The 230,686-nt window shown below is 46.1% G+C and carries 231 protein-coding genes, 1 tRNA gene, 1 other RNA gene and 1 pseudogene (2 of these 234 running past the window's edge); 68 read left to right on the top strand and 166 right to left on the bottom strand.

What is annotated here, in order from left to right:
- The 3 genes in view from ICN13_RS10220 to ICN13_RS03560 are tightly spaced (at most 48 nt apart) and all read right to left on the bottom strand, a layout consistent with a single transcriptional unit that may run on beyond the window.
- Window positions 1-1,800, bottom strand: partial view of an alpha/beta fold hydrolase gene (locus ICN13_RS10220; protein WP_216138996.1) — the 5' portion only. The gene continues 69 nt to the left of window position 1, outside the view; the window shows 1,800 of its 1,869 coding nt (coding positions 1-1,800); the start codon lies at window positions 1,798-1,800; its stop codon lies beyond the left edge, outside the window.
- 35 nt (window positions 1,801-1,835) lie between these two features.
- Window positions 1,836-2,486 carry a CoA transferase subunit B gene (locus ICN13_RS03565; protein WP_215294093.1) on the bottom strand — a complete coding sequence of 217 codons (651 nt, stop codon included), beginning with the start codon at window positions 2,484-2,486 and terminating at the stop codon, window positions 1,836-1,838.
- 48 nt (window positions 2,487-2,534) lie between these two features.
- Window positions 2,535-3,236 carry a CoA transferase subunit A gene (locus ICN13_RS03560; protein WP_216138995.1) on the bottom strand — a complete coding sequence of 234 codons (702 nt, stop codon included), beginning with the start codon at window positions 3,234-3,236 and terminating at the stop codon, window positions 2,535-2,537.
- Window positions 3,237-3,404: 168 nt separating this feature from the next.
- Between ICN13_RS03560 and ICN13_RS03555 the strand changes: the two genes are divergently transcribed.
- From ICN13_RS03555 to ICN13_RS03540, 4 genes are read left to right on the top strand one after another with little or no spacing between them, the layout of a single operon-like run.
- On the top strand, window positions 3,405-5,075 hold the full coding sequence (locus ICN13_RS03555; RefSeq protein ID WP_216138994.1) for an electron transfer flavoprotein-ubiquinone oxidoreductase: 1,671 nt from the start codon (window positions 3,405-3,407) through the stop codon (window positions 5,073-5,075).
- A gap of 2 nt (window positions 5,076-5,077) precedes the next feature.
- Window positions 5,078-5,467, top strand: a complete 390-nt coding sequence (gene gloA, locus ICN13_RS03550) for a lactoylglutathione lyase (protein WP_216138993.1) — start codon at window positions 5,078-5,080, stop codon at window positions 5,465-5,467.
- Window positions 5,467-6,639 (top strand): GNAT family N-acetyltransferase, encoded by a 1,173-nt coding sequence (locus ICN13_RS03545; protein ID WP_216138992.1) that lies wholly within the window; start codon window positions 5,467-5,469, stop codon window positions 6,637-6,639. The genes gloA and ICN13_RS03545 overlap by 1 nt, the downstream gene beginning before the upstream one ends.
- Window positions 6,636-6,899: a DUF1289 domain-containing protein gene (locus tag ICN13_RS03540; protein WP_216138991.1), complete on the top strand. Its 264-nt coding sequence runs from the start codon at window positions 6,636-6,638 to the stop codon at window positions 6,897-6,899. The genes ICN13_RS03545 and ICN13_RS03540 overlap by 4 nt, the downstream gene beginning before the upstream one ends.
- Before the next feature lie 48 nt (window positions 6,900-6,947).
- Here ICN13_RS03540 and ICN13_RS03535 read toward each other — a convergent pair whose 3' ends face one another.
- Together ICN13_RS03535 and ICN13_RS03530 are read right to left on the bottom strand one after the other, a co-directional pair.
- Complete coding sequence (locus ICN13_RS03535) at window positions 6,948-8,555, bottom strand: ABC-F family ATPase (protein WP_087909869.1); 1,608 nt, start codon at window positions 8,553-8,555, stop codon at window positions 6,948-6,950.
- A gap of 98 nt (window positions 8,556-8,653) precedes the next feature.
- Entirely contained in the window at window positions 8,654-9,364 is a 711-nt protein-coding gene (locus ICN13_RS03530; RefSeq protein WP_216138990.1) for a queuosine precursor transporter, read from the bottom strand.
- 91 nt (window positions 9,365-9,455) lie between these two features.
- Between ICN13_RS03530 and ICN13_RS03525 the strand changes: the two genes are divergently transcribed.
- Window positions 9,456-10,634, top strand: coding sequence for an acyl-CoA dehydrogenase (locus ICN13_RS03525; protein WP_216138989.1), 1,179 nt, complete (start codon window positions 9,456-9,458; stop codon window positions 10,632-10,634).
- 4 nt (window positions 10,635-10,638) lie between these two features.
- Here ICN13_RS03525 and mnmH read toward each other — a convergent pair whose 3' ends face one another.
- The 17 genes from mnmH to ICN13_RS03440 form a co-directional block, all read right to left on the bottom strand.
- Window positions 10,639-11,709: a tRNA 2-selenouridine(34) synthase MnmH gene (gene mnmH, locus ICN13_RS03520; RefSeq protein ID WP_216139282.1), complete on the bottom strand. Its 1,071-nt coding sequence runs from the start codon at window positions 11,707-11,709 to the stop codon at window positions 10,639-10,641.
- A gap of 8 nt (window positions 11,710-11,717) precedes the next feature.
- Window positions 11,718-12,137 (bottom strand): thioesterase family protein, encoded by a 420-nt coding sequence (locus ICN13_RS03515; protein ID WP_216138988.1) that lies wholly within the window; start codon window positions 12,135-12,137, stop codon window positions 11,718-11,720.
- A 17-nt stretch (window positions 12,138-12,154) separates the two neighbouring features.
- On the bottom strand, window positions 12,155-12,499 hold the full coding sequence (locus ICN13_RS03510; RefSeq protein WP_216138987.1) for a TIGR01244 family sulfur transferase: 345 nt from the start codon (window positions 12,497-12,499) through the stop codon (window positions 12,155-12,157).
- 54 nt (window positions 12,500-12,553) lie between these two features.
- On the bottom strand, window positions 12,554-13,000 hold the full coding sequence (locus tag ICN13_RS03505; protein WP_255534016.1) for a YeeE/YedE family protein: 447 nt from the start codon (window positions 12,998-13,000) through the stop codon (window positions 12,554-12,556).
- A gap of 1 nt (window position 13,001) precedes the next feature.
- On the bottom strand, window positions 13,002-13,439 hold the full coding sequence (locus tag ICN13_RS03500; RefSeq protein ID WP_216138986.1) for a YeeE/YedE family protein: 438 nt from the start codon (window positions 13,437-13,439) through the stop codon (window positions 13,002-13,004).
- A 25-nt stretch (window positions 13,440-13,464) separates the two neighbouring features.
- Window positions 13,465-14,586, bottom strand: a complete 1,122-nt coding sequence (locus ICN13_RS03495) for a YeeE/YedE family protein (RefSeq protein WP_216138985.1) — start codon at window positions 14,584-14,586, stop codon at window positions 13,465-13,467.
- Between the two features lie 20 nt (window positions 14,587-14,606).
- Window positions 14,607-14,924: a hypothetical protein gene (locus ICN13_RS03490; protein WP_255534013.1), complete on the bottom strand. Its 318-nt coding sequence runs from the start codon at window positions 14,922-14,924 to the stop codon at window positions 14,607-14,609.
- Between the two features lie 58 nt (window positions 14,925-14,982).
- Window positions 14,983-15,960: an MBL fold metallo-hydrolase gene (locus ICN13_RS03485; protein ID WP_216138984.1), complete on the bottom strand. Its 978-nt coding sequence runs from the start codon at window positions 15,958-15,960 to the stop codon at window positions 14,983-14,985.
- 11 nt (window positions 15,961-15,971) lie between these two features.
- Window positions 15,972-16,409 carry a DsrE family protein gene (locus ICN13_RS03480; RefSeq protein ID WP_216138983.1) on the bottom strand — a complete coding sequence of 146 codons (438 nt, stop codon included), beginning with the start codon at window positions 16,407-16,409 and terminating at the stop codon, window positions 15,972-15,974.
- A 20-nt stretch (window positions 16,410-16,429) separates the two neighbouring features.
- Window positions 16,430-18,160, bottom strand: coding sequence for a thiosulfohydrolase SoxB (gene soxB, locus ICN13_RS03475; protein ID WP_216138982.1), 1,731 nt, complete (start codon window positions 18,158-18,160; stop codon window positions 16,430-16,432).
- Between the two features lie 59 nt (window positions 18,161-18,219).
- A complete protein-coding gene (gene soxX / locus ICN13_RS03470) occupies window positions 18,220-18,858 on the bottom strand; it encodes a sulfur oxidation c-type cytochrome SoxX (RefSeq protein ID WP_216138981.1) in 639 nt (212 codons plus the stop codon).
- Window positions 18,859-18,877: 19 nt separating this feature from the next.
- Window positions 18,878-19,693, bottom strand: coding sequence for a sulfur oxidation c-type cytochrome SoxA (gene soxA, locus ICN13_RS03465; RefSeq protein ID WP_216138980.1), 816 nt, complete (start codon window positions 19,691-19,693; stop codon window positions 18,878-18,880).
- Window positions 19,694-19,736: 43 nt separating this feature from the next.
- Window positions 19,737-20,045 (bottom strand): thiosulfate oxidation carrier complex protein SoxZ, encoded by a 309-nt coding sequence (gene soxZ / locus ICN13_RS03460; protein ID WP_087909856.1) that lies wholly within the window; start codon window positions 20,043-20,045, stop codon window positions 19,737-19,739.
- Window positions 20,046-20,099: 54 nt separating this feature from the next.
- Complete coding sequence (soxY, locus tag ICN13_RS03455) at window positions 20,100-20,552, bottom strand: thiosulfate oxidation carrier protein SoxY (RefSeq protein ID WP_216138979.1); 453 nt, start codon at window positions 20,550-20,552, stop codon at window positions 20,100-20,102.
- Between the two features lie 67 nt (window positions 20,553-20,619).
- Window positions 20,620-21,708 (bottom strand): c-type cytochrome, encoded by a 1,089-nt coding sequence (locus tag ICN13_RS03450; RefSeq protein WP_216138978.1) that lies wholly within the window; start codon window positions 21,706-21,708, stop codon window positions 20,620-20,622.
- A complete protein-coding gene (soxC, locus tag ICN13_RS03445; RefSeq protein ID WP_216138977.1) occupies window positions 21,692-23,092 on the bottom strand; it encodes a sulfite dehydrogenase in 1,401 nt (466 codons plus the stop codon). The genes ICN13_RS03450 and soxC overlap by 17 nt, the downstream gene beginning before the upstream one ends.
- Window positions 23,093-23,124: 32 nt before the next feature.
- A complete protein-coding gene (locus ICN13_RS03440; RefSeq protein WP_216138976.1) occupies window positions 23,125-23,460 on the bottom strand; it encodes a metalloregulator ArsR/SmtB family transcription factor in 336 nt (111 codons plus the stop codon).
- Between the two features lie 107 nt (window positions 23,461-23,567).
- Here ICN13_RS03440 and modB point away from each other — a divergent pair, with 107 nt between their 5' ends.
- A complete protein-coding gene (gene modB / locus ICN13_RS03435) occupies window positions 23,568-24,221 on the top strand; it encodes a molybdate ABC transporter permease subunit (RefSeq protein ID WP_216138975.1) in 654 nt (217 codons plus the stop codon).
- Window positions 24,221-25,327, top strand: a complete 1,107-nt coding sequence (locus ICN13_RS03430; protein WP_216138974.1) for an ABC transporter ATP-binding protein — start codon at window positions 24,221-24,223, stop codon at window positions 25,325-25,327. Before modB ends, ICN13_RS03430 begins: the two co-directional genes overlap by 1 nt.
- Here ICN13_RS03430 and ICN13_RS03425 read toward each other — a convergent pair.
- The 26 genes from ICN13_RS03425 to ICN13_RS03300 form a co-directional block, all read right to left on the bottom strand.
- On the bottom strand, window positions 25,317-25,934 hold the full coding sequence (locus ICN13_RS03425) for a bifunctional 2-polyprenyl-6-hydroxyphenol methylase/3-demethylubiquinol 3-O-methyltransferase UbiG (RefSeq protein WP_216138973.1): 618 nt from the start codon (window positions 25,932-25,934) through the stop codon (window positions 25,317-25,319). The two genes, ICN13_RS03430 and ICN13_RS03425, sit on opposite strands and share 11 nt — an antisense overlap.
- 22 nt (window positions 25,935-25,956) lie before the next feature.
- Window positions 25,957-27,165, bottom strand: coding sequence for an O-succinylhomoserine sulfhydrylase (locus ICN13_RS03420; RefSeq protein WP_216138972.1), 1,209 nt, complete (start codon window positions 27,163-27,165; stop codon window positions 25,957-25,959).
- A gap of 60 nt (window positions 27,166-27,225) precedes the next feature.
- The gene (gene purF, locus ICN13_RS03415; RefSeq protein WP_216138971.1) at window positions 27,226-28,764 is read right to left on the bottom strand and encodes an amidophosphoribosyltransferase; all 1,539 of its coding nucleotides are present in this window, start codon (window positions 28,762-28,764) and stop codon (window positions 27,226-27,228) included.
- A gap of 4 nt (window positions 28,765-28,768) precedes the next feature.
- Window positions 28,769-29,335 (bottom strand): CvpA family protein, encoded by a 567-nt coding sequence (locus tag ICN13_RS03410; RefSeq protein ID WP_216138970.1) that lies wholly within the window; start codon window positions 29,333-29,335, stop codon window positions 28,769-28,771.
- Entirely contained in the window at window positions 29,335-30,135 is an 801-nt protein-coding gene (locus ICN13_RS03405; protein ID WP_216138969.1) for an SPOR domain-containing protein, read from the bottom strand. Before ICN13_RS03405 ends, ICN13_RS03410 begins: the two co-directional genes overlap by 1 nt.
- Window positions 30,136-30,138: 3 nt before the next feature.
- A complete protein-coding gene (gene folC / locus ICN13_RS03400) occupies window positions 30,139-31,464 on the bottom strand; it encodes a bifunctional tetrahydrofolate synthase/dihydrofolate synthase (protein ID WP_216138968.1) in 1,326 nt (441 codons plus the stop codon).
- 4 nt (window positions 31,465-31,468) lie between these two features.
- A complete protein-coding gene (gene accD, locus ICN13_RS03395; RefSeq protein WP_215367552.1) occupies window positions 31,469-32,356 on the bottom strand; it encodes an acetyl-CoA carboxylase, carboxyltransferase subunit beta in 888 nt (295 codons plus the stop codon).
- Between the two features lie 5 nt (window positions 32,357-32,361).
- A complete protein-coding gene (gene trpA / locus ICN13_RS03390; protein ID WP_216138967.1) occupies window positions 32,362-33,159 on the bottom strand; it encodes a tryptophan synthase subunit alpha in 798 nt (265 codons plus the stop codon).
- Between the two features lie 8 nt (window positions 33,160-33,167).
- Window positions 33,168-34,361, bottom strand: coding sequence for a tryptophan synthase subunit beta (trpB, locus tag ICN13_RS03385; protein ID WP_216138966.1), 1,194 nt, complete (start codon window positions 34,359-34,361; stop codon window positions 33,168-33,170).
- 30 nt (window positions 34,362-34,391) lie between these two features.
- On the bottom strand, window positions 34,392-35,069 hold the full coding sequence (locus ICN13_RS03380; RefSeq protein WP_216138965.1) for a phosphoribosylanthranilate isomerase: 678 nt from the start codon (window positions 35,067-35,069) through the stop codon (window positions 34,392-34,394).
- Between the two features lie 35 nt (window positions 35,070-35,104).
- Window positions 35,105-36,031, bottom strand: coding sequence for a M23 family metallopeptidase (locus tag ICN13_RS03375; RefSeq protein WP_216138964.1), 927 nt, complete (start codon window positions 36,029-36,031; stop codon window positions 35,105-35,107).
- A gap of 9 nt (window positions 36,032-36,040) precedes the next feature.
- The gene (locus ICN13_RS03370) at window positions 36,041-36,478 is read right to left on the bottom strand and encodes a polymer-forming cytoskeletal protein (RefSeq protein ID WP_216138963.1); all 438 of its coding nucleotides are present in this window, start codon (window positions 36,476-36,478) and stop codon (window positions 36,041-36,043) included.
- A 106-nt stretch (window positions 36,479-36,584) separates the two neighbouring features.
- Window positions 36,585-37,400, bottom strand: a complete 816-nt coding sequence (gene truA / locus ICN13_RS03365) for a tRNA pseudouridine(38-40) synthase TruA (protein ID WP_216138962.1) — start codon at window positions 37,398-37,400, stop codon at window positions 36,585-36,587.
- A gap of 18 nt (window positions 37,401-37,418) precedes the next feature.
- Window positions 37,419-38,804 carry a FimV/HubP family polar landmark protein gene (locus tag ICN13_RS03360; RefSeq protein WP_216138961.1) on the bottom strand — a complete coding sequence of 462 codons (1,386 nt, stop codon included), beginning with the start codon at window positions 38,802-38,804 and terminating at the stop codon, window positions 37,419-37,421.
- Window positions 38,804-39,961, bottom strand: coding sequence for an aspartate-semialdehyde dehydrogenase (gene asd / locus ICN13_RS03355; RefSeq protein ID WP_216138960.1), 1,158 nt, complete (start codon window positions 39,959-39,961; stop codon window positions 38,804-38,806). The genes ICN13_RS03360 and asd overlap by 1 nt, the downstream gene beginning before the upstream one ends.
- Before the next feature lie 35 nt (window positions 39,962-39,996).
- Window positions 39,997-41,067 carry a 3-isopropylmalate dehydrogenase gene (gene leuB, locus ICN13_RS03350; protein WP_216138959.1) on the bottom strand — a complete coding sequence of 357 codons (1,071 nt, stop codon included), beginning with the start codon at window positions 41,065-41,067 and terminating at the stop codon, window positions 39,997-39,999.
- A gap of 21 nt (window positions 41,068-41,088) precedes the next feature.
- Window positions 41,089-41,736, bottom strand: a complete 648-nt coding sequence (gene leuD, locus ICN13_RS03345) for a 3-isopropylmalate dehydratase small subunit (RefSeq protein WP_216138958.1) — start codon at window positions 41,734-41,736, stop codon at window positions 41,089-41,091.
- A gap of 23 nt (window positions 41,737-41,759) precedes the next feature.
- On the bottom strand, window positions 41,760-41,966 hold the full coding sequence (locus tag ICN13_RS03340; protein ID WP_216138957.1) for a hypothetical protein: 207 nt from the start codon (window positions 41,964-41,966) through the stop codon (window positions 41,760-41,762).
- 10 nt (window positions 41,967-41,976) lie between these two features.
- Window positions 41,977-43,386: a 3-isopropylmalate dehydratase large subunit gene (gene leuC / locus ICN13_RS03335; protein ID WP_216138956.1), complete on the bottom strand. Its 1,410-nt coding sequence runs from the start codon at window positions 43,384-43,386 to the stop codon at window positions 41,977-41,979.
- Window positions 43,387-43,403: 17 nt separating this feature from the next.
- Window positions 43,404-44,717: a citrate synthase gene (gene gltA, locus ICN13_RS03330; protein ID WP_216138955.1), complete on the bottom strand. Its 1,314-nt coding sequence runs from the start codon at window positions 44,715-44,717 to the stop codon at window positions 43,404-43,406.
- Between the two features lie 82 nt (window positions 44,718-44,799).
- Window positions 44,800-45,069 carry a succinate dehydrogenase assembly factor 2 gene (locus ICN13_RS03325; RefSeq protein WP_216138954.1) on the bottom strand — a complete coding sequence of 90 codons (270 nt, stop codon included), beginning with the start codon at window positions 45,067-45,069 and terminating at the stop codon, window positions 44,800-44,802.
- On the bottom strand, window positions 45,066-45,770 hold the full coding sequence (locus tag ICN13_RS03320; RefSeq protein WP_215294049.1) for a succinate dehydrogenase iron-sulfur subunit: 705 nt from the start codon (window positions 45,768-45,770) through the stop codon (window positions 45,066-45,068). The genes ICN13_RS03325 and ICN13_RS03320 overlap by 4 nt, the downstream gene beginning before the upstream one ends.
- 16 nt (window positions 45,771-45,786) lie before the next feature.
- A complete protein-coding gene (gene sdhA, locus ICN13_RS03315) occupies window positions 45,787-47,565 on the bottom strand; it encodes a succinate dehydrogenase flavoprotein subunit (protein ID WP_216138953.1) in 1,779 nt (592 codons plus the stop codon).
- A gap of 4 nt (window positions 47,566-47,569) precedes the next feature.
- Entirely contained in the window at window positions 47,570-47,935 is a 366-nt protein-coding gene (gene sdhD, locus ICN13_RS03310; RefSeq protein WP_087909830.1) for a succinate dehydrogenase, hydrophobic membrane anchor protein, read from the bottom strand.
- Window positions 47,936-47,959: 24 nt separating this feature from the next.
- Window positions 47,960-48,379, bottom strand: coding sequence for a succinate dehydrogenase, cytochrome b556 subunit (gene sdhC, locus ICN13_RS03305; RefSeq protein WP_216138952.1), 420 nt, complete (start codon window positions 48,377-48,379; stop codon window positions 47,960-47,962).
- Window positions 48,380-48,511: 132 nt separating this feature from the next.
- Window positions 48,512-49,249 carry a GntR family transcriptional regulator gene (locus ICN13_RS03300; RefSeq protein ID WP_216138951.1) on the bottom strand — a complete coding sequence of 246 codons (738 nt, stop codon included), beginning with the start codon at window positions 49,247-49,249 and terminating at the stop codon, window positions 48,512-48,514.
- 150 nt (window positions 49,250-49,399) lie between these two features.
- Here ICN13_RS03300 and ICN13_RS03295 point away from each other — a divergent pair, with 150 nt between their 5' ends.
- Both ICN13_RS03295 and ICN13_RS03290 read left to right on the top strand, forming a co-directional pair.
- Window positions 49,400-50,389, top strand: coding sequence for a malate dehydrogenase (locus tag ICN13_RS03295; RefSeq protein ID WP_216138950.1), 990 nt, complete (start codon window positions 49,400-49,402; stop codon window positions 50,387-50,389).
- Window positions 50,390-50,402: 13 nt separating this feature from the next.
- Complete coding sequence (locus tag ICN13_RS03290; protein ID WP_216138949.1) at window positions 50,403-50,777, top strand: hypothetical protein; 375 nt, start codon at window positions 50,403-50,405, stop codon at window positions 50,775-50,777.
- 62 nt (window positions 50,778-50,839) lie between these two features.
- Here the strand turns inward: ICN13_RS03290 and ICN13_RS03285 are convergent, their stop codons facing one another.
- Both ICN13_RS03285 and yaaA read right to left on the bottom strand, forming a co-directional pair.
- Window positions 50,840-52,051 carry a DUF2863 family protein gene (locus ICN13_RS03285; protein WP_216138948.1) on the bottom strand — a complete coding sequence of 404 codons (1,212 nt, stop codon included), beginning with the start codon at window positions 52,049-52,051 and terminating at the stop codon, window positions 50,840-50,842.
- A complete protein-coding gene (gene yaaA / locus ICN13_RS03280) occupies window positions 52,051-52,827 on the bottom strand; it encodes a peroxide stress protein YaaA (RefSeq protein ID WP_216138947.1) in 777 nt (258 codons plus the stop codon). Before yaaA ends, ICN13_RS03285 begins: the two co-directional genes overlap by 1 nt.
- Window positions 52,828-52,886: 59 nt before the next feature.
- On the opposite strand from yaaA, the gene ICN13_RS03275 reads away from it, so the two are divergent.
- From ICN13_RS03275 to ICN13_RS03215, 13 genes are all read left to right on the top strand, one after another.
- Window positions 52,887-54,086: a pyridoxal phosphate-dependent aminotransferase gene (locus tag ICN13_RS03275; RefSeq protein ID WP_216138946.1), complete on the top strand. Its 1,200-nt coding sequence runs from the start codon at window positions 52,887-52,889 to the stop codon at window positions 54,084-54,086.
- Between the two features lie 8 nt (window positions 54,087-54,094).
- Window positions 54,095-54,826, top strand: coding sequence for a glutathione binding-like protein (locus ICN13_RS03270; protein ID WP_216138945.1), 732 nt, complete (start codon window positions 54,095-54,097; stop codon window positions 54,824-54,826).
- A 1-nt stretch (window position 54,827) separates the two neighbouring features.
- On the top strand, window positions 54,828-55,682 hold the full coding sequence (locus ICN13_RS03265; RefSeq protein ID WP_216138944.1) for a 3-hydroxybutyryl-CoA dehydrogenase: 855 nt from the start codon (window positions 54,828-54,830) through the stop codon (window positions 55,680-55,682).
- A 40-nt stretch (window positions 55,683-55,722) separates the two neighbouring features.
- Window positions 55,723-56,202, top strand: a complete 480-nt coding sequence (locus ICN13_RS03260) for a DUF3429 domain-containing protein (RefSeq protein WP_370622940.1) — start codon at window positions 55,723-55,725, stop codon at window positions 56,200-56,202.
- A 7-nt stretch (window positions 56,203-56,209) separates the two neighbouring features.
- Window positions 56,210-57,523 carry a replication-associated recombination protein A gene (locus ICN13_RS03255; RefSeq protein ID WP_216138943.1) on the top strand — a complete coding sequence of 438 codons (1,314 nt, stop codon included), beginning with the start codon at window positions 56,210-56,212 and terminating at the stop codon, window positions 57,521-57,523.
- Window positions 57,524-57,533: 10 nt separating this feature from the next.
- Window positions 57,534-58,160, top strand: a complete 627-nt coding sequence (locus tag ICN13_RS03250; RefSeq protein ID WP_216138942.1) for a 2-hydroxychromene-2-carboxylate isomerase — start codon at window positions 57,534-57,536, stop codon at window positions 58,158-58,160.
- 49 nt (window positions 58,161-58,209) lie between these two features.
- Entirely contained in the window at window positions 58,210-58,785 is a 576-nt protein-coding gene (locus tag ICN13_RS03245) for a peptidylprolyl isomerase (protein ID WP_216138941.1), read from the top strand.
- Between the two features lie 25 nt (window positions 58,786-58,810).
- The gene (locus tag ICN13_RS03240) at window positions 58,811-60,634 is read left to right on the top strand and encodes a bifunctional chorismate-binding protein/class IV aminotransferase (protein ID WP_216138940.1); all 1,824 of its coding nucleotides are present in this window, start codon (window positions 58,811-58,813) and stop codon (window positions 60,632-60,634) included.
- A 9-nt stretch (window positions 60,635-60,643) separates the two neighbouring features.
- Window positions 60,644-61,204: an NUDIX hydrolase gene (locus tag ICN13_RS03235; RefSeq protein ID WP_216138939.1), complete on the top strand. Its 561-nt coding sequence runs from the start codon at window positions 60,644-60,646 to the stop codon at window positions 61,202-61,204.
- 22 nt (window positions 61,205-61,226) lie between these two features.
- Window positions 61,227-61,964, top strand: a complete 738-nt coding sequence (gene aat, locus ICN13_RS03230) for a leucyl/phenylalanyl-tRNA--protein transferase (RefSeq protein ID WP_216138938.1) — start codon at window positions 61,227-61,229, stop codon at window positions 61,962-61,964.
- Window positions 61,961-62,716, top strand: a complete 756-nt coding sequence (locus tag ICN13_RS03225; protein ID WP_216138937.1) for an arginyltransferase — start codon at window positions 61,961-61,963, stop codon at window positions 62,714-62,716. The genes aat and ICN13_RS03225 overlap by 4 nt, the downstream gene beginning before the upstream one ends.
- Window positions 62,717-62,725: 9 nt before the next feature.
- On the top strand, window positions 62,726-63,760 hold the full coding sequence (locus tag ICN13_RS03220) for a quinone-dependent dihydroorotate dehydrogenase (protein ID WP_216138936.1): 1,035 nt from the start codon (window positions 62,726-62,728) through the stop codon (window positions 63,758-63,760).
- A gap of 95 nt (window positions 63,761-63,855) precedes the next feature.
- Window positions 63,856-64,680 (top strand): IclR family transcriptional regulator, encoded by an 825-nt coding sequence (locus ICN13_RS03215; RefSeq protein WP_216138935.1) that lies wholly within the window; start codon window positions 63,856-63,858, stop codon window positions 64,678-64,680.
- Between the two features lie 9 nt (window positions 64,681-64,689).
- On the opposite strand, the gene ICN13_RS03210 is transcribed toward ICN13_RS03215, so the two are convergent.
- Both ICN13_RS03210 and ICN13_RS03205 read right to left on the bottom strand, forming a co-directional pair.
- Window positions 64,690-65,703 (bottom strand): serine hydrolase, encoded by a 1,014-nt coding sequence (locus ICN13_RS03210; RefSeq protein ID WP_216138934.1) that lies wholly within the window; start codon window positions 65,701-65,703, stop codon window positions 64,690-64,692.
- Between the two features lie 98 nt (window positions 65,704-65,801).
- A complete protein-coding gene (locus tag ICN13_RS03205; protein ID WP_216138933.1) occupies window positions 65,802-66,689 on the bottom strand; it encodes a DMT family transporter in 888 nt (295 codons plus the stop codon).
- 195 nt (window positions 66,690-66,884) lie between these two features.
- Here ICN13_RS03205 and ICN13_RS03200 point away from each other — a divergent pair, with 195 nt between their 5' ends.
- A complete protein-coding gene (locus ICN13_RS03200; RefSeq protein WP_216138932.1) occupies window positions 66,885-67,439 on the top strand; it encodes a phasin family protein in 555 nt (184 codons plus the stop codon).
- Between the two features lie 61 nt (window positions 67,440-67,500).
- Here ICN13_RS03200 and ICN13_RS03195 read toward each other — a convergent pair whose 3' ends face one another.
- The 10 genes from ICN13_RS03195 to aceE all read right to left on the bottom strand — a co-directional run bounded on the left by ICN13_RS03195 (window position 67,501) and on the right by aceE (window position 80,499).
- The gene (locus ICN13_RS03195; protein ID WP_216138931.1) at window positions 67,501-68,487 is read right to left on the bottom strand and encodes a tripartite tricarboxylate transporter substrate binding protein; all 987 of its coding nucleotides are present in this window, start codon (window positions 68,485-68,487) and stop codon (window positions 67,501-67,503) included.
- 19 nt (window positions 68,488-68,506) lie between these two features.
- Window positions 68,507-69,187 carry an RraA family protein gene (locus ICN13_RS03190; protein WP_216138930.1) on the bottom strand — a complete coding sequence of 227 codons (681 nt, stop codon included), beginning with the start codon at window positions 69,185-69,187 and terminating at the stop codon, window positions 68,507-68,509.
- An 8-nt stretch (window positions 69,188-69,195) separates the two neighbouring features.
- A complete protein-coding gene (locus tag ICN13_RS03185; protein ID WP_216138929.1) occupies window positions 69,196-70,215 on the bottom strand; it encodes an amidohydrolase family protein in 1,020 nt (339 codons plus the stop codon).
- A gap of 36 nt (window positions 70,216-70,251) precedes the next feature.
- Window positions 70,252-71,214, bottom strand: coding sequence for a tripartite tricarboxylate transporter substrate binding protein (locus tag ICN13_RS03180; RefSeq protein ID WP_216138928.1), 963 nt, complete (start codon window positions 71,212-71,214; stop codon window positions 70,252-70,254).
- Between the two features lie 5 nt (window positions 71,215-71,219).
- A complete protein-coding gene (locus tag ICN13_RS03175) occupies window positions 71,220-72,170 on the bottom strand; it encodes a tripartite tricarboxylate transporter substrate binding protein (protein ID WP_216138927.1) in 951 nt (316 codons plus the stop codon).
- A complete protein-coding gene (locus ICN13_RS03170; RefSeq protein ID WP_216138926.1) occupies window positions 72,167-72,832 on the bottom strand; it encodes an RraA family protein in 666 nt (221 codons plus the stop codon). Before ICN13_RS03170 ends, ICN13_RS03175 begins: the two co-directional genes overlap by 4 nt.
- Window positions 72,833-72,852: 20 nt before the next feature.
- Complete coding sequence (locus ICN13_RS03165) at window positions 72,853-73,821, bottom strand: tripartite tricarboxylate transporter substrate binding protein (protein WP_216138925.1); 969 nt, start codon at window positions 73,819-73,821, stop codon at window positions 72,853-72,855.
- Window positions 73,822-74,381: 560 nt separating this feature from the next.
- Window positions 74,382-76,169 (bottom strand): dihydrolipoyl dehydrogenase, encoded by a 1,788-nt coding sequence (gene lpdA / locus ICN13_RS03160; protein ID WP_216138924.1) that lies wholly within the window; start codon window positions 76,167-76,169, stop codon window positions 74,382-74,384.
- Window positions 76,170-76,178: 9 nt separating this feature from the next.
- The gene (gene aceF, locus ICN13_RS03155; RefSeq protein WP_216138923.1) at window positions 76,179-77,789 is read right to left on the bottom strand and encodes a dihydrolipoyllysine-residue acetyltransferase; all 1,611 of its coding nucleotides are present in this window, start codon (window positions 77,787-77,789) and stop codon (window positions 76,179-76,181) included.
- Window positions 77,790-77,802: 13 nt separating this feature from the next.
- Window positions 77,803-80,499, bottom strand: a complete 2,697-nt coding sequence (gene aceE, locus ICN13_RS03150; protein ID WP_216138922.1) for a pyruvate dehydrogenase (acetyl-transferring), homodimeric type — start codon at window positions 80,497-80,499, stop codon at window positions 77,803-77,805.
- A gap of 205 nt (window positions 80,500-80,704) precedes the next feature.
- On the opposite strand from aceE, the gene ICN13_RS03145 reads away from it, so the two are divergent.
- Genes ICN13_RS03145 through ICN13_RS03130 form a run of 4 tightly spaced genes read left to right on the top strand, consistent with a single transcriptional unit; the run spans window position 80,705 to window position 86,920 of the window.
- Window positions 80,705-83,221 (top strand): PAS domain-containing sensor histidine kinase, encoded by a 2,517-nt coding sequence (locus tag ICN13_RS03145; RefSeq protein ID WP_216138921.1) that lies wholly within the window; start codon window positions 80,705-80,707, stop codon window positions 83,219-83,221.
- A 36-nt stretch (window positions 83,222-83,257) separates the two neighbouring features.
- Window positions 83,258-83,902: a response regulator transcription factor gene (locus ICN13_RS03140; protein ID WP_087909804.1), complete on the top strand. Its 645-nt coding sequence runs from the start codon at window positions 83,258-83,260 to the stop codon at window positions 83,900-83,902.
- 20 nt (window positions 83,903-83,922) lie between these two features.
- Complete coding sequence (gene folD / locus ICN13_RS03135; protein WP_216138920.1) at window positions 83,923-84,777, top strand: bifunctional methylenetetrahydrofolate dehydrogenase/methenyltetrahydrofolate cyclohydrolase FolD; 855 nt, start codon at window positions 83,923-83,925, stop codon at window positions 84,775-84,777.
- A gap of 19 nt (window positions 84,778-84,796) precedes the next feature.
- The gene (locus ICN13_RS03130) at window positions 84,797-86,920 is read left to right on the top strand and encodes a M3 family metallopeptidase (protein WP_216138919.1); all 2,124 of its coding nucleotides are present in this window, start codon (window positions 84,797-84,799) and stop codon (window positions 86,918-86,920) included.
- A gap of 3 nt (window positions 86,921-86,923) precedes the next feature.
- Here ICN13_RS03130 and ICN13_RS03125 read toward each other — a convergent pair whose 3' ends face one another.
- The 14 genes from ICN13_RS03125 to hrpA all read right to left on the bottom strand — a co-directional run bounded on the left by ICN13_RS03125 (window position 86,924) and on the right by hrpA (window position 105,027).
- Complete coding sequence (locus ICN13_RS03125; RefSeq protein WP_216139278.1) at window positions 86,924-88,042, bottom strand: formylglycine-generating enzyme family protein; 1,119 nt, start codon at window positions 88,040-88,042, stop codon at window positions 86,924-86,926.
- A 13-nt stretch (window positions 88,043-88,055) separates the two neighbouring features.
- On the bottom strand, window positions 88,056-88,886 hold the full coding sequence (locus ICN13_RS03120) for a transporter (protein WP_216138918.1): 831 nt from the start codon (window positions 88,884-88,886) through the stop codon (window positions 88,056-88,058).
- Between the two features lie 138 nt (window positions 88,887-89,024).
- Window positions 89,025-90,488: an arylsulfatase gene (locus ICN13_RS03115; RefSeq protein ID WP_216138917.1), complete on the bottom strand. Its 1,464-nt coding sequence runs from the start codon at window positions 90,486-90,488 to the stop codon at window positions 89,025-89,027.
- A gap of 194 nt (window positions 90,489-90,682) precedes the next feature.
- On the bottom strand, window positions 90,683-91,291 hold the full coding sequence (locus ICN13_RS03110) for a glutathione S-transferase (protein ID WP_216138916.1): 609 nt from the start codon (window positions 91,289-91,291) through the stop codon (window positions 90,683-90,685).
- A gap of 45 nt (window positions 91,292-91,336) precedes the next feature.
- Window positions 91,337-92,185: an exodeoxyribonuclease III gene (xth, locus tag ICN13_RS03105; protein ID WP_216138915.1), complete on the bottom strand. Its 849-nt coding sequence runs from the start codon at window positions 92,183-92,185 to the stop codon at window positions 91,337-91,339.
- Window positions 92,178-93,629, bottom strand: a complete 1,452-nt coding sequence (gene ntrC, locus ICN13_RS03100; RefSeq protein WP_216138914.1) for a nitrogen regulation protein NR(I) — start codon at window positions 93,627-93,629, stop codon at window positions 92,178-92,180. Before ntrC ends, xth begins: the two co-directional genes overlap by 8 nt.
- Window positions 93,626-94,747 (bottom strand): nitrogen regulation protein NR(II), encoded by a 1,122-nt coding sequence (gene glnL / locus ICN13_RS03095; protein WP_370622957.1) that lies wholly within the window; start codon window positions 94,745-94,747, stop codon window positions 93,626-93,628. The genes ntrC and glnL overlap by 4 nt, the downstream gene beginning before the upstream one ends.
- Before the next feature lie 26 nt (window positions 94,748-94,773).
- Window positions 94,774-96,189 carry a type I glutamate--ammonia ligase gene (gene glnA / locus ICN13_RS03090; protein ID WP_087909795.1) on the bottom strand — a complete coding sequence of 472 codons (1,416 nt, stop codon included), beginning with the start codon at window positions 96,187-96,189 and terminating at the stop codon, window positions 94,774-94,776.
- A 215-nt stretch (window positions 96,190-96,404) separates the two neighbouring features.
- Window positions 96,405-97,259, bottom strand: coding sequence for a molybdopterin-binding protein (locus ICN13_RS03085; protein ID WP_216138912.1), 855 nt, complete (start codon window positions 97,257-97,259; stop codon window positions 96,405-96,407).
- Window positions 97,252-98,121 carry an EI24 domain-containing protein gene (locus ICN13_RS03080; RefSeq protein WP_216138911.1) on the bottom strand — a complete coding sequence of 290 codons (870 nt, stop codon included), beginning with the start codon at window positions 98,119-98,121 and terminating at the stop codon, window positions 97,252-97,254. Before ICN13_RS03080 ends, ICN13_RS03085 begins: the two co-directional genes overlap by 8 nt.
- A gap of 44 nt (window positions 98,122-98,165) precedes the next feature.
- Window positions 98,166-99,137, bottom strand: coding sequence for a sterol desaturase family protein (locus ICN13_RS03075; RefSeq protein WP_216138910.1), 972 nt, complete (start codon window positions 99,135-99,137; stop codon window positions 98,166-98,168).
- A gap of 3 nt (window positions 99,138-99,140) precedes the next feature.
- Window positions 99,141-99,929 carry a polysaccharide deacetylase family protein gene (locus ICN13_RS03070; protein ID WP_216138909.1) on the bottom strand — a complete coding sequence of 263 codons (789 nt, stop codon included), beginning with the start codon at window positions 99,927-99,929 and terminating at the stop codon, window positions 99,141-99,143.
- A gap of 8 nt (window positions 99,930-99,937) precedes the next feature.
- On the bottom strand, window positions 99,938-100,969 hold the full coding sequence (locus ICN13_RS03065) for a YncE family protein (RefSeq protein WP_255534010.1): 1,032 nt from the start codon (window positions 100,967-100,969) through the stop codon (window positions 99,938-99,940).
- A 59-nt stretch (window positions 100,970-101,028) separates the two neighbouring features.
- Complete coding sequence (hrpA, locus tag ICN13_RS03060) at window positions 101,029-105,027, bottom strand: ATP-dependent RNA helicase HrpA (protein ID WP_216863985.1); 3,999 nt, start codon at window positions 105,025-105,027, stop codon at window positions 101,029-101,031.
- Between the two features lie 53 nt (window positions 105,028-105,080).
- Between hrpA and argA the strand changes: the two genes are divergently transcribed.
- Window positions 105,081-106,445 (top strand): amino-acid N-acetyltransferase, encoded by a 1,365-nt coding sequence (gene argA / locus ICN13_RS03055; RefSeq protein ID WP_216138908.1) that lies wholly within the window; start codon window positions 105,081-105,083, stop codon window positions 106,443-106,445.
- A gap of 14 nt (window positions 106,446-106,459) precedes the next feature.
- The gene (locus ICN13_RS03050; RefSeq protein ID WP_087909789.1) at window positions 106,460-106,732 is read left to right on the top strand and encodes an oxidative damage protection protein; all 273 of its coding nucleotides are present in this window, start codon (window positions 106,460-106,462) and stop codon (window positions 106,730-106,732) included.
- A gap of 270 nt (window positions 106,733-107,002) precedes the next feature.
- Here the strand turns inward: ICN13_RS03050 and rpiA are convergent, their stop codons facing one another.
- Entirely contained in the window at window positions 107,003-107,713 is a 711-nt protein-coding gene (rpiA, locus tag ICN13_RS03045; protein ID WP_216138907.1) for a ribose-5-phosphate isomerase RpiA, read from the bottom strand.
- 105 nt (window positions 107,714-107,818) lie between these two features.
- Here rpiA and tal point away from each other — a divergent pair, with 105 nt between their 5' ends.
- A complete protein-coding gene (tal, locus tag ICN13_RS03040; RefSeq protein WP_216138906.1) occupies window positions 107,819-108,784 on the top strand; it encodes a transaldolase in 966 nt (321 codons plus the stop codon).
- On the opposite strand, the gene rlmB is transcribed toward tal, so the two are convergent.
- Complete coding sequence (gene rlmB, locus ICN13_RS03035; protein ID WP_216138905.1) at window positions 108,777-109,541, bottom strand: 23S rRNA (guanosine(2251)-2'-O)-methyltransferase RlmB; 765 nt, start codon at window positions 109,539-109,541, stop codon at window positions 108,777-108,779. The two genes, tal and rlmB, sit on opposite strands and share 8 nt — an antisense overlap.
- Window positions 109,542-109,556: 15 nt before the next feature.
- The gene (gene rnr / locus ICN13_RS03030; RefSeq protein ID WP_216138904.1) at window positions 109,557-111,938 is read right to left on the bottom strand and encodes a ribonuclease R; all 2,382 of its coding nucleotides are present in this window, start codon (window positions 111,936-111,938) and stop codon (window positions 109,557-109,559) included.
- Between the two features lie 157 nt (window positions 111,939-112,095).
- On the opposite strand from rnr, the gene ICN13_RS03025 reads away from it, so the two are divergent.
- Window positions 112,096-112,182, top strand: a tRNA-Leu gene (locus ICN13_RS03025).
- 81 nt (window positions 112,183-112,263) lie between these two features.
- On the opposite strand, the gene ICN13_RS03020 is transcribed toward ICN13_RS03025, so the two are convergent.
- The 17 genes from ICN13_RS03020 to ndk form a co-directional block, all read right to left on the bottom strand.
- Window positions 112,264-112,761, bottom strand: coding sequence for a hypothetical protein (locus tag ICN13_RS03020; protein WP_216138903.1), 498 nt, complete (start codon window positions 112,759-112,761; stop codon window positions 112,264-112,266).
- Window positions 112,762-112,781: 20 nt separating this feature from the next.
- A complete protein-coding gene (locus ICN13_RS03015; RefSeq protein WP_216138902.1) occupies window positions 112,782-113,465 on the bottom strand; it encodes a dienelactone hydrolase family protein in 684 nt (227 codons plus the stop codon).
- A 558-nt stretch (window positions 113,466-114,023) separates the two neighbouring features.
- On the bottom strand, window positions 114,024-114,467 hold the full coding sequence (locus tag ICN13_RS03010) for a hypothetical protein (RefSeq protein ID WP_255534009.1): 444 nt from the start codon (window positions 114,465-114,467) through the stop codon (window positions 114,024-114,026).
- 117 nt (window positions 114,468-114,584) lie between these two features.
- Window positions 114,585-116,801: a malate synthase G gene (locus tag ICN13_RS03005; RefSeq protein ID WP_216138900.1), complete on the bottom strand. Its 2,217-nt coding sequence runs from the start codon at window positions 116,799-116,801 to the stop codon at window positions 114,585-114,587.
- Window positions 116,802-116,855: 54 nt separating this feature from the next.
- Window positions 116,856-118,196 (bottom strand): adenylosuccinate synthase, encoded by a 1,341-nt coding sequence (locus ICN13_RS03000; protein WP_216138899.1) that lies wholly within the window; start codon window positions 118,194-118,196, stop codon window positions 116,856-116,858.
- A 40-nt stretch (window positions 118,197-118,236) separates the two neighbouring features.
- Window positions 118,237-119,397, bottom strand: a complete 1,161-nt coding sequence (locus ICN13_RS02995; RefSeq protein WP_216138898.1) for an ATP phosphoribosyltransferase regulatory subunit — start codon at window positions 119,395-119,397, stop codon at window positions 118,237-118,239.
- Between the two features lie 20 nt (window positions 119,398-119,417).
- Window positions 119,418-120,287 (bottom strand): protease modulator HflC, encoded by an 870-nt coding sequence (hflC, locus tag ICN13_RS02990; protein ID WP_216138897.1) that lies wholly within the window; start codon window positions 120,285-120,287, stop codon window positions 119,418-119,420.
- The gene (hflK, locus tag ICN13_RS02985) at window positions 120,284-121,738 is read right to left on the bottom strand and encodes an FtsH protease activity modulator HflK (RefSeq protein ID WP_370622939.1); all 1,455 of its coding nucleotides are present in this window, start codon (window positions 121,736-121,738) and stop codon (window positions 120,284-120,286) included. Before hflK ends, hflC begins: the two co-directional genes overlap by 4 nt.
- Window positions 121,731-122,972 (bottom strand): GTPase HflX, encoded by a 1,242-nt coding sequence (gene hflX / locus ICN13_RS02980; RefSeq protein WP_255534048.1) that lies wholly within the window; start codon window positions 122,970-122,972, stop codon window positions 121,731-121,733. The genes hflK and hflX overlap by 8 nt, the downstream gene beginning before the upstream one ends.
- The gene (gene hfq / locus ICN13_RS02975; protein WP_087909775.1) at window positions 122,965-123,204 is read right to left on the bottom strand and encodes an RNA chaperone Hfq; all 240 of its coding nucleotides are present in this window, start codon (window positions 123,202-123,204) and stop codon (window positions 122,965-122,967) included. The genes hflX and hfq overlap by 8 nt, the downstream gene beginning before the upstream one ends.
- Before the next feature lie 121 nt (window positions 123,205-123,325).
- Window positions 123,326-124,690 carry a ribosome biogenesis GTPase Der gene (gene der / locus ICN13_RS02970; protein WP_216138894.1) on the bottom strand — a complete coding sequence of 455 codons (1,365 nt, stop codon included), beginning with the start codon at window positions 124,688-124,690 and terminating at the stop codon, window positions 123,326-123,328.
- On the bottom strand, window positions 124,687-125,853 hold the full coding sequence (gene bamB / locus ICN13_RS02965; RefSeq protein ID WP_216138893.1) for an outer membrane protein assembly factor BamB: 1,167 nt from the start codon (window positions 125,851-125,853) through the stop codon (window positions 124,687-124,689). The genes der and bamB overlap by 4 nt, the downstream gene beginning before the upstream one ends.
- Window positions 125,853-126,512, bottom strand: coding sequence for a tetratricopeptide repeat protein (locus tag ICN13_RS02960; RefSeq protein ID WP_216138892.1), 660 nt, complete (start codon window positions 126,510-126,512; stop codon window positions 125,853-125,855). Before ICN13_RS02960 ends, bamB begins: the two co-directional genes overlap by 1 nt.
- 60 nt (window positions 126,513-126,572) lie before the next feature.
- A complete protein-coding gene (hisS, locus tag ICN13_RS02955; protein ID WP_216138891.1) occupies window positions 126,573-127,892 on the bottom strand; it encodes a histidine--tRNA ligase in 1,320 nt (439 codons plus the stop codon).
- Between the two features lie 30 nt (window positions 127,893-127,922).
- Complete coding sequence (gene ispG, locus ICN13_RS02950; protein ID WP_216138890.1) at window positions 127,923-129,191, bottom strand: flavodoxin-dependent (E)-4-hydroxy-3-methylbut-2-enyl-diphosphate synthase; 1,269 nt, start codon at window positions 129,189-129,191, stop codon at window positions 127,923-127,925.
- A 13-nt stretch (window positions 129,192-129,204) separates the two neighbouring features.
- Window positions 129,205-130,392: a 23S rRNA (adenine(2503)-C(2))-methyltransferase RlmN gene (gene rlmN / locus ICN13_RS02945; RefSeq protein ID WP_216138889.1), complete on the bottom strand. Its 1,188-nt coding sequence runs from the start codon at window positions 130,390-130,392 to the stop codon at window positions 129,205-129,207.
- A 42-nt stretch (window positions 130,393-130,434) separates the two neighbouring features.
- Window positions 130,435-130,860 carry a nucleoside-diphosphate kinase gene (gene ndk, locus ICN13_RS02940; protein WP_216138888.1) on the bottom strand — a complete coding sequence of 142 codons (426 nt, stop codon included), beginning with the start codon at window positions 130,858-130,860 and terminating at the stop codon, window positions 130,435-130,437.
- A gap of 268 nt (window positions 130,861-131,128) precedes the next feature.
- On the opposite strand from ndk, the gene ICN13_RS02935 reads away from it, so the two are divergent.
- Window positions 131,129-131,830 (top strand): Bax inhibitor-1 family protein, encoded by a 702-nt coding sequence (locus tag ICN13_RS02935; RefSeq protein ID WP_216138887.1) that lies wholly within the window; start codon window positions 131,129-131,131, stop codon window positions 131,828-131,830.
- Window positions 131,831-132,158: 328 nt separating this feature from the next.
- Here the strand turns inward: ICN13_RS02935 and rlmD are convergent, their stop codons facing one another.
- The 13 genes and pseudogenes from rlmD to dnaX all read right to left on the bottom strand — a co-directional run bounded on the left by rlmD (window position 132,159) and on the right by dnaX (window position 147,307).
- A complete protein-coding gene (gene rlmD / locus ICN13_RS02930; RefSeq protein WP_216139275.1) occupies window positions 132,159-133,583 on the bottom strand; it encodes a 23S rRNA (uracil(1939)-C(5))-methyltransferase RlmD in 1,425 nt (474 codons plus the stop codon).
- Window positions 133,576-134,397 carry a 3'-5' exonuclease gene (locus ICN13_RS02925; protein WP_216138886.1) on the bottom strand — a complete coding sequence of 274 codons (822 nt, stop codon included), beginning with the start codon at window positions 134,395-134,397 and terminating at the stop codon, window positions 133,576-133,578. Before ICN13_RS02925 ends, rlmD begins: the two co-directional genes overlap by 8 nt.
- Before the next feature lie 17 nt (window positions 134,398-134,414).
- Window positions 134,415-135,176: a peptidoglycan DD-metalloendopeptidase family protein gene (locus tag ICN13_RS02920; protein WP_255534008.1), complete on the bottom strand. Its 762-nt coding sequence runs from the start codon at window positions 135,174-135,176 to the stop codon at window positions 134,415-134,417.
- 26 nt (window positions 135,177-135,202) lie between these two features.
- A pseudogene (locus ICN13_RS02915) lies at window positions 135,203-135,826 on the bottom strand (protein-L-isoaspartate(D-aspartate) O-methyltransferase); the annotation flags it as partial.
- A 29-nt stretch (window positions 135,827-135,855) separates the two neighbouring features.
- Window positions 135,856-136,644 carry a 5'/3'-nucleotidase SurE gene (gene surE, locus ICN13_RS02910; RefSeq protein ID WP_216138883.1) on the bottom strand — a complete coding sequence of 263 codons (789 nt, stop codon included), beginning with the start codon at window positions 136,642-136,644 and terminating at the stop codon, window positions 135,856-135,858.
- A 22-nt stretch (window positions 136,645-136,666) separates the two neighbouring features.
- Window positions 136,667-139,744, bottom strand: coding sequence for a CusA/CzcA family heavy metal efflux RND transporter (locus ICN13_RS02905; RefSeq protein ID WP_216138882.1), 3,078 nt, complete (start codon window positions 139,742-139,744; stop codon window positions 136,667-136,669).
- Window positions 139,745-141,016 (bottom strand): efflux RND transporter periplasmic adaptor subunit, encoded by a 1,272-nt coding sequence (locus tag ICN13_RS02900; protein WP_255534007.1) that lies wholly within the window; start codon window positions 141,014-141,016, stop codon window positions 139,745-139,747.
- Window positions 141,017-141,025: 9 nt separating this feature from the next.
- The gene (locus tag ICN13_RS02895; RefSeq protein ID WP_216138881.1) at window positions 141,026-142,483 is read right to left on the bottom strand and encodes a TolC family protein; all 1,458 of its coding nucleotides are present in this window, start codon (window positions 142,481-142,483) and stop codon (window positions 141,026-141,028) included.
- A gap of 252 nt (window positions 142,484-142,735) precedes the next feature.
- Window positions 142,736-144,151 carry a carbohydrate porin gene (locus ICN13_RS02890; RefSeq protein ID WP_216138880.1) on the bottom strand — a complete coding sequence of 472 codons (1,416 nt, stop codon included), beginning with the start codon at window positions 144,149-144,151 and terminating at the stop codon, window positions 142,736-142,738.
- A gap of 243 nt (window positions 144,152-144,394) precedes the next feature.
- Entirely contained in the window at window positions 144,395-144,613 is a 219-nt protein-coding gene (locus ICN13_RS02885; RefSeq protein WP_216138879.1) for a ParD-like family protein, read from the bottom strand.
- Between the two features lies 1 nt (window position 144,614).
- Window positions 144,615-145,229 carry a recombination mediator RecR gene (recR, locus tag ICN13_RS02880; protein WP_216138878.1) on the bottom strand — a complete coding sequence of 205 codons (615 nt, stop codon included), beginning with the start codon at window positions 145,227-145,229 and terminating at the stop codon, window positions 144,615-144,617.
- A 21-nt stretch (window positions 145,230-145,250) separates the two neighbouring features.
- Window positions 145,251-145,574, bottom strand: a complete 324-nt coding sequence (locus ICN13_RS02875; RefSeq protein WP_072582156.1) for a YbaB/EbfC family nucleoid-associated protein — start codon at window positions 145,572-145,574, stop codon at window positions 145,251-145,253.
- Between the two features lie 65 nt (window positions 145,575-145,639).
- Window positions 145,640-147,307: a DNA polymerase III subunit gamma/tau gene (dnaX, locus tag ICN13_RS02870; protein ID WP_216138877.1), complete on the bottom strand. Its 1,668-nt coding sequence runs from the start codon at window positions 147,305-147,307 to the stop codon at window positions 145,640-145,642.
- A gap of 32 nt (window positions 147,308-147,339) precedes the next feature.
- Here dnaX and ffs point away from each other — a divergent pair.
- An RNA gene (ffs, locus tag ICN13_RS02865) (signal recognition particle sRNA small type) lies at window positions 147,340-147,438 on the top strand.
- 82 nt (window positions 147,439-147,520) lie between these two features.
- Here ffs and ICN13_RS02860 read toward each other — a convergent pair.
- From ICN13_RS02860 to ICN13_RS02845, 5 genes are all read right to left on the bottom strand, one after another.
- Window positions 147,521-147,847 carry a YkgJ family cysteine cluster protein gene (locus ICN13_RS02860; RefSeq protein ID WP_216138876.1) on the bottom strand — a complete coding sequence of 109 codons (327 nt, stop codon included), beginning with the start codon at window positions 147,845-147,847 and terminating at the stop codon, window positions 147,521-147,523.
- Window positions 147,848-147,916: 69 nt separating this feature from the next.
- Window positions 147,917-148,456, bottom strand: a complete 540-nt coding sequence (locus tag ICN13_RS02855; protein ID WP_216138875.1) for a TIGR00645 family protein — start codon at window positions 148,454-148,456, stop codon at window positions 147,917-147,919.
- Between the two features lie 140 nt (window positions 148,457-148,596).
- A complete protein-coding gene (locus tag ICN13_RS10130) occupies window positions 148,597-148,728 on the bottom strand; it encodes a hypothetical protein (RefSeq protein WP_255534006.1) in 132 nt (43 codons plus the stop codon).
- A gap of 34 nt (window positions 148,729-148,762) precedes the next feature.
- A complete protein-coding gene (locus tag ICN13_RS02850) occupies window positions 148,763-150,073 on the bottom strand; it encodes a Y-family DNA polymerase (protein WP_216138874.1) in 1,311 nt (436 codons plus the stop codon).
- Window positions 150,073-150,573, bottom strand: a complete 501-nt coding sequence (locus tag ICN13_RS02845) for a LexA family transcriptional regulator (protein ID WP_216138873.1) — start codon at window positions 150,571-150,573, stop codon at window positions 150,073-150,075. Before ICN13_RS02845 ends, ICN13_RS02850 begins: the two co-directional genes overlap by 1 nt.
- A gap of 214 nt (window positions 150,574-150,787) precedes the next feature.
- On the opposite strand from ICN13_RS02845, the gene ICN13_RS02840 reads away from it, so the two are divergent.
- On the top strand, window positions 150,788-151,855 hold the full coding sequence (locus tag ICN13_RS02840; RefSeq protein ID WP_216138872.1) for a tartrate dehydrogenase: 1,068 nt from the start codon (window positions 150,788-150,790) through the stop codon (window positions 151,853-151,855).
- A complete protein-coding gene (locus tag ICN13_RS02835; protein ID WP_216138871.1) occupies window positions 151,852-152,814 on the top strand; it encodes a tripartite tricarboxylate transporter substrate binding protein in 963 nt (320 codons plus the stop codon). The genes ICN13_RS02840 and ICN13_RS02835 overlap by 4 nt, the downstream gene beginning before the upstream one ends.
- 87 nt (window positions 152,815-152,901) lie before the next feature.
- Here the strand turns inward: ICN13_RS02835 and ICN13_RS10215 are convergent, their stop codons facing one another.
- Entirely contained in the window at window positions 152,902-156,417 is a 3,516-nt protein-coding gene (locus ICN13_RS10215) for a UvrD-helicase domain-containing protein (RefSeq protein ID WP_370622938.1), read from the bottom strand.
- Window positions 156,414-159,419 (bottom strand): PD-(D/E)XK nuclease family protein, encoded by a 3,006-nt coding sequence (locus ICN13_RS02825; RefSeq protein WP_216138869.1) that lies wholly within the window; start codon window positions 159,417-159,419, stop codon window positions 156,414-156,416. The genes ICN13_RS10215 and ICN13_RS02825 overlap by 4 nt, the downstream gene beginning before the upstream one ends.
- 110 nt (window positions 159,420-159,529) lie before the next feature.
- On the opposite strand from ICN13_RS02825, the gene trxA reads away from it, so the two are divergent.
- From trxA to ICN13_RS02800, 5 genes are all read left to right on the top strand, one after another.
- Entirely contained in the window at window positions 159,530-159,856 is a 327-nt protein-coding gene (gene trxA, locus ICN13_RS02820) for a thioredoxin TrxA (protein WP_216138868.1), read from the top strand.
- A 261-nt stretch (window positions 159,857-160,117) separates the two neighbouring features.
- Window positions 160,118-161,380, top strand: coding sequence for a transcription termination factor Rho (gene rho, locus ICN13_RS02815; protein WP_068321061.1), 1,263 nt, complete (start codon window positions 160,118-160,120; stop codon window positions 161,378-161,380).
- Window positions 161,381-161,544: 164 nt separating this feature from the next.
- Entirely contained in the window at window positions 161,545-161,892 is a 348-nt protein-coding gene (locus ICN13_RS02810) for a type B 50S ribosomal protein L31 (protein ID WP_087909737.1), read from the top strand.
- 101 nt (window positions 161,893-161,993) lie between these two features.
- On the top strand, window positions 161,994-163,712 hold the full coding sequence (locus ICN13_RS02805; RefSeq protein ID WP_216138867.1) for a glycosyltransferase family 39 protein: 1,719 nt from the start codon (window positions 161,994-161,996) through the stop codon (window positions 163,710-163,712).
- A 3-nt stretch (window positions 163,713-163,715) separates the two neighbouring features.
- Window positions 163,716-165,107, top strand: a complete 1,392-nt coding sequence (locus ICN13_RS02800; protein ID WP_216138866.1) for an MATE family efflux transporter — start codon at window positions 163,716-163,718, stop codon at window positions 165,105-165,107.
- 19 nt (window positions 165,108-165,126) lie between these two features.
- On the opposite strand, the gene ICN13_RS02795 is transcribed toward ICN13_RS02800, so the two are convergent.
- The 10 genes from ICN13_RS02795 to ICN13_RS02750 all read right to left on the bottom strand — a co-directional run bounded on the left by ICN13_RS02795 (window position 165,127) and on the right by ICN13_RS02750 (window position 172,953).
- Window positions 165,127-166,164, bottom strand: a complete 1,038-nt coding sequence (locus tag ICN13_RS02795; protein WP_216138865.1) for a hypothetical protein — start codon at window positions 166,162-166,164, stop codon at window positions 165,127-165,129.
- Window positions 166,165-166,180: 16 nt separating this feature from the next.
- A complete protein-coding gene (gene lpoB / locus ICN13_RS02790) occupies window positions 166,181-166,771 on the bottom strand; it encodes a penicillin-binding protein activator LpoB (RefSeq protein ID WP_216139273.1) in 591 nt (196 codons plus the stop codon).
- 37 nt (window positions 166,772-166,808) lie between these two features.
- Window positions 166,809-167,165: a YcfL family protein gene (locus tag ICN13_RS02785; protein WP_216138864.1), complete on the bottom strand. Its 357-nt coding sequence runs from the start codon at window positions 167,163-167,165 to the stop codon at window positions 166,809-166,811.
- Window positions 167,166-167,177: 12 nt separating this feature from the next.
- Entirely contained in the window at window positions 167,178-168,965 is a 1,788-nt protein-coding gene (locus tag ICN13_RS02780; RefSeq protein WP_216863984.1) for a COG3014 family protein, read from the bottom strand.
- A 126-nt stretch (window positions 168,966-169,091) separates the two neighbouring features.
- Entirely contained in the window at window positions 169,092-170,084 is a 993-nt protein-coding gene (locus ICN13_RS02775) for a tripartite tricarboxylate transporter substrate binding protein (RefSeq protein WP_216138863.1), read from the bottom strand.
- 8 nt (window positions 170,085-170,092) lie between these two features.
- Entirely contained in the window at window positions 170,093-170,656 is a 564-nt protein-coding gene (locus tag ICN13_RS02770) for a disulfide bond formation protein B (RefSeq protein WP_216138862.1), read from the bottom strand.
- Complete coding sequence (locus ICN13_RS02765) at window positions 170,653-170,805, bottom strand: DUF5993 family protein (RefSeq protein ID WP_216138861.1); 153 nt, start codon at window positions 170,803-170,805, stop codon at window positions 170,653-170,655. The genes ICN13_RS02770 and ICN13_RS02765 overlap by 4 nt, the downstream gene beginning before the upstream one ends.
- A 78-nt stretch (window positions 170,806-170,883) precedes the next feature.
- Window positions 170,884-171,939 carry an alpha/beta fold hydrolase gene (locus tag ICN13_RS02760; protein ID WP_216138860.1) on the bottom strand — a complete coding sequence of 352 codons (1,056 nt, stop codon included), beginning with the start codon at window positions 171,937-171,939 and terminating at the stop codon, window positions 170,884-170,886.
- Between the two features lie 5 nt (window positions 171,940-171,944).
- Window positions 171,945-172,637 carry a fumarylacetoacetate hydrolase family protein gene (locus ICN13_RS02755; RefSeq protein ID WP_216138859.1) on the bottom strand — a complete coding sequence of 231 codons (693 nt, stop codon included), beginning with the start codon at window positions 172,635-172,637 and terminating at the stop codon, window positions 171,945-171,947.
- 34 nt (window positions 172,638-172,671) lie between these two features.
- Window positions 172,672-172,953: a SemiSWEET transporter gene (locus ICN13_RS02750; protein ID WP_216138858.1), complete on the bottom strand. Its 282-nt coding sequence runs from the start codon at window positions 172,951-172,953 to the stop codon at window positions 172,672-172,674.
- Between the two features lie 107 nt (window positions 172,954-173,060).
- On the opposite strand from ICN13_RS02750, the gene ICN13_RS02745 reads away from it, so the two are divergent.
- Window positions 173,061-174,059 (top strand): tripartite tricarboxylate transporter substrate binding protein, encoded by a 999-nt coding sequence (locus ICN13_RS02745; RefSeq protein WP_216138857.1) that lies wholly within the window; start codon window positions 173,061-173,063, stop codon window positions 174,057-174,059.
- Between the two features lie 5 nt (window positions 174,060-174,064).
- On the opposite strand, the gene ICN13_RS02740 is transcribed toward ICN13_RS02745, so the two are convergent.
- From ICN13_RS02740 to ICN13_RS02715, 6 genes are all read right to left on the bottom strand, one after another.
- Window positions 174,065-174,769 carry a haloacid dehalogenase type II gene (locus tag ICN13_RS02740; protein ID WP_216138856.1) on the bottom strand — a complete coding sequence of 235 codons (705 nt, stop codon included), beginning with the start codon at window positions 174,767-174,769 and terminating at the stop codon, window positions 174,065-174,067.
- Between the two features lie 4 nt (window positions 174,770-174,773).
- A complete protein-coding gene (locus ICN13_RS02735) occupies window positions 174,774-175,172 on the bottom strand; it encodes a cytochrome c5 family protein (RefSeq protein ID WP_216138855.1) in 399 nt (132 codons plus the stop codon).
- An 82-nt stretch (window positions 175,173-175,254) separates the two neighbouring features.
- Window positions 175,255-177,168, bottom strand: coding sequence for a ferrous iron transporter B (locus ICN13_RS02730; RefSeq protein ID WP_216138854.1), 1,914 nt, complete (start codon window positions 177,166-177,168; stop codon window positions 175,255-175,257).
- Window positions 177,161-177,406, bottom strand: a complete 246-nt coding sequence (locus ICN13_RS02725; protein ID WP_216138853.1) for a FeoA family protein — start codon at window positions 177,404-177,406, stop codon at window positions 177,161-177,163. The genes ICN13_RS02730 and ICN13_RS02725 overlap by 8 nt, the downstream gene beginning before the upstream one ends.
- A gap of 156 nt (window positions 177,407-177,562) precedes the next feature.
- A complete protein-coding gene (gene modA / locus ICN13_RS02720; protein WP_216138852.1) occupies window positions 177,563-178,318 on the bottom strand; it encodes a molybdate ABC transporter substrate-binding protein in 756 nt (251 codons plus the stop codon).
- Window positions 178,319-178,347: 29 nt separating this feature from the next.
- Complete coding sequence (locus ICN13_RS02715; protein WP_216138851.1) at window positions 178,348-179,370, bottom strand: substrate-binding domain-containing protein; 1,023 nt, start codon at window positions 179,368-179,370, stop codon at window positions 178,348-178,350.
- Between the two features lie 75 nt (window positions 179,371-179,445).
- On the opposite strand from ICN13_RS02715, the gene ICN13_RS02710 reads away from it, so the two are divergent.
- Window positions 179,446-180,270, top strand: a complete 825-nt coding sequence (locus ICN13_RS02710) for a substrate-binding domain-containing protein (RefSeq protein ID WP_216138850.1) — start codon at window positions 179,446-179,448, stop codon at window positions 180,268-180,270.
- Between the two features lie 69 nt (window positions 180,271-180,339).
- Here ICN13_RS02710 and ICN13_RS02705 read toward each other — a convergent pair whose 3' ends face one another.
- A complete protein-coding gene (locus ICN13_RS02705; RefSeq protein ID WP_255534005.1) occupies window positions 180,340-180,921 on the bottom strand; it encodes a hypothetical protein in 582 nt (193 codons plus the stop codon).
- Between the two features lie 144 nt (window positions 180,922-181,065).
- Here ICN13_RS02705 and ICN13_RS02700 point away from each other — a divergent pair, with 144 nt between their 5' ends.
- The 4 genes from ICN13_RS02700 (at window position 181,066) to selD (ending at window position 184,444) form a co-directional block, all read left to right on the top strand.
- Window positions 181,066-181,512 (top strand): GNAT family N-acetyltransferase, encoded by a 447-nt coding sequence (locus tag ICN13_RS02700; protein WP_216138849.1) that lies wholly within the window; start codon window positions 181,066-181,068, stop codon window positions 181,510-181,512.
- A 15-nt stretch (window positions 181,513-181,527) separates the two neighbouring features.
- Complete coding sequence (locus ICN13_RS02695; RefSeq protein WP_216138848.1) at window positions 181,528-181,956, top strand: YbgC/FadM family acyl-CoA thioesterase; 429 nt, start codon at window positions 181,528-181,530, stop codon at window positions 181,954-181,956.
- 111 nt (window positions 181,957-182,067) lie between these two features.
- On the top strand, window positions 182,068-183,357 hold the full coding sequence (locus ICN13_RS02690; protein ID WP_216138847.1) for a DEAD/DEAH box helicase: 1,290 nt from the start codon (window positions 182,068-182,070) through the stop codon (window positions 183,355-183,357).
- A 25-nt stretch (window positions 183,358-183,382) separates the two neighbouring features.
- The gene (gene selD, locus ICN13_RS02685) at window positions 183,383-184,444 is read left to right on the top strand and encodes a selenide, water dikinase SelD (RefSeq protein WP_216138846.1); all 1,062 of its coding nucleotides are present in this window, start codon (window positions 183,383-183,385) and stop codon (window positions 184,442-184,444) included.
- On the opposite strand, the gene ICN13_RS02680 is transcribed toward selD, so the two are convergent.
- Entirely contained in the window at window positions 184,441-184,719 is a 279-nt protein-coding gene (locus ICN13_RS02680) for a cupin (RefSeq protein WP_216138845.1), read from the bottom strand. The two genes, selD and ICN13_RS02680, sit on opposite strands and share 4 nt — an antisense overlap.
- An 81-nt stretch (window positions 184,720-184,800) precedes the next feature.
- Between ICN13_RS02680 and ICN13_RS02675 the strand changes: the two genes are divergently transcribed.
- Window positions 184,801-185,070 carry a DUF1330 domain-containing protein gene (locus ICN13_RS02675; protein ID WP_255534004.1) on the top strand — a complete coding sequence of 90 codons (270 nt, stop codon included), beginning with the start codon at window positions 184,801-184,803 and terminating at the stop codon, window positions 185,068-185,070.
- A 61-nt stretch (window positions 185,071-185,131) separates the two neighbouring features.
- On the opposite strand, the gene ICN13_RS02670 is transcribed toward ICN13_RS02675, so the two are convergent.
- Window positions 185,132-185,320: a hypothetical protein gene (locus ICN13_RS02670; RefSeq protein WP_087909716.1), complete on the bottom strand. Its 189-nt coding sequence runs from the start codon at window positions 185,318-185,320 to the stop codon at window positions 185,132-185,134.
- A gap of 160 nt (window positions 185,321-185,480) precedes the next feature.
- Between ICN13_RS02670 and ICN13_RS02665 the strand changes: the two genes are divergently transcribed.
- Both ICN13_RS02665 and ICN13_RS02660 read left to right on the top strand, forming a co-directional pair.
- A complete protein-coding gene (locus ICN13_RS02665; RefSeq protein ID WP_216138843.1) occupies window positions 185,481-186,455 on the top strand; it encodes a tripartite tricarboxylate transporter substrate binding protein in 975 nt (324 codons plus the stop codon).
- Window positions 186,456-186,467: 12 nt separating this feature from the next.
- Window positions 186,468-188,054, top strand: a complete 1,587-nt coding sequence (locus tag ICN13_RS02660) for a rhodanese homology domain-containing protein (RefSeq protein WP_216138842.1) — start codon at window positions 186,468-186,470, stop codon at window positions 188,052-188,054.
- A gap of 25 nt (window positions 188,055-188,079) precedes the next feature.
- Here the strand turns inward: ICN13_RS02660 and ICN13_RS02655 are convergent, their stop codons facing one another.
- Together ICN13_RS02655 and ICN13_RS02650 are read right to left on the bottom strand one after the other, a co-directional pair.
- Window positions 188,080-189,129, bottom strand: coding sequence for a fumarylacetoacetate hydrolase family protein (locus ICN13_RS02655; RefSeq protein ID WP_216138841.1), 1,050 nt, complete (start codon window positions 189,127-189,129; stop codon window positions 188,080-188,082).
- 207 nt (window positions 189,130-189,336) lie between these two features.
- Window positions 189,337-189,525, bottom strand: coding sequence for a hypothetical protein (locus ICN13_RS02650; protein WP_216138840.1), 189 nt, complete (start codon window positions 189,523-189,525; stop codon window positions 189,337-189,339).
- Here ICN13_RS02650 and ICN13_RS02645 point away from each other — a divergent pair.
- Complete coding sequence (locus tag ICN13_RS02645) at window positions 189,524-189,820, top strand: TIGR02450 family Trp-rich protein (RefSeq protein WP_255534003.1); 297 nt, start codon at window positions 189,524-189,526, stop codon at window positions 189,818-189,820. The genes ICN13_RS02650 and ICN13_RS02645 overlap by 2 nt on opposite strands.
- Window positions 189,821-189,879: 59 nt before the next feature.
- On the opposite strand, the gene ICN13_RS02640 is transcribed toward ICN13_RS02645, so the two are convergent.
- Window positions 189,880-190,407 carry a phasin family protein gene (locus tag ICN13_RS02640; RefSeq protein WP_216138839.1) on the bottom strand — a complete coding sequence of 176 codons (528 nt, stop codon included), beginning with the start codon at window positions 190,405-190,407 and terminating at the stop codon, window positions 189,880-189,882.
- 105 nt (window positions 190,408-190,512) lie between these two features.
- Here ICN13_RS02640 and ICN13_RS02635 point away from each other — a divergent pair, with 105 nt between their 5' ends.
- On the top strand, window positions 190,513-190,902 hold the full coding sequence (locus ICN13_RS02635; protein WP_216138838.1) for a group II truncated hemoglobin: 390 nt from the start codon (window positions 190,513-190,515) through the stop codon (window positions 190,900-190,902).
- On the opposite strand, the gene ICN13_RS02630 is transcribed toward ICN13_RS02635, so the two are convergent.
- A complete protein-coding gene (locus tag ICN13_RS02630) occupies window positions 190,899-191,873 on the bottom strand; it encodes a tripartite tricarboxylate transporter substrate binding protein (protein WP_216139269.1) in 975 nt (324 codons plus the stop codon). The two genes, ICN13_RS02635 and ICN13_RS02630, sit on opposite strands and share 4 nt — an antisense overlap.
- A 65-nt stretch (window positions 191,874-191,938) precedes the next feature.
- Between ICN13_RS02630 and ICN13_RS02625 the strand changes: the two genes are divergently transcribed.
- Entirely contained in the window at window positions 191,939-192,691 is a 753-nt protein-coding gene (locus ICN13_RS02625) for a TerC family protein (RefSeq protein WP_216138837.1), read from the top strand.
- Window positions 192,692-192,695: 4 nt separating this feature from the next.
- Here ICN13_RS02625 and ICN13_RS02620 read toward each other — a convergent pair whose 3' ends face one another.
- From ICN13_RS02620 to ICN13_RS02610, 3 genes are read right to left on the bottom strand one after another with little or no spacing between them, the layout of a single operon-like run.
- Window positions 192,696-193,913, bottom strand: coding sequence for an NAD(P)/FAD-dependent oxidoreductase (locus tag ICN13_RS02620; RefSeq protein WP_216138836.1), 1,218 nt, complete (start codon window positions 193,911-193,913; stop codon window positions 192,696-192,698).
- A 3-nt stretch (window positions 193,914-193,916) separates the two neighbouring features.
- A complete protein-coding gene (locus ICN13_RS02615; RefSeq protein ID WP_216138835.1) occupies window positions 193,917-194,429 on the bottom strand; it encodes a hypothetical protein in 513 nt (170 codons plus the stop codon).
- Window positions 194,430-194,481: 52 nt separating this feature from the next.
- Entirely contained in the window at window positions 194,482-195,339 is an 858-nt protein-coding gene (locus ICN13_RS02610) for an LOG family protein (RefSeq protein ID WP_216138834.1), read from the bottom strand.
- 197 nt (window positions 195,340-195,536) lie between these two features.
- Between ICN13_RS02610 and ICN13_RS02605 the strand changes: the two genes are divergently transcribed.
- A complete protein-coding gene (locus ICN13_RS02605; protein ID WP_216138833.1) occupies window positions 195,537-195,740 on the top strand; it encodes a hypothetical protein in 204 nt (67 codons plus the stop codon).
- A 117-nt stretch (window positions 195,741-195,857) separates the two neighbouring features.
- Here the strand turns inward: ICN13_RS02605 and ICN13_RS02600 are convergent, their stop codons facing one another.
- Window positions 195,858-197,273 carry an MBL fold metallo-hydrolase RNA specificity domain-containing protein gene (locus ICN13_RS02600; RefSeq protein ID WP_216138832.1) on the bottom strand — a complete coding sequence of 472 codons (1,416 nt, stop codon included), beginning with the start codon at window positions 197,271-197,273 and terminating at the stop codon, window positions 195,858-195,860.
- 62 nt (window positions 197,274-197,335) lie between these two features.
- Here ICN13_RS02600 and ICN13_RS02595 point away from each other — a divergent pair, with 62 nt between their 5' ends.
- Window positions 197,336-198,220 (top strand): NAD(P)H-hydrate dehydratase, encoded by an 885-nt coding sequence (locus ICN13_RS02595; protein ID WP_216138831.1) that lies wholly within the window; start codon window positions 197,336-197,338, stop codon window positions 198,218-198,220.
- A gap of 6 nt (window positions 198,221-198,226) precedes the next feature.
- On the top strand, window positions 198,227-199,204 hold the full coding sequence (locus tag ICN13_RS02590; protein ID WP_216138830.1) for a DMT family transporter: 978 nt from the start codon (window positions 198,227-198,229) through the stop codon (window positions 199,202-199,204).
- An 18-nt stretch (window positions 199,205-199,222) separates the two neighbouring features.
- On the opposite strand, the gene ICN13_RS02585 is transcribed toward ICN13_RS02590, so the two are convergent.
- Window positions 199,223-199,486, bottom strand: a complete 264-nt coding sequence (locus ICN13_RS02585) for a protein tyrosine phosphatase (protein WP_216138829.1) — start codon at window positions 199,484-199,486, stop codon at window positions 199,223-199,225.
- 81 nt (window positions 199,487-199,567) lie between these two features.
- On the opposite strand from ICN13_RS02585, the gene ICN13_RS02580 reads away from it, so the two are divergent.
- Window positions 199,568-200,197 carry an FABP family protein gene (locus tag ICN13_RS02580; RefSeq protein ID WP_216138828.1) on the top strand — a complete coding sequence of 210 codons (630 nt, stop codon included), beginning with the start codon at window positions 199,568-199,570 and terminating at the stop codon, window positions 200,195-200,197.
- A 48-nt stretch (window positions 200,198-200,245) separates the two neighbouring features.
- Here ICN13_RS02580 and ICN13_RS02575 read toward each other — a convergent pair whose 3' ends face one another.
- Together ICN13_RS02575 and ICN13_RS02570 are read right to left on the bottom strand one after the other, a co-directional pair.
- Window positions 200,246-201,394: an aminotransferase class V-fold PLP-dependent enzyme gene (locus ICN13_RS02575; protein ID WP_216138827.1), complete on the bottom strand. Its 1,149-nt coding sequence runs from the start codon at window positions 201,392-201,394 to the stop codon at window positions 200,246-200,248.
- 114 nt (window positions 201,395-201,508) lie between these two features.
- Entirely contained in the window at window positions 201,509-202,423 is a 915-nt protein-coding gene (locus tag ICN13_RS02570; protein WP_370622937.1) for a DMT family transporter, read from the bottom strand.
- A gap of 130 nt (window positions 202,424-202,553) precedes the next feature.
- On the opposite strand from ICN13_RS02570, the gene ICN13_RS02565 reads away from it, so the two are divergent.
- The 5 genes from ICN13_RS02565 to ICN13_RS02545 all read left to right on the top strand — a co-directional run bounded on the left by ICN13_RS02565 (window position 202,554) and on the right by ICN13_RS02545 (window position 205,555).
- Window positions 202,554-203,699, top strand: coding sequence for an L-lactate dehydrogenase (locus ICN13_RS02565; RefSeq protein ID WP_216138825.1), 1,146 nt, complete (start codon window positions 202,554-202,556; stop codon window positions 203,697-203,699).
- A 192-nt stretch (window positions 203,700-203,891) separates the two neighbouring features.
- Window positions 203,892-204,497, top strand: a complete 606-nt coding sequence (locus ICN13_RS02560) for a hypothetical protein (RefSeq protein ID WP_255534002.1) — start codon at window positions 203,892-203,894, stop codon at window positions 204,495-204,497.
- A gap of 27 nt (window positions 204,498-204,524) precedes the next feature.
- The gene (locus ICN13_RS02555) at window positions 204,525-204,713 is read left to right on the top strand and encodes a hypothetical protein (protein WP_216138824.1); all 189 of its coding nucleotides are present in this window, start codon (window positions 204,525-204,527) and stop codon (window positions 204,711-204,713) included.
- Window positions 204,714-204,822: 109 nt separating this feature from the next.
- Window positions 204,823-205,365: a cytochrome b gene (locus ICN13_RS02550; protein WP_216138823.1), complete on the top strand. Its 543-nt coding sequence runs from the start codon at window positions 204,823-204,825 to the stop codon at window positions 205,363-205,365.
- 22 nt (window positions 205,366-205,387) lie between these two features.
- Complete coding sequence (locus tag ICN13_RS02545; protein WP_216139307.1) at window positions 205,388-205,555, top strand: hypothetical protein; 168 nt, start codon at window positions 205,388-205,390, stop codon at window positions 205,553-205,555.
- Window positions 205,556-205,600: 45 nt separating this feature from the next.
- Here ICN13_RS02545 and ICN13_RS02540 read toward each other — a convergent pair whose 3' ends face one another.
- Complete coding sequence (locus ICN13_RS02540; RefSeq protein WP_216138822.1) at window positions 205,601-206,701, bottom strand: alkene reductase; 1,101 nt, start codon at window positions 206,699-206,701, stop codon at window positions 205,601-205,603.
- 141 nt (window positions 206,702-206,842) lie between these two features.
- On the opposite strand from ICN13_RS02540, the gene ICN13_RS02535 reads away from it, so the two are divergent.
- Together ICN13_RS02535 and ICN13_RS02530 are read left to right on the top strand one after the other, a co-directional pair.
- Entirely contained in the window at window positions 206,843-207,010 is a 168-nt protein-coding gene (locus ICN13_RS02535) for a rubredoxin (protein WP_087909695.1), read from the top strand.
- Window positions 207,011-207,063: 53 nt separating this feature from the next.
- Complete coding sequence (locus ICN13_RS02530; protein ID WP_216138821.1) at window positions 207,064-208,230, top strand: NAD(P)/FAD-dependent oxidoreductase; 1,167 nt, start codon at window positions 207,064-207,066, stop codon at window positions 208,228-208,230.
- 83 nt (window positions 208,231-208,313) lie between these two features.
- Here the strand turns inward: ICN13_RS02530 and ICN13_RS02525 are convergent, their stop codons facing one another.
- Window positions 208,314-208,907 carry a urate hydroxylase PuuD gene (locus tag ICN13_RS02525; RefSeq protein ID WP_216138820.1) on the bottom strand — a complete coding sequence of 198 codons (594 nt, stop codon included), beginning with the start codon at window positions 208,905-208,907 and terminating at the stop codon, window positions 208,314-208,316.
- A 135-nt stretch (window positions 208,908-209,042) separates the two neighbouring features.
- On the opposite strand from ICN13_RS02525, the gene ICN13_RS02520 reads away from it, so the two are divergent.
- Complete coding sequence (locus tag ICN13_RS02520) at window positions 209,043-209,987, top strand: hydroxymethylglutaryl-CoA lyase (protein WP_216138819.1); 945 nt, start codon at window positions 209,043-209,045, stop codon at window positions 209,985-209,987.
- Window positions 209,988-210,053: 66 nt separating this feature from the next.
- Here ICN13_RS02520 and ICN13_RS02515 read toward each other — a convergent pair whose 3' ends face one another.
- From ICN13_RS02515 to ICN13_RS02505, 3 genes are read right to left on the bottom strand one after another with little or no spacing between them, the layout of a single operon-like run.
- A complete protein-coding gene (locus ICN13_RS02515; protein ID WP_216138818.1) occupies window positions 210,054-210,830 on the bottom strand; it encodes a 3-hydroxybutyrate dehydrogenase in 777 nt (258 codons plus the stop codon).
- 53 nt (window positions 210,831-210,883) lie between these two features.
- Complete coding sequence (locus ICN13_RS02510; RefSeq protein WP_216138817.1) at window positions 210,884-211,387, bottom strand: YqaA family protein; 504 nt, start codon at window positions 211,385-211,387, stop codon at window positions 210,884-210,886.
- Window positions 211,387-212,592 carry a CaiB/BaiF CoA-transferase family protein gene (locus ICN13_RS02505; protein ID WP_216138816.1) on the bottom strand — a complete coding sequence of 402 codons (1,206 nt, stop codon included), beginning with the start codon at window positions 212,590-212,592 and terminating at the stop codon, window positions 211,387-211,389. The genes ICN13_RS02510 and ICN13_RS02505 overlap by 1 nt, the downstream gene beginning before the upstream one ends.
- Before the next feature lie 152 nt (window positions 212,593-212,744).
- Between ICN13_RS02505 and ICN13_RS02500 the strand changes: the two genes are divergently transcribed.
- Entirely contained in the window at window positions 212,745-213,914 is a 1,170-nt protein-coding gene (locus tag ICN13_RS02500; RefSeq protein ID WP_216138815.1) for an acyl-CoA dehydrogenase family protein, read from the top strand.
- Between the two features lie 9 nt (window positions 213,915-213,923).
- Window positions 213,924-215,108 (top strand): CaiB/BaiF CoA-transferase family protein, encoded by a 1,185-nt coding sequence (locus tag ICN13_RS02495; protein ID WP_216138814.1) that lies wholly within the window; start codon window positions 213,924-213,926, stop codon window positions 215,106-215,108.
- Here the strand turns inward: ICN13_RS02495 and cls are convergent.
- The 3 genes from cls to ICN13_RS02480 are packed head-to-tail and all read right to left on the bottom strand — an operon-like array spanning window position 215,105 to window position 217,601.
- Window positions 215,105-216,583, bottom strand: coding sequence for a cardiolipin synthase (gene cls, locus ICN13_RS02490; protein ID WP_216138813.1), 1,479 nt, complete (start codon window positions 216,581-216,583; stop codon window positions 215,105-215,107). The genes ICN13_RS02495 and cls overlap by 4 nt on opposite strands.
- Complete coding sequence (locus ICN13_RS02485; protein WP_216138812.1) at window positions 216,580-217,332, bottom strand: endonuclease/exonuclease/phosphatase family protein; 753 nt, start codon at window positions 217,330-217,332, stop codon at window positions 216,580-216,582. The genes cls and ICN13_RS02485 overlap by 4 nt, the downstream gene beginning before the upstream one ends.
- On the bottom strand, window positions 217,332-217,601 hold the full coding sequence (locus ICN13_RS02480) for a hypothetical protein (RefSeq protein WP_216138811.1): 270 nt from the start codon (window positions 217,599-217,601) through the stop codon (window positions 217,332-217,334). The genes ICN13_RS02485 and ICN13_RS02480 overlap by 1 nt, the downstream gene beginning before the upstream one ends.
- Here ICN13_RS02480 and ICN13_RS02475 point away from each other — a divergent pair.
- Both ICN13_RS02475 and ICN13_RS02470 read left to right on the top strand, forming a co-directional pair.
- On the top strand, window positions 217,600-218,295 hold the full coding sequence (locus ICN13_RS02475; RefSeq protein ID WP_216138810.1) for an ABC transporter permease: 696 nt from the start codon (window positions 217,600-217,602) through the stop codon (window positions 218,293-218,295). The genes ICN13_RS02480 and ICN13_RS02475 overlap by 2 nt on opposite strands.
- Entirely contained in the window at window positions 218,288-218,995 is a 708-nt protein-coding gene (locus ICN13_RS02470; protein ID WP_216138809.1) for an ATP-binding cassette domain-containing protein, read from the top strand. The genes ICN13_RS02475 and ICN13_RS02470 overlap by 8 nt, the downstream gene beginning before the upstream one ends.
- Here ICN13_RS02470 and ICN13_RS02465 read toward each other — a convergent pair whose 3' ends face one another.
- From ICN13_RS02465 to ICN13_RS02410, 12 genes are all read right to left on the bottom strand, one after another.
- Window positions 218,996-219,265 (bottom strand): hypothetical protein, encoded by a 270-nt coding sequence (locus tag ICN13_RS02465; protein ID WP_216138808.1) that lies wholly within the window; start codon window positions 219,263-219,265, stop codon window positions 218,996-218,998.
- 10 nt (window positions 219,266-219,275) lie between these two features.
- Window positions 219,276-220,331: a formate dehydrogenase subunit gamma gene (locus ICN13_RS02460; protein ID WP_216138807.1), complete on the bottom strand. Its 1,056-nt coding sequence runs from the start codon at window positions 220,329-220,331 to the stop codon at window positions 219,276-219,278.
- 47 nt (window positions 220,332-220,378) lie between these two features.
- Window positions 220,379-220,615 (bottom strand): hypothetical protein, encoded by a 237-nt coding sequence (locus ICN13_RS02455; protein ID WP_216138806.1) that lies wholly within the window; start codon window positions 220,613-220,615, stop codon window positions 220,379-220,381.
- Window positions 220,615-221,271, bottom strand: a complete 657-nt coding sequence (gene fdh3B / locus ICN13_RS02450) for a formate dehydrogenase FDH3 subunit beta (RefSeq protein WP_087909679.1) — start codon at window positions 221,269-221,271, stop codon at window positions 220,615-220,617. Before fdh3B ends, ICN13_RS02455 begins: the two co-directional genes overlap by 1 nt.
- A gap of 27 nt (window positions 221,272-221,298) precedes the next feature.
- A complete protein-coding gene (locus ICN13_RS02445) occupies window positions 221,299-224,277 on the bottom strand; it encodes a formate dehydrogenase subunit alpha (RefSeq protein ID WP_216138805.1) in 2,979 nt (992 codons plus the stop codon).
- Window positions 224,278-224,346: 69 nt separating this feature from the next.
- Window positions 224,347-224,568, bottom strand: coding sequence for a hypothetical protein (locus ICN13_RS02440; RefSeq protein WP_216138804.1), 222 nt, complete (start codon window positions 224,566-224,568; stop codon window positions 224,347-224,349).
- A 115-nt stretch (window positions 224,569-224,683) separates the two neighbouring features.
- Window positions 224,684-225,331, bottom strand: coding sequence for a molecular chaperone (locus ICN13_RS02435; RefSeq protein ID WP_216138803.1), 648 nt, complete (start codon window positions 225,329-225,331; stop codon window positions 224,684-224,686).
- Window positions 225,328-227,418, bottom strand: a complete 2,091-nt coding sequence (locus ICN13_RS02430) for a 4Fe-4S binding protein (RefSeq protein ID WP_216138802.1) — start codon at window positions 227,416-227,418, stop codon at window positions 225,328-225,330. The genes ICN13_RS02435 and ICN13_RS02430 overlap by 4 nt, the downstream gene beginning before the upstream one ends.
- 11 nt (window positions 227,419-227,429) lie before the next feature.
- Window positions 227,430-227,978: a DUF3306 domain-containing protein gene (locus tag ICN13_RS02425; RefSeq protein WP_216138801.1), complete on the bottom strand. Its 549-nt coding sequence runs from the start codon at window positions 227,976-227,978 to the stop codon at window positions 227,430-227,432.
- Window positions 227,978-228,517: a DUF3305 domain-containing protein gene (locus ICN13_RS02420; protein ID WP_216138800.1), complete on the bottom strand. Its 540-nt coding sequence runs from the start codon at window positions 228,515-228,517 to the stop codon at window positions 227,978-227,980. The genes ICN13_RS02425 and ICN13_RS02420 overlap by 1 nt, the downstream gene beginning before the upstream one ends.
- Window positions 228,518-228,531: 14 nt before the next feature.
- The gene (gene apbC / locus ICN13_RS02415) at window positions 228,532-229,620 is read right to left on the bottom strand and encodes an iron-sulfur cluster carrier protein ApbC (RefSeq protein ID WP_216138799.1); all 1,089 of its coding nucleotides are present in this window, start codon (window positions 229,618-229,620) and stop codon (window positions 228,532-228,534) included.
- A gap of 134 nt (window positions 229,621-229,754) precedes the next feature.
- On the bottom strand, window positions 229,755-230,686 hold the 3' portion of the coding sequence (locus tag ICN13_RS02410; protein ID WP_370622955.1) for an anion permease. The gene runs 10 nt beyond the window's last position; the window shows 932 of its 942 coding nt (coding positions 11-942); the start codon falls outside the window, past its right edge; it ends in the stop codon at window positions 229,755-229,757.

The following is a 230,686-nucleotide window of genomic DNA, read 5'->3' as shown; positions in this document are numbered from 1 at the left end:
TGGGATTTCAATACTGCGCGCATAGGAATTGACTTTGCACATCTCAGCAACAGTAGCCGCAGAAAGTAAGTCAGATTCTGCGCCACGCACGATCAACATCGGAATATGGATTTGCTTAAACGCATGCCACATTGCCACCTCTCCTGCTTTAGCCATTATTGGATTAACCGAAGCAAATGGCACCGATATATTAGGGTCATAGTGCATGATCCACAAACCATTGCGTTCAATCAACATAGGGCCGTTATAGGTCTCCCACTCCTCAGGGGTGTGCTCACCAAAGGTAGTGCAGATTGCGTTAAGTCGGTTAAGCGCCTCGCTACGATTAGTAAATGAAAATGGCTGCCCAACATATGAACCTAAACGCTTAATCGCATCAGGCTCAATTTTGGGGCCCACATCATTAATCAACATTCTTCGAATTGGGGAGTTTGGCATTGCTGCATACACCATCCCAATCAGGCCGCCCATCGAAGTTCCAATCCAATCAATTTGCGATACGCCCAGTGTTTTTACCAGTTGAGCAATATCAGCCACATACTGAGGTACGGCATATTGCATTGGATTGCTCAAGCGATCTGAATCTCCTCTGCCAACAATGTCTGGGCAAACAACGTAATAGTCTTGACACATTACTTCAGCAAGTGTCTTAAAGTCGCTACCGCGTCTTGTTAAGCCATGTACACAGAATAAGACTCTAGGATTTCTAGGATTGCCCCAAGCATGATAGGCCATGCGATGCGTGCTTTCGCCATCAACACACTGCACATAAAAGGTATCGCCCTGGTGAGTTACTGGTGGTAAATGAATGTCATCCTGCGAATTTTCGTCATGAGTATGCTCATCAATGCCGCCAAATACCTCAGGCTGTAAGGTCACGTGATCAATACCATGCTTGTCCAATAACATCTCATTGATGCGAGACATGATGTCGGGCCACTCTTGCATTTCTGCAATTTCAATATGGCCAATCAATGCTGGGAAACTCGGTGTCATTTCCCAAACATGGAGATCATGAACAGCTAAGACGCCAGGCACACCTCTTAAGTCTTTACCAACCTGCAAATAATCAATGTGCAAAGGCACACCTTCCATTAAGAAGTGATAGGACTCACCCAGAATAGAGATGGTTGATTTGAGAATTAAGAAAGAAACTAGGATCGATAGAATTGCATCGATGGGCATCCAGCCAGTCAACTGAATAACAACACCTGCTATCAAGGCAGCAATCGACCCCAGCAAGTCACCCATCACATGAACAAGTGCTGCGCGAGTGTTCACACTCTTCTTATCACGCGACAAGACCCAGGCCACTACGATATTCATGACTAGGCCAATACCAGCAACTACAGTAACAGTGAGGCCATCTACTTTATGCGGATCATAGAAACGACTAATTGCCTCAAACACAATCCATACAACTAAAGCCAGCATCACAATACTATTGACAAATGCGGCAAGTGCTTCCGCCCTTCCAAAACCAAAAGAATGTTTTGGTGAAGGTGGACGACGAGAAATAATTTGCGCCAAGAGTGCCAAACCTAAGGCGGCAGCGTCGGTCACCATATGACCGGCATCGGAGATCAGCGCTAAGGAATTTGCAAAATAGGCGGCAGCACCCTCCACTCCTGAAAACCCGAGAGTTAAGACAAGAGCGATTAGAAGCAGATTTTGGTTTGAGACTTGTTTGCTATGAGTATGTCTTGCATCGCCCTTTTTGTGGGCATGCAGCGAAGGGTCTACTTCAGAGCTAGTTTTGGCTCTGGGCTTGGCTGAATGTGAATGATGGGATCCCGACATGGTGATCCCATTATTTCATTAAACAATGACTATTGTTAGAAACCCGCTGTATCAACAGGGGCACCTGTTTTAGCAATCACCTCTTCTTTGGTGACGCCAGGGGCTAATTCAGTCAATTTCAGACCCTTAGGCGTGATATCCAGAACACAAAGGTCAGTAATGATTTGACTAATCACGCCTACGCCAGTTAATGGCAATGTGCATTTAGGCAGAATCTTGAGTTCTTCTGTGCCGTCTTTCTTTTTGGCAACATGCTCCATCAAGACAACCACATGCTTTACACCGGCGACCAAATCCATCGCACCACCCATACCCTTAACCATTTTTCCTGGAATCATCCAGTTGGCCAAGTCACCATGTTCGCTGACTTGCATCGCACCCAAAATAGCGATATTAATTTTGCCGCCACGAATCATGCCAAATGAATCAGCAGAAGAAAAAATGGATGAGCCAGGCAAGGTCGTAATCGTTTGCTTGCCCGCATTGATTAAGTCAGCATCAATGGTTTCTTCGGTTGGAAATGGGCCAATGCCCAATAAACCATTTTCGGATTGCAGCCACACTTCCATATCTTTTGGCACATGGTTTGCTACCAAAGTTGGCATTCCAATTCCCAGGTTTACGTAGTAACCGTCTTTTAGCTCTTTAGCAGCACGCGCTGCCATTTCATCTCTAGTCCAAGGCATATCAATCTTCCTAAATATTCTGTTTTATGGCTCTTCTGTATTGGGTTATTAAGCTTTTGCAGTTAATGTGCGTTGCTCAATACGCTTCTCTGGGGTTTTGTGCAGCACCAAGCGGTGTACATAAATGCCTGGGGTATGAATTTCATCGGGATGCAATTTGCCGTTCTCAACAATCTCTTCAACTTCTGCCACTGTGATCTTGCCAGCCATCGCTACCACTGGATTGAAGTTACGGGCGGTGTAGCGGTAAACCAAATTACCAGACTTATCTGCTTTCCAAGCTTTCACTAGTGAGATATCGGAAACGATGGAGCGCTCCATGATGTATTTCTCACCATCAAATTCTTTTACTTCCTTACCTTCAGCCACCAATGTACCAACACCAGTTTTTGTATAGAAGGCGGGGATACCACAACCACCGGCGCGTAATTTTTCCGCCAAAGTGCCTTGAGGTGTAAATTCCAACTCCAATTCACCCGCTAAAAACTGACGCTCGAATTCTTTATTCTCACCAACATAAGAGGCAACCATCTTTTTCACTTGGCGAGAGTTCAATAAAAGACCTAAACCAAATCCATCTACGCCTGCGTTATTGGCAATCGCAGTCAAATTCTGCGCACCCAAATCTTTTACCGCTTGAATAAGCGCCTCTGGGATACCACACAGACCAAAACCACCAACTGCCAATTTTTGTCCGTCCTTCAAAATATCCCGTAAAGCATCTACTGCCGATGGGTAGGTTTTATTCATAACTTTTGTCCTAATATTGCCAAAATGAGTAAAAAAGCAATCATAACGCCTCGGACCGTCCAGCCTAGTAAGCTTAGGCACTACCTTGGCACTAATTTGGTTTTTGACTATTCGCACTAAACTAGTGGGGCTAAAAAGCCTATTTTGAAGAAATTCCGGAGAATTTGAATGAACGCCGCAGAACTGCTAGAACAATTTGGACCGCGAGAGTCCATGGACTATGACCTAGTCATAGTAGGCGGTGGTCCAGCTGGTCTATCAGCAGCGATTAAAGCCAAACAATTGGCTAATTCCACTGGCAAAGAGATTAGCGTCTGCGTTCTGGAAAAGGGCTCAGAAATTGGTGCGCATATTTTGTCTGGCGCCGTCATGGATCCAAAAGCGCTCACCGAACTCTTTCCCGATTGGAAAAAAATGGGTGCTCCACTAGAAACCGAAGTTACTCAAGACCAATTTCTATTCTTAACGTCTGATAACTCTTATCAAGTTCCAAATTGGATGTTGCCCCACTGCTTTAAGAATGAAGGTAACTATATTGTTAGCCTCGCAAACGTAACGCGCTGGATGGGGCAACAAGCTGAGAATCTGGGTGTAGAGATTTTCCCAGGCTTCCCAGCTGCTGAAATTTTGTATAACGAACAAGGTGCAGTATGTGGTGTTATTACTGGGGCGATGGGTTTAGATAAAGAAGGCAAGCCCACTGATCAGTTCCAGCTTGGCATGGAATTACGTGCCAAGTACACCCTCTTCGCCGAAGGTGCTCGTGGCCATCTGGGTAAACAGCTGATTACTAAGTTTGCCTTAGATAAGGATGCCGACCCACAAAGCTATGGCATTGGCATTAAAGAACTCTGGGAAGTTGAACCCTCCAAGAGCAAGCCTGGATTAGTTGTTCACACTGCTGGCTGGCCCTTAGAGAGCGATACCTATGGTGGTTCATTTCTCTACCACTTAGGAGATAACAAAGTTGCCGTTGGTCTTGTTGTGGGTCTCTCGTATAAGAACCCTTATCTCTCTCCATTTGAAGAATTCCAGCGCTATAAATTGCACCCCAAGATTCGCGAAACCTTTGAAGGTGGCAAACGTATTGCTTATGGTGCACGCGCACTCACTGCTGGCGGTTTAAATAGTCTGCCAAAAACAGTGTTTCCTGGTGGCGCACTCATTGGTTGTGATGCTGGCTTCTTAAATGCCTCCCGCATTAAAGGTAGCCATGCAGCTATTAAGACCGGCATGCTTGCAGCAGAAGCTGCAGTTTCTGCTCTAAATGAAAATCGCTCAGCCGATGTTTTATCTGCTTACCCAACAGCATTTCAAAATAGCTGGTTACATACCGAACTCAACCAAGCTCGTAACTTCAAATCTTGGATGTCTAAAGGACTCTACCTTGGCACCTTGATGGTTGGCTTAGAACAAAAGCTTTTAGGCGGCAATGTTCCTTGGACGGTGCATCTCAAGCATGCGGATCATGAGTGCTTAGAGCCCGCGGCAAAACATCAGCCAATTGAGTATCCAAAACCAGATGGCAAGATCACCTTCGATCGCCTCTCTTCGGTATTTATCTCCAACACCAACCATGCTGAGAATCAACCAGTTCATTTAACTCTGAAGAATGATTCTGTTCCAGTTGACCTCAACCTAAAGACTTACGCCGGGCCTGAGCAACGCTATTGCCCTGCCGGTGTTTATGAATACGTTGAGACTGATGGCAAACCCCGCCTGCAGATCAATTCACAAAATTGTGTCCACTGCAAAACTTGCGACATTAAAGACCCTAGCCAAAACATCATCTGGATTACACCAGAAGGTGGTGGTGGCCCCAACTACGCATCCATGTAAATATGATGATCCTACACACTATGCTTCGCGTCGGCGATTTAAATCGCTCGATTGATTTCTATACCAAAGTACTGGGCATGAATTTGCTGCGCACGACTGAGCGCCCTGAGCAAAAGTACTCCCTGGCTTTTGTTGGCTATGGCAAAGGCAATGTAGACGGCCAAGCAGAGATTGAGCTGACCTATAACCACGGCGTTTCTTCATATGATTTAGGTAGTGCTTATGGACATATCGCTATCGGGGTTCCAGATGCTTATGCTGCCTGCGAGAAAATGAAGTCTGCGGGTGGCAATGTGACCCGTGAAGCGGGTCCTGTTGCCGGTGGCGATACCGTTATTGCCTTTGTCACCGATCCTGATGGATACAAAATCGAATTGATCCAGCGCCGATAGTGATAGGCTCTGAAAAATTCCAAATAGACATCCTAGATCATCTCTCTGATGTATCTGCTCCAGACTGGAACGCCCTACTCAGCCATGATGCCGGCCCTTTTCTGAGGCATGAATTCTTAAGCGCTCTCGAAGAGACGGGTTGCGTGGGCGGCAACACTGGATGGCAAATTGCCCATTTACTTTTAAAGCAAGATAGCCAATTAATCGGCGCAATGCCCCTGTATTTAAAGCAGCACTCCTATGGAGAGTTTGTGTTTGACTGGTCTTGGGCGCAGGCTTACGAGCAGCAAGGCATGAACTATTACCCTAAGGTACTTTGCGCCATCCCCTTCACCCCCGTGCAGGGTGCACGCATCTTATACAGCCCCAAATTCAATGCCGTTGAAATTCAGAATGCATTAATCAATGGATTAAAGTCTTTAGTGTTGGAAAATAACTTATCTTCGGCGCACATCCTATTTCCCCCAAGTGTCCAAGCAAACTATTTGAAGGAGCAAGGCTTCTTACTCCGAGATTCTGTACAGTTTCATTGGCATAACCAAGACTTTCAAAGTTTTGAACAGTTTTTGTCTGTGCTCACCATGAAGCGTCGGAAGAATATTCGCCGTGAACGCGAACAAGTGGCACGAGAAGCCATTACGTTTAGACACGTTCCCGGAAAAGAATCAACTAATCAAGACTGGGAATTCTTTTATGACTGCTATCAAAATACTTATCTCGAGCATCATTCAGCCCCTTACTTAAATGAATCATTCCTTAAGCTATGGGCAAAACGGATGCCAGACAATCTCCATTTAATCATTGCCGAAAAGGATGAGGCCCCTATTGCAGCCTCCCTACTAGTGGTAGATCGACCATCAGGCAAAGTGTTTGGGAGATATTGGGGTGCCAAAGTACATATTCCTTGCTTGCACTTTGAAACTGCGTATTACCAGGCTATTGAGTACTGTATCGCTGAAGGCATCCAGACCTTTGAGGGAGGCGCCCAAGGCGAACACAAAATGGCACGCGGCTTTTTGCCAACGACTATCCAATCCGCACATTTAATCAAAGACCCTAGATTTGCGAAGGCAATTGAACATTTTCTCGATCGTGAACACCAAGGTATCGGCGCCTATGTCGATGAGCTTGCCGAGCATAGTCCACTGAAATCGACTAAAGTACAGCTATGAATTCTGATAGCGTCAACCCGCAAACTCAAGATGGCTCACATTCACTCTCTACAGGGGACGATGCATCTGACTCACCTTGTATTGGAGTTTGCACGACCCTCTATGACGAAATCTGCCAAGGCTGTGGTCGCACTTTATCTGAGGTGAGTAATTGGGTTTTTCTCTCCGATGAAGAGAAACTGTCCGTTTGGAAACGTATTCGCGAAGACGGAACTGCGATGCGCTTTCAGCGGCAGGCCAAAGAAAATAAGCCTGCGTAATTCGCAGGCTTATATTTTTTCTACCTAGAGTATTGCTTAGCTAGTAATTTAGCCAGTCAACTCCTGACTACGCAAATACTCTTCATAGGTACCTGAGTAATCTACCACCGTACCATCCATCTTGACCTCTAAGATGCGATTGGCCAATGCAGATACAAATTCACGGTCATGGGATACGAAAATCAAAGTGCCATCGAATTTCTCTAAGGCAATCTGCAAACTTTCAATCGATTCCATATCCATGTGATTGGTCGGCTCATCCATTGCTAGGACGTTATATTTTTGGAGCATCAATTTACCCCAAATCATTCGGCCCTTTTCACCACCAGATAAGACTTTGACGGATTTGCCAATGTCATCGCCAGAGAACAGTAGGCGCCCTAAGGTTCCGCGAATCACTTGATCATCATCGCCAGTATTACGCCACCAATTCATCCAGTCCATGAGTAATTCGTCTTTAGCGAACATCTCGGTATTGTCTTGAGGCATTACGCCGACCTTCGCATTCTCAGCCCACTTCACATCACCGCTATCGACTGCAATACCGTCAAAACGTTTGCTGAGAATGGATTTGAGTAAGGTGGTCTTACCAGCGCCGTTTTGTCCAATGATGGCAATCTTCTCGCCAGCACGAACGCCAAGCTTAAAGTTCTTAAAAATCACGCGGTCATAGGCTTTGGTAAGTGCATTGCACTCGACTGCCATGTTGTGAAGTTTTTTCTCAGTATCAAAACGAATAAATGGATTTTGACGTGAAGAAGGCTTCACTTCAACAATCTCAATTTTTTCCAACTGACGCTGACGTGAAGTAGCTTGACGGGCTTTGGAAGCATTCGCAGAGAAGCGCGCCACGAATGCTGCTAATTCAGCAATCTTTTCTTTGGCTTTCACGTTATTACTTAACTGTTGGGTACGGGCCTGCACAGATGCCAACATATAGGAATCGTAATTACCTGGATAGACCTTCAAGGTTCCATAGTCCATGTCGGCCATATGCGTACAGACTTCATTGAGGAAGTGGCGATCATGGGAAATGATGACGATGGTGCTCTTAATTTGATTGAGGATGTCTTCAAGCCAATGAATGGAGTGAATATCCAAGTTATTGGTTGGCTCATCAAGTAAAAGTACGTCCGGGTCAGAAAACAATGCTTGCGCTAGCAATACACGGAGCTTCCAGCCTGGAGCAACGTTACTCATTGGGCCATCGTGCTGCTCAGTCGGAATACCAATCCCTAATAACAACTCACCTGCTTTTGCTTCTGCTGTGTAACCGCCATACTCAGCATACTTGCCTTCGAGTTCAGCAGCCTTCATGTAATCTTCATCTGTGGCTTCTGGATTCGCATAAATTGCATCACGCTCCGCAGCAGCCTTCCACATCTCTTCGTGACCCATCATTACTACATCAAGTACACGTACGTCTTCATAAGCAAATTGATCTTGACGCAACTTACCGAGACGAATGCCTGGATCTAAGCTCACGTTACCGCTAGTAGGCTCAAGCTCACCGCCAAGGATTTTCATGAAGGTAGATTTACCGCAACCGTTTGCACCAATAAGGCCATAACGATTACCGCCGCCAAACTTCACGGAAATGTTTTCAAACAGGGGCTTTGCCCCAAACTGCATGGTGATATTAGATGCGGACAACACGGATGGTTTCTAGCTTTCTGAAAATTAATTCAACAGATACCCCCAGCTTTGGGGGCAAAGACCGTTATTTTAACGGGTTCAGCACAGAAAGGTCTAATTCAGACTTTGACCCTAAATGGGGTGAAATTCGTATGGATGTCGTAATAATCCTCATTTTCCTTACGCTTTAGGAAATTGATGACCCAATAAGTCATTGGGGTAGCTAAGACCTCCCAGGAAGTTTTCAGGACGTACTGTGCCAAGGCTACCTGTATTAGTTCGTGGATAGGCCATATGCCATAGAAAGCTAATAGATAAAAGAAAGAGGAGTCAACCAGCTCACCTACCGCTGTTGAACCAATAGTGCGCATCCACAGAAAGCGTCCTTCAGTCCAAATTTTCATTTTGGCCAGAACGTAGCTATTGACCAGACTGCCGCACCAAAATGAAAACATTGAAGCCAAAGCAATGCGCCAGGAGTTGCCAAAGACAGTTTCTAGGCCCTGCTGATAGCTCGCCATGTAGTCACCGGGCGCCACCGGCAGTGCAATCACAATTTGCGCCATGATCGCTGCAAATGCCAAGGCAGCAAACCCGGCCCAAACAGCACGGCGATCATAGGCGTAACCGTAAACCTCCGTGAGAATATCTCCAAAGAAATAGGCAATTGGAAAGAACAAAATTCCACCGCCAAATACAACGGTTCCAAAATAAGGCAAGTCAATAACGGCTGCTTTACCAGCGCCGATAAAGTTCGAGCAGAGCAAGACCACCACAAAGGCCGCCAAAATCAGGTCGTAATAGCGATGGTGTCGTCTAGGTGAGTCCATAAGCCTGGAAAAATGGATAATAGAAACAAGAATATCTGCATTCCTGAAAATTCGCAGGAAGCATGTAATTTAACAATAGGATGACTAAGTAATGAGTAAAGCTAGCTTTAATTGGGCGGACCCCCTCCTCCTCGATACACAATTAACTGAAGAGGAACGCATGATCCGTGATGCGGCTGCTGAGTACGCTCAAGGCCGACTCATGCCGCGCATTCATGATGCCTTTCGAAATGAAACGACTGACCCTGCAATCTTCCGCGAAATGGGCGAACTTGGTCTTTTGGGAATCACCATTCCGGAGGAGTACGGCGGCGCTAACCTGAACTATGTTTCTTATGGTCTGATTGCTCGCGAGATTGAGCGTGTTGATTCTGGATATCGTTCGATGATGAGCGTGCAATCCTCATTAGTGATGGTGCCGATTAATGAATTTGGTAGTGAAGCACAAAAACAAAAATACCTACCTAAATTAGCTACTGGCGAATGGATTGGTTGTTTTGGGTTGACTGAACCTAACTACGGATCCGATGCTGGTGGCATGATCACCCGAGCCAAAAAAGTTCCTGGCGGATTTTCTTTAACGGGATCTAAGATGTGGATCTCCAACTCCCCAATTGCTGATGTATTTGTAGTATGGGCAAAGAATGATGAAGGTGTCATCCGCGGCTACATTCTGGAAAAAGGGATGAAGGGCTTAAGCGCTCCAAAAATCAGCGGCAAGATGGGTCTACGCGCCTCTATCACCGGTGAAATCGTGATGGATGAAGCCTTTGTGCCAGCCGAAAATGAATTTCCCGAAGTCAGTGGGCTTAAGGGTCCATTTACCTGCCTCAACTCTGCTCGCTATGGAATCTCTTGGGGTACTCTAGGGGCAGCTGAATGGTGCTGGCATGCTGCTCGCCAATATACCCTTGATCGCAAGCAGTTCGATCGACCTCTCGCAGCCAATCAATTGATCCAGAAGAAGTTGGCAGATATGCAAACTGAAATCACTCTTGCCCTCCAGGGTTGCTTGCGCCTAGGTCGCATGAAAGATGAAGGAATTGCTGCTCCCGAAATCACCTCCATCATGAAACGCAACTCTTGCGGCAAGTCACTGGACATTGCACGTTTAGCACGTGATATGCACGGAGGTAACGGCATCTCTGATGAGTATGGTGTTGTACGCCATATGCTGAACTTAGAGGTAGTCAATACCTACGAAGGTACCCACGATATTCACGCCCTAATCTTAGGTCGCGCACAGACTGGTATTCAGGCGTTTAGCTGATTCGCTAAGCAAGCTTTGTGACGATGGCCTTTGCAGCTTTCGCAAAGGCCTCATCGCTATCGTTGTCGAGCTGCACAAAATTTTCCGTTTTGTACTGGGGGAAATTTCTGACAATTGATGATTGATAAGAGGGATCGTAGTGCTTCACCAGCAATTCCTCAACTAGCTCCGGAAAGTTGCCTGCATCAATGGCTTCGTTCCATTTGGTGATCTGGACTTTTCCATAGTGAGCCGTCAGTAAGGCAAGCTTGCTCTTAAAGTTATCTGTATCCGTTAGAAAGTGATGGTATTCACGAATCAACCAAGACACTCGTGTTTGTGGACTAGAGCGCAATTCAATACAAGCACCGTTACGAATTTTTTCCATTAAGGCATCGGGTATATGAACACCGCCTACCTTTTTACTCTCTGACTCTACTAAGACGGGTTTTGATGGGTCCAGATTACGCAGCGCATTCCAAAGGGCTGTCTCGAAACCTTTTTGAGAAGGCTGTTCAATATTGGGCTCATTACCTAGGACTGATCCACGATGAATTGCCAAGGCCTCTAGATCCAAGATTTGCGCGCCGTGTTTTTGCGCCTCTTGAAGCGCCCTCGTTTTACCGCTGCCTGTCATTCCACAGATCACTTGGAATCTAAAAGTACTTGCAGCATGCTCAAGGCCATCAATCACAGTACGTCTAAAGCCTTGATAACCGCTCTCAAGCTGCATGGCCTTCCAGCCAATACGATTCAGAATATGAGTAAATGCTCCACTGCGCTCACCGCCACGCCAGCAATAAATCAGTGGCCGCCATTCACGTGGCAATTCCAGTAGGTTTTCCTCAATATGTTTCGCAATGTTTTTAGAAACTAGAGCTGCTCCCAACTTCTTAGCGGCAAATGGAGATACTTGTTTATAAAGTGTGCCGATCTGAGCGCGCTCTTCATTGTTGAGGACCGGAAAATTCACCGCCCCAGGAATATGGTCTAAGGCAAACTCTGCCGGTGACCTCACATCAATAATGAGGTCAAATTGATTCAACTCAGAAAGAAATTGATCCAGCCTTAAGATGTGCGGATTACTTGGCTGCATACCTTGTGCTAGCGCAACTTCTGCAAGACATGATCGGGCCAAGGAGCTGATTTATTGGTGGTGAGGTCAACCCATACCATGGTGGCGCCTCCAATTGCAGCCTCTACCTCAGGCGAAGTGGTTAATGCCATGCTGGTATAGACATCTAAACTGGTTCTGCCTATGGCGCCAATAGAGGTCTTTAAAATCAAATCTCCCGGGAAAGAGAGTTGTTGGTAAAAATTGCAGAAGCCATTGAGCATCAACATGGACTCACGACCAGGAGCGACATCGTAACCCATAGCGGTAATCCATTCACAACGAGCCTGCTCCATATAGCGAAAGTAAATAGTGTTATTCACATGTCCATACGCATCCATATCACCCCAGCGAATGGGCATGATCATTTCATGAACAAGCTTGCGCTCTTCAGGAATAGCAATTCGCATGCAATCAGACTTTCGTCTTAAGCAACTTGTAATGCAAGTTGGTATAAGTTTGTTGAGCGTGCACCAGAGCGGCAAAATGCCAAGATTGGGCCAGGCATTGTTTTTAACAGGCGCGACATCTCTTGGACTTGAGCCGGAGTAAATGCGCCAGGAACTACTGGTAAATAAACGTAATGAAGACCAAGCTTTTCTGCTTCAGCCTGAATCGATGCATTAGTGGGCTGATCCGGACCGCCCTCTCCATCAGGTCGGTTATTGATCACACTTTTGTAACCCTGTTTTGCGATTTCAGCCAAATGGCTAGGGTCGATCTGACCAAGGGTACCGAACTGTGCGTTATGACAAGAAATAGGAAGACTCATAAAACCCTCTACATGAAATAAGTAGTAATAGGGCTAATTTTAGATCAGGCGGCCTTAAGCCTGCTTGGGCTTGTTTCTATGGCCTGTAAAGAAGCGCTCGCAGATCTCCATACCCACCAACATAGCCAGCACAAATACTAGGGCTTTGAGATGGCCAGCGCCAAGAGCAACCAGTGCTGGCCCAGGACAAAAGCCAGCAATACCCCAGCCTGCTCCAAAGATGAGGCTACCAATAATTAAAGGTTTGGTGATATCGCGCCTTGTTGGGATGTGAAGAGCGTCGCCAAAAAATGCCTCGGACCGCTTGCTCACAATATAAAAACCAGCAAGACCAACCAGCACGGCACCCAACATCACAAACATCAGGGAAGGATCCCAGTTGCCGGCTAAATCCAAGAATCCCAAAATCTTTTGCGGATTACTCATGCCAGAAATAATTAATCCCCACCCAAAGAGCACACCAATGGCATATTGACTGAAGAGGCCGTAATGTTTTTTCAACTTAGCTAGCAATCAAGTGGCGAACTACAAAAACCATCATAAAACCAGCGCCCATAAAAGCTATGGTTGCAACCAATGAGCGTGGTGATAAGCGAGATAAACCACAGATACCATGACCGCTAGTACAGCCTGAACCATATTGCGCACCAAAGCCTACTAAAAGACCGGCAATCACAATTGCCAACCAACTAGAGTCAATCTCAACGATTGGAAAAATACCGAAAAATAATGCGGCTAAAAATGGAGCTGAAACTAAACCTAACACCAAGCTCAATCGCCAAGCAGAGTCTTCTAATTTGGGATGCAGCAGTCCAGAAACAATCCCACTAATTCCTAGAATGCGGCCATGCAATAGAACGTACAGCGCTGCAGCGACACCTAGAATCATCCCGCCCAATAAAGATGGAATGGGTGTGAAGGAAAGCCAGTCAATTTGCATTAATTGATATCCAAATGATTGATGCTTAGCTGCAAGGGTTAGGGGCAAGGCGGAATTGCAAATAGCGCAACCCCAAATAAGCACCGAATATAAATCCAGGTAAGGCCAATAAAGATCCCAGAGCTAGAGTAGAGATACCACTTAAACCCTGCCCTACTGTACACCCCAAAGCAGTAACGCCACCAAAGCCCATCAAGGCAGCACCAATCAAGTGATTTGCGGTGTCTTCAGTATTGCGGAAAGACTCCCAACGGAAAGATTTTGTTACAACAGATATCAGCGCCGAACCCAAGATCATTCCGAGCACCGCAACTACTCCGACTGTGAGTACTTTGGATGTATCGCTATACATCATGAGCCAGTCTAGTGAGTAGGCATAAGGGGCAACAAATGATAAGCTCTCCATACGCCCAGAATTGGTGACCAAAAATACTTCTTCCAAAGTATTGGGATCCTCAGCTACGTAACCTAGGTTGCCTGAGACCCACCATACAGCGCAGATTGCTAAACCAACAGCAATACCGGCAATGAGATTCTCTGCTGTCCAAAACGCTTTATTAGCCAATGCGTAGGCGATAAATGCAAAACCAATGATCAAGCCTAAAACTAGATGCAGGTTAGCGCGAGCCATACCCAAAGGGCCACTCAGCAGACTTGGTAAATCTTGTGGGGTATTGAAAGCGATAAAGACAGTATCAAGCGTATTGATACGAATCACTCCTAAAAAACCACGCATGGTCATGTAAGCGGTTAGACCTAGAACCATAAAAACAATAATCGACTTTAAATTACCCCCGCCAATGCGTACTAAAGTTTTACTGCCGCATCCAGAAGACAAAACCATGCCAAAGCCAAACAAAATACTGCCGACAATGGTGGAAAGCCATAAAAACTTATTGCCGGTATAAAAGCTTTTTAATGGATCTATCAGTCCGAGATAAGACATCAAAGCAAAGCCAATGATCGCAACACCAATGGCTAAGAACCACTGCCTAAGTCGATCCCAGCTAGACATGATGAATGCATCAGAAACAGCACCCATGCTGCAAAAGCCAGTCTTCTGCATGACTGCGCCAAGCACAAAGGTAATGGCAAACGTAGCCCAGAGTACTGACCTACTTAAAGAATTGATATCAACAACATCCATAGCGACTATATTTAAAAAAATTAAGGTTTGAATTTATAAAACTGCTGATTGAGATAAGCAACGACATCTGCTTCATCCTCAGGAAAAAGGTCTAAACGAAGCTCGGTATTACACAAAGCCACCATCTTCTTGAGATTGGCCACAGACTTTACCCTGCTATCGCTACGCGTATAGATCATGTCGCCATTACCAAAACCTGTTTTCTTGGCATGGCAGGCGTAACATTTTTGCTGATCAATGCTCTTGCCATTTGCCAAATCCGGTGCAGCAAAAGCTGGAGCGCATAAAAGCGCACTCAAGATCATTGCAGGAAGGAATCGAATAAAAATCATTTTCATTACAAATCAAGGATTTAGCATTAATCCGCTATTTTAAGGCCCAATGGGCAAAATTGCCCTACTCGGCCTGGATGGACAGGTAGACGTTATAGGCGTTCATCCGGTTGGCCGCTCTAAATAGTGGCATTCCTTCGTATTCTGACCAATCTGCTTGCTTATAGGCATCCTCAAATGGATCCATATTGATGGCGGCTGCAGACATCGAATCCCGCAAATATTTTAGGTAGTTTCTAGTAAAAATAATGTCTTCAGAGGGGTTCAGGGAGTAATTGCCATGCCCTGGAATCACGATATTGGGCTTGAGTTTTTCAATCTCATCTAAGGCGATGAGCCAGCCCCTACTATCGGCATTGCCCACAAATGGAATTCGACCTCTAAATACAAGGTCCCCAGCAAAGAGCACTTTTTCTGATGGCACGTACACCATTAAATCTTCGGGGGCATGTGCAGGCCCTACGCGACTGACGAAAAAGTCTACTCCCCCAACAGAGAGTTTTGTTTTTTGATCAATCCAAATATCTGCCGAAATCAGTTTTGTATCTGAATTTACCCATGGAGCAAAATCAGTTCGTGAGGCAATTAAACGTTGCTTTGCTGTTTCTGAAGAGAGGTAGCTTCTACCCTCACCTTGCGCATAAATCTTGGCACCGATCTTTTTAAACTCTTGCAGCCCATAGACGTGATCTGCATGATAGTGACTCACAATCAAGGCAACTACTTTTTGATTGGTAACTTTCTTAATTTCAGCAATCAATTTTTGTGCAAGGATAGGCGAACCTAAGGCATCGACAACAACGACCCCTTTAGGGGTGACCACAAATCCAGCATTTGAAATAAAGTTTTGATTGGCGCTGTTCCCCATTTCTGGGTAGCCCTGAACAAAATAGGTATGAGGCGCAACCTGAATGGGCTTTAATTGAATCGTATCGACAGGCTTAGTAATCTGCCCGTAGGCACTACTAAAAAAGATAAAGGATCCGATGAGGACCCCTATCGAGCACTTCAGATAAGCAATGCTAGCTCTAAAAATATTCATTTGAATATGAATTAAGGCTTGATATAGGCAAACCCATCTTTATATTGCAGGTCTGCAACACGCACTACGCCTGATGGCGTGAAATCTGCATCCATCGTGAATTGATCTTTCTTGAGATTACGATTTTTCAAGGTAATTTCACAAACCTCAAACTTCACACCGCGGGATTTAAGCGCCCCTACTAGCGGTGCATATTCCACATTATTCTTTTTATCTTTACCACCCTCCATCAGCAGGTCTACGCCATTGGCGTGAGTGACAACAATGATAGTTGTTTGTGGCGAGACGTCGAGGTGGTTGCGAATATTACGCAAGCCCTTTAAGCCTTGGGTTTCAGCATCATCAATGTGATAAACCACCTTGGTCGACCCAGATGATTGCGCATTAGCAATCGAACCAAAACCAAAAGCAATCATAACTGCAAATATAAGGTGAAATAATTTATTCATTGCGATAACTTTCATATGATTTAAATGGGAGCCATGCCAGGATTATTGCTAACACCTTTAATGATCGGCTCATTAAGCTTGACGGCTTTTACAACCTTAACATCTCTTAAGTGTCTTTCCATTACATCCCAGATTGCTTCACCACCAGCATTCTTAGCATCCTCGCTCACTGGCGCCCAGCCTGCAACCTTATAAGTCTTGCTAGCCTCAATGGGTTTGCCATTTAAGCGCATATCGGTAATCCGCTTACCAGCAGTTTGTGCTGGATCAATAGCGTATTGCATACCGCCCACGCGCACCATGTCACCACCTTGCTGATAGTAAGGGTCAGGATTAAATAAATTGTCTGCAACGTCTTCTAGGATTGTTTTAATCGTCTCACCAGTCATATTCGTGACAGTAGTGTATGGATAAGTAATCGCGGTTTGATCTAAGAGATTCTCGCGGGTGATTGCTTGACCCGGCAAGAGGCTGGTACCCCAGCGGAAGCCAGGAGAGAAAGCAATCTCTGCATTTTTCTGCGCCATCAAACCATCGAGAATGAGCTGATCAAAGCTGCCGTTGAAGTTTCCGCGGCGATACAAGAGACCTTCAGTCGTTGCCAATTTCTCATTAAGCTTAGCTTCATACGGAGCTCTGATCTTAGTGATCAACTTACTCATCGTTGGGTCAGCTGGGATCATATTGGAGAAAATTGGGAAAAGCTTGTAGCGAAAATCAACAGGTTTGCCACCCTTCACATCAAAATCTAGAACGCCTAAGAACTTACTATTCGATCCAGCATTGGTAACCAGGGTTACTCCACCAGCATTCTTCACCTTCACAGGAATGGGAACACCATCATGCGTATGACCGCCCATAATTGCATCTAAACCTCGAACGCGTGAGGCCATTTTTAAATCGACGTCCATACCGTTGTGAGATAAAAGCACAACCACCTTCGCGCCCTTTGATCTCACTTCATCAATAGTCTTTTGCATATTTTCTTCCTGAATACCAAAGGTCCAGTCAGGAGTGAAATAGCGCGGATTTGCGATTGGCGTATATGGGAAGGCCTGACCAATGATGGCTACCTGAATGCCATTCTGCACTTTCATAACATAGGGGTTAAATACCATGTCGCCAAAGTCTGCCGTCTTAATGTTTTGCGCGAGGAAAGAAACTTTGCCCTTGAAATCGCCATTCACAATTTCCATCACGCGCTTCTCGCCCAGGGTCATTTCCCAATGTGGCGTCATTACATCAACACCAAGAGCAAGCGCCGCATCAACCATATCTTGACCATTGGTCCAGAGCGCTGTGCCTGAACCCTGCCAGGTATCGCCGCCATCAAGCAATAAGGCTCCTGGACGGTTCGCTTTCATTTGCTTAATCAAGGTAGCCATATGAGCAAAGCCGCCCATCTTGCCGTAGTTCTGCGCTGCAGCTACATAATCTAAGTAGGTAAATGCGTGTGCGTCACGTGTGCCCGGCTTAATGCCATTTGCTTTTAAGAAATATTCGCCCACTAAATGCGGAGTTTTGCCCTCTTGCGCGCCAATACCAAGATTGACATTAGGTTCACGGAAATAAATTGGTAATAACTGAGCGTGACAATCTGTGAAATGCAAGAAATGCACGTTACCGAACTTTGGCAAGTCATAAAATTTTTGTGCAGTACTTTGTGCGTTAGCAAAGTTTGACTGCAAACTCATTCCGCCTGCAGATGCAATAGCCAAGGCCTGCAAAAAATCGCGACGACTTAAAGACATAACATTTCCCCTTATGAAAACAGGCCTGTCGGCCTGTTCTTTATATTTTGTATCTTTACTTATTGATTCACTGGAGAGGCAGGATCAAGCAATAAAGCCATGACATCCTGAATCTGCTGCTCATTTAAGAGTTTGAAGTGCGCAAATCTTGGCATATTGCTGCAAGCGTTATAAGCCTTGGAGTTATTGATGCGATTCCAAGTATAGGTAACCACTTCTTGTGAATAACCCCGTAACTTTCCGTAACCAGTCAATGACGGACCGATATTTCCATAGGAGATTTCTTTTGCATCAATCTGGTGACAGTTATAGCAACCGCCGCCGATAACAGTGTCTGCCTTATCAGTCCAAGTGGCGCCACGACCGCTTTGAGCAATTGCCTCGCCCTTCTTCCAGTCGCCAATATATTTTCCATCTGATGGTTGCTTAATAGACTCCATATTGATCTTCTGAATCTTCTCGCGCATCTTCTCACCCTGTTTGCTACCAGCAAATACTGGATCAGAGCAAAACTTTTGAGTTGCATCCTGATTAATGCGGTCTAAGCCAGCAATACCATCAGCTTTGAAGCTTTCAGTCATCATCTTATTGAATCTTGGATCATTCTTTTGTTGAGCCACTGCTACGTTTTGCAGCAAGCTGGATGCAACAATAAATCCTGCAATAGTTAAGAGCTTTTTGATGTGTGTAGTTTTCATTTTGTTCGTCTCTTATCTCTTAGCGCTTTAAGCCAGGCGTTTCAACTGTACCGCCATTGGCAGTCTTAGCCATATACATAGACAAAGCAATCGTTACATCTGAGCCGTAGATCGGGAATGGGAAACGTTGTTGACGATAGCAATCATTCAAGCGCTGTTGCATTGTCCAGAACTGACCGCTAGAAACACGATAGGCGGGCCAATAACCCCAACCCATAGCGGCACCCTTTTGCTCGGTCAAGTTAGGCAAGTCCTGCAAACGAATCCGCTTGCCATTTTCAGCATGGCAGGAAGCGCAGGAGAAATCCATCGGGCCACCTTGGAAATAAAATGCACGCTTACCTAGCTCATACATTTCTTTTTCTTTTGGATGATTGGTGCTCACCTTAATCTTGTCACCCTTAGATAAAGTAACTACGTAAGCAACAATGGCCTCCATATCCTTCTTGGGTCCCTTTTGAAATGGAGCATCAATCATTTCTTGAGGATCGCGACCCTGTAACGCTTGCATACAAGTCATCAAGCGTGACTCGAGATCTTGAAATTTATTGGTGTCTTTGAAGTAGCGAGGCAACTGTGCTGCTGCACCCTTCACGACTCCAGGCCCAAGACCTAAATCACACTTCTCCAGTGTGGCATTTTTAGGGCCAGCTGGTTTTTTCCAAAGCTCTTCACCGGCAGCCTCATAAAGCTCTGAAGGGTTTCCATCTGCAATCATCTCGCGATATTTAGCAATATCGTCAGTTGCGCTCTTTTGCGCATACGACAATGGAGAAAATGACAACATCGTTGCCAGTAATCCTAAGGCTAGGCCCAAGGTGAATTTACGCTGCATTTGTTACCCTTTCAGAACTATTGAGACGGTGAAGATGTTGGCATCAAGAAGCAGTTGCTTCGTCGGTGCGCTTATCACCCTTGCTGTCTACCCAGCTCACAACAATTTTGTCACCTTTAGCGCCCTTGTATTTAAAGTTCAAAAATGGGTCCTTAGAAACTGCTGGACCAAATTGACCATTCAATACATCTTTGCCATTTGCTTTGACATTAATTGTGCTGATGAACCATGCTGGAATAGTTTTGCCAGCAGCATCTTTACGCTGACCAGACTCCATATCGTGCTTCATCAAAATTTTTACATCCACAATTCCACCGTTCTCAGCAGCTCTAACGCGCATTGGATCAGCCATGTTTTCCTCTTGTAATCTAGTAATTAATTAATGGTAGTGAGATAAGTTGGGGGATTAACCGCCGCAACCACCTAAGGTAACCTTCACTTCTTTCACTGCCATACTCCACTTGCCATCAGCTTTAACCAGAGCATATACGTTGGAGGTCTGACCCATCTTGATACGTGTCGTAACAAATGGTTCTGTACCAGCAGGAATAAAGAATTGAGCGGCTAAGGCGCTTGGGTTTTTCTCAACCAAGATTGCCATTTGCTCTGCTTTAAGAGTGGTTGTAATTCCAACTGGAACTACTGCACCATTCTCTGCAATATCAGGGGCGTTCAAAGTAACGGCGCCAGATTTATCAGGGGTGCCAGCACCCAAGACTTTAAATACCTCATCAAGGCTCTTGCCTTCAAAAGCGGCTTTATTCCACTCTTGAGCTTGGGCTACGCTAATAAGACCCGCAGAAGCCATCAAGCCGAAAACGGCTGAATATTTCAATAAACTGCGTCGCTGCTGATTCATAAAAACTCCTTTAATAATCTACTCTTAGTATCAAATATAGCGGTATTTCAAAAAACCTTCTGTAAATCTACTGTCCAGTGAGCATCCAGCGCACGAGGGTTGCCCTATCCTCATCCGATAGCTGGGCTTGCGGCGGCATCGGAATAGCTCCCCACACCCCAGAACCACCATTTTTGACCTTAGCCATCAGCTTTTCTTGAGCGCCGCTTTGACCCTTATATTTAGCCGCAATATCAGCAATAGATGGGCCCACTAACTTGGCATTAGGAGCATGACATGCTGAGCAGTTCTCATTCTTAAATAATGCTGCCGGGCCTTTGCTTGTGGTCGCATGAGTATCAGCAGCATGCGCCAAACCCTCACCCGACGAGCCGGGCAACTTCGCCACTGGTGGCTTAGTCGAATCTGATCCTCGATAAGGTCCATAGAGGCGATTTTGCTCTGCAATATTGCCATGGGCATTTCTTGCGAAATCAGGCAACTCCGACCCAATTTGTACAAACTTGACGCAATTGTTCATACAAGAGGAGCCGTTGACATCTGGCTTGCCATGAACACTCCAAAAACCGTGGTTTCGAGTCATGCCATTACGGTTTGGCATCTTCTTTTGAACTTCCGCAATATTGACATCACTCAAGACAAAATCATCAGGAACAATCTCACCCAAGCTCAGGATAAATGCCACCAGAGCATAGGTATCGTCTGGCGTTAATGATCTTGGAGCATTCCAAGGCATTGCGCGATAAATATAGTCCCACAATGTTGAAACAGTTGGGACTTTCATTAGGGTAGTGCGCTGAGGCTGCTTGCGATCAGCCAAAGACGCCACTCTTCCTGTCTTCACATCATCAGCAGTTGTGCCGCCGGCGATCGGGGTAAAGATTTCATTGGACTCGCCAAACACACCGTGACAACTGGCGCACTTGGACTCCCAAATCACCTGACCTTGCGCAACGGATCCAGATCCTTTTGGCAATCCCTTAAAGTCTGGGCGCACGTCAATATCCCAAGCGATAACCTCGGCAGGCGTTGCATTGCGTCCAATACCAGGGAACTTCACAGAGCCTTGAGTGCTTTGCGCATAAGTTAATTGAGCAGAAAATGCTGCCAAACCTACAAGCGTTAGACGAGCAAATAATTTATCCAACCTGTACATTGCTCACCTCGCCGTTTGAATCCAATTTCCAAGACTGAATCGCATTGTTGTGATAAATCGAGCGATTGCCACGAGCATCACGCAGCACCTTGATTGATGGCTGAATATAGCCAGTGTCATCAATTGCCCTAGACTGCAATATTGCCGGCGATCCATCCCATACCCAATCAATATTGAAACGGGTAATAGACTTTGTGAGAACCGGCGTTTCTAAGCGCGCTGTTCGCCAGTTATTGCCGCCATCAAATGAAACATCGACGCGTTTAATCTTGCCACGACCAGACCAAGCCATACCACTCACGTTATAGAAGCCTTTATCCAATAATTGCTGGCCACCTGAGGGTGTGGTGATGACAGATTTACATTCTTGTATGGATGCGTATTGACGATGCATGCCATTTGGCATTAATTCAATATAGTGAACAGCCTCATCTTTGGTATTCCAAGGCATATCACCCACTTCTAAACGCCGCAACCACTTCACCCAGCTCACGCCTTGAACACCAGGAACAACGAGACGCAATGGAAAGCCATTCTCTGGACGAAGCATCTCGCCATTCATACCCCAAGCAACAATCGTATCCTCAAGGCAAGCCTCAAGATTGATAGTGCGCGTCATACCAGAACCATCGCCACCTTCGGCCAGGAGAAACTTTCCTTTTTTCAGATCAGCGCCACATTCATCAAGCAGGACCTTGAGAGGTACACCAGTAAATTCACAGCATGAAAGCATGCCGTGGGTATATTGCACTGTTGGTACAGCAACGTTACCCCACTCTAATCCAGTATTAGCCCCACACTCAATAAAATGCGTACGAGAAACTGAAGGCAACCTCATCAGATCGTTCATCGTAAAGACGCGGGCATTTTTCACCAAACCATTAATCATCAGACGATGTGTTTCTGGATTCAGGTTGTACCAACCTTGGTGATGGCGCTCGAAATGTAAACCGTTTGGAGTAATCGTTCCAAACAAACCTTGCAGAGGGGTAAATGCAACTGATGCAGCTGATACTCGTGTTAAACCCGGAGATTCACGGCGAATTAAATTGGCTTCATAAATTGATGGAACGCCATAAGGCATCGTAGCCACATTCTTACCAAGGGTTGTTTGCCACTCTTGCTTTTCTAAAATTGCTGGATCACCCTCACCGGCAGCAAATGCCAGTGGCGCAGCCAGGCTTGCTGCTGCACCACCAACCGCAGACATAAATCCTTTGCGCAGGAAGCCCCGGCGAGTCTCATCAAGGCCATTGGCATTAATGTCCGCAATTAACTCTTGAGAGATATAGTGCTCTGGCGCTTTAACAAGGCGAACACCATTGGCGGGCTTCTCAACCGCCGAGATATCCTGTGCGCTCAATTCAATTTGCTTCTTAGTCATTTGACCTCTACTCAAGAATAAATACTTTGTAATTAATGAATGCTTTCAGCAATCTTCGCGCAGACTGTCTGACACATCTCTACCGTGGCGTTATCAGCAATCGAGTAATAAACAGTGACACCCTCTTTACGTCTCAGCAAAATTTCAGCCTTATGTAATGCCAGAAGATGTCTAGATACGTTTGCTTGGCTAGTGCCACACATCTGCACAACCTCTGATACCGACTTTTCACCGGAGCATACGGCATACATAATGCGTAAACGTGCTGGCTCAGAGAGAACGTTGAAATAGGCCGCCACATGAGAGAACACTTTCTCCATCTGCTTCGGAGATAAGTTTTTCGTCGCCTTTTGAACCTTAGCTTTCATATGGCCTTTTTATATGCATATATGCGTATATATGCATATTTAACCCAAATTACGGAAAACTTGATATAGAGAGATACCCTAGGGATATCAGCAGATACAATCAAATCATGGATATGGATGCCATTCTTCTCTCATTAAAACTTGCGGCGTGGACCCTCGTCCTTATTATTCCCTTTGGGGTCTGGGTGGCCCACTCCCTGCAAAAAGTAGGTAGAAGCAAGTCTTGGATAGAGGCTGGCTTAGCTCTACCTCTTGTTTTGCCCCCTACAGTTTTAGGCTATTACCTTCTGGTTGGGTTGGGTGGCAAGAGCTTTTTAGGCGTACCGCTGGTGTTTTCATTCACAGGCATTCTGATTGCCTCCCTCATCGTCAATTTGCCGTTTGCCATACAGCCAATACAGCGGGCTTTTGAAGCAATCAATCCAGAAATAATTGAAGCCGCTCAAGTAAGCGGTCTATCGAATTGGCAAATCTTTCGTTTAATTGAATTGCCATTGGCCTGGCGCGGTATCACCAGTGCCGCGGTCCTGACCTTTGCTCACACCCTTGGTGAATTTGGAGTGGTTCTGATGGTGGGCGGCGCAATACCGGGAGAAACTAAAACAGTATCCATTGCCATCTATGACAAGGTACAAAGTTTTGACACTGCTGGCGCTGGAGCACTTGCCCTACTGCTGCTCGGCATATCCTTAATAGCGATTGCAGTGTCCTATGGGGTCTTTGGCCAAAATCCATCTCGCAGGAAAGGTTGGGAAGCCTAATGCTCAAGGTTAAAGTCATGCAGACACTGCCAAATCCACTGCAAATCAACATTGAATGTGCACCAGGACAGTTGCATGCCTTGGTGGGCCCATCAGGAAGCGGGAAAACCTCTGTCTTACGGACTATCGCAGGCCTGAATAAAGCGAGTCTTGGAAAAATTGAGTGCGGCAATCAAACTTGGTTTGAAGCCGGTGACTTAAAAGGCGTCATAACTTCACTCTCCCCAGCAGAACGCTCTTGTGGATTCTTATTCCAGCAATATGCGCTCTTCCCACATTTAACTGCACTTGAAAACATCTGCATTCCTCTGCAAAACTCTGGGCATGATCTTGCAATGCGCCAAACCATCGCAATGGATTGGTTAAATCACATGGGAATTGCTGAGCTTGCACAGCGTATGCCCCATCAACTTTCGGGTGGACAACAGCAACGCGTCGCACTAGCCAGGGCTCTTGTAAAGAAGCCCAATGCCTTGCTACTAGATGAGCCATTTTCGGCAATTGATGCACCAACCCGTCAAAGTCTTTATAAAATTCTGGCGGAGCTGCGCAAGGATCTCAATATTCCCATTCTGCTGGTGACTCATGATTTGCGCGAAGCCGATCTATTAGCCGATCACATTACGGTTATCGACCAAGGTATTGGCTTACAAACTGCAGCCCCACAGGTTCTATTTCAGAAACCGAGAAACTCTAGAGTGGCAGAGCTTGTTGGCATCAACAATATGTTTGAAGGTATTTTTACAGCCGGCAAGTTGAGTTGGAATAAAAGTAGCTACGCGTTTGAAGTGCTTGATAAAGGCAAAATTCCACCAGGCACCCCGGTTGCCTGGGTAATACCTGCTGACGGATTGAGCCTGCATACAAGTCATGTATCTGGCAGCATTCAAGCTAGAGTTCAGCAAATGAGCACTCTAGGTCAGATTGCAGTGATTCAACTACTAACCGATGACGGTGGCCATGCTATCAGCTGGGAAGCCTCTGCGGCTGAGGTTAAGAGATTGGGTTTAGAGGCAGGGAAAAATACTTACATTCAAATTGATGGTAACAAAATTCATATCATGCCGCTGCGCCCCATCAACGATCCACGTCGCTTTACTTCTTAGCAACAAGACCTAATAAAGCCGACATACCAGCATGCCGCGCGCCTTCATTAAGCTCTTTTTCATAACAACACAAATCTAATATTTGGAATTCTTTTACAAGGCTCCTAATGAGTTCTTCCGTATAGAGGTGCTCAATTAAGGATGGCCCACCTGTTTTGTACTCTAGCTGCTTGGGTGTGTAGCCTTGCAAGATGAAGATGCCGCCAGACTTCAATGCCTTATGGGTTTGCTGAAAGATGCGCGCTCGCATTACCGGATCAGCAAACTGGATAAAAATTCCAATAACAGCGTCGTATGTGTTCTCTTGCCAATCAAAACTATCAGTATCTGAGAATGAATATTCAATTTCTACCTGATGATCTTGAGCAAACTGCTTGGCTTTAGCTAAGGCAATATCAGATGCATCAAAGCCAACGACTTGCATGCCTTGTTTGGCCAACCACACACCGTTGCGTCCTTCGCCATCAGCAATGCAAAGCACTTTGCTGCCTGACTTTAGATATTTTTGGGTTTGCTCAACAAGATATTCATTTGGCTCTTTGCCAAAGATAAACTCTGCTTTATTGAATCGCTCATTCCAGAACTGGGTTGCATCAGCAAAGCTCATGGGTCTGCTTTGGTGGACTTGATTATTTTTTGAGTCCACCAACGAGATCACTCTTGAGATCATCAATATTTTCAAGGCCAACTGCAATGCGTACCAAGCCATCGGTAATACCGGCTGCTTTTCTGGCTTCAGGCGTTACCCGACAATGCGTAGTCGTCGCTGGATGAGTAATAGTTGTGCGTGTATCGCCCAAGTTTGCAGTGATGGAGCACAGCTTGGTTTGGTTAATCAGCTTAAAGGCCGCCTTCTTGCCACCCTTTAATGTGAAAGACACAATTGCACCGCCCGCTTTTTGCTGACGTTTTGCTAACGCATGCTGAGGATGCGATGTCAGACCAGGATGATAGACGCGCTCCACTCCAGACTGCTTCTCAAGCCATTGGGCTAGAGCAAGCGCATTCTGACTCTGTTGTTTCATGCGAAGCTCTAAAGTCTCTAAACCTTTTAAGAACACCCAAGCATTAAATGCGGAGAGCGTTGGGCCGGCAGTGCGAACGTATGGGAATACTTTACCCATGATGAATTCTTTACTACCCACAATTGCACCGCCAACCACTCTACCCTGGCCATCTAAGTACTTAGTTGCCGAATGAATCACGACATCGGCACCCAAAGCCAAGGGCTTTTGTAGGGCCGGTGTACAGAAACAGTTATCTACTGCAAACAAAGCTTTTGCTTTATTGGCAATCTTTGAAATCGCTTTGATATCTGCAATCTCAGTCAAAGGATTAGATGGAGTCTCTAAATAAAATAGTTTGGTGTTTGGCTGAACAGCAGCCTGCCATGATTTGGTGTCAGACAAATCTACATAAGTCGTTGTAATACCAAAGCGACCCAAAATATTAGTGAACAACTGAACAGTTGCGCCAAATACAGAGCGTGAGCAAACCACATGGTCACCCGCTTGCAAGTGAGACATTGCCATTGTCAAAATGGCCGACATACCTGAGGCGGTTGCAATACAGGCTTCACCACCTTCTAAAGCAGCCAAGCGATCTTGGAACATGCTGACTGTTGGATTGGTAAAGCGAGAATAGATAAAACCCTGGTCTGCATGTGCAAAACCATCAGCGGCTAATTCGGCACTATCAAAACAAAAACTTGAAGTCAAAAACATCGCTTCTGAATGCTCTTGATATTCAGCTGTGCGACGAGTACCAGCGCGGACCGCTATGGTCTCGAGTGCCAGCTTAGAAAAATCTGGTTTTTTACGTGTGGTTTTGCTTTTCATACTGCTATTTTGACACCGAATTGAAGAATTGCCTCGTGGAAGGCAAATTCTTGTCGCTTTTTAGTCTTCGGTAGCCAAATGCAGATGGAGCTGGGAGCGGGCGAAATCGCTCGAATCACGCTGACGATCCGCTTTTGCGGCAGAGGTATTTCTAGCAGCCTCTAAGGCATCCAGGTATGACTCGGTGATATCGCCAGTGATGTAATGGCCATCAAAACAAGAGGCTTCAAATTGATGGATAGCAGGATTGATGTCGCGCACTGCCTGCTTCATATCCTCAACGCTCTGATAGATTAATTGATCCGCACCAATCATCTTATTAATTTCTTCATCGGTACGACCATAGGCAACCAACTCACTGCGCGTTGGCATATCAATGCCGTAGACATTTGGAAAACGTACAGGAGGTGCTGCTGATGCAAAGATCACTTTCTTGGCACCGGATTCGCGTGCCATTTGAACGATCTCAAACGAGGTGGTGCCCCGCACAATAGAGTCATCCACAATTAATACTGTTTTATCCTTAAATTCAATCCGCATTGCATTGAGCTTTTGGCGTACAGATTTCTTGCGAACGGCTTGGCCCGGCATGATAAAGGTACGGCCGATATAGCGGTTCTTAAAGAAGCCTTCGCGATAATCAACGCCCAAGTTTTTAGCCACTTGCATTGCTGCAGGACGACTTGAATCCGGAATCGGCATGACAACATCGATCTCATCGACATTAGTCTCTTTGCGAATCTTCTCAGCCAAGTAGTCACCCATGCGCATGCGCACGTTGTACACAGTTACGCCATCAATCGTGGAGTCTGGTCGAGCCATGTAGACGTATTCAAAGATGCAAGGTGTGAGTACAGCATTCGGTACGCATTGACGTGAGTAGAAGTTGCCATCTAAATCGATGTAGATTGCTTCGCCAGGATTGACATCACGTACAAAAGTAAAACCCAAACCTTCTAGCGCTACTGACTCAGATGTCACCATCCATTCAGGTCCTTGTGGTGTATCAATGCGACCAATACACAGAGGACGAATTCCAAATGGGTCACGGAAAGCCAATAAACCATAACCGGCAATCAGAGAGACCACAGCATAAGAACCTTTTACGCGGCCCGTCACTCCAGTAACCGCATTAAACATGGCGCCCTCATCTAAAGCAACGCTATTGGTTTCTTTTTGAAGCTCATCAGCCAAGACGTTTAATAGCACCTCTGTATCAGAGCTAGTATTAATGTGGCGGCGATCACGGTAAGCCATCTCAACACGCAAACTTGGTGCATTTGTCAGGTTACCGTTATGCGCCAAAACAATTCCGTATGGGGCACTAACATAGAAAGGTTGCGCCTCTTCTTCGCTGCTTGCTGAGCCGGCTGTTGGGTAACGAACCTGACCAATACCAGCATTACCAACCAAGCTACGCATATTGCGTGTTCTAAATACGTCGCGTACAAGACCGTTTGCCTTGTGCATCGTGAACGAATTACCGTTCATGGTTGCGATTCCAGCAGCATCTTGTCCGCGGTGTTGCAAGAGCAACAAAGCATCATAGAGAAGTTGATTTACTGGTGAGTGGGAAATAGTTCCGACGACGCCGCACATATCTCTAGATTCCTATTGTTAATTTAGGAGTAATGGTAGGTGTTACTTTGGGTATTGCCTCGCCCAATTGCTTAGCCCAGTCAGCTGGCAGCCAACCTTTGATTAAACCGGTTGCCATATCGATAGCAGGTCTTGTAATGGCATCTTTCCAGGCCATACTTTGTGGAATTGGCGTTAATGCAGCCAGCGTCGCCAAAATAACGACAACCAAAGCGCCACGCGCCAAACCAAAAACTAGACCCAAGAATCGATCTGTCAAACTCAAGCCCGCTGACAAGATAATTTTTTGCACTAAGCCACCGAATAGTCCGCAAACAATTAGCGTCAATACGAAAAGAATCAAAAAGCTCACACCCAGACTAAGCAATTCATCTAGGTGAAATGTAGAGAGCCATTCTGTAGAAAGGTAATTTGTGTAGTGATAAGCAACCCATGCAGCTACAAACCAAGATGCCAGTGCAAGAACTTCTTTAAACAGGCCGCGAGAGATACCCACCAAGGCAGATACCAGGAGCACAACTAGGGTGAAATAATCCACCGATGTTAGCTTTAAGGTGGATAAGTATTCCATTACTGCTTACCAGTCTCGACGAGTCTTGGTGATAGACCCATCGCCTTAATTTTCTTTTCCGCTGCTTCTGCAGCATCTTTATCGGTATATGGACCAGCGCGGAGAACATAAAGCTTGCTGCCATCGCTACCGTTCTTATTCAACACATAGTTTGGAATCTTTTGATCTTTTAACTTTGCAATCCAACCTTTAGCGCGCTCTTCAGAAGCAAATGCGCCAATCTGAATGACGTACTTTCCCGAACCATTTGCGGCGCTGTTTTCAGAATTCGTATTTGCAGGCTTGACGGCATCATCCACTTTGGGCTTGGCATTATTGGCGGCAATAACCTCTTCGCCAGCAGCCAATCCCAATCCAGCAGCTTTATTTGGTGCGGGTGATGGCTTAACTTCAGCTTTCACTTCTGGTTTTGGCTCTGGAGTGGCAGCTACTTTGGGCGCTTCTTTTACCGGCTCAGCCGCTACTTCTGCTTTAGGCCTCTCTTCAGGCTTTGCTTCTGTTCCTGGGATTGGCAGACTGGTGACAATATTGACAGCGATATCGTTAGGAGCCGATTTAGGCTTGTTGTCTAAAATACGTGGCAGGCCAACTACCGCGATGAGGACCAATACGGCAGCGCCAATTAATCGATGGCGAGCTCTTTGTTGTTCTGGGTCTTCTGTGAGAGCGAGCTCTTCTACTTCAGCAGCACGCTGGAAACTACGAGGAGCAGCGCGTTTAGAGGAGCGTCTCCCTACTGAACCTAATTCAAGGTCATCAGCCTGTGTTTTTCGCTTAAAGAAGCTCGGTAAACGAATCATGGATCAATGGGCCTGGTTGTTTCGGTAAGTCATTACGCCTGCAACGGTATAGAAGGATCCGAAGATCACAATTCTATCACCCTCACCCGCTTTTGATAGGGCTTTTTGATACGCTGCAGCAGGATCTGGGAAGCATTCAATACCGCCATCAGCCCCGTTTTGAGGCCTTACGCCCGCGGCCTCAAGCCTCTGCGCCAGTGATAAGGCGCTAGCCGCCCTAGGGGTAGGTAAATCTGTACAAAACCAGAAATCCACAATATCCAACAAGGGCTTAATCACCCCATCAATATCTTTATCCGCCATAGCTCCAAAGATGGCGTAGGTATAGGGGTGATAACCCATTTTGTCTAAGCCCTGACCCAAGGTGGCAGCTGCATGGGGATTATGGGCGACATCCAGTACCACCGTTGGCTGCCCTGGCAAGACCTGAAAGCGACCCGGCAACTCAACCATGGCAAAGCCATTGCGAATATCCTGAGCACTCACAGGCAAGCGCTGATGAAGGGCCATCAAAGCGGCAATCACAGCCGAGGCATTGAGAATTTGATTGGCTCCGCGTAATGCGGGATAGCCGAGGCCACTAAAGCGCTTCTTGCGTCCAGCCCAACCCCACTGCTGTTTATCACCCTGGAAGTTATAGTCTCGACCCTGCAACCAAAGATCACAGCCAAGCTCTTCAGCATAGTCAATTAAAGATTGAGGCGGGATGGGATCGCCACACACTGCAATATGTCCTGGCCGGAAGATCCCAGCCTTCTCGCGACCAATGGCTTCTCTGGTACCGCCCAAAAAATCTGCATGATCAATATCAATACTAGTAACGATGGCGCAATCGGCATCCACAATATTGACGGCATCTAAGCGACCACCCATACCAACTTCTAACACCACTGCGTCTAAATTTGCTTTAGAGAACAGATGCATGATGGCTAAAGTAGTGAACTCAAAATACGTTAGCGTTGGCGCATCTACCAGGCTCACGCGTGCATTTTCAACAGCAGTGAAATGTTCCAGCAAAAGATCATCGCCAACCTCTTGCCCATTAACACGAGCACGCTCATTGAATTTCAGTAAGTGTGGTGAAGTATGACAGCCAACACGATAGCCAGAAGCTAACAAAATACTCTCGAGATAGGCGCAAGTAGAACCCTTGCCATTGGTACCAGCAACCGTAATTACTGGGCAATCAAAGTGAAGACCTAATGCCTCTTTAACCCGATTAATCCGTTCCAGCCCCATATCGATACCGACTGGGTGGGCTGTTTCGAGGTGACTAAGCCAAGCCTCTAGGCTAGAAAAAAGAATTGGGGGTTGGTGTGCTGTACTCAAGCGCTTAAACGGCTGCGCTACCCGCAATCGCAGGCTCTGGAAGCTTTTGCAAGAGCGCTAATAATCGCGCAATCTCACCACGCATTTGGCGACGGTCAACAATCATGTCGATACCACCTTTTTGCATCAAGAACTCAGAACGCTGAAATCCTTCTGGCAACTTTTCGCGCACAGTTTGCTCGATAACACGTGGGCCGGCAAAACCAATTAAGGCTTTTGGTTCAGCCATTACGACATCACCCATAAAGGCAAAACTAGCGGAGATGCCGCCCATGGTCGGATCAGTCAAGACGCTGATATAAGGCAGACCTTTTTTAGAGAGCAAGGTCAACATCGAGTTGGTCTTTGCCATCTGAAATAAAGACAACAAACTCTCTTGCATACGCGCGCCACCGGTAGCAGTCACACAAATGAAAGCGCATTTCTTATCAATCGCTTCTTGAACTCCACGGGCAAAGCGCTCGCCTACTACAGAGCCCATCGAACCACCCATGTATTGGAATTCAAAGCAAGCAGCAACCACTGGAATGGTCTCAATCTTTCCACCCATCACAATTAAAGCTTCTGTTTCACCAGAGGCATCATTTGCTTCTTTAATGCGGTCTGGATATTTTTTTGAATCTTTGAATTTCAGTGGATCAGTTGGATAGATGTCTGCGCCAATTTCATAACGACCCTTTGGATCGAGTAAGTTGTCTAAGCGCTGACGCGCACCAATGCGCATGTGATGACTGCATTTTGGACATACTGAAAGATTGGCTTCGATATCTGTGCTGTAGAGAACCGTTTCACAGCTCGGGCACTTAACCCAAAGCCCCTCAGGTACTGATTTGCGATTTGCAGGATCAGTATGTTGAATTTGGGGTGGGAGTAATTTATCTATCCAGCTCATTAGTTTTAACTATCCAATGCGTCGCGAATCTCGCGAATGAAGGTTTCCAATGATTGTACCGCCTGCCCCGGGGGTGCATCCTCCAAAAGACGAATAATTCGACTACCAATCACGACGGCATCTGCGCTCTGGGATACCGCCTTGGCACTAGCAGCATCACTAATCCCAAAGCCTACAGCGATTGGAATGTCGGTCTCTTCGCGAATCTTGGGAATGATGCTAGCTACGTCTTGAGTATTTAGGTGCGAAGCACCAGTAACTCCGCGCATGGAAACGTAATAAATATAACCAGAAGCGATTTTCGCAGCCTCTTTAATTCGCTCATGAGATGAAGTTGGTGCCAATAGGAAAATAGGATCAATACCTGCAACGCGCATACGCGCAGCAAAATCAACGCACTCTTCTGGCGGGTAATCCACAATCAGCAGACCATCTACACCGGCAGCTTTTGCTTCAGTTGCAAAACGCTCTGCTCCCATTTGCTCAACAGGATTTGCATAACCCATTAAGACAACTGGTGTGTTGGTATCTTTCTTGCGAAACTCTTTGACCATTTCAAGGCAGCCGTGCAATGTCACGCCATGCGTTAATGCTCGCTCTGATGATCTCTGAATTACTGGACCATCAGCCATTGGATCCGAGAAAGGTACGCCTAACTCAATCACGCTTGAGCCGCCACGTACCAATGCATGCATTAACTCAACCGTTTGCTTTGGATCTGGATCGCCTGCAGTAATAAAAGGAATTAATCCTTTTTTGCCTGATGCTTTTAGCTCTTTAAAGAGCGCCGTAATTTTTGACATTGCTCTTATTAACCTTCAGAACCCGTTGCTTGCGCAACAGTGTGCATATCTTTATCGCCGCGACCTGACAGATTCACCAAGATGGTTTTATCTTTGGGCAAGGTCTTTGCTAGCTTGCAGGCATAAGCAATCGCATGGGAAGACTCCAACGCAGGAATGATGCCTTCAATTTGGCAGCAATCGTGGAATGCTTTTAAGGCCTCCTCGTCTGTAATAGCCACGTAGTCAGCACGACCAGAGTCTTTCAACCAAGCATGCTCAGGGCCAACACCAGGGTAGTCCATGCCGGCTGATACAGAATGGGTTTCTGAGATTTGACCATTCTCATCTTGCAGTAAGTAAGTGCGATTGCCATGCAATACGCCTGGTTTACCAACACAGAGTGCTGCTGAATGTAAGCCGCTACCAAGTCCATGACCTGCCGCTTCAACACCAACGAGTTTCACTTCAGGGAAATTGATATAGGGATAGAAAATACCCATCGCATTAGAGCCACCACCAACACAAGCTAAAACATAATCTGGTTGACGGCCAGTCATCTCTGGCATTTGTACCTTGCACTCTTCACCAATCACGCTCTGGAAATCGCGCACCATCATTGGATAAGGGTGTGGTCCAGCGACAGTACCAATAATGTAGAAAGTGTTCTCTACATTGGTAACCCAATCACGCATAGCTTCATTGAGAGCATCTTTTAATGTTTTGGTACCTGACTCAACAGGAACTACTTTGGCACCAAGTAATTTCATGCGAAAGACGTTTTGCGCTTGACGGGCTACGTCTACAGAACCTTGGTAAACGGTGCAATCTAAGCCAAATCGGGCGCAAATGGTTGCTGTGGCAACGCCGTGTTGCCCTGCTCCTGTCTCTGCAATGATGCGTGGCTTACCCATACGTTTAGCCAACATTGCTTGGCCAATTACGTTATTAATCTTGTGTGCGCCAGTATGGTTCAGATCTTCACGCTTGAGGTAAATCTGTGCGCCACCTAGCATTTCGCTCCAACGCTTAGCGTGATAAACCGGAGATGGTCTACCTACAAAGTGTTTGAGTTCGTAATGAAACTCTTCAATAAATTCTGGGTCGTTTTGATACTTTGCATAAGCTTCTTTGAGCTCATCCAATGCAAACATCAATGTCTCAGAAACAAACACACCGCCGTAAGGACCGAAGTGTCCTCGTGCATCTGGCTTGTCGTACATAGCTACCTCTTTTGATTTATCTACAGCAAATTATTGGGATGATGATTTCTCATCTGCCGCGCGCACTGCTTTAACAAATTGAGCCATGAGCGCAGGATCTTTAACACCCCTGCTGCTTTCTACGCCACTGGAGACGTCAACCGCGCAAGGATGCAGGCGAGCAATCGCCTCGCCCACGTTGTGCGTGTTCAATCCACCACTCAAAACGACCCGAGGCGCGTTTTCGCTTACCCATGTCTGTGGAATTCCTTGCCAATCAAAAGGAACGCCTCCGCCACCATAACCCTCGACGAGGGCATCCAGCAGAAAAGCGTTTGCTTGCCTATATTGTAGGGAAAAATCACTAAATGCGAAGTCCTGCCCAACCCGGGCGGCTTTCATCCAGGGTTGGCCATCTGCCAGCTCCAAACAGCGCTCTGGGGTCTCATCCCCATGAAACTGCCATAAGGTAATTGGGGCAGCTGCTTTAATTGCAGCAAACTCCTCATCTGTAGCATTGACAACCAAGCCCACCGCATCTACCCCTGCTGGAAGCCTAGAAATGAGCTGTGCAGCCATATTTGGGGTAACAGCACGCACACTTGGGGGATAAAAGACGAAGCCGACCGCATCAACCCCGGCAGCAACAGCCGCATCAGTATCGGCCGAGGTCTTTAAACCGCAGATTTTGACCCTGGTCCGCCCAGCTGAGTATGTCAATAAGCCCATAACCTCAATGATAAGGTAAGGGGCGGATATCCAGCCTACTGGGCGCTAGCAGCACCCAACAACATACTAGATGGGTCAATGAGCTTACCACCCCTTAAAACCTCGTAATGAAGATGTGGTCCGGTAGCACGACCTGTTGCACCAACCTTAGCAATAGCCTGCCCTCTCTGTACTTTTACTCCCTCAGAGACTAAAAGTTCACTAGCGTGGGCATATCGAGATTGAAATTGGTCCACATGATCAATAACCAATAAGTTGCCGTATACAGGGTCACGCACTGCCTTAGTTACCACCCCATCTCCTGCGGCAATGATGGTCGCCCCTATTGGAGCCTGAAAATCAATACCTAAATGTTCACTCCAGGAGTTTTTAAATGGATCTAAGCGCTTTCCAAAGCCACTTGAAATAGAAATACGCTCTTTAATAGGATATCCCACTGGCTTAGCTTCAAGCCAGGCGATGTGACTATTCCAGTGTGATGAAAGCTTATTCAAATAAATATTGTTGTGCTTCATATCATGCAAAGACTCTTGCAAAGCACTCATTAGGCTGGGATTAACTTGCGAATGAGACGGAGTAATAAATGGACCGCCCACAGACATCGGCTTTAACTTCTCTTTTTGCAATGCGGGGGGTGTTGCTAAAGCAGATAGCTTTTGATTACTGACTTCCAATTCATTAATTTTGGTCTGATAAATACCCACTTGCTTTTCGATATCAGTCAACTTTTGTCGGTAAAAAGAATTGAGATTCTCAAGCTCAACAGCAGTATGAACATTACCAAGCTGCCTTGCCAATTGGGGGTTGTATTCAATGGCCATCTGAAAGCCCATGTACTGCAGAAATACTCCGAGCAAAATCAAAGAAAAAGCAAAGCCAAAGATACCAACCAATAAATTACGGAGGGTTAGGTTGATACGACGAATTTTTCCAACGGGGCCCGAGACCCAAAAAATTTGCATGGCTAAATTCTAAGTTGCATTATTTTTCTGCATTGCTTGAGCGATCGTTGCCTCAGCTGATCGGACTGAAAAATCCGAATCAGCTTGGCGCAATTTACCATCTACGCGTGCCCCTACTTGCATGCCTAAACTGCCATAAGTAATATCGCCAGTTACAAATGCTGAATCCAATAGCTCAACACGATCTGAGGAAAAAATGTTGCCGCGCAAATTACCAGATACGATGACATGCTTTGCCCGAATATCGCCAGTAACAGTCGCACCCTTTGCAATTGCTACAGTAGCCTCATGCTCATCGTCTTGCAAAATATTGCCGTTGACAATGCCATCAATGCGCACACTGTTGCGTAACAATAAGTTCCCATCAACTCTTAAACTAGCGCCAATGATGGTTTCAAAATTTTCTACGGACTTGCCTAAATTCTGATTGGTTTTTGACTTAAACATAGGACCACCTTTTGTTGTAGGAAAAAGATCATCTCAAAATTCTATACTTGTAGCATTGACCTAAGGGCTAATAGGCCACCTATTGATACTAGAACGCTGTTTTTTCTTAGAAATGGGGCAACCAGGAATTCTCTAGCCATGGGGCTGGGATGCCAAACTCTTCTGGATAGGCAATTTTGGCTAAGTAGAGGCCATCAGGCATAAATGTGGGCGCCGCAACTCTTCGGTCTTTGGCTGCCAAAACTTCAGCCATCCATTCTGGTTTTTGCCTACCCTGCCCGATTTGCAGAAAACATCCTACTAAATTACGCACCATATGGTGCAAGAAAGCATTGCCACGAATCTTGAAATATACCCATGGCTCTTGGGAAATAATTTCAATTGAGTACATTGTTTTTACTGGCGTCTTACTCTGGCATTCGGATGATCTAAAAGAACTAAAGTCATGTTCGCCAATCAAACATTGAGCTGATTTTTTCATACCCTCAATGTCTAACCACTTATTTGGCGGCAGCAAGAGATAACCTGCTCGGCTATTGACCATTGGTGAGCGACAAGGTCCTGCATGAAGCGCGTATATATAAGTGCGCTCAAATGCCGAGAAGCGGGCACTAAATTCTTCTGGAACTTCTTTAGCCCAATTCACCACAATCGAGGATGGCAAAAATGAATTAACGCCCCTCACCCATGAGAAATCTTCACGCTCAACATGGGTATCAAAGTGAATCACCTGCCCCAAAGCATGAACACCAGCATCAGTTCTGCCTGCTGTAATCGTTTTAATAGGGGAATCTTTGCAGGCATCGCCAACAAAGGCAGAAATTGCCCTCTCCAGTTCATCTTGAACTGAAGGTTGATTTACCTGTGTTTGCCAACCAGAGTATGGGCTGCCATCATATTGCAGGCCAAGGGCTATACGCATTAAAAGACCCTTATCACCCTAGGCATTGCGATGCAAGATCTCGGCTAACAAGCCCTGAGCTTCAATCGTAATGGTGGGGTCTACCGAATTACTTACACGCAATACTTCATCTAGGGATTTCTTGGCAGCAGAAAAATCTTCAATTGTGATGTAAGCACGTGCAAGATTTAATTTGACACGCAGTGTATCTGCCAAAGGATTGGGAATCGGTGCAGGCGATACTTTGGGCACATCTGCTGGCGGCTTAGAAAGATCCAAATCAATCCCAGCAAATAGTGCTTTGGCACGCTCAGGCATTTCGACATTACTTGGACTTGGCTTCTGATGTGTATGACTGGCAGAAGCTTCCGGATCCTGAAAGCTAGTCAGTTCGGAACGGCGCGCATTACGAGCGAAGCCCCATAGCAATAAAGCTGTTAATGCAATTAAAGTAAGTGCCACAATCGCTGGCCCAAAAACACCTAAGCCAAAATTATCCTCAACTGATTTTTTCTCTTTTGACTTCTCTAAAAGTCGCTGCAGATCGGCAACATTCTTTTCTAGCTCTGCAACACGAGCCTTAGCTTGTTCCAATTGCTTTTCTTGAGCAACAAGTTCTTCTGTATAGCGGCGCTCTTGATCATTGCCATCAGTACTAGAGCCAATCTTAAGGCGATCTTTAGGAGAGGTTTCTGCAGTCTTAGCATTGCTAGACTTAGATTGGTCTTGTGAGCCATTAGCGCCCTCTCTCTCGGCGCGCCACTGGGCATTAGCCTCAGCTACAAATTGATTGGCTTCAGCCGGACTGATTGAACGCAGAAGCGCTTGACTGGGTTTATTTAACTCTGCACCTGCTGCTAAACGATTAATACTGCCGCTAGCAAAAGCATCTGGATTGGCTTTATACAAAGCCATCATAGTTTGATCCAAGGTGGCGCCATCTAACTGGGGCGCCATCAGCGCAGCGATCTCGGAGAGGGTTTGACCGGGTTTGACGAGAACTTTTTGAACATCACCCAAGAGCAAAGTAAACGTTTTGGTGATGCTACCACTAGACCAGTTCAGATTAATCAATACATCCACAAATGGATCGTCCGATACCGGTACAGCATTCACCGTCTCTACTAAAACCATCAGTTGCTCTTGACGATTACGGTAAACCGAAACTTGAGTATTAAGGTCTAAAACCTTTGGTGATATTCCAAGGCGCTCATACGAAGCCTTTGGCAAAGTACTTGCCCTGAGACTTGATAAAGCACCCTGCTCATCTGCAGCGACTCTAATTGGAATCTCAACCCGAAGAGGCTCTCCGGATTTAGACTGCAACTGGGGTGAGCCTAAAGTGATTGCCCAGGCTGTACAAGACCAACTCAGCCAAACAAAGCAAAGCGCTTTTACCAAGCTGCGCTGGTAATTTCTAAACATTATTTTTCGAGCAAGATTCTGAGCATACGGCGTAATGGCTCTGCAGCACCCCACAAGAGCTGATCGCCTACAGTAAAGGCAGCCAAGTACTCCGGCCCCATCGCCATCTTATGCAAACGGCCAATTGGCACAGTCAAAGTACCACTCACTGCTGCTGGGGATAAATCACGCTCAGTAGTCTCACGATCATTCGGAACTACTTTGACCCACTGGTTATCGTTAGCCAAAATAGTTTCGATTTCCTTCAGCGGAATATCTTTCTTCAACTTCACTGTCAGACCTTGTGAGTGACAGCGCATTGCACCAACACGCACACATAAGCCATCAATCGGAATGCTACCTGGCGTACGGAAAGCCGGACGGCCCAAAATCTTGTTAAATTCAGAGCCGCCCTTCCACTCTTCTTTAGTTTGACCGTTCTCAACCGGAACATCAATCCATGGAATTAAGCTGCCAGCCAATGCAGTATTACGGAAATTTTTCTTCGGAAAATCTGGCGAACGCAATGTTTCAGTAACCTTGCGATCAATATCCAAAATCCAGGATGAAGGATCTGCCAATTCAGTAGCAACGCTGTCGCGCAAAGCACCCATTTGCAAAAGCAACTCACGCATATTCTGCGCGCCAGCACCAGATGCGGCTTGGTAAGTCATGGCGCTAATCCACTCCACCATATCAGCCTTCACCAAACCACCCATTGCCATCATCATTAAGCTCACGGTGCAGTTAGCGCCAATCCAATTCTTGCCGCCAGCAGCTAAAGCCTTATCAATCACGGGACGATTAACAGGATCTAAAACCAATACAGCATCATCTTTCATGCGCAAGGCGCTAGCAGCATCAATCCAATGACCATTCCAGCCTGCAGCACGCAGCTTAGGGAAGATGTCGTTGGTGTAGTCGCCACCTTGGCAAGTCAGAATGATGTCGCAGCGTGAGAGTGCCTGAATATCATTGGCGTCTTTTAGAGTGGTTTCATTCTTACTCACTTTTTTGCCATTGATCAGCGGAACCTCACCGCCTGCCTGGCTAGTGCTAAAAAATACCGGCTCGATGAAATCAAAGTCTTTTTCGGCCAACATTCTATCCATGAGAACGCTGCCGACCATGCCACGCCAGCCAACTAAACCTACCAATGGTGTATTTGTATTTGCCATGATGATTAACTATCTAATAAATTTTTAATTTGAATTTATGAAAGTGCTGCAACTACTGCATCACCCATCTGTACTGTGGATACTTTTTGAGTGCCTTCGGTATAAATATCAGCAGTTCGCAAACCTTGTGCCAATACTTTTTGTACCGCTTTTTCAATTCGGTCCGCTTCAGCAGGCATTCCTAGGGAATAGCGCAGCATCATTGCAGCTGAAAGAATGGTTGCTAATGGATTAGCAATATCTTTGCCGGCAATATCAGGTGCAGAGCCATGACTTGGCTCATACAAGCCTTTGTTATTCTTATCTAAGGAAGCTGAAGGCAGCATACCAATTGAACCAGTCAACATTGCAGCCTCATCCGACAAAATATCGCCAAACAGATTGCCAGTTACCACCACATCAAAGGCTTTAGGGGCCTTAACCAATTGCATCGCAGCGTTGTCGACGTACATATGAGACAACTCAACATCCGGATACTCTTTAGAAATCCGAATCATAACTTCGCGCCAGAGCTGTGATGTTTCTAAAACGTTAGCCTTATCAACGCTACAGACCTTGTTGCCACGTTTACGTGCCGCCTCAAAAGCAACGCGACCAATGCGCTCTACTTCAGGCTCGCTGTAATGCATAGTGTCAAAACCTTCGCGTGCACCTTTAAATAATGGCAACTCAGAGCTACGAATACCACGAGGCTGGCCAAAATAGATATCACCGTTCAATTCACGTACGATCAAAATATCCAAGCCGCCAATAATTTCTGGCTTCAAACTAGAAGCAGCAGTCAACTCTGGATAGCAAATCGCTGGTCTGAAGTTAGCAAATAACTCCAAGTGTTTGCGCAATCCCAAAATGGCCTGCTCTGGACGCAGTTCGCGTGCAAGAGCGTCATATTTCCAATCGCCTACTGCACCAAACAAAATAGCATCTGCTTTTTTAGCCAACTCTAAAGTTGCTGGCGGCAATGGATGACCGGCCACATCATAGGCAGCGCCACCAACAGGTGCTTCCTCTAAATCAAACTTTTGGCCGAGTGCATTTAATACTCGAACAGCTTGAGCGACGATTTCCGGGCCGATACCATCGCCCGGTAGAACTGCAATTTTCATGAAAGGCCTTTAAATCTAAAATTACGGCAATTGGGTAGCAAGCCAAGGCATTTTCAGAATGCGCTCAGCTTCATAAGCCTTGATTTTATCTGCATGGCGCAGAGTTAAGCCAATATCGTCCAAACCGTTGAGAAGGCAATACTTTCTAAATGGGGCCACATCAAAGCTATAGGCGGTGCCATCAGGGGTAATCACCTGCTGAGCCTCTAAGTCAATGGTCAACTGATAACCACTAAACGCAAGGGTTTCATTAAATAAGTGGTCAACCTGGATTTCTGTCAAAACGATCGGTAAAAGACCATTTTTGAAGCAATTATTGTAAAAAATATCAGCAAAACTTGGGGCAATCACTGCCCTAAAGCCAAATTGATCAAGTGCCCAAGGGGCATGTTCGCGGGAGCTACCGCAACCAAAGTTTTTACGGGCCAACAGAATGCCTGCACCCTGATAGCGCGCCTGATTCAGGACAAAGTCTGGGTTAACCGGACGTGTACTGCAATCTTGTCCTGGCTCACCATGATCCAGATAGCGCCATTCATCAAACAAGTTTTGACCGAAACCAGTTTTCTTAATAGATTTCAGAAACTGCTTGGGAATGATGGCGTCGGTATCCACGTTCTCGCGATTAAGCGGAGCAACTAAACCTTTGTATACCGTAAATTTATCCATGATTCTGACTTAACTCTTAATGTTTACTTTACAGGGGTAACAACAACGTCCTTACCCTTGGTTTGTGATTGATTGTTTTGCTGTGTAGAGCTAGATCCGCCCATTGAATTGCCCATGGTCTGCAAATCTTTGCCAACTCCTTCCATGGTATTGGCACAGGCAGAGATAAAGAGGCCAAAGAGTGCAACTAAAGCTAATCGAGCAATTAAAGATACTGGAGAAAATTTCATGTTTATCCCCTTATGAAATCTTACGTACATCAACAAAATGACCTTCAATTGCAGCAGCAGCTGCCATTGCAGGACTTACCAAATGGGTTCTGCCACCATTGCCTTGGCGACCTTCAAAATTACGATTAGAAGTAGAGGCGCAACGCTCACCAGGCTCTAAGCGATCAGCATTCATCGCTAAGCACATAGAACAACCAGGCTCACGCCACTCAAAGCCAGCAGCCTTAAAGATGCGGTCCAAGCCCTCACGCTCTGCTTGCGCTTTTACCAAACCAGAGCCAGGAACAACCAATGCCAGCTTCACATTGGCCGCCACTTTTTTACCCAGGCGATCAACCACCTTAGCAGCAGCTCTCATATCTTCGATGCGGCTATTCGTGCAGGAGCCAATAAATACCTTGTCAACAGGGATGCTACTGAGCGGCGTATTGGGAATGAGATTCATATACTCCAATGCACGCTCCATTGCAGAACGCTTGTTTGGATCTCGCTCTTTTTCTGGATCAGGAACGCGCTCACTAATAGCAAGCACCATCTCTGGTGAAGTACCCCAAGTGACTTGAGGCGCAATTTCTTCTGCGCGCAATTCCACCACTGCATCAAACTTGGCATCCGCATCAGAATGTAAGGTTCTCCAATATTGCAAGGCTTGTAAAAGCGCTGGGCCTTTTGGTGCATATGGACGACCTTGAATATATTCAATAGTAGTTTCATCAACAGCAACTAAACCAGATCGTGCACCAGCTTCAATTGCCATATTACAGATGGTCATACGACCTTCCATCGACAAATTGCGAATCGCTTCGCCAGCAAACTCAATGGTGTAACCAGTTCCACCTGCAGTACCAATCTTGCCAATCACAGCCAAGACGATATCTTTAGCAGTAGAGCCTGGTTGCAGACGACCATCAACTCTGACAAGCATATTTTTGCTCTTTTTCATGAGCAAAGTTTGTGTTGCTAATACATGCTCCACTTCAGAGGTACCAATACCAAATGCAAGAGCACCAAATGCGCCATGGGTGCTTGTATGAGAGTCGCCGCATACAACTGTCATGCCTGGCAAGGTTGCACCCTGCTCTGGTCCAATGACGTGAACAATCCCCTGGCGGGCATCATTCATTTTGTATTGGGTAATACCAAAGGCATCACAGTTTTGATCCAAAGTGTCTACTTGTAATTTAGAGATCGGATCTGCAATTCCTTCTGAGCGGTCTGTCGTTGGAACGTTGTGATCAGACACTGCCAAATTAGCAGAAATACGCCACACGGGGCGACCAGCCAAATTCAAGCCTTCAAACGCCTGAGGACTAGTTACCTCATGCAAGAGCTGACGATCAATATAGATCGTCGCTGTGCCATCTTCTTCAGAGTAAACAACGTGGTCATCCCACAATTTGTCATAAAGCGTACGAGACATGAGTGACCCTTAGAACCTTATTTACGAGCTGAGATGTTAGGAACCTTGCGTGAGGTTTCACCAACATATAACTGACGTGGACGTCCGATCTTGTACTCTGGATCGGTAATCATTTCTTCCCACTGTGCAATCCAACCTACTGTTCTTGCTAAAGCGAAGATGCAAGTGAACATTTCTGTTGGGATGCCAAGTGCGCGCTGAACGATACCTGAGTAGAAGTCTACGTTTGGATAAAGCTTGCGGCTCACGAAGTACTCATCTTCTAATGCAATTTTCTCAAGAGTCATTGCCAACTTGAACAATGGATCATCTTGTAGACCAAGCTCAGCCAATACTTCATGGCAAGTTTCGCGCATTAATTTTGCACGTGGATCAAAGTTCTTATAAACACGGTGACCAAAGCCCATCAAGCGAACGCTAGAGTTCTTATCCTTAACTTGAGCAATGAATTCATGAATCTTATCAACGCCACCCTGGGCTTGAATCTCATTGAGCATCTGCAAGCAAGCTTCGTTTGCACCGCCGTGGGCTGGACCCCAGAGACAAGCAATACCAGCAGAGATCGCTGCAAATGGGTTTGTGCCTGAAGAGCCGCACAAACGTACAGTTGACGTCGAAGCATTTTGCTCATGGTCTGCGTGCAAGATAAAAATGCGGTCCAAGGCACGAACCAATACTGGATTTACTTTGTACTGCTCGCATGGGGTTGCAAACATCATACGCATGAAGTTAGCGGTATAGGACAAAGAGTTATCTGGATAGATAAACGGCTGCCCTACTGAATATTTATAAGACATTGCTACCAAAGTCGGCATTTTTGCAATCAGACGAATCTGCGCTACTTCGCGCGCATGTGAATCGCTGTAATCAATTTCATCATGATAGAACGCAGCCATTGCACCAACCAAGCCAGTCAACACAGACATTGGATGTGCATCGCGACGGAAACCGCGCAAGAAGAATTGCATCTGCTCATGAACCATGGTGTGGTGCATGACCATATCTTCGAAATCTTTTTTCTGGGTAGCGTTTGGCAACTCACCATTGATTAAAAGAAAGCAAGTTTCCAAGAAGTCGCAGTTGTGAGCTAAATCTTCAATTGGATAGCCGCGATAGAGCAACTCACCCTTATCGCCATCGATGTAGGTGATTTTGCTATTGCATGACGCAGTAGAAAGAAAGCCGGAGTCGTAGGTGAACTTACCCGTCTGACCATAAAGCTTGCGAATGTCGATTACGTCAGGACCAACGGTTCCTTTGTAAATTGGCAGATCAATATCTGGCGTGCCATCCGAAAACGAGAGTTTTGCTTTGATGTCCGATTCAATCATTTCTAATCCTTAGTCATTCAAAATTATGATTAATACACTATTCGTTTCTATGCCTTCACTACTGCTACACCAAAAAGCCGAATTACTTCTCTCTCAGCTTTTGCAATACTGTTTTAAAGAAGTCTGACTGCATCTCCTTTTCCAATCCTGCCACCGAATCTTTACGACCAATCAACAAATCCATCAGATCATTGTCATCTAAGGCCAATAACTGGCTTAATACCCTTCCATCCTCTACGCTTAGCTGAGCGCCGTAACGCTCAAAGAAACGTTGCAAAATTAAATCATTCTCTAGCAAGCCCCTACGAGCATCGCTTTTTAAACGATATAACTCTGCATTACCGAGGGTCATACCGCCCTGCGAACCATTAACTCCTTGATCTTGCCGATTGCCTTCGTTGGGTTCAAGTGCTTAGGACATACATCCACGCAATTCATGATGGTATGGCAACGGAACAAACGATACGGATCTTCTAAGTTATCCAAACGCTGCGATGTTTCCTCATCACGGCTATCAGCAATAAATCGATAGGCCTGCAATAAGCCCGCCGGACCAACAAACTTATCGGGGTTCCACCAGAATGATGGGCATGAAGTTGAGCATGATGCGCACAAGATGCACTCATACAAGCCATTCAACTCTTCACGCTCTTCAGGGCTCTGGAGACGCTCTTTTTCTGGAGGGGGATTGTCATTAACCAAGTAAGGCTTGATAGACAAATACTGTTTAAAGAACAAAGTCATATCGACGATTAAATCGCGCACAACTGGCAAGCCAGGTAATGGGCGCAATGTGATGACTTTAGGCAAAGTCAACATATTGGTCAAACAAGCCAAGCCGTTTTTGCCATTAATGTTCATTGCGTCTGAACCGCATACACCTTCACGGCATGAACGACGATAAGAAATGGTTTCGTCTTGCTTCTTCAAGGAGATCAAAGCATCTAACAACATCCGCTCGCCAGTGAGCTCTAACTCATAGCGCTGCATGCGCGGAGCAGCATCGACATCTGGATCGTAGCGGTAAATTTCAAATATACGGATATCACTCATCTCTATTTCTCTTCGCTTAGAAAGTACGTTCTTTAGGTGGGAAGGACTCTACGGTCAAAGGCTTTAATACAACCGGCTTGTAAGTCAGCTTATTGCCTTCGCTGTACCAAAGGGTATGCTTCATCCAGTTCTCATCATCGCGCTCTTGATGGTCATCATGTGAATGCGCGCCGCGACTTTCTTTACGAGCCGCCGCAGAAATCATGGTTGCATTTGCAGTCTCAACCAAGTTAGCCACTTCCAAAGCCTCAATACGTGCAGTATTAAAAATTTCAGATTTGTCTTTAACCCACAAGTTTTTCGCACGCTCAGTTAACTTCGCCATTTGACGAACGCCTTCATCCATCAACTCTTGATTGCGGAATACGCCAGCGTATTTCTGCATTGTTTTACGAATGTCATTGGCAACGTCTTGTGCATACTCACCAGAAGTGGAATTATCCAACTTCGCAATGCGCTCCATAGTTTGCTGACCAGCATTTTTAGGCAAGGGTTTGAATTCGCGATTTTTCAAATTCAGACCAACAATATGATTGCCTGCTGCACGACCAAATACCAAGAGATCGAGCAATGAGTTTGTACCTAAGCGATTTGCGCCATGCACAGAAACACAAGAGCACTCACCAATTGCATACAAGCCATTAACGATTTCATTGTGAATTCCATTAGCAGGCACAACTACTTGACCATTGATGTTGGTAGGAATACCGCCCATCTGGTAGTGAATCGTTGGCACAACAGGAATTGGTTCCTTGGTAACGTCAACGTTTGCAAAATTGATGCCGATCTCATAAACAGAAGGCAAACGCTTCATGATTGTCTCGGCGCCAATGTGAGTTAAGTCGAGTACTACATAGTCACCGTTCGGGCCACAACCGCGCCCTTCTTTAATCTCTTGATCCATGCAACGGGATACGAAATCGCGTGGGGCTAAATCTTTATAGGTTGGCGCATAACGTTCCATGAAGCGCTCACCATCTTTATTGCGCAAGATTCCACCTTCACCGCGGCAACCTTCAGTCAACAACACACCCGCACCAGCTACGCCAGTTGGGTGGAATTGCCAGAACTCCATATCTTCCAACGGAATGCCTGCGCGAGCTGCAAGCCCCATACCGTCACCAGTATTAATAAATGCGTTAGTAGATGCATCCCAAATACGGCCTGCACCCCCGGTTGCCATCATCACAACTTTGGCTTCTAAGATATAAACCTGACCAGTTTCCATTTCGAGAGCAGTAACACCAACAACATCGCCCTCATCATCACGGATTAAATCGAGCGCCAACCACTCAACAAAGAAATTGGTTTTAGCGCGCACGTTACGTTGATATAAGGTATGCAACATGGCATGACCTGTTCGGTCAGCGGCAGCACAAGCACGTTGCACTGGCTTCTCACCGTAGTTGGCAGTATGACCACCGAATGGACGCTGATAAATCGTGCCATCTGGGTTACGGTCAAAAGGCATACCAAAATGCTCTAACTCGTAAACCACTTTTGGAGCTTCACGACACATGAACTCGATGACGTCTTGGTCACCTAACCAGTCAGACCCTTTAATGGTGTCATAAAAGTGATAGTGCCAATTGTCTTCACTCATATTGCCTAATGAAGCACCAATACCACCTTGTGCAGCAACAGTGTGTGAGCGTGTTGGGAATACTTTGGTTAATACAGCGACGTTCAAGCCAGCTTCAGCCAACTGCAATGAAGCACGCATACCTGAACCACCCGCACCAACAATTACCGCATCAAAACGGCGGCGTGGTAATGATTTTTGAATCCCAGTCATCGAATTACACTTTCCACAAAATTTGGACGGCATAGGCCGCACAGGCTACGAGATACAGAACGGTCAACACTTGGAGTGTTAAACGAATGCTGACAGGCTTGATGTAATCCATCCAGATGTCACGGATACCAATCCAAGCGTGATAGAACAAACTGATGAACGCTAAAAGCGTCAACAACTTCATGAACTGATTAGCAAACAAGCCTGACCAGCCCTCGTAAGTTGCGCTACCAGTAATGCAATAGTCAACTAGCAAAACAATCGTAAACACCACCATCACAATCGCTGTGACACGTTGGATGATCCATTCTTTAAGGCCGTAATGCGCGCCTACAACTAAGCGCTTGGGTCCAATTTGATAAATAGGCATGAAATTTCCTTAAATAATGTGCGCTTAGTACAAGCCAAATAATTTGAGACCGACTACTGCAGTCAAAGCTAGGCCAACACATAGAACAACGATGGCGGAACGATTCGCTTCAGACTTCTCCACTCCGATTTCTAAATCGAGCAAGAGGTAGCGAATACCAGCACAGAAGTGGTGCAAGAATGACCAAATCAAACCAAGACAAATTATTTTTACGAGGATGTTGCCAGTGAAAGCCTGGAACTTTTGATAACTCAACTCAGAGGCAAGACTCTGATCAAAGATATAGAGGATAAATGGCAGCAAAAGGAATAATGCGGCACCGCTAATGCGATGAAGAATGGAAACTTTGCCAGCCCAAGGAAGGCGATATTTAACGAGCTGCGCTAGACCTATATTTCGGTAAACCGGTCTATCTTTTTTTACATTTTGCTGTGTATCAACCATGTGCAATCTCTATGTTTGTGTGGAGGTTTAATGTAATTTTGTTGTGTCGCAACATATTCTATTGGAAACCTTAGGGGTGGTGTGGATTTTTTAGTGTTTAAAAGCGTGAAATAGGGGTTTTAACGGATATTTTCAGTTCAATTTATTTTCGTAATGCTGCTCAGAAGTGTCGTATCTTGCGTGCCGAATTTCTACTGGTTTATTCCCGTAGGTAAAGGCTACCCGCTCAACAGATAGGAGTGGCGCTCCCACTGGCAAATGGAGGTGCCCAGCCAAGACTTCATCGGCAGCCACTGCCTTGATTTTTTCCTCTGCTCGCACCATGTGCGTAGCGAACTGGCTCTCGTAAAAAGCGTATACCGGACCATGCCAGGCATGAAGAGCATCCAGATCAAGCCCCTTAAAGCGAGCTCCAGGCAGCCAAATCTCTTCAAAAACAACAGGTTTGCCCGCAAAGCTCTGAACACGATCAATATGAATGACCGCATCACCTGCCTTTAATTTGAGCAAATTAGCGATATATGGGCTAGCCTTGGTATTGACACAAACCAAGAACTGGTTGATCAGATGAAATTTTTCGCCAGAGTCAGGGGCTAAGCGTAAAAAACGGTATTGCCAGTCATCTTCTTGGTGGGTAGCCACAAAAGTACCCTTCCCTTGACGCCTTACCAAGAGGTTTTGGGCGGCTAACTCATCAATGGCCTTACGAACAGTTCCTTGGCTAACCGCATAGCGGGCTGCCAGCTCCATTTCACTAGGAATAGCTGCCCCCGGAAGCCATTCAGAGGCTTGCAATCTGGCCAAAATCATTGCCTTTATCTGCTCGTACAGGGGGCTAAATGAGGCTACAGGCACATTTAATTCTGACAAATTGACTCCAGTCGATATCAATTAGATAAAATTCAGGGGTAATTTTAGTCTTATATAAGACGTCATTGACAGTGTAAAGCTAAAGTCCATACACTTGAATGGATAATAGAAAAGTTTTGATTAATTAACCTTCCCCTGGAGTTATTAGTAATGGCAAAAGCCCCAATGCGTGTCGCAGTAACCGGCGCAGCCGGTCAAATCGGATATTCCCTACTATTCCGCATCGCCAATGGCGATATGTTGGGTAAAGACCAGCCCGTTATTCTTCAATTGCTTGAAATTCCAGACGAAAAAGCTCAAAAAGCCTTAGCTGGCGTCATGATGGAATTAGAAGACTGTGCATTTCCGCTATTGGCAGGCATGACAGCCCATTCTGACCCAATGACAGCATTTAAAGATATCGATGTAGCGCTTTTGGTAGGCGCACGTCCACGCGGTCCTGGTATGGAGCGTAAAGATTTGCTCTCTGCCAATGCACAAATTTTCACAGCACAAGGTAAAGCACTGAACGCTGTTGCTAAGAAGACCGTTAAGGTATTGGTGGTTGGTAACCCAGCAAACACGAATGCTTACATCGCCATGAAATCTGCTCCAGATATTCCTGCGAAGAACTTCACAGCAATGTTACGCCTGGATCACAATCGCGCGCTCTCACAGTTGGCAGCCAAGTTAAACAAACCTGTTGCAGACATTGAGAAATTTGTTGTTTGGGGCAACCACAGCCCAACAATGTACCCAGACTATCGTTTTGCTACGATTGGCGGCAAGTCAGTCAAAGATACGATTAACGATGCGGCTTGGAATAAAGATATTCACATTCCAACAGTTGGTAAGCGTGGTGCTGCGATTATTGAGGCTCGTGGCTTGTCTTCTGCAGCCTCTGCAGCGAATGCCGCAATTGACCATATTCATGATTGGGTTCTTGGCACCAATGGCAAATGGGTCACTATGGGCATCCCTTCTAAAGGCGAATACGGCATTCCAGCTGAAGTGATTTATGGCTTCCCAGTGGTTTGCGAAAACGGCGAATACAAGATGATCGAAGGATTAGAGATTGATGAATTCTCCCGTGAGCGCATGACTCATACCCTGAACGAATTACTTGAAGAGCAAGCTGGCGTTAAGCACTTGCTTTCTTAAGGAAAATAAACACATGAATAAAAACCTTCTTTCTATTAGCGTTGTACTAGTCAGCCTCTTTGCTGCTGCGCACGTCAGCGCTAGTGAAGAGGTATTCACATGGACTTGCAGTGAAAGCAAGCAGTTCAAGACTTCTGGAACCACCGAGAAAGTTCGCTTAACTTGGGAATCCAAAACCTATGACTTAGACCGTCAAACTTCACTGCCAGGTAGCCTGCGTTACAAAAATACCAACAGTGGTCACGACCTCGTTGTGTTGGGTAATAAGGCAATGCTGTTTAACATCAAAGCGGGTGTCAGACTAGCTGACTTCTGCCAAACTGCAGATATGCGAACTGGTAAGTTGCCCCATTTGTTTGCTGGTGCAGAGCCATTTGTCCAGAACTAGTTCTGCTTCAACGCATTAATAAAAAAGCCGAGAATTTCTCGGCTTTTTTATTGTTTATTTTCTTAATGAAATAAAGGTTGTTGGGTTGGCGAGTCTTCTGGCATCTCTGCGTGCACAGCCTCCCCCGATCTATCCGGAAATAGTGGCGCTCCACAGTCATCGCATAGCTCTGGATCAAATAGCATCGCATGGCGAAAAACATCCTCTACACCAGCATCATGTAATGCATCGCAGATTTTTTTAATCGGGCTTTCATCATCTGACAAGTCATTTAAGGCATCGCTTGCCACACTCTCGCGGTCATACAAAGGCCAGATCACTCCGTACATGACTTCTGAAGAACCTTTTGCACTAAAGGAGATGCGGTATTCATCTGCCTGCTCTTCGCCGAATGCACCCACTACGCAAGATAAGCCAGCAGGAAGAATGCCTAAGCCACTCTCTAAGTAATTCACCGCAGCCCGAATACTCAGCGGCCGAACATGTTTATCCGCTAAACGACAGTTCGTAAAATAAGACTCCGGCAATAAAAGCTCGAACTCGCAGCCAGGCAGTAAAGCAGCAATCGGTTCTTGCATGGCGTTTTGCCAACCGATCAAACTCACGCCACGCTCTTGACGTGCTGGAGGCTCGGCCTGCCAACGGAAGATGGGCGTTCCACTCGGCGCGCTCAGGGCGGCAATGATAAAACGCGGATCTGCTAAGACAGCTATCGTCTCAGACATATCCCGTAACTCTAGCTTCACATCTTTATTACAGATCGCAGCATTCGCCAAGGCCTCCGTCAAGATGCGAGTTTGGCAATGAGAATGCGGCATTTGATCAATACTGTAGAGCCAAGGAACAATCGCCAGACGTGTATCAGGTGCTGCAATGGCAGAATGCAAGGCTTGTGCAGTCGCCTCAACCATGCTGGCCTGCAATGGTCCAGAAGGAATTTGATAACGGGTGTGAGCAACAATTGGCATTGCCAGCAAGAGGACATCCCACTCCTGCCCTTCATGCTCCATCTTCAGCGACTCCGCTAGAGTTTCAGCTGAATCTGCAAGCACCTCAAACGCTACTGTATTGATACGAAAGGTTTGGTCTAAAGCTGCATCAATGACATTTTGATTTTGACTTTTGAGCAAACGCATCAGGCGTACATTGAGACGCTCCTCCCAGAAACGATCCTCTACTTGACTGCCAGAGGCTGCCAAAGAGATCGCATCAGAAACCAGCTTTTCAACTTCAGGTGAACTACGTTGCGAAGACTTAGTGCGATGTACGGCCATTATTTTTTCTCCGCCCTTCTAAAGACTGGCTTTTCAGGCTTAGATTCTGCCGCAAAATACTTATAACCATCCAAATTAAAGCCTTTTAAATCTGCTGGATCCGTAATGCGATTCTCAACAACATAACGGGCCATTAAACCGCGAGCTCGCTTTGCATAAAACGAGATAATTTTGTACTTACCGTCTTTAGCATCCTGAAATACCGGAGAAATAATCGGGCAATCCAATGCTTTAGGCTGCAAGACCTTGAAATACTCCTCTGAAGCTAAATTGAGCAGCACAGGCTTCTTTTGCTTTTCTAAGATCTTCTTAAGTGCATCGGTCACCCGATTACCCCAAAAAGCATACAGATCTTTGCCTCTTGCATTTTTAAAGGTGGTACCCATTTCCAGGCGGTAAGCTTGCATCAAATCCAAGGGCCTTAAGGTGCCATAGAGACCAGACAGAATTCGGACATGGTCTTGAGCAAAATCAACTGCTTTGGCATTGAGAGTCTTCACATCAAAGCCATCATAGACGTCACCGTCAAAAGCATAAATTGCTGGCTTGCTGTTTTCTTCTGTGAATTTCTTAGACCAATCACGGTAACGCCCCACATTTAAGGCGGCCAATTGGTCGGACAAACCCATTAACTTGGATACATCCTGGGGGGAGAGTTTTTTCAGATCCGCAATCAATTTGGCCGATTCTGAAGCAAATTCAGGCAAGGTGGGCGCCTTGACCTTCACTGGGGTCTTGTAATCCAAGGATTTAGCGGGAGAAAGTACGATCAGCATGGCACAATTTGTTTATGTATTTTTACCATTCTAGCGACTACTAGATTTCTCTGCCCTAAATGACCGCGTCAGCCCTCACCCCCTCATTTCCGAGTCGTCTGCCCAGCGTGGGAACGACCGTCTTTACCGTCATGTCTGCGCTTGCAACGGAACATGAGGCAATTAACTTAGGGCAAGGCTTTCCAGACTTTCCATGTGACCGTAAATTAATCACCAGCGTAAATGAAGCCATGCTTGCCGATCGCAATCAATATCCTCCAATGATTGGAGTTGCAGAACTGCGAAATGGTATTTGCCAGAAGATTGAAAATCTTTACGGCCATCACTACGACCCTGATTCAGAAATTACGATTACTGGTGGTGGCACTCAAGGCATTCTGACAACAATCCTTGCATGCGTCAGTCCTGGCGATGAAGTCGTCATCATTGAGCCTGCTTACGATAGTTATCGACCCTCAATCGAGTTAGCAGGTGGTAAAACAATCGCTGTATCACTTCAAGTAAAACGTGATGCAAATGGTCAAGTAGCTTCCTATGAAATTCCCTGGGACGCCCTCGCAAAAGCCATCAATTCTAAAACGCGACTACTCATCATCAACTCTCCGCACAACCCCACTGGGATGGTCTGGCAAAAAACCGATTTAGATCGCTTAGCGCAATTACTGAAAAATACCTCTACGCTGGTTTTGAGTGATGAGGTGTATGAGCATATGGTCTATGACGACGCCATGCATCACAGCGTTGCCTCCCATCCAGAGTTGGCTGCAAGGAGTTTTCTGATCTCCAGTTTTGGCAAGACCTATCACGTTACAGGCTGGAAAGTTGGTTATGTAGCAGCCCCTTCTGCACTCACAAAAGAATTCCGTAAGGTTCACCAATTCAATGTCTTCACTGTTAATACACCAATGCAGTATGGTCTTGCCTCTTACTTGGCAGATGCATCGCACTACCTAAACCTACCTGCTTTCTATCAAGCGAAGCGTGATTTTTTCCGAGCAGGTTTAGCAAAGACTCGATTTAAATTGCTGCCAACTCCGGGAACTTACTTTCAGTGTGCCGACTACTCTGCGCTCAATATTCCAGAGGCCAAATTAAACGAAGCTGATTTTTGTAAATGGCTAACCACTAAGGTGGGTGTGGCTGCTATTCCCGTTTCTGCTTTTTATGATCAACCTACCGAATCTGGCGTGGTTCGCTTTTGTTTTGCCAAACAAGAGCAGACCTTATCAACCGCCCTACAACGCCTGCAATCTTTATAGAGACTCCTATGACAAGCAACAAATCAAAAAATGTAATTGATGTTTATAGCTGGCCCACGCCAAATGGTCATAAGGTACATATCATGCTTGAGGAGTGTGGCTATCGCTTAAATCGCGATTGGATTGCTCACCCCATTGATATCGGTGCTGGTGATCAGTTTGCCAAGAGCTTTTTAAAGATTAGTCCAAACAATAAGATTCCCGCATTAGTGGACCCTCATGGTCCAGATGGGAAACCGATCAGCATATTTGAGTCTGGAGCCATCTTGCTCTATCTAGCCAGCAAGACTGGCAAGTTTCTACCAAAAACAACTCGTGGGAAGTATGAGGTGTTGCAATGGCTCATGTTCCAAATGGGTGGCCTGGGCCCTATGCTTGGGCAAAACCACCATTTTCGACTATATGCCCCTGAGATAATTGACTATGCCATCAATCGCTATACCAACGAAGCAAAGCGTTTGTATGGTGTTCTTGATCAGCAACTGAAAGATAATCCTTATATCGCAGGCAAAACTTACACCATCGCGGATATGGCGATTTATCCTTGGACACGGAATTGGAAAAACCAAGGCATGGAGATAAATGACTACCCTCATTTCAAGCGTTGGTTTGAAATGGTTGGTGAGCGCCCAGCAGTAAAGCGTGGCTGCGAAGTATTAACAGCATTACGCAAGCCTTTGACTGATAACAAGGCTAGAGAGCAGTTATTTGGTTCAACTCAGTATCAAAAGAGGAAATGAAATGAAGATTCAATCAGTCGGTGTGATCGGTGCGGGCACAATGGGCAATGGTATTGCGCAGGTTTGCGCAGTTGCCGGTCTTGATGTCGTCATGGTTGATATTAATGATGCTGCTGTCCAACGCGGCTTAGATCAGATCAGCAAAAGCTTAGATCGTCTCGTGAAGAAAGAAACGCTAACTGCTGATCAAAAAGAAGCGGCTCTCAAGCACATTAAAGGCAGCACCTCTTATGCTGACTTTAAGGGTTTAGGTTTGGTGATTGAAGCCGCTACTGAGAACCAGGCAATTAAAGAAAAGATTCTCAAGCAAGTCGATGAGATTGTTAACAAAGAAACCATCATTGCTACCAACACCTCCTCTCTATCGATTACCAAGTTAGCTGCACTTGACTCAAACCCAGCGCGCTTTATTGGGATGCACTTCTTCAACCCTCCACCACTCATGGCTTTGGTGGAAGTGATTCGTGGCTTACAGACTAGTGATGCAACGCATGCGGCCATTATTGAAATGGCTAGACGTATTGGCAAAGAACCCATCACCGTTAAAAACTCACCCGGCTTTGTTGTAAACCGCATCTTGTTGCCGATGATTAACGAAGCATTCTTTGTCTTGTCCGAAGGTCTTGCTAGCCCCGAAGACATTGACGCAGGCATGAAGTTAGGCTGCAACCAACCAATTGGTCCTTTAGCTTTAGCAGATCTCATTGGTTTAGATACTTGCTTAGCAGTCATGGAAGTCTATTTTGAAAACTTTAGTGACTCCAAATACCGTCCTTGCCCATTGCTTCGTGAAATGGTGGCAGCGGGTTATCTCGGTCGCAAAACTGGTCGCGGCGTTTACATCTACGATAAATAATTTTCCAATCTCATTCATCCCAACTAAACATTAAGTACTTGTGAACCCTATTCCACCTCTAGTAACAAAGCTGGCCTATGCCGGTCTCATTCCGTTTGTCGGTCTTGCTTTAATGGTGCAGCTAGCACCAACACCCCTTAATTATTTAAGTGCGGAATCTCTTGCAGGCTATGGGGCGGTTATTACTTCATTCATGGGTGCTTTACATTGGGGTGCCAACTTACACACCTTGGGTAAAGCACCTATGGGTGATCGCTGGATTGATCGCAATGCATGGATCTGGGGCGTTATACCCGCTTTAGTTGCCTGGGTAGCACTGCATATTTATATTCCGGTTGGCTTATTGATTCTGGCTTCAACTTTAATTATTCAGCGCAATATTGATCAGAACACCTATCAATATTATTTTTCTGATGATGCGGCACGTAGCGCTTTCATGGTGATCCGCAATCGTTTGACTTATATTGCTGCTGCTTGCTTGACCTGGGCAGCGATCGTCATTCTATTTATCCAAGCATGATTATTCAATGAGCGGTCTTTTTGATAGCACTCCTCCGCCACCACTAGCGGAAGCCTTGCGCCCGAAAACCATTGAAGAAGTTATTGGACAAACCCATTTATTAGCTGCAGGTAGGCCACTCAATCTGGCTTTTGCTTCAGGTAAGCCGCACTCCATGATTTTGTGGGGGCCTCCCGGTGTTGGCAAAACCACTCTAGCTCGTCTCTCTGCAAAAGCTTTTGATCGAGAATTCATTGCTATCTCTGCAGTATTAGCTGGGGTCAAAGAGATACGCGAAGCCATTGAGCAAGCCCAACAAAACATGGCGCAATACGGCAAGCAAACCATTTTGTTTGTAGATGAGATTCATCGCTTCAATAAGAGTCAGCAAGATGCTCTCTTGCCTCACGTAGAGTCGGGTTTATTCACCTTTATTGGCGCGACTACAGAGAACCCTTCTTTCGAGGTGAACTCAGCCCTGTTATCTCGTGCGCAAGTCTATGTGCTCAAGTCCTTAAATGCGGATGAGCTGAGACAGCTATTTATTCGCGCGCATCACCATGCTATGCCAGACATCAAGTTTGACGATAGCGCAATTGATGCCCTTGTCTCCAATGCTGATGGCGACGCGCGTAGATTGTTAAATCTTGTAGAACAGATTCGTAATTCAGTATTAACACCCGGCTCACATATCGATACAGTTGACCAGACCTTTATTGAAAATGCGCTTACCGTGCAAGCACGTCGCTTTGACAAAGGTGGCGATCAGTTTTATGACCAAATTTCTGCCTTGCATAAATCTGTACGAGGATCCAATCCTGACGCAGCCCTCTACTGGTTTTGCCGCATGCTCGATGGGGGAGCCGATCCACGTTACTTAGCGCGTCGCATTATCCGTATGGCCTGGGAAGATATTGGCTTAGCTGATCCTCGGGCAATGCAATTGGCAAATGATGCTGCCCAAACATTTGAAAGATTAGGCTCACCCGAAGGTGAGCTGGCTTTAGGTCAAGCGGTGGTATATCTGGCAGTAGCCTCCAAAAGTAATGCTAGTTACAACGCCTTTAATGCTGCACGCGCCTATGTTGCACAAGATCAGTCTAAGCCTGTCCCAAATCATCTGCGTAATGCTCCCACCAAGCTCATGAAAGAGCTTGGGCATGGCAAAGAATATCGCTATGCACATGATGAGCCGCATGGCTATGCCGCTGGTGAATCGTATTTGCCCGAAGGAATGTCAGAACCCCACTGGTATGAGCCAGTTGACCGTGGTCTGGAGACGCAAATTAAAGAAAAAATGGCTTTCTTACGCAAACTCGATGCTGAGCACAACAAGAAATAGGAATCAGCTGATGAGCGCGAAAACTCCCGCTACCCTCTACTACGACATTATTTCGCCTTTTGCCTATTTGTATATCAAGCAAAGGCAACGTTTAGAACATCAGCTAGATATCACACCAGTACCTATCCTTTTAGGCGGACTCTTCAGAGCCACTGACAATAAAGGCCCTGGTGAAGTGGCAGCAAAGCGCCCTCATACTTATCAGTTCTGCGTATGGCAAGCGGAAAAATTAGGTATCCCATTTCGTTTTCCTGAACACCACCCTTTTATGACCGTGGCAGCCCAACGTCTGCTTGTTCAAGAAAAAGCCAATTGGACAATAGTTGAGCGCGCTTTTGATTATGTATGGGTGGAAGGCAAAGATCCCAATCTTTCTTGGTCGGAGTTTTGTTCTTACTTAGGATTGCCAGCGGAGACTGCAAAACCAGAGAGTCCTGAAGTAAAGGCAGAACTCATTGCAAATACCAATCAAGCAAAAGCAGATGGCGCTTTTGGCGTACCAGCCCTAATACTGAATCAACATTGCTTTTGGGGTGTTGATACCATTGATTGGGCGCTGGATTACCTTGCCCGCCCAGGTATGTTTGAGGAAGCATCCTATTCCTATGCTGGCAATGTTCCTAACGGACTCACCTAATCCGGTTGCACAATACAATCTGTTGTATCCATTCATTCAAGGAGTCTTTATGCGTAAGCTTTTTACCAGCCTCATTCTGGTTACTGCATTTTTTACCAGCCAAGCCGCCATTGCAGGTCCTAAAGTTGAATTTAAAACGACTATGGGAAATTTTGTAGTGGAACTTGATGATGCTAAAGCTCCCAAGACCACTGCTAACTTTTTAAATTATGTCAAAAGCGGTTTTTACAATGGCACGATCTTTCATCGTGTGATTGATGGCTTCATGATTCAAGGTGGTGGCTTTACTCCTGATTTGGTTCAAAAGCCAACAGATGCACCAGTAGTATCTGAGGCAACTAATGGCCTAAAGAATAATCTGTACACCATCGCTATGGCCCGCACTTCTGATCCAGATTCAGCTACTGCTCAGTTCTTCATTAACGTCAAGGACAACCCTGCTTTGGATTACCCCAATGCAATGGGCAATGGTTACACCGTATTTGGCAAGGTCATTTCTGGAACGCAAACCATCGATGCAATACGTAAAGTGCCCACCATGGTTGCACCGGCGCCTCGCATGGGCAGGATGGCTGATGTTCCCTCCAAGACCGTGACCATTGAATCAGCCACCATTCTGAAATAAATAAAAAGACATTAGGCTAGCCGCGATGATTTTGCTCGACGATGCGCAAAGTACAGCGGCTCAGCCATCCAGTCGTCATTATGAAAATCCGCTACAGTACTGGCGCATTCTTCCTAGCGGCAACAATGCTCTTGATCTAGATGCAGCCCAAACTTGTTTAGCCCAGATTACTGATTCTCTAGCTAGAGGCGAATTTGTTGTGGCCGCATTTGCCTATGAGTTTGGTAGGCCAATTCATCAACTCCCGCAAAGAGCGCCTGGATCAAGCCCCCACCCCCTCATTGAAGCTTGGGCATTTAACAGTTTTGACAAGCTATCCAAGATAGAAGTAGATGCTTTGATTGCCCATCGAATTGCAATGCTTGAAGATGGTCAGAAGTCTGCGGGTGTTCTCGATGTGCGTGAGTCGTTAAATGAAAAGCAGTTTGCCTCTGATATAGCCAATATCCAGGAATATATTCGTAGTGGTGATAGCTATCAAATAAACCATACCTATCGGATTTCTGGGAAGACATATGGATCACCACTAGCACTGTATGGCCGCTTGCGTGAGCGCCAGCCTGGTAGATTTGGTGCATACATCTCACATGCGGACAATTACCTGCTATCGCAATCTCCAGAACTCTTCATTGCTCGCGAAGGTGATACTCTAAAAGCCATGCCCATGAAAGGCACGGCCAGCGCCTTGTCTGAGGTCGCCAGCGCTTTGTCTGCAGATCCCAAGAATCAAGCTGAGAACGTCATGATTGTGGATCTCTTGCGCAATGATCTTAGCCGTGTCTCTTTACCTGGCACAGTGATCGTGCCTAATTTATTTGAAGTGGCTAGGCACGGTGATGTATTGCAAATGACATCTACCGTCCAGGGACAAGCTAAACCGAATACTTCCCTCTTTGATATTTTGAATGCGGTATTTCCTTGCGGCTCTGTAACGGGTGCACCTAAAAAACGCAGTATGGAGATTATTCAAGAGCTAGAGCCAGAAGATCGTGGCTATTACTGCGGAGCCTTAGGCTGGCTTGATCCCAGCGGAGACTTTGCCTTTAGCGTTCCTATCCGCACCGTTGAGATTACAGAAGATGCATCGTCACATAGCTCCACTTTTACTTTGGGGATCGGTGCCGGTATTACTCATGATTCAGATGCAAAGCAAGAATGGCAAGAATGTCGCATCAAATCTGATTTCTTGATGAAATTACCCTCCTCTACTGGCTTATTCGAAACGATTGCTATTGCTGAAGGAAAGCCCCAAAGGCTTGTGGCGCACTTAGATCGTATGCAAGCATCTGCCTTGGCGCTGAGAATTCCTTTTAATCGATCTGATGCAAAGTTCGTCGTTGAAAATACTTGTTCATCACTCGGTCCAGAGACTTCTTTTAGATTGAGACTTGATCTTGCGCCACATGGTGAGTTGTCTGCCACTACTGGAGTGCTCGATCCCTTAAGTGAGCCTGTCAAAATTTTCTGGGCTAAAGATATTATTCCCGGCAATGTAGAAATGTTTTCTGGGGATGCGCTACTGCAACACAAAGTGACTCATCGCAGTCTTTATGATCTCGCCTGGCAGACTGCTGTTGAATTGGGTGGTTTTGATGCTCTATTTACGAATGAACAAGGCTTTGTGACCGAGGGCGGAAGAACTAGCATTTTTGTTAAATCTCGAGGTAGCTCTGAATGGCTTACTCCACCAGTTTCAGCAGGCCTATTGCCTGGCGTAATGCGGGAAAGCCTGTTGACCGATTCAAAATTCAATGCCCGCGAAGCTAACCTGACTATTAATGATGTTTCAACGGCAGATGAGATTATGCTTAGCAATGCCCTACGTGGTGCTATCAAAGCCCATTTTTAGAAAGTGTTCATGAAGTATTGCCCTAACTGCGCCTCACTACTGACAATCAAGATTCCGGCAGATGATTCTCGTGAGCGTCATGTTTGTGAAGCGTGTGGCAGCATTCACTATCAGAACCCACGCAATGTAGTCGGCAGTATTCCTATTTATCGTGAACAAGTCTTACTATGCCGCCGCGCCATTGAACCGCGTCATGGTTACTGGACCCTACCAGCAGGTTTTATGGAGCTTGGCGAAAGCACCAGTCACGGTGCTGCCAGGGAAACTCTTGAAGAGGCAGGTGCGCAAGTTGAAATAGGTCCGCTTTATTCACTCTTAAACGTTCCTCATGCAGAACAAGTTCATTTGTTCTATTTAGCAAAAATGCACTCCCCTGAATTTTCTGCAGGCGAAGAAAGTCTTGAGGTTGCACTCTTCTATGAGCATGAGATTCCTTGGGCAGAGCTTGCTTTCCCAACGGTGAAGCAAACGCTCGAATGGTACTTTGCTGACCGTACTGCCGGCCTTTTAGAATCAGGCAAAGAATTTCATGTTCGTAGCCGCGACGTTCTGCCATCTGAAAGAATCTAGTGACTGACTTATGGATCAAGGTATGAGTCAAATTGCTTGGCTAGGTCCGAATGACTCCTTTCCAAACCCACTGATTCATCCAGATCCGGATCCTAGTGTTCCAGGCCTGATTGCAGTAAGCGAACGCATTTATCCTGGACAACTTTCTCAGGCATATCAACTCGGTATTTTTCCCTGGTACTCAGATAATCAACCAGTCTTGTGGTGGTCGCCAGACCCTCGGATGGTTTTGAAGCCTACAGAATTTAAATGTAGCGATTCTCTGAAAAAAAGCATTCGCCATTTTTGCCAAGATATGAACTCAGAAATTATGGTTGACCAAGATTTTGGCGCAGTGATTCGTGCCTGCGCTACTAGCACTCGCAAAGATCAAGATGGCACTTGGATTACCCATGAAATCATGGATGCGTACACCGCATTACATGAGCAAGGAAATGCCCATAGCATAGCCATCATCGAACAAGGCCAGATGATTGGCGGTTTGTACTGCGTATCGTTTGGTAGTATGGTTTTTGGAGAATCCATGTTCAGTCGTAAACCGGGAGCCTCTAAGATTGCCTTGGCAGCTTTGAATACCTGGTGCCTTCAGAATGGGGTTGTGATGATTGATTGCCAACAAGAGACTGCTCACCTGCATTCTTTGGGCGCCACCCCCATTTCTAGGGGTGAGTTTCTAGAACAACTGCAAATATCCTTAAATGAAACTAAGATTGAGACATCTTGGACTTTTGACAAAACAATTTTGACCCACTGGCTATGACAAGGCTCAAAGAACTTCCGCTCACCGCATTGCAGTTTTATGCCACAGCACCCTACCCCTGTTCTTATTTGCCAAATCGAATGGCGCGCTCCCAGGTTGCCACCCCATCCCATTTAATTCATGCAGATATTTACAGCGAGCTTCTAAATGCGGGCTTTCGTCGTAGCGGCCTGTATACCTATCGCCCTTACTGCGATGAATGCAGAGCGTGTATCGCCACTCGCATCTTAGTAAACCAATTTACCCCTTCTCGCAGCCAACGTCGCGCCTGGAAAAAACATATTGGTCTTGAAGTGTCTGTACTCAACTTGGGTTATCAAGATGAGCATTACCAGCTATATCAACGCTACCAGAACGAAAGACATGCTGGCGGGGATATGGATAGCGATGATCAAGATCAATACATGCAGTTCTTGCTACAGAGCCGTGTGAACTCACGCATTGTGGAATTTCGGGATGGGCCTCATGATCCCCACCCTGGACGCCTGCGCATGGTCAGCATGATCGACATCCTAGATCAGGGCATTTCTTCGGTGTATACCTTCTTCGACACCTCAGTACATGCCTCTAGCTACGGTAGCTTTAGCATTCTTTGGCAAATTGAGCAGGCAAAAACACTCAGTCTGCCTTACCTCTATCTTGGCTACTACATTAAAGAGAGTGAAAAAATGTCCTATAAAGCCAAGTATCAACCGATGGAAGGTTTGATTGATGATCACTGGCAGCCTTTGACTGGGTTAGCTGGTTCATAATATCTATCCATGATCGATCGCTACTCTTTATTACGCCCTTGGCTCTTTTGTTTAGATCCCGAGCAAGCCCACAACCTCACACTGAGTAATTTAGATCGTGCGCAACGGTGGGGTTTGCTGGAACGTTTAGTTGCCAAACCAATTTCAGATCCTCATACGCTTTGTGGTATTGCTTTTCCGAACCGCGTAGGCTTAGCAGCCGGACTCGATAAAGACGGTAAGCATATTGATGCGCTTGCCGCACTCGGATTTGGTTTTTTAGAAATCGGTACCGTGACCCCCCGTCCACAACCCGGCAATCCAAAGCCTCGCATGTTTAGACTGACTGAAGCCCAGGCCATCATTAACCGCATGGGTTTTAACAATGATGGCGTTGATGCTTGCGTTGCTCGAGTTCGTCGCTCCCACTTCTGGCAGCAAGGGGGCGTCTTGGGAATGAATATTGGCAAGAATGCCAGCACCCCCATTGAAGATGCAGCCAGCGATTACATTTTGGCAATGGAGGCCGTTTATGAAGTCGCCTCTTACATCACAGTCAATATATCCTCTCCTAACACCCAGAATCTGCGAGCGCTACAGGGTGAAGATATGTTGCGCGCATTATTAGGCGGCCTAGATGAAGCGAGAAAACGCTTAAGCGATCGCTATGGTATTCGCAAACCGCTCTTCTTAAAAATTGCGCCTGACTTAAATACTGCTGATATTCATTTGATTGCAGATCTACTGATGGAATTTGGTATCGATGCGATCATTGCCACGAATACTACGATTGCCCGTGATGCCGTTCAAGGTATGCAGCATGGTGAAGAAGCTGGTGGATTATCCGGTGCTCCAGTGCGCGCCGTATCCACTCAAGTGATCAAAACACTGAAGGCAAGATTAGGTAACAATTTGCCCATCATCGGGGTTGGCGGCATTCTGTCAGGGGCCGATGCCAGAGAAAAAATCATAGCTGGCGCCAGCCTTGTGCAGCTGTATAGCGGGTTGATTTATCGTGGCCCAGACCTTGTTCATGAGTGCGCTAAAGCCCTTCGACAACCCTAATATCACCCCGAAATACTGAGTTTTTTCCACTCAGAGGCCTGTAAAATAGCATTTCATAATATGCAATAGCATCTGGAATCGCTACAATAGAGCCCATGAGCACGAATAAACCTGTCAAAACCGCTAAAAGTACCGGGGAAGTTGGCAAAACAGCCATCCAGGTAGTTGAGCGCATGATGAATCTACTCGATGCCCTAGCGGAGCAAGAAGAATCTAGCAGCCTCAAGAATTTAGCCGAACAAACCAGCCTTCACCCCTCTACCGCTCACCGCATTCTGAATGACATGGTTGCCTGCCGCTTAGTCGAGCGTGGCGATGGTGGCACTTACCGCCTTGGCCTCAAACTCTTAGAGCTTGGTAATTTAGTCAAAGCACGACTCTCAGTTCGTGAAGCTGCACAAGTGCCAATGCGCACCCTACATAAACTCACTGGCGAGACCGTGAACCTATCAGTCCGACAGGGTGATGAGATTGTTTATATTGATCGCGCCTATAGCGAGCGCTCTGGCATGCAAGTCGTTCGCGCTATTGGTGGTCGCGCCCCACTACACCTAACTTCAGTTGGAAAGTTATTTTTATCCAGCGACGATCCAAGCCAAGTACGCGCCTATGTCACACGTACAGGACTGTCTGGGCACACTCGCAATAGTATTACTGACTTAGCTAAATTAGAGACTGCTCTTAATCAAGTTCGCAAAGAAGGTAATGCGCGCGATGATGAAGAATTGGAGCTTGGAGTGAGCTGTTTAGCTGCTGCTATTTTGGATGACACCGGCAAATTAGTAGCTGGTTTATCGCTGAGCTCGCCAACAGATCGAATGCAAGCAGATTGGCTTAAAGCCTTACAAGATACAGCTCTGCAGATCTCTAAAGGAATGGGCTACAAACCTAAGTCTACTGAGCCAGGCACGACAGCCTAGCTCCAGCCATTACATCAAGCGACGAATAGGTTGCGCTCCGGACGGCATCCGCTCATACCAATCACGAACACGAACTGCATCGGCAAAACGAGATTGCGTACCAACCGAATCTAAGAAGACCAATAATAAAGGCGTGTTATTAACTCGTGCTTGCATTACCAGGCACTTACCCGCTGCATTAATAAAGCCTGTCTTTTGCAAGCCGATATTCATATCACCTGAACGTACTAAGCGATTGGTATTTAAGAACTTCTGTGGCCGATTAGCAATGACCATCGTTAAATCTGGCCAGGTTGAAAATTCCCGAATCATTTTGTACTGATAGGCAGCATTAAGCATGCGGGTGAGATCTTCAGCAGAAGCAACGTTCTCGCTCATCAAGCCCGTAGGATCAGCAAAACGAGAATGGTCCATGCCCAACTCTCTAGCTTTGCGATTCATCGCATCAACAAATGCATTAATACCGCCCGGATAGTTTCTGCCTAAGGTATATGCAGCACGGTTCTCAGAAGACATTAAGGAAAGCAATAAAGCCTCTTCTCGCGTCATGACTGTGCCGCCAGCGAGGCGAGATTTAGCGTAGATACGCACATCGTCCGCATTAATGACGATAGTTTCATCCAAAGGTAGCTTGGAATCCAAAACAACCATAGCAGTCATCAATTTTGTGATGGATGCAATTGGCAAGCTCACAGAGGAATTTTTTTCAAAATACACTTCCTTGGTATCTTGATTCACAACCATTGCTACGCTGGACTTAAGACTTAAGTCATCGTGCTGCCCCCTCAAACCAAGAGCGGTTGCAAATGATGGATGGGCTGGAGCCGCAGGCTCGGATGACCGGGTTACTGCAACACGAACAGATTTTTGCTTTTTAGGGGCCTTGGCGGTTTTGACTACTACTTTAGTAGTCTTGGTTTGCTTTTCTTTATCTTTGTTTGCGGCAAATGCTAGGCCATTCATAGCAGCGCCACAGGCAAATACTGCCAACAAGATCAAAGCCCAAAATCGATTCAAATGCATCCCCAAATACCTTCAAAAACTTTCAACATACGGAATGATAATTAATTTCACATGCCAGGATAGATTTATTAGCCCCATATTGGACGATTAGGAAGGCTCTATTCAGCAATGGTCGCTACCGTATTGGCTTGGCGGGCGTTTACGAGAACTACGCCCGTCATCGTCAAAGCAAGCCCAAGCGCCATCATGAGCGTAAATGGCTCATCAAACAAGAACCAAGCCATCAGCGCAGTGGTTGGAGGCGTGAGGTAAAGAAAGCTCGTTACCTTGGTCGCAGCGCCCTTACGGATCATCATAAACAACAAGCTAATGGAGCCAATCGACAATGGGAATATTGCCCATAACAAGGCACCAATTACCGATGCATTCCAGACCATAACGCCCGTCTCAAAGAAATACATACAAAAGAAACACAGGACAGCAGATACACCAAACTGAATCGAAGAGCCTGCCCTTAAATCAAAGACCGGGCAATATTTTTTCTGGTAAAGCGTTCCAAAGGTAATTGACAATAAAGCGATAAAAGCCAACGCATAGCTGGCAAAAGGAATATGAGCAAAGCTAATCTTTGCCATGACCACTAACGCAACCCCAGCAAATCCAAACCCTAAGCCAATCCACTGACGCGGAGAAACTTGTTCTGATATCCATGCTGCAAACCAAGCGGTTAATATCGGCTGCAAACCAACAATGATGGCTACTAGGCTCGCCGTCATTCCCAAGCGGACCGCAAACCAAACTCCCAATAAATATCCAAACTGGAGCAGCACCCCAGCTATTGCAATATGCTTCATTTGCGACCAGCTTGGCCAGGTGATCCGCCACATCAAACTTAAGGCTGCCATAGCCGCTAAAACGCCCATAAAACGCCAAAATAAGAATGTCGCTGGCTCAACATAGGGCATTGCCAGTCTTGCAATGACAAAGCCCGTGCTCCAAATCAGCACAAATATTGGTGCAATTGCGTTATCTAGGCTGAGCTTCATGAGTCACTTTTGGGTTGAATCATTGATTTTAGGCTTATTTGATAGATCCACCCCTAATTAGCAGGTAGCGCTCATTAGAAATAATTCTTGATGCTGCGATGCAATATTTGTACAGTAAAATATCCCAAGAGCGATTAGAGTAAGACATCAGCGAAGAGATCAAACAAAGCGTGAAGCCACGCGAAAGGGATTGAAATGAACCTAACACCAGAACAATTGGCTGCAGCACAAAAAGCTAATTTAGAAACTTTGAGCAGCCTGACAAATCAAGCTCTTCAAAGTATTGAAAAATTAGTTGAACTCAATATGCATATTGCAAAACAAAGCTTGAGTGATAGCATGACTAGCGCTAAGAAAGCTTTGGAAGTAAAAGATATTCAACAGCTTCTCGCCCATCAAGCCGAAGCAGTTCAGCCGATGGCTGAAAAGATTATGGTGTACAGTCGTCATTTATATGATCTAGCTCATGAAACCCAAAACAACTTCACTCAATCTGCTGAAAAAGAATTCCAAGCAGGTCAACAAAAGATCAATGCTCTAGTTGAAGAGTGGACCAAGAATGCCCCCGCTGGTTCTGATGCTGCCGTGCAAGCAATGAAGCAAGCCATAGCCTCTGCTAACAATGTATATGAAACTAGCCAAAAAGCTGTGAAGCATGCGGTTAATGTTGCACAGACTAATCTCAATAGTGCTACTGACACTGTTATGAAGGCTGCGGAGACTGCTAGCAAAGCAGCGAAGAAGAAATAAGCTGCTGCTCTAATACAAAAGCCCCGATTACTCGGGGCTTTTTCTTTATTAGTACCGCCGGTTAATCTGCAGTAGCGCCTGATTGCTTAACCAATAACTCCCAATAGGGGATCTCCTTTTTAATAAAAGCAGAGAATTGCTCTGGTGTCTGCTCGCTATTTAGAGAGCCCATCTTAGATAAACTTTCCGCAGCATCACCTGAGCTCAAAACTTTGTTAATTTCTTTATTCAAAAGATTGACTAGAGTAGTTGGGGTTTTTGCGGGAACAAAAACTCCGTACCAATTTTCAACTACAAATTTGGGATAACCTAGCTCCTTCATAGTCGGAACATCCGGTAAATTTTTGGCCCGCACTGGTCCAGTAGTAGCTAAGGCCCTTACCCTCCCACCACTTAGGTGGGGTGCAATTGCACTCGTTGACTCAAATGCCATTGGTACCTGCCCTGCCAAGACATCGGCAATAGCTGGTCCAGACCCCCGATACGGAATGTGAGTTATATCTAGCTTTTGCTCTAATTTAAGCAACTCACCCAAAAGATGATGTGTACTTCCACTTCCTGGGGATGCAAAACTATACTTGCCCGGCTCTTTCTTGATGAGAGCAAGCAACTCTGCTACTGAATTTGCTGGGACAGAAGAATTCACATACAACACCATTGGTACTGCAGCGACTTCAGCAACAGGCCTCAGACTAAAAACAGGATCACTTCTTAACTTGTATAAATTACGATTAATTACGACTGTAGTGCTATTGCCCAGCAGCAAAGTGCAGCCATCACTAGCAGCATTGCTCACAAACTCAGTACCAATGTTCCCGCTTGCTCCAGTTTTATTTTCGACTATTACATTGACGTTTAACTGTTTAGTTAAGCCGGGCACTAACATTCTGGCCAAAATATCACTTGCTCCCCCTGGCGGGTATGGGGAAATAATTTTAATCACAGGGCAAGGGTACTGTGCATAAGCAATTTGATTACCCAGACCAAGAAAAAACAAACTCAAGAATAATTTGAATGAGGTGCCGCAAGAAAATTCTTTAAGCTTCATAAATAGACCTTATTGATTTTTATATTTTGGGTTTTAACATCTGTTCGTAGTTAAATTGCTTGTCTACATCGATAATCGATTGTCCAAGCCTGAGAGCCTCAACCATAGCCAATTCTTTTGCTGCAATATCCTCGGCAGCAGCTAATACCGCTTCTAGCTTGGCGGCAGGAATGGCTACCAATCCATTGATATCAGCAACGATTACATCACCCGGAATAACGGGTATATTGCCAACTCTAATAGGGATATTCCATGCTTCTTGAACGATCCGCCCACGAGCTGTGATTGGGACAACCCCCCTTGCATGCACTGGAAAACCAAACTCCTCGCAGGTATCAACATCACGCACCGCTCCATCGACAACCACTCCAGATATGCCTTTTTGCAGAGCCCCCATTGAGAGAATCTCACCCCAACAGTTGTTATTTAGGTCGCCGCGGTTATCAATCACAATGACATCGCCGGGAGAGGCTGAAAATATGGCATCTACCCCCAGATGAGCCTTGCTTTGTACAGCACCCGTAGCAATCATTCGGATCGTAATTGCCCTACCAATGACTTTCGTCTTTCCCCACTGTGGAACAATCCCAATCACGGCAGCAGAAACCCCTAACTTATCTAGCGCATCACTTAAATTGGAAGTGGCCAACTTCTCTAAGCGCCCTCTATATGAGCGATCAAATTCTTCAGATGTCATCATGCCCAGGCTCACTTTTGGATTCTTTTATTAATTCTAGAAAAAACAACGCGCGCATTGTCTTCAAAAATCATTGCTTTTTCTTGAGCGCTTAAGCCATTCACTGCATTGAGATAACGACGCGTATCATCAAAATAATATCCGGTATCTGGGTCGATATCCTTTACCGCACCAAAGGTTTCTGATGCAAACAAAATATTTTTTGCGGGAATAACTTCAGTCAAAAGATTGATGCCAGGTTGGTGATATACGCAAGTATCAAAATAAATATTATTTAATAATTTCTGATTGATATCAGGGATATCCATATCTTTAGCAAGACCTCTAAATCGACCCCAATGATACGGAACCGCGCCTCCACCATGAGGGATAAGAAAGCGCAATTGTGGAAATTGAGCAAATAAATCAGAAGTTAAGCATTGCATAAACGCCGTAGTATCTGCGTTGAGGTAATGCGCACCAGTCGTATGAAAACATTCATTGCAGCTAGTGCTGACATGAATCATTGCCGGCACATCTAGCGAAATCATCTCTTCGTAGATTGGGTGCCAATAGGAATCACTCAATGGAGGATCGCGCCAGTGGCCGCCTGAAGGGTCTGGATTGAGGTTGATACCAACAAATCCATACTCATTGATGCACTTTCGCATCTCCGGTAAACAAGTTTTGGTATCCACGCCCGGAGACTGAGGCAACATTGCAGCGCCAACAAAATGCTTTGGAAATAACTGGGTTACTCGGTAACAAAGCTCATTACACATTGCAGCCCATGTTGCCGATGTATTGAAGTCGCCAATATGATGGGTCATAAAACTTGCTTGAGGGGAGAAAATGGTGACATCAATTCCACGCTCTCGCATCCTAGCAAGTTGATTCTCTTCAATGGATTCACGAATCTCATCATCGCTTATTTTTAAATCAGATACTTTAGGGCCTAGCTCTGGAGTATTCAAATTGGCAACTTGAGCATCGCGCCATGCCTTCAAGGCTTTCGGGGCGGTTGTGTAGTGGCCATGACAATCAATAATCATCTAGTCTTTCCTTTGGGGTGCTGATAGCAGTAAAAATTAGTCCGGCTGAATATTTGCTTCACGTACTAATTTTTCATAGCGTTTTCGCTCTGAATTCAAATAAGCAGTTAGTTGAGCAGTGGTGCCTGGACTGATCTCTCCCCCAACTGAGCCAAGACGCTCAATCATGTCTTTGGATTGCAGTGCCCTCTCAACTTGAGCGTGCAGCATTTTCACAATCGCCGGCGGAGTTTTGGCAGGAGCAATCAGGCTATACCAAACGGAAGCTTCAAAACCTGGGAAGCCAGATTCAGCAACAGTAGGAATATCTGGAAACAACGGTGAGCGCTTTGCACTCATCACTGCAACGATCCTTAGTTTTCCACTTTTGACATGCGGAGCTACTTCTAGCATATTGACCGCAACCAAGTCCAGCTGACCACCAATGAGATCTGTAATCGCTGGTGAGCCACCCTTATAGGGAATATGTTTTAAGGAAATCCCTGCTGCCTGCTCAAAAAACTTCATGGCCATATGAGGGGTGGCGCCATTACCCGGGGTCCCATAAGTAATAAAGTCAGGATTAGATTTTGCAGCCTTAATCAAATCAGATAATTTTTGATACTTACTATCAGCGGGGGTGGCAATAACCACTGGAACGCGCCCAATCATTGCAATGGGAGCGATATCTTTATCGATGTCATAGGGCTGCGGTTTGTACAAAGACATATTTGCCGCCAATGCATTTGCCGCAACCATCAAGGTGTAGCCATCCGGTGGGCTATCTATTAATTGCTTAACCGCAATATTTGTACCGGCCCCTGGCTTATTTTCAATCACGACTGACTGCCCCATTGATGCAGACAAACTTTGGCCCAAAGTTCTAGCAACTAAATCAACAGCCCCTCCCGGGGCATAACCAACAAATACCTTGATCGGTTTACTTGGATATTCTTGCGCCTGGAGATTGCTAGCAAAAAACAGATTGGCAACAAGAAAAAGGCTGGCGAGTGCTTTCATGGGACTTATTCTTTTGGAGCACCCGACATTTTTACAATACCTTCATAGCGCTTAATTTCTGACTGTGAAAATTTTGTAAATTCTGCTACAGATCCCCCGTCAATCTGGGCACCAATACCTTGAAGACTTTTACGTACCTCCGGGTCTTTAAGAACCTTATTGAAGGCCATATTGAGTTTTTCAGCAATGTCTTTTGGGGCTCCGGCTGGCAACATAACGCCATACCAAGCATTGGCTACCATTGGTACTCCAACCTCTTTCATTGTTGGAACATTAGGCAACTCAGGAATGCGCTTGTCTGCCGCTACACCTAAGGCCTTTAATTTGCCTGCCTTAATATTGTTCAGCGATCCAGTATCCAGCATCATATCGATATGTCCTGCCATTAAATCTAAAGCAGCAGGACCACTTCCCTTGTATGGAACATGGCGTATATCTAAACCAGTAACGGTTTTAAATTGTGCTCCAGCTAAATGCTGAGACGCGCCAATACCCGCAGATCCATACGTAAACTTTCCGGGATTCTGCTTAGCATCAGTCATTAGATCTTTCATACTATTCCAAGGCGATGACTCAGGAACGACCATAATGTTTGGAATAGTGCATACCAAAACTACTGGAGTGAAATCTTTGGCAGCATCAAATCCTTGATTTGCAAATAAGTGAGGGCCAGCCGCGTTAGTTGAACTAGTTGCCATTAAGATCGAATATCCATCAGGCTTCTCTTGTACAAAAGCTTGGGTACCTATATTTCCACCAGCACCACCTTTGTTTTCAACAAAGATAGAAACGCCTAGCTCCTTGGTCAGAGGTATTGCCAAGATCCGAGCAACTTGATCGGTGGCCCCGCCCGGAGGCCAAGGGACCAAGAATTTAATGGATTTATCAGGATACGCAGCAAACGCGTTCAGCGCAATTGCACCAAAGAAGATAGCCAGCGCGCCTTTCAGCTTCATAAGACACCTTTTTGCTTTAATGTTGCGTCAATCCATGCATCGTCATACTTACCGTCCAGGATGGATTGAATAGTTTTACGCTCCACCACTTCTTTTTCTTTACCCAAGCGCGCACCCTCCAGCACCAACTCAGGAGGTAAGGCAATAATTCCATCGCAATCGCCAAGAATGACATCCCCAGGATTGACAACCATTCCGCCAATTGAAATAGGAACATTAATGCTGCCTGGGCCATCTTTAAATGGTCCACGCATATTGATCCCGCGTGCCCAGCAAGGAAATTGATGCCTCTCAAATGCTTCAACATCTCGAATGGCCGCATCAAATACAGCACCAACAGCGCCTCTTGATTTAGCAACAGTCATCATGATTTCACCAAACAAAGCACGAGAAATGTCGCCGCCTCCATCCACCACTAAAACATCGCCTGGCTTGAGAAATTGCAGAGCCTTGTGAATCATTAAGTTATCACCAGAACGAGCGCTGACTGTGACGGCATTGCCGCATACAGAAACTGGCGACTTATTCACTGGCAATATATTGACTGCACCAATAGTCCGCCCTAATACATCGCTGACTACTGAGGTCGCCAATCCGGTCAGAGCAGTTATTCCCTCCTTAAAGGCCTCTTTTCTTGGATTAATTTCATAACCATTATTCATATTGCCACCCTCTTCAATTTTTAATCTACTGTTGCACCCGTGCGTTTCACCAAAGACTCCCAATAAGGAATCTCTTTATTAATAAACTGCGTAAATTGCTCAGATGTCCCCGCCACATCGCTCGAACCCATCTTATTCAGGCTTGCTGCAACATCTGGCTCCTTCATTACAGTATTAATAGCTTTATTTAATCGTGTAATCAAAACAGATGGGGTCTTAGCCGCAACAAAAATACCGTACCAATTCTCTATAACGAAACTTGTATAGCCAAGCTCCTTCATAGTGGGAATGTTTGGAAAGTTTTTAGGCCGTACTAGGCCTGTTGTCGCTAGAGCGCGAATGCGGCCCGATGCCATCTGAGCAGAAATAGTGGTAGTTGTCTCAAATGCAATCGGCACCTGGCCGGCAAGAACATCCGCCATGGCTGGTCCCTGCCCTCTATAAGGTATGTGCGTCATGTCCAATTGCTTTTCAAGCTTCAGCATTTCTGCCATCAGATGCTGTGGACTGCCGCTACCACCAGATGCATAACTATATTTACCAGGATTATTTTTAATAAGCTCTACGAGCTCACCAACCGTATTTGCAGGCACCGATGCATTCACATAAAGCACCAAGGGCACGGAAGCCACCTCTGCAACTGCCGCCAAATCTTTTGATGGATTTATTTTTAACTTGTATAAATTTTGATTAATCACTATGCCAGTATTGTTTCCTAGCAATAGAGTGCAGCCGTCAGAAGCTGAGTTGGCAACATATTCAGTCCCAATATTGCTGCTTGCGCCACCTTTGTTTTCAACAACGACATTAGTGCCTAGTTGCTTGGCTAAACCTGGCGCCAGCATTCTGGCCAAAATATCCGTTGTACCTCCAGGCGGGTATGGTGAAACAAACTTAACTACAGCGCATGGATAGGCACTTTGTGCAAAAGTACCGCCAGAAGATAGCGCCAAACAAGAGATAGCAAGCAGTAAAAGCTGTTTTTTCATTTATTAGTCTCCGTTAATCCTGCGTGCCTTATTTAGACATACGCTAAGATCTATTCTTTTGTAAAAATATACCTTACTCTGACAGGCTTATGTCAGATTTTCTAAATAATGACTAAATGACCAATTCAGTTGATCGAGAGACGTTGCTAGGATTCGCTCAATCTTTTGCGGGCAAAAGTAAGTGTGTCGATTGCCAGTCTCTATCTTGCGCTGGCTGGGAAAGCGTCCCCGGTGGCTTCTTAACGAATTCACTTGAATGCATAGGAACACTAAGAGTTGAAGATGCCCCGGAGTGCTGGGAGGAGGATCACCCCAAAGGAACTACTATGTGGTCCAAGGATGCTCCAATCTCAATCCTCTTTCATCCCTATAACAAGTCTGACGTCTATGAATGCAAGCATTGCGGATGCAAGTATCTTCGATACACGGAATGCGGTGGTTATTATGTCGATGAACGCATTCGAGAATTAAATGGTCATCTCATTACTTGAGACTGCTATCTGGAAGCAATAAAAAGCTAAAAGCCCCGATTACTCGGGGCTTTTTCTTTTATGACTTGCTTAAGACTTCTTCTTCACCGGTGGTAAATCAGTGCAATGGCCGTGCGCTGCTTCTGCAGCAAGGCCGACAGACTCACCTAAGGTTGGATGCGGATGAATGGTCTTGCCAATATCAACAGCATCTGCACCCATCTCAATTGCCAAGCAAACTTCACCAATTAAATCACCAGCATGAGTACCAACAATGCCACCACCAATAATCCGATGGGTAGTTGCATCAAAGATCAACTTTGTGAAACCTTCATCGCGACCATTAGCAATGGCGCGGCCGCTAGCAGCCCATGGGAATAATCCTTTTTCATAGGCGATGCCTTGTGCTTTGCACTGCTCTTCAGTTAAGCCAGCCCAAGCTACTTCTGGATCGGTGTAGGCAACCGATGGAATTTGCTTCGCATCAAAGTAAGACTTTTCACCGAATGCAGCCTCTGCAGCAACATGACCTTCATGTACTGCCTTATGGGCCAACATGGGCTGGCCAACAATATCGCCGATAGCAAAGATGTTTTGTACATTGGTACGCATTTGTTTATCAACTGAAATAAAGCCACGCTCATCAACCTGAACGCCTGCCTTACCAGCATCGATCTTCTTGCCATTTGGAGTACGGCCCACCGCAACCAAAACCAGGTCATAAGTTTGTGGTCCTACAGGAGCATTCTCACCTTCAAAGCTCACTTGAATACCGTCAGGTTTTACTTCCGCTTTAGAGGCACGCGTCTTGAGCATGATTTTTTCAAAACGTCCGGCATTGAACTTCTCCCAGACCTTTTCGAGATCACGATCAGCGCCAGCCATAAGGCCATCCATCATCTCGGCGATATCAATGCGTGAACCAAGCGTGCTGTAAACCGTAGCCATCTCTAAACCAATGATGCCGCCACCAATAACAAGCATTCTTTTTGGAATACTCTTCAGCAGCAAGGCTCCAGTGCTATCTACAATTCGCGGATCTTCTGGCAAGAAAGGCAATTTCACAGGCTGACTGCCAGCCGCAATAATTGCCTTCTGAAAACGCACCACTTCTTTTTGACCCGTCAGGTCTTGCCCGGTACCGCTAGTCATTTCTACTTCGACGTGATTAGCATCCAAGAATCGACCTAGGCCACGTATTGTTTTGACCTTGCGGGCTTTAGCCATGCCAGCCAAACCACCAGTCAACTTCGCAATGACTGAGTCTTTGTAGCCACGTAATTGATCAATCTCGATCTTGGGTTCGCCAAAGGTAATGCCATGCTTAGACATTGTCTTAACTTCATCCATGACAGAGGTAGTGTGCAGTAATGCTTTGGAGGGAATGCACCCGACGTTCAGACATACGCCACCTAAAGTAGAGTAACGCTCAATGAGGACGGTATTCATACCCAAGTCAGCACTACGGAAGGCAGCGCTGTAACCACCTGGGCCAGCACCTAATACCAATACCTCGCACTCGTGATCTACTTTTCCGCTGTATTGACCGGCTACTGGAGCTGGCGCCTTTACTGCGGGAGATGCTGGTGCAGTAGCAGTAGCTGGGATTGGAGCTGCAGGCTGAGCCGCAGGTGCACTAGCGCTTGCCTCAATCTCAGCAATCACAGAACCCTTGCTCACTTTGTCACCGAGCTTTACGGCAATACTGGTAATAATTCCAGCAGCATCTGCAGGAACTTCCATAGTTGCTTTATCGGACTCAAGTACCAATAAAGGCTGCTCTTTTTCAACGACATCACCAACCTTCACCAGCACTTCAATTACTGGTACATCTGAGTAATCGCCAATATCTGGCACGAGGATCATTTGCTTAGCCATAGATACCCCTTACAGCGTAGCGCGACGGAAGTCGGCTAAGAGTTGGGCAATATACAAATTGAAACGGGTAGCCAAGGCACCATCAATCACACGGTGATCCGCTGATAGAGATAATGGACAGATGAGGCGTGGCACAAATTGTTTACCATCCCATACTGGTTTCATAGCAGCCTTGCTTACTCCCAAGATTGCCACTTCAGGAGCATTCACGATTGGTGAGAAGTAAGTTCCACCAATCCCACCTAATGAAGAGATCGTGAAGCTCGCACCCTGCATTTGGTCTGGCTTAAGTTTGCCATCACGAGCTAAGGCTGCTAATTCAGAAGTCTCCTGGGCGATTTCGAAGATGCCCTTCTTATCCACATTCTTAATGACGGGCACTACTAAGCCGGTTGGCGTATCTGCGGCAAAACTAATATTGAAGTATTTCTTCAGAATTAAGTCATCGCCATCCAGTGAGCTATTGAACTCTGGATGCTTCTTCAAGGCGGCTACTGCAGCCTTCATCAAGAAAGCGAGCATCGTAATCTTGACGCCCTTCTTCTCATTGTCCTTATTGGTCTGAACGCGGAAGGCCTCCAAGTCAGTGATGTCTGCATCCTCGTGATAAGTGACCGCTGGAATCATGACCCAGTTACGGCCAAGGTTAGCTGCAGTCAGTTTTTTAATACGATTCAATGGCTGACGCTCAATGTCACCAAACTTTGTGAAATCGACTTTTGGCCAAGGAATTAAATTAAGGCCGCCCAAACTTCCACCGCTAGATGCTGCTGCAGGACTACCAGCGCCGCCACTCATGGCCGCTTTTACAAAAGCCTGCACGTCTTCTTGCGTAATACGTCCCTTCAGCCCGGACCCTTTGACCTGGTTGATCGTGACGCCCAGTTCACGCGCAAATTTACGCACTGATGGACTTGCATGACTCAAGGTTGGGTCTACAGCTGGTGCCGCATTCGAAATTGGAGGGGGCGCTGGAGCGCGAGCAATTGGAGGTTCGGCTGCAGCTGGCTTTGCTGCTGGCGCGGGTGCTGATGCAGCTACTGGAGTAGCTACAGATCCAGATGCTCCGCCTTCCAGAATCAATACAACAGATCCTTCAGAGAGACTATCTCCAACCTTAACTTTAACTTCCTTCACAACACCAGAGTGAGATGAAGGAACGTCCATGGTTGCTTTGTCAGATTCAAGCACAACAATCGATTGCTCTTTCTCAACCTTATCGCCTGCCTTAACTAAGACCTCAATGACCGGCACATCTTTATAGTCACCAATGTCCGGAACTTTAATTTCAATTGATGCGCCGCCTGAGTTTGAAGATGTTGTTGCGGGTGCTGGACTAGCCTGAACAGGAGCGGTAGCTGGTGCAGAAGCTGCAGCAGCGCTCTCTTCCAAGGTAATTACCACTGAACCTTGAGAAAGGCTGTCACCAACCTTGACTTTCACTTCCTTCACAACACCAGAGTGTGATGAAGGAACGTCCATGGTTGCTTTGTCAGATTCAAGCACAACAATCGATTGCTCTTTCTCAACCTTGTCACCTGGTTTAACCAATACCTCAATGACTGGCACATCTTTATAGTCGCCGATGTCTGGAACTTTGATTTCAATAATTTGACTCATGAATTAATCTCGTTTAAACCGTCATCGGGTTTGGTTTAGAAGTATCGATGCCATATTTCTGAATGGCTTCAGCAAGCTTTTGACGATCCATCTGGCCTGCATCTACCAAAGACCTCAAGGCAGTCAATACCACCCAACGACGATCAACCTCAAAGAAATTGCGGAGATTTTCTCGGGTATCGGAGCGACCGAAGCCATCTGTACCCAACACCTCGTAACGACGACCCATATGCTGGATCGCTGGACGAATCTGCTCTGCGAATAAACGGACATAGTCAGTTGCTGCAACGATTGGGCCCGAAGTATCTTTCAAGCACTTCTCTACATGAGAAAGTGATGGCGCTGCTGTTGGGTTCAGTAGGTTGGCGCGGTGCACTGCATTCCAATCGCGACCTAGCTCAGTAAAGCTTGGGCAACCCCACAAGTCGGAGGCAACGCCCCAATCTTTTTTGAGCATGTCTGCTGCTTCAATCACTTCACGGAAGATAGTTCCAGAACCGAGTAACTGCACGCGCAACTTAGCACTGCTATCACCAACAGACTTAAGCTTATACATGCCTTTGATGATGTCTTTTTCAGCGCCCTTCGGCATTGCTGGATGAGCGTAGTTTTCATTCATCAAAGTAACGTAGTAATACACGTCTTCCTGAGCTTCCAACATACGACGCATGCCATCCTGAATTACGACTGCTAATTCAAATGAGAAGGTAGGGTCATAACTGATGCAGTTCGGAATTGCTCCACTCCACAGATGACTATGACCATCTTCGTGTTGCAAGCCCTCACCGTTCAACGTGGTTCTGCCTGCAGTGCCGCCGAGCAAGAAGCCGCGGCTACGCATATCCCCTGCTGCCCATGCTAAGTCACCGATACGTTGGAAACCAAACATCGAGTAGAAGATATAGAAAGGCAACATCGGTACACCATGAGTGGAGTATGAAGTTGCGGCTGCAATCCAGTCACACATACCACCCGCTTCATTAATACCCTCTTGCAAAATCTGGCCGGTCTTGTCCTCTTTATAGAACATCAATTGGTCATGATCTTCTGGGGTATAGAGCTGACCCAGCTGATTCCAGATGCCCAGCTGACGGAACATACCTTCCATACCAAAGGTACGGGATTCGTCAGGAACAATTGGAACTACACGCTTACCCAAAACTTTGTCACGCACAACCGTATTGAGCATGCGCACAAACGCCATGGTTGTCGAAATCTCACGACCTTCTGCGGTTGCCTCAAGCAATGGTGCAAATACATCCAATGCAGGAACTGGCAAACTTTCTGCTTTAGTGCGACGCTGTGGCAAATAACCACCCAACTCTTGGCGGCGCGCCTTCATATACTCCAACTCAGGACTACCCTCAGCAAACTTCACCAAAGGCATGTCGTCTAGATCCTCGTCTTTTACGGGAATCTCAAAACGATCACGGAAACGACGCACGTCGTCATCGTTCATCTTCTTAGCTTGGTGAGCAATATTCATCGCTTCACCTGAACCGCCCATACCGTAACCTTTAATGGTGTGAGCCAAGATTACTGTTGGTTGATTCTTGTGATTTACTGCCGCATGAAATGCTGCATAGACTTTATGAGGATCATGACCACCGCGATTCAATTGCCAAATCTCGTCATCACTCCAGTCGCTTACTAAAGCCTTCAACTCTGGGGTGTTAAATACTGTCTCACGAACATAACCGCCATTCTTAGACTTCATTGTCTGGTACTGACCATCGACAATCTCGCCAAGACGTTGCATCAAAATACCTTTTTTGTCGCGAGCAAATAGCGCATCCCACTGGCCGCCCCAAACTACTTTAATCACGTTCCAGCCCGCTCCACGGAATTCGCTTTCGAGCTCTTGAATGATGCTGCCGTTACCGCGCACCGGTCCATCCAGGCGCTGCAAGTTACAGTTCACAACAAAAATGAGGTTGTCCAACTTCTCACGACCGGCCATACCAATGGCGCCCAAAGATTCTGGCTCGTCGGTTTCACCATCGCCTAAGAATGCCCAGACTTTACGCCCCTCATTCTTAATAAAGCCGCGGTCTTGCATGTAGCGCATGAAGCGCGCTTGATAAATCGCCATGATCGGGCCTAAGCCCATCGACACAGTTGGGAACTGCCAGAAATCTGGCATCAACCATGGATGTGGGTAACTAGATATACCTTTACCACCAACCTCTTGACGGAAATTATTCAGCTGCTCGTCTGAGAGGCGGCCCAACATATAGGCACGCGCATACACACCTGGAGCTGAGTGCCCTTGTACAAAAATGAGATCGCCACCATGCTCAGGTGAAGGTGCATGCCAAAAATGGTTGTAGCCTACATCGTAGAGAGTGGCTGCAGACTGGAAAGAAGAAATATGTCCACCAACGTTGGTATCTTTGTTTGCGCGCAGAACCATCGCCATCGCGTTCCAGCGAGTGTATGAACGAATACGATGCTCAACATTCTGATCGCCAGGTAAACGCGCTTGGCCTTCAACCGGAATCGTATTGATATAAGGTGTTTCTGCATGGAAAGGTTGAACAACACCATTCACGCGTGCATGTGCAATTTGTTGATCTATTAAATAGGCGGCACGCTCTGGACCTTCGTTATGAATTACGCCATCAAGCGCCTGTAACCATTCCTGGGTCTCGCCGGGATCTACGTCCTGGGCATTCTGTTTACCTAATACCTGCTCTGGAACTGCGGCCATAACTTGTCTCCATTAAGTACTTCGCAATGAGTTATTCACTTTATAGGCAATATTTTAGGAAGGTATATGGGTGTAAACAAGCAATTTTCCACATAATGATAATATTTCTCATAATGTGGTAATTTATTGCGCTGCAAATAAGATCTTGAATTTGCTCAAGAAAAGCCATTTTCAGGCGGGCAATCAGGCAAAATAGGCCTCATTCATGAAATTTACGGCTTTATTGAGCTTACTCCTCAGTCCATTCAAATGGCTCCGAAAAATACGGGGCTTTAAGCTCGTATACACCCCTTTAATTGCGATTGTCATTTTTACGGCTGTCATGGGCGTCATTTTGGGGACGCTCCAATTACAAGAAAAGAATCAACAAGAGTCTGCACTATTTAGAGAGCTTTCCTTTGCTAAGCAGCGCATTCAATTGCGCTTTGCCAATAATCTAGATGCCTTAATCAGCATTAATCGTGAACTTGCTGCCAACGAAGATCAGGAAAGATTAAAAAAACTAGCCTATGAGCAAGCCGATGGTTTGGTATTCAATAACCATGAGATCGTCAAAATTGTATGGATCAATGCAAAAAATCAGAGGCTATGGACAGCACCACCAAGCAACACTAAAACCGATTGGATCGCCAGAACTCAGAATGATGATTTAACCAATGAAGGTCTTGCTTCTGCAATCGAATTAAGTAGAAGCACCAGCAGGGCATCATTCAGCCAATTCATTAACTTAAATCTTCCGAGCAATGAACCTCTAGCAAGAGAGAGAAAAACCGTATTTTGGCAAGTGGTTCCCAACATAGCTGGTGGAGAAACGATTGGTTTTTTAGCTGCCCTCTATACCGCTCAAGGAGTTTTAGATGTTGTGCCGGGAGAGCTCAAGGCTCATTACCGATTTACCCTACTCACCGATAACGATAGAGTGCTTTCAATCTCATCTGATCGTGATACCCCGAAGAGAGCATTTAGCAACCAAACCAGTTTGGACATTGGCGTCCTGAGCCCTAACCTTACTTTACGAATTGATACCTATCCACCACCCACCAATCTCACATTCAGAATGTTGATTGGCGTAGTACTTGGGTTATGCGCTTTCGTAATTTGGAGTCTATGGTCCGTCTTAAAGCAGATGCAAGTCCGTCAAGAGGCGGAAGCTAGTCTGCGAACTGAAACAAGCTTTCGTAATGCCATGGAAAATTCAACCCCGGTTGGAATTCGCGCACATGATATGCAAAAGCGCATCACTTATGTGAACCGAGCATTTTGCGAGATGACAGGCTGGTCAGCAAAAGAGCTGATTGGTCTCACCCCACCATTCCCTTTTTGGCCGGACTCAAAGCGTGATGAGCTGTTTGAGAAGATGAATCGCGCCCTAAATTCTGAGGTGATAGCAAAAACAGGTATTGAGGGTGTGATTTTGCGCAGTGATGGAGCGTTAATACAAACTCGCACTTTTATCTCTCCGCTCATTAATGAAAAAGGTAAGCAAACTGGTTGGGTGACTTCCTTGATTGATATTTCTGAGCCAAAGAAGATTCGTGAGGAGCTTGCCGCCTCTCAAGAGCGCTTCGTTACCGTTCTAGAAGGTTTGGATGCCGCAGTATCAGTTGTGGATCTGGAAAATGACAAACTTTTATTTGCCAATCGCTTCTATAAAGAAAATTTTGGGGATGATCCCACAGGACATTTCAAATTAGCGGGCACCAACAATAATCTAGAAACCTTGCATGATGTTGCTGAAGATTTACAAGATTCGCCTCCGGGTATTCCCACCCCCTTCCTGTATCAAGAATCAGAGTCAGAAGAAGTTCAATTAGATGACGGTAGCAATAAATGGTTTGAGGTGCGCCGTCGCTTTATTCCCTGGGTAGATGGTCATTTGGCGCAACTCTTAATTGCTACTGATATCACGATGCGTAAGGAGGCGGACGACTTAGCACGCCAGCAAGAAGAGCGTATGCAATTTACAAGTCGCCTCACCACCATGGGTGAAATGGCGTCCTCTCTCGCGCATGAATTGAATCAGCCTTTATCTGCGATCTCCAATTACTGCATGGGTGTCGCTAAACGCTTAGAAGGCAATCTTGATCCATCTATGAGTAAAGATATCTTGCCAGCGCTAGAAAAAGCATCTGACCAAGCACATCGTGCAGGCACGATCATTCAGCGTATTCGTGGATTTGTTAAACGCAGCGAGCCTCAACGCAAATATTCCAATATCTCCGAGATCATTAATGATGCGGTTGGTCTTGTAGAAATTGAGGCGAATCGCCAACGTTTGAGCATTACCTCCAATATTGCTGATAATTTGCCTGAAATCAATGTAGACCCAGTCCTAATCTTGCAAGTCGTAGTCAATCTCTTGAAAAATGGCTTAGATAGCGTGCGGGAGGCCTACCCCCTCTCCTCCCGTTGGTCTGCCGCACCGGTCAATATTAGCGCTGACTTGGACACCAGCACCTTCCCAGCCATGATGCGAATTCAGGTCACCGATACCGGGGGTGGTATCGCCGAATCGGTCATGGAACGCATGTTTGAGCCTTTTTTTAGCACCAAAACCGATGGAATGGGCATGGGCCTCAATATTTGCCGCTCCATTATCGAATCCCACCACGGGCGCCTTTGGGCATCCAATACTATGGACTCAGAACGGACCAAGCTGGCCGGCTGCACCTTTACAATACTTCTACCCCTAGAATCTCCAGATTCAAAGGAAAATGAATAGATATCCTATTTTTAGATTTACCTTGCGAGACCCAATATGAACTTAGCTGCTGCCAAACCAAACCAAGCCGAAGTTGTTTACGTCGTCGATGATGATGAGGCCGTGCGTGATTCCCTCACTTGGCTTTTAGAGAGCAATGGTTATGTAGTGCGTTGTCATGCAAGCGCCGAGCGCTTCTTGCAATCTCTACAGAGCACAGATAAATCAACCATCTCTTGCGCCATTCTGGATGTTCGCATGCCTGGCATGTCGGGACTCGAACTGCAGGAACGTTTGATTAGTGAAAACCTCCCAATGCCAGTTGCTTTCATTACCGGCCACGGCGATGTCTCGATGGCAGTCTCTACCATGAAACGCGGTGCAGTCGATTTCATTGAAAAACCATTTAAAGAAAACGATCTCTGCGGTCTAGTAGATCGCATGCTTGCTAAAGCAAGAGTAGATTATTCACAAGCAAGCCAACGCAAAATTACCCATAGTTTGCTGAGCAAGCTCACTGGTCGTGAGCGTCAAGTATTAGAGCGCATCGTTGCTGGTCGCTTGAATAAACAGATTGCAGATGATCTTGGTATCTCCATTAAGACTGTCGAAGCCCACCGCGCCAATATTATGGAAAAGCTCAACGTCAATACCGTTGCAGACCTGCTCCGCCTGGCTTTATCTGATCCCCAGCCTAATTAACCCCAATTAATACATTCGCAATGCCAGCACAATTACTAGACGGTAACGCTCTTTCTAAAAAAATACGCACTGAAATAGCTGCTCGTGGTGCAATTGTTACCGCTAAAGGGGTTCGTCCTGGACTAGCAGTCATCGTCGTTGGCGAAAATCCTGCCAGCCAGGTCTATGTACGCAATAAAGTAAAAGCATGTGAGGACGTTGGCTTTCATTCTGTTTTAGAGCGCTACTCTGCAGAGTTGGGTGAAGAAGAATTGCTTGCTCGGATTGCCACCCTGAATGCCGATCCATCGATTCATGGGATCTTGGTGCAATTACCGCTACCAGAGCATATCGCTGCAGAGCGAGTGCTTGAAGCGATTGCCCCTGAAAAAGATGTGGATGGCTTTCACGTAGCGAATGCTGGAGCCTTGATGGTTGGCCAACCAGAATTCAAGCCCTGCACCCCTTATGGCTGCATGAAGATTTTAGAAAGTATTGATTACCCTATTCGGGGTGCTCGAGCTGTTATCGTTGGCGCCTCTAATATTGTCGGCAAACCGATGGCGATGCTCCTCCTACAAGCGGGAGCTACTGTCACTATCTGCAATAGTAAAACCCGCGATCTAGCTCATCACACCAAAGATGCCGATATCTTGGTAGTTGCCACTGGCAAGCCCAAGATGATTTCAGGCGATATGGTGAAAAATGGTGCCGTTGTGATTGACGTAGGCATCAACCGCATGCCCGATGGCAAGCTCTGCGGGGATGTCGATTTTGATGCCGCTAAATATATCGCTGGCTGGATTACTCCCGTGCCAGGCGGTGTTGGCCCCATGACCATCACCATGCTGCTCATGAATACTTTAGAAGCAGCAGAAAAAGCAGCCAAGCCTTAGATCCATTAAGCTAGAGGATATGACTACAGCCCTCTTTGCCCTACCTGCCGCATTACAAAATAATCCGCTCCTGACTTTTGGTCGTGGCATTGCCGCATACTCACAAGTCAAGCCCGAGCATATTGCCCCTGCAATTCAGTTCTTGCTCAAGCATGCGCAAGATGCTGTAGATACTGCGACTGATCCTCAGACACCCTCAAGCTGGAATCAATTAGCAGAGCCCCTAGAAGATGCGACCGAAGCGCTAGGAAGATCTTGGGGTGTTATCTCCCATCTCAATAGCGTGGCTGATACTCCAGAGTTGCGCACCGCCTACGGAGAGATGCTGCCGGAGGTCACGGCATTCTTTTCCAGCCTTGGACAAAACTTAGCGCTCTACAAGAAATTTAAAGAACTTAAAAATAGTCCTGATTTTGCAAGACTCAATCGTGCCCAGAAAAAAGTGATTGAAAACTCCTTGCGCGATTTTCGTTTAGGTGGCGCAGAGTTAAGTGATGCTGACAAGCCGCGCTTCTCTGCCATCCAGGATGAGCAAGCTGTTCTAGGCAAAGCCTTCTCAGATCACGTCTTAGATGCGACTGATGGCTTTGTTCATCTAGTAAGCGATAAAGCTGATCTTGCTGGCTTGCCTGATGATGCTATTGCTGCAGCGGCTGATACTGCGCAGCAAAAGGGTCTGCAAGGCTGGGCCTTTACCCTGCACTTCCCCTCTTACTATCCAGTGATGCAGTATTCCGAAAATCGAGAACTGCGTCGTCTCATGTATCAAGCTTATGTCACACGCTCCTCAGAGCTGGCACCGCAATATGCCAAAGGTAAGCTTGATTGGGACAACACCCAGAACATGTTGGATCAGTTGCGTCTGCGCGATGAAGAAGCCCGTATGCTGGGATTTGCAAATTATGCAGCATTGAGCTTGGCACCGAAGATGGCCAATACTGTTGATGAGGTAGATCTCTTTCTGACAAACTTTGCAATCAAATCAAAACCGTTTGCCCAAAAAGATTGGCAGGAGTTGTGTGAGTACGCAAAAGCAGAGCTAGGATTTACAAATGGACTTGATCCCTGGGATATTCCATTTGCCGCTGAACGTTTAAAGCAAGCGCGTTACTCATTCTCAGAAAATGAACTCAAGCAATACTTCCCATTACCAAAAGTTTTAGATGGTTTATTCCAAGTCATTCAGACATTATTTGGCGTCAAGATTGAAGCTTCAGACTTGCCGACTTGGCATGCTGATGTGCAATCTTTTGCTGTTAAAGACCAAGCCGGAAAAATACGGGCTTACTTCTATCTAGATCCTTACGCCCGCCCTGGTAAGCGCGGTGGGGCTTGGATGGATGATGCCCGTGGCCGCAGAGAGTTACCTAATGGAGAAATCCAAGTGCCAGTGGCTTATCTTGTCTGTAATTTTGCGCCTCCAGTGAAGGTGGATGGCGTATTGCGCCAACCGACAATCACTCATGATGATGTCATTACCCTCTTCCATGAAAGTGGGCATGGTTTACATCACCTCCTGACACAAGTCAGCGCTTTAGGTGTATCTGGTATCAATGGTGTTGAATGGGATGCCGTCGAATTACCAAGTCAGTTCATGGAAAACTTCTGCTGGGAATGGGAAGTGCTCGAGAAAATGACAGCGCATGCAGAAACTGGCAAACCATTACCACGAGAACTCTTTGACAAAATTCTGGCTGCCAAGAACTTCCAAAACGGTTTAGCAACCCTACGTCAAATCGTGATGTCGTTAACAGACTGGCGCTTGCATTCTAGCTTTGATGCAAAAGACGCTAAAGGGCATGCAGTACTCGATGTTTCTAGAAGCATTGCTGATGAGTACAACATCATTCCGCAACCTGAGATCTCTCGTTGGATTAATTCTTTCAGTCATATCTTTGCTGGCGGCTATGCTGCTGGTTACTACAGCTATAAATGGGCGGAGGTACTTTCTGCTGATGCCTACTCCGCCTTTGAAGAAGCGGCAAAGCTGACTGGTAGCGTTTTGGATGCCAAGACTGGAACGCGTTACCGCGAAGAAATCCTGGAAGTGGGTGGCAGTCGTCCTGCTGCTGAATCGTTTAAAGCCTTTCGTGGCAGAGAGCCCAGCATTGATGCTCTGCTGCGCCATGGTGGCTTGGCCTAATCGCTAGCGAGTGACTGGGTCACCCTGAGCATCCTTGACCAGCCTAAATCCTAAATGTGACATTGGGCTAAAGGGATCTGCCCCACGGCGAGCGCTAGGACGATAGGATTGGCAGTAATCCTCATTACATAAAAATGATCCGCCCCGAATGACTCGCTTTGGAGCATTTGGCGGAACACCATAATCATCAGGGTCATATGAACTAGTTGGCCCCTTAGGATTATCAATCATGTTGTTGCCATGCTCTTTAGCCTGCAGCACAAAGTAATCAGCGCGATACCAATCAGCAACCCACTGCCAGGCGTTGCCTGTCATTTCAAATAAGCCGTAGCCATTTTGAGGAAAAGTTCCTACGGCACTAGTGCCAATCGCTCCACCAGCTTTTGGACTCACCACAGGAAATGCTTGCTTTTTGACATCCCAAATATTGGCTGGCAGTTTTCCCTCCTGCTCTAGCTGATCACCCCACACATAGGTAGCCTGGTTTAAGCCACCGCGGGCTGCAAATTCCCACTCGGCCTCAGTGGGCAATCTCTTGCCAGCCCACTTTGCATAAGCCAATGCATCTTCATAACTGATCTGCACAACCGGATGGTTCCCTTTGCCATCAATATGACTTTGCGGTCCAGTTGGATGCCTCCAACTTGCACCCGGCACATATGCCCACCACTGCGAGTAATCATTGAGATTCACTTTTGCTTTGGTACCAACAAAAACCATGGCGCCAGGCACAAAGACTGAAGCTGGTGGCTTTGGTGTTCCCGGTGGAAGTTGTACACGAATGGTTTCCCAATCGGGAATTTGCTCTGCAGTCGTTTTGTAATTAGTTTCTTTTACAAATTGTGCAAATTGATCGTTGGTGACATGAGTCGTGTCCATCCAAAATCCAGATACTTTGACTTTATGAGTTGGCCGCTCGTTGGCTTGAGCTTTTTGATGATCGCTACCCATTAAAAATTCACCGCCAGGAATCCAGGCCATTCCTTTGGGACCCTTTACACCATCGCCCAGAAGAATTTGAGGGGCCGCCTGCTGAGGTTTTGAAAAGAAGTTACTCCAAACCAGATATGCGCCAATTCCTAAAACTGCAAGTGCTGCAATCAAAATACCTATGCGACGCATATTCATCGTATTGCTACTTTCCTAATGGAATACTGATGGTTGAAATCATTGCATATCCTTCAACCCGATTTTGAGCCCAAAACTCTTTGTATGCCCGTAGATTGATATAAGCCTGCTTTTTACCGATATTAAATAGATACCCGACTTGCGGGCCAATGGCGGTCACTTGAGACTTAAAGGCACCCAATCTGGCCCCGCTCCCAGAGTCGGCAGTGAGTTGATAGTAAACATATCCTGCAATACCAACCTGCCAGTTTTGCGATACAAATTGAGAGAGAGACCAATCCAAATGGGAGTCGATGCCATTCTTATAGTTAGTTTGATTATTCATCCAGTTATAAGTTGCCCCTACTACGCTGGAGAATTCCAGGCCGGTAGTATTGTTCAAGTAAGTGTAGCCACCACCTGCATCCATTGCAGCATGACCAATACCGATACTAGAGAGACTTGTTGAGTTGTAAGTGCCAATTGGAATATCACCTGTTATGTAAGTCTTGAAATTATTATTGCCTTGATTCCAAGTCAGACTGGCTAGTGGATAGATATCGGTAACCCCATTGCTGGTATTGGCGCGATTAAATTGTGTGCTTGGATGTGTAGTGCTTACGGATGCAGTAGTGGTGTTTGAGCCTGGACCCCAACCAAAACCGAGATAAGGCTGCCCCCCAAGAATTTTTTCCTCACCAACATAACCCAACTGCATTAGAACTAAAGACTCTCTAGTGCTTAGACCGGCATTCAGACTTGAGCCGCGTTGAAATGTTTTTGACTTATCTGCACTACCGCTATAAACATAAGGCATTGCTACTAAAGACCATCCTGTTGCCATTGGGACTGCAGCCATACTCGCATACTGGCCCGACATCCAGAATGGGACGCCGCCCTCGTCTGCATGGGCCTGCAAAGAAAAGAGGAGAATGCTTATAAGAAAAAAAGGCCCGGCAGAATATTGCCGGGCTCGCTTAAGAGTTTTCATGCAAAGTTACTTTTTTGGGTAACCCTTAAAGTCTTCACCGACTTTAATATTGGGATACTCCTTAACGCTTCGCTCGTATCCCTCAATCCACTTAAGGCTTGGAGCATAAACCCACCCAAGAGTTAGATCGGTATACATGAGATTGTTGTCTTCATGAGGATCACTAGTGAGGTCATAAACCATTGGGAGTTGTGGCTTCACATAAGGCTTTTGAATGGAAACGGGAGATTCTGCATAACGAAAGATCATCTTATATGTCTTCCATTTAATTGACATCAACTCACCATCAGTGCCAAAGAAAGGATAAATATCACGCCCAGTTGTCTTGCTTTTTCCCAGCATAAATTGGGAAGCATCAATCCCGTCAATAGGACGATCCTTGGGTACTAAATTGGATGAGCCCACCATTCCAGCAATTGTTGGCATCCAGTCAACAGCAGCAAACATTTGCTCAGTCACTACGCCCGAGGGCACTTTTCCTGGCCAACGAATCATTGCAGGGACTCTCATACTTCCCTCAAATGGCGTATTGAAGAAATCACCACGCCAAGGTCCGTTAGTAGCACCCCCAATCTGAGGGCTTGCTCCACCGCCTGCATTATCACTGCTGAAAATAAAGATGGTGTTGTCTTCAACACCTGCCTCTTTAACAGCATCCATCACTTGACCAACGCGATAGTCCATTTCAGCAACAAGATCAGCAAAGAGTCCGCCGCGTGCAGTCGACTTACCGGCAAAATTAGGGTTAGCCATCGGGGGTTCATGCATCTCGGAATAACCCATATAGACAAAGAAAGGTTGATCGGCTGCCGCATTACGCTTGATGAACTCAACAGTCTTAGGAACAATATACTTTTCATCAATGATTGGGCGAATCTTGAGATCAAGAGGCATCACTGGCTTAGATTTCTGACCCTTCTTACCCTCCCAAACCATCGGCGCAGGAACTCCGCTCTCCTTAAATAGAGGCCACTGCGTATAACCTGCTTCATCCCAAGTATTTTGAATACCCCACCATTCATCAAAACCTTGATCGTTCGGCATACGACCCTGAGTATCTCCAAGATGCCATTTTCCGTACAGAGCAGTGGCATAGCCAGAATCAGAAAGTAACTTCGCGATGGTGTACTCCCATGGCGCCATACCTGCTTTTCCCTGACCGGGCCAAGGAACCGATGAGGTTCCAGATCTAACAGGATGACGACCAGTCATGATGGCAGATCGCGAGGGTGTGCACTGCACTTCGACGTTGTAGTTATTAAAGCGAATGCCTTGATTTGCTAACTTATCAATATTTGGTGTAGCTACTGTTCCACCATAAACACTAAATGCGCCCCATCCGGTGTTATCAACAAGGATGTAAACGATATTTGGCTTTTTTGGAGTGGAGGCAGAATTACTTTGCGCAAAGACCGGAGGAATGACTATTGAAATAGAAAATATTCCAATCAAAATTCTTTTAAAAATCACTTAAATCTCCCAGCCTCAGGCTTTATATGAATAGGGTAAAAATTCCTTGAATCCAAGCTTTATAACCCATGGAATACCACACTATATCAATACTTTATTCAATAACTAATCTAATTCCTATAAGACAAAACCCCCACCATTGCTGCTGCTGGGTTTCAATTTAGACCCGAAAGACTGCCTGCCTAGGCAACAGCCTAATCAACCCAGGTAGGATGCTTTTCCATGATGGAATTAAAGAGCTCAGACTCTATCTGTTGAGTTAGCCACTTTCTTGTTTTGGGAAGTGGTAACCCCTTAAATATTGTCGGATTAACACCTGCAAATTGCCGAATGAATGGGAAGATGGCTATATCTACCCAAGACAGCTTATTACTTAATAAGTATTCATGATTGTGTAGCGTAGTCTCGATGGGTTTTAACATCAACTCCATTGCCGTACTGAGAACTTCCTCTGGATTTAACTCTGGATGACGATTGGGATACTTATATTGATCTAGGAGTGTTTTGAAGGGGCCATCATTTTTCTCGATCAAGCTGTTGGCAACTTTCTCATCCACATGCTTCCAGCCATCTGGATCGGATTTATCTAATGCCCAATGCATGATGTCTAAGCTTTGATCAATCACTTGTCCATCGACGCACAGCACAGGAACAGTGCCTTTGGGTGATACCAGGAGCATCGATTTGGGTTTATCTCTTAATGCAATCTCGCGGTGCTCAAGGGCAATGCCGGCATACTTCAATGCCATGCGAGCGCGCATGGCATAAGGACATCTGCGATAGGAGTACAAAATGGGCATCATGGATGCAAGATTAGCTTAAGTTGTCTTGGCTTAAGTTGTCTTGGCTTAAGTTTTTTGAATGGTTGCGATCACTGGGGCATGGTCTGATGGTTGCTCCCAGGTTCTGGGCTCTTTATCAACTACGCTAGCACTGCACTTTTCTTTTAGGTCTTCGCTTAAAAGAATATGGTCAATGCGCATACCCGCATTTCTTCTGAAGCCCATCATTCGGTAGTCCCACCAACTAAATGTTTTGGGTGCTTGCTCAAACATTCTGAATGAATCGGAGAATCCCAGATTGATTAATTCTTGGAATGCATTTCTTTCTGGTGGCGAAACCAGGTTCTGCCCTTCCCATGCTTTAGGGTCATGGACATCAGCATCGGCTGGGGCGATATTAAAGTCGCCCAATAAAGCTAAGCGTTGGTTTTGTTGCAATTCTTCGGTTAACCAGGTTTGAAGTTTGCTTAACCAATCAAGTTTGTAAACGAATTTATCGCTATCGGGTGATTGCCCGTTTGGGAAGTAGGCTGAAACCAGTCGAATAGGTTTGGTGCCTGCAAATGGAATGGTCGCAGCCAATATGCGCTGCTGCTCGTCTGTATTTGCGGGGATATTTCTGATTGGCTTCAGAAAACTGGTGGCTGCATCAGATGCAATCGGTGCAAGTGCCGCCTTGCGCACAATGATAGCGACGCCGTTATAAGTCTTTTGTCCGGCAGCCAGACTAAGATAGCCCGCTGCCTCTAGCTCTTGGTGGGGATACTTATCGTCTGTGAGCTTGAGCTCTTGTAAGCACAAAGCATCAATTGGCTGTTTCTTAGATTCCTGATCCTGCAACCAACGAAGTACGTGTGGAAGGCGAACCTTTAAGGAATTAACATTCCACGCCGCAATTCGAATTGAATCAGTCATCTATCCCCAGTTCCTGCAATTTCCGTGTAATCGTATTGCGTCCAATACCAAGGCGCTGTGCTGCCTCGACTCTGCGGCCACGCGTTACCTCTAGTGCTGCTTGCAATACTGCTTTCTCAAAACGTGAGCATAGTGCATCGTAGACCTCTTTGTCACCATCTTGCAGCATCTTTGCAGCCAAGCGTCCAAGCCCACTTTCCCAGTCACCCGCAGCGACTTTTGAAGCTGCTGGATTTATCGGGGAAGATTCGCCGTGCAAGATAACTGGCTGTTCTCCAGCCTCTGCCATGATGTCTGCCGGCAAATCACTAACGCCAATAATATTTGCAGGCGTCATGACTGTCAGCCAATGACAGAGATTCTCCAATTGACGAACGTTACCCGGAAATGGCATGGTCGCAATTTCTTTTAAGACTTCATCGGAAAGTTTCTTAGGCTCAACCCCTAAAGATTTGGCACAGGTCAACATGAAATGTCTTGCCAGCATTGGAATATCCTCACTACGCTCACGTAATGAAGGCATGCGCAGGCGGATCACATTTAAGCTATGCAATAAGTCTTCACGGAAGAATCCGGCAGCCACCCTCGTATCCAGATTTTGATGTGTGGAGGCAATGATGCGGACATTTGCCTTGATCGGATCTTGTCCGCCAATGCGGTAAAAATGACCATCTGACAAAACTCGTAAGAGGCGTGTCTGCAAATCAAATGGCAAGTCACCAATTTCACCGAGGAACAAGGTTCCGCCATCAGCTTGTTCAAAGCGGCCACGACGCAATGTCTGTGCACCTGGGAAGGCGCCACGCTCATGACCAAATAACTCAGACTCAAGAAGATCCTTGGGAACTGCTGAAGTACTCAGCGATACAAATGGTCCCTTTGCTCTTGGACTGTGCTTATGCAAGGCATGCGCCACCAACTCTTTACCAGTTCCTGACTCACCTGTAATTAATACCGTGGCATGAGATTGAGCCAAGCGACCAATTGCACGAAAGATCTCCTGCATAGCAGGTGCTTGACCAATAATCTCAGTAGCATCCTGCCTCCAGGCTGTTAACTCTTTAGAGCCTGAATCATTTCTAATTCCCTGCTCTACTGCACGATGAATGAGTTCAACTGCTTTTTCCACATCGAATGGTTTGGTGAGGTACTCAAATGCACCACCCTGAAATGATGAGACCGCAGAATCGAGATCTGAATACGCAGTCATGATGATGACTGGCAAATTAGGATGGCTTTGTTTGACATGCTGCAGCAAATCTAAGCCGTTACCACGTGGCATACGGATGTCGGAGATCAGAACCTGAGGAGACTCTTTCTCAAGCGCATTGAGCACATCATTGGGATTGGAGAAGCTCTTGTGCGGGATGTTTTCTCGCGCCAAGGCTTTTTCTAGAACCCAGCGAATTGATTGGTCATCGTCGACGATCCAAATTGGTTTCATGATATCTTCTCCTGCCTACGGTATGGAATTTGAATGTGGAAATCGGTGCGTCCGGGGCGGCTTTCACAAGCAATAAAGCCCTGATGTTGCTGAACAAAGGTTTGAGCCAAGGTCAGACCCAGGCCGCTACCACCCTCTCTCCCTGATACCAAGGGAAAGAAAATGCGCTCAATAATCTCTTCTGGAATGCCTGGTCCGTTATCAATCACATGCAAATCCATTGCTAACTTATAGCGCTTCTTTGCAATCGTGACAGAACGCGCCACACGGGTTTTTAATTCAATTTGGGCAACGCCCTGACTAATCTCTTCAGATAAAGCCTGAGCGGCATTATGAACAATATTCAGGACCGCCTGAATGAGTTGCTCACGATCCCCCATCAAATCTGGCAGACTCGTGTCGTAGTTACGAACAATCTTTAAGCCTTTGGGAAACTCTGCCAAAACCAGGCTGCGAACCCGTTCAAGCGCTTCATGCACATTGAACGCCTCAATCACATGGGCTTTGCGATGCGGGGCTAGCAAACGATCTACCAGTGTTTGTAGCCGGTCAGATTCTTTAATGATGACTTGCGTGTACTCACGTAAGCCTTTATCTGGCAACTCAAACTCCAATAACTGAGCTGCACCACGAATTCCACCCAATGGGTTTTTAATCTCATGCGCTAAATTACGCATTAATTGTTTATTGGCTTCAACTTGTTGCGTCACACGCTCATCGCGCTCACTGCGCAACTGTTGGTCAATGGGGAACCACTCCATCATGATGAGATCTGGGTCATCAAGCGCTGCAATGACTACGTGCGCCGGTATGGAATCTTGATGAATGCTTCCTGGTAATGAATGCAAAACCATCTCTTGGCGTTGCGCCTGAACATGACCCAGCTTCACTTCTGAAATCATGTCATTTAAGGCACCAGTATCGCCAAATAAATCATGCACAGACTGACCCTCAAGTGATTTACGAGATAAATCCAGTGCCGTCTCGGCAGCCGGGTTCACATAAACCAATTGTTGGTTCTCAGCCGCAAATACCACGATGGCATTGGGCATCTGATCAAGCAATGTCGGAAAAAAAGGAGCAGCCGAAGCTGCTCCCTTGAACGAATTGCGCAACAGACCTGCGCTCAAGTTCTTTCCTTCGCTTACAGGGAGTAATACATATCAAATTCGATCGGATGTGTAGTCATACGGAAACGTGTGACATCTTCCATCTTCAAATTGATATATGCATCAATCATGGACTCAGTGAATACACCACCGCGAGTCAAGAACTCGTGATCTTTCTTCAATGCTTCCAATGCCTCTTCCAAGCTTGCACAAACGGTTGGGATCTTTGCATCTTCTTCTGGTGGCAAGTCATACAAGTTCTTGTCAGCAGCTTCACCTGGATGAATCTTGTTCTGCACGCCATCCAAACCAGCCATCAACAGAGCAGAGAAGCAGAGGTATGGGTTCGCCAATGGATCTGGGAAGCGAGTCTCGATACGACGGCCCTTAGGACTTGGAACGTGTGGAATGCGAATCGAAGCAGAACGGTTACGTGCTGAGTAAGCCAACTTCACTGGAGCTTCAAAGCCTGGAACCAAACGCTTGTATGAGTTTGTACCTGGGTTAGTAATCGCGTTCAATGCTTTAGCGTGCTTGATGATGCCGCCGATGTAGAACAGAGCGAACTCTGACAAACCAGCATAACCATTACCAGCAAACAAGTTCTCGCCATTCTTCCAAACAGATTGGTGAACGTGCATACCAGAACCGTTATCGCCAACTACTGGCTTAGGCATAAAGGTTGCAGTCTTGCCGTAAGCGTGAGCTACGTTTTGAACAACATACTTCTGCCAGATAGTCCAGTCAGCGCGTTGTACCAATGTGCTGAACTTCGTACCCAATTCGTTTTGGCCTTGACCAGCAACTTCATGGTGATGAACTTCAACTGGAATACCTAATGATTCAAGAATCAAACACATTTCAGAACGCATGTCTTGGAATGTGTCTACAGGAGCAACTGGGAAGTAGCCGCCCTTTTTACCTGGACGATGTCCAGTGTTGCCGCCTTCGATTTCTTTAGAAGAAGACCATGGAGCTTCTTCGGAATCAATCTTCACGAAGCAACCCTGCATGTCAGCACCCCAACGAACGCCGTCAAAAATGAAGAACTCTGGCTCTGGACCAAAGTAAGCTGTGTCACCTAAGCCAGTGCTCTTTAAATATGCTTCAGCGCGTTTTGCAATAGAACGTGGATCGCGGTCGTAACCTTTGCCATCAGCTGGCTCGATGACATCGCAAGTCAACACTAATGTTGGCTCTTCATAGAATGGGTCAATATAAGCAGCTGTTGGATCTGGTTTGAGCAACATGTCAGAAGCTTCAATACCCTTCCAACCAGCGATAGAAGAACCATCAAATGCATGACCGCTCTCAAATTTATCTTCGTCAAAAGCAGAGATAGGAACTGTCGTGTGCTGTTCTTTACCCTTTGTATCCACAAAGCGGAAATCAACGAAAGTACACTCTTTCTCTTTAACTAACTTCATCACATCAGCGACGGTCTTCGTCATGCAAATCTCCTCTATTAACTAAATTCGGAATTCAAACCTAAGGCATACACCCTTGTTTATTCCAGGCACCAAACATGCCTAATGGATGTATGTAATTTACTGAAGCAAACAAATGGGAACCCCCATTATTGCACTATTAAAGTGCTAGATTACCCCTACAACTGGGTAAAAACACCCTTTTTGCACTACTTTAGTGCAAAAATATGGGCTGATATTTAGTTGATATCGTGGATTTCGTAGCCAAGCTCTTGGGTGCCTGTTCTGAGGGCGATCCAAGCGCTGCCTAGCAGGTCGGCATTGCCTTTGATGCCAAGCTCAATGTGGCGCTGGGCGTACACACCACCCTTTTTGGCATCACCCACCGAGGGGAGACTAAATACCTTCACGCCCGGAAAATTAGCCTCTATACGCTCCATTAATGGAGTTAAGGCGGATTCAATTCCTTTGGGAACAATAAAACTCTGCTCTGCCCAATTTTCTTGATGAAAGAGATCTTGGTAGTGCGTATCTAAACACCAAGCCATCATTGGCGCAGCCATGACTGGAAAGCCAGGAACAAAGTGATGTTCTTTAATCCGAAAGCCCGGAATCTGGTTATAGGGATTGAGAATGATGTCACTACCAATCGGAAACTCACCCATCTTGAAGCGATGTTGATTCTCGGGTGTATTTAAATCTGCTTTGATGGGGTCGCCTTCTGCCATCGTCTGAATACGGCCTGCAATCAATTCTTGGGCAGTTGGATGCAATGCTATTGTTGTTCCTAACGCCAATGCTGCGCATTGACGTGTGTGATCATCCGGTGTCGCACCAATACCACCAGTACTAAACACCACATCACCGCTTGCAAAACTTTCTTTGAGTGTTGCTGTAATTTGCTCAGGATCATCGGCAACATACTTTGCCCATGCCAGACTTAAGCCGCGCTCATTCAGGAGCTCAATCAATGTCGCCATATGTTTATCTTGACGACGGCCAGATAGAATCTCATCGCCAATCACAATCAAGCCAAAGCGGCGTTGCATTTTATTGGGCATATCTACTTCAACTGCTTTTGTTACATCAACCATGGTAAGGAAGTTCCATATCAACTATACGGGATTGCACTGTTAAGGCTTTATCCAATTCTTCTTGCCGCAGCTCTTTTAAAGCATCTAATAAGAAGTGGCTAAACCAAAGACCGGCAAATACAAAGATCAGAGAATAAATCCAAAGCGCAACAAAGCTCACAATCGGAAATAAAACTAAGGCTAGCGCAGATGTAGCCCAGAAGAATGTGGGAACTGCCCCAAGCATTCCAGAGGCAATGCCCATACAGAGCAAAGGCCAACGATATTTTTCTAGTAACTCATCGCGCTCTTCCACGCTGGCATGCTTAGCAAGTACATCGTAAGACATCAGGCGCATCGTTAACCAACCCCAAAGTAATGGTGGCAGCACAGCTACTAGCGGAGGAACCCACCAAACTGGCAACGTCAGCATTACCAAGGCAAGACAGATCAATGCGGACCATAAGGTATAAATCAAACTACCCAATAAACTGCCGCCCCGCTTGCTTTCCAAGTCCTGATAGTGCGCTTGTCTCACCACAATCTTCACAATGGTTGGAACCGTCGAAAAGGCAATCAACACTAACAAGCTAATAGTGATCAGCGGAATAATCAACATCACAAAAAATAAAGGAGCAATCCACGCTCTAGCGTTTTCAAAGCCAGCCCAAATCAAGCCTTCTTGAATCCAATTGGTAAAAAGAGAGTTAGTTAGAAATTCACTCAGAATGGCGAGTGCAGGAGTCCATGTGAGCCAAATTAAGCAACCCCAAAGAACCGATATGATCAAGAATGGTCGCAAGCTTAGCCACAACATCCTTGGATGCATCGTTCCCACTAGAGCTAATCCAAATGATTTAATTACTTGCGGCAGTCCAACCATAAAACTCCTATTGCATGCCACTTCGCATGCCTGACTTCATTGATTTACTTTGGCATGAACTCTTTAACTGAGTGCACCAGACCTTGCCACTGCTGAGTCAAAATATTGTGCGACACCTTTAAGTTTCTGACACCTGTAGGATAGACCTCTTTGGGGAAGATGGCTGTTTTAAACAACATATCCCACCACGGAAACAAAATACCAAAATTACAACCGCCCAATACACCAGGCTTACCTTGCGCTTCATGGCCATACCCTACCGCATGATGCATGCGATGAAACATAGGTGATATCAAGAGATATTGCGCCCTGCCTAAATGGACTTTGATATTGGCATGTTGCCAGCTCTGTATAAATTGACTTAATGCAATCAAGATAATGAATTGGCCTGGGGAGACGCCAAACAGAAGCGCAAAAAATGCCGTTACCGCCGCATCCATAATGTCATCTAGGATGTGATTTCGATTATCAGACCAGGCAGTCATGACAGTTTGACTGTGATGTAGTGCATGCAACTGCCACCACCAGTTAAAAGTATGCGAGGCACGATGATAGAGATAGCCCACAAGATCCAAGAGAATCAAGTAAACCAAGAAACTCACCATAGGAATGGAGGTCACTCCTGGCCACCAAGACTCCACATTCAAGCGGTCAAAGCGAAAATCGTGCAAAACCGAATCAATCTGAAAAAATAGTCCGGACAACGCAATAAAGACTAAGCCATGAAAGATTCCTAGACGATGGAATAAGGTATAAGCCACATCCGCCCTGCTCGTCTTAGCAAAACGCTCCTGGGTCTCTGCGGGGGCTACTCGCTCCCAGGTTCTGAGGACAGTAATGATTAGAAAAATCTGAATGCAGCCAAATAAAAACCAATCCATGCCATCAAAGACATCTTCTGCCCAAGACATCAAATCAAATTGATACAGAAGTGGTCCCACAATCTTGGCAAAGAGAAACTCCTGCACACTACCGTAAGCGCTGGAGATTGTTGAAGTGATAAAACTCAGGTCCATGCTTTATTTTGACTGATCTGCCAAATTTTTGTTTGCCTTAGGCAAAGTGCCGAAGCAAAAGCCGCGCCCCTTGAGGTTCAGGATTAACTGCTCTAGTACTGAAGGAGCCCAAGGATCCTTTCTAGACCAAATGCCGAGGTGGGCCATAGTGATATCACCATCTTTGATCTCGCGACTGGCTTTTTCTAAAAGATGGCTATTAGGATATTTATCAGAATTCAGCTCATCCCCCAAAAACCCAGCTGGCGCCCACCCAAAGTGTTGATAGCCACACATATCACCCATCCGAACCAAAGTCGGCGAAGTTTTGCCACCTGGAGCACGCCAGATCTTTTGCAAAGGGTGTCCAGTTAACTCTACAAAACGTTGATCCACTCTGCGAATCTCTTTACACATAGTCGCTTCGTTATACAGAATGGTCTGACCTGCTTTAGGCCCAAATTGGGGTTTTTCAAAGACTTCGCCTTTAGGGCCATCTTTTACAAAATAGGTGTGATCGTAAGTATGGCTACCAAAGTGATGCCCCTCTTTAAGCCGTTCCTGCCAATAGGATTTCCAGGAATCATCTAGAGCGAAGTCACCTCGGAAGGTCTTTTCATTGGATAGAAAAAAAGTAGCTTTGATATCGTGTCGCTTCAATATCTCAGCAACTTTTTCCGCAACAGCCATATTGCCTGTATCAAATGTCAGATAAACCGTTTTATTGCAAGCTGAAGTTTGGGCATGTGCACTTAATACAAAACAGCCGAGTATGAATGCCGCTGTTAAGTGGGTAAGTTGTTTGCACTTCATGGCAAATATTAGTCCCAAGAAGCTCTGGGATAAAAGAACACGCCATGAGGTGATTTACCAACTGGAATCACCGTCATTAATTTCATCGAAGGGATATCAATTACACCCACTTTCTTTGAAAAGCGTAAAGTGACCCACAAAGTCTTACCATCAGGAGTAATTTCCATGTCATCAGGGCCAGCAGGCAGACCAGTAATGTCACCAACCTTCTCCAAGGTTTGCATATTTATCAAGCTGATGGATGATGCAATGCGATTACTCACAAAGACATGCTTCTTATCGCCCAGCGGACGGAAGTTATGGGCGCCCTTACCTGTTGGAATACGCTTGACCTCTTTGCGATTCTTCCAATCAATCACTTGAACATAGTCTTCACCAGTAATGCCGACCAAAAGGTACTGATCTCCGGGAGTCATCCATAAACCAGCAGGAACCTTGCCGGTAGGCATTACCCAAAGTACATTTTGGGTATCTAAGTCAATTGCTGCGAGCTCGTTAGAGTCTTGCAAAGTAATAAAGGCAATTTTGCTATCCGCTGTAAAAGCAATATGGCTTGGTGTCTTTGCCAACTTCACAGTTTTGGCAAGCTTCAGATCAGCCCCATTTGCAGCATAGATATCTACACGATCTAAACGATTGCCATTTGCTACGAACCATTTGTGATTTGGAGAGTAGCCAATTTGATAAGGGTCGATGATGTTCGGAATTCTGCCAGTCAACTCACCTGTAGTTGGGTTCATGAGTACAACGTCATTTCCCATTGCATTTGCAATTATTAAGGTTTTTTGGTCAGGAGTCATCATGAGGTGATGAGGTTCCTTGCCAACGTTGACCGTCTTAATAACTTGACGGCTTGGCATATCAATCAAACTGACAGAGGCTTCACCTGAATTGAGAATGACTGCCAGCTTTGGCTGATTGGCCGTCGATGCACTTGGAGTGCTGGTAGTTTGCGCAATCGCAAGGTTTACTAAAAGTAAGCTAAATATAGAAGAGGTAGCAATATTGCGAAAACCTCTAGTTGTAATAAATGTGTGCATCCCCCTATTGTAAGCAATGAGAGTCTGGAGAAAGACCTCGAAAGCTTGGTGGATTTGACTTAGCGCAAGCTGGCTAAAACCTTTTCTAGTCGCTTTAAGGACATTGGGGTTGGGGTTTTGAGCTCTTGAGCATATAAAGCCACCCTCAGCTCCTCCAGCTGCCACCGGAAATCCTGCAAGGCCTGGTCCTCGATCATGGCATAAGAGGCCGAACCTTTACTTCCTTGTAACAATTTTTGCCAAGGTCTTGCGACTGATTCCCAGTCTTTTTGACATTGCGCATCACGACTTGGATTGGAGCGCAACTTATCAATCCTCATAGCAATCGCTTTTAAATAGCGCGGTAAGTGAACTAGCTGTGAATATGGAGTCTCAGCAACAAACTTGGAGAATATCAATCCCTGCATTTGCGCTTGCATATCTGCATAAGCAGTAGGTGATGCTGCTTTTGCGCTAGCCATCTTTTTCTGTAGATCTGCATAGGCTTGCAAGGCATTTAAGCTATGACGTGAAATCTCTTGAGCAATCAGTGCTAATCGCGGCTTACCGGCTTGTAATCGCTCAGAAAATTGCTCAGCATTCACTGGTAGCGATTCCGCCATAAATGCACGCTCAAGTGCAAGATTGAGAATCTGCTCAAGCAATCCCTCTACCGAGCCTACATTAATAAAAAGCAATCCCAACTCTCGAATGCCGGGCAATTGTTTTTGCAGGGCCTTGAGCGTGTCTTTATTACTCAGTGCAAAGAGGCGACGTAATCCTAAGTGATGCTGCTTTCTGGCTTCTAATAAATCATCGAATACTTCCAGATCACAGTAATCGCCACGATCTACCAACGCAGGATAGCCGAATAAGGTTTTATTCCCTTTCTGAATTTCCAGAGTTTCTGGCAGCTCTCCAAACTCCCAGGAGCGATAGCCGCCCTGCTCGACTGTGCGGGCCTTCTCATCAGGCTTAGCGCTAGCCGCCCTAGGTGGCTCAACCCCTAACTCAGCTTGGGCAGTCTCTTGGGCAATGGCCTGGAATGCGCTACGGGCAGTCTCTCCATATTCAGAACGCAAGCGAGCGAGATTTCTTTCGACTTCTAATTGACGACCATGCTCATCAATCAATCTAAAGTTCATTGATGAATGCAAAGGAAGTGACTCAGGCCTAAAGTCAGTCCGTTTGATTTCTAAACCACGCTCTTTTCGAATATCACTAATTAAGCTATCTAAAAAGTCTCCTGCTCCAAATTGTTTTTCTTCTAGCTTACGCTCCAGAAACGACTTTGCATAATCTGGCAGTGGCACACAATGACGGCGTAATTTTTGCGGCAGTGATTTCAGTAGTAGCAACACTTTCTCTTCGCACATACCCGGAACCAACCATTCACAACGGCGACCATCTACTTGATTGAGTTGCGTCAGCGGCACTACTAGAGTCACCCCATCTTTAGGGCTACCAGGTTCAAAGTGATAAGTCAGGTTAAGCTCGGCACCGCCCACCATCATCTTCTTGGGATAACGGTCAACCGTAATACCAGCGGCCTCATGGCGCATGAGGTCGGCTTTTTCTAGTCTTAACTGACTATCTAGGTCAGACTCTTTCTTTAGCCATGCCTTCAGACCTTCGCGATTACAAACTTCTTTTGGAATACGTGAGTCATAAAAAGCAAACAGCAAATCATCGTCGACCAGCACATCAGGACGACGTGAACGATGCTCCAACGCCTCGATTTCTTTAATCAGACGGCAGTTATGCCAGAAAAATCCAAATAGACCAGGATGCTTTCTCTTGGCATCCGCCTCAGTTTCGCGATAGAGGGCTGGTGTCTCCATGCGCCCGAACATTTCTTCCTGAACTAGAGCTTGGCTGATAAACAATTCTCTTGCTTCTTCTGGGTTATGAGGCTCGTAGCGTACTCGTCGACCGTGATAGATGGGCAACCCGTATAAGGTGCCACGCTCAAAAGCTAAGACCTCGCCCTGACGGTTATCCCAAAATGGATCGCTTAAGGATTTAATAAGGCGATGAGCCGCAACCTTCTCAACCCACTGCGGCTCAATCTTGGCAATCGTGCGTGCATACATACGATTGGTTTCTTGCAACTCCCCCGCTAGTATCCAGGCGCCAGCTTTTTTACCAATCGTTGAGCCTGGCCAGATAAATGGCCGAATCCCGCGGGCACCGACATAGCCGCCAGTCTTACTATTGCGATCTTGCGACTTTTCATCCTCTTCTTTTTTGGCGACATAACCCAGTAAGCCCGTTAAGAGTGACAAATGGACTTGTTCATAAGTGGCTGCAAGTCCATTTTCTTTCCAGCCCTTTTCAGCCAGCATGGTGTGCAGTTGGCCATGTACGTCACGCCACTCTCGCAAGCGTCGTGGTGATAAGAATTTACTTCTACATAAATTTTCTAATTGGCGATTGCTATGTTTGTGTTGCAGGGCATCTTGATACCAATTCCAAAGCTTTACAAAACTCAGAAACTCAGAACGCTCATCGGCAAACTGTAGATGGGCTTGGTCAGCTGCTGCGCCCTGATCCATGGGTCGCTCTCTTGGATCTTGGGTTGCCAAAGCCGAAGCAATAATCGTGACCTCTTTTAAGGCGTTCTGCTCTTTTGCTGCCAATAACATCCTGCCAATTCGGGGATCTAGTGGTAAGTCTGCCAGCTGTTTACCAATTGCTGTGAGCTTAAAGCTATTGTTTATGTCTTTGCCATCGGCAGCATCTGATTCATCAAACTCAATCGCGCCCAACTCATCAAGTAGTTGTACACCATCCGTAATTGCTCTACCTAAGGGCTTATCAATAAATGGGAAATGTTGAATCTTGGGCAAACGCAGTGAACTCATGCGTAATAGGACTGCTGCTAATGAGCTCCTAAGAATTTCTGGGTCGGTAAATTTAGGACGGCTTTGATAGTCAAGCTCGCTATATAGACGAATACAAATACCATCGGATACACGGCCGCAACGCCCCGCCCTTTGATTAGCAGCCGCCTGCGAGATCGGCTCAATCTGTAGTTGCTCCACCTTATTGCGATAGGAGTAGCGCTTGACTCTTGCTAAGCCACTATCAATCACGTACCGGATATTGGGAACGGTTAAAGAAGTCTCAGCAACGTTGGTTGTCAGAATGATGCGACGGCCATTGCCTGGACTAAAGACTCTTTCTTGCTCCGCTACCGATTGGCGCGCAAATAAACTGAGAATTTCTGGGTGAAAGCGTTGTTGTAATACATGATCTTTACGAAGTGCTTTTGCGCAGTCCCGAATTTCGCGCTCCCCTGGCAGAAATACCAATACGTCTCCGGCGCCTGATGCACCCTCGCGCCAAACATTGGCGATTTCTTCTGCAACTGCATCCGGAATTTCTTTTGCTGCTTTAGATTCCTTTTTCCCATCCGGCTTAGCGTCGGGTTCTAGTGGTGAATACCGCTGCTCTACTGGAAAGAGTCGGCCACTAACCTCAATTACTGGTGCTACCTTGCCATTGATTGCAAAGTGCTCCGCAAAACGTTGGGCATCAATCGTGGCTGAAGTAATGATCAGCTTGAGATCGGGCCTTTTTGGAAGCAGCTGCCTAAGATAACCGAGCAGAAAATCAATATTCAAGCTGCGCTCGTGGGCCTCGTCAATGATGAGCGTGTCATAGGCTTTGAGCTGAGGATCGCGCTGCGTCTCTACCAACAAGATGCCATCGGTCATGAGCTTGATCGAAGCGGTATTGCTTGTCTTATCTGCGAAACGTACTTGGTAGCCAACATCTTGGCCGATGGAGGAGCCTAGCTCTTGAGCAATTCTCTTGGCTGTGGCAGTAGCCGCTATTCGGCGAGGTTGGGTATGGCCAATCAACTTGCCGCCGTTGATGGTGCCTCTACCGAGGTCTAAACAGATCTTCGGCAGCTGAGTGGTCTTACCCGAACCCGTCTCTCCGCAAACAATCACCACCTGGTGGGCTTGCAAGGCATCCTTGATGATTTGCCTTTGGCCGGAAACTGGCAATTCTTCGGGAAAGCGGATCTCCAGCCTGCGGGAGGTGTTGGAAGCAGGCACAGGCTTTGGCATTGCTTTGGGTTTTTGTTGGTTTATGGGCTCTTGCACCCTATAATTTTCTCACTATGCCAACAAATGCACCGAATCAGGCCTCAAACGCCGAAGAATCCACCTCCAACTTCCCCTTTGTAGGGTGGTTGCGCGATGTTGCGCCCTACATTCATAGCTTCCGTGAAAAGACCTTTGTTATTGCTTTTGCTGGTGAGCTCGTCCAGGAAATTGGCCTTGAGAATCTGATTGAGGATATTGCGATGTTGCATGCCATGGGTATGCGCATTGTTTTGGTACATGGTATTCGCCCACAAATTGAAGAACAGCTCACCTTACGTAAGATCAAGAGTAAATTTGGTAAGAGTGCAATGCATAGCTATCGGATTACCGATGCTGCTGCTCTGGAGTGCGTCAAAGAAGCTGCGGGTGAATTGCGTCTTGATATCGAGGCTGCCTTTAGTCGTGGTTTACCAAACACGCCAATGGCAGGCTCACGTATTTCTGTGATCTCAGGTAATTTTATTACTGCGATGCCGGTAGGCGTTGTTGAAGGCATTGATTACATCCATACCGGTTTGGTGCGGAAAGTAGATTCGACTTCTATTAAGCTCTCTTTGGACAGCAATAAGATTGTCTTGCTCTCACCCTTAGGCTTCTCGCCTACTGGGCAAGCATTTAATCTCGCCTATGAAGATGTGGCTGCTTCTACTGCCGCCGCCCTGAAGGCTGATAAGTTGATCTTCTTAAGTCCTTATGCGGGATTGAAGGATGCTGAAGGTGATTTCATTACTGAACTCTCTTTGCCACAATTACAGGACTATATGGCAGGCAACAAAGAGTTAGATCTTGGCATGAAGAGTCTTCTCAATATCTCTGGTAGAGCTATCAGAGCAGGTGTGAGTCGTGTTCACTTCCTACCATGTAATCAAGATGGCGCTTTATTGGAAGAGCTATTTACCCATGACGGTATTGGCATGATGCTCGCCTCTTCCGATATTGAGAACTTGCGGGAAGCTAATCAGGATGATGTGGGCGGTATTTTGCAGTTGACGATGCCGCTTGAAGAAGAGGGTATCTTAGCTGCTCGCGGACAAGATGTCATTGAGCGCGATATTCAGCGCTTCTCCGTCATCGAGCATGACCGCGTTCTCTTCGGCTGTGCTGCCCTCTTCCCATTCCCCAATGGGGTTGGCGAGCTTGCATGCCTGGCGGTTGATCCAGACGTCCAAGGATCAGGCGACGGTGAGCGCCTTCTCAAGCGTGTTGAGATGCGCGCCAAGCAAGAAGGCATCAAAAAATTATTTGTTCTCACGACCAGAACAGAGCATTGGTTCTTAAAGCGTGGCTTTAAGCGGGCAACGGTTGATGACTTGCCTGAAGAAAGAAAACAAATTTATAACTGGGACCGCAAGTCCATGGTTTTAACTAAAGATTTATAAGAAAGGCATTACAGATGGCACGCATGGTTCAATGTATCAAGCTCAATAAAGAGTCTGAAGGAATGGATTTCGCCCCACTTCCTGGTGAGCTTGGAAAAAAGATTTGGAATCAAGTATCTAAAGAAGCCTGGGCTGCATGGTTAAAGCATCAAACTATGCTGATTAACGAAAACCGCCTCAATATGGCAGACCCCCGCGCTCGTCAGTACCTTCTCAAGCAAGTTGAAAAATACTTCTTTGAAGGTGGCGCAGATATGGCACAAGGCTACGTTCCACCGGCCGAATAAATAGCATTACCTGGCTTGCTGCGGGACAGCATAAATAAATTCATAAAAATTGTTTCCAGCTGTTGACACTCTAAATTTGCAGGCATAGGATGTAATCGTGGTGAGACAGATTTTGTGTCCCACTACATTGGCGAAAGCCACTCAGAAATGAGCATATCTATATGCTCATAGGCTAAGGAACCAAATCTCTTCCGAGCGCCTGCGCCATGCAATCCATGGCAATCAACCCGATGGGGAAGCCCCGTCGGGTTTTTTATTCCCTCTTTCTAACTAGAGTGGGATGCGGCTAACGCCAGAGGCGTTACTGACCAATAAAATATTGGCCTTCTCTTTTGCAAATAAGCCTACTGTGATCACGCCTGCGATTTGATTGATTTGCGCTTCCATCTTGATCGGGTCTGCAATCTTTAAGCCTGCGACATCCAGTATCCACCCGCCGTTATCAGTAACAAAGGGCTCGCTTGGGGTTTGATTTAAATCTGCGCGCGTGCTTTTAGCCAAGCGTAGCGTGACCTTGCCGCCAAATTTCTCCAACTCCCTACTGACAACACCTTTTGCTAAAGGAATGATTTCTACTGGAAGTGCAAAATTGCCCAGCACTGGCACTTGCTTAGAGGAATCACAAATGCAGATAAATTGCTTGGCCATAGAGGCGATAATTTTTTCTCGCGTAAGCGCCCCGCCGCCGCCTTTGATCATATGGCCTGCTGGATCAATTTCATCAGCGCCATCTACATAGGCAGGTAAGCCAGTTACGTCATTGGGATCTAAAACCTGAAAGCCGTGTTTAAGCAAACGCTCTGTCGTTGCGTTAGAACTCGATACTGTTCCTGCAAAATGAGCCTTATGCGGAGCCAAAGCATCAATAAAGCAGTTAGCAGTTGAGCCTGTACCAACACCTAAAATTTGTCCTGCTGGCAGCTTTAAGACTTCATCGCGCGCCGCCTCGCCTACCATTTGTTTAAGTTGATCTTGGTTCATAAGCCTGCCAAACACCTTTACTGGAACAGATTAGTCAATGCATCTATCATATGATAATCACAAGACACCCACTCAAGCAGACCTTTTATTGAGACCAATCTAGCCATGAATAGCACCTCTTCAGCCCCAAACCAACTTGAGCAACTCAAAAAGCTCACAACGGTCGTTGCCGATACGGGTGACTTTGAGCGCATGCAAGCATTTCAGCCGCAGGATGCAACAACCAATCCATCGCTCATTCTCAAGGCAGCTCAGCAGAGTAATTACCAAGCCCTGGTGCAATCAGTAAAAGATGCTCATCCTGGTATGAGCCCTACCGACTTGGTTGACTATATCTTGGTTGCATTTGGTTTGGAGATTCTGAAAATTGTTCCGGGACGTGTTTCTACTGAAGTTGATGCCCGACTCTCTTTTGATACCAAGGCAACGGTTGCTAAAGCTAAGCACATTATTTCCTTGTATGAATCACATGGTATTGATCGCAAGCGGATTTTAATTAAGCTTGCAGGCACGTGGGAAGGTATTGCCGCTGCAAAAGAATTAGAAGCGGCAGGAATTCATTGCAATATGACTCTGCTCTTCTCTTTAGTGCAGGCTGCAGCTTGTGGCGCAGCAAATGCAAAGTTGATCTCCCCGTTTGTGGGACGCATTACCGATTGGAACAAGACTAAGCTGGGAGCCAATTGGGACGATGCTAGCCATGGTGGTGCTAACGACCCTGGCGTGACTTCCGTGAAGAAAATATTTACTTATTACAAACACTTTGGTATCGCTACGGAGATTATGGGTGCGAGCTTTCGTAATACCAGTCAAATCCTAGAGCTTGCAGGCTGCGACTTACTCACAATCAGCCCCGAACTATTAGCAGAGCTACAAAATAGCAACGCGCCTGTGAGTAAAAAGTTAGATGCAGCTAGTGCTCATGCAGAAAAACTATCGCCACTCAAGCTAGATGAGTCTAGTTTCCGACTACAACTCAATAATGATGCAATGGCGACTGAGAAATTGGCTGAGGGTATTCGTAATTTCTGTATTGATACAGAAAAACTAGAAGTCTTACTCGCTAAGTAAGACTTTTGCTTGCCTTTACTAGGCGCTGTCTTAATACCTCATACAAGCAAACGCCACTTGCTACAGAAACATTCAAACTAGACACTACGCCTTGCATTGGGATGCGCACAAGCTCATCACAGGTTTCACGAGTAAGGCGACGCATGCCCTCACCCTCAGCGCCCATCACTATTGCGATCGGACTAGTGAGGTCGAGGTCATAGATTGATTTCTCAGCTTCATCATCAGTACCCACTAGCCAGACGCCAGCTTCTTGCATCTCTTTCATGCTGCGCACAAGGTTAGTCACTGTAATGACGGGCATCACTTCAGATGCGCCACTCGATACTTTACTGACGGTTGCATTAATAGATGCCGAACGATCTTTTGGAATCACTACTGCATCCACTCCTGCACCATCTGCAACCCGGAGGCAAGCGCCAAAGTTGTGGGGATCAGTCACGCCATCTAACACTAGAAATAATGGTTTCTTCTGAGCACTCTCAGCATCTTCAACCACCTCAGTAATAGTGCGCGCTACAGTCATTTTTTCAGCCAAGGCAACAACGCCCTGGTGACGATCATGGCCAGTAAGCTTATGTAAACGCTCAGCATCAGCAGCATGCAAGCGTTCACCCAACATCTCTTCGGCCTGCTTTAAAAAATCACCCATTCGTCTATCGCGACGACTAGGATCAAAGTAAACCGCTTTCAAACTATCAGGGTCAACGCGTAAACGCGCTTGAACCGCATGAAAGCCAACTAATATTTGTTTCATTGTTTTATTTACTCTTTATTTGCGGCGCGCATTGGTGCTTCGCACCGGCGGCTTACTGCCGGCTGGTTTACCAACAGATCGTCCAGGCTTCGATTTACCATTCTTACGACCCGCCTTGCTCTTGGATTGGTTGGCGCTCAAATTACCTGCGGACTTAGCGGCATTCACATTAATGCCGCTAGGCTTTTGAGGAACCTTGCTTGCGGGCCGGCTCTTCTTAGAAGCCGCCTTCTTATTAGGCCTGCCAGTATCGGTAGCCAAGAGTAGTTGACGCCGACTAGATGCACCGCCTACTTCTGCGCCCATCGACTTCACGAGACTAAATTCAATCTTGCGAGCATCTAGATCAACACGGCTTACTAGAACATGCAAACGATCGCCTAAGCGATAACGAATCCCAGTTCTTTCCCCACGCAATTCTTGACGAGCCTCGTCATATTGGAAGTAATCACCACCCAACTCAGTCACGTGAACCATGCCTTCAACAAAAAGATTCTCGAGTTGAATAAATAATCCAAAGTTAGCAACGCTCGTTACGGTGCCAGCATATTCTTGGCCCAAATGGTCACGCATGTAATAGCACTTGAGCCATGCCTCAACATCACGCGATGCCTCATCTGCACGGCGCTCATTGGAAGAGCAGTGAACACCCAATTGACCCCAGATTGGCAAAGCAGCATTAGCGCCTTTTGGTATTTTGGTTCCTTTGGCAGCGCCAGCTTTGGCATCACTATGGGATTTTTTGGCGTTGACTGCGTTCTCACGTCCTTTGCCCTTGCGAGGCAGTGTGAGATTGAGTGGAACGGTTGCAGGTAATACAGGAACATATGGCTTTTTCTGCAGAATCGACTTAATTACGCGATGCGTCAGCAAGTCTGGATATCTGCGAATCGGGCTTGTGAAATGCGAGTACGCTGGATAAGCTAAACCAAAGTGACCTTCGTTATCTGGCTGGTACATCGCCTGCTGCATAGAGCGCAATACTACGGACTGCAACATATTGGCATCAGGGCGATCTTTAATCTCGCGCATCAATTTTGCAAAATCACGTGGCTTTGGTTTTTCACCACCGTCCAGCGAAAGACCTGAAGTTCTGAGCACTTGACGCAAGGTAACCAACTTCTCTTCAGAGGGCTCTCCATGTACTCGGTACAGACTTAAGTGTTTATTTTTATCAATGAAGTCAGCAGCACACACGTTTGCTGTCAACATGCACTCCTCAATTAAGCGGTGTGCATCATTGCGCAAGCGCGGCTCAATGCGCAAGATCTTGCCAAGCTCATTACTGATAATCTGAGTCTCAGTCGTTTCGAACTCAATGGCGCCCCGCTTCTCACGTGCTGCCAAGAGAATCTTGTAGAGAGAGTAGAGATTGCCTAGTAATGGGCGGAACTGAGCAAAACGCGCAGCTTCAGGTCCCTTGCTGTTCGACAAAATCTCCCAAACCGTGTCATAAGTGAAACGCTGAGCAGAATGCATGACCGCTGGGTAGAACTGATAGGCCAACACGATGCCATTGTTATCCACTACAGAGTCACAGACCATACAGAGACGATCTACTCCAGGATTAAGGGAGCAAAGGCCATTCGAGATCTTCTCTGGGAGCATTGGAATGACACGTCTTGGAAAATAGACTGAAGTAGCACGAAGCAAACCCTCATCATCCAATGGATGACCTGGTTTAACGTAATGCGAAACATCAGCAATACCCACAATCAAACGCCAAGCCTTGGTCTTGCCGTACATGATGGGCTCGCAATACACCGCATCATCAAAGTCTCTGGCATCAGCACCATCAATGGTGACCAAAGGGATATCGCGTAAATCAACGCGACCCTCTAAATCTTCCTGTTGCACAGAATCTGGCAGTGCTGCAGCTTCTTTCATGGCGGCAGCTGAGAACTCATGAGGCACACCGTACTTGCGTACAGCGATTTCAATCTCCATACCGGGATCGTCAATCTCACCTAAGACCTCTACAACACGGCCTACGGCTTGGCGATAGCTATCAGGGTAGTCAATGATCTCCACGCTCACTACTTGACCTAATTTTGCTTGGCCTTGTCCCTTAGGGGGAATCAAGATGTCATGGCCAATACGATTATCTTCAGGCGCAACAATCAATACGCCATTCTCATTGAGTAATCTGCCAATGACCACTTTATTTGCATGTAGAACAACTTCAACAATCTGTCCTTCGGGGCGACCACGGCGATCGGTTCCTAGTACTCTGACATTAACTCTATCGCCGTGCATGACACGAGACATCTCTCGCTCAGAGAGAAAAATATCTTCACCACCATCATCGGGGATTACAAATCCAAATCCATCTCGGTGGCCTTGGACTGTTCCTAAACGGTCAGCCTCACGTGGCACCAAGTCTTTTGCTTTACGCATTTAATTCCTTCGGCAATACATGCCCTTGCTATATATCTATTGATATCTATTTTTGTTATGAATAAGCCTACTGTATCAAACCATCGAGTCTGTAGGGAAAAAGCCAAATTGGCTCAGAAAAGTCCCTGGAGAAGCCATCCCCCTATAATAGAGGCATGCCCAGGTGGCGAAATTGGTAGACGCACCAGCTTCAGGTGCTGGCGATCGTAAGGTTGTGGGGGTTCGAGTCCCTTCCTGGGCACCAAAAACTTCTACTTGACCTTATATGGGGTTAAATCAATCGATTGCAAGATCCCCAATCAACCCAATGGTGTCATTTACTGCGTTAGATTCCCATAGAACGATGCAGAATTTTGGGCTTCATCTCATCCCAAAGACTTTCAAAATCCTCTAGCTTTGCTTCTGAAAGCTTGACTGACTCAAAAAGCTTTCCAAAAACAATCGAGCTCTTTTTTACTAAAGTTTTTTCAAACTCCGTAAGAGCAATTGGCTTGTCATCCATATCTCGAGTTAACTCTGCGGAGCAAACTATTGCTTCCTCATCATCACGATCTACCACTGCAAACTCGATGTATTGCTGATTCTTTTCAACAATGACTAATGTGCCACGCGCATAGGAAACAGCATCATGTTCTTTAACGATGTATGCCAAGAACTGATCCTCTTCCTCCTTCTCCATTCCCAGATCATCAATAAAAAATAGAAATTGATCCCCTTCCCCATTTACCAGGGTGAATACCTTCGGTACTACCCCATGCCCTAAGGCGAGATTACGATAGTAAGAGGCGATTTCTACAGCGAGATTTTCGGAGAACAAATGCATAGTGAAGTCTAATGAGATAGTTAAGCTAGGCTCTTTTGAAAGAACTCCATAGTCCGCTCCCAGGCTAGCTTAGCAGCCTCGGCGTTGTACTCCAGAGGAGGTAAGCCGCGCACGGCCGACTTCGGATTAGCAAAGGCGTGCTTAGTATCGTAGCGATAAAAGTCATAGCTAGCACCAGCCTGTTTCAATTCCTCTTCTAACTGGTCTACGCCTGCAATCGAAAAGAACTCGTCATGCATTGCCCAATGCGCCATCATCGGTTTCTGAATGGCTGCGGCATCAACATACTCCAATGGAGGATACCCATACCAAACAACTGTGCCATCAAGCTCGGGAACATTGCATGCTGAGAGAATGGTTAAGGCTCCGCCCATACAAAATCCAGTAACAGCAACCTTCTTGCTACCGGTTGCTTTCAAAAATTGAACTGCGCCACGTATGTCTTGGGTAGCGGCATCACCAAAATTCAACCCATTCATTAAGTGCTCAGCCTCATTTGCCTCGAGCGCTAGCTTGCCGCGATAGAGATCGGGAACTAAGGCGCGGTAACCTGATTTAGCCAGACGATCTGCCACTGACTTGACCTCATCATCGAGCCCCCACCATTCCTGAATAACCACCACACCCGGAGCATTAGCTTTATCAGCCGGTTCTGCCAAATAGCCCTCTACAGAAGAACCATCAGGTCTTTTAAATTGAATCATGAGATCTCCTTGTGTTTTCTGAATACTCTATTTAAGTGGTGCCGCATGCCATTATCAATCTTACGATGCCAACAAAGACCTACCAATTTACCAACTCAGCACTCTTTAAGAGGGTCCTTATTACAGAAGTGCCAATTTGGGCAGCCTTCATCATGATTGACACAACTCATACCCACTTGCAGACATAGAGTTAAAAACCACTCAAAGAAGCTTTAAAGAGGTTTTTTGCTGCCTCGCAACATTTTTGTGGGATTAGGTGTATCATCAGGGTATACCCTTAAGGAGACCTAAAATGGCACATTCAAACTCAGTTAGTTTTTCACAAAGCTCCAGCTTTGGTTCTAAGCCCTTCTTTGCAATCAGAGACTTTTTTGCCCTGATTTCAGCTGCATGGGCTGAAGCCAAGCTAATGGAACAGAAAAGTCACAAAATGAGCGGAAATTGGTAATTTATTACTGATTTATCGTTAAATTTGACTGTTTTATGCCAATTATTGGCAAAAAGCCCTGAGCACTGCTTCGGGGCTTTTTTATTTGTATTTTTTGGGTCTTTGTGGGCTTATTTCTTAATGTAATAGCCATAAACGCAACGACTTCCACCCCTTGATGGATTGTGCGTATCTTGAATAACTCCATCAACTATTGCAGTTAAGTGCTTGGAAACCTTCACAATTAATGTCCCGTCTGGAAGCTCATTAGGCCTCAGGTGGACTTGACAGCCTGCCCCCACCTTCATGGTTGGAACCCATTCAAATCCAAGGCCCAGGATGTAATCGTGAAAGACATTACGATAGTTGCCATTACGGGGTGAAGAACCCTTGTTATTGAGGCGCTTAGCCAAGCGATCATTCTTGAGATCAGCATAGTTTTGATTGGCAGCTCTGAGGTCCTCATAGACCTGCATATAGGGCAGCTTGGCAGCAATCGCAATCGATCTAACCACACAGTCACCCGCCCCACCCTTAAAACCAGCCCGCTCCCTACCGCCATCGTTTAATTGCAACGGGAAAGTCTTTCGAGGTCTGGAGAATGGATTTAGAAAGCTAAACATGTAGATGCATTAAATAAAAAATGGATTTGCCTCTCGACAAATCCATTCTAGCGCGAGGCTCACGTCAGATTACTTGGCTTGCGCCTGCTTAACCTTCAAGCGCCAAGCATGCAGCAATGGTTCGGTATAACCGTTTGGCTGCTCAAGGCCCTTAAAGATTAGATCGCTTGCAGCTTGGAAGGCATACGAATCTTTGTAGTTCGGCATCATTGGCTTGTAGAGTGGATCGCCGGCATTTTGCGTGTCAACAATAGTAGCCATCCGCTGCAAAGCTTCTTCAACTTCCGCTTTGGTGACATATTTATGCAGCAACCAATTGGCAATATGCTGACTAGAAATGCGCAATGTTGCACGGTCTTCCATTAAACCAACGTTATAAATATCAGGCACCTTAGAGCAACCAACGCCTTGATCAATCCAGCGAACTACATAACCCAAAATACCTTGGCAATTGTTATTGAGGGATTCACGGATCTCCTCTTTGGTCCAATCAGGATACAGCGCAATTGGTACAGTCAAGAGGTCATCAGTTAAGGCCTCATACTCAGCTGCAGTATCTAGCTTCTCCATATCCTCTTGGATCTTTGCAACATCAGCCTGGTGATAGTGCATTGCGTGCAACGTAGCTGCAGTAGGCGATGGCACCCAAGCGGTATTTGCTCCTGCTAGAGGATGTGCGCCTTTTTGCTCAACCATTTCCTTCATGAGATCTGGTGCAGGCCACATACCCTTACCAATCTGTGCGCGACCACGTAGACCACAATCTAAGCCTGCCAATACGTTACGACGCTCATAAGCTCCGAACCATTTAGCAATCTTCATCCGACCTTTACGAACCATGGCACCGCCATACATTCCGGTATGCATTTCATCGCCAGTACGATCTAAGAACCCAGTATTAATAAAGGCAACACGAGCTCCAGCTGCAGCAATCGCAGCTTTAATATTGACGCTCATACGGCGCTCTTCATCCATGATGCCCAATTTGACCGTGTTCTCGGGCAAACCAAGTAATTTCTCAACGCGTCCAAAGAGCTCGCTAGCAAATGCCACTTCTTCTGCACTATGCATTTTTGGCTTAACAATATAGACAGAGCCTTTACGGGTATTGCCAATAGCCTGAGTTGCCGGACGATTGATGTCATACAAAGCAATCAACACGGTCACTACTGCATCTAAGATGCCTTCGTAGATTTCCTTACCTTCGCCAGTAATAATGGCTGGGTTAGTCATCAGGTGACCAACGTTACGCAGAAACAGGAGTGATCGGCCATGCAATGTAACGACGCCATCTTTGGCATTAACTGCGCCAATACCTGCGGTGTATTTGCGGTCTGCATTAAGTGTGCGAGTAAAAGTCTTGCCGCCCTTACTCACTTCTTCAACCAAAGTACCCTTCAGAATGCCCAACCAGTTCTCATAGGCAAGTACTTTGTCGTCGCCGTCAACGACCGCTACTGAATCCTCTAAATCCAGAATGGTTGAGAGTGCAGCTTCAAGCACAACATCATTTACTCCCGCTGGATCAGCAGCGCCAATCGTTTTAGTCTTATCAATTTGAATATCAATATGAATGCCGTGATTGCGCAATAAAACAGATGATGGTGCAGAGGCATCGCCTTGGTAACCAACAAACTGTTTTTCATCAACTAAGCCAGTAGTGCTGCCGTCTTTTAATTTCACAGACAGTTTTTTATCTACAACGCTATATGCCACTACATCACTGTAGGAGGCTTTAGCCAAAGGGGCTGACTGGTCCAAAAACTGACGTGCATAAACAACTACCTTGGCACCACGAATAGGGTTGTAAACACCGTCTTTAGTAGCGCCGCCTTCTTCGGAAATAACATCCGTACCATATAAAGCATCATACAAAGAGCCCCAACGAGCGTTAGCAGCATTTAAGGCATAGCGCGCATTTAATACGGGAACAACAAGCTGAGGGCCAGCTTGGAGGGCTAACTCATCATCCACATTTTGAGTCGTAGCCTTAATCTTAGTGGGAACATCCTCGATATAACTAATTTCTTTCAAGAATTTGCGGTAAGCAGGCATATCTTTGATTGGGCCTGGATTCGCCTGATGCCATTTATCTAAATCCAGCTGCAGGCGATCACGTTTTGCCAGTAGAGCTTCGTTTTTTGGTGTTAAGTCCTTAACAATCTCATCAAAACCTTTCCAAAAATCAGCGCTCTTAATGCCAGCTCCTGGAAGAACCTTGTCTTCAATAAAACGATAAAGGGGTGTTGCTACTTGAAGGCTATTACAGGTAGTACGTGCAGTCATGTTATTTATTTCTTATACAAAAGTTAAAAATTAGATTAAGTAGTTATTTTTCCATTAACCCTGGAATGGGTGCTGTAACAAGATAGTTTCATCGCGTTCTGGGCCTGTAGAAACCATCGCTATGGGTTTGCCAGCTACTTCCTCAATACGGCGTAAAAAGTGCTGAGCTTCGATTGGAAGCTTGTCCCACTCCCGAATGCCAAAGGTGGTGCCCTTCCATCCTGGGAAATCTTCATAAATTGGTTCGCAACGAGCAACTGACTCAGCGCCACGTGGCAATACATCAAGCTTCTTACCATCCAAGTGGTAACCAACGCACAAGCGAATCGTTTCAAAGCCGTCGAGTACATCTAACTTAGTGATGCACAAACCAGACAGTCCATTAATCTGAATCGAACGCTTCAATGCGGCAGCATCTAGCCAACCAGTGCGGCGTGGACGGCCCGTTACAGAACCAAACTCTTTACCAACTTCAGCCAAACGTATGCCAGCGGGATCTTGCTTTACTGGATTGTCATGATCGTAGAGCTCGCTTGGGAATGGCCCAGCACCAACACGGGTGCAATAAGCCTTAGTAATACCCAAGATGTACTGCAAAGAATCTGGTCCAACACCTGATCCAGCAGCAGCATTACCTGCTACGCAGTTACTGGAGGTGACATAGGGATAGGTACCGTGATCGATGTCAAGCAATGTTCCCTGCGCACCTTCAAACAAGAGATTTTGACCGGCTTGCTCAGCAGCGTAGAGCGCACTAGAGACATCTACCACCATAGGCTTGATGCGCTCAGCGTAAGACATCGCTTCTGCCAATGTCTTTTCGTAATTTACAGGCTCAGCACCGTAATAATTTGTAAGCATGAAATTGTGATATTCCAAGTTCTCACGCAACTGCTCAGCAAACTTCTCCGGATAGAACAAATCTTGTACGCGCAGTGCACGACGCGCTACCTTGTCTTCATATGCTGGCCCAATGCCGCGACCAGTTGTACCGATCTTAGCTTCACCACGTTTTTTCTCACGCGCATGATCAATTGCAACGTGATACGGCAGAATCAAAGTAGTCGCCTCAGAAATTTTCAGGCGAGATTGAACATTCAAGCCAGCGGCTTCGAGCTCGCTAATTTCTTTAAAAAGCGCCTCAGGTGATAACACCACGCCGTTACCGATGTAGCAAATCACTTCCTTATGCATGATTCCAGACGGGATCAAGCGAAGAATCGTTTTCTTGTCACCAATAATGAGGGTATGCCCCGCATTGTGTCCGCCCTGAAAGCGAACCACTGCTTTTGCATGGTCAGTTAACCAATCGACTACTTTACCTTTGCCTTCATCACCCCACTGGGTGCCAATGACAACTACGTTACGACCTTTAGTTTGCTGCTTTGAAGACATATTGAAATCCAAAAAGATAATTACAAAATAGGTTAACTGCTTACTTTTTCTTTACTTCCCAAGAACTACCCTGCTTCACCAGCTCTCGGTCACATTCATATTCGGCGGCATCTACTTTTTCCCCCGCCATCACCTGAATGACTACTTCGCCAGAATCACGTAAGGCCAAGATAGCTTTACTCAAAGCAGCGTCTTCTAGCCAAGGTGCAACGATCGCTAACTTACGCACCTTTAGCGGCGAAAGATTCGCCAAAGTCAAAAGATCTAATGAGAATCCTGTAGCGGGACGTGAGCGACCAAAAGCCTGGCCTACATGGTCGTAGCGCCCGCCCCTAGCAATCGGTTGTGGCAATTTGTCTACATAAGCAGCAAACATCACACCACTGTGATATTGATAACCACGAAGATCTGCCAAATCAATACTGAGCTCTAATCCACTAGATGAGCTCACTGCAGCAACTAAACGCTCGAGATCTGCCAGTGCGTGATCGATAGCAGCATGTTTGGGCAATACTTTTTTTGCATTTGCTAATACTTCGGCGCAAGGACCATTGAGCTCAGTCAAAGCCATCAGCGCTTCGGTTGTTTTTGCCGGTAAGCAGGCAGCCCACTTACTCAGACGTGGGCGATCCTTGCTTTGCAATAAACCATACAAAGCCTCAATTACTTCTTTATCTAAGCTCTGGTCAGCCAAGATTCCGGTCAAGATGCCAGCGTGTGATAAATCGAGATATACCTTATCTAAGCCTGCAATAGAAAGGGTTTTAAGGAGCAAAGTGATTGCCTCAAAATCAGCCTCCCAAGTGGCGCAACCATAAATTTCTGCGCCCAACTGTAGATCTTCGCGAGCAGAGCTACCTACTGGTGTGCGAGCATGTGCAACAGATCCGGCATAACAAAGACGGGTAACACCAGCGCGATTTAATAAGTGTGCATCAATGCGGGCCACTTGCGGAGTAATGTCGGCGCGCAAACCTAAAGTGCGGCCCGACATTTGATCTACTAACTTAAAGGTTTGGAGATTGAGGTCTGAACCAGTGCCAGTCAATAAGGAGTCTAAGAACTCCAAAATAGGAGGGGCAACTAACTCATACCCATAAGACTCATAAAGATCTAAAATCCCACGGCGCAAAGTCTCCACCTTGCGAGCTTGTGCTGGCAAAACGTCTGCAATATCTTCAGGAAGTAACCAACGATTCATGATCTGGAGAATTCACTTTCTTATTTTTTGTGCAGGAACTTAAAGAACTCGCCATTAGGCTCAACCACCATAATGTCTTTCTTATCTTTGAAAGAGCTGCGGTAAGCCTCTAAGCTCTGATAGAACTGAGCAAATTGGGCGTCACGACCAAATGCTTCCGCATACAAGGCGGTTGCCTTGGCATCCCCTGCCCCTTTAATCTTTTGAGCATCACGATAAGCTTCAGCCAAAATCGTATCGCGTTGACGTTCTGCGTTTGCACGAATCTTGTCCGACTCAGCAGCGCCGGTTGAGCGCAATTCATTTGCCACACGCTTACGCTCAGCTTCCATACGACGGTAAACAGAATCACTAATTTCAGCCAAGAGATCAACACGCTTTAGGCGCACATCCACGATCTCAACACCAATATCAGATGCATCATCAGCCACTTTTTTACGAATACCTTGCATCACCTCTTCACGCTGATCTGAAATCAACTCACGCACAGTTCGCTTAGTGAACTCTTCGTTCAAAGCGGAGCGAACTAATTGTGTCAGACGATCTTGCGCCAAGCGCTCATCACCCTTAAAGCTGATAAAGAACTTACGAGGATCAATAATGCGCCATTTCACATAAGAATCTACTAAAAGATTCTTTTTCTCAGCAGTAATGAAACGTTCTGCCTCTGGATTATCGATTGTCAAAATACGGCGATCAAAGAAGCGCACGCTCTCAAATGGCGCTGGCAGCTTCACGCGTAAGCCTGGCTCTTCAATCACGCGCACGATCTGACCAAATGAAAACACTACTGCAAATTTACGTTGATCGACAATAAAGATGCTGGATGACAGCACATAGATCAAGGCAATAAAAGCAATGCCTGCAGCAATTAAGCGATTTGCGTTCATTGTCTAGACTCCCGATCGCGACTGCGAAGTCCATCACGTTTGTCAGCGGAGCTTCCTGTTGATTGCGCTGGATTATTGATGCCGGTTGCGCCCCCAACAGTCACACTTCCAGTTGGAGTGGGTACACCAGATTGACTTACTTGAGTACTTGCAGCCTGAGCACTTTCAGCACTGACTTGAGCAACGATCTTATCGAGCGGTAAATAGAGGAGACTATTACTCTTGGTGGTATCCACCAATATTTTGGTCACGTTGTTATACATTTCGCGCATGCTATCGATATACATGCGATCGCGGGTGACTTGCGGCGCCTTTGAATACTCAACCAAAATTTGCTTAAAGCGAGTGGCATCACCTTCTGCAGTAGCCACTACCCTAGCCTTATAGCCTTCAGCCTCTTGAATCAGGCGAGCAGCAGTTCCTTTGGCACGAGGAATGATGTCATTGGCATAGGCCTGACCTTCACTCTTGAGACGCTCTTGGTCTTGACCGGCTTTCACAGCATCATCAAACGCAGCTTGTACTTGCTCAGGTGGTTGAACATTTTGTACTGTCACACTCGTGACGTAAATACCGCTCTTATAGCTATCCAGAATTTTTTGGATTGAGTTCGCCAAATCAATACCAATCTTTTCACGACCTTCGTAAAGCACGGTATCCATCTTGCTACGTGCCACGATTTCACGAACAGCAGTTTCAGCAGCTTGAACTACTGTGGCATCTGGATCACGATTATTAAATAAGTAATCAGTTGGATCTTTCAATCGATATTGCACGGCGAAGCGCACGTCGATGATATTTTCATCTTCCGTGAGCATGGAAGAATCTTTTTGATTGGTGGCCTTAATTAATACTGGGCGGCCAACCTCAACCGAACGAACACCGGAGAGATTGACTGTTTCTTCTGCCTGAATGGGCCATGGCATACGCCAGTTAATGCCTGGCTTAGCGGTGTAATCATATTTACCAAATGTCAGGATGACGCCAGCTTGACCTTCTTGAATAATAAAAAAGCCACTGCAAACCCAAATGAAGAATACGGCTGCAGCACTAATGAGGACGCTAGCTTTGGAACCAAAAGGATTGGTGAACTTAAAGTTTGGCGCACTCATGCCACCATTTCCACCTCCACCACGCTGTGATGGCGGAGGAATATCCGTGTTGCTTGGTTTGTTACTTGGCTTACCTGCTCCCGCGCCCGGCTTTTTCTGTCCACCGAAGATGCCAGCAATTCTGTCATTGAAATCACGCCAGAGTTCATCCAAATCTGGAGGACCAGATGGCTTATTAGGTGAATTCGTTGTTGGAGTATCAGATGGCTTATTGGTATCTGGCTCTACTTTTGGAGCTTGATCGCTGCCCTGCCCATCTTTGGCATCCTTAGATCCGCTGTTGTGACTGTTGCCCCAACCTGGATCATTGACCGAAAAGAGGCCTAGAAATTTACGCATCATTAGAAAAATAGCCTCGGTTTGGAATCGAATTAAATTCAGAAGTTTCTGGTCGTTCGGGTAATGGTTCTAAAAACTCATCCGGGGCCAATTGCTTCTTGGCACGGTTGTGCTCGACCCTTATTCTATCAGTCATTTGAGAGCATTCAGCCAGGGCCGAACGGAGCAAATCAAGGCCCACGCCCGTCCTGGCGGATAGGAAAATCTGGCTCGGAAAGCCTAAGCCATCCCGCTCCAAAACCGCTCCACGGGTGAAGGTTTGGGGCATCTGGTCAATCTTGTTCATTACCTCAATCCTGGGAATCTCATCTGCCCCAATTTCCTCCAAAACCGCCTCAACTTCGGCCTTTTGCTCCCTGGCAACCGGGCTACAGGCATCAATTACATGCAAAATCAGGTCGGCATGGATAGTTTCATCCAAAGTAGCTCTAAAGGCCTCCACCAGCTGGTGAGGCAAATCTCGAATAAATCCCACAGTATCCGAAACCACAATCGAGCCCACTCCCTCCAAATGTACTTTTCTGGAGGTTGTGTCTAAGGTAGCAAAAAGTTGGTCGGCTGCATAAGTCCCTGCTTTTGTAAGGGCATTAAATAAAGTCGACTTGCCAGCATTGGTATACCCGACCAACGAAACCGAAAAGACATCCCTACGATTGCGCGCCCTTCTCTGGGTTCTTTGTTGACGCTGCAGCTTCTCGAGTTCATTTTCTAAACGCTTGGCTTTTGTTGCGAGCATCCGGCGATCCAACTCCATCTGAGTTTCACCTGGACCGCCACGCACACCAATACCGCCTCGTTGACGCTCCAAGTGACTCCAGGCGCGCACCAAGCGAGACATGCGATAACGCACTTGCGCTAACTCAACTTGAGTCTTACCAATATGACTTTGCGCTCTTTGGCTAAAGATATCCAAAATCAAACCTGTGCGATCCATCACATGACGATCAAGATGACGCTCTAGGTTGCGCTGCTGGGTTGGAGATAGTGGGTGATTAAAGATTGCCAGTTCTGCGTTCTGCTCTTCCATAACGCGCTTAAGCTCATTGGCTTTGCCAGATCCGATAAATAAAGCAGGATCTGTTCTACCTTTGCGGGCAATCACACTAGCTGTGGGTATGGAGCCAGCACTATCAGCCAAAAGACTGAGTTCGGCCATGCTATCTGCAAAATCTTCGCGTCCTGTATCAACACCAACAAGAACAGCGCGTGCCGCATCTACTCCAGTTTTATACAGGGCTAGCTTCTTCTATGCGAAAGTCAATCGCACGAGCAGGAACGATCGTCGAGATTGCATGTTTGTAAACCATCTGCGTCACAGTGTTCCGAAGCAGCACAACATATTGATCAAAAGATTCAATATTGCCTTGCAACTTAATGCCATTGACGAGATAAATGGATACAGGAATATGCTCTTTGCGCAGGGCATTGAGAAATGGATCCTGAAGTAATTGAATTTTGTTGTTCATACTGCTCCTTATTGGTTTTGTAATTAGGGAGTCTTGCTTTTTTACTTAAACACTACATTCACAAATTGCTGTCACCGAACCTTCTATATTGATCTTAATTATAAAAAAATCAAGGGCAAAATCAGCGCTTTTTACCTTTTTTACCCTTATCCGCATCCACATAGGGGTTTTTGGCCGTATTCATCTGAATCCTTAAAGGAGTGCCCCTTAGCTTGAAGACATCCCTAAAGCGCCCTTCCAGATAACGCTTATAGCTATCCGTTACGCCGCTTAATGAGGTTCCATGAATCACTACGATTGGAGGGTTCATACCCCCTTGGTGCGCATAACGTAATTTTGGACGACCCATACCAACACGTTTGGGTTGTTGATGCTCAATGGCTTCTTGCAAGATGCGAGTCAAACGTGGGGTTGGTAACTTCGCCATTGCAGCTGCATAGGCGGCATCCACATCCTTAAACAACTCCTTGAGACCGGTACCTTTTTTCGCAGAGATCGGGTGTACGTTTGCAAAATCCAAGAAACGTAGTTTTTGCGCAATCTCTAAACGTGCACGTTCTTTGACATAGGAATCAATGCCATCCCATTTATTGACAGCAACCACTAATGCACGACCTGCTTCAACAATAAAGCCTGCGATGTGCGCATCTTGTTCTGAAATATCTTGCTGTGCATCGAGCATCAAGATCACTACATTACAGTCTGCAATCGCTTGCAATGTTTTAACAACTGAAAACTTTTCAATTGCCTCAAATACTTTTCCACGACGGCGCAAGCCAGCCGTATCAACTAATACATAAGGTTTGCCATTACGCTCAAAAGGCACTTCAATCGCATCACGGGTTGTGCCGGGCATATCAAATGCAATCACCCGCTCTTCACCGATCAACTTATTAATCAAAGTCGATTTACCAACGTTTGGACGACCCACTACCGCAATCTTCATCGGGCGATTTGGATCGTTTGCTAATTCCTCTTCATCTGGTTCAGCAATACCCAAAGAATCTAGGGCGTCATCGATTAAGCCGCGAACGCCATCACCATGGGCGGAAGAGATCGGAAATGGCTCACCTAAACCTAACTCATGAAAGTCTGCAGTCACAACACCAGCTTGCATACCTTCTGTTTTATTTACTGCCAAAATGATTGGACGACCGGTCTTGCGCAAGAAGTCTGCAATAACGCGGTCTTGTGGCGCCATACCTAGGCGACCATCTACCAAGAAGATCACAATGTCAGATTCAGCTACTGCTTGCTTAGTCTGCTTTGCCATCTCAGCAACGATGCCAGTCTTGGCAACAGGCTCAAAGCCACCCGTGTCGACGCAAATAAATGCGCGTTCGCCGATGCGACCTTTGCCGTAATGTCGATCTCTCGTTAAACCAGAAAAATCTGCCACTAAGGCATCGCGTGAACGTGTTAAACGATTAAAAAGTGTCGACTTCCCAACGTTGGGGCGGCCGACGATAGTAATGACTGGATTCATTTAGGACTGTACGCCGCGATTTTTCCACCTTGAGATTGAATCAAGATGAGCCCGCCAACTGCAATTGGAGCGGCGGAGATTGGACTGCTGTCGTGACGAATACGCGCGATCATCTCGCCATTCGCCTGCGCAAGTGCATGCACATAACCTTGTGCATCACCCATGAGTAAAACTTTACCAACCGCTAAGGATTCGCCAACATCACGGAATGTGAGCTGAGTATTCTCCCAAACTTGTGTACCGTCTTTGGTAGCAAATGCTGTGACATACGATTTTTCGTTGGCCGAGAAAACCATTTCAGTACTTTGAGAGGTGCCGGTATAGCTCGAGTAATCTTTAAACCATAAGAGATTACCAGTGCGCGCTTGCCCACACCCAATACGACCCTGATATGACACAGCACAAATGATCTCGCCCTCCATGCTAGGCTTTGCAGTCACATCATTCAAACGCTCAATTTCTGAGAAGCCTTTTGGAAATGACACGGGGGTTTCCCAAACTAAACCACCATTCGCGATTGCAATCATGCCAAAGCGTCCGCCAGCAAAGCCGGTCACGATCACCTCATTACCAATCGCCAGCATGCCATAACCAACGCGAAGCGATAAAGCGGATTGTTGGCGCTGATAAACCCACTTACGGACACCTGTCTGCGCATCGAGGCCAATGAAACGATTATCGAGTGCTCGCACAATCACCACTCCACCAGCCACAATAGGTTCACTCAAGACTTCACTGCTGACGCTAACTTTCCAAATTTGCTTGCCAGTATCGTCATAGGCGTAGACAGTGCCTCGGGTACTTACAGCAACCGTAGTACGGCCATCAGATCCTGGGCCAATAGACAAGCGCTCAGGAACAGAAGCTTCCCAAACTTTATTGCCAGTAGCTAAGTCAATCTTAGCCAAGTTACCGCGATGTGAGGCTGCATACACTGCATCCCCCGCTACTACTGGATGAAAGTTAAAACCTTCAGATGAGCCAACACTGGTTGACCATACCGATTGCATATCAAACTGATTGGTTACTGCCGCCAATTCAGAGGGTTTACGAACACGGGAACTACCAGAGCACGCAATCAGCGCTGTCACCACTACCCCCAAAAGAATAGTAGTGCTAGCAAGTCTTGCCAGACGTTTCATAGCGCCGATCTCTAGAGTCATCACTTAGCTACCCCTCCAACCGCATCGAGCTTCACCTTCAAGAGGCGACGCGCCTCTTCTGGGAATTCTTTAGCTTGATCTAACTTCTTCCATGCATCTTCGTAGCTTTTTCTAGCTTCAGTATTTTTCTTCTGCGCCAAATACCAGTCGCCGCGACGCTCTAGCCACAACGCTTCAAAGCCAGCAATCGGACTTTCCTTGAGCACTTGATCAGCTTCAGCGAAATCTTTTTCACTACCCTGCTCAATGAGCTGAGCCACTAGTCGTAATTTTGCTAAAGCCAAGTAACCATCATTAGATGCATTTTTAGCCGTCCAACGTAAGTAATCAAGAGCTTTAGCGGTATCACCAGCATCAGACACAATACGCGCAGCAATCAAACTCGACATTGCTGCATAAGGCGTGCGAGCAAAATTCTTTTGCAAATCATCCGCGGCACGTAAGGTCTGGTCCTTATCGCCCTTCGCAATGGCAGTCACCATCGTTTCGTAAAGCTTGGAAGCCTCCAAAGCTTGGTTATTGCGCCACCACCCATAACCGCTATATGCAGCATATGCAAACAAGACGGCCGTCAGCACACCAGTAATCAGATTGCGGTACTTTTGCCAAAATGCTTTAAGTTGGTCTAACTGTTCTTGTTCTTCTAGATCTAAAGGCATGTGAATCCAAGCTAATTAATAAGGGTTTTATTACTATTAAATACAACCAATAGACTCATTCTATTCGGAGGCGCCTACCAAGGCATCAATTACAGCCTCTAGTACCCCATCGAAAGGCACGGCTTTTTGCTCGCCGCTAGCACGCAAGTCTTTGATCTGAGCCTCATTCTTGGCCAATTCATCTGGGCCAATAATGACTGCAAAGGCTGCCCCACTAGCATCCGCTTTCTTCATCTGTGACTTAAAGCTGGCAGATTGGCCATCTGGCGGGCAGAAAAGAATGGTATCGATACCAGCGCTCCGAAGACGCTCAGCAATGATCATGGCAGCCGTTAAAGTTTCGCCGCCTTGATGCAATACAAAGATATCGCATTGAGACTGTGCTTCTGGCAATGATCCAGATACCTTCATGAGCTCCAAAACACGCTCCATGCCCATAGCCCAACCACAAGCAGGTGCCGCCTTACCACCCATACGCTCAATTAAGGGATCGTAACGACCGCCGCCAGCAATCGTACCCTGCGCACCTAACTCATCTGTGACCCACTCGAATACGGTGAGGTTGTAATAATCTAAGCCGCGTACTAGGCGTGGATTGATTTTGCAAGGAATATTATTTGCCTTCAGCAAAGCCTGTACTGCATTGAAATGCGCAAGAGATTCTGCACCCAAGAAATCCAATAACTTTGGTGCGCCTTCAATCAATGCCTGCATCTCTGAATTTTTAGAATCCAAAATACGTAAAGGGTTGCTAATCAAGCGACGCTGAGAGTCCTCATCTAACTGTGATTTATTTTTCTCAAAGTAAGTTACCAGCGCAGCACGATGCTCTGCACGCTCATTGGCCTGTCCTAGAGAGTTGATCTCCAAGCGAACACCTTTTAACCCCAACTCATCCCAAAGACGTTGACCCATAAGAATGATTTCAGCATCGATATCGGGGCCAGCAAAGCCTAAAGCTTCAATACCAAACTGGTGGAACTGGCGATAGCGACCACGCTGTGGACGCTCATGACGAAACATCGGGCCGGTGTACCAAAGACGCTTAGGGCCCTCATATAACAAATTGTTTTCAATTACAGAACGTACTAATGCAGCAGTACCTTCGGGGCGTAAAGTAAGCTGTTCGCCATTTAAACGATCCTCAAAGGAATACATTTCTTTTTCAACAATATCGGTCACCTCGCCAATACCACGCTGAAATACTGCAGTTGCCTCAACAATCGGTGTTCGCAAGAACTCATAACCATAAGCACGAGTTAAATCCCGCAGGACATGATCAAGGTGAGCCCACTGCGCAGCATCAGCGGGCAGCAAATCATTCATGCCACGTACGCCATTAATTTTCTGGGCTTTGGTTTTACTTGTTTGATCAGTCATTTTTATTCTTGTTTTACTAATTTAGATCTATTAGGCTTTTGCTGCGTAATTCTGCTTCACGTATTCATCCACGATGACCTGAAAATCTTGTGCAATATTTTCACCGCGCAATGTTTTGACTTTAACGCCATCCACAAATACCGGGGCTGCCGGTGTCTCCCCCGTCCCTGGTAAAGAAATACCAATATTGGCATGCTTGCTCTCGCCTGGGCCATTTACGATACAGCCCATCACGGCCACATTCATATTCTCAACACCTGGGTGGGTTTTCTTCCAGATAGGCATTTGTTGGCGCAGATACGACTGAATATCAGCAGCTAGTTCTTGGAAAGTCGTGCTGGTGGTTCTGCCGCAACCCGGGCACGCAATTACCATTGGCGTGAAATTACGCAAACCCATTGTTTGCAAAATCTCTTGGGCAACAATTACCTCGTTCTCACGAGGAGCGCCTGGATCAGGGGTTAAAGAAACCCGAATCGTGTCACCAATACCTTCTTGCAACAAAATACCCATTGCTGCAGTAGAAGACACAATGCCTTTACTGCCCATACCTGCTTCGGTCAAACCTAAGTGCAGTGGATAGTCGGAACGATTCGACAGATCACGATATACGGCAACCAAGTCTTGCACATTGCTCACTTTGCAAGACAGCAAAATTTGATTAGGGTTCATGCCCAGCTCAACGGCTTTTTCTGCAGACTGTAATGCTGATTGAATCAGGGCCTCAATCATGACTTCTTGTGCAGTCTTCGGATCTGCCAAAGCGGCATTGCTATCCATAATGGATGCCAATAGATCTTGATCTAAGCTTCCCCAGTTCACGCCAATGCGGATTGGCTTGTCGTATTTGCAGGCTGCTTCAATCATTTGCGCAAACTGTGGATCACGCTTAGCGCCCTTACCCACATTACCAGGATTAATACGGTACTTCGAGAGCGCTTTAGCGCACTCAGGGAAATCATTCAATAAAGTGTGGCCGTTGTAGTGAAAGTCGCCAATCAACGGCACTAAGATATCCATCTTGTCTAGTTGCTCACGAATATAGGGAACAGCTGCTGCGGCTTCTGATGTATTAACAGTAATACGCACCATCTCGGAACCAGCACGCGCCAGCTCTTTAATCTGTATCGCGGTACCTACCGCATCCGCAGTATCGGTATTGGTCATCGATTGCACGCGAACGGGAGCATCGCCGCCCACGGTAATGATGTTACTTTTCCAGGCAACTGTCGCTTGACGGGTTGCGCGCTTGGGGGATGGTCCTAGCGGGAGTTTTGATGATGAATTATTAGAGCTCATAGGGATCTAATCCTTAATTTAACTTTTTGAGCCATTCAATTGGCTGCTCTTGTGATTCTGTAATGATGTCTGCATCGTGTACCGCACGTTCACGCACTCGCGTGCGATCCACAACATCTCCCGCTAACTGACCGCAGGCAGCGGCAATATCATCACCACGAGTTTTGCGCACCGTTGCTACCATGCCCGCATCTAATAAGATACTAGCAAAAGCATGAACCCGCTGGGCTGGCGAGCGCTTCAGGCCTGACTCAGGAAATGGATTAAATGGAATCAGGTTGATTTTGCACTTAATATTCTTGAGCAGTCGTACCAATTCTTTTGCTTGAATATCGGAATCGTTCACGCCATCGAGCATGCAGTATTCAAAAGTGAGGAAGTCTCTTGGCGCAAATGGCAAATAACGCTCACAAGCATCGAGTAGTTCATGCAATGGATACTTTTGATTCAGCGGTACTAATTGATCACGCAATTTATCGTTGGGTGCATGCAATGACACAGCGAGCGCGACTGGGCAGTCTTGTGCCAAGCGATCAATCATGGGCACCACACCTGATGTAGACACTGTGACACGTCGACGAGATAAACCATAGGCTCTGTCATCTAGCATTAAACGCAATGCTGAGACTACATTGTCATAGTTGAGTAAGGGTTCGCCCATTCCCATCATGACGACATTAGAAATTACGCGCCCAGTGTGCTCCCAACCTGGGGTTGGATATTTTTCAATTCTGCGAACAGCTTCTGGATCATTGCGCAATAGATGCTCTGCAAACCAAAGTTGCCCAATGATTTCACCGGAAGTGAGATTGCGAGAGAAGCCTTGATGCCCTGTAGAGCAAAAACGACAATTGACCGCACACCCTGCTTGAGAAGAAATACACAAAGTACCCCGATCATCCTCAGGAATAAATACGGACTCAACCGCATTGCCAGCACCCACATCCAATAGCCACTTACGTGTACCGTCTGCAGCGTGCTCATCTTTAATAACGGGAAGCGAAAATACTTCCGCTTTATCTAGCAATGTCGCTCTGAAGCTTTTTGCTAAATCACTCATGTCATTGATGTCGGATATACCTCGTTGGTGTATCCACTGCATGAGTTGCTTTGCCCTAAAGGGCTTTTCATTCAACCCCGCGACATACGCTGCCATTTGGTCAGCGTCAAAATCTAAGAGATTTACGCGCGGGGAGGTCAATGCGCCTACTTATGAATAAATAGCTAATCGATAAATCAGTGATTAGCGATTGAAAACATTCATACCAGGGAAGAAGAAAGCAACTTCCACAGCAGCTGTTTCAGGAGCATCAGAACCATGAACAGCATTTGCATCAATGCTGTCAGCAAAATCAGCACGGATGGTGCCTTTTTCTGCCTTCTTAGGATCAGTAGCACCCATCAGATCACGATTCTTAGCAATTGCGCCTTCACCTTGCAATACTTGAATCATGACAGGACCAGAAATCATAAAGCTCACCAAATCCTTAAAGAAAGGACGATCCTTATGAACGCCATAGAACTGCTCAGCCTCACCTTGTGAGAGGTGCGCCATTCTGGAAGCAACAATCTTCAAACCAGCAGATTCAAAACGGTCATAAATTTTGCCGATGACGTTTTTAGCGACAGCATCAGGTTTGATAATAGAAAGGGTGCGTTCAATTGCCATGCAAGACTCCAATAGTAAATTCAAAGATATTTGCCGAATAGGGTCTAAATGGCTTAAACAGCCACCCCACCTCAGCGACCCCCAAATTATACATTGCCTGACCGTATTTACCCCTATGTCTGTAGGGCTAAGCCCTTGAATTTACAGGGCATAAGCCCTGACTTTGTAGGTCTTTTATTAGGGGGCTTGAAATTGGGGCGTTTTGTCTATACTTAGTGTCAACAGCCCTCAATGGGCTCGTGTAATTACTATGAAAGAAGGAGTCAATATGAGTGATCTCAACTCTTACGGCTTTGGCCAAACCGGCTCAATTAGCACTATTCAGGTACGCAACCGCGTATTACGCAATACTTACGCCCTCTTAGCCTTATCAATGGTTCCAACCGTGATTGGCGCCTGGCTTGGTGTTGCAATGGGCTTTAGCCTATTTGCTGGCAGCCCATTCATTGGCTTCATCGTCTTCATGGCAGTTGCCTTTGGATTCTTCTGGGCAATTGAGAAGAACAAAGAGACAGGTCTAGGCGTACTGCTCTTGCTGGGCTTCACCTTCTTCATGGGCATCATGATGTCCCGACTAGTTGGTTACACCCTCAATAGCTATAGCAATGGTGCGACTCTCATCATGCTGTCCTTTGGCGGCACTGCAGCTATCTTTGCCGTAATGGCAACCATTGCTACTGTAAGCAAAAGTGACTTTGCTGGCATGGGCAAATGGCTGATGGTTGGTGTCCTGCTCTTGATCGTTGCCTCATTGGCCAATATCTGGTTGCAGTTACCTGCTTTGATGTTGACTGTGATGGTCCTAGCCATTGCAATCTTCTCCGCCTTCATCCTGGTTGACGTACAACGCGTTATCAATGGCGGCGAGACAAACTACATCATGGCTACTTTAGCAATTTACTTAGATGTCTATAACGTGTTTACCAACCTACTTGCACTCTTAGGTATTGTTGGTGGCAATAGAGACTAAGAACTGAAGTGTGACGTTCTCATAAGGCGCCTGCGGGCGCCTTTTTCATTGCGTAGCCTTTGTCTGTGAACGTTTAGTTCGCTACAAACATGCTCACCGCATAAGATAGCGCTATCAAAATCAATATGATCGCGAAACTATCTGAGGCTCTCATGACGCACTCCCAGTGGTTAATGAAACTGTTCACAGCCCTACCGCACTGCACAGCTTCAATCTACCCTTCCATTATTTAGGCCGATGGGTCACTTGCACCGCAAATATGCGCGATGCACTAAATTAGCGCGATTTTTACCAAAAAATGTTTCTAAATCAGGGAATTAGGCTAGTTTTAACGATCAAAAACTGCCATCGATTCCACATGGGAGGTGTGGGGGAACATATTGACGATGCCAGCACTACTGAGCGTATAGCCGGCGTGATGACACAAAATCTCCACATCCCTAGCTAATGTTTTGGGATTGCAGGAGACGTACACAATCCGTTGCGGAAGTAAATCACTCTTTTGATTATGCAATTCTGCAAGCGCTTTGCAGATTTCCATCGCACCTTCACGAGGCGGATCCATGAGCCAGCGCTCTGCCCTACCCCAAGATGCGATTGTTTCTGGGGTGACTTCAAACAAATCGCTTTTCATGAAGCTGACCGTGTTGGCTAAATTATTATGTACTGCATTTTCTTTTGCGCGGGTCGTCAAGGTTTCTAAACCCTCTATACCTAACACTTCATTTGCTTTTCTAGCAAGTGGTAATGTGAAGTTACCAAGTCCGCAAAATAAATCCAATACACGATCAGTTTTTTTTACTTCTAACAACCGAATCGCCCTACTCACTAGTGCACGATTCATCATATGATTCACTTGCGTGAAATCAGCCGGCTTAAATGGCATCTCGATTTCAAACTCAGGCAGACGGTAACAAAGCTTGCCGGTCTCTGGATAGAACGGGGCTACGGTTTCAATGCCTTTGGGCTGTAGCCAGATCCAGACCTGATGACGATCCGCGAATTGGCGTAATAGCTGCTCATCATCTGTAGTTAATGGATTCAGAGTACGAAAGACCAATGCAGTGACTGGTTTTGATTTCTTGGGATCCTCGGAAAAGGGTTCCTCTGGCTCACCTACTGCAATTTCAATTTGCGGCATACGATCTACGATAGATAAGCCCATGACTAATTTACGCAGCTCAGGCAATAAATCAGATATATGCTTTGGCAGAATCTCACATGCCAGCATATCAGCTACATAACTACTTTTACCTTCATGAAAGCCAATGAGCACTGTGCCTTTTTTAATCGAGCGATTTACCGCACTTAAGCGTGCGCGGTGACGATATTCCCAGGTAGGACCACCCATGGGTCGCAAAATTTCTTGGGGCTTGGTCTTAGCAATATGCCGCAGATCATCTTCGAGGACGCGCTGCTTCATTGCCACCTGCGCACGAATATCTAAGTGCTGCATGGTGCAACCACCACAAATACCAAAGGCTGCACACTTAGGCTCTGCCCTAAATACTGCAGGCTTAAAAATCTGTCGTACTTTCGCTTTACTAAACCGGGCTTTATCACTGGTGACGGTGTAAGTCACCAGCTCAGTAGGCAATGCGCCCTGAATAAAAATGACTTTGCCACTTTGGCCTTGAATCAACTCTTCTTCGTTTGGCGCCAAGCGGGCAATACCTTGGGCATCTAAATCGAGGGCTTCAACTCTTACCGGCTCAGTCACTTCGATATTGACTGGCTTATCGCCTCTACGCATCCGCTGCAAAACCTTGGAGATATTCTTGCCACTGGCCACCATTGGGCTCTTTGGCCTCTTTTTCCAAATAGGCTTTTACAAAGTCAATTTCTTCTTTGTATTCATCGAGAGAGAAGCCGCCACGTAGCAATTGAAAACGGCAATACATGAGATAAGTATTCACAACATCGGTCTCGCAATAGCGACGAATTTCATCAATCTTGCCGTCCTGATATGCAGGCCATACCTGACTACCATCCATACCCATCTTCCCCGGGAAACCACAGAGCTTTGCTAAGCCATCTAGAGGCGCATTGGCTCTGCCATTAAATTTGGCTAAAAGATCCATCATGTCGAGATGTCGCATGTGATAACGACTGATGTAGTTATTCCATTTAAAGTCGCGGCTATCGGCCTCTTGGCTCTCACCCATCTCCCAGTAGCGTGGCGCCTGAATATGATTAGCTAATGCGCGGTAGTGAAGTACCGGTAGATCAAAGCCGCTACCGTTCCAAGAGACTAATTGGGGTGTGTACTTCTCAATCAGATCGAAGAAGGCCTGAATCAACACCTTCTCATCATCTTGCGGCGTACCTAAGGTGCCTACCTTAATTTGTGGAGCACCCTCTTTGGTTGTTCTGCGAATCACACAAGAAATAGCCACAATTTTTTGCAGGAAGAGTGGCAGAAACTCGCTGCCTGTTTTAGCCGCTCTCTCAGCCATGGCTTTAGCCGCTACCTCGGCATCGCTCATGGTGTCTGGGTAATCTTCCAGACGCCGTATTCCAGCTACATCAGGAATAGTTTCAATATCAAATACGAGAACGGTGGCCATACGCTCTTGCCGAACCGTTACTGCAAATACGGCGTTGGATTGACTGGCTTACCGTTTACGCGCAATTCAAAATGGAGTTTAGGGGCATTAGTATCGGTATCACCCATCTCGGCAATCTTTTGACCCTTGCGCACGCTATCACCCTCTTTAACCAAGAGCTTACTATTGTGCGCATAGGCAGTGAGATAGGTGTTGTCGTGCTTCACGATGACTAAGTTACCGTAACCACGCAAACTATTGCCAGCGTAAACCACTTTGCCATCAGAGGCTGCTAGTACCGGCTCGCCAACCTTGCCAGCAATGTCGATACCTTTATTGGTCTCGTTAAATTCGCCAGTGACCTTACCTTTGGCGGGCCAAGACAAACGAATGCCAGGTTCCGCTACGACTTCTGGCTTAGCGGGCTCTGGTGCTGATGAAGGCGCATCTGCTTTATCGCTGCCCGTAGTAGATTTTTTATCGACTGGCTTAGCAGTTTTAGCACTTGCTGGCGGCTTAATCAAAATTAAATCGCCTACCTCAATCACATTGGGATTGAAGTTCGGATTTTCTGCTTTATTCCACTGTGCTACATCACGCGGTCCTTGACCATGATCTAAAGCAATACGCGCTAGAGTGTCGCCTTTTTTAACTCTGTAGTAACCGGGTGGCGCTGGATCATAGGCGACAGATCCTCCAGAACGATCCGTAACATTGGCAGGCTTGGTGCGGGGCGTAGAACAACCCACGATCAACACCAAAGATGCGGACATGAGCGCAATGAAAAAGCTTTTAGGCATAGTGGGTCTTGAATTCTGCTGAGATTTCATATTACCCCTGATTGTAAGGGTACAAAAAAGACCTCGTCCAGGACAGTTCTTTGGTAGCGCTGGGAGCTCATTCTTTCAACCATAATGAGCTGCTGCTCTTTTTCATTTTTAGCGACTGGAGCAACTAAACGACCTCCGATAGCCAATTGATCTAATAAAGCATCAGGGATGCCCAAACCAGCAGCCGCCAGGATAATGCCATCAAAAGGCGCGGCCTGTGGCAAACCCAAAATACCATCGCCGTAGATCAAGCGCAGATTATTAATCCGAAATGGACGCAGCTTAGCCCTAGCCATATCATGCAGCGGACGAATACGCTCTATTGAATACACCTCATCTGCTAGCAGACTGAGTACAGCTGCTTGGTAACCGCAACCTGTACCAATCTCGAGCACTTTACCAAGTGGATGCCTAGGCTTATGCAATAACTCAATCATGCGAGCTACCACTGATGGCTTAGAAATCGTTTGCTCTTGACCAATAGGAAGGGCTGTATCTTCATAAGCTTGTGCATGCAAACCTGCATCAATAAATGCATGGCGTGGAACAGTTGCAATGGCTTCTAGGGTTTTGCCGTGCTTCACACCGCCAGCATGCACTTTGGCTGCTAGCGCTTGACGATAGGCGGCAAATCTTTCGGTGGGAGCCTTCAACCGCGATCCCAACCATGAGATCGCATCGCTGCTAAGCGTGCGTGATGACTCAAATCCAATTGCATTGGAGTAATGGAAATGCAACCTTCATCAATTGCATGAAAATCTGTGCCTTCTGAATTATCTTTTACGTGTCCTGCTGCGCCAATCCAATAGATCTTGTCGCCACGCGGGCTATCCTGCACTACTACTGGCTGCGAATGATGGCGATTCCCTAGGCGTGTTACACGCCAGCGATATAAATCTGCGTAAGGACGATTTGGGATATTGACGTTCAGCAATGTCGCAGTACCTTCTGTTCTAGCAAGCGCTGAAATCAACATTTGCGCAACGACATCATGTGCCGCTTTAGCAGCATCCTCAATCCGATTCCAGCCACGATCAATTTGTGAGAAAGCAATGCCTGGAACACCAAACATCACTCCTTCAATAGCTGCTGCAACCGTACCGGAATACAGTACATCTTCGCCCATGTTCTCGCCCTGATTAATGCCGGAGATCACTAGGTCGGGCTTTTCATCTAGAAAGCCGGTCATCGCCACGTGCACACAATCTGTGGGCGTGCCATTAATGAAAAAGAAACCATCTCGCTCGCCACCAGCAACTCGATGAATCGAAAGCGGTCTAGATAAGGTTAAAGAGTTGGATGCTCCGCTATGATTTTGCTCAGGTGCAATGACTGTAATACGGCCCAATGGACGGACAGCGTTCACCAGGGCAAGCAAGCCAGGAGCGAGGTAGCCATCATCGTTAGAAACCAAGATATGGGGTTGACGTTCACTCATGACTATTCATTACTTTCTTAACTTAAATATTACTTGCTGGTGTTAATGCGCGTCCTCTGAACCAGCCATAAATCACTGGTAAGACCAAAAGCGTCAAGATAGTAGTTGTCACCATGCCACCAACAATCACCAAGGCGAGCGGACGCTGTGCCTCAGAACCAATCGAGTGCGACAAAGCGGCTGGCAAAAGACCTAAACCTGAGAGTGCTGCAGTCATCAGAACCGGACGTACACGCAAAGAGGCGCCCTCCACCATGATGTCCTTCATCTGGCCATGCTCTGTTGCAGCCGTTTTATTAATAAAGGAGATCAAGATCACACCATCCTGAATTGCAATCCCAAAGAGCGACAAGAATCCAAAAAATGCTGAGATGCTCAATGTTTCACCGGCAAGATGCAAAGCAAGTACACCGCCAATGGCTGCAAATGGCACATTGATCATCACAATAAAGGCGTCACGGAAGTTACCAAAGGCGCTCACAAGCAATAAGAAGATGCCAAGTAAGGCTAAAGGCACAATCAACATGAGCTTCTTTTGTGCCTGCTTCATTTGATTGAATTGGCCATCCCAGCTAATGGAATAGTTTGGCGGCAAGGTAATGTTTTGCTCAACCAAATACTGCGCATCTTCAACAGCGCTACCTAAGTCACGATTACGCACGCTAAATTTAATTGCAATATAGCGCTTACCTGCTTCACGATAGATAAAGAATGGCCCATCAGTTAATTTAACCGTAGCGACCATTGAGAGCGGTATCTTGATGCCATCGGGAGAGTCAACCAATAAATGACCAATATCTGCCACATCATTACGGCTGCCTTCATTTAAACGAATCGCAATACCAAAGGTCTTTTCATCTTCAAGTAAATTGGTGACTGCTGCACCACCGATCGCATTAGCAACCACAGTCTGAATATCATTCACGTTAATGTTGTAACGAGCTGCACGCTCACGATCAATCTGGATATTGAGAGTTGGCTGACCAAGCTCTTTTAAGATGCCCTCATCAGCAACGCCACGCACCTTTTTCAGCTGATCAATCACTTCATGTGCTTTTTGATCTAGGACTTCTAGATCTGTGCCATAAATCTTGACTGAGTTCTCACCTTTAACACCCGATAAGGCCTCATTGACGTTATCTTGGATGTATTGCGAGAAGCTATAAGTAATGCCTGGAATCTTATTGAGCTCGTTTTCTAAATGAGTAATCAGATCTTTCTTGGAAGATCCGGCAGGCATCTTATCAGGGCTCTTTAAATAGAGTCCGTATTCTTGGTTAAACACACCAGTAGAATCAGTGCCGTCATCAGGACGACCAATTTGCGCGGCAACCTTATCAATCTCAGGTTGCCTCATAAAGGTTTCACGTAATTGATTAGCAACCTTCACTGAATAATCCAGATCGACTGTATTTGGCAAGGTAACGCGTAGCCAAATATTATTTTCTTCTAGAGTCGGCAAGAATGCCGTGCCTAGGCGAGTCATGCTTAATAGGGTTAATCCAAGCACAAACACCGCTACTGAAAATACTGTCAATGGACGATCCATCCATCTTCTGAGCAAAGGCTTGTAGCTTTCGAGAATTTTGGTGATAAATGATGGTGGCTTGTGATGCAGATTCTCACCGAATACCAATGAGATCATTGCTGGCAAGAAAGTTAGACTCAAGACCATGGCCGCAATCAAAGCAAAGCCCATGGTGAAGGCCATTGGCTTAAAGATGATGCCTTCCACACCGCCCATGAAGAACAATGGGGAGTAAGCCACGATGATGATGCCGGTCGAATAAATCATGGCGCGCTGCACTTCACTGGTTGCCATAATGATGCTTTGGTTTAGGCGCTTACCACCCTCTTCTAAGTGACGCATGACGTTCTCCGTCAGAATCACCGCGGAGTCGACGATCACTCCAAAGTCAATCGCACCCAAAGAAATCAAGTTGGCTGGAACACTCCATAAATGCATTTGGATAAATGACACACACAAAGCCAACGGAATAACTGCAGCAACTACGGCAGCTGCGCGAATATTGCCCAAGAAGAAGAATAAGACTGCCAAAACCAAAGAGATACCAAAGAACAAGGTATGCTTAACAGTACCAATTGTGATGTCTAAAAGAACCTGACGATCGTAGAACGGCTTTACTTCAATGCCTGGTGGTAATACATGCTTATTGATGTTGTCAACAGTATTACGAACTCGCGCCAATACTTCAGTAGCATTCTCGCCGCGACGCAAATAAACGATCCCTTCAACAGAGTCAGGATTGTTGTTGAACTGGAACATACCCAAACGTGGTGCGTTACCAATCTCTACTTTAGCTACATCACCAATACGGATCGGCACGCCATTGTTGATGGTGATGACTACTTCCTTAATATCTGCGATATTTTTTAGTAAGCCTACGCCACGCACTACAAACTGTTGCTCACCGCTAGGCAGTAGACCACCCCCAGCATTGCTATTGGCATTTGTGAGCGCTAAGATCAATTGATTAACAGAAACGCCTTTAGCCTGAAGGCTTTCAGGACTGACGATCACCTGATATTGCCGTACCTTGCCACCAAATGAAGAAACGTCGGCTACACCTGGCGTTTGCTTGAGCTCTTTATAGATCTCATAGTTCTGCAGCGTCTTTAATAGTGTTGAAGTCGCATATTCAGAACGGACTTCATAACGCATGATCTCGCCGGTCGCGTCTGAGTCAGGGCTAATACTTGAAGTCACACCCGGCGGAAAACTCACGTTAGCTAAGTTTGCTAAGAATGTTTGGCGCGCCTTGAATGGATCTGTAGTGTCATTAAACTTGAGTGTGACTACAGATAAGCCAAATAGAGATACCGAGCGAAAAGCTTGCAGGCCTGGAATACCCGCTAATGCGTTCTCAACCGGAATAGTGACTTGCTGCTCAACCTCAGTAGTACTTCTTCCAGGCCATTGTGAAATAGCTTGAATGGTTAGCGGCGCAACACCAGGATATGGCTGAATTGGCAATTTGCTCAAACTGAGCATGCCCAATCCAAGTAATACGATGGAGGCGAAGATAACCAGTACCCGCTTCTCGATTACCCCTCGAATGAAGGAGGTGAAGACGCTCACTTAGTCCTCCTGCTTGGCGAAGCGGTCGTTCAACAAAACAGCGCCTTCTGCCAAAACCTTCCATCCAGGTTCAACGCCCTCGGTAATCGCAAAGGCCTTGCTATTCAGGTCATATCCTTTAACGGGCACACGACGGAAAGTCTCTTCGCCCACTTTAATGATGGCAAATCGATTCTCACGAATACGGACAATGGCTGATTGTGGAACAACTACGGCATCCGCAGTGCCCGTAGTCAGCAGACCAGAGGCATACATGTCCGGTCGCAGTAAATCATCAATATTTTCTACATCAGCACGAATCAATAAAGCTCTCGTTTGTGGATCAATAGCTGGAGCAATGTAATTGGCATAAGCAATGAACTCTTTTTCAGGATACGCTTCAAGGCGCAAAATCATTTTTTGCCCCTGCTTAATCATCCTAAAGTCTTGCTCAAACACATTACCCAAGAACCATAACTGCTTAGGGTCAGCCAAGGTAGCAATCACATCACCAGAGTTCACTGCGGCACCAGGTTCAACATTGCGCTTCACTACAACGCCCTTCAGTGGTGAGCGCATCACCAAATTAGCTGTTGTCTTGCCGGTAGTTTCAATGCTCTTGATATCCCCATCTCCCGCACCTAGATTTCTCATGCGGTTAGCAGCAGCCTGCTGAGTAATACGAGCATCCCCCAGCAAATCACTCATAGTTTTACTACTCTCTAAAACCTTAGCAGTTTTAGAGGAAAGTAAATACTCTTGTTGGGCGGAAATAAATTCTGGACTATAAAGCTCTACAACTGGTGAACCAATGTCCACTTGTGCACCATCAAAAGCATAAATACGTTCAACCCTACCCGGGGCGCGTGCTGATAGCACTTTTGATTTTTCAGCATTAAATGCAAGACGTCCGGGCACTTTAATATTCACTGGCACCTGAACTTTTTCTGCAGTCTGAAATACATAAATCTCAGGATTGAGTTTTACACCTGGAAGCTGCAGCTCTAATACACCAGTGGCTTCAACCTTTAACCCCTTACCAGAGCTTTCAATTTTGACAGCGCGATTTACGTTAGTAACGCGACCCAGCACAATGCCCAGAGACAGAATTGCAAAGGCAAAAGCGGCTAAGCGAACGCGATAACGATTTGTTGGGGAGAGATTCCAATACAAACCCACCAAACCAGTAGCGGCAACTTTTGCATGATGTGTGCCATGGTGCACACCTTTATGCAAATGCGGTTTTACTTTTTCAGTTAAACCCTTTAGAAACGCAATCAATTTATCAACCAAAACTGCTCCTTAAAAAGGCTCTTTGCCTGCAGAAACCATTAATACTGCTTGCGCTTGCAATAGATTACTCTCTGCTTGCGCCAATGCAATCTCTAAGTTACGCAATTGAGTTTGCGCAGTCAATAGATCATTAAAGCCCTGGCCATTATTAGAGTACTGGGTCAGGCCGACCTTATAGGCAGCATCGGCTTGTGGCACTTGGCGATCTTTTAAAAACTGAGTTTGGGTTTTGGCCTGCTCATAAGTGGCATATGCCGTATTTACAGCCAATACAATTTGCTGGCGATTAGAAATATTACCGGCCTCAGCAGCTGCTTGATTACGTTGCGCCTGCTCTACCCCATACTTTTCCTTAGTAAAGAAATACAGCGGAATAATGAGATCTAATTCGAACTGATAAAACATCGCGCCGTTGTTAGCAGAAAATGGTCCACGCGGAGTATAAGAGGAACCAATCACCTGAAAGTCTGGGAGATATGCTTTCTTGGCAAGAGCAACACCTTTACGTGCAGCATCGAGTTGCAAGGCTGAACTCTTTAGAGCAGGATGACTAGATTCTGCATAGTCCTCTAGCTCGACTAATGTTGGCACACCATTCATGGCGCGTCGTACATCGCCACGGAGCACTAGCTTTTCACGGGAATGACGACCAACCAAGGTATTGATGTTATTTAGTGCAACTTGCAATTGACGCTCGACATTGAACTGATCGGCTTCGGCCGCACTTTGTGCTACTTGCGCATTCAAATACTCAACATACGCCGCAGCATTATTGGCGTAACGTGCTTTAGCAACATTCTTTACCATCTCCAAGCGCATGACAGATTCTTTTAGAACCTGGAGTTGCTTCTGAGCCGCTAGCGCGTTGTAGTAAAGGGTTGAGAGCTGTGCACCCAATTGCAAATAAGTAGATTCAGAGCTTGCCAAAAGAGCTTCAGCATTGGTGTCTGCAATATCTGCAGCCAAACTCTTTTTTCCAGGAAACTGAAATGGTTGCGCTACAGAAATTGAGTTATTACTACTAATGCCACCGCCACCTGGATTATTTGGTGATGGTGCATTTGCACCGCCCAAGGCAAATGGTGAATTCACGGGCATACCTGACCATACCAATCCAACCTGTGGATTAGCTGGTGCAGCAATCTGCGGTACTGTTGCTTTTGCAGATAAGTAGGACTCGCGCAAGGAAGACAGTTGTGGGTTATTGAGCTTTAACTCCCCCCACAATTGCCGTAAATCCATCTCTGTTGGCCCGGATGAAACGGGCTTGGTATAAATCTTGGGCGTATTCGCTTTGGTAACCGGTGCAAATAACTCGGCTGCTTTCGCACTTTGTTCTTGGTTACTGAGTTGCGAACCAATCGATGGCGGCGCTGATAAAGAGGAGTCACCCGATTGCACAGTGACACTCGCAGGAGCGCTCTGAGCAGCAACTTGTGCAAAAGCAAAAATCGCAAAAGTTGCCATTGCGTATGGTGCAATGCTTTTGAATAAATTTGCTACGTCTCTCTTACGTATGCCGTAAATCAACAAATGCGGCTACCTCTAAATCAATATAAATGCTGTTTTTATAGCCCCTGAAGCAGATTTAGATCCTGAAAATACCCATTTCAGGGGGCTTTTAATGATTATAGGTGACAAAAGCCAAAAGTCTAATAATTGGGAATAGCTAACTTATTGATTCTAACGAAATAATTAAAAGCTGGAACGACAAAACGCTTAAAACTCAGCGTGAATCCTGAAAGATACGATGTTTACAGGGCCGCGGGCAGCGTTATATGCAGGATTGTTGATGTGCTGAAAGTTCAAACCAGCAAGCACATTCTTAATCACCATCGCGTTGTAGTAGACCTCGCCAATTCTTTCTGGGCGATAGGAAATTGTCTGACCCGCACCAGCATAGTCGCCAATAAAGTAAGAGACGCCACCAGCTTGCAAATACCCTCTTCTAAAACTTGAGAGGCCGTTTTGCATCATAGAAATACCAATGGTGTCACTCGGACGCTTCCAGCTTGTGCCATTCATACCCATGCCAACTGAGATTGAGTTATCAGCCTCAGTGAAAGACATCGTTTCAGTATGGCCATCGGATGTAAATGCACGGCCATAGATACCTAAATCTTTTGTCAATGCCTGCTCGCCATGAATACCGACACCAGTTTTATATTGGTAATTAGTGCGGACATTATTAATCGCTTGCGTACCTTGTGCATTGTTAGCGACCACATAATTGGTTGCATCAGAAAAGCGCGCCAGAATCATTCTGTTGCGATAAGCAAGTACGCTAACCTTACCAGGAAGATCAGCAATATTGTGTTGCCGCTCAACCTCAACTTGGTCACCATAAGTATTAAAGATTTGCCAATTGAGATCGCGGCCATTAGGATTTTTGGGTGCAAGCATACGAGAGGCTCGCAGAACCCAATTTTCCAAATACCACTCACCCGCCAGGCCAGTACTGTAGCCGCGCGCATCAGCAGCGTAGTCATACGCCAAGTAGGTCATGTTGCCCCAGTTCATAAACTGAATGCGCGGATCTTTAGCGTAACGACTATCGTCAAAAATATCTAAAGTAGAAAACTGTCCGGCAGTGACAACGACACGATTGCTACTAACGGTTTGTGTAATTTGATTAGCTTCATTCTCAAGGACAACTTTGTCGCCCTCTTGGTTAAATGTCTGACGTACAAAAGCACGTGCAGAATAAAATTTAGCTTGAGCTCCAGTAGCCTTACTACCCTCACCATTGGTAAAGCCACCTAAACCTTCAAGACCAGAGAAAGGTACACCAGAGATCACTTCAGGATTGAAATAGATATCCGTATTGGGTGCCACGCGAGCACCAAAGAATAAAGTGCCTGACCAGGTATAGCTCATTGACTTCTGAGCATTCAAACTATTCGAACCAGAATAGCTGGATGTGAAATTGTTGTAACGCTGGTTAATATAAGTCGTTTGACCATGCACGTTTACTGGCAATCCAAAGAGCTCGCCCTCTGTTGGAAAATCCTGAATAGGTGCTGCAAAAGTTGCAATTTGGTCCGAGCCCGAGCCTGCCTTCTGCGCAAATGCAGTTGCTCCGAGGAAAGTGCAAATAATGCTCAACAGGAGGAGTAGATAAAACTTGCGGGTCATTCACAATTTCTAATTGGGATGCCAGTGCAATGCAATAGCAAGGTGCCGACAGGGAAAACTTGGCAAACACAGCTTGAGATTGAAGCCCAAGGGTGGTGCAGACCAAATTATCCCCAAAAAGGAGCAATTTACCTAGTCTTTATGGCAATGGGATGACAGATTGCCGATTGGGGCTTGATGCACAGGGGACGGCACTATGCTCTGAAAACAACTTACTGGGTACTCAAGGGATATTTAGACAGGCTAGCCAAAACGAAATTGGCTTAACTTATTGAGACTCATCTCTGCTCTACTTGCCAAAATATCCTGGATCATATCAACTTGTAGATCAGGATTGTCTTCACATGCCTTGCCTAGACGGGCCCAGTACTCAATCTGCTCAGAGATGGTTCTTTTTGTAATACCCGAGGCAGAATTCGCATCATCAATTAATGACTCTGACAACTCGATAGAAACCAGCATGTTAGCGGCGATCCATTAAGGCTCTGGCCAAGGTTCCCGCATCAACATACTCAAGCTCACCGCCCACTGGAATGCCGCGTGCAATTCGGGTGACCTTAATACCTTTAGCTTTGAGGACCTCACCAATGTAGTGGGCAGTGGCCTCACCTTCACTCGTGAAGTTAGTTGCTAGCACTACTTCCCGAATCGGCACGCCGGTATCGGGATTTTCAATCCGAGTAAGTAAGCGATCAAAATGAATTTCATTAGGGCCCATACCATCGAGCGGTGAGAGGCGACCCATAAGTACAAAGTAATTGCCTTTGAAGCTTAAAGTCTGTTCCACCATGACTTGATCAGCAGGTGTTTCTACAATACATAACAAAGAAGGATCACGGCGCTCATCAGAGCAGGTGCTACAGATTTGGGTTTCTGAGAATGTATTGCAACGTGCGCAGTGGCCAACCGTCTCTACTGCTTCGCCCAATGATTGAGCTAGTACTGCGGCACCATTACGATCATGCTGCAAAAGATAAAAGGCCATGCGCTGAGCAGACTTAGGCCCTACTCCTGGAAGCACACGCAATGCCTCGATCAAACGACCAAGTGCATCAACAGGTGCTTCTATGCGTGCCATGAATAAATTAAATCAATGAAGTTAGAAAGGTAGCTTAAAGCCAGGGGGCATTGGCATGCCCGCAGTTGCACCAGACATCATTTGCGCGCTAGCAGCTTCTACTTGCTTAAATGCTTCTGTATAAGCAGTAACGATCAAATCTTCGAGCATCTCGCGATCATCCATTGCACCTGGATCAATTTGTACACGCTTGAGCTCGTATTTACCAGAGATGGTTACCTTCACTAAACCACCGGCGGCTTGGCCAGTGACTTCTAACGCAGCCAATTCGGCCTGCGCAGTTTTCATTTTCTCTTGCATCTGCTGAGCCTGTTTCATGAGGCCAGCAAGTCCACCTTTCATCATCGCCTTATTCCTTAGTGCTTATGTTGATTATTTCTAAATAGCTGAATTTAAATTAAAGAGGTGCATTAGAGTGGTTTAACAGAGCCACCAACTACCTTAGCGCCAAACTCTTTTTCTAATTGCTGAATAAAGGGATCAGCTGCAATCATCTGCTCGGCATTCATTCTTTTCTCTTGATGAATCTGCGCATCAACCTTGGCAACTGTCTTGCCCTCTACTTCACCTTTTTCAATCACAATCTTCACTGGCTTACCAAAGTGCGCAGTTAGTGCATCAGCTAAGCGCGCAACAGAGGCTTCAGAAGCCAACTGCGGCATTGGAGTAACAATGGTTGCGCGTACTCCCGCTGCCGAATCATTCCAATCTTGCAACTCAGTCTGAAAAGCTAACTGCTGCACTAAACCTTTTACTGGCAATTGACGCATCAAGCCATGCCAATCAGGACGTTCTGTTGCATTGCCAACTGGCGTTGCCGCAGGCGCTAAAGCGGAGGCGACAGATTTGCTAGCAGCAGGTACAGCTGTTTTAGCTACAGGCGTAGGCGCTCTAGCAGCCGGGGCGGCGGCTGGACGTGCTGTGTTTACTGGTGGCGCTGATGGATTTGAGGGTGCTGGAGCAGAACCTCCTCCACCGCTGCCTGGACGAAATGCCAACATGCGTAATAGCGTCATCGCAAAGCCAGTTTGTTCGTCTGGTGCAAGTGATAGGTCAGGACGGCTAGTAATGGTGATTTGGTAGAAGAGTTGCGCTTCTTCCTTGGTGAGCTGGGTAGCCAAACGACGAATCTCGCCTGCTTCTGGCCAATCATCTAATACAGACTCTGGGACAACTTGCGCTGCTGCAATTTTTTGCAACAAGCTGGATAGATCTTGGAGTGCTAATGAGAAAGACATGCTGCGCTCACCCATTTCATTTGCTACTGCCAACAGGCTTGCGCCATCTTTTGCAATTAAGCAATCCAAAATGCGAATGAGATAAGCATCGTCTAATGTGCCGAGCATGCCACGTACAGATTCTTCAGTAACCTTGCCAGCAGCGTATGCAATCGCTTGATCTGTTAATGACAAAGCATCGCGCATGGAGCCTTGAGCTGCCTTAGCCAACACTCTTAAGGCATTGACTTCATATTCGACTTTTTCTGCAGCGAGCACCGTTTCTAAATGCTCAACGATGAGCGGTACTGGCATTTGCTTGAGATTAAACTGCAAGCAGCGAGACAGAATAGTGACCGGGATCTTTTGTGGATCAGTAGTCGCCAAAATAAATTTAACGTGCTCTGGAGGTTCTTCTAAGGTTTTGAGCATGGCATTAAAGGCATGATTGGTGAGCATGTGCACCTCGTCAATCATGTATACCTTGTAGCGACCATTACTGGGTGCGTATGCTGCTTTTTCTAGGAGTGCGGCAATGTCATCAACACCACGATTGCTTGCTGCATCCATCTCGATATAGTCAACAAAGCGACCAGCATCAATTTCCATACAAGCTGGGCATTTTCCACAGGGCTCTGAAGTCATCTTGCCCGAACCATCAGTTCCAGTGCAATTGAGTGCCTTGGCCATAATGCGAGCAATGGTGGTCTTACCTACCCCACGGGTACCCGTAAAGAGCCATGCATGATGCAAGCGGCCTTGGTCTAAGGCATGGGTTAAGGCCTTAACCACATGGTCTTGTCCTACTAATTGCGAGAACGTTTTAGGGCGCCACGAACGGGCTAGTGCCAGTGCTGTCATGTCTTACATTCTAACAAGCTAAAATGGAATTGGATGGGCCTCCCCGCATGGTGGGTTGGATAACCTGGTCAGGTCGGGAACGAAGCAGCCAAACCCAATTTCTGCCAGTGCCGGGGGTTTGGCTCATCCACCCCTCCCCCAAGATTTAGAAGATCTTCAGAATCCTGAAAATTCCCCAAATTAGCCAAATCATTGACCAATCTAGATTAGTCATCAGGCCACCAAACCTGCCTTCTTTCTTAATTTCAGGCAATCAGCATTCATTGTTCCATCATTATTGAACACATTAAATTCCCTGCAGGGAGTTGGTCGCTCTTCATAAATAGAACAGCGATAGCCTTCTTCTTTAGTATGTTTTAGAGCGATACAAGGTGCCCCGCCTTTCTCTGTGCCCTTCATGCAAGCCAAGTGGTCTGTGAGCTTTGTTGTAAGCTCTCCCGGAACTACTCCAGTGCCATTGCCTGCAATTTCTCCATGGTAAAAACTCACCCGAAAATGCTGGCAGCACTGGCCGCATTCAAAGCAAGGGTTTGGCGTCATTCACTTCTCGGATGTATTTACTGCAAATAATATTGTGGACTTAAGAGGGGTCGTGCTCACCCCTCACTCTCAATGTTTATGAGCTGTAGTCACTATTTTTTCGGTATAAGCAATCGCTAGCGCCGATAAAACAAAGGTAACGTGTATCAGTGTCTGCCACATTAATGTCTTTTCATCATAGGATGCGGCATTAATAAAGGTCTTCAATAGATGAATCGATGAAATGCCGATGATGGCTGTTGCCAACTTCACCTTGAGAACACCAGCATTTACATGAGACAACCACTCAGGCTGATCAGGATGATTTTGTAGCTCTAAGCGCGAAACAAAAGTCTCCCAACCGCCAACAATCACCATCACTAATAAGTTCGAGATCATGACTACATCGATCAGGCCTAAGACCACCAACATTAAGCCAGTCTCTGTCATGCTCTTATTGGCCATCATCTGAATGAGGTGCACTAGCTCAATCCAAAACTGCCAGACGTATACACCCTGCGCTACGATGAGACCAAGATATAAAGGCGCCTGCAACCAACGGGACATAAATATCCAACGCGGCAAGGGGCGTAATTTTTTATCTAGATAGGTTTGCTTATCTTCAGTCATATTTGAATATTAACGAACTTTATGGCTTTGTGATTGTAGGTAAACCCTTAAATGAATTAGGGGAATAAGAGGTCCGTGATCCCCCTATTCCCCGCAAAAACCTGCTACAACAACTGATTTTTAATTTGCCCGTATATCCCTTAGTGGGATCTGCGATGAAATACCTGTTTTGTGGCACTTTCATGACGCTTGGTATTTTTCAATACTGCGCAATACGACAGGATCATGATCACTGCCAGAGAGATTCCATTGAAGTTGTTTAATAAGTCCATTTGCTTCTCCTTTGTGTGTTGTTTGTTATTACGTTTATCTAGCTACTGGCAGCTCATCCCACTTGGTGGTGTAGCTCGGTGATTTATTACTTGATCTCATTTGCCATGCTTGCTTGGCACCGTTAGTTCCCGCAGCCGCAGATCGAATCACTGCATTACCAAAGCGAGTATTGATCTCATCCATCGCTTTCATGAGATGTGCTGATTTGCCTTTGCTTTCCATATCTTCAAAGAGTGATTGCTGCACTGTTGGCTTGTCACCAATCAAATTCAGAATGACACCCGCTTTCTTGTACCGAAAGTTAGGCTGATAGATTTGCTTAAGGCCTGCTAGTGCTGCATTGGTTAAGGTCAGCGTGTCATCGCTTGGATCGACTAATGGAATCGTGATGCTTTGATGGTGCTGCGGCTCGTGTTGCTTAAAGGGATTTGTCTGAATAAATACTGTGAGCGCGCCCGTAATGCTGTTTTGGGTTCTCAGTTTTTCAGCTGCACGCGCTGCATGGGTGGCAACCGATTGGGCGAGCTCTACTTGACTGGTAACCAGTTTTCCAAAACTGCGTGAGGCAATGATTTGTTGTTTAGCTGGCGCTACTTCCTCTAACTGTAAGCAAGAAGTACCGCGCAGCTCATAGCAAAGGCGCTCCATCACCACACCAAACTGTTGGCGCATCGCTTGTGGTGAAGCTTGCAAAAGATCAAACACGCTCTGAATATTTTGAGCTTTGAGTTTTTTCGCAATTTGTCTACCAACACCCCACACCTCGCCTACTTCAGTCTCACTCATCCACTGATACAGCTCTGGTTTTGCCATAGCATTCACATCACATACGCCAGCAAACTGCTGATGTTTTTTGGCTAAATGATTGGCTAACTTGGCCAAAGTCTTACTAGCGCCAATACCAACACAGACTGGTAAGCCAGTAGTGTCTTTCACTTGCTGCTTGATCTTTTGTCCCAACTCAATCGTGTCTTGGTATTGCTTTAAGACAGTCTCGATTTGCAGAAAACTCTCATCGATGCTGTAAACCTCGAGATTGGGCGTAAAGCCTCTGAGCACCTGGACCACACGGCTACTCATATCACCATATAAGGTGTAGTTCGATGAGCAAGCCTTAATGCCGTGCTTCTTAGCCAGCTCTTGCATCTGAAACCAGGGGGTTCCCATTTTCACCCCTAGTGCTTTGACTTCAGCACTACGCGCTACTGCACAACCATCATTGTTTGAGAGCACCACCATTGGCACTTCTTCTAACTTCGGCTGGAATACGCGCTCACAAGAAACGTAGAAGTTATTCACATCTACTAAGGCGAACAACATATTGGATGGTGAATGTGCACTCATCACTTAGCGCCCTTGTTATATCTTGTGCTCGCATTGCTGTACTTGCGCACTACCCCAACAACCACACCCCAGATTTGCAACTCGCTACCTTCGTTAAAAGTAATCGCTTGATAGCTCGGATTTTCTGCTTGGAGCTCAATGCGGCCGCGCAATTGATAAAGACGCTTAATGGTGTATTCACCATCGACTACCGCCACTACGATGTCTTTGTGTTTTGGTTTGAGGGCCTTATCAACCACCACTTTGTCGCCATCACAAATCCCAGCGCCCAGCATGGAATCTCCCTTCACGGTAAACATGAAGGTAGCTGGCTTGTTCTGGACCAGGTAATGGTTCAGATCTAGGCCATCCTCAGCATAATCCGCCGCTGGGCTAGGAAATCCAGCTGAAATCCGGTGACTAAGGAGCTTGAGCTCATAGGCGGCAAAATGGCCTGCCAAGGCTTGCGGGGCTTGGCTAAGGCTTGCTTTGGCGGGGTTCATTTGATGCGTCATAGTCATTAATATACTGTATGTTTATACAGTATATGTAAAAACCGTAAAAATGAGGCTATTTTTGTTGTTTTGATGCCTTTTAGGTGCTGTCTGGGGGCGGCTACTAGCCGTAAACCCCAAGTTCACCCCACCCCTATTTAGCAGTAATGGATTGCATAATGACTCTAGAAGTTATTGCTGTATTTACTAAAGTAACTCATATAAAAACAGTAGGAGACACATGAAGACGTACAAGATAGCGTCGATTCCAGGAGATGGAATTGGCAAGGAAGTTATTCCTGAATGCGAAAAGGTGTTAACTGCCTTAAGCAAAAAACATCCTGAAGTCGCTTTTCAGTTTGAGCACTTTGACTGGGGTGGCGATTACTACCGCAAACACGGCATCATGATGCCCAACGATGGTCTTGAACCTTTGCGTTCTAAAGATGCCATCTTGTTTGGTTCAGCTGGCGACCCAAAAATTCCGGACCACATTACTTTGTGGGGTTTGCGTTTAAAGATTTGCCAAGGTTTTGATCAATATGCGAACGTGCGCCCTACTCGCATTCTTCCTGGTATTGAAACCCCTCTGCGCAATTGCAAACCCGGTCAACTCGATTGGGTCATCGTGCGTGAGAACTCCGAAGGTGAATACTCTGGCGTAGGCGGCAGAGCGCATCAAGGCCACCCAATTGAAGTAGCTTCTGACATGAGCATCATGACTCGCGTTGGCGTTGAACGTGTGCAGCGTTTTGCCTTTAAGTTAGCGCAGTCCCGTCCTCGTAAGCACCTCACTGTCATCACCAAATCCAATGCGCAGCGTCATGGCATGGTGATGTGGGACGAAATCGCCAATATTGTTGCTAAAGATTTTCCGGATGTCACTTGGGATAAAGAATTGGTTGATGCGGCCACAGCGCGCATGGTCAATCGCCCTGAATCTTTAGACACCATTGTGGCCACCAACTTGCATGCGGACGTACTGAGTGACTTAGCTGCAGCGCTCGCAGGCAGCTTAGGCATTGCACCAACTGCTAACCTAGACCCAGAGCGTCGCTATCCATCGATGTTTGAACCTATTCATGGTTCTGCTTTTGACATTATGGGCAAGGGTCTTGCCAATCCTATCGGCACCTTCTGGTCAGCAGTCATGATGCTCGACTTCTTGGGCGAAAAAGCCCTCGGAGCTAAATTAATGGCCGCCATTGAAAAAGTCGCTGCCAATCCTAAATTACATACTCGTGATTTAGGCGGCACAGCCATGATGAGTGATGTCACTAACGCAGTAATTGAGGAGATTTCTAAATGAAGCTATTTAAATTCCTAAGTGTTTTACTAGGCGCCTGTTTCATTTCTTTTGGATTGCTATCAGGAGCTAGTGCCCAGCCCTTTCCGGATAAAACGATTCAGTACATCATCCCCTTTCCTGCAGCAGGCGAGTCTGATTTAGTGGCACGCTACCAAGCTGATATTTCTGCCAAGAAATTCAAGCAGCCTATGGTAGTCATGAATCGTGCTGGTGCTGGTGGCGCATTAGTATGGAGCGCCCTCAATACCTACCCGGCTGATGGCACCACAGTAGTAGGCGTCAATATTCCACACACAATCTTGCAGCCACTGCAAGAAGGCATTCAGTACAAGACTGAAGACATTAATGCGATCTACTACTACCACTTCACTCCTGATGCCTTGATGGTTTCCGCGGATAGTCCCTACAAGACCTATCAAGAATTTATTGCCGCAGCCAAAAAAGATCCAGGCAAGATGTCTCTGGCAGGTTCAGCCCAGTTCTCAGCGAACCATATGGCTGTTGAGCGTTTAAATAAGTTGGCTGGAGTCAAAATTAATTACGTTCCTTTCAAGGGCACAGGTGATTTGATTACTGCTTTGATTGGCATGCACGTTGATGGCGCAATGGGTTATTTGCCATTAGCGATTCAACAAAAAGGGAAAGTACGCACATTGGCGATTGCTACTGAAAAGCGCAACCCTGCTCTACCGGACGTTCCCACCTTTAAAGAGTTGGGCCTGAACTGGGTAGATGGCGCCTATCGTGGCGTTGCTGTGCCTAAAGCCACTCCACTGGTATTACAGCAAAAACTATCTGACTACTTTGCAAAGCTCAATGCTGACCCTGAAACTAAGAAGAAGCTAGAAGACTCCGGCTTTGTGATTGTGGATGTACCTTTGGCAAAAATGCCAGCATTCATGAAAGAGAAATCCGCTCAAGCCATGGAAGATGCTAAGAATGCAGGGATGATTAAATAAAGGGATCAGATTCTGTTCTTTATTTTCTTTTGAATCAAATAAAAAACCACCGAATACGGTGGTTTTTTATTGGTAGCGGCATCCGACCTACTTCACTTCCACCATCTCACCTTTAGATGAAATCAAGTAAGCCCTATTAGACTTGTCTTTTCTGATGCGTGTAAGCTCTACTTGATAGCTCTTGAGTTGCGCACGATATTGCTCATATTGCTTGCTACCGACTTCTGGAATAGTGAGCTTGTAATCAATGATTGCTAGGTGATCATCCAACTCCACTAAGCGGTCCATACGGTAGCTCTTACCTTCTTGGCTAGCAATATCAAGTTCATTCCAAGCCTGAATCCACTGCCCTGATGTGAGATAGGGTTTGAGCGCTGGAGCCTCCAATATAGTCTTAGCGTGATTCATTAAAGCTTTTGCTTGCTCTGCATCAACACTCAACCAATTCATAATCTCTTGCTCGCTTGGCATAACTGGCTTTGCGGCATTACTTGAGTCTGGCGTCAAGAACTCAAGTAGCTTATGAAAGTTTGTGCCCTCTTCGAGTATTTCTGGGTCAGACTCTTCTTTTGCTTGCTCAAGAGATTTTGCTGTCATCTCCTTTGCTAGCTCCCCACTCTCAAGCTTCAGAATGGAGTCCTGGTGGCTTTTCTTGGCCTGGTCCCATGCAATCTGAAAGTGGTCAATCTTAAATGGCACGCTTCCTAGCTCTACCTTAATCTCACCTTTGGCTTCAGGGAAGTTCTTGATACCAAGAGTATTGAGATCTAGAGTTGGAATCCCTGCAACTAAAGCTCTACCGTACCAAGAGCGCTCATTAACCCCCGTCTTGGCATTGCTCTCAACGCCACTGAGCCATAGACCCTGCTTTGCTCGGGTCATTGCAACGTATAGCAAGTTCCAATTTTCATTCTGGCTTACCTCATTCTCTTTTTTGAAAATGGCGCTACGCTCACTGGTGAGTGTCTTAGCGGTATAAAGAGAAAGATGCGTAGGGTGAGCATGCTCCGGCGGCCAATCCAATAGAACACCTCGATGTGGTGCACGCCACTCAGTGTGATTAGCATCAAGCATGATGACAAATGGCGACTCCAATCCTTTAGCCCCATGAATTGTCATTAAGCGTACGCGCTGATGACGATCCTCTTCTGACATCTCGCTTTGCTCATCCACCTCGCCAATATCATCACTAGCTTCAGCCTGCACCTCTACATCACCCTCATCGGGGGTTTCGTCATCATCACCACGACGCATTGCGTTCATGTCATCAATAAAGCGGCTTAAGCTAGGGTAACGACCGCCATCTTGATTTAAGGCTAACTCTAAGAAGGCATCTAAATTTGCCAGGACTTGTGCGCGAGCAAGATTTTGGGCGGTAATCGCATAACTTACCCGTAGATTGCTCTCGTGATAAATCAAATCTAGCAAGTCATGCACCGGCAAGACCTCCCCGAGGCCACGCCAATGCTCTAAATATCTTGCCGCCTTCAGAACGAATGGATTTTGACTGGCTTGCAAAGCATCCCACCAAGAGCGGTAACCATCACTGCTAACACTCATGCTGAGCTCCTGCATCTGCGCCTCAGTGAAACTAAAAATAGGACTACGTAGCACTTGAGCCAATGGCAAGTCATGTCGTGGAGACACCAAGACTGTGAGTAAAGCAATCAGATCATCAATCTCGAGTGTATTTAAGAGGCCGCCTAAGCGTGAACTGTCATAAGCAAGGCCCGCTTCTCTTAAGGCCCTTTCAAACTGAGGCAAGTATTTACGGCGCTTGACTAATAAGATGAAGTCACTCGCCCTTGCAGGCCGCCAATACTCTTTTCCATCTTTTTTATCCATCACTTGACGGGTTGCAATCACTTGATGAATTAAGCCGCTAATTTGCCTCCCTTCTTCATAGCGCTGCTGCACGTCACTTGTTTGATTAGCATCTTGAATTGCATTATCAAAAGCCGTTCCAGATCGCTCCGCCTGAATGTTCTCAACACGCGCAATAAGCGGTAGCAATTGGACTTCGCCTTCGGCCGCATAAGCCGGCTGTGGAAGACCTTCTGGCGCAGGTTTCCAGGCGGTAGTTTGTTTGGCATATTGATAGCTCTCTGGCAAAGCCCCCGCCAGAAATACCTGATTCACTGCATCATTAATTGCAGGCGCATTTCTACGGGTTTTATTTTGCGATAAAGCTTTGGCATTTAATTTGTTCACCAAAAAATCCCTGGCGCTAGCAAAGAGTCTTGGATCAGCACGGCGAAAACGATAAATAGACTGCTTAGGATCGCCCACAATAAAGACACTTGGCATGGAGCTGTCATCACCGTAACCATCTAACCATGCACGTAATATTTGCCATTGCAAAGGATTGGTATCCTGAAACTCATCAATCAGAATATGTTTGTACTTAGCATCTAAGCGTGCCTGCAAATAGGAGGCATTAGCCGAACTTGCCATCAATTGACTTACGCCAATTTCCAGATCATCAAAGTCACGGACACGCATTGCCTCTTTTGCTTTTTCCATATGACTCAACATGGCTTCGCTCATGGCAAACCAAGCCGCATTGAGATCATGAATGAGGTGCTCACTCTGCCAGGTAAAAAAAGCCTCATAGGCTTGCACCCAGGCATTCCGAATAGCGGTGATCTCTGCCGGGTCCCCGCCAGTTTTGGCTAAATACTTCAGCATGGGGGTAGAAGTTTTGGCGATATCAGCCAAAGGGGTGAGAGCCTGCGTGAAAAAGTAAGTTTCAAACTGATCGGCAATGTCCATTACTGATCTGCCCGCAGCATGGTGCGCAATCACCTCTTCAAGATAAGCAGCTTTTCCTATTTGCGTTGGGGTGCCATTACTAAAACACCGATAGAGTGTCTCTAGATTATGTTTGGTTTCGGGTCGCTGCCAAAAATCTTCCAGCGGATTCTGTAAACGCAAAGAGGGTAAGACTTTATCTAAATATTCAATGGGCTCAATATTTTTGGAAGCGCAAGCTTCTTTAAAGAATGTCCATGCACCTCTTTGCTTAAAGAGACTGTAGTTACCCATCAAGAACTTTTGAGTCTCGCTCGCACCAAATTCAGCCAACAATACGTCATAGCGTTGCTTGAGATCCTCGGACAGATCGCCCCACCAGTCCCCCATACATTCTTCTTGCAAACGCTTAGCGTCTTCTCGTAAATTAAAGCCTGGCTGAACCTCTGCAGAGACAGGAGCTGCACCTAGAAGACGTCCAAACCAACCGTGGAAGGTGTCAATGACAATAGACTGCGGGCTCGATAGAACTTTTAAATACAGAGCTCGCGCTTGAGGTAGCAGCTTGATAGCCTCTTCTCTTGCCAAGCCTCTGATATGCAACTCATGTATGAGCGTATTGTCATCAGCAGTTGAAAATTCTTCTAGCAATCCATAGAGACGATCGCGCATTTCTTGCGCAGCCTTACGTGTAAAGGTGAGCGCTAAAATTTCTTGTGGTTTTACTCCAGCTAAAAGCAGTCGAATCATGCGGGCAACTAATAGCCAAGTCTTACCGCTACCTGCGCAAGCAGAAACAATCACCGATCTTTCGGGATTGCAGGCTAATGGGTAATCGAACTCTTCGCTCACCACATACCCTTTCTGCACACGCCCCTAGCCTCACAAAACTGACATACGCTATCTGGTGCAAATGCTTGCATGGGTTTACGCGCCCACAAACTATTTAAGTCTTTGGCGATCTGCTCAGAAAATTGCTCCATTACATTTGGCATGTCTTCGACAATGTGAGCCCGAATATTTTTATCCTCACCTTTATCAAGCTCCGCCTTGAGAGAGACCCACTCCGCTCTATCAACTGTGCGCCCTGGCAGGTGAGCCGCTATGGCATTCTCATTGGCGGCGCGAGCATAGATTAAGAGCTGCGGATCATCCAAAATATTCTCTGCGCGATCCACAATCTTTTTCACTTTTTGATTTTTATAGTCGACCACTGCCGCTGCAGCGCTATCAAACTTATGAATATCAAATCGATCTGCACGCCCGGCAATGCGAATATTCCTCTGCACACCATTGGGATCCAATAGGCTCAACGTGAAGCCAATCGGCAACTCAGCATCGTGGTAACGCCACCCTTCATTCTCTCTTTGGATCTGCCAATCAATGAAGCTAGGAATTTGTTTTTGCCAATCCCTAAGGGTTCCCAAGATTCTGGCATCACCAGCAATCAAACGCTCGAACTCTTTTTCTGAATACCTCATTAAGTGATCGATCATCCACTGACGTCGCACCTCAATACCCTGATGTATTGGCGAATGTGTTTTCTCTTCCTCAGTCTTCAGCGCCTGGAAAAAAGTTTTGAGTAAGGCATGCAAAGTCTGGCCCGCCAAAGAGGCGTCAAATCCTTCTTCAAATTCTTTTGCCTTACGCAACCCAAGCAAACTAGTAACGTAATAGCGATATGGGCAATCACGTAAAGCCTTATATGCGCTGGGTGAAACGGTCATTGGAATGGCTAAATCTGGATTAGGCGTACTTACCGACATCTGAATTGGCTGAGAGCTACCTTCATAGCCTTCTGGCTTTATATCAATGACTCGCCAATCTTTTAACTTGGTCTGCAAACGTTGAATCCAAGCTGATGGCCTAAGAGGCTCACCACCCTTGCTTTTGTTCTGCCATAGAAGATCTACATTTTTGCAAGACGCTAATAACTGGGAAAGATCCCTGGCCTGCTGTATATATTGCGCGGCAATCGTAGATGATTTGAGATAGCGATTGAGCGTATCCGAGAAAAATAATGGTGGCTCAGAAAAAGCAGGAAGCTGCTGCTCATCACACCCCACCAAAACGACAGCATCAAATTGGCGAAGTCTTATTGAGCTCAGCGGCAAAATGCTCAGGGTCGCCTGCGCTTCTTTACCAGCCTCTTCATAAGCCGACTCTTCAATAACTGTTTTAATGAGACTCAACCATTCAGGCAGGCGCATCTTAACGTCTTTATAAGTACCGCCTCTGAAATCAAAATCTTTTAAAACTTCAAGTAGCTGTTTGCCTGCTGCATCGCTTTCCAAGCTTGCTGTCATACCAATATCTTGCAGGTTTTTTTGCAAAAGGTCATAAGCACTAGAACAATTTACAGTAGGCTGTTGCCAAGCAATATGAATACGTCTTACAAACTTGATGAGATCAATTAGATGCGCATTGGGAGAATCGCCATTGGTTGCCGCATAAGTATTGGCACGCTCAACTGCAACGATGAAAGTTTCCCAACCAGACTTTGCTTGACTAGCAATCAATATATCTTCAAGTTGAGCAACAAGGCCGATGCAAAGCTCAGGGGACTTATTTAGACTGCCCGGGAGATCCAAATAGGGATTTTGCAAAAACTCGAGTAAGGCGCTGGCACTCGGACCCTCCTTAGGTGCACGAATCAACTCCAAGAAGCTGTCAAATGCTGCGGCAGCTCTCGTGGTTGATAACTTCCAGCCGGTTTCATCTCGAATACGCAGTGCATCACCTAGGCGACTTAAGAGCGCTCGAGCGCGGCGTGCAGCCAAGCGATCTTGCGCAACCAATGCAATATTTTTCTTACCAGCGATCAAATGCGACTCAATCGATTTGGTAGCAGCCCAAGCCAACTCCTCAAAGCGTCTTGCTGCTAGTAAACGCCAGCCATCGTGACTATTGGATTGAATATTGCTATCTATTTGGGATTCTTCTTGCAAATTGGCAACCGCTATATGCCCCTCTGAATCCAGTCCACACAGGGCTTCAGGCCACAATGCAACCGATTGCCAGTCCATATCTACTCGAACCACTGGCGCGAATTGTGCGTAATCACTTAGATAGCCATCAATCAACTCTTGATCAATGGGCTTTGGATCAGCGGTCTGCAGCCAGATGAATGGACGCACTGTATTGCGACCTTTCTCTGTATTGACTTTTGCCAATTGCATATGCGCAGCCATGGCTAAATGTTTGCGAATGACCGGATCACCAATGTTTGTCAGATAACGCCAGAAAGTTAAGAGTACTGCAGACTCTTCATCTACAACATTTCGTGAGAGCCCAACATAGGCTTTGGCGATGGCCTGATCTAAAACGAGCTCTACTTTTTTAAGCCATGCTTCAGTATCGAGTGCATGGGTTTTCAGTGCGTTATTTAGTTCGCTTTGTAATTGCGGTACAACAATTTCTGAGAGCGAGTCACATGCATCAATGACAGCCTGAGCCAATCCCCACGCCCCCGCCTCACTCTCTGCCTTAAACCAGCTTTGCAAAACTTTGTGTTTGCGCAAATTAACAAAGACCGATAACCATCTTTCTAAATCCGTTTGCTTCTTTGGAAACTTCCATGTGCCTGGCGCTGCTTCTAACCAATCTGCAAAACTAATGACTTGCGGCAGGAAGGCGATATTGCCAGGTAAATCTTTTGGTCGGCTTTGCTCCAGAGCCGCCCGCACCCCAATCAGTGGTCCTGCGGTACTGAGCACCACCAAGGGGCGCTGATTGGTTTGCATTGCACAATCCCAAATCCCTTCTGCTAATTGGGTAAGCGCTTGACCATTGGGCGTAATCGCCCAAGCGTGTGGCTGCTTTTGATCAGAAATGGTGGGGAAAGGTTGAGGCATTAATTCGGTAATTTATCTATTTTGAGCAGAATGTTTAGCTTATTGCTAATATAAGCGCTGTAACGCCATAATTAAATAACTCGCTAAATAAGTCTAAATAAGGAATTTTCATGAGTGCCGGCATTAAACATGTAACTGACGCCTCTTTCGAACAAGACGTCCTCAAGTCCGATAAACCTGTACTGCTCGACTTCTGGGCTGAATGGTGCGGTCCTTGCAAAATGATCGGACCAATCCTGGAAGAGCTCGCCGGCGAATATGGCGACAAGTTGCAGATCGCAAAAATGAACGTGGATGAGAACCAAGGTGTTCCAGCCCAGTTCAATATCCGCGGCATTCCAACTCTAATTCTCTTCAAAAATGGCACTGTGGCTGCTCAAAAAGTAGGCGCTTTGGCTAAATCCCAGTTGTCTGCCTTTATTGATAGTCACCTGTAAATAGTCACAGACCACAGGTTCACCCGTTGAGCCTGTGGTTTTTCCCGCTTTACATACTTGTATGACCTGTTTTTTAGTGTAGTATTGCATTTAACAGTAGTTCAGCGCTTTCAATAGAGCGCCCAATTCCAGCAATTTATCTCCCCCTTTCTTAAGCAAATTCCCAAAATTCTGTTTTTCCACATCTGTCTGATCTCCTTCAGCGCAGCGATACCCCAAAATCAATTTATCTAATCATCTTTATCAACACCCGAGAACCACATGCAATTAACTGAACTCAAAGTCCTCCATGTATCCGCTCTACTCGAAATGGCAGCTAGCCTGGAGATTGAAAATACGCAACGGATGCGCAAACAAGAATTGATGTTTGCCATTCTGAAGAAACGCGCGAAGGCTGGTGAAACAGTATTCGGAGACGGTACTTTAGAAGTGCTTCCTGATGGTTTTGGTTTCTTGCGCTCCCCTGAAGCTTCTTATATGGCTTCTCCTGACGACATCTATATCTCTCCTGCGCAGATCCGTCGCTTTAATTTGCACACCGGTGATAGCGTTGAAGGTGAAGTACGTACCCCTAAAGATGGTGAGCGTTACTTTGCATTGGTTAAAGTAGACAAGATCAATGGCTTGGCTCCAGAAGCCCTCAAGAACCGCATCATGTTCGAGAACTTAACGCCATTGCACCCGAACCGTGTGATTAGCTTAGAACGCGACATCAAGGCAGAAGAAAATTTGACTGGTCGCATCATTGATATGATCTCCCCCATCGGTTATGGCCAACGTGGTTTGATCGTGGCATCACCTAAGTCTGGTAAGACAGTGATGATGCAACACATTGCTCATGCAATTTCTGCGAACAATCCAGATGCAATTTTGATTGTCTTGCTTGTTGATGAGCGTCCCGAAGAAGTGACCGAGATGCAACGCTCCGTTCGCGGTGAGGTAGTTGCCTCTACTTTTGATGAGCCAGCTGTTCGTCACGTTCAAGTTGCCGAGATGGTGATTGAAAAAGCAAAACGTTTAGTAGAGATGGGTAAAGATGTCATCATTTTGCTTGACTCGATTACCCGCCTTGCTCGTGCATACAACACTGTTGTTCCTTCATCAGGCAAAGTACTCTCTGGCGGTGTGGATGCAAACGCATTACAACGTCCAAAACGTTTCTTTGGAGCTGCCCGCAATATTGAAGAAGGCGGATCATTAACAATTATCGCCACTGCCCTGATTGAAACTGGTAGCCGAATGGATGACCTCATTTATGAAGAATTCAAGGGCACCGGCAATATGGAAGTTCACCTTGAGCGTCGCCTGGCTGAACGTCGCGTTTACCCATCGATTAACCTCAATAAGTCTGGTACCCGCCGTGAGGAGCTCTTGGTTAAAGCTGAGAACCTCCAGAAGATCTGGGTATTGCGCAAATTGCTGGCGGATATGGACGATATCGAGGCGATGAACTTCATCGTAGACAAGCTCAAATCCACCAAAAATAACGGCGAATTCTTCGACCTCATGCGTCGCGGAGGCTAATTTAGGGGTCCTGGGGCTGTTTTAGCCCCTTTTAGACCCCGAAAGTGCGCTTTGTTATTGATTTCATGGCATAATTTCGCCTTTGTTGCACCCTTTATTGCTTTTAACTTGGGTAAGTATTTAGGTTAATTAACTTAAACGGCTACCCGCTCATAGGACTCAAAATGAAACCTGGCATTCACCCCGAATATCGTGAAATCGTCTTTGTAGACGTTTCCAATAACTTCAGCTTCAAGACTCGCTCCACTATGTCTACTAAAGAGACAATCAAGTGGGAAGATGGCAAGGAATATCCTTTGGCCAAGATCGAGACTTCATCTGAATCACACCCTTTCTACACTGGCACCCAGAAAATCATGGATACCGCTGGTCGTGTTGAGAAATTCCGTCAGAAATTCGGTACTAAAGCTGTTGCTAAAGCTACCGGTGATGGCGCTGCTAAAACAGCTGAGAAAAAAGCTGCTGCTGCAGAAGCTAAAGCTGCTGAAAAGCCAGCTAAGAAGAAGGCTTAAATCACTTCAATTCGCAGGGTATGTGAAATACCTGCACTGCGAGATAATCAAGGCAGCGTTTGCTGCCTTTTTTATTTTTTGTTTTTGCTTAAATAGAGCCCATGGTCAAACTTACCGCCGCTGCTACTAAATCAATTCCCCGCATTATTATTTTTGCGCTGACATTGATTTATGGTTTTGCTGGCCTTTTCTTCCGAGACCCCTGGAAGAATGAAGATGCAATTGGCTTTGGTGGTATGTGGACTTTATTTCGCGGTAATTCCGTAGATTGGATCGTTCCACACATCGCCGGTCGCGACGTTTCTCTTGGCGCGCCACTTCCCTATTGGATTGGTGCAACTTTCATTGATTTATTTGGCTGGTTGATTGGCGCTGCCAACGCAGCACGCCTTTACTCTGCTGTTTGCTTCTTCTCCGCCGCCCTAGCAATTTGGTATGCCACTTATCTTTTAGGTCGTCGCCGTGAAGTGCAGCCGATGGCACTTGCAGTTGGCGGCCAACCTGATTTAAAGAGTTATGGCATGACCTTAGCCGATGGCGCACTGCTCATTTTCTTGGCCTGTGTCGGTCTAGCTCAACGCGCTCATGAAACTACGCCAATGATGGCGCAACTCATGGGCATTAGCATCGTGCTGTACGGAACAGTGCGTGGCTTAGATAAACCTTGGCAAGGCGGACTTTGGACTGGACTTGGAATTGCAATTGTTGCCTTATCTAGCAATCTCGCGCTAAGCCTAATAGTAGTGAGCTCGACGATCATTGCCGTTCTAGCAAGCAACGCTAAGCTACGTTTTCGCTGGACACTAACCAGCACTGCTTTAGGTTTGATTGGCTTTGCTATGTGGCCAATCATTTGGCATTTAGCAGATCTTCCCGTTCATTTGCGTCACATTGCCGAAGAAGGCTGGCGCAATGTTCCAGAAATGAGGGCAACTCCTTCGATGGAATCCCTGGGGTTCCTCAGCGTGAACTTCTGGGCCTATGCCTGGCCAGTATGGCCACTTGCAATGATTTCATTAGCGCACTGGGGTCGAGTCAAGGAGGCTGGTGCATGGCGCGCCCCCCATCTTTGCATTCCGCTGAGCTTATTTATTGGCAGCTTCATTTATGTATTGTTCCGCCTAGAGGCTAATGAACATGACTTGATGATTTTGATCCCAAGCCTTTCAATCATTGCTGCATTTAGCTTACCGATCTTAAAACGCAGCATGATTAGCTTCATTGATTGGTTTGCGATGTTTAGCTTTACCCTCATCGCGATTGCTATTTGGATTATTTGGCTAGCAAAGGTAACTGGCTTCCCAGAATCGACTGCTGCCAATGTTAGTAGATTGCTTCCTGGCTTTGAAAGTCAATTCAATCTCCTTGCCTTTGTTGTTGCAATTGCTATTACTGGAGTTTGGCTTGCAGTAGTCCGCTGGAGAACCTCTCGCGCCCCCAAAGAAATCTGGCGCTGCCTGATTATTTCCGCATCTGGTACTACCTTGATGTGGGTACTCTTGATGACACTCTGGTTACCAACCATTAACTACGCGAAGACCTATCGTCAGGTGTCTGCTCGCCTAGTCCAAGTAGTGCCATCTGGCGCTGGTTGCATCAACACCAGTAATATCGGTGATTCCCAGCTGGCCTCTTTTAGTTATTTCACTAAACTTCCTCTACGTGATGACTCCAATTGCCCTTGGATGCTCACTCATAATCAATCTGAAGCCAAGGCCTTCGCAAAGCTCAATAAGAAGAAGCTACATTTACTTTGGGAAGACCGTCGTGCCGCTGACCGCGATGAACGATTACGTCTTTACGAAGTAATCCCGGAATAAAGAGTGCTGCACTTCAAACTATCGCGACTACGCGAGGATATTCCTGCTTTACTCAAACTTGCTGGCCCTCTGTTGATAGGCCAGTTAGCGGTGATTACCTTTGGTGTACTAGATACCGCCATGACTGCTCGCTACTCTGCTGAAGACTTAGCCGCCTTAGCTATGGCTTCGGCAATCTTTATTAGCGTTTATGTTGGTCTCACTGGCGTGGTATCTGCACTTGCGCCAATCGCTGGACAACTCTTTGGCGCTAAACGGTATTCCGAAATCGGCGAAGAAGTCAGGCAAGCTACTTGGCTTGCACTAGGACTTACCGTTCTTGGTTGTTTGATTTTGACCAATGCAGATCATGTACTTGAGATTTCTCGCTTGAGCCCAGATATTGAAGACAAAGCAAAGTTGTATCTCAATATCTTGGCGATTGGATTACCTGCCAGCATGGTGATGCGCGTCTTGATGGCATTACACAATGCGGTTTCTCGCCCTGCTGTCATTACCATCATTCAACTCATTGGCCTCGGACTAAAACTACCCCTGAATCTGCTCTTTATCTACGGTGGCTTCGGCATTGAAGGTATGGGTGGCCCTGGCTGCGCAGTTGCTACCGTGATCATCAACTGGACCTGGATGTCATTGACACTGGGCTTCGTTCTATTTGATCGCTTCTATAAGCCTTTTGCGATCTTTGTTCGCTTTAGTCCTCCTGACTGGCATCGGATTTGGGTGTTACTAAAACTGGGGGCACCCATTGGCTTTAGCTACTTGATTGAAGTCACTTCATTTACCTTCATGTCCTTATTTATTGCGCGCTTAGGAACAACCGCATTAGCTGGGCATCAGATTGTGGCCAACATGGGTACCGTCATTTACATGGTGCCACTCTCACTCTCGATCGCGACTATGACATTGGTATCACAATCGATTGGTGCAAATAAACCAGAACGTGCTGAAGAAATTGGCTGGTCTTCAGTTTTCTTTACAACTACTACTTGCATCACGATTGGTATTGCGGTGTGGCTCTTCAGAATACAACTGCTCGATCTATATGATCCGCCGGCTGAAGTGAAAGCTTTTTCAATCCCACTCTTTTTGTTTATTGCCTTCTATCAAGTTTTTGATGCCTTGCAAGTAACTGCTGCATTTATTCTGCGCGCATATCGAATTGCGTTCTGGCCGATGGTCATTTATGCAGGATCGCTTTGGGGTGTCGGCCTTGGTGGCGGATACCTAATGGGCTTTAATGTTTTTGGAAATGTGCCCACCTTCTTACAGGGCGCCAATGGCTTCTGGGCTGGCAATAGCTTAAGCCTTGGATTAGCTGCCTGCTTCTTACTCTATCTCTTTAGAAGAACAGCGGAGCGCTATGAAAAAACGCATCCGCCGCTCAAGGTATAGCAACTGAACTGCTTGCTGCTTACTTGTAGAACTTTAAAGTAGAAGCATCATCATCCAGGCGGCGCTTAAGATTGCGCTCATATCCAGCAGATCCTGGGTTATTGGTAATGAAATTCTGAGCTGCTAAGTTCTTACGGACATCTTCAGCCAAATCTAAAGAGGCCAACTTCATCAGTTTTGCAGTGCTTGGCTTATAGCCAGTGCCTCTACCATCAATTTGGACATCCTTGCCTTCGCCAGAAGCCACAAATGAGGCTACGATTTGGTCCGTTTTAGCATCAACAATATTAAAGTCCACAGTTACCTCAAGGGTTATCTGATGTGAACTAGATTTTGTAGCAGGGATATCAGAAACATTGTCTGTGTTTGAGACTTCTGCCAAAACACCATAGAGAACATAGTTGGCATCCCCAAAATCTCCGGCCTTGATGCGCTTCACAATATCAAAGAACTCATCGCCCTGATTGGGCATAGCCACTGTTGGCTTGGCTTGAACCACTTTATAGCCCGATTGAATCAGCAAGCCGCGAATAGGGTTAGCTAAGTAGCGCAACTCGCCATATTCCACCTTGCTCTCATAACCAGACTTCTTGGAAGTTTGCGTTTCAGCATTAGAGCTGTTACTAGAGTTCTGGGGATCTACAGGGGTGACTACTGGGGCGGTCGACTTTGAATCAGCTAGATTAGTAAACTTTACCGGAAATTGGGAAGAGTTTTGTCCACCCGTTAAAGCAGAAGCATCGGCCTTATCCGCGTCAACCTCAATTGTTCTAGGCGCAATGGTTGAGGTGATGTTGTTATTAGTTTTATGACGAGTCTCTTCAATAAAGACTAAGTTCTTGCCCTCTTTTTTGAAGTAGATATCTGTTACTGCAATTGACTTAGATTCCGCTTTAAGAGCCTCAGCATTGATCACTGGGTTCTTAGGGGGATCAGCCGGCACCCTTCCAACAACAGCCTGCTCTGGTACGGCTGCAGGAGGCTTAGAAGCACAGCCAGCCAAAAAGACCAGGCCTACTACCGCACAAACTAGAAACAATTTTTTAAGCAATGACATTAATTAAATTCCTTGATTAGCGGGTGGCAGTCTTGCGGATCTCTTTTTCATCAGACCACTCGAGCAAGCCTGACTCGTTATTGATGAGATTTAAATTAAAGACGTAGTAGACATCCTTAATATCTTTTGTATTCTTCACGATAGAGGCAATGGAACCTTCAATACGGTATTGGGCTCCCTGCATATTGCCAGTTTTAGCAATCGTACTGTTCTTATAGAGGCCTGATTGATTTTGACGCTTCAATTCATCAGTTTGATTTTGCATTTCAGAAACGCTCACCGCAAAACGTACTTGACCGCTCTTCGTGAGTTGCGTACGAATCTTATCGGTAATCACACGCGTATCAATATATTCAGAAGTCTTATTTTTAACGTCTGCCAAAGTCACAATCGGCGCGTCCTTGCTTCCAGCTATGGCTTTTGATTGCAACAGCGATCTCGTCATGGCTTCGGCAATGATTTGCAAATCGGTTGAACCGTAATTGGCGTTGACAGTTTCAACCGCTTTAGCATCGCCATAACGAACTTGTGGTCCCGAGCAGGCTGCCAACAAAACAGCCGCCAGCGCAAGTGCAGATAAATGAATAGTTTTAGTGTGGATTTTCATGATCATGTTCTCTATTAACCGAGGTTTACTCTGAAGTTTATTTGTACTGATTTAACTCAAAACGAAAATCAGTAGCATCTGGTGTTGGTGCGATCCCCATAATGATAGTCGACTGGCCTTTACCAATGGTTACAGGCTTCCAGGCCTCTTCATCAGTTACAGCCATACCGTTCTTGCCAATCCATTTAAAACGATACGCAACCAAGTTGGACTTGCTATCGTTCTGAATCGTGACCTGCGCTGTCAGCACACCATTGCGCATTAAGCTACGCATATCCGTAACCTGAATACTGTCAGTGTCACCCATGCGCACCGTCATATCCTTCATTGAAGGGGTTGAGCTACAGGCAACTAATGTAAGTGCTGCCAGTACGATCAATAGGTATTTTTTCATTCTCGGTCTTTCTTAATTAAAAAGCTGCTGAAGGCTATTGAGTAAACTGGGTGGCTCATAGGGCTTCAACCCATCCATATTACTGCTTGCAGGGTTGGGTGTGGGGTTTACAGCTGGGGCTACGGGGGTAGATTCATGCTCTACGGGCGCTGCAACCGCAGGGGCACTCAGAGTTACCTCCTCTGGTTTTGGGCCCATAAAGCCACTGAATAACTTCTTAAATCCATCTAAGCCACCCTCTTTTGGCTTTGCCTGTTCTAAAACTGTTTTAGGGACTGTCGAAACAGGGTTAGCAATTGTTGGCGGTGCAACTATTTGAGGTTGAGGAGGTAGCGCTGCTGGATCATTTGAAGTTAGAACGGTTGCTCTGTTTCTAAACATGCGGATATAAACCACGTTATAGCCACCGACTAATTTCACTGTTTGACTCTGCATCACACCGGATGGCAAAGTGTATTTGAGTGTAGTTTCCCCAATCGGCAAGCCCATTCTGGTCATATACGTTTGCGCTGGAAGAGTTGACCAATGGCGTACGTCAGTCACATTAATTGCCTGTAGACCATACCCTGTAATCATCCCTGCAATAGCCCCAATAATTGCCGCATTATTGTTTTGATTATTTTGATTGTTTTTTCTAGCCGACTGCTGTGCAGCTTGATCAGCCGCATATTGGGCTGCCAGGGACACAAGCGCACGAGAGGTCGCCCTCAAAACATAGGCTGGCATCTCGTCTTGTAGATTCTTCCTAGCCATTGCATCGATATTGGCTACTAATTCTGGGCTAGCTACTCGATCGCCGAGCTGAACATAGCCTGGCGTGAAACGCTCACTCGATTTTTCAATAACAGGAAAAGTCAGGGTCACTAATTTTGAATTTCCACCCAAAGCAACTGACTGGCTAATCTGATGGGGACTAATTTTAGGCATATAACCCGTATCAACAATGATCAGAGTATCTGCAAAGCTTTTTTTAGCTTGATTGGCAATATTGGAATCTAACTTAGCGATGCTGGTCTTGAAAAAGTTGACTGATGGTCGTAACTCAATTGCCAGGCGATAACCGGGAGCAGCTAAGCTGGCCTCGCCTTGGGATTCATGAATAAAGCCAGATAAATAATAGGCCGCAGGACTTTGATAGGAATTCTTCAGACTGCGCGTCTCTTCATCATCCAAGAGATTGATTGGATACCCACCAATATCTTGGATGCGACTAGTAGCACCCCTCGTATTCTGATTATTTTGCTGCTGTTGTTCCACCTTGGATACTGCTGTGACCTTACTTTGAATGAGCTCCTCGATGATTTTTTCTCGTTGCGCCATTTTTTTAGCCTCAACCATCGCATCATTCCAGCGACCTTGTGACAAATGATTTAGTGCAATCGTCTGACTTAATAAACTCACCTCATACGGCTTGGGATCGTAATTACTACTGAAACCCTCAGATAAGATATATGAACTTGTATCTGTAAAAGAGCGCTTGAGCTTATCGCCGGTTGCAATCTCCCATTGCTCAACCAATTGATCTGCTACCAATAAGTTCTGTGTGCTACTGGGAATTTGTCTTGCGCCCTGCAGTCTCTGCACCCCACCTAGCTCTAGGTAATACAGAGTATTTTTATCCTTAAAGACGCTTTGAATAGTAGCGGCAGTGCTTTGCATGTCGCCATTCTTAAATTGCTCTTTTGACTCATTCATCTTGATTTGCTGAGTCTGGGTTGCACACCCAGCTAATAGGCAAGCTCCAATAATGGATGCGACCACTCCGAATTTAGAAAAGTCTAATGCTGAAAATTTAGGCAAGTTGGGTCGACTAGAAAGGGTCTGATTAATAAGTTTTCAATCGAATGTCGTGAAATTCGTGCACCTTAGCTGTGTCTTATCTATATAACGCCTTAGAGAGACATAAGCTGACAAGAAAAGAGGAATTTAGGGCTCTACTTTGGCGCCAGACTGCTGAACCACTCTACTCCACTTTCTTGACTCTGCTGCAATCAATTTGGAAAGGTCTTCAGGGCTGCCAGGAGCAGGGTCCAGGCCTCCTAACAAGAGTCTATTTTTAACATCCGGGTTTTGCAAGGCTTGCCGGGTCAACTGGTTAAGGCGTTTTTGAATAGATGACGGCAAATTGGCTGGCGCCATCAAAGAGAACCACGAAATCGCTTCAAATCCAGGTAAGCCTTGCTCAGCTAATGTCGGAATCTCAGGGGCGGCTTGTGAACGCTTCAGAGTTGTAACGCCGAGAGCCTGCACCTCCCCCGCTTTAATCAAAGGCAGCGATGAAGATAAGTTGTCAAACAGCATGGAAATTCGCCCGCTCACTAAATCTGGTAATGATTGCGCACGCCCCTTATAAGGAATATGACGAATATCAATACCCGCCATTTCTTTAAACAACTCACCGGACATATGCAAAGAAGTGCCAACGCCAGAAGATCCAAAAGTCAGCTGGTTCGGCTTAGCTTTTGCAAGCGCAATCAGCTCATGAACATTAGTAACGCCCAACTGCTTATTCACAATCAAGACATTAGGCGTGCTTGCCAAGAAACTAATCGGCGTGAAATCTTTAACAGGGTCAAAAGACATCTTTTCATAAAGAGCGCCATTAATCGCATGAATACCTACGGTACCAATCAGTAATGTATAGCCATCAGGATCACTCTTGGCCACTAACTCAGCGCCAATATTGCCACCGTAGCCAGGACGATTTTCAACGAGCACTGGCACCCCCAGATTTTGCTGCCAATTTTCAGCTAGGACGCGCGCCAAAATATCAGGTGCACCACCGGGTGTAAAAGTAACAATGATCTTTATAGCTTGCTTAGGCCAAGCTGTCTTTACCTGTGCGTGAGCGCTTGATACACTAAAACCAATGAACGCAAGAAGCAAGAGGCTTTGAATTAGCCTAGAAAATGGTGTCATTGCCTGAATTAAAAACCGAAGCGGTTACGTAACCAGAGCCAGCCCTCATCCTTCACAGGATCATCGGCACAAGGACCTACGCCACACTCTAGTAGAGTGGAAAGCAAATTACCTGCCACTAATAGGATAAAGATCATCACTAAAGCATTTGCAAAGATAGAGCGAGAACGAACATCGCGATTGGGAAGCATTAATAAAATTGCAAAGCCGAATAGCAAGCCGATATAAGCCACAAAGGCCCAAGTATAAAAATGCAACTCTAGAAAGGTAGATCCATATCCTTTATCACCAGGCGCGATATGTAAAAGTACCTGGCGCAACGAAACCATCATCCCCACTAGTCCGCCAATGATGCCCCAACCATAGTGCGCTGAGTGGGCACCACAGCGGATATTGAGAACTAAGGCAAAGCCGATAATGACAAACCCAATACGCTGCATCAGACAGAGTGGGCAAGGCAGCTCACCAAAGTAAAACTGGTCAACAAAGGCATACGATAGAACGCCAATAATCGCAACGAGGGCCAGTTGATTGCCAAGCGCAGCCAGAGAAGTGGAAGAAATCTTACTCACAGACTGATGTTGAGATGGGTAGTTGCATGAGAGTGGAACCAGACTAGCAAGATTCCAACAGTGATAGCCAATACGATTAGTCCTGCAAAACGCCTTTCAAACCAGACCAAAATAAGTCCGATCAATGCTGTCAGAAAAGGCAGGAACATATACATAAGAGAATTCTAGCCCAGGAGACTCAATATTGAGGCAAATTAGCCTCTTTTGAGCAAGGGCTAAAGCAAGCCTTAACTCTTCGAGTTCAAAAACTCAACTACGGACTTCACAAATAGATCCGGCACTTCGACATGAGGTACATGACCCACCCCATCAATAGGCAGTAACGTCGCATTCGGTATCGCAGCTTGTGCTTTTTTGCCTAGCTCTGGAAAGTTACCTAAAGACTTCACAGCTTCCGGTGGAGCAAAACGACGACCAAAAACCGTTCTGTCCTTTTGGCCAATCACCAATAACACTGGCATCTTTAATTTTGGCAAATCATTGACAACTGGTTTTTCTGCAATCATCTGATAGGTTAAGACAGAGGTCTTTGCATAAGCAGGATAGTCAGACCCCTTTTGCACTCGTACGTATACCTCTACAAACTTTTCGTAACTAGGCTGCCATGTTGGAAAGTAGCTCTGCAAGAAACGTCGATAGCTTACTTCCGTTTGAGCCATTTCTAATTTAAGTAAATTGTCATTTTGCTGCGGCGGAATGTCTTTGCTGTAATCCTCAAGCCCTAAAGGGTTCTCAAGCACAAGCTTCTGCACAGTATTTGGATATAAGCGGGCAAAGCGCACACCAACCATGCCGCCCATCGAGTTTGCAATAACGGATACCTGCTTGATATTCAGGGACTGCAATAAGGCTTTGGTATTGCCAGCCAGATCATCAAAGTGATAGGCCACATCTGGCTTAGAAGACTTACCAAAACCAATTTGGTCTGGAGCAATCACGCGATACCCAGCTTGCGTTAAGCCGGCTATCGTTGGGGCCCAATAATCACTAGAGAAGTTCTTGCCATGAAACAGCAGCACTACACCCTTTTGCCTGCCAATAGCAGGCACATCCATATACACCATGCTAGCCGGCTGACCTTGCAAACTAGTCTTGAACTCTTTCGTGGGATAGGGATAAGGCCAAGTACTTAAACGTAAGTCCAATGGCGCTGCATTACTATAAAGATTAGCAGGAGCAGCTTGGGTAGCTGTTGGCTGCTCTGTGCTAGCGCATGCGGCCAATAACAACGGTATAGCGCAAACTAGCGTAATGGTTCTGAGCAGTGACTTCTTCAAAGACATATCAATTACAAAATTTTAGTTTTGAGATTTGCCAGGCCTTCAACAATTCCCTCAAGTACATCACCCTTCTTCACTGGGCCAACGCCCGCAGGAGTGCCTGAGTAGATTAAGTCTCCTGGCTCTAATGTAAATAAAGTAGAAAGATAGGCAATGGTATCGGGCACGTTCCAGATGAGTTGGTTTAAGTCGCCCTCTTGACGCACTTCACCATTGACCAATAGTTTGACAGTACCTTTTGTTGGATGACCGCATTTGGTCACTGGAGTAATCTCTCCGCAAGGAGCTGCTTGATCAAACGCTTTACCTGTATCCCAAGGACGCCCCATCTTCTTGGCTTCACCCTGCAAATCACGCCTTGTCATATCCAAGCCAACGCCATAACCATAAACATGATCTAGGGCTTTATCGGCAGAAATATTTGCACCGCCTTTACCAATGGCAACTACCATTTCAATTTCGTGATGGACATCTTTTGATAAATTTGGATAGGCCATGTCTTTGCCATCGGTCACGATAGAGTTAGCTGGCTTCATAAAAAAGAATGGTGGCTCACGATCCGGATCATGACCCATTTCACGCGCATGATCTGCATAATTACGACCAACGCAGTAAATACGATTTACTGCAAAACGTCGCTCATCCCCAGTCACCGGTAGTGAAATTACTTTTGGTGGGTCAATCACAAATGCTGAACTCATAAAACCCTTTCTATCTGCAGCGGTGAATTAGTGTTTATTTTCGATATTTAGAAGTATGACGCAATTTCAGTAACAAGATACTCAGAGCCAAAGCAAAGGTTAAAGCATTCGCCAATATCAAGGGCCACTTCTCAATAATGAGGCCGTAGATAAGCCAAAGCCCTACCCCGGCAGTAAACAAGGAGTACATACCCAGAGACACTCCTGATAAATCCCGGGTGCGCCAGGACTGTATTGCCTGGGGCAAAAAAGCGATTGTGGTCAAGAATGCGGCGCAATAACCAATAACTTCAATCTGGTGGGGCTCAAGGTTCATAGGGCTATTGTAATTAATGAAATCAATCATCCCTTGATCTAGCACAGGAAGCTCAATTTTGGTCATAATACAAACTCGTATTACAAACCTATATAAAAAAATAAGCTATGAGACAACTAATCCAAAAATCCCTATTTATCGCGCTTTGTACCACTGCCCTTTTGAGCAATGCTTCAGCACAAACTGATGCGGCAACTAAAAACTATCCAGACAAGCAAGTGCGGCTAGTCATTCCATTTCCTCCAGGCGGCGCAACTGATGTGATTGGTCGCATCATGGCACAAGAGCTGTCAAAGTCACTAGGTCAGCAAGTAGTGCCCGATAACCGCTCAGGAGATAGCGGCAATATTGGCGCTGATATGGTCGCCAAGTCACCAGCTGATGGTTACACCTTACTAATGGGGGCTCTTACATCCCATGCGATTAATGCCAACCTCAACAAAGATGGCATTAAGTACAACTTAGAAAAAGATTTCACGCCTGTAGGCGTCGTTGGTGTGGTGCCATTAGTCTTTGTAGTGAACCCTTCAGTTCCTGTGAAGAATATGAAGGAATTTATTGCTTATGCCAAAGCGAATCCTGGCAAGCTCACCTTTGCATCATCGGGTGCAGGTGCGCCACAACGTCTGGCAATGGAGATGTTCCGCGCACAATTAGGCTTAGATCTATTGCATGTTCCCTATAAAGGTAGTGGCCCTGCTATGACAGACCTCGTAGGTGGTCAAGTGCTGAGCATGTCTGAAACAGTTCCAGCAGCGCTGCAATTTATTCAGGCTGGCCAATTAAGAGCATTGGCGGTAACAACTGCTAAACGTATTAGCCAACTACCTGATGTGCCCACTGTTACCGAAGCTACGGGCTTACCAAACTTTGATGTTGTGAGTATGTTCGGCATTTTGGCTCCCGCAGGTACACCAAAACCAATCATCGATAAGCTAAATGCTGATATCAAAGTAATTTTGCAGCGCCCAGATGTGCAAGAGCGCATGTTGGCTGCCGGGGTATATGTGAACTACCTCACGCCAGCAGAATCAGCTAAGCGTATTCAAAGAGAATTGAATATGTGGGGCAAGGTTGTTAAGGATGCCGGAATTAAAGCGGACTAAATCCTCTAACAAGCCAATATATCTGCAAGTGCATTGAAATCACTTGAGTGGTAATCGATCCACTCCTCTTTGTACAAATCGTTACGAAGATGAGTGGGTCCAAATTCTTTTGGCCGCTCTATAAATGCAGTTTGCAAACCAAGCTGATGAGCGGATTGCAAATCATCCTTGTGGGCGGCAACCAACATCACCTCTTGCGGCATCACATCAAAGGTTGCTGCTACGCCTAAATAAGTTTCTGGATCAGGCTTATAGTGATGAAACACCTCGGCTGACAAAATGAGGTCCCAGGGTAAGCCAGCACTCTTGGCCATATTAGCCAAAAGACTTAAGTTCCCATTAGATAAAGTAACAATCGTAAATTTTTGCTTGAGTCTAGTTAATCCCTGAACCGAATCGGCCCAAGGCTGCAAGCGATGCCAAATAAAATTGAGGTCTTGTTTTTGAGCCTCGCTCATTGAATCAATTTTGAATTTATCTAAAACTTCATCCAGGATCAAGCGATGTAAGTCATCGATTTTGGTCCACCCTAACTCACCAGAGCGAACCCTTGCCATAGCTGGCTTATAGCCATCTCTCCAGGCAGTAGCAAACGCATTTGAATCGACAGGCAAGCCAAGACGAGTCACTTCATTTGCAATTGACCCATGCCAATCTACGACCGTACCAAAGACATCAAAAGCCAATACCTTGGGAAGCATCTTAGACATTAGCTTATTGCTTCTTGTTTAAACCCGCTTTTCTAGCTTCAACTTCTTTATTGATGGCCGCTATGGTTTGAGCATTAGGCGATGTCCATTTGCCACCTGAGTTATTCACCATATAAACCAGGGCATCAGCAAAACCCTCAATACTTAAATTAGGATTACCGCCTTTAGGGGGCATGGCACGCACTCCAACATAGCCATGGGCAGTAAGCGTAACTTGCCCTTCAGCAATGAGCGGCGCCCACTTTGCTTTATCTCCAAACTTAGGCGCATTCAGAACGCCCGCTCCATGGCAGCTTGCACAAACCTGTTTATAGGTATTTTCACCAGACTGGGCGAGCGCTGAGCCAGCAATAGCGATACCCAAGAAGCTGGATAGAGCAAATAAAGTGGACTTGAGTGTCATATAAAGGATCTCTTAAACAATTGAATGTATAAGAATGTAGCCTAAATTGAGAAAAGTGGCACTGAACCCCTGCAGGCCAGGCTTAGGCTAAACCTAAGGCAGTTGCGACCCTATAGGTAATAAAGGAGGCTAAGTAGGCCAAACCAAATAAGTAACTCAACATGATTGCTGGAATCTTCCAGCCCCCTGTTTCACGTTTAACGACTGCGATGGTAGATAAGCACTGTGGCGCAAATACAAACCAAGCCAATAATGAAAGCGCCGTTGCTAGAGACCAGCCCGAGGAAATTAAGGGAATGAGGGCTTCCGCAGCATCGGCACTTGAACTGGATAAGGCATAGACGGTAGCCAATGAACTCACTACTACCTCGCGCGCTGCCATACCTGGAACTAGCGCAATACTGATTTGCCAGTTAAAACCAATTGGTGAAAAGAGATGTGCCAGGGCCTGCCCTAGCATGCCGGCAAAACTATATTGGATGGCAGCCTCTGTCGCACCCTCAGGTGGAAGTGGAAAGCTGGACAAAGCCCATAAAGCAATCGTCATGATAAGAATGATGCCGCCAACGCGTCTCATAAAAATCTCTGCGCGTTGCCATAAGCTAATTGCCAGATTACCCAAACGCGGCAAGTGGTAACTAGGCAATTCCATCATGAGCGCATTCATACGGAACTGCTCGCTTGTGAAATGCTTCAGAATCCAGGCAACGGCCATCGCACCCAAAATACCAGCCATGTACAGCAAGAATAAGACTAAGCCTTGCAAATCAATATTGGCCCACAACTTTCTTTCGGGAATAAAAGCAGAAATCAATAATGCATAAACAGGCAAGCGGGCCGAGCATGTCATCATTGGCGCAATCAAAATGGTTACTAAACGATCGCGTGAATTAGAAATACTTCTGGTTGCCATAATGCCCGGGATGGCGCAAGCAAAGCTAGATAACAAGGGAATAAATGAGCGCCCAGAAAGCCCTACGGACCCCATCACCCGATCAAGCAAATACGCAGCTCTGGGTAAATAGCCAGATTCCTCAAGCAAAAGAATGAAGAAAAACAGAATCAGGATCTGGGGCAAGAAAATCACCACGCCACCAAGTCCCGCCAAAATGCCATTAATCAATAAACTGCGTACCCAATTGTCTGGCAGGATCTCGGTAATCTGAGCACCCAAAAACTCAATAGCCGTCTTAATCATCTCCATGGGTAAAGTTGCCCAACTAAAAACTGCTTGGAAGATGCAAAATAGAAGGCCAATCAAAATGAGGGAGCCAAAAACTGGATGCAGCAATACAGCATCTAAGCGATCACTCAAATGATCCGGAATGATTTGATCTAATTTAAGATTCTGCAATATTTTTTGCACTTGAATATTGTCAGACTCAGTATGAGCAATATGAGAGGCTGCGTTTTCTAGAGTTGCATCCCTTGTGCCTGTTTGTAGCGCATCCAAATTACGCCAATCCAGCTCTGATAAGAAGTGTTTCAACTCATCCGCCCCATCTGCTTGAATGCCGATACTAGTAACTACCGGTAAACCCAACTCCTGAGAGAGTGCGGCAGTATCAATCTGCACCCCTTGGCGCTTTGCAATATCGAGCATATTGAGCACCACCACACATGGCAGTCCTAGACGCTTAGCAGCTAAGACTAGGCGCAAGTTGCGACGCAGGTTCATGGCGCTTAGAACGCACACCACTAGATCAGGGCGCTTCTCACCCTCTGCTCTACCTAATAGAACATTGCACGTGACACGTTCATCTAGTGATCTTGGATAAAGACTGTATGCGCCCGGCAAATCCAGAATACGGATGTTCTTACCAGAGTTGAGACTCAGGCGCCCTTCTTTGCGCTCTACAGTGACACCAGAATAGTTGGCAACCTTTTGACGGCTACCTGTAAGCAAATTGAATAGAGCAGTTTTCCCACAATTGGGATTACCGAGCAATGCAACAACAGGTTCACTGGAGAAAAAATGGACTTTAGATTCAGGCATGTAATAAACATTCGACTGTAATCATGCGCGCCTCTGATTGACGCAAAGCAAATGTTGATGCTCCAACACGAACCATGTATGGTCCATTACCAAGCAAGCCTTTACGCAAAACAGCAACCTGCTCACCTGGCAAAAAGCCAATATCTTCCAGCTGCCCCTTAATTTGCGGGGCACCTTTCGGGGCATTTACTTCACTCACGCGGTAAAGACTGCCAAGTTCGACTTGATCCAAATTCATTCAATCTGCTTATTTAGTTAGCCTATAAAGGAATTATATCCCCAAATGAGAATGAATATCATTCGTGGAGAACCCTGACCTATCCAGCAATAATGGGCCATTTAGGACTCTGAGAGCTTGATCCAGAGCAAAAAGGTGGGCTCAAAGAAAGAAAAACTAAGGAGTGCTGTAACCGTACTTCTGAAGAATCAATTTCGCCTGAGGACTTTGAATGAACTGATAAAGATTTACCGCCTCTCGTGGAGCGCCTTTGATTAAAACCATTCTCTGTTTAATTGGCGCGTACAAATTGCTATCGAGAAGAACAAAGCTTGTCTCTTTAGCAATTTCAGAAGACTTAGCTAAAGATAGCGCAGTAAAACCTAAATCAGCGGCGCCTGTGACTACATACATCGTTGCAATACCGATATTATCTGCGTAGATCAACTTGTCTTTAGCGATGCTCCAAAGCCCTTCTGTTTTTAGATACTCTACAGCAGCTCTTCCATAGGGTGCTAGCTCGGGCTTGGCAATCGCAATCTTATTCGCCTTATGGATTGCTTTAATTATTTCAGACTTGTTATCTTGTAATCGTATGCCAGCAGAGTTTTTAGAGATGACTGCTAACTTACCAATAGCGTATACAACACCATCGTCAACTGTCTTACCCTGTCTATAGAGCTCAAGCGGAAAGCTTTCATCAGCCGATATCAATATGTTAAATGGGGCACCATTCATAATCTGCGCTGAAAAATTTCCTGATGAGCCATACACAACCCTCAGGCCAGAATTACCCGCAGCCTTAAAGGCTAGATTGATTTCGCTAAACGCATCCTTCATATTGGCTGCAACTGCTACGGTTGTTGTTTGCGCCCAGGCAAGATTTGCACAAAGCAATAAAGGAGCAAATAGGGAGAAGAGGCGTAGTTTCATGGCAAAACTATTCTAGCCCTGCTATTAATTTATAGCCAGCCTTCGATCTGGCGGTTGAGACTAACTGCTTTATAACCGGGCGTCTCGCCAGAGTAACTCCGAATCTTCCGAATCAGTTTTGAAGCATCAGACTGAGAGGCCATTTCTCTATGCATGGCGATGAAGAAAATTTCATCCCTCAAAGGTACAAATCCTAGCCCATTCTCCATGGCCACATTCTTCACGCCCATCCCTACATCGGCCTTACTTGCCAAGATGGCATTTACTACTGCGGAGTGAGTGAACTCCTCATGTAAATAGCCATTAATGTCGGAAGGCTCTATTCCCTCTTCCATCAGTAGGGTATCTAAGAGTAATCTGGTACCAGAGCCAATTTGGCGATTAATAAAGCGTACTTTGCGGTCTATCAAGTCATCTATCGAACGTATTCTCAAAGGATTGCCCTTTTTAACAATGAGTCCCTGAGTACGCTTCATGACAGGATAGATTTGTATTTCACTCTTCGATAGTCGACGATGAATAGCCTTTGAACTTTTTTCATCTGAGACATGGTAGCCAGCAATGTGTGCTTCATTATTCAATAACTTTTCCAGAGATTCTCCTGAGCCAGCAATTTTTAAATCAAAACCTTTAACCTCTGCTACCGCTCTTTGAATAATGGAATCACTACTCGATAGAAATTTCCATCGAGCACTTTCTGATTTTTCTATCTTTTTAATTTCTTTTAGCAAAACGTCCTGATAGGCATTACCACTCTCATGATGATTGGCTTGCATCTCATCAATAAACTGAAGGAAGAAAGTTCCAAATTCAGTCAGGATTGATCCGTGCCCTTTCGTTCTGACAATCAGTGGCATGCCCAAGCTAGCTTCAACTTGATTTAATTTTCCCCAGGCGCCCCGATAAGAGCTGCCGGATTTCTTACTTGCCACTACTAAAGAGCTGCCACTTCCTATGTCCTTGAGGAGGCGCGAGAGCCAAATCAAGTCTATAGAGCCCCTGCCCTCAGCCTGGGATTGAACAACTAACGTTGGACGGATCTCAATTTGCATATGTAATTTTTTGCATATTCAATAAGCATTAATGTATGCGATGATATCGTTTTAATCAACTACTTTTTGAATCCTATGAAAAAGCTAATCGCAAATCTATTTATTGGTACCTTGGTAACAGTCTTGATGGGCAGTTCTCAGGTGTATGCCCAAGAAAAAAGCATTGTGGTGTCTTCCACCACCTCCACTGAACAAAGTGGCCTCTTTAACTTCATCCTCCCCATTTTTAAAATGAAGACAGGAATTGATGCCAAAGTCGTTGCAGTAGGTACTGGTCAGGCTCTCGATATTGGACGTCGTGGCGATGCCGATGTTGTGTTTGTTCATGACAAGGCTGCTGAAGAAAAGTTTGTTGAAGACGGATTCTCCACAAAACGCTATGAAGTGATGTACAACGATTTTGTCCTCATCGGGCCTAAATCAGATCCTGCAAAAGTGGGTGGTGGTAAAGATATTCAGGTTGCTCTACAAAAGATTGCTGGCGCTCAAGCGCCATTTGTATCGCGTGGCGATAAGAGTGGCACACATGCTGCTGAACTGCGTTACTGGAAAGGTGCTGGCATTGCTATCGCCCCTGGCACTACTTGGTATAAAGAAACGGGCTCTGGCATGGGCCCTGCCCTCAACACTGCTTCTGCTATGAATGGCTATATCTTGGCTGACCGTGGAACTTGGATTAGCTTTAAGAACCGTGGTGATTTAACAATCCTAATTCAAGGCGACCCCAAGCTCTTTAATCAATATGGCGTGATGTTGGTCAACCCAGCTAAGTTTCCTCATGTGAAGAAAGCTCAAGGCCAAGAGTTTATCGACTGGTTGATCTCTAGAGATGGTCAGGAAGTGATTGCCAGCTACAAGATTGATGGTGAACAGCTTTTCTTCCCGAATGCCAAGAAATAACTAGCAAAGAAAAAGCCCGCAGATGCGGGCTTTTTTACTAGCTTCTGGCGCTAAGCCAGAATTGCCGTATTACTTCTTAGGCGTTACAAAACCAATCGCTGTATCATCCACGAACTCAACGATTACGTCATCACCAGCTTTGAATTTCTCGAGACCGAGTACTGCTGGATCAACCTTAACCTTTTGCTTCTCGCCGCTTGGCATTGTGAAAGTAACGATACGTGTTTTTGTATCGATTGTGGAAATCTTCACAGTTGCATAGATAGTGTCAGTAGTTTCTTCAAACGGCTTAGCAGAACCTTTGCCTGCTACTGTTACAGAGCGCACACCAGAAACACCAGGTTTAGCATCTTTAGCAGCAGCTGTTAAGCCAACAGCAATCGCTTGTGCATGCTCAACTACAAAAATATCGCCCTTTTTTACCTTCTCTAAATCATTGACTGATTTAGCAACATTCATTTGTGCTGTGTTGCCGTTTGCATCTTTTAATACAACGATGCGCTTTTTCACATCAACAGAATCTACGGTTGCAGTCAGCACAATCACTTCAGCAGCCAAAGGCAACATCTTTGCAGGCGCCTGAGCGAAAGCAGAAGTTGCAAAAGCTAAGCCAGCTGCGGCGAATAAACCAGCAAGTAACGATTTTTTCAAAATAACTCCTAAGCAAGAAAAGGTTGGATTGAGTCCAAATAAGGACCACAAATCATTGTAACCATGACGTATGTAATTTCCTGCGCTTATTTGGTAAATTAAGCCTATAACCCTACTAAAACTTACGATTACTTACCGAACTCTTTGAATCCCTTAGAAATTCTCATTAAACCTTGGCAGGAGGCCGCTCAAGAGGCCTACCTCATACGAAAGCAGGTATTCGTCGAAGAGCAAGGAGTGCCTGAGGACATGGAGCTCGATGAGCATGACCTCTCTGCAAAGCATGCTTTAGCCTACAAAGATGGTCTTTGTGTAGGGACTGGGCGATTAGTGCAATTGGATAATCACCAGGCGCAAATTGGGCGCATGGCAGTACTAAAAGGTTATCGCAATCAACATATTGGCAAATCGATTTTGAACAGCTTAATCAATCAATCCAAAATAGAAGGAATCTCCAGGGTCTCACTTCACGCCCAGGTATCCGCCATTCCCTTTTATGCCAAGCTTGGATTTTTAGCTGAAGGTCCAATCTATGATGAGGCAGGAATTGCCCATCGTAATATGATTCTCTTATTAGAAAAAACCATTTAACTATCGCCCACCCTTATGACTACGACCCACTCTGCATTTCCATATGTTCATCGTGTGTGCTACTCTGATACTGATGCCGCTGGCTTTGTTTACCATGGCCGCTATCTTGAAATCTTTGAACGCAGTCGTGCAGAGTGGTTAGCACAGCGTGACCTCACCCCAAGCAAGCTCATCAATGACTTTGGTATCTTGCTACCGGTTCGAGAGCTATCGATGCACTTTTATAAGCCCGGTCGTTTAGATGATCTTTTATATATTGATCAAGTCATTGAGCATCGTGGGCGTACGCAGGTAGTAGTAAAACAAAATGCACAGAGAAAAATTCAAAACGGCGATGTGCAAGAGATGCAAGTGATAGCCAGCGCCACATTACACATTGTTTGCGTGGACACCACCACCTTAAAGCCCAAGGCCTTGCCAGATTGGCTCTTTCTGGCCAATTAAGCCTAATGACTTAAAATAGAGTTCTTACTGCAAACGCTCTAGCGTGGCAGCTCACCCCATTGACCGGGATAGTCGTTTAATTGAATACGGGTCAATACTTTATTGGCCCCTATGTTATTTACAGACCTCGGTTTATCCGAACCCATTCTTCGCGCTATTGCTGAGGAAGGCTATACCAGCCCCACCCCAATTCAAGCGAAATCGATTCCCGCAGTACTCAAAGGTGGAGATCTTCTCGCCGCAGCACAAACCGGCACCGGTAAAACTGCCGGCTTTACGCTTCCTATTTTGCAACGTCTTAGCGCTTCAAAACCAAGCTCGGGCAAGCGTCTCTTGCGTGTCCTGATTCTGACCCCCACTCGCGAACTAGCAGCACAAGTTCAAGAATCAGTTGTTACTTATGGCAAATACACCGGCTTGAAGTCGGCTGTCATTTTTGGCGGCGTTGGTGCCAATCCGCAAATTAAAGCAATTGCTAGTGGCCTCGATATTTTGGTTGCCACACCAGGACGCTTACTTGACTTGATGTCACAAAAATGCGTCTCACTCAACGATATTGAAATCCTCGTTTTAGATGAAGCCGATCGCATGCTCGATATGGGCTTCTTGCGAGATATCAAAAAGATCTTGGCTGCCCTACCCAAGCAACGTCAGAATCTCCTATTCTCAGCCACCTTTTCTACTGAGATTAAAGCGCTGGCAGATGGTCTCTTAAATTCACCGGCACTGATTGAGGTAGCACGAAGCAATAGCGCTAACGAGGCGATTGCACAGTTGATTCATCCGGTAGATCGGACTAAGAAGCACCCGCTATTAGCCCATTTGATTCAATCGAATGATTGGAAACAAGTCTTGGTTTTCACCCGTACCAAGCATGGCGCCAACAAACTCGTCACTCAGCTAGAAAAAGATGGCATCACGAGTATGGCCATTCATGGCAATAAGAGTCAAACAGCCAGAACAAAAGCATTGGCAGATTTCAAGGCAGGTAAGTTAACTGCATTAGTAGCAACCGATATTGCAGCGCGCGGTATCGATATTGATCAGCTACCCCATGTAGTGAACTACGATCTACCAAACGTATCTGAAGATTATGTCCATCGTATTGGACGGACTGGTCGAGCAGGATCCAATGGTGTTGCAGTATCTTTGGTCTGTGTAGATGAGCATCAAATGCTCAGAGATATTGAAAAGCTGATTAAGCAAAAATTACCCCAAGAGGTCATCGCAGGATTTGAGCCTGACCCCAATGCAGTCGCTCAACCTATTCAGTTGCGTAGCCAACAACATCAGCAATCCAGAAAGCCTAAAGCTGCTAGTGGCGGCGGAGCTGGTCGAGCACCAGCTAAGAAAGCGCCAGCAAAGCGCTCTAGCCCAACGAAGAGAAGCTTCAATCGGTAGAACTATTCAGATATAAAATATTTCCATGACCCAAGATATGCAAACCACTGAACCCCGCCTCACCTCCCTCTCCCATGGTGGTGGCTGTGGCTGCAAGATTGCGCCAGGGGTTCTTTCTGAAATCCTCAAGAACGTTCCGCAACTACCATTTCCTAAAGAATTGCTCATCGGTATTGAAACTTCTGATGATGCGGCTGTTTATCAAATCAATGAGTCTCAAGCGATCGTAGCAACGACGGATTTCTTCATGCCGATTGTGGATGACCCATTTGACTTCGGAAAGATTGCTGCGACTAATGCAATTAGCGATATTTATGCAATGGGTGGTACACCTTTGTTTGCTCTTGCCTTGGTCGGGATGCCAATTAAAGTTTTATCTAATAAAACAATTGCTCGCATTCTAGAAGGTGGTGCTGAAGTCTGCCGTAGTGCCGGAATTCCGATTGCGGGAGGCCATACGATTGATTCGGTTGAGCCGATTTATGGTTTGGTTGCCATTGGCTTGGTTGACCCGAAGCGCGTTAAGAGCAATGCGAGCGCAAAGCCTGGGGACGTCCTGATTTTAGGTAAGCCATTAGGTGTAGGCATCTTGTCTGCAGCCCTTAAAAAAGACCTACTAGGTCCGGATGGCTATCGCGAGATGATTTCCAATACCACTAAGCTCAATGCTGCAGGACCAGACTTGGCAAAACTTGCTGGTGTGCATGCCTTAACAGACGTCACTGGATTTGGATTGGCGGGCCACACGCTGGAACTCGCTAGAGGATCGAACTGCACTGCCCATATTGACTGGAGCCAAGTCCCCTTGCTATCTAATGTTCAGACACTGGCGGATGATGGTGTCATTACTGGCGCATCGGATCGTAATTGGCAAAGTTATGGATCCGATGTCGGCATTCCAGCAAACTTCACGCCAGCACAACTGGCTTTATTGACTGACCCACAAACCAGTGGCGGCCTCCTCGTTTCTTGCGCCCCTGAATGTGTTCAAGAAGTCCTTGATATCTTTAATCGACATCACTTCTTGGGCGCACGCGTCATTGGTCAAATGAGCAAGCGACAAGAGAAACCTTTAGTAGTGTCTTAAGTGCTTAATGGCTTCCTAGAGGCCAGATAGATTACTCCTGTAGAGCTATAACTTTCTGAGTGCGACTCTTCAAACCCCAGTTCAAAGACATCCCCAGCTGAGTATGTATTGCGATTGCCTTGGATTGAGATATTAATACTGCCATCGGTGACCAATGCTTTGACTGCAAATGGATGGGTGTGCTCACCTAGCGAGCCATTGGCGACTTGCCTGACTTCAACAGGTTCAGGGAAGCCCTCCTGCTGCAAGATCTGAATAAACTCTGCCTTGTTCATTCCACAACTATAGCTTAGCTATAAACTGATCTCATTGACTACTAAAAGCGAATCCCTATGACAGTAAAAGTAATTGGACTAATGGAATTGACAGATCAAAATGCGTTTGCGCTATATCGCAGCAAAGTTGGCCAAACGGTTGAGCTTTATAAGGGCAGCATTCAAAACCGCGGCAGTGTTACAGAGGTATTTTGGAATGAATTGAATTGCAGCAGATTTGGCGCGTTTGTAGAGCTTATTTTTCCGAGCCAGGAAGATGCAAAAGCTTGGGCCATTAGTCCGGAGTATCAAGCTTTAGTTGCAATACGCAATGAGGCAATGAAGTTGACACTCTTTACAGTAGCCATTTGAAACTGGCAAGAAAAAAGCCTAGCTGATGAAGGCTAGGCTTGCAGATGAATTTGCTTGAGAATTACTTCTTAGCTTCCATCGCCTCTTTTGTAGCAGTAATTTCTTTGCGACGCTCTTTGCATGCGCCGGCGATTTCTTGTAAGGCTTTACGAGCACGTGCTGCAGATGCCTTAATGCCTTTTTCAATAAATTTTTCGTTTTCAGCTTTATATGTTTCAAAAGCAGCCAACAATGTATCGTGTTGTGACATCTTTTCTCCCGTTATCAAATAATTATTCCTACCTACAACGGAGTCAGTATATCCCCATAAAAACAGCGGGAAATAGCCTCTTTTATCAGGGATAACGCTTAGAAACGGCACTTAGGCCAAAATGATTCAATTACAAAAATACATCACGGAGATATTCAAAATGCTCAGAAAAGTCCTGCTTTTGCTGATTACTAGCGCCCTGTCACTTGGGGCTAGTGCCCAGACTACGTCCTGGCCATCCCCTAGCAAGCCCATTACCTTTATTAACCCCTTCCCTCCAGGCGGGGCTGTAGACGCTTTTGGGCGACCTTTAGCCAAGCAGCTCTCTACCCAATTAAATGACTCCATCGTGGTCGATAACCGCGGCGGCGCAGGCGGTACTGTTGGTGCTGCAGCTGCAGCAAAAATGGCACCTGATGGCTACACCTGGTTTCTTGGTGCAGTACATCACTCCATTGCTCCAAGCATGTATGTCAACCTACCCTACGACATCACCAAAGATTTTGAACCGATTGCCATTATTGGCAGCGTTCCCCATGTCATCGTTGTCAACCCAACAAAGTTTCCTAAGAATGATTTGAAATCCATCATGGAAGCAATTCGCAAAAATCCAGGGAAATACAACTACGCTTCTACTGGTAATGGCACCTCACAGCATTTAGCGGGTGAGCTATTTAAGATGCAGAACAAATTATTCATCACCCACATCCCCTACCGTGGCACTGGCCCTGCATTGCAAGACTTAGTAGCAGGCCAAGTCGACATGATGTTTGATACTTTGGCAGGCGCGGCACCCTTCATCAAAAGCGGTCAATTGATTGCAGTTGCAGTGGCTAGCAATAAGCGTAGCGAAGCATTCCCAAATGTACCAACCGCTCAGGAGTTAGGCATCTCAGGCTTTATCGTTTCCAGCTGGTATGCAATGTGGGCCATCAAAGGTACGCCTAAAGAAATCATTGAAAAAATGAGTAATGAAGTTCAGATCGCCCTAGCTTCACCCGAAATCAAAGAACGTTGGGCGGGAATGGGGGCAAGCGTTCCAAAAATGACTCGCCCTGAACTAGCGGCCTATATCAATCAAGAAATCGTGCGCTGGAATGAAGTCGTTAAAAAATCTGGCGCAAAGCTGGATTAACCAAGAGAAGATATGAGTATTCCAACTAAAAATTATGCGTTTGTCCGCAATAAGCTACTGAACAAAGAAGAGATTGCTTTTTTAGATGTGCGCGAGGAAGATCCGCATGCGCAAGAGCATCCATTATTTGCGGCTAACGTTCCACTCTCTCGAATTGAAATCGACACCTATAGCAAGCTGCCCAGAAAAAATGTACCCATCGTCACGCTTGATGATGGCGACGGCGATGCCACATTAGCAGCACAGCGATTAATTGCTCTTGGCTATACCGATGTCTCCGTATTCGAAGGTGGAGTTCAGGGTTGGAAAGCTGCTGGCGGAGAGTTATTTCGCGATGTCAATGTGCCCAGCAAGTCTTTTGGTGAGCTCGTTGAATCTAAGCGTCATACCCCTTCTCTATCCGCCCAAGAGGTTAAGAAACTCTTAGATGATCAAGAAGATGTCATCGTTGTGGATGTGCGTCGCTTTGATGAATACAACACGATGAGCATCCCAAGTGGCATCAGCGTTCCAGGTGCAGAGTTGGTATTACGCGTTCCTGAGCTAGCACCTAACCCAAAAACCAAGATCATTGTGAACTGCGCGGGAAGAACTCGAAGCATCATTGGTACACAGTCTTTGATCAATGCAGGCATTCCGAATGAAGTCAATGCACTACGTAATGGCACCATTGGGTGGACTCTTGCCGGCCAAGAATTAGACAAAGGCCAGAGTCGTAAATTTAAAGAAGTGAGCGAGAGCACGGCAAGCACAGCATCCGATCGGGCCCGCAGTGTTGCCGATAGAGCAAACGTAAAACGCACTAGCCTTGCCGAAATTGAAAAATGGCAATCTCAATCCGAGCGCACGACGTATTTCTTTGATACACGCACACCTGAAGAATATGAAGCCGGACATCTTCCGGGCTTTCGTTCTGTGCCTGGCGGCCAGCTTGTTCAAGAAACGGAGATGGTAGCCCCAGTGCGTGGTGCGCGCATTGTCCTAGCAGATCCCAGTAGCAGTGTCAGAGCTAATATGCCAGCTTCTTGGTTGGCACAGATGGCATGGGATGTTTACGTTGTCGATGGCATTAAGACATCTGACCTAACTGAAACAGGAGCTTGGAAAGCGTCTCTACCTTCGCTCCCGCAAGTTCAACTTGTAGATGCTGCTACGGCCTCACAGTGGCTGCAGTCCGATAGCAATACGATTGCTGTGGATTTTAGTACCCACGCCAACTATGTGAAGGGTCATATTCCAGGCAGTTGGTATGCATTGCGCTCACAATTGGCCGATGCAATCAAAAAGATTCCTCAAGTCGATCGCTATGTACTCACTAGCGCTCCAGCTGAATTGAGCATTTTTGTTGCCCAAGAGTTTCAATCTCTTACTAATGCTGAAGTACTGGTATTGGAAGGTGGGAATGCCGCATGGACTGCTGCCGGCCTTGCCCTCGAGAAAGGCCCGAGCCACTTAGCCTCCCCTCCACTAGATCGCTATAAGCGGCCTTATGAAGGAACAAGCGTGGATCCTGCAGCAATGCAGGCTTACTTAGATTGGGAGTTTGGCTTAGTAGAGCAACTGGGCAAGGATGGAACCCATCACTTCTGGGTTCTCTAGTCCTTGCTTTGTAATGCAGTAGTGCTTAAGCGATCTTATTGCGAATAATTCCGACGCCAGTGATCTCGGTTTCCATCATGTCGCCCGGCCTTAAGAATTCAGGCGGCTTTCTGCTGTAACCCACGCCTGAAGGCGTGCCAGTTGCAATGATGTCGCCCGGCAATAAAGTCAAACTGCGCGACAGCTCAGCAATAATCACCGGGATCTTGAAATACATTTGCTTGTAGCTTGCATTTTGTTTTTCTGCACCGTTAACTCGACAGATGATTCGAGTATCTTGCAAGTTCACGCCGCCAGCAGTCACAATCCACGGCCCCATCGGTCCGTGACCATCCAAACTCTTGCCCTTGAACCACTGACCTGAGTGACGCTTTTGCTGAACATCGCGTGCCGTCGTATCGTTATAGGCGGAGTAGCCAAAAACATAATCCATCGCATTTTCTTCAGGAATGTTCTTGCCCTTTTTACCAATCACAACAGCTAGCTCTGCCTCCCAATCAATTGCCGTAGAGTAACTAGCGTCATAAGGAATGGAATCAAAAGGTCCATTCATTGTTTGTGTACCCTTGGTAAAGAGCACAGGCACTTTTGGATACTCTTTAACAGATTTATCCTCACGATTCTGCAGACCTTCCTCAAAGTGATCTAAATAGTTCCAGCCAACGCAATAAATATTACTTTGTGGCTTCGGAATTGGTGATAGCAAGACCACACTATTCACGCTCACTAAATTAGATCCACGGTTTTTAAAAATAGTCGCCAACTCAACAAGACCGCGATTACCAGAAGCCGCCAATGAAATCATCGATGTTGGATCAAAAGAAAGCTCAATCTTTTGACGCTTTGCTTCAGCAGGAATATCAACGACGAGACCATCATTAGTCACCAGACCCAATCTCGATGTTGCGCCCATCTTTGGTAAATAATTAGCCACACGTAAACCAGCTTTGCCAGTCATTGACGGAACTACGATTGTTGGCTGGTCGCCAGGCGCTGCCATCGCGCTAGAAATAAACATGCCACTGACAGCTGCTGTAGCACCTAGCTTTAGCGCATCTCTCCGATTTGTATCCACAAGCTCTCCTTTGATATCTTTATCTTTATTCTTATTGCCGTTTTAATTGCTTGTTTAGCCAAGCAATCTGACATAAATAGTAATACCAAATTAAAAGTCTCGGGGAATTTTAGGGGTGCCTCAGCAGGCAATCTCAATATTAGCTATGCTAGGCCTATGTACTTACCCTTTACTAGACCGACCATCCTCATTGTTACCCTCTTTGGCCTATTGGCCTGCGAGCGTGAAACCTATACCAGCTGGAGTTGCAATTCCACAGCGGAGATGAAGGTGCCCATGGTACTCAGAAAGGCGCGTATGGAATTTAAAGATCTTCAGCTGGACTACTGCGGTAGTCTGGGCAATCGAAGCTACTTTGACCAAAAATGTCCCCCAGTGATCCAAAATTCTAGTCATGTCTTTACTCCATCATCTGGCGAACTCATCGCCGGGGAGAAGAGCTACCTATGCAGTGCCCTCTAAAACAGCCATGAATCCACTGAGCCCCAAGAAACTTTTACTAACTAAATGGACAGCAGTGAAACCCATTGCCAAACAGAAGCATTTTTTGGTGAGCAAAGTCATCGTTCCAGAGCCGCCAAACGAAAAGATTGAGTTTGTTGAAATTGAGGCAGTCTATACAAAAAAGGTTTCTCTGATTGCCTGGCGCGACCTTACCAATAGCGAACTATGGATACAGGGGTGGCAATAAAAAACCGCCTCGATATTTGAGGCGGTTTTTGACTATTGCGATGGTACTGAGTTAGTGGATTAGTCAGTCTTTTTCTTTGACCCTGAAGATTTCTTAACCATATCGTCAATATTTTTTTCTGCAGCATCCGCCACTTCATTCACGATGCGGCGACCTTCCTTAAACATCTTCTGTCCGGTAGTAGACATCTCATGCACTACTTTTGATAATTTATCTGCATGTGTTGGCATTTTATTTTCAGCATCTTCAAGCCAAGTTACCAAAGAGTTGCGGACTTTTTCCAGGTGCTTCTCTGTCTCATCCGCAGCGCTATCACCTAGATCTTTTAAAACAGATTTGACCTTCTTCTGATAAGCGGCTGCACGTTTAGCAGCCTCTTTAGCAGCCTCTTCCTGTAAGTCCTTGAGCTTCGCTAAATCATTTTTAGCTGCTGACTTTGCACTCTCCAAGGCATTTTTCATACCCCACTCCACCTCAGCCAGATGGTGCTCGCTAAGCTTCTTCGCGGCCTCTAGTAGTGTGTGTGAGTAATCAAACATTTCTTTTGCTTTTTCGCGCTGCCATTTTTGCAATTCTTTTGCATCCATTTTTAGGCTCCTATCAATAAGGGGTTATGAAAGTCTTTTCTTCAACTCTATACCGAAATTAGCAAACTGCCAATTTCCCCTAATTTAAGGCATTAAAATGACAATATGACTAAAAGACAGACAATCTATGAGGCAATTGGTGGCATCGATCGAGTAGATGAGATTGTTGACCGCTTCTACGATTTAATGGATCTAGAGCCTGGATTTGCTGATTTGAGAGCCATGCACCCCCAAGACCTTTCTAGCTCTCGAGAGAAACTGAAGTTCTTTCTAACCGGATGGATGGGTGGTCCAGATGTTTATTCGCCCAAGTATGGTCACCCCATGCTCAGAGCCAGGCACCTGCCCTTTAAGATTGGCTTGAATGAACGTAATCAATGGCTTGCGTGCATGTATCAAGCACTAGAAGAATGTGGCATTGAAGGCAATATTGCCAAGCAGCTAGAGGAATCTCTATTTAATACTGCAGATTGGATGAGAAATCAGGCTAATTAATCTAATTTAGCCCCAGCCTGCTTTACTACTTTTGCCCAGCGCGGCATCTCAGTTGCAAGAAATTTAGTAAATTGGTCTGCATTCAAATATGCTGGATCAGCTCCCTGCTCAATCATTTTTTTCTGAATCTCAGGTGACTCCAGGGTTTCCTTAAAAGCTTGACTTAATTTACTTGTCACATCCGGTGGCGTACCCTTAGGCGCCAAAATTCCATAAAACCCAACCACCTCTAAATTAGCCACGCCTGTTTCAATCACGGTGGGAGTATTCGGCAATGCAGGATTGCGTTTAGCGCTAGTAACCGCCAAAGCCTTTACCTTGCCTTGTTTGGCGTAGTTTGCAGCTTGTGGAACAGACTCCGCCATAAATTGAACATGGCCAGCAATTAAATCCGTGAACGCTGGCGCACTACCCTTGAATGGAATATGCACCATGAAAATACCAGTTTCACTTTTTAGCATCTCAGGAACAAGATGAGAGATCCCACCATTACCAGCCGAACCATAGTTGAGCTTTCCAGGATTTGCTTTAGCGTAAGCAATCAATTCTTTTAAAGAATTTGCGGCTACGTCTTTGTTCACAATCAAAGCCAAAGGTTGTTGTGCAGTTCTTGCAATCGGCTGAAAGTCTTTGAGAGTGTCGTATGGTGGCTTAGTATAGATGGCTGGATTAATTACCATTGTTCCAGTGTTGGCCAACAGCAGCGTGTATCCATCTGGCGGTGACTGAGCTACAAACTGCGCTCCAACAGCGCCACCTGCACCCGCCTTGTAATCCACAATCACGGTTTGCCCAAGTGCTGCTTGTAACTTATCAACCAAAAGGCGAATGTGGGCGTCTAATGGGCCACCAGCCGGGAAACCAATAATGATCTTGATGGGCTTGTCTGGATAGGCTGCTTGTACATTTAATGCGAGAGCTAACATACCACTCAGCAGCAATATCCTAATAATTTGTGTGGGCTTAAGCATAGAAATCACAAAATGAATTTACTTGGATACACTTTACCCTAAGCCCAACATAGGAATAAAAATTCATGGACAGTCTTTTGCAGCTGATGAGCGATCCCAATGCATGGGTTGCCTTTTTAACGCTTTCCGCCCTAGAAATTATTCTGGGCATAGACAACATCATTTTCATTAGCGTCATTGCCAATAGATTGCCCTTGGAAATTAGAGAAAAGGTGCGGCGCTTTGGCCTCATCTTTGCTTTAGTTACCCGCATCTTATTGCTGCTAAGTCTATCTTGGGTCATGAGTCTTACCAACCCACTCTTTAGCATTAATGATCATGCCATTAGCGGTAGAGATCTCATCTTATTGTTAGGAGGATTTTTCCTAATCTGGAAAGCCTCAAAAGAGATTTATGTTGAGGTCGAAGTTGGTGAACATGACCTCGAAAACAATGACGCAAAAACGAATGTAAATAAGTCGATGTTTGCATTATTTGCTGGCTCAGTTTTACAAATTGGCATTCTAGACATCATCTTCTCGCTTGATAGCGTCATTACCGCCGTAGGTATGGTTGATGAAATTGGCGTAATGATTGCAGCCGTTCTAGCCTCAGTGTTCATCATGCTCATTGCTGCAAAACCGATTGGTGATTTTGTACATCGCCACCCCTCTATTAAGGTGCTCGCCCTATCCTTCTTAACTGTCGTCGGCGTGGTATTGATTGCAGAAGGTATGGGGGTTCATATTCCTAAGGGCTATGTCTATGTTGCGATGGCCTTCTCCCTCTCTGTTGAGCTATTAAATATACGCTCACGTCAAAAGAAGAAAAAACGATAGTGACTTATAGCGCTTGGGCACAGACAAAACCACTAGCCCAAGCCCATTGAAAGTTATGGCCGCCCAAGTGGCCAGTAACGTCAACGCACTCACCGATAAAAAATAGCCCGGGGTGTGCGCGTGACATCATGGTCTGGCCATCAAGCTCTTTTGTATCCACGCCGCCCAGCATTACCTCCGCCTTTTTCCAGCCCAAGGTTCCAGCAGGCTTCACCGACCAATTGGTAAGCAACTCCTTCAGGACTTGACGATCTTTCTTAGATACTTCAGCCCATTTGCGACCGCCTAGGTTTCTTTGTTCAGAAAATGCTTTGGCTAAGCGCTGCGGCAAAACGGAAGACAGTATGGTCTCAGCCAGTTTCAAGCGATTGTCATCATCATTAAATAACTGATCACAATTAAATCCACCCGCTACCTCAATGGCGCCGAGCCAATCAATGTGAATTGGTTCGCCCTCAACCCAATAACTACTTGACTGTAAAACTGCTGGGCCCGATAAGCCCTTATGGGTCAAAAGTAAGTCTTCATTAAATCGGCAGGCACCATAACGATGGCCTTTTGAGCCCGATGCAATTCGGACAGGAACGCTCAGACCAGCTAGATCATTGAGATTGCCAAAGGTATCCGCAGTAAACGATAGCGGCACCAATGCAGGCCTTGGGTCTACTACTGCAAGCCCAAATTGTTTTGCAATATCTAAAGAGTAGGCAGTCGCACCAATTGCTGGAACCGGCAAGCCACCTGTAGCCATCACCACTGCCTTGGTTTTTTCAATTCCCGCATTGGTATGGATATGCCAGCCAGATGCATCTTGAGTAATAGATTCAACAGAGACAGGATTACGAATTGTGACCTTACCTTTAGCGCACTCCGACATAAGCATCTCAATAATTAGCTTGGCAGAGTCATCACAAAAGAGCTGCCCTTGATGTTTCTCGTGATATGCAATGCCATATGCACTTACTAGCTTGATAAATTCTTTTGATGGATATTTGGCAAGTGCGCTTTTGACAAAATGGGGGTTTAAGGAAAGAAAATTGGCCGGGCTGCTATGTACATTGGTAAAGTTACAGCGCCCACCGCCACTGATACGGATCTTCTCACCTAATACTGGAGCGTGATCGAGGACTAATACTTTTTTTCCTAATTGACCAGCAACCCCGGCACAAAATAAGCCGGCTGCCCCTCCGCCAATAATGACGGCATCCCATATCTTAGTCATGCTTTATTTGAAACGATCAATAATTTCAGAAGAAATATTGAGTTTTTCCATGTGGTGCTTGGTATAGGCTTGCCGAAAGTTTTTTGTCATTGAGATCATGACTGAAGCAGTCCAAGCAAAAGCAAACATGCCGGAGAAGGCAATAATGACAGCCAACATTTTCCAGCCCTCGGGCAGGATATCCTCCATGAATCCCATGGCGGTATAAGTACTGCCGCTAAACAAAATACTTTGGCCCAAGGCTGGAACTAGCTTGAAAGCATATAGTGCAATACCCCAAATAATAATTTCAGCAATATGCGTTAAGAATAAGCAAAAAATACTAATGTAAAAACATAGGCCAACCTCTGAATATTTCTTTTCAGCTAAATATAAAAAGGATTTGACCTCATATCGTTTGGCAATTTGCAGCAGCACAAGGCCGTGGAAAATCATCACCAGCAATAGCATGATGGCACCCAGGAAGTAGCTGGGGAGATCAAGAGAGGTAGCGATGCTGGCGTCTTGTGGGGTCATGATTAGGCTTTAGCGTATTTTACAGGCGAACTCTTTGACCGATGAACGTCCATCAAGTTAATTGATAATGATTTTTGATAATCGCCCAGGCCTCCCCTGCCGTCTCAGCAAAGCGGATCACCTTCATATCATCCTCATCAATCACGCCGAACTCAATCATCTCCTGAAAGTGGACCATCTGAGTCCAGAACTCCTTACCCATGAGAATCACTGGAAAGCGGGTTACTTTTTTAGTCTGCATCAAAGTAAGTACCTCAAAGAGCTCATCAAAGGAACCGAAACCCCCTGGAAATGCAACGATTGCTCTTGCCCGCAGCATGAAGTGCATCTTACGCAAAGCAAAATAGTGGAAGCGAAAACTTAAGCCCGGACTAATGTACGGGTTAGGATGCTGCTCTCGTGGCAAGCTAATGTTGAAGCCAATGGTTTTATCGCCCGCTTCAAATGCACCACGATTAGCAGCTTCCATAATTCCAGGGCCACCGCCAGTACAGATATGCAGTTTATTAGAAGCCTCTGTCTGAGTACCGTTGTAGTGGGCAACAATGGAGCCGAACTCACGAGCAGATTCATAGTAATGAGAATGAAGCAATGCTTTATTTGCTTTAGTTTTCTCGTCCGCAGTCTGAGCGTTCCTCTCCATTTCTAAGGCTTTCTCATGACTAACAAAACGGGTTGAACCAAAGACTGTGATGGTGTGATCAATCCCATGCTCATTGAGCAGAATTTCTGGCTTCAATAACTCTAATTCGAAACGAATTCCAATGGTTTCTTTACGCGCTAAAAAGGCCTCATCATCAAATGCAAACTTGTATGACTCTTCTGAACTTTCTTCAGAAATTTGATGTGGCTCAAGACTTAAAAAATCGGTAATGGTCTGCGCGTTATTAACGGGGAGCTTTGGACTCATATGCTTGCCTTAGGTATCAGTGTCATGCCCATCTTACCCCTTACATTTAAGGAAATAAGACCTAATCACCCGGTCTAAAACTTAGTATTAATACCTAAATAAGCCCCATGAACCGGCCCTTAGGGGAAGTTGGGATTTACCCAGGCTCCAACAAGGGTTAATATTGGCCTAATTTCAACCAAACCGAAGGAAAAGCAATGAGCAACCGTGCAATCATCATCATGGTACTGGTATTAATTAGTGCCACCGCCTATTTACTCATCAAAGGCGACGGCGACATTGATATGGGCGGCGAAAAGCATGGTGCAGAAGCAGCTCACATGGAAGATGCTAAGAAAGCGGCTGCTCCAGCAGCCCCTGCAGAAGCTCCTGCAGCACCAGCAGCAGACGCCAAGAAGTAATTTTTTTCTTTAGCTAAATCAAACCGCGGTCCGCCGCGGTTTTTTTACGCCATTTAGAACGATGTAAGTGACTTATGCCATCATCCTAAAACTGAGAGGCGAGAACTCCATCAGCATCTAGCAAGAGTAAGTATGTAAGCGTTCTGGGATGATGACGTTTTTCCATCCCAATTCATCCCGGATACATTCAGCAAATACCGAAGAAGACTCGGGCTCCCCATGGACTACAAAGACCGATTTGGGTGGAACCTCAAATCCCTTTAGCCAATCAAGCAAACCTGCCTGATCTGCGTGAGCCGATAATCCTCCGATGGTATGGATGGATGCTTTAACAAGTACCTCTTCACCAAATAAGCGGACCTTCTTGGCTTTATCTACTAGGCGTCTACCCAAACTTCCATAGGCTTGAAATCCCGTGATGATGATGGCATTTTGCTCGCGCGGTAGATTGCTCGCTAAATGATGAACAATTCTTCCTGCATCACACATGCCACTTGCCGAGATGATGATGGCACCACCTCTGATTTTATTGAGTGCTTTAGATTCCTCAACATCGGCAATGAAGCGTAAATCAACAGATTCTGAATTAGCCTTGAACCACTCAAATGTTGCCTGAGACTGGCTATCTAGCTGTGAAAAGAAGTGCTGCGTCAGATGGGTAGCAGCAGTTGCCATAGGTGAATCTACCCAAATACTTAAATGAGGCAAGCGCCCCCTTCTCACTAAATCAATCAAGAGAAATAAAATTTCTTGGGTACGACCAACCGCAAAAGCAGGCATTACAACATTGCCATGTGCTGTCATCGTTGAGGAAATCACTTCAACTAACTCATCCTCAGTATCTTGCAAGCTGCGATGCTGGCGATCCCCATAAGTTGATTCAACAACCAGTACATCAGCATTTGCAATTGAATCCGGGTCAGGCATCAGGACTTTGCCTTTCATCCCAATATCGCCCGAGAAAACACAGCGCTTTTTCTGGGCATTATCTTCAGCGATATCAATAATGGCTATTGCTGAACCTAAGATATGTCCAGCATTGCGAAACTCCAGCTGAATACCCGATGCTGGCTCAACTACTTGTCCATATTCCAGAACCTCAAATTGCGATAAAGCAAGATCCACCTCTTCACGTGAATACAGGGCAACAGGCATTTCTCCATGCCACTTTCCGGCCTTCTGTTTGCGCTCTGCTCTATCAACATCAGCACGCTGTAAATACGCGCTATCAGGCAGCAGAATTTTCAGCAACTCAAAAGTGGCAGTAGTGCAATAAATAGGACCAGTAAATCCCTGAGCACACAAACGTGGCAACAAACCACTGTGATCAATGTGCGCATGTGTCAACACTATAAAATCAAGATCTTTGGCCAGGAATGGTAAGGGCTCTATATTTTTATTCGTAGCTTCCCGACCACCCTGAAACATTCCATAGTCAACCATAAAACGCCTCTGTCTTCCGGCAAGCAAGAGCTCTATGGAATGACGTGAACCAGTAACCTCACCAGCAGCACCAAGAAATTGGATCTTCATATTTTCAGCATACTCTCTCTTACAATGATCTCAAACGCCCCAATCAGGGTGATACTACTAATATGACCTCATTGCCATCAAAACTGAGTACTTTTGAATTAGCCAAGCGCCTAAAACGCGTTGCCAGCGAACATAAAGGTAATGCGGGTAAAGCTCTTTTAATAGGCGGCGCGCCAGGTATGGCAGGCGCCCTCTTGCTTGCTGGTAATGCCTGCCTACACCTAGGTGCTGGCTGGACTGTTTTAGAGATGCTAGACCCTGCGTCTGCAAATGCATGCCCCGAGTCTCCTGAACTGATGATTCGATTAGCGAGCACACAGGTTGATGATGTCTTAAAAACCACTAAACCCGATGTCATTGCGATTGGCCCAGGACTTGGCAAGTCTGCTCTGGCCTCGACATTACTCATTGGGGCACTTCAACATCCAAGCATCCCTTTAATCATTGATGCAGACGCACTCAATCTCATTGCAGAATCAAATGATCTATTGCTGGCATTACAAAAACGTAATCAACAATTTCCCGGCCAGACTGTGCTAACACCACATCCAGGTGAAGCAGCCAAACTACTTGGTATCACTACCGAGAATATTCAATCGGATCGTTTAGCTTCTTTAGAGAAGTTAATTGCACTGACGCAATCCATTGTTGTCCTCAAGGGTCACAACACTTTAATAGCCTCACCCAAACACCCTGCTCTGCAGTGCCAAGAAGGTAATCCAGGAATGGGCACCGGAGGTATGGGGGATGTTCTTACGGGGAGCATTACTGCGATCGCGGCCCAGGGAGCTCGCCACCAACTCAATTTATGGGAATCCACGGGTATTGCCGTACAACTACATGCAGCAGCAGCTGACAGTCTAGTGGCCAAAGGAATCGGCCCTATTGGTTTAACCCCCTCAGAAACCATCCTGGAGATGAGAAGCTTATTAAATAAGCTACTATAAAGTCGTATGCAATCAGTCAGCGAAGCACATCACCATCGCCGCTACCTTTATGGCATCTTGATGGCCGGAGTCGGCTCAATGCTCTTCTCTGGCAAAGCCATTCTCATCAAGCTAGCCTTTGGCTATGGCGCCAACTCAGAAACACTTTTAGCTTTAAGAATGCTGATGGCGCTCCCCATGTTCTGGGCCATTTATTGGTGGGAATCTCGTAGAAAAGTAATGAGCCCCCTGACATGGCTCGATCGATTCAAGGTATTTTTCTTAGGCTTCTTGGGTTACTTTCTATCGAGTTATTTAGACTTTCTCGGGCTGCAATATATCTCTGTTGGCCTTGAGAGAATTGTGCTGTACCTCACGCCAACCATCGTCCTTCTCATATCGTATTTTGTCTTGCATAAAACGATATCCCGTTTGCAATGGTATGCACTAGCAGTGGGTTACCTTGGAGTGTTCATTGTATTTATTCAGGATGCTAGCTCTACCGGTATCAGCGCATGGCTCGGAATGATCTTAGTATTTGGAAGTGCCTGCTCCTATGCAATCTATATGATTGGCTCGGGTGAAATGGTTCAGCGCATTGGTAGCGTGCGACTAGTAGTCTATGCAAGCACTGCTTCTGCTGTCTTGAGCTTAATACAGTCATCGTTTTATAACCCAAGCGCCATCTTCGAACAAGCCAAGACCATTTATTGGTTAAGCCTCTTAAATGCCGGCTTTTGCACCGTGATCCCGATGTTGCTTGTCATGATCGCCATTAATCGTATTGGCTCCCCACTGGTAGCGCAAGCCGGAATTTTGGGACCAGTCTCAACGATCTTTCTGGGTTACTTTATTTTGTCAGAGCCCATCACCTGGATTCAAATCAGTGGAATGAGCTTGGTTATGGCTGCTATGTGGTTACTGGTTCGCAAAGACAGTCCAAGAAAAAAGTCATCGAGCCCCAATGAACTCGATGACCTTGATAGTACAGAGCCCCTCAACTGATTGAGAGGTGAAGTATTACTAAGCAGCGGTGTCTGAAGCGGGCTTTGATTTTTTCTTAGACTTCTTCTTCGATTTTTTCTCAGCCTTCTTTTCTTTCTTAGTTTTTTTCTTGGCTTTTTTCTCAGTAGCTTGATCAGCTGGCGCCTCAGTTGGAGTAGCTGCGGGTGCAGCAGCTGGCGTCGCTCCAGGGGCTGGATCAGCAGCCATCACTGAAATTGGAGAAATACCAATCGCTGCAGAAATGAGAGTGATCAGACTAAGGCGGACAATACGAGAAATCATGCAATTCTCCAAGATGGTTTGTGGATAATTTGATAATACTCAAAAATCTGCTGTAAATGCTTCATTTTGAAAGGGTCTGTAATGGATGATTTTCCGAAGGATATCTTTACCGAGCCACAGGGATACTCCATTAATACCCTAGAAAACCTAGGACCCTTTACTGGCATGGCTGGGATTTGGGAAGGCATTCGAGGAGTAGACCTCAAACCCAAAGCGGATGGCCCGAAGCAGCAGGCTTACGTTGAGCACATTGAGCTACAGCCAATTGACCCCCAAACCAATGGCCCACAATTATTTTATGGCTTGCGATACCACGCACACATCACAAAGCCAGAGCAAGTCAAAACCTACCATGACCAGGTTGGGTATTGGCTCTGGGAGCCGGCAACCGGCAGCATCATTCATACGCTCACAATTCCTCGGGGCATGACTACCATGGCTTGCGGCAAGGCGGAGTCTACTGATAGGCAATTTGAATTACATGCCAAAGAAGGTGATCCATGCGCAGGAATTTCTTCTAGCCCATTTTTAGATTACGCCTTTAAAACAGTAGAGTTTCATATTCAAGTCAGCATCAATGCAGATGGTACTTGGTCTTATGAGCAAGACACCGTCTTAAAAATCAAAGATCAAGAAAAACTGTTTCACCATATTGACAAGAACACGCTTTATAAGATTGGCGAAGCCACTCCCAATCCGCTGGCAAGGTAAAAAGAAAAAGGCCATCATGAGATGGCCTTTACTTGATGCGGGAAACCGTTACGCAGGCTGAGCTTCTGCCTCGGTAATCTTTTCCAAAGCTCCTGAGAGATGGCCAAGCGTACGATCTACGTGAGCTAACTTCTCCAAGCCAAATAAGCCGATACGGAATGTACGGAAGTCTGGTCTTTCATCGCACTGCAGAGGAACGCCAGCAGCAGTTTGTAAGCCAAGCGCAATGAATTTCTTTCCAGATTGAATATCAGGGTCCCTGGTGTAGCTCACTACAACGCCCGGCGCCTGAAAGCCTTTAGCGGATACTGAGTGGTAGCCCTTAGATACCAATAAGTCGCGAACCTTGGTGCCCAACTCCACTTGTTTTGCTTTCAATGCCGCAAAGCCAAGCGCTTGGGTTTCTTTCATGACATTACGCAAAATCTTGAGCGCATCGGTAGGCATGGTCGTGTGATACACGTGGCCACCTTTTTCGTAAGCCTCCATGATCTGCAACCACTTTTTGAGATCCATCGAGAAGCTAGTGCTTTGGGTAGCATCAATACGCTCGCGTGCTCTATCGCCAAGTGCGATCAATGCGCAGCATGGGGAGCTGCTCCAACCTTTTTGTGGGGCGGTGATCACCACGTCCACATTGCAGGCCTTCATATCTACCCACATTGCACCTGAAGCGATGCAATCTAAAACAAATAAACCATTTACAGAGCGAACAGCTTCACCAACTGCTTTGAGATAATCATCTGGCAGGATGATGCCTGCGGAAGTTTCTACGTGCGGTGCAAAAACTACTGCTGGCTTTTCTTTCTTAATGAAAGCTACAACCTCTTCAATCGGTGCCGGCGCAAATACGCCCTGCGTAGATGCTTCCAACTGACGACCCTTGATAACAGTAACGTCATTTGTAATATTGGCTAGGTCAAAAATTTGTGTCCAGCGGTAGCTAAACCAACCATTGCGCAAAACCAAACACTTTTGATTGTTAGCGAATTGACGGGCTACAGCCTCCATACCGAATGTACCGCTACCAGGAACGATTACTGCTGAGCTAGCGTTATAAGCATCTTTAAGCACGCCTGAAATATCAACCATCACACGCTTGAACTCTTCAGACATGTGATTTAACGAGCGGTCGGTATAAACGACCGAGAACTCTAATAAACCGTCTGGATCAACGTTGGGGAGTAAACCTGGCATAGTAATTTCCTAGGAATTTGGTGATTAGCCCTAAATGATACTGATTTAGGCGCCTTTTTGGGTGATCCTCAAAAAACCGCTTTGGGGAGGCCCTTTTTGAGCGTTTGCTGCTTTTTACTGGTGCTTTTTTCTCGAAGAAATGACAATCCCAATCACGATCAAGGCAAATGCCAGGCCATGAAAAAGCTTGGGTGGCTCACCTAGCATGGCTGCAGACAAAATTGCTGTAAACAAAGGAATGAAGTTAGCAAAGAAGGCGGCAACGGTGGGCCCTGCCCCATTCACACCCAATCCCCAGCAACGATAAGCAATCAGCGAAGGGCCAATGGCGACAAATAGAATCAGCGATGCAGTCAAGGGATTGAGCTCTAAATACGCCTGACCAGCGGCAATCTCAAAAACATCAAAGAATCCCGTCCATAACAAGCCCACAAAAACCTGCGCCATTAAAAATTGAGCCCAAGGCCATTGGCGCTCATTACTTGCACCAGGTCGACTTAACATCCAGCTGTAAAAAGCCCAGGTAATCGTAGCCAACATAATTAATAAGTCACCGAGCACCATTTGCATTGAAAGCAAAGTCGACAAATCACCTCTCGTTAATACAATCGCAACGCCAAGTAGCGAGACAACTGCACCAACTAACTGCAATAAGCCAGGTTTGGTTTGATAAAACAAGGCACCAATCAACAACATCCAGATAGGCATACTGGCACCAATCAAGGTGACATTGATGGCTGTTGAAGTTTCTAGTGCGAGGTATAAAAGTACGTTGTAGCTTCCAACACCAAATAAGCCCAGCAAGACAAAGCGCTTTTTGTTTTGCCATAAAGCGCTACTAGGTGCAAACACTCTCCAGCCCAGTGGCAGCAGTAGTAATGCCGCTAATCCCCAACGCACCAAACTGAGCGTAATTGGCGAAACAGCTGCACTAGCCACCAAAACTCGTCCAGCAATCGCATTACCAGCCCATAAAGCAGTGGCAATCAGTAAATAAGAGATGGTTGCGAGATTAAGTTGAGGCATCAAGAAGGTAGTGGATTTAGGGTCTCAATGGAGGGATACCCTAGCATTGTAGAAACAAATCCTTGGTATTGCTAAGATAGAGCTTAATTAGATAAATGTCCCATATAAAAGGCATTCAACAGAAGGATACATTGTGGCAATCATTACCAATATCGAAGACCTGCGGATACTCCACAAAAAACGCACCCCCAAGATGTTCTATGACTACGCAGATTCAGGTTCCTGGACTGAGTCTACCTATCGCGCCAATGAATCTGATTTTCAGAAAATAAAGTTACGTCAGCGCGTTGCCGTTGATATGACAAACCGCACAACCAAAACAACCATGGTCGGTCAAGAAGTGGCTATGCCTGTAGCACTTGCACCAACCGGACTTACCGGAATGCAACATGCTGATGGTGAAATTTTGGCTGCTAGAGCTGCAGAAAAATTTGGAGTGCCTTTTTGTTTATCTACCATGAGTATCTGCTCTATCGAAGATGTGGCAGAACGCACTACTAAACCATTTTGGTTTCAGCTCTACGTGATGAAAGATCGTGGATTTATTGAGCGCTTAATTGAGCGCGCAAAAGCTGCCAAGTGCTCAGCCTTAGTTCTGACGCTTGACCTTCAAATTTTGGGGCAGCGTCATAAAGATTTAAAGAATGGGCTCTCCGCTCCCCCCAAGCTGACGATTGCCAACATGATCAATATGGCTACTAAGCCACGTTGGTGTCTTGGAATGGCTACGACACCACGCAGAACCTTCCGCAATATTGTGGGGCACGCAACTGGTGTAGGAAACATGTCCTCCCTCTCCTCTTGGACTGCAGAACAATTTGATCCGGGCTTAAGTTGGAATGATGTGGAATGGATTAAAAAACTGTGGGGTGGAAAACTAATCATCAAAGGAATCTTGGATGAGGACGATGCGCGCATGGCTGCAAACTCTGGTGCTGATGCCTTGGTTGTTTCTAATCACGGCGGCAGACAATTAGATGGTGCCGTCTCTAGCATTCAGGCCCTGCCAGGAATAGTGGAAGCTGTTGGCAAAGATATTGAAGTATGGATGGATGGCGGCATTCGATCTGGCCAAGATGTTCTGAAGGCATGGGCCTTAGGTGCTCGTGGCACTATGATTGGTCGCCCATTTTTATATGGCTTAGGCGCCATGGGTGAAGCCGGCGTTACCAAGTGCCTAGAAATTATCAAGAATGAATTGGATATCACTATGGCATTTACTGGCCATCGTGATATTCAGAATGTCACTAAAGATATTTTGTATCCAGGAACTTTTTAAATTAACTCCATACTCAACTACCCTCTACTTGTTTTCGGAATTTCATTCCTAGTATTTGCATTTTGCGTTTGGTTTGGTAATGCAGTCCTGGGTCGCTATCGCACTAAAGATACCGAAACTTCTGAAGATCTGGGAATTATCCAAACAGCCACATTAACTTTATTAGCACTGCTTATTGGCTTCACCTTCTCCATGGCAATTGACCGCCATGATCTACGAGAAACCCTGGAAGAAGGAGAGGCAAATGCCATTGGCACTGAATATTTGCGGGCAGACCTACTGCCCCCAAAGGCAAATGAAGCAACCAAAGATTTACTCAAACAATATCTAGATCAGCGGATTCTGTTTTATTCGAAACAAGATCGCGAAACTATTAAAGAGATTCGCCTTAAAACTGACCAACTGCAAAATGCCTTATGGAATGAGGTTTTACCTGTTGCACGCATTAACCAGAGCCCTACTATTGCACTGGCGGTCTCGGGTATGAACGATGTTCTCAACTCACAAGGCTATGTGCAAGCTGCATGGTGGAATCGTATTCCTAGCACTGCATGGCTCCTCATGGCAGCCATCGCTATTTGTGCAAACTTGCTAGTTGGATTTGGAGCGAGGAACTTCCAGAAGAACATTGCCCTATTTATGATTTTTCCTTTTGTGATCGCCATCTCTTTTTTCTTGATTGCAGATATTGACAGCCCCAGAGGTGGTGTCATTCGGATTGAACCGCGAAACTTGATTACACTGAAGAACGCACTAAACACTCAAACAAAGACTGAAATCTCCTCCCCTAAGCAGTAATTAAGCATCACCACAAAGGCGGTACATATGAAACGTGTAGTTGATGTCTTTAAGAACCGCGGTCGCGAGCTTGTCTGGACTTATGTGATTGACCTACAAAATGATGATGAATTTCATCCCGGTCAGCTCGACTTTGAAACAGAAGCCCTCAGACTCTCCCAAGTCGATAAACGGGGCGCCGTTAACGAACTGAGCGCTAAAGTAAGGCTGAATTAACCGGGCCCACCCCCTAAAACCCCAAAATAAGGGGGTTTAACCATGGGGTTGTTATTGTTAATGAGATTCATTATCATTTATGGAGAATCTACATTTTTAATAACTCAATATGTCAAAAGCCCGCTATCACCCCGTTTCCATCTTTCTTCACTGGTTTGTGTTTCTACTGATCATTGCAGCATTGATTACCATAGAGTTAAAGGGGCAATTCCCCAAGGGAAGCGAGGCGCGTGATCTTTGTAAAAGTATTCATGGCGTCTTCGGACAGCTCATTTTTCTAGCTATGGCTCTGCGCCTAATATTCCGCCTCACCTATGGTGTTCCTAAGCCCACAAATCCAAAACGGGTGTTCATCACATTAGCTCAGGCAATGCATTGGCTCATGTATGCCCTACTATTAATCTCCCCGATCTTTGGCATTCTCTATTTTCAGTATGGCGGCAAAGAAATCAATTTCTTTGGATTGGTCTGGCCTCAACTAGTTACCCCTAATCCAGAAATGAAAAAACTCGTTGAAGGGATTCATGAGTTTTTAGGAAATACCCTGTACTTCCTGATCGGCGCTCATGCATTGGCAGCTTTATGGCAACATTACGTCGTAAAAGACGATACACTTTGTCGTATGCTCAATAAAGTTAAAGCGCAAGCTTAGGAGTTAGTAAGAGATGAAGCCTTTGTCTAAGAAAGCGAAGATGGCCGTCGGCTGGACAATCTTGATGACCGTTATAGGTACGGCAATGCTTCATCAATGGCAGTTCTTCGCTATGGGCTGCGCTTCTATTGCTTTATTACTGGTTGCAAATCATTACGATCTTCTAAAGGATCCTGAAGACAAAAAATAAACCCCGCCTCTCAGGACGGAGTTTATTGAATCAAGCTGAATTAACTTACAGAGTTGGGTAATCGGTGTATCCAGCCTCTGCACCGCCATAGAATGTAGCGCGGTTATAGGGATTCAGAGGAGCATTCAATTTGAAGCGCTCTGCTAAATCTGGATTAGCAATATAAATACGGCCATAGGCAACTGCATTAGCCAAGCCCTCCTCAAGCGCTTTTTCACCTAGAGCCTGATCATAGCCACCTGCAGTAATAAATTTACCCTCATACGCTGCGCGGAAGAGCTCTGATGTTATTGGCGCCTCCTCATTAACTTGATCACCGCCACCAGCACTAGTTGCCCTTGGCTCAATCATATGTACATAAGCCAATTTATAAGCATTTAATTTTTTGATTGCTGCAGTAAACAGAGCAATCGGATCACTATCGGCAATATCATTAAAGGTACCGTACGGAGAAAGACGAACGCCGACGCGGTCACTCGAGAACACTTTGCTGACAGTCTCGATCACCTCACCCAAGAGGCGCAGTCGATTTTCTACTGAGCCACCATATTGATCGGTCCGCTGGTTAGTCTTGTCTTGCAAGAACTGATCCAATAAATAGCCGTTGGCAGAGTGAATTTCAATGCCATCAAAACCAGCCGCTTTAGCATTTTGTGCGGCAGCCTCAAACTCTTTTAGTAAGCGGGCAATGTCATCAAGACTCATTGCCTTAGGAGTCTCATAGTTATGTAGCTTCCAATCGGCACCATAAGTTTGTCCTACGGGAGCAATCGCAGAAGGCGCTTCCGGAATACCTTGCTCTGGGTGTAAAGAAGAATGAGAAATGCGACCTACGTGCCATAGCTGAGCAACAATTGATCCACCCTTTGCGTGAACTGCCTCAACAATCTCTTTCCAGGCAGCAGTTTGCGCCGAAGAATAAATACCAGGCGTTGCTGGATACCCCATGCCCAGCGGAGAAATCTGCGTTGCCTCGGTAATAATGAGGCCAGCGCTGGCACGCTGGGCGTAATAGGTCTTTGCCAAAGGATTTGGCACATCACCAGCTACTGCACGCATTCTGGTCAATGGCGCCATTACGAGACGGTTTTTGAGCTGAATTGAACCGAGAGCAACCGGGGTGAACATGATTTCTTTACCTGACATCTGAAGCCTTTTGTGAGTAAGTATGAGATCGACCACTGTAACAAGAATTGGTGACTTTTGCCGAATTTAGCCAAATCACCCGTCTCAAGAAAAAAACTCAGATTAAATTTAAAATTGAGGTCTGATATTAAGGAAATCAATATGAAAACTTGGCAATGTATCGTGTGCGGCTTTATCTATGATGAGGCTCAAGGCTTACCAAGCGAAGGTATTGCGCCTGGGACCGCTTGGGCTGACGTCCCTGATAGCTGGGAATGCCCAGATTGTGGCGTATCAAAGTCTGACTTTGAAATGGTTCAGGTCGGCTAAGCACTTGCACCAAAGTACTTCCTATTGATACTTCACCCATCTGGAGCTCGCATTTGACTCAAAATACATCTCAATCCTCCGGCATTGTCATTATTGGCAGTGGCTTGGCTGGATACACCCTGATACGTGAAATTCGCAAACTAGACAAAACAGCAGCCATTACCTTAATAACCAGAGAGCCTGGTTATTTTTACTCTAAGCCAATGCTTTCCACTGCCCTTGCCAGCAATAAAGAGGCTGCTCAACTCATCTCTACGCCGGCCGAAGGAATGGGAACGCAATTAGAAATTAATATTCTTGCCGATACTGATGTCTCTGTAATTGATGCAGCTACCCAAACAATACAAACGAGTAAAGGCGCCCTCTCTTATACAAAGCTAGTGCTAGCCTTAGGTGCCGATCAAATTCGGATACCGTTTGAAGGTAGCGCCGCCAATGAAGTCCTCACTGTTAATGACTTAGAGGATTACGCTAAATTCAGAAGCGCTATTGCAAATAAAAAGAAAGTAGCAATTCTTGGGGCTGGCTTAATCGGTTGCGAATTTGCGAATGACCTAGTATTGGGTGGCTATGAAGTTGATGTGATTGATTTAGCGCCACAAGTGCTAGGCCGCTTATTACCTGAAGCCGCAGCAAAAGATTTACAAAAAAAATTGAGTGATTTAGGAGTTCGCTGGCACTTTTCTACAACTGCCAAAGCCATTAATCGCAATGGCAATACGATAGAAATTAGCCTAGCTAATGGTGAATCTATCTCGTGTGACGTAGTGCTGTCTGCGGTTGGCCTAAAACCAAGAGTCGACTTAGCTAAAGCAGCAGGCATTAAGACTGGACTAGGTGTTCAGGTAAATCGCGAGTTAGAGACTAGCCACAAAAATATCTACTCACTGGGTGATTGTGCGGAGGTTGAAGGCCTAGTTCTCCCTTATGTCATGCCCATCATGCAGGCTGCTAGAGCATTGGCACCAACGCTGCTTGGACAAGTGACGACACTTAGCTACCCAGCAATGCCCGTCATGGTAAAAACTCCTGCCCTTCCAACCATAGTCTCACCACCAGCTAAAGATGCGCAAGGTCAATGGAAAACTACCGCAATAGAAGGCGGTATCGAAGCCCGCTTCGAAGCTGCCGATGGCAAGCTACTCGGATTTGCCTTAATGGGTACAGCCACCTCGCAACGCGGAAGCCTAACAAAAGAGTTGCCGCCAATACTCCAGTAGTTTGACTAACCCGTCTGAAGTTGAAGAAATAAAAAGGCCCGCAATGCGGGCCTTTTATCTATTACAACAGGGTGATTAGGTGATTAAGAAACGATCACAAACCAAGTTGTATTGTGTGACTGAGCAACCATCAAGAACAACATTGGCACTGAGAGCAATGTATTCAAACGGGAAGTCAACATTGCAACGCGTGCAGATTTTGCTTTCACATCAGGTTCAACAGCAACGATGCCAAGAGCGCGCTTCTGATTTGGCCAAATAATGAACCAAACGTTGAATGCCATTACCAATGCAATCCACATGCCCAAACCAATTGCGCGGAATGGAGCCTGCAATGTGAAGGCCTGATGTGCATAGCCATTGACGATTGCCACGATTACACCTGTGAGAACAGTAAGAAGCGCTGCCCAACGGAACCAAAACAATGCTGTTGGAGCAATCACTTTACCAATTGCTGGCTTTTGCTCGTCAGGAATTTTTGGCATAGAAGGAATTTGCACGAAGTTAAAGTACCAGAGCAAACCAATCCACATCACACCAAACATGACATGCAACCAACGGAAAATGAATGGCAATTCGGTAGAACTAAAGTTGCCACCCAAAGCAAGGATGATGAGAACGAGAAGTACGAAACCAGCTAAAACAGTACGTCCCAAAGAGGTCAAGATTGATGCCATGAAAGGATCTCCTATGAGTAATAATGGGTCTAACTATAAACGATTCTGGCGATTATGTTCAATCCTGCAAAATTTCAGAAATCATACTTAAAATAGAGGCCTAGCCCATTTGAGGCATCAAATCTGCACTTCAATATGACAAGCACCCCATCCCCTCAAAACTCAAAACGCATCTACATCCAAGAGGTCGTCACTCGGGATGGATTTCAGGCAGAAAGTCAGTTTGTGCCTACTGAGGAAAAAATTGCTCTGGTCAATCGCTTAAGTCGAGCTGGATATGCCAAGATTGAAGTGACCTCTTTCACCAGCCCTAAAGCCATTCCCATGCTTGCTGATGCTGAAGCTGTAATGCGCGGTATTGATCGAGTCCCCGGAGTTGAATACACCGTTCTCATTCCAAACCTCAAGGGTGCCGAGCGGGCATTAAGCGTTGGCGTAGATGAATTCAACTTAGTGATGTCAGTGAGCGAGGCGCATAACCAATCCAACCTCAAAATGAGTCGCGAAGACTCATTCAAAGGATTAACTGCTGTAATTGATCTGGCTCATACAAACAATACCGCTGTAAACATTTCTCTGTCTACTAGTTTTGGTTGCCCTATGTCAGGCATCACTTCTTTATCAGAATTAATGCATTGGGTGGATCGTTTTGCTGCGGCTGGTGTTCGTGGCATTACCGTCTGCGACACAACCGGCATGGCCAATCCGGCACAGGTACAAGCTGTTTGCGAAGCAGTTCAAGCCAAATATCCCAAGTTGCAATGGACGTTACATTTCCACAATACGCGTGGGATGGGGCTTGCCAATGCCCTAGCTGCAGTCAATAGCGGCATTGATCGCTTTGACTCTTCACTAGGCGGCTTAGGGGGCTGCCCTTATGCACCAGGCGCCACCGGCAACATCTGCACTGAAGAGTTAGTGCATATGCTTGATCTTATGGGCTTTAAAACCAATATGCAGATCGATGCATTGCTAACGTGCTCAAAAGATTTGCAATCATTATTCGGCCGTACATTACCAAGCCAATTATTAATGGCAGGTAAAGTAGATCGTGTCTATGAGGCGCCCTGCCAAAGCTGAAGCCTAAAAATAAAAATGCCAGCAAGATTACGTGCTGGCATTTATCGATGAGGCATCTTTCTCTGCTTATTGAGCAGCCCAGCCACCATCCATATTCCAAGCTACTCCACGTACTTCAGATGCATCTGGACCACAGAGGAATACTGCCAAAGCAGCTAATTGCTCTGGCGTCACAAATTCTCCAGAAGGTTGTTTCTCGGATACTAAAGCGGTCTTTGCTGCATCATTTGAGATGCCTTCTCGTTCAGCTCTTGCGTCTACCTGCTTTTGAACCAAGGGGGTCAATACCCAGCCAGGGCAGATTGCATTACAAGTAATGCCAGTTCGCGCATTCTCAAGGGCGGTGACTTTAGTCAAACCAATAATTCCATGCTTAGCTGCAACATAGGCAGATTTTTGTGTAGAAGCTACTAAACCATGTACAGAGGCAATATTAATGATACGGCCCCAGTTCCGTTTTTTCATACCCGGTAATGCATGATGGGTTGTATGAAATGCAGAGCTCAGGTTAATCGCAATAATGGCATCCCACTTGTCTGTTGGAAACTCTTCAATAGTAGATGTGTATTGAATGCCAGCGTTATTCACCAAGATATCTAGCGAGCCAAAACGTTTTTCAGTTTGCTTAATCAAATCTTCAATCTCGGCAGGCTTGCTCATATCAGCACCGTGATAATCCACCTCTACTCCGCATGCTTTGATTTTGGCGATCGCCTCATCTTTCTCGCCAAAGCCATTCACCATGATGTTAGCGCCCTGCTTAGCCAGAGCAATTGCCATTCCCAAACCAATACCACTAGTAGAGCCTGTTACCAGGGCTGTTTTACCTTTTAAAGAAGACATATCAATATTCTCAATTAGTGAAATAATAAAAACGTAGGATACAACGAATAAATTTAGATTAGATGTAACCAATGTCCCAATTGATGCCAAAAACTATCTGGGACCAAGGTGAGCAACCAGGTCATGGTCAGGTAACGGAGTAGCTTACCGATGAACATGTAGATCAAGCACGGAAACCAAGCCAAGCGAAGCCAACCAGCGGCAATACAAAGCGGATCACCAAAACCTGGCAGCCAAGAAAGTAAAAGCATCTTGGGGCCCCACTCTATTAGCCATTCTCGTAGATGCCCATCGGTCTTTGCTACATCCGATTTAATTCCTTTGTTTGCGACATAACCCAGCCACCAATCAAACATTCCACCGAGCGTATTGCCGATAGTTGCAACAAAGATTGCAACCCAGTACAAATCTGGATTAAGGGTGGTGTATCCAAAAAGAATAGGCTCAGAACCTACAGGGAGCAATGTTGCTGAAACAAATGCACTGATAAACACAGCAGGCAATCCAACGGATGGCAAACCAAACCATCCGAAAAAATGCTGGAGTGCTTGATCCATTAAGCGAGGACTCCAGATTTTTTCAGAGTAGTAATTTGTTCTTCAGTGAGACCAGCGGATTTAAGCACTTCATCAGTATGCTCTCCTAATGTAGGAGCGCGATAACGAATTGATCCAGGATTTTGAGAAAGCTTTGGAATAATTCCAGGAACCTGTACTTCTAAGCCATTAGCAGCCTGCACTGTCTCAATCACACCCCTGGCTTGGTAGTGAGAATCTTCAGCGATATCTTTTGCGGTATAAATCTTGCCAGAAGGTACTTCTGCTGAAAGCAGACCTTTAAGCACTTCATCCAGAGTTAAGGTTTGAGTCCAGGCATTAATCGCCGCATCAATTTCAGTCACCCTTTTGGCCCGACCATCATTAAAGGCCAATGTAGGATCCTCACCCAAATCCGATCTACCAATTAGGGTCATCAAACGCTTATATATAGAGTCTCCATTGCCAGCAATCAATACATATTGGCCATCAGCGCATCGATATGCATTAGAAGGAGCAATCCCTGGCAAAGCACCGCCCGCAGGCTGACGTATGGCACCAAAAGCGGAGTACTCTGGCAGCAAGCTTTCAGTCAAATTAAAAACTGCCTCATATAAGGCAACATCAATCATTTGACCCCCACCACCACGGGCATCCCGTTCATACAAAGCGAGCAATACCCCGAGAGCGCCATGCAAACCTGCGATCGTATCGCCAAGAGATACACCCGCCCTTACTGGCACCTCATTTGGGTGGCCAGTGATGTAACGCAAACCAGCCATCGCCTCTCCAATTGCCGCAAAACCTGGCTCATCACGTCTAGGCCCATCCTGACCGTAACCAGAGATACGCAACATGATTAATTTTGGATTTGCTTTGTGCAACTCCTCCCAGCCCAAGCCCCACTTCTCTAGCGTACCTGGTCGAAAATTTTCAATCACGATATCTGCTTCAAGCGCTAACTTTCTGGCGATTGCCTGGCCTTCTTTTACACGGAGATCTAAGCAGATAGATTGTTTGTTGCGCGATTGCGCCTGCCACCAAACGGATGTCCCCTCATGAAGCATGCGCCACTTGCGCAAAGGATCGCCAACGCCGGGTGACTCCACCTTAATGACCTCGGCTCCAAAATCAGCAAGTGTCTTTGAGGCAAAGGGTCCAGCAATAAGCTGACCTAACTCTAAAACTTTGACCCTAGCAAGGATTTGTTGGCGATTCGTTTGCATTTAAAAGTTCACGTCCCGTATTTATCTATTTATTCAAAATATTCAATTCAGAATAAGGCTATTTTCGCCTGATTTTGATCATTCTCCAGGATTTTCAAATCTTGCTTAAACTAGTGCCTAAATTACAAAATAAACCATAAAACGAGCCCTTCATGAATCACCCTATTCCCAAGCCAGATCAATATCAGGACATGCGCGAGGCCTTAAGAGACCTCTGCGGGAAATTCGACTCTGCCTACTGGCAAAAAGTAGATCACGAACGAGGCTACCCAGAAGCCTTTGTAAAAGCGATGACTGAAGCAGGCTGGCTGGCCGCATTAATTCCAGAAGAGTATGGCGGCTCCGGATTAGGTTTAGCTGAAGCCTCAGTCATCATGGAAGAGATTAATTTCTCAGGCGGCAACTCTGGCTCTTGTCATGGGCAAATGTACAACATGGGTACTTTGCTGCGCCATGGATCTGATGTGCAGAAAAAAATGTACCTGCCAAAAATCGCCAGCGGTGAATTGCGCCTACAAAGTATGGCCGTTACCGAGCCCACTACTGGTACTGACACTACCAAACTCAAAACGACTGCCGTCAAAAAAGGTGACAACTATATTGTGAATGGTCAGAAAGTTTGGATTTCTCGCATTCAGCATTCTGATCTCATGATTTTGCTTGCTCGCACCACTCCACTGAGTGAAGTACAGCGCAAGTCTGAAGGTATGTCCATCTTCATCGTCAATCTTGCGGATGCCATTGGTAAGGGCATGGAAGTAAGGCCTATCGCCAATATGGTGAATCATGAAACCAATGAAGTGTTCTTTGATAACCTGGAGATACCTGCAGAAAACCTCATTGGTACTGAAGGTCAGGGATTTAAATACATTCTGGATGGTCTTAATGCTGAACGCGTATTAATTGCAGCTGAGTGTATTGGTGATGCTTACTGGTTTATTGATCGTGCACGGCGTTACGCTAATGATCGCGTTGTGTTTGATCGCCCGATTGGAAAAAACCAAGGCATTCAGTTTCCGATTGCAGATAGCTATATTGAAACTGAGGCAGCTAATCTCATGCGCTTTAGAGCCTGCGAGTTATTTGATAACCACGAGCCTTGTGGACCCGAAGCAAACATGGCGAAGTACTTGGCTGCTAAAGCATCTTGGGAAGCGGCTAATGTGTGTTTGCAAACCCATGGTGGCTTTGGCTTTGCCAATGAGTACGACGTGGAACGTAAATTCAGAGAAACCCGTCTCTATCAAGTAGCTCCAATCTCCACCAACTTGATCTACTCCTACATAGCCGAGCATGTTCTTGGCCTACCAAGATCCTTCTAATAGACCATTATGAGTATTCGCCCGCTGGATGGAATCACTGTTGTTGCACTAGAGCATGTTATAGCTGCCCCCTTCTGCACTCGCCAGCTAGCAGACTTAGGTGCGCGCATCATCAAGATTGAGCGCCCCGGAGAGGGCGACTTTGCAAGAGGCTACGATACTCAAGTCGATGGACTTGCATCTCACTTTGTATGGGTTAATCGATCCAAAGAAAGCCTGACGCTCGACCTCAAGCAAGATTCAGCTTTAGCAGTACTCAAGCGTCTACTCAAGACCGCTGATGTCTTTATCCAAAACCTTGCCCCTGGCGCGGCCGCTCGCATGGGTCTTACTGCTGAGGCTTTGCAAAAAGAAAATCCCGGGCTGATCTTGTGTGCTATTTCAGGTTATGGCAACGATGGCCCCTATCGGGATAAAAAAGCCTACGATCTCTTGATCCAAAGTGAGGCAGGCTTTCTGTCAATTACAGGAACACCTGAAACCCCTAGCAAGGCTGGAAACTCGATAGCTGATATTGCAGCAGGCATGTATGCCTATACCAACATCTTGGCAGCCTTATTGCAAAGAGGAAAGACTGGTAAAGGCACCGTTATCGATATCTCGATGTTAGAGGCGCTAGGTGAATGGATGAGCTTTCCGATGTACTACGCGTACAAAGGCGCAAATCCACCAGCAAGAAATGGCGCATCTCATGCAACCATTTATCCCTATGGCCCCTTCAAAGCTGGTGACGGTAAGACCGTCATGCTAGGTCTACAGAATGAACGCGAATGGGTGCGATTTTGCGAAATAGTATTAGAAAATCCAGCGCTAGCCAAAGATGAACGCTTTGATCGCAATTTCAAGCGCAACGATAAGCGCGCTGAATTACTCGAGATTATTAATACTTGCTTTAGTAAGCTGGGTTCAGAGCAGCTTATCGCGAGACTAGAAAAAGCGCAGATTGCTAACGCCCATCTGAATGACATGGAAGGCCTTTGGAAGCATGAGCAGCTGAAGGCTCGTAAGCGATTTACAGAAGTGGGCACGCCCAATGGCCCTATTACAGCGCTATTGCCACCAGGACTAAATGATAGTTACGACTACCGTATGGACCCTATTCCAGCGGTAGGTGAACACACCGACTCTATCCTAAAAGAGTTAGGCCTAACAGAATCTGATATCGCCAGCATGCGCACCAGCGGCGCAATTTAAAGTAACGGCGATGTGAGATGGGCAGCATTTTCAAGGTAATGATGCCAACGCGGCCTCTTTAACCATTTAGCTAGCTCCACGTAATCTGATTTCTCTAAATAAGAGTTAATCAGCTTTTGGAGTTTGACGCAGAAATCCTCGTTATACACAATGAGGCTAATCTCGAAGTTCAAACGCAAACTTCTTTGATCAAAATTAACTGATCCGAAGATGGCAGTTCTTTTATCAATTAAGAGGCTCTTGGTATGAAGTAATCCGCCATGAAACTCGGCAATCTTCACGCCTGATCGCAATAAATCTCCGTAGTAACTTTTACTACTCCAGGCAACCAATGTTGAGTCATTTAACTTTGGAATAATTAAAGTGACATTCACACCTCTTCTAGCTGCTGCCATGAGCGCTTGTAGCAAGCCATCATCCGGCCCAAAGTAAGGGGTCGTAATAGTGAGCTCTTCTCGAGCATCAAGTATTGCGGAGAGCAGCACTTGATAGAGAATGTCATCTCGATAAACAGGTCCGGACGCTAGTTTCTGGGCAATAACATTGCCCTCATGGGGCGAGCTAGCCGGAACACACTCATGAAAGTGAGTGATGCTAGGGTTATCGACACTCCAATCAAAAGCAAAGGTCAGCTCAAACTGCGCAGCAACCGGCCCCTCAACACGTACCATGGCATCAACCCACTCACCTACTCCTGAGTCCTGCTTAAAAGTACGTGGATCCACCAGATTCATACTGCCTGTCCAGACAATGGAACCATCAACTACAAATATTTTTCGATGCAAGCGTAAATCGGCTCGGCGAAACTGGAATCTTCCAATCTGAATTGGCAAAGCCTCTGTCACTTGAATGCCAGCATTACGAAAACGTCCCGGCCATTTGGATTTAAACCAATCTTTACTACCCAATGAGTCAAGAAGCACGCGGCATGCTACGCCTCTTTTGGCAGCCGCTATCATCGCCTCGCCCACTGCGTCCGCAGATCCACCTAAAGCCCAAATATAAAACTCCAGATTTAAGCTTTTCTTGGCCTGATTGATTTCATTAATAAAGCACTGCAAAATCTCTAGGGAATCGGTATGAAGCTCAACCTTATTGCCGGCCACCACGGGCGATCCATTCTTGGCTTCTGCCAAAAGACTTAAGGCCCTACCCTCCAAAGGTATCTGCTCTCTATCTTCCGCATAGTCTTGGCATACCTTCTCGGTAATGTGTGCATACTCGCGATTCATACGGGTAATTTTTCTCGTCAACTTACGCCCAACTGGGCGTTCACCAATGAGAACGTACAAACCAATTCCCAAAACCGGGAAAGTCATCACAATAAAAATCCAGGCAAACGCTACTCCTACCGGCCTTCTAACGGAAATGATGACACCGATAAAGTATGTAACTAATATGAAATGGAGAAACAAGAGCCAATTGATATTGAGTTCAAAAATATGCTTCAAGAAAATACTGAGTAGGTCGTTCATCTGATTTCCAGTTCTGCTGCTATACCTAAATGATCAGATAGCTTCATCCAATCGTGCAAAATTTCTGCAGAATGAATCTTCATCCCGCGTACATAGATTCGATCCATGGCTAATAAAGGTCTGATGCTCGGGAAGGTTTTCGCGGGCGAGCCAGTAAGGGTCTCAAATACCTCTTCAAAGCCAGCCTCTCTCATAGTTGCGCCCACTCGATTACGCCAGTCATTAAAGTCACCAGCCACAATCGTCGGACCATTCTGCGCTAATTCAGCGATGTATCTCATAATTTGTTCTAACTGGCGCTCTCTACCCCGCTCAAAGAGCGCTAAGTGCACACAGAAGCAGTGAATTGGCTGATTCACTCCTTCTAATTGAGTTACGCTATGCAATAAGCCTCGTCTTTCAAAACGATAGGCGGAGATGTCGTAATTCAGACCTTTCTGCAGTGAATGCTTAGACAGAATGGCATTACCGTGATGACCATCTGGATATTCCATATTTTTTCCATAATGCCAATCATGCCAAAAATCTTCTGACAGAAAGTGGGTTAACTCCGTTAGTGGCCATTGCCCAAACCGCCTAACTCTGCCTCGATGCTCTTGTTGTAGCTCTTGAAGAAACAATAAATCTGGATGATGGCTTCGCATCCTTTGGCGCAACTGATGAATAGTGGAATGTCGATGTAAAGGAGAAACGCCTTTGTGCATGTTCATGCTGATGACCGTGAAACGAGCACCTCTATTTTGAGTCATTAAAACTGTCCTGCTGCACGCTGACGTCTTACCCGGGCTAAATAGATCTCACCCTCTACCAATTCCTGGCATTGCATGCATTTGTTACAAATGGATGCCTGCTCCCGCAACTCCTCTATTGAGTCGATTGGATGAGTATCTAAGTACTCGCGTAGATCCTCGTCAAGGATCTCGTTGCAGAGGCAAACTACTTCGGCCATCAGTCGGAAAATAGGGGTATGGATTTCATTAAGCTCATTTTGCCATTGCCTTGATAGAATCAAGCCCATGTTGACCTCTTTTCAAGATGCGATTACCCTGCTTGCCCACCTGGATCGGGGGGTTTTAGGAATCGTCCTGGTTTCCCTACAGGTAAGCTTAACCGCCCTATTCTTTGGGACGCTCATAGGCCTGCCTATTGGAGCGCTTCTCGCTACAGAAGAATTTAAGGGCAAGAAGTGGATCATTGTTGTCTTAAATACCCTGATGGGGGTCCCTACAGTCATTGTTGGGGTGCTTGTATATCTCATGCTATCTCGCTCAGGGCCCCTAGGAGGCTGGGGCTGGCTATTTACTACTAAGGGGATGATCCTTGCCCAAATTCTGCTGACAACCCCTTTAATTGCAGCCCTAAGCCGTCAAATTCTGGAGGACTCCTGGAGAATTCATCGTGACTCCTTCTTAAGCCTCAGATTGCCATCACTTTCACGATTCAAATGGCTCATTTGGGACTGCCGCTTCTCTCTCACGATTGCCATCCTAGCCGGTCTTGCCAGAGCAATTTCTGAGGTCGGTGCCGTCATGATTGTCGGCGGCAATATTGATCATTCGACCAGAACGATGACTACTGCGATCGCCCTAGAGACCAGCAAAGGCGACCTCCCTCTAGCGCTAGCACTGGGCATTGTTTTATTGGGAATTGTTCTATTGGCAAATCTGTTTACGTTTGCAGTGCGTCAAATTGCGGAGCGTCGCTATGGATAATATGACTGAGCAATTTGAGAGGTACATTGAACTCAAAGGTATTACGGTCGTGAGTAATGGCAGAACTATTCTGAATATTCCTCATACCATCATTCCAGCTGACCGCATCACTGCGTGCATTGGCCCGAATGGTGCAGGCAAGACTACTTTATTAAAGCTCTTAGATGGATTGATCAAGCCGGATACCGGAACAGTGAGCTACTCCTTTTCCAATAAGACTGCATTAGTCCTCCATCACACTCCGATGATTAAGGCCTCTACGAGAGCCAATTTGAGCATGGTCATGGATACAGACTCTGCTATTAGCGCTGTAGAAATTGAACAAGTGCTGGAGCGAGTCGGACTGAAAGGTCTAGCCTCTACACCTGCCCACAAACTCTCTGCTGGCGAGAGGCAGAAGCTATGTCTAGGTCGAGCAATTTTACAAAAGCCCAACTTAGTGTTGCTAGATGAACCCACTGCTAATTTAGATCCCAACACAACCGAGCAGGTTGAAGAAATGATTCGTGGGTTTGATGCGCAAGATAGCGACGTGATTTTTTCTTCACATCAACTCGCTCAAGTGCAAAGACTTGCTCAATACATCATCTTTATTGATCATGGCGAGATAAAAGAAAAGGGACCTGTAGGCCCCTTCTTTTTAAATCCCCAAACACAGGCAGCTAAACGCTACCTACATCAAGAGCTCCTAGCGGACTAATTACTTTGCCGCTGGTGCTGCCGCTACAGGAGCAACAAATGGTGGCGGCGCTGTACAAGCGGCAGGCGCTGCTGTACCAGACACTCTAAAGCGATCAGCCACTCGATTTTGCGCTTGGCAGAGCTGAAATGCTCCCATCCTATCGCCGTAAGCGGCTTTTGCTTTAGCTAATGTTGCAGCCTCTTGCGCTTCTGGAGTTAAAGGAGGCAATGCAGCCATAACTGATGCCGCAGTAAATGCACAGAATGTAAAAGCGATGATTTTTTTCATGGCCTTGTCCTTATTTATTCAATTTGTCATACCAGAGCTCATGGTGCTCTTTAGCCCAAGTAGCATCAACATAACCAGTCTTCATACCATCAATGGATCCTTGCATACCAATAGTACCGATGTAGATGTGTCCCATAGCCATAGCTGACATCAAGATTGCAGCACTGCTATGAATGATGTTAGCAATCTGCATAGTCCCGCGTGTGTATTCAATCGTCATGAATGGCACGATCATATCGAGCACAAAACCTGATGCAGAAACTACCAGCCCTAAGAAAGTCATACCAAACCAGAACCAAACTTTTTCGCCGCCATTAAAGAAGCCGGCTGGCACATGCTTACCACTGAAAATTCCACCGAAGGATAAAAACCAATCCAGGTCGCCCTTGCCAGGCAAATTCTTGTGCGCAAATAGCAAGAAGAAAACGACGATACAGATCGTAAATAGCGGGCCTGTGAAGTTATGGATATTTTTACAAACATCTAAGAACGAGCCATACGCCATTCCACCCATAATCGGCATTGCAAAATATTTACCATACAGAATCATGAGGCCAGTAAATGCCAAACCTAAGAAACTTGCTGCCATAGTCCAGTGAACAAAGCGATCAAAGGCGCTGAAGCGCTTAATTTTTACGCCCGACATCGGTTCATGCAACTTGATTGAACCTTTAACCATGTACATCGCAGCGATACCAAAGAATGCAATTGCTAACAACCAACCACCGTAAACAGTAATTACGCCATTACGAATCACGCGCCACTGTTCACCAGAACGCTGAATCAGAACGCTAGCCTCTTTGTCAGGAATGCTGACATAGTTGTATGGATCGCTATTAGCAGTAGTAAAGATAGACGGATTAGCTGGCTGCGCCTGAGCTTGAGTCCCATTTGCTAGGCTATTGGGATTGGCTGGTACTGATTTAGGAGGAATATCAACTCCACTAGGAGAAGGCAAAGGCGCCATTGCTGCGCGCTCTGCATAACTAATTCCACTAGCCAGAGTCAGCGACAAGCCAGCCGTCACTATCAAAGTGCGTAGAACTTTAGAAAATGATCGTTTCATACACATGTCCTTAAACGTTTTCGTTTTATTTATTGTTGTTTAGTTGATCACTTAACGCGACTGTATTCGTTTTGACCCTGAGTGCGCTTATCAACAGATTCAGTCCAACTGGCTTGATTCTTTGGTGTCCAGTTTTTAGTCATGAAGCCATTATCAGCACCCATGTAAGGCGCTACATCAGGACGCTTTGCCGCTTTGGCTGCAATCTCTGGTGGCTCAGAACAAGCCGCCAACAGAGTTGCTGCTGCAAAACATAAGCCGAGAGTTTTGAAATTGAATTTCATTATTTAGCTCCTGGAATTTTTGCAGCAGGTGTTGGTGTTGGCGCCGGAGTATCTGGTCCGCCATACGCAGTAGTCCAACCAAACGCTTTAGAGCCTGCATACTTGCCATTCTTCTCGCGTGTTGCAACCCGGTTATTGAAAATACCGGAAATAATGTCGCTGTCACCACCAATCAAAGCCTTGGTAGAGCACATCTCAGCACAGAGAGGCAATTTACCTTCAGCAAGGCGATTACGGCCATATTTCTCAAACTCAGCAACACTGCCATTCTCTTCTGGACCACCACTACAGAATGTGCACTTATCCATCTTGCTGCGTGAACCAAAGGCACCCTTACTCAGGAACTGTGGCGCACCAAATGGGCAGGCAAACGAGCAGTAGCCGCAACCAATACAAATATCCTTGTCATGAAGGACAACGCCTTCATCAGTGCGGTAGAAGCAATCTACTGGGCAGACAGCCATACAAGGAGCATCTGTACAGTGCATACAAGCTACTGAGATCGATTTTTCTTGACCGATGATGCCGTCGTTAACCGTAACAACACGGCGGCGATTCACGCCCCAAGGTACTTCGTTATCATTTTTACAAGCAGTCACACAGCCGTTGCATTCGATGCATCGCTCTGTGTCGCAGATAAATTTCATTCTTGCCATTGTGTTCTCCTGACTTTATTTTTTAACTTAGGCAAATTTCTCGATTTGACACATAGTGGTTTTAGTCTCTTGCATCATCGTCACCTGGTCATAACCATAAGTCGTTGCAGTATTAACCGCCTCACCCAGAACAACTGGGGCCGCACCTTCTGGATAGTACTTACGCAAGTCATTACCTTGCCACCATCCTGCAAAGTGGAACGGAATAAACGCAGTACCCTGGTCAACACGCTCAGTAACTAATGCACGCACCTTAATTTTGGCGCCCGTAGGAGATTTAACCCAAACATAATCCCAGTTCTTAATGCCGCGATCAGCTGCTGCCTTAGGATTAATCTCTACGAAGTTTTCTTGTTGCAACTCAGCCAACCATGGGTTAGAACGAGTCTCGTCTCCTCCACCCTCATATTCGACCAAACGACCTGAAGTCAGAATAATTGGGAACTTCTCATACAACTTCTGATTCAAGTTTTGGTCTTGAACTGTCTTGTAGAGAGTTGGCAAGCGCCAGAAATTCTTCTTATCCGCAGAGGTTGGGTACTTACGCATCATTGGAGCATTAGTACTGTAAAGCGCCTCACGGTGAATAGGTACTGGATCAGGGAAGTTCCAGACCACCGCACGCGCTTTCGCATTACCAAACGGATGGCAGCCATTCTTCATTACAACGCGCTGAATACCGCCAGACAAGTCAGTCTTCCAGTTCTTGCCTTCAGCGAGCTTCTTCTCATCTTCAGTTAACTGATCCCACCAACCCAGCTTCTTCACAAACACGTGATCAAACTCTGGGTAACCGGTTGTAATTGCAGAACCTTTAGAGCAGGAACCATCCTCTGCCAATAAGGTCTTACCTTCGCGCTCAACACCAAAGTTTGCGCGGAAGTTACCACCACCCTCCATCACACTCTTACTGGTGTCATAGAGATTTGGTGAGCCTGGGTGCTTAATTGCGGCTGTACCGTAGCATGGCCAAGGCAGACCATAGTAATCACCAGTTGTGTCATAGCCAGTTACTGGATCAACGCCACCGCGTGATTTCAAAGTCTTCGGATCAAAAGTTGCCACCATTCTCATGTGCGCTTTGAGGCGCTCTGGAGTTTGTCCGGTGTAACCAATGGTCCATACGGAACGATTAATCTCGCGCAAGATGGATTCAATCTCCGGCTCTTTCCATTGCTTACCAGCAAATTTAGAGTTGAGCATCTTGAAATTCTTTGACAACTCCTCACCGAAACCTAGGCGATCAGCAAAGGCCTGCATGATCACATGGTCAGGCATAGATTCAAAGAGCGGATCAATTACTTTCTCACGCCACTGTAATGAACGATTCGATGCAGTAGCAGTTCCACAAGTCTCAAATTGAGTTGCGGCTGGCAACAAGTACACACTGCGATTCTTATTAATCGTATCGCCCTCAGCAGGTGGCATTGCTGCCATTGCTGCAGTAGCGCTTGGATACGGATCAACCACAACCAAGAGGTCTAACTTATCCATCGCGCGCTTCATATCTAAGCCACGAGTTTGTGAGTTAGGCGCATGACCCCAGAAGAACAAACCTTTAACGTTAGTTTGTTGATCAATCAAGTCGTTCTTCTCAAGAACGGCATCAACCCAACGAGAAACAGTAGTTCCTGACTTCTCCATCATGTCAGGTGCATAGCGACCCTTAATCCACTCATAGTCAACACCCCACACTGTTGCGAAGTGTTTCCATGAACCAGCAGCCAAGCCATAGTAACCAGGCAATGAATCTGGATTAGGACCTACGTCAGTTGCACCCTGAACGTTATCGTGACCACGGAAAATATTTGTGCCGCCGCCAGATTTACCAACGTTACCAAGGGCTAACTGCAAAATACAGGAGGCACGAACCATGGCATTACCAATAGTGTGCTGAGTTTGGCCCATACACCAAACCACGGTGCTAGGACGATTCGTTGCCATAGTTTTAGCAACTTGATAAACCTGCGCCTCTGGAACACCGCAAGCCTCTTCAACGTTTGCAGGAGTCCACTTCTCCATCACTTCTTTGCGGATCTCATCCATTCCGTAAACACGGTCATTGATGTACTTCTTATCTTCCCAACCGTTTTTAAAGATGTGATACAGCACGCCGAATAAGAATGGAATATCAGAACCAGAACGAATACGTACGTACTGATCAGACTTAGCCGCAGTACGTGTGTAACGTGGATCAACCACAATCACCTTGCAACCATTTTCTTTCGCATGCAACAAGCTCAACATCGAAACTGGGTGAGCTTCAGCAGCATTTGAACCAATGTACATAGCAGCTTTAGAGTTCATCATGTCGTTGTAGCTATTGGTCATCGCACCATAGCCCCAGGTGTTTGCAACACCGGCAACTGTTGTAGAGTGACAAATACGAGCTTGATGGTCTGTATTGTTTGTACCAAAGAAAGAGACCCACTTACGGAGTAAGTAGGCCTGTTCGTTGTTATGTTTTGATGAACCGATAAAGAACATTGCATCTGGAGAATATTTCTCACGAATGCTCTTCATTTGGGCAGTAATTTCAGTAAGGGCCTGATCCCAAGAAATACGCTGATACTTTCCATCCACCAACTTCATTGGGTAGCGCAGGCGATAGTCACCATGGCCGTGCTCACGCAATGAGGCTCCCTTAGCACAGTAGGCGCCCATGTTAATTGGTGAGTCGAATACAGAGTCTTGACGAACCCAAACACCATTCTCAACAGTCGCATCGGTAGCGCAGCCTACTGAGCAGTGGGTGCAAATCGTTCTTTTAACTTCGATCTTGCCTTTGCCGTCGAGCATCGCCTTGCTTTGCTCAGCAGAAACCTTTTGCACCATCGTCAACTGGCTTGCAGCGATACCAGCACCAACGCCAACACCTGAACGCTTCAAGAATGTTCGGCGATCCATGGTAGGTACTGCGGCTTTTAGACCGCGCGACAAGCTACCAATCAAATGTGATGTGGAGCGACTGCTTTGTGGGGTGTTTGATTTACGAGTCAGACTCATATGTTGTCCCTGAAAAAGTTTTTTTATTTATTTAGTAACAGTTAAAACAATGTCTAGTAATGCGACTATTTACAGCATGGTGCTTTCGTAATACTTACGCATATGGGCGGTAATCGTTTGACCTTCGCCCTTGCCTTTTACGGTGCTACCAATTTCTTGGATGACGGCTTTGCCTATGGAGGTTTGTGAGGCGACTGCAACAGCCCCTACAGTAGCGCCCGCACCAATAAAGAACTTACGGCGTGAAGGCTTGTTTTCTTCGCTTGAAGCAACTTTGGATTTCGTGCTCATGGCATGCTCCTATTTAATTATTCTTGATCTGCAGCAAGTGTAATTCGTATTTGCATTTTTAGCATATATGTATATCTAAATGCATCTAAGGGTTTTCCCGCAAAATGACACAACATCAAATCATGTCGAAGCTCTGCCCCTCGATTGCCAGGAATTCTCTAGTCAGCGCGGCGATTGGATGATAGAGATGCATATCGGGAATACCCTCGATAGCATTACAAAAATCGTCATACCAAGGGCGAATGTGGTCATTGAAAAAAACCCTTTGATTTGTAAGGTTTGATATCTCGACATCATCACCAGCAATCAAGTAGCGCATCACTTCACACAGAGCTGAGATATGGTCTTCAGTCTCAGTCACCTCCTCGGCAGCCTCAAGACCAAATTCCTCAAGCGCCCTACGAATATTGACGAGCGGCTTCTCATTCAAGTGCCCCGCCATGTAATAGGAGCCATTTAGAACCACATTGGGCTTACCAACGCTGATGAAATTCAAATCAAACTCATCATGCCAAGCCTTTGCTGGATTGTTTTTTGCTACTTCAACCACATCCATCCAGACTTTTGCTAAAGGTGCCTCATCAGCAGCATCCTGTTGATTGGCGGTTGCAGCAATTTGATCCAGAAGTTCTTGATCTGGAGGTGATTGAAAAAATCTGGCGATTAAGCCATAGAGGTCAGCTCTAGCCAAATCCTCTGGTAAACCAACATCTCCCACCTCTGTTGAGGACTGATCTTTTGCTTCTTTTGAGATTTCGCTCATGTTTCTTTCTTCACCATATCTACCACTCGACAATCACCACACATCTTGAGTCTATCCATTGCCGCACCCGCAAATGCGCCATGGGCACCCAACTTAGTCAACATCAGATCAACCATCTTCAGGGTTCCAAAGGGCTTGCCGCAGCTAATGCAATGAAAGGCTTGAGTCTCGTTTAGCGTTATTCTTTGTTTGCGCTGCTCTACTGTTTGCAAACGGGGGTTCAATGTCAAAGCTTGCTCTGGGCATGTCTGAGCACAGATGCCGCATTGCACGCACTGCTTTTCGATGAATGAAAGGATTGGCTCATCTGGATTATCCAGTAGCGCACCCTCAGGACAGCTGCTGACGCAAGACATACATAAAGTGCAGGCATCCTTGTTGATATTGAGGCCGCCCAATAAAGATGAACTGGGTAGAGCAACGCCCGCCTCTGGCAATGGAGTCTTGGCTTGTTTTTGCAAATGCTCAAGCACTGCCTCAATCGTTTCACGCTTTTGATTGGATAAGCCAAAACTTGCAGGGGTGCAAATTGCACTCAAGGAGCCACGCTGACGCATAGCACCCATTGCTTTAGAAACTGTTTGTAAATCATCAGCTGATTGAGCCATGATTAAATGAATGCGCTCATCAAAGCCATAAGCCTTCAATATCGCATTAGCAAGATGAGCCTGCTCTTCAAGCGTTGCGCGATAGGCGGGATCTTCATCGCCACTTAAAAGCAAGGTTACCTCAGCAAAACCATAGCTGAGCGCACCCAGCCATAGATCCAAACCAGTAGAGGCGATATGCTCTATGCCATAGGGAATCACAAATGACGGCAAAGCCTCAAATTGTTTAGGCATTACATGTGCAACACGGCCCAAGCCATCAATCATTTGGGTGCCGGCCTTTAAGGTATGCAAAAGCAGACTTGGCGCAGCAGCTTGATTCAGCTTTTTAGCTTCTGCAGTAAATACGGTAGCGATTTTTTTTAACTCTTTACCTTGATGAGGCACGCTAGGATAGTTGTAGCGCATTGCACCTGATGGGCAAGCCGTAGAACATGCTCCACAACCCATGCAAAGATTAGGATTTACCTCAACACTGCCTTGGCCATTCTTAAATAAAGAGCTGATCGCACCAGTCGAGCAGACATCAATACAAGCACTACAACCTACTTTACCGTTGCGGCCATGGGCGCAAATTTTTTCGTTGTAGACAAAATATTTTGGCTTCTCAAACTCACCCACCATCTCTAACAATTGATTGACTACCAATGCTTGATCTAGCGGATCCTTACCCGGAGCGAAATATCCCTGTGGCGTTTGGCTCATGCGCATTTTAGGATCAACACGTAAATCCAAAATTAGATCGAATTCTGCATTACGCGCACGCTCCTTGCGATCAAAGGAGATTGCGCCAATACTTGCACACGCAGTCACACAGGCACGATGTGACTTACATTTATTCAAATCAATCTGAAACGAGAGGTCAATCGCATTCTCTGGGCAAGCTTCAACGCAAGCGCCACAACGAGTACACATCTCTGGATCAATTGGATTTTCTAGATCCCAATCAACGGAAAAATTACCGAGGTAACCATCTAGCTTAGTAACTTTGCCTGTATATATCGGATAGTTGCGTACCAAAGGCAAATCACCGGGCTCGGTACACAAAACAGAAACATCTAATGAAGCGCCGAGCTTTTCTGCCCAATGCAGTGCTAAAGACCCTGCGCCAACAATTAAGAGTCGGCCTTGGCTTTCATAATTGACAACTGGAACAGGCTCAGCTTCCGGCATATCCGCCAAAGCAAGTAATGCGGCAATCTTCGGCCCGGATAGTTTGGCCTCTTGAGTCCAACCAGCAACCTCACGAATATTGACAAAACGCAGTGGGGCCACTAAAGCTTTTTCTGACTGCTCCGCTAATTCATTAAATAGCGCGCCCTCTTGGGTGCAAGCAATAACCAAAGAATCCGATCCATCGAGCGCCTTTAAAAAAGAGCCGACCTCTTGTCTGCATAGAGACTGATGCACTGGAACGCCAAGCGCCTTTGCATCCAAAGGCATGGTGCCATTGCAGTTACATACTAATTTTTGACTCATGCACTATCTTCTTAAGTTTTTTTCTGGGCAGGCTCTATGGGCACTTCGTCCAAGTGAGCAGATTTTATCTGCGCCGTTGAATCTGTGGATGTTAAATCAGTTTGGCCCGGAACTTCCAAAAGCTTCTCATTTGACTCAGAGGACGCCGTTTGCTCTTCTGCCTGCTTTTCCCCATCAGCCGGAGACTCAGACTTACTGAAAAGCTTGAGCATATCGCTTTGCACCATTCTCTCAAGCATGCCTGGAGGTAAAGGATCAGGCTTTGAGTAGTCATCTATATAGATGTCTAGACCATCCATCACATTGAAATGTGGATCGGTGAACATCTTTTTGAGTGCGGCCTGCTGCACAGCGGGATCTAAATCTGGCTTCATAAATGCAGAAAAATCAGGATCGAAACGATCGATCTTCTCCACATCTTCTAAGGTTACCGGTGGCGGAGCTTGCTCCTCAGGAGAAATAGGCGCTGGGCTCTTAGCAACTTCTTTGGGCTGCTCTACCGGATCATCCAACTTTCCAGCTTTGCGCTTAGACCAGCGACTTAAGAAACTATCAGCCATCATTCCTCCGCTGGACGCTGGGCGCCTTTGAATGAAGCTGGCTTATGTCGTTTTTTAGGTTCAGGCCGATAGTTTTCGTTTACGTATTCTTGCAACCAAGAGGCATGTTCATCAGTCATCGGAACGGTATCAACCGATTCTCCACCATCAAGCAATCGGGCAGCCTCGTTATAACTTACGCAAATGCGATGCGGGACTGCCATGTTTGATTCAACTCTAGCGAGGGGGAGAGATTGCTCGTCAATATAACGTTCAATATCTTCTTCTAATCTCCACATTACAAACCATGCTGGTGTAGTCGCCGAAACATTGAGGTAGTAACCTTCAGTTTCATCAGGGAAAAGATGCAATTCAAATCCGGTAAACAACCAAGATTCTCCATCCTCATCCCGCCCGAGAAACTGACCTGAAATCGAATTACTTTCTAGATTTTGAGGATTGAATTGCCCAAAATCAGGCAAGACCTCCCGAGGCACCCATCGAAATGAGACCCATGGGTTGTCCAGATTTTGTTTACGCATCACTACTGCAAAGCGCATAAATACTCAGGGCCTTAAGTGTTTTGAACAACAATGCTTGGAAATTTACTACTCATATCTTTTGACAGAGTGGCAACACGAATGGCAACTTGTCGAGCGATGTTCTTATAGATTGCACTAATAGCGCTATCAGGATCGGCAACTACGGTTGGACGTCCAGCATCAGCCTGCTCACGAATGGATAGATTCAGTGGTAACGCGCCCAAGAAATCGACGCCATATTCTTTACACATTTTTTCACCACCGCCCGCGCCAAAAATATGCTCCTCATGCCCACACTTTGTACACACATAAGTACTCATATTTTCAATAATGCCGATGATGGGTACGCCCACCTTCTCAAACATCTTTAATCCTTTGCGAGCATCCAACAGTGCAATATCCTGAGGGGTGGTCACAATCACAGAACCAGTAACAGGCACTTTTTGCGAGAGGGTCAACTGAATATCACCAGTGCCTGGGGGCATATCCACAATTAAGTAATCCAAATCACGCCAGCGAGTTTGACGAAGAAGCTGCTCTAGAGCGGAGGTCACCATGGGGCCGCGCCACACCATAGGTGCATCTTCTTCAATCAAGAAACCAATGGAGCTGGCTTGTAAACCATGGCCTTCCATTGGCTCAATTGTGTTTTCTTCAATAGATTCTGGTCGGCCCGTAATGCCGAGCATCATTGGCTGACTTGGTCCATAAATATCGGCATCTAATATTCCGACTTGTGCTCCTTCTGCGGCGAGCGCCAAAGCCAAGTTCACAGCAGTAGTCGATTTACCTACCCCGCCCTTACCACTAGCAACAGCAATAATATTTTTAACGCCAGGCAATAACTTCACTCCGCGCTGCACCGCATGCGCAACAATTTGGCTACTGACATTTACACTGACATTTTTAACGCCAGGCAATTCTCGCACAGCATTAATGACAGATTTACGAATCAAGTCAAACTGACTTTTAGCGGGGTAACCCAAAACGATATCGAATGAGACATCGCCATCTTCAACACGCAAATTCTTGAGATTTTTAGCTGTTACAAAGTCAATCTTAGTATTGGGGTCCAGCAAATTCTTAAGAGCCCCTTGAACAGCTTCTACAGTAACTGACACTACTTTCTCCTATACCCAGTCATTCTGAATAAACCCTCAGAATTACTTTTGTTAATTTCTATTGAATAGCAGCTAGATTAACCGCACCAGCGAAAAATTGCTTAAAAGGAGGCTAATCGCTCTCGCTTTTGAATTTAGAAGATGAGCAGGCTAAGGTAATAAACAATCATCGACATCAAAGCCGTTGCCGGAATCGTAAAAATCCAAGCCCAAATAATGTTTCCTGCCACACCCCAACGAACTGCACTAGCTCTTTGGGTCGAACCCACACCAACAATAGCCCCAGTGATTGTATGGGTAGTAGATACTGGGATACCAATTGCAGTAGCAGCAAACAAAGTAATAGCTCCACCGGTTTCAGCACAAAAACCGCCCACTGGTTTGAGTTTAGTTAACTTCTGACCCATGGTTTTCACAATTCGCCAGCCACCAAACATGGTGCCTACAGCGATTGCAATGTAGCAGGAAATAATAGTCCAAGTTGGTGGCATTTTTGCGCTCGCCTCTGCATAACCAGTGATGATCAACAGTAGCCAAATAATGCCAATCGTTTTTTGAGCATCATTACCGCCATGACCCAAGCTGTATGCACTAGCTGAAACCAATTGCAAACGACGGAACCAGCGATCTGTTTTTGCCAGGTTAGCATTTTTGCAAACCCAGGCTACCAACAACATCATTAAGGAGCCAAGCAAGAATCCAACAAACGGAGAAATAAAAATAAAGGAAACGGTTTTAATAATGCCCGACCAAACCAGGCCATCTGTACCCGCTTTAGGCAAGGCAGCGCCGACTAAGCCTCCTATCAAAGCATGCGAGGAACTTGATGGAATACCGTAATACCAAGTGATGACATTCCAGATAATGGCGCCAACTAGAGCGCCAAAGATCACATGCAAATCAACTGCTGCAGGATGAACAATGCCCTTACCTACTGTCGCCGCAACGCTCAGATGGAAAATAAATATTGCTAAGAAGTTAAAGAAAGCTGCAAATACTACCGCCTGCTGTGGCTTGAGAACACCAGTAGAGACAACTGTTGCAATAGAGTTCGCTGCATCATGAA

Origin of the sequence: Polynucleobacter sp. MWH-Berg-3C6, assembly GCF_018881855.1 — a bacterium.
GTDB lineage: Bacteria > Pseudomonadota > Gammaproteobacteria > Burkholderiales > Burkholderiaceae > Polynucleobacter.
Note: the sequence above shows the minus strand (reverse complement) of the source record. Positions and strands in the feature narration are given on the sequence as shown.

Coding starts and splice junctions, on each gene's coding strand:
- ICN13_RS03565 (WP_215294093.1), bottom strand. CDS start 2,486: ATGCCTTGGACTAGAGATGAAATGGCAGCGCGTGCTGCTAAAGAGCTA.
- ICN13_RS03560 (WP_216138995.1), bottom strand. CDS start 3,236: ATGAATAAAACCTACCCATCGGCAGTAGATGCTTTACGGGATATTTTG.
- ICN13_RS03555 (WP_216138994.1), top strand. CDS start 3,405: ATGAACGCCGCAGAACTGCTAGAACAATTTGGACCGCGAGAGTCCATG.
- gloA (WP_216138993.1), top strand. CDS start 5,078: ATGATGATCCTACACACTATGCTTCGCGTCGGCGATTTAAATCGCTCG.
- ICN13_RS03540 (WP_216138991.1), top strand. CDS start 6,636: ATGAATTCTGATAGCGTCAACCCGCAAACTCAAGATGGCTCACATTCA.
- ICN13_RS03530 (WP_216138990.1), bottom strand. CDS start 9,364: ATGGACTCACCTAGACGACACCATCGCTATTACGACCTGATTTTGGCG.
- ICN13_RS03525 (WP_216138989.1), top strand. CDS start 9,456: ATGAGTAAAGCTAGCTTTAATTGGGCGGACCCCCTCCTCCTCGATACA.
- mnmH (WP_216139282.1), bottom strand. CDS start 11,709: ATGCAGCCAAGTAATCCGCACATCTTAAGGCTGGATCAATTTCTTTCT.
- ICN13_RS03515 (WP_216138988.1), bottom strand. CDS start 12,137: ATGCGAATTGCTATTCCTGAAGAGCGCAAGCTTGTTCATGAAATGATC.
- ICN13_RS03510 (WP_216138987.1), bottom strand. CDS start 12,499: ATGAGTCTTCCTATTTCTTGTCATAACGCACAGTTCGGTACCCTTGGT.
- ICN13_RS03500 (WP_216138986.1), bottom strand. CDS start 13,439: ATGCAAATTGACTGGCTTTCCTTCACACCCATTCCATCTTTATTGGGC.
- ICN13_RS03495 (WP_216138985.1), bottom strand. CDS start 14,586: ATGGATGTTGTTGATATCAATTCTTTAAGTAGGTCAGTACTCTGGGCT.
- ICN13_RS03490 (WP_255534013.1), bottom strand. CDS start 14,924: ATGAAAATGATTTTTATTCGATTCCTTCCTGCAATGATCTTGAGTGCG.
- ICN13_RS03485 (WP_216138984.1), bottom strand. CDS start 15,960: ATGAATATTTTTAGAGCTAGCATTGCTTATCTGAAGTGCTCGATAGGG.
- ICN13_RS03480 (WP_216138983.1), bottom strand. CDS start 16,409: ATGAATAAATTATTTCACCTTATATTTGCAGTTATGATTGCTTTTGGT.
- soxB (WP_216138982.1), bottom strand. CDS start 18,160: ATGTCTTTAAGTCGTCGCGATTTTTTGCAGGCCTTGGCTATTGCATCT.
- soxX (WP_216138981.1), bottom strand. CDS start 18,858: ATGAAAACTACACACATCAAAAAGCTCTTAACTATTGCAGGATTTATT.
- soxA (WP_216138980.1), bottom strand. CDS start 19,693: ATGCAGCGTAAATTCACCTTGGGCCTAGCCTTAGGATTACTGGCAACG.
- soxZ (WP_087909856.1), bottom strand. CDS start 20,045: ATGGCTGATCCAATGCGCGTTAGAGCTGCTGAGAACGGTGGAATTGTG.
- soxY (WP_216138979.1), bottom strand. CDS start 20,552: ATGAATCAGCAGCGACGCAGTTTATTGAAATATTCAGCCGTTTTCGGC.
- ICN13_RS03450 (WP_216138978.1), bottom strand. CDS start 21,708: ATGTACAGGTTGGATAAATTATTTGCTCGTCTAACGCTTGTAGGTTTG.
- soxC (WP_216138977.1), bottom strand. CDS start 23,092: ATGACTAAGAAGCAAATTGAATTGAGCGCACAGGATATCTCGGCGGTT.
- ICN13_RS03440 (WP_216138976.1), bottom strand. CDS start 23,460: ATGAAAGCTAAGGTTCAAAAGGCGACGAAAAACTTATCTCCGAAGCAG.
- modB (WP_216138975.1), top strand. CDS start 23,568: ATGGATATGGATGCCATTCTTCTCTCATTAAAACTTGCGGCGTGGACC.
- ICN13_RS03430 (WP_216138974.1), top strand. CDS start 24,221: ATGCTCAAGGTTAAAGTCATGCAGACACTGCCAAATCCACTGCAAATC.
- ICN13_RS03425 (WP_216138973.1), bottom strand. CDS start 25,934: ATGAGCTTTGCTGATGCAACCCAGTTCTGGAATGAGCGATTCAATAAA.
- ICN13_RS03420 (WP_216138972.1), bottom strand. CDS start 27,165: ATGAAAAGCAAAACCACACGTAAAAAACCAGATTTTTCTAAGCTGGCA.
- purF (WP_216138971.1), bottom strand. CDS start 28,764: ATGTGCGGCGTCGTCGGAACTATTTCCCACTCACCAGTAAATCAACTT.
- ICN13_RS03410 (WP_216138970.1), bottom strand. CDS start 29,335: ATGGAATACTTATCCACCTTAAAGCTAACATCGGTGGATTATTTCACC.
- ICN13_RS03405 (WP_216138969.1), bottom strand. CDS start 30,135: ATGATTCGTTTACCGAGCTTCTTTAAGCGAAAAACACAGGCTGATGAC.
- accD (WP_215367552.1), bottom strand. CDS start 32,356: ATGAGCTGGATAGATAAATTACTCCCACCCCAAATTCAACATACTGAT.
- trpA (WP_216138967.1), bottom strand. CDS start 33,159: ATGTCAAAAATTACGGCGCTCTTTAAAGAGCTAAAAGCATCAGGCAAA.
- trpB (WP_216138966.1), bottom strand. CDS start 34,361: ATGTACGACAAGCCAGATGCACGAGGACACTTCGGTCCTTACGGCGGT.
- ICN13_RS03380 (WP_216138965.1), bottom strand. CDS start 35,069: ATGGGCTTATTGACATACTCAGCTGGGCGGACCAGGGTCAAAATCTGC.
- ICN13_RS03375 (WP_216138964.1), bottom strand. CDS start 36,031: ATGCAAATTTTTTGGGTCTCGGGCCCCGTTGGAAAAATTCGTCGTATC.
- ICN13_RS03370 (WP_216138963.1), bottom strand. CDS start 36,478: ATGTTTAAGTCAAAAACCAATCAGAATTTAGGCAAGTCCGTAGAAAAT.
- truA (WP_216138962.1), bottom strand. CDS start 37,400: ATGCGTATAGCCCTTGGCCTGCAATATGATGGCAGCCCATACTCTGGT.
- ICN13_RS03360 (WP_216138961.1), bottom strand. CDS start 38,804: ATGTTTAGAAATTACCAGCGCAGCTTGGTAAAAGCGCTTTGCTTTGTT.
- asd (WP_216138960.1), bottom strand. CDS start 39,961: ATGGCAAATACAAATACACCATTGGTAGGTTTAGTTGGCTGGCGTGGC.
- leuB (WP_216138959.1), bottom strand. CDS start 41,067: ATGAAAATTGCAGTTCTACCGGGCGATGGTATCGGCCCGGAAATCGTC.
- leuD (WP_216138958.1), bottom strand. CDS start 41,736: ATGGATAAATTTACGGTATACAAAGGTTTAGTTGCTCCGCTTAATCGC.
- ICN13_RS03340 (WP_216138957.1), bottom strand. CDS start 41,966: ATGAAATTTTCTCCAGTATCTTTAATTGCTCGATTAGCTTTAGTTGCA.
- leuC (WP_216138956.1), bottom strand. CDS start 43,386: ATGTCTCGTACGCTTTATGACAAATTGTGGGATGACCACGTTGTTTAC.
- gltA (WP_216138955.1), bottom strand. CDS start 44,717: ATGATTGAATCGGACATCAAAGCAAAACTCTCGTTTTCGGATGGCACG.
- ICN13_RS03325 (WP_216138954.1), bottom strand. CDS start 45,069: ATGACCCTCGGTAATGCAGAGTTATATCGTTTAAAAAGCGATGCTCGT.
- ICN13_RS03320 (WP_215294049.1), bottom strand. CDS start 45,770: ATGAGTGATATCCGTATATTTGAAATTTACCGCTACGATCCAGATGTC.
- sdhA (WP_216138953.1), bottom strand. CDS start 47,565: ATGACTGGGATTCAAAAATCATTACCACGCCGCCGTTTTGATGCGGTA.
- sdhD (WP_087909830.1), bottom strand. CDS start 47,935: ATGCCTATTTATCAAATTGGACCCAAGCGCTTAGTTGTAGGCGCGCAT.
- sdhC (WP_216138952.1), bottom strand. CDS start 48,379: ATGGTTGATACACAGCAAAATGTAAAAAAAGATAGACCGGTTTACCGA.
- ICN13_RS03295 (WP_216138950.1), top strand. CDS start 49,400: ATGGCAAAAGCCCCAATGCGTGTCGCAGTAACCGGCGCAGCCGGTCAA.
- ICN13_RS03290 (WP_216138949.1), top strand. CDS start 50,403: ATGAATAAAAACCTTCTTTCTATTAGCGTTGTACTAGTCAGCCTCTTT.
- ICN13_RS03285 (WP_216138948.1), bottom strand. CDS start 52,051: ATGGCCGTACATCGCACTAAGTCTTCGCAACGTAGTTCACCTGAAGTT.
- yaaA (WP_216138947.1), bottom strand. CDS start 52,827: ATGCTGATCGTACTTTCTCCCGCTAAATCCTTGGATTACAAGACCCCA.
- ICN13_RS03275 (WP_216138946.1), top strand. CDS start 52,887: ATGACCGCGTCAGCCCTCACCCCCTCATTTCCGAGTCGTCTGCCCAGC.
- ICN13_RS03270 (WP_216138945.1), top strand. CDS start 54,095: ATGACAAGCAACAAATCAAAAAATGTAATTGATGTTTATAGCTGGCCC.
- ICN13_RS03265 (WP_216138944.1), top strand. CDS start 54,828: ATGAAGATTCAATCAGTCGGTGTGATCGGTGCGGGCACAATGGGCAAT.
- ICN13_RS03255 (WP_216138943.1), top strand. CDS start 56,210: ATGAGCGGTCTTTTTGATAGCACTCCTCCGCCACCACTAGCGGAAGCC.
- ICN13_RS03250 (WP_216138942.1), top strand. CDS start 57,534: ATGAGCGCGAAAACTCCCGCTACCCTCTACTACGACATTATTTCGCCT.
- ICN13_RS03245 (WP_216138941.1), top strand. CDS start 58,210: ATGCGTAAGCTTTTTACCAGCCTCATTCTGGTTACTGCATTTTTTACC.
- ICN13_RS03240 (WP_216138940.1), top strand. CDS start 58,811: ATGATTTTGCTCGACGATGCGCAAAGTACAGCGGCTCAGCCATCCAGT.
- ICN13_RS03235 (WP_216138939.1), top strand. CDS start 60,644: ATGAAGTATTGCCCTAACTGCGCCTCACTACTGACAATCAAGATTCCG.
- aat (WP_216138938.1), top strand. CDS start 61,227: ATGAGTCAAATTGCTTGGCTAGGTCCGAATGACTCCTTTCCAAACCCA.
- ICN13_RS03225 (WP_216138937.1), top strand. CDS start 61,961: ATGACAAGGCTCAAAGAACTTCCGCTCACCGCATTGCAGTTTTATGCC.
- ICN13_RS03220 (WP_216138936.1), top strand. CDS start 62,726: ATGATCGATCGCTACTCTTTATTACGCCCTTGGCTCTTTTGTTTAGAT.
- ICN13_RS03215 (WP_216138935.1), top strand. CDS start 63,856: ATGAGCACGAATAAACCTGTCAAAACCGCTAAAAGTACCGGGGAAGTT.
- ICN13_RS03210 (WP_216138934.1), bottom strand. CDS start 65,703: ATGCATTTGAATCGATTTTGGGCTTTGATCTTGTTGGCAGTATTTGCC.
- ICN13_RS03205 (WP_216138933.1), bottom strand. CDS start 66,689: ATGAAGCTCAGCCTAGATAACGCAATTGCACCAATATTTGTGCTGATT.
- ICN13_RS03200 (WP_216138932.1), top strand. CDS start 66,885: ATGAACCTAACACCAGAACAATTGGCTGCAGCACAAAAAGCTAATTTA.
- ICN13_RS03195 (WP_216138931.1), bottom strand. CDS start 68,487: ATGAAGCTTAAAGAATTTTCTTGCGGCACCTCATTCAAATTATTCTTG.
- ICN13_RS03190 (WP_216138930.1), bottom strand. CDS start 69,187: ATGATGACATCTGAAGAATTTGATCGCTCATATAGAGGGCGCTTAGAG.
- ICN13_RS03185 (WP_216138929.1), bottom strand. CDS start 70,215: ATGATTATTGATTGTCATGGCCACTACACAACCGCCCCGAAAGCCTTG.
- ICN13_RS03180 (WP_216138928.1), bottom strand. CDS start 71,214: ATGAAAGCACTCGCCAGCCTTTTTCTTGTTGCCAATCTGTTTTTTGCT.
- ICN13_RS03175 (WP_216138927.1), bottom strand. CDS start 72,170: ATGAAGCTGAAAGGCGCGCTGGCTATCTTCTTTGGTGCAATTGCGCTG.
- ICN13_RS03170 (WP_216138926.1), bottom strand. CDS start 72,832: ATGAATAATGGTTATGAAATTAATCCAAGAAAAGAGGCCTTTAAGGAG.
- ICN13_RS03165 (WP_216138925.1), bottom strand. CDS start 73,821: ATGAAAAAACAGCTTTTACTGCTTGCTATCTCTTGTTTGGCGCTATCT.
- lpdA (WP_216138924.1), bottom strand. CDS start 76,169: ATGGCTAAGCAAATGATCCTCGTGCCAGATATTGGCGATTACTCAGAT.
- aceF (WP_216138923.1), bottom strand. CDS start 77,789: ATGAGTCAAATTATTGAAATCAAAGTTCCAGACATCGGCGACTATAAA.
- aceE (WP_216138922.1), bottom strand. CDS start 80,499: ATGGCCGCAGTTCCAGAGCAGGTATTAGGTAAACAGAATGCCCAGGAC.
- ICN13_RS03145 (WP_216138921.1), top strand. CDS start 80,705: ATGAAATTTACGGCTTTATTGAGCTTACTCCTCAGTCCATTCAAATGG.
- ICN13_RS03140 (WP_087909804.1), top strand. CDS start 83,258: ATGAACTTAGCTGCTGCCAAACCAAACCAAGCCGAAGTTGTTTACGTC.
- folD (WP_216138920.1), top strand. CDS start 83,923: ATGCCAGCACAATTACTAGACGGTAACGCTCTTTCTAAAAAAATACGC.
- ICN13_RS03130 (WP_216138919.1), top strand. CDS start 84,797: ATGACTACAGCCCTCTTTGCCCTACCTGCCGCATTACAAAATAATCCG.
- ICN13_RS03125 (WP_216139278.1), bottom strand. CDS start 88,042: ATGCGTCGCATAGGTATTTTGATTGCAGCACTTGCAGTTTTAGGAATT.
- ICN13_RS03120 (WP_216138918.1), bottom strand. CDS start 88,886: ATGGCTGCAGTCCCAATGGCAACAGGATGGTCTTTAGTAGCAATGCCT.
- ICN13_RS03110 (WP_216138916.1), bottom strand. CDS start 91,291: ATGATGCCCATTTTGTACTCCTATCGCAGATGTCCTTATGCCATGCGC.
- xth (WP_216138915.1), bottom strand. CDS start 92,185: ATGACTGATTCAATTCGAATTGCGGCGTGGAATGTTAATTCCTTAAAG.
- ntrC (WP_216138914.1), bottom strand. CDS start 93,629: ATGAAACCAATTTGGATCGTCGACGATGACCAATCAATTCGCTGGGTT.
- glnA (WP_087909795.1), bottom strand. CDS start 96,189: ATGACGAAGACCGTCGCTGATGTGATGAAGTTAGTTAAAGAGAAAGAG.
- ICN13_RS03085 (WP_216138912.1), bottom strand. CDS start 97,259: ATGGTTGATGTAACAAAAGCAGTTGAAGTAGATATGCCCAATAAAATG.
- ICN13_RS03080 (WP_216138911.1), bottom strand. CDS start 98,121: ATGGTTGGACTGCCGCAAGTAATTAAATCATTTGGATTAGCTCTAGTG.
- ICN13_RS03075 (WP_216138910.1), bottom strand. CDS start 99,137: ATGGACCTGAGTTTTATCACTTCAACAATCTCCAGCGCTTACGGTAGT.
- ICN13_RS03070 (WP_216138909.1), bottom strand. CDS start 99,929: ATGAAGTGCAAACAACTTACCCACTTAACAGCGGCATTCATACTCGGC.
- ICN13_RS03065 (WP_255534010.1), bottom strand. CDS start 100,969: ATGCACACATTTATTACAACTAGAGGTTTTCGCAATATTGCTACCTCT.
- hrpA (WP_216863985.1), bottom strand. CDS start 105,027: ATGCCAAAGCCTGTGCCTGCTTCCAACACCTCCCGCAGGCTGGAGATC.
- argA (WP_216138908.1), top strand. CDS start 105,081: ATGCCAACAAATGCACCGAATCAGGCCTCAAACGCCGAAGAATCCACC.
- ICN13_RS03050 (WP_087909789.1), top strand. CDS start 106,460: ATGGCACGCATGGTTCAATGTATCAAGCTCAATAAAGAGTCTGAAGGA.
- rpiA (WP_216138907.1), bottom strand. CDS start 107,713: ATGAACCAAGATCAACTTAAACAAATGGTAGGCGAGGCGGCGCGCGAT.
- tal (WP_216138906.1), top strand. CDS start 107,819: ATGAATAGCACCTCTTCAGCCCCAAACCAACTTGAGCAACTCAAAAAG.
- rlmB (WP_216138905.1), bottom strand. CDS start 109,541: ATGAAACAAATATTAGTTGGCTTTCATGCGGTTCAAGCGCGTTTACGC.
- rnr (WP_216138904.1), bottom strand. CDS start 111,938: ATGCGTAAAGCAAAAGACTTGGTGCCACGTGAGGCTGACCGTTTAGGA.
- ICN13_RS03020 (WP_216138903.1), bottom strand. CDS start 112,761: ATGCATTTGTTCTCCGAAAATCTCGCTGTAGAAATCGCCTCTTACTAT.
- ICN13_RS03015 (WP_216138902.1), bottom strand. CDS start 113,465: ATGATTCAATTTAAAAGACCTGATGGTTCTTCTGTAGAGGGCTATTTG.
- ICN13_RS03005 (WP_216138900.1), bottom strand. CDS start 116,801: ATGACTGCACGTACTACCTGTAATAGCCTTCAAGTAGCAACACCCCTT.
- ICN13_RS03000 (WP_216138899.1), bottom strand. CDS start 118,196: ATGTCTTCAAAGCAGCAAACTAAAGGTCGTAACGTAGTTGTCATTGGC.
- ICN13_RS02995 (WP_216138898.1), bottom strand. CDS start 119,397: ATGAATCGTTGGTTACTTCCTGAAGATATTGCAGACGTTTTGCCAGCA.
- hflC (WP_216138897.1), bottom strand. CDS start 120,287: ATGAACGCAAATCGCTTAATTGCTGCAGGCATTGCTTTTATTGCCTTG.
- hflK (WP_370622939.1), bottom strand. CDS start 121,738: ATGCGTAAATTTCTAGGCCTCTTTTCGGTCAATGATCCAGGTTGGGGC.
- hfq (WP_087909775.1), bottom strand. CDS start 123,204: ATGAACAACAAAATTCAATTACTTCAGGATCCATTTCTCAATGCCCTG.
- der (WP_216138894.1), bottom strand. CDS start 124,690: ATGAATCCAGTCATTACTATCGTCGGCCGCCCCAACGTTGGGAAGTCG.
- bamB (WP_216138893.1), bottom strand. CDS start 125,853: ATGACTCTAGAGATCGGCGCTATGAAACGTCTGGCAAGACTTGCTAGC.
- ICN13_RS02960 (WP_216138892.1), bottom strand. CDS start 126,512: ATGCCTTTAGATCTAGAAGAACAAGAACAGTTAGACCAACTTAAAGCA.
- hisS (WP_216138891.1), bottom strand. CDS start 127,892: ATGACTGATCAAACAAGTAAAACCAAAGCCCAGAAAATTAATGGCGTA.
- ispG (WP_216138890.1), bottom strand. CDS start 129,191: ATGAGCTCTAATAATTCATCATCAAAACTCCCGCTAGGACCATCCCCC.
- ndk (WP_216138888.1), bottom strand. CDS start 130,860: ATGGCAATTGAACGCACCCTTTCTATTATCAAACCTGATGCTGTCGCT.
- ICN13_RS02935 (WP_216138887.1), top strand. CDS start 131,129: ATGAGTGATCTCAACTCTTACGGCTTTGGCCAAACCGGCTCAATTAGC.
- rlmD (WP_216139275.1), bottom strand. CDS start 133,583: ATGCGTAGAGGCGATAAGCCAGTCAATATCGAAGTGACTGAGCCGGTA.
- ICN13_RS02925 (WP_216138886.1), bottom strand. CDS start 134,397: ATGGCCACCGTTCTCGTATTTGATATTGAAACTATTCCTGATGTAGCT.
- ICN13_RS02920 (WP_255534008.1), bottom strand. CDS start 135,176: ATGCCTAAAAGCTTTTTCATTGCGCTCATGTCCGCATCTTTGGTGTTG.
- surE (WP_216138883.1), bottom strand. CDS start 136,644: ATGAGTGAACGTCAACCCCATATCTTGGTTTCTAACGATGATGGCTAC.
- ICN13_RS02895 (WP_216138881.1), bottom strand. CDS start 142,483: ATGGCAACTTTTGCGATTTTTGCTTTTGCACAAGTTGCTGCTCAGAGC.
- ICN13_RS02890 (WP_216138880.1), bottom strand. CDS start 144,151: ATGACCCGCAAGTTTTATCTACTCCTCCTGTTGAGCATTATTTGCACT.
- ICN13_RS02885 (WP_216138879.1), bottom strand. CDS start 144,613: ATGCTGGTTTCTATCGAGTTGTCAGAGTCATTAATTGATGATGCGAAT.
- recR (WP_216138878.1), bottom strand. CDS start 145,229: ATGGCACGCATAGAAGCACCTGTTGATGCACTTGGTCGTTTGATCGAG.
- ICN13_RS02875 (WP_072582156.1), bottom strand. CDS start 145,574: ATGATGAAAGGTGGACTTGCTGGCCTCATGAAACAGGCTCAGCAGATG.
- dnaX (WP_216138877.1), bottom strand. CDS start 147,307: ATGACAGCACTGGCACTAGCCCGTTCGTGGCGCCCTAAAACGTTCTCG.
- ICN13_RS02860 (WP_216138876.1), bottom strand. CDS start 147,847: ATGACGCCAAACCCTTGCTTTGAATGCGGCCAGTGCTGCCAGCATTTT.
- ICN13_RS02855 (WP_216138875.1), bottom strand. CDS start 148,456: ATGACTGAAGATAAGCAAACCTATCTAGATAAAAAATTACGCCCCTTG.
- ICN13_RS10130 (WP_255534006.1), bottom strand. CDS start 148,728: ATGGACTTATTAAACAACTTCAATGGAATCTCTCTGGCAGTGATCATG.
- ICN13_RS02850 (WP_216138874.1), bottom strand. CDS start 150,073: ATGAGTGCACATTCACCATCCAATATGTTGTTCGCCTTAGTAGATGTG.
- ICN13_RS02845 (WP_216138873.1), bottom strand. CDS start 150,573: ATGACTATGACGCATCAAATGAACCCCGCCAAAGCAAGCCTTAGCCAA.
- ICN13_RS02840 (WP_216138872.1), top strand. CDS start 150,788: ATGAAGACGTACAAGATAGCGTCGATTCCAGGAGATGGAATTGGCAAG.
- ICN13_RS02835 (WP_216138871.1), top strand. CDS start 151,852: ATGAAGCTATTTAAATTCCTAAGTGTTTTACTAGGCGCCTGTTTCATT.
- ICN13_RS02825 (WP_216138869.1), bottom strand. CDS start 159,419: ATGCCTCAACCTTTCCCCACCATTTCTGATCAAAAGCAGCCACACGCT.
- trxA (WP_216138868.1), top strand. CDS start 159,530: ATGAGTGCCGGCATTAAACATGTAACTGACGCCTCTTTCGAACAAGAC.
- rho (WP_068321061.1), top strand. CDS start 160,118: ATGCAATTAACTGAACTCAAAGTCCTCCATGTATCCGCTCTACTCGAA.
- ICN13_RS02810 (WP_087909737.1), top strand. CDS start 161,545: ATGAAACCTGGCATTCACCCCGAATATCGTGAAATCGTCTTTGTAGAC.
- ICN13_RS02805 (WP_216138867.1), top strand. CDS start 161,994: ATGGTCAAACTTACCGCCGCTGCTACTAAATCAATTCCCCGCATTATT.
- ICN13_RS02795 (WP_216138865.1), bottom strand. CDS start 166,164: ATGTCATTGCTTAAAAAATTGTTTCTAGTTTGTGCGGTAGTAGGCCTG.
- lpoB (WP_216139273.1), bottom strand. CDS start 166,771: ATGAAAATCCACACTAAAACTATTCATTTATCTGCACTTGCGCTGGCG.
- ICN13_RS02785 (WP_216138864.1), bottom strand. CDS start 167,165: ATGAAAAAATACCTATTGATCGTACTGGCAGCACTTACATTAGTTGCC.
- ICN13_RS02775 (WP_216138863.1), bottom strand. CDS start 170,084: ATGACACCATTTTCTAGGCTAATTCAAAGCCTCTTGCTTCTTGCGTTC.
- ICN13_RS02765 (WP_216138861.1), bottom strand. CDS start 170,805: ATGTTCCTGCCTTTTCTGACAGCATTGATCGGACTTATTTTGGTCTGG.
- ICN13_RS02760 (WP_216138860.1), bottom strand. CDS start 171,939: ATGTCTTTGAAGAAGTCACTGCTCAGAACCATTACGCTAGTTTGCGCT.
- ICN13_RS02755 (WP_216138859.1), bottom strand. CDS start 172,637: ATGAGTTCAGCATTTGTGATTGACCCACCAAAAGTAATTTCACTACCG.
- ICN13_RS02750 (WP_216138858.1), bottom strand. CDS start 172,953: ATGAACCTTGAGCCCCACCAGATTGAAGTTATTGGTTATTGCGCCGCA.
- ICN13_RS02745 (WP_216138857.1), top strand. CDS start 173,061: ATGAGACAACTAATCCAAAAATCCCTATTTATCGCGCTTTGTACCACT.
- ICN13_RS02740 (WP_216138856.1), bottom strand. CDS start 174,769: ATGTCTAAGATGCTTCCCAAGGTATTGGCTTTTGATGTCTTTGGTACG.
- ICN13_RS02735 (WP_216138855.1), bottom strand. CDS start 175,172: ATGACACTCAAGTCCACTTTATTTGCTCTATCCAGCTTCTTGGGTATC.
- ICN13_RS02730 (WP_216138854.1), bottom strand. CDS start 177,168: ATGCCTGAATCTAAAGTCCATTTTTTCTCCAGTGAACCTGTTGTTGCA.
- ICN13_RS02725 (WP_216138853.1), bottom strand. CDS start 177,406: ATGAATTTGGATCAAGTCGAACTTGGCAGTCTTTACCGCGTGAGTGAA.
- modA (WP_216138852.1), bottom strand. CDS start 178,318: ATGAAACTACGCCTCTTCTCCCTATTTGCTCCTTTATTGCTTTGTGCA.
- ICN13_RS02715 (WP_216138851.1), bottom strand. CDS start 179,370: ATGCAAATTGAGATCCGTCCAACGTTAGTTGTTCAATCCCAGGCTGAG.
- ICN13_RS02710 (WP_216138850.1), top strand. CDS start 179,446: ATGAAAAAGCTAATCGCAAATCTATTTATTGGTACCTTGGTAACAGTC.
- ICN13_RS02695 (WP_216138848.1), top strand. CDS start 181,528: ATGACTACGACCCACTCTGCATTTCCATATGTTCATCGTGTGTGCTAC.
- ICN13_RS02690 (WP_216138847.1), top strand. CDS start 182,068: ATGTTATTTACAGACCTCGGTTTATCCGAACCCATTCTTCGCGCTATT.
- selD (WP_216138846.1), top strand. CDS start 183,383: ATGACCCAAGATATGCAAACCACTGAACCCCGCCTCACCTCCCTCTCC.
- ICN13_RS02680 (WP_216138845.1), bottom strand. CDS start 184,719: ATGAACAAGGCAGAGTTTATTCAGATCTTGCAGCAGGAGGGCTTCCCT.
- ICN13_RS02675 (WP_255534004.1), top strand. CDS start 184,801: ATGGAATTGACAGATCAAAATGCGTTTGCGCTATATCGCAGCAAAGTT.
- ICN13_RS02670 (WP_087909716.1), bottom strand. CDS start 185,320: ATGTCACAACACGATACATTGTTGGCTGCTTTTGAAACATATAAAGCT.
- ICN13_RS02665 (WP_216138843.1), top strand. CDS start 185,481: ATGCTCAGAAAAGTCCTGCTTTTGCTGATTACTAGCGCCCTGTCACTT.
- ICN13_RS02660 (WP_216138842.1), top strand. CDS start 186,468: ATGAGTATTCCAACTAAAAATTATGCGTTTGTCCGCAATAAGCTACTG.
- ICN13_RS02645 (WP_255534003.1), top strand. CDS start 189,524: ATGTCTTTACTCCATCATCTGGCGAACTCATCGCCGGGGAGAAGAGCT.
- ICN13_RS02650 (WP_216138840.1), bottom strand. CDS start 189,525: ATGACTAGAATTTTGGATCACTGGGGGACATTTTTGGTCAAAGTAGCT.
- ICN13_RS02640 (WP_216138839.1), bottom strand. CDS start 190,407: ATGGATGCAAAAGAATTGCAAAAATGGCAGCGCGAAAAAGCAAAAGAA.
- ICN13_RS02635 (WP_216138838.1), top strand. CDS start 190,513: ATGACTAAAAGACAGACAATCTATGAGGCAATTGGTGGCATCGATCGA.
- ICN13_RS02630 (WP_216139269.1), bottom strand. CDS start 191,873: ATGCTTAAGCCCACACAAATTATTAGGATATTGCTGCTGAGTGGTATG.
- ICN13_RS02625 (WP_216138837.1), top strand. CDS start 191,939: ATGGACAGTCTTTTGCAGCTGATGAGCGATCCCAATGCATGGGTTGCC.
- ICN13_RS02620 (WP_216138836.1), bottom strand. CDS start 193,913: ATGACTAAGATATGGGATGCCGTCATTATTGGCGGAGGGGCAGCCGGC.
- ICN13_RS02615 (WP_216138835.1), bottom strand. CDS start 194,429: ATGACCCCACAAGACGCCAGCATCGCTACCTCTCTTGATCTCCCCAGC.
- ICN13_RS02610 (WP_216138834.1), bottom strand. CDS start 195,339: ATGAGTCCAAAGCTCCCCGTTAATAACGCGCAGACCATTACCGATTTT.
- ICN13_RS02605 (WP_216138833.1), top strand. CDS start 195,537: ATGAGCAACCGTGCAATCATCATCATGGTACTGGTATTAATTAGTGCC.
- ICN13_RS02600 (WP_216138832.1), bottom strand. CDS start 197,273: ATGAAGATCCAATTTCTTGGTGCTGCTGGTGAGGTTACTGGTTCACGT.
- ICN13_RS02595 (WP_216138831.1), top strand. CDS start 197,336: ATGACCTCATTGCCATCAAAACTGAGTACTTTTGAATTAGCCAAGCGC.
- ICN13_RS02590 (WP_216138830.1), top strand. CDS start 198,227: ATGCAATCAGTCAGCGAAGCACATCACCATCGCCGCTACCTTTATGGC.
- ICN13_RS02585 (WP_216138829.1), bottom strand. CDS start 199,486: ATGATTTCTCGTATTGTCCGCCTTAGTCTGATCACTCTCATTTCTGCA.
- ICN13_RS02580 (WP_216138828.1), top strand. CDS start 199,568: ATGGATGATTTTCCGAAGGATATCTTTACCGAGCCACAGGGATACTCC.
- ICN13_RS02575 (WP_216138827.1), bottom strand. CDS start 201,394: ATGCCAGGTTTACTCCCCAACGTTGATCCAGACGGTTTATTAGAGTTC.
- ICN13_RS02560 (WP_255534002.1), top strand. CDS start 203,892: ATGGCAATTGACCGCCATGATCTACGAGAAACCCTGGAAGAAGGAGAG.
- ICN13_RS02555 (WP_216138824.1), top strand. CDS start 204,525: ATGAAACGTGTAGTTGATGTCTTTAAGAACCGCGGTCGCGAGCTTGTC.
- ICN13_RS02550 (WP_216138823.1), top strand. CDS start 204,823: ATGTCAAAAGCCCGCTATCACCCCGTTTCCATCTTTCTTCACTGGTTT.
- ICN13_RS02540 (WP_216138822.1), bottom strand. CDS start 206,701: ATGTCAGGTAAAGAAATCATGTTCACCCCGGTTGCTCTCGGTTCAATT.
- ICN13_RS02535 (WP_087909695.1), top strand. CDS start 206,843: ATGAAAACTTGGCAATGTATCGTGTGCGGCTTTATCTATGATGAGGCT.
- ICN13_RS02525 (WP_216138820.1), bottom strand. CDS start 208,907: ATGGCATCAATCTTGACCTCTTTGGGACGTACTGTTTTAGCTGGTTTC.
- ICN13_RS02520 (WP_216138819.1), top strand. CDS start 209,043: ATGACAAGCACCCCATCCCCTCAAAACTCAAAACGCATCTACATCCAA.
- ICN13_RS02515 (WP_216138818.1), bottom strand. CDS start 210,830: ATGTCTTCTTTAAAAGGTAAAACAGCCCTGGTAACAGGCTCTACTAGT.
- ICN13_RS02510 (WP_216138817.1), bottom strand. CDS start 211,387: ATGGATCAAGCACTCCAGCATTTTTTCGGATGGTTTGGTTTGCCATCC.
- ICN13_RS02505 (WP_216138816.1), bottom strand. CDS start 212,592: ATGCAAACGAATCGCCAACAAATCCTTGCTAGGGTCAAAGTTTTAGAG.
- ICN13_RS02500 (WP_216138815.1), top strand. CDS start 212,745: ATGAATCACCCTATTCCCAAGCCAGATCAATATCAGGACATGCGCGAG.
- ICN13_RS02495 (WP_216138814.1), top strand. CDS start 213,924: ATGAGTATTCGCCCGCTGGATGGAATCACTGTTGTTGCACTAGAGCAT.
- cls (WP_216138813.1), bottom strand. CDS start 216,583: ATGAACGACCTACTCAGTATTTTCTTGAAGCATATTTTTGAACTCAAT.
- ICN13_RS02485 (WP_216138812.1), bottom strand. CDS start 217,332: ATGACTCAAAATAGAGGTGCTCGTTTCACGGTCATCAGCATGAACATG.
- ICN13_RS02475 (WP_216138810.1), top strand. CDS start 217,600: ATGTTGACCTCTTTTCAAGATGCGATTACCCTGCTTGCCCACCTGGAT.
- ICN13_RS02480 (WP_216138811.1), bottom strand. CDS start 217,601: ATGGGCTTGATTCTATCAAGGCAATGGCAAAATGAGCTTAATGAAATC.
- ICN13_RS02470 (WP_216138809.1), top strand. CDS start 218,288: ATGGATAATATGACTGAGCAATTTGAGAGGTACATTGAACTCAAAGGT.
- ICN13_RS02465 (WP_216138808.1), bottom strand. CDS start 219,265: ATGAAAAAAATCATCGCTTTTACATTCTGTGCATTTACTGCGGCATCA.
- ICN13_RS02460 (WP_216138807.1), bottom strand. CDS start 220,331: ATGAAACGATCATTTTCTAAAGTTCTACGCACTTTGATAGTGACGGCT.
- ICN13_RS02455 (WP_216138806.1), bottom strand. CDS start 220,615: ATGAAATTCAATTTCAAAACTCTCGGCTTATGTTTTGCAGCAGCAACT.
- fdh3B (WP_087909679.1), bottom strand. CDS start 221,271: ATGGCAAGAATGAAATTTATCTGCGACACAGAGCGATGCATCGAATGC.
- ICN13_RS02445 (WP_216138805.1), bottom strand. CDS start 224,277: ATGAGTCTGACTCGTAAATCAAACACCCCACAAAGCAGTCGCTCCACA.
- ICN13_RS02440 (WP_216138804.1), bottom strand. CDS start 224,568: ATGAGCACGAAATCCAAAGTTGCTTCAAGCGAAGAAAACAAGCCTTCA.
- ICN13_RS02435 (WP_216138803.1), bottom strand. CDS start 225,331: ATGAGCGAAATCTCAAAAGAAGCAAAAGATCAGTCCTCAACAGAGGTG.
- ICN13_RS02430 (WP_216138802.1), bottom strand. CDS start 227,418: ATGAGTCAAAAATTAGTATGTAACTGCAATGGCACCATGCCTTTGGAT.
- ICN13_RS02425 (WP_216138801.1), bottom strand. CDS start 227,978: ATGGCTGATAGTTTCTTAAGTCGCTGGTCTAAGCGCAAAGCTGGAAAG.
- ICN13_RS02420 (WP_216138800.1), bottom strand. CDS start 228,517: ATGCGCTTTGCAGTAGTGATGCGTAAACAAAATCTGGACAACCCATGG.